General features: G+C 53.7%; 202 protein-coding genes, 5 tRNA genes, 3 rRNA genes and 8 pseudogenes (2 of these 218 running past the window's edge). 87 read left to right on the plus strand and 131 right to left on the minus strand.

Annotation, left to right across the window (positions count from 1 at the left end):
• Nucleotides 1-448 carry the final stretch of a 2-dehydropantoate 2-reductase gene (gene panE, locus B1H58_RS01915; RefSeq protein WP_085067723.1) on the plus strand. The gene continues 473 nt to the left of window position 1, outside the view, so the window shows 448 of its 921 coding nt (coding positions 474-921); its start codon lies beyond the left edge, outside the window; its stop codon occupies nt 446-448.
• Complete coding sequence (gene yajL / locus B1H58_RS01920) at nt 402-1004, plus strand: protein deglycase YajL (protein WP_085067724.1); 603 nt, start codon at nt 402-404, stop codon at nt 1002-1004. Before panE ends, yajL begins: the two co-directional genes overlap by 47 nt.
• A 38-nt stretch (nt 1005-1042) precedes the next feature.
• On the opposite strand, the gene thiI is transcribed toward yajL, so the two are convergent.
• Entirely contained in the window at nt 1043-2491 is a 1449-nt protein-coding gene (thiI, locus tag B1H58_RS01925; protein WP_085067725.1) for a tRNA uracil 4-sulfurtransferase ThiI, read from the minus strand.
• 231 nt (nt 2492-2722) lie between these two features.
• Here thiI and xseB point away from each other — a divergent pair, with 231 nt between their 5' ends.
• The 4 genes from xseB (at nt 2723) to B1H58_RS01945 (ending at nt 6890) form a co-directional block, all read left to right on the plus strand.
• Nucleotides 2723-2965 (plus strand): exodeoxyribonuclease VII small subunit, encoded by a 243-nt coding sequence (gene xseB, locus B1H58_RS01930; RefSeq protein ID WP_085067726.1) that lies wholly within the window; start codon nt 2723-2725, stop codon nt 2963-2965.
• Entirely contained in the window at nt 2965-3864 is a 900-nt protein-coding gene (gene ispA / locus B1H58_RS01935; RefSeq protein WP_085067727.1) for a (2E,6E)-farnesyl diphosphate synthase, read from the plus strand. Before xseB ends, ispA begins: the two co-directional genes overlap by 1 nt.
• 19 nt (nt 3865-3883) lie before the next feature.
• On the plus strand, nt 3884-5749 hold the full coding sequence (gene dxs / locus B1H58_RS01940) for a 1-deoxy-D-xylulose-5-phosphate synthase (RefSeq protein ID WP_085067728.1): 1866 nt from the start codon (nt 3884-3886) through the stop codon (nt 5747-5749).
• A gap of 166 nt (nt 5750-5915) precedes the next feature.
• A complete protein-coding gene (locus B1H58_RS01945) occupies nt 5916-6890 on the plus strand; it encodes an aldo/keto reductase (protein WP_085067729.1) in 975 nt (324 codons plus the stop codon).
• Between the two features lie 40 nt (nt 6891-6930).
• Here B1H58_RS01945 and pgpA read toward each other — a convergent pair whose 3' ends face one another.
• The 6 genes from pgpA to nrdR form a co-directional block, all read right to left on the minus strand.
• The gene (gene pgpA, locus B1H58_RS01950; RefSeq protein WP_085067730.1) at nt 6931-7434 is read right to left on the minus strand and encodes a phosphatidylglycerophosphatase A; all 504 of its coding nucleotides are present in this window, start codon (nt 7432-7434) and stop codon (nt 6931-6933) included.
• The gene (gene thiL / locus B1H58_RS01955) at nt 7415-8392 is read right to left on the minus strand and encodes a thiamine-phosphate kinase (RefSeq protein WP_085067731.1); all 978 of its coding nucleotides are present in this window, start codon (nt 8390-8392) and stop codon (nt 7415-7417) included. Before thiL ends, pgpA begins: the two co-directional genes overlap by 20 nt.
• A 57-nt stretch (nt 8393-8449) precedes the next feature.
• Nucleotides 8450-8869 carry a transcription antitermination factor NusB gene (gene nusB / locus B1H58_RS01960; protein ID WP_085067732.1) on the minus strand — a complete coding sequence of 140 codons (420 nt, stop codon included), beginning with the start codon at nt 8867-8869 and terminating at the stop codon, nt 8450-8452.
• A 19-nt stretch (nt 8870-8888) separates the two neighbouring features.
• A complete protein-coding gene (gene ribH, locus B1H58_RS01965; RefSeq protein WP_085067733.1) occupies nt 8889-9359 on the minus strand; it encodes a 6,7-dimethyl-8-ribityllumazine synthase in 471 nt (156 codons plus the stop codon).
• Nucleotides 9360-9448: 89 nt separating this feature from the next.
• Nucleotides 9449-10555: a bifunctional diaminohydroxyphosphoribosylaminopyrimidine deaminase/5-amino-6-(5-phosphoribosylamino)uracil reductase RibD gene (gene ribD, locus B1H58_RS01970; RefSeq protein WP_085067734.1), complete on the minus strand. Its 1107-nt coding sequence runs from the start codon at nt 10553-10555 to the stop codon at nt 9449-9451.
• A 3-nt stretch (nt 10556-10558) separates the two neighbouring features.
• Nucleotides 10559-11008: a transcriptional regulator NrdR gene (nrdR, locus tag B1H58_RS01975; RefSeq protein WP_038627640.1), complete on the minus strand. Its 450-nt coding sequence runs from the start codon at nt 11006-11008 to the stop codon at nt 10559-10561.
• Between the two features lie 170 nt (nt 11009-11178).
• Between nrdR and B1H58_RS01980 the strand changes: the two genes are divergently transcribed.
• A complete protein-coding gene (locus B1H58_RS01980) occupies nt 11179-11718 on the plus strand; it encodes a DUF3251 domain-containing protein (protein WP_085067735.1) in 540 nt (179 codons plus the stop codon).
• Between the two features lie 92 nt (nt 11719-11810).
• On the opposite strand, the gene secF is transcribed toward B1H58_RS01980, so the two are convergent.
• The 5 genes from secF to queA form a co-directional block, all read right to left on the minus strand.
• Complete coding sequence (gene secF, locus B1H58_RS01985) at nt 11811-12779, minus strand: protein translocase subunit SecF (RefSeq protein ID WP_085067736.1); 969 nt, start codon at nt 12777-12779, stop codon at nt 11811-11813.
• Between the two features lie 10 nt (nt 12780-12789).
• The gene (gene secD / locus B1H58_RS01990; RefSeq protein WP_085067737.1) at nt 12790-14637 is read right to left on the minus strand and encodes a protein translocase subunit SecD; all 1848 of its coding nucleotides are present in this window, start codon (nt 14635-14637) and stop codon (nt 12790-12792) included.
• 27 nt (nt 14638-14664) lie between these two features.
• Nucleotides 14665-14997: a preprotein translocase subunit YajC gene (yajC, locus tag B1H58_RS01995; protein ID WP_085067738.1), complete on the minus strand. Its 333-nt coding sequence runs from the start codon at nt 14995-14997 to the stop codon at nt 14665-14667.
• Between the two features lie 24 nt (nt 14998-15021).
• Nucleotides 15022-16146, minus strand: coding sequence for a tRNA guanosine(34) transglycosylase Tgt (gene tgt, locus B1H58_RS02000; protein WP_085067739.1), 1125 nt, complete (start codon nt 16144-16146; stop codon nt 15022-15024).
• 67 nt (nt 16147-16213) lie between these two features.
• The gene (gene queA, locus B1H58_RS02005) at nt 16214-17284 is read right to left on the minus strand and encodes a tRNA preQ1(34) S-adenosylmethionine ribosyltransferase-isomerase QueA (RefSeq protein WP_085067740.1); all 1071 of its coding nucleotides are present in this window, start codon (nt 17282-17284) and stop codon (nt 16214-16216) included.
• Nucleotides 17285-17387: 103 nt separating this feature from the next.
• Here queA and B1H58_RS02010 point away from each other — a divergent pair, with 103 nt between their 5' ends.
• Together B1H58_RS02010 and B1H58_RS02015 are read left to right on the plus strand one after the other, a co-directional pair.
• Nucleotides 17388-17969 (plus strand): ACP phosphodiesterase, encoded by a 582-nt coding sequence (locus tag B1H58_RS02010; protein ID WP_085067741.1) that lies wholly within the window; start codon nt 17388-17390, stop codon nt 17967-17969.
• A gap of 111 nt (nt 17970-18080) precedes the next feature.
• Nucleotides 18081-19343: a mechanosensitive ion channel family protein gene (locus B1H58_RS02015; protein ID WP_085072210.1), complete on the plus strand. Its 1263-nt coding sequence runs from the start codon at nt 18081-18083 to the stop codon at nt 19341-19343.
• Nucleotides 19344-19467: 124 nt separating this feature from the next.
• On the opposite strand, the gene proY is transcribed toward B1H58_RS02015, so the two are convergent.
• From proY to phoB, 6 genes are all read right to left on the minus strand, one after another.
• Nucleotides 19468-20823 carry a proline-specific permease ProY gene (proY, locus tag B1H58_RS02020; protein WP_085067742.1) on the minus strand — a complete coding sequence of 452 codons (1356 nt, stop codon included), beginning with the start codon at nt 20821-20823 and terminating at the stop codon, nt 19468-19470.
• A 69-nt stretch (nt 20824-20892) separates the two neighbouring features.
• A complete protein-coding gene (gene brnQ, locus B1H58_RS02025) occupies nt 20893-22212 on the minus strand; it encodes a branched-chain amino acid transporter carrier protein BrnQ (protein WP_085067743.1) in 1320 nt (439 codons plus the stop codon).
• A 404-nt stretch (nt 22213-22616) separates the two neighbouring features.
• Entirely contained in the window at nt 22617-23720 is a 1104-nt protein-coding gene (locus B1H58_RS02030; protein ID WP_085067744.1) for a cobalamin-independent methionine synthase II family protein, read from the minus strand.
• A gap of 194 nt (nt 23721-23914) precedes the next feature.
• Nucleotides 23915-24832, minus strand: coding sequence for a PstS family phosphate ABC transporter substrate-binding protein (locus tag B1H58_RS02035; protein WP_085067745.1), 918 nt, complete (start codon nt 24830-24832; stop codon nt 23915-23917).
• A gap of 12 nt (nt 24833-24844) precedes the next feature.
• Nucleotides 24845-26164 carry a phosphate regulon sensor histidine kinase PhoR gene (gene phoR, locus B1H58_RS02040; RefSeq protein ID WP_085067746.1) on the minus strand — a complete coding sequence of 440 codons (1320 nt, stop codon included), beginning with the start codon at nt 26162-26164 and terminating at the stop codon, nt 24845-24847.
• A 14-nt stretch (nt 26165-26178) separates the two neighbouring features.
• Nucleotides 26179-26868, minus strand: a complete 690-nt coding sequence (gene phoB / locus B1H58_RS02045) for a phosphate response regulator transcription factor PhoB (protein WP_085067747.1) — start codon at nt 26866-26868, stop codon at nt 26179-26181.
• Between the two features lie 236 nt (nt 26869-27104).
• Here phoB and sbcD point away from each other — a divergent pair, with 236 nt between their 5' ends.
• The 3 genes from sbcD to B1H58_RS02060 all read left to right on the plus strand — a co-directional run bounded on the left by sbcD (nt 27105) and on the right by B1H58_RS02060 (nt 32447).
• A complete protein-coding gene (gene sbcD, locus B1H58_RS02050; protein ID WP_085067748.1) occupies nt 27105-28334 on the plus strand; it encodes an exonuclease subunit SbcD in 1230 nt (409 codons plus the stop codon).
• Nucleotides 28331-32005, plus strand: coding sequence for an AAA family ATPase (locus B1H58_RS02055; RefSeq protein WP_085067749.1), 3675 nt, complete (start codon nt 28331-28333; stop codon nt 32003-32005). Before sbcD ends, B1H58_RS02055 begins: the two co-directional genes overlap by 4 nt.
• A 70-nt stretch (nt 32006-32075) precedes the next feature.
• On the plus strand, nt 32076-32447 hold the full coding sequence (locus B1H58_RS02060; RefSeq protein ID WP_085067750.1) for a cell envelope integrity TolA family protein: 372 nt from the start codon (nt 32076-32078) through the stop codon (nt 32445-32447).
• Here the strand turns inward: B1H58_RS02060 and mak are convergent.
• Complete coding sequence (mak, locus tag B1H58_RS02065) at nt 32444-33352, minus strand: fructokinase (protein WP_085067751.1); 909 nt, start codon at nt 33350-33352, stop codon at nt 32444-32446. The genes B1H58_RS02060 and mak overlap by 4 nt on opposite strands.
• A 144-nt stretch (nt 33353-33496) precedes the next feature.
• Here mak and rdgC point away from each other — a divergent pair, with 144 nt between their 5' ends.
• Complete coding sequence (gene rdgC, locus B1H58_RS02070; protein WP_085067752.1) at nt 33497-34408, plus strand: recombination-associated protein RdgC; 912 nt, start codon at nt 33497-33499, stop codon at nt 34406-34408.
• A 79-nt stretch (nt 34409-34487) separates the two neighbouring features.
• Here the strand turns inward: rdgC and ppnP are convergent, their stop codons facing one another.
• The 4 genes from ppnP to aroL form a co-directional block, all read right to left on the minus strand.
• Nucleotides 34488-34772, minus strand: coding sequence for a pyrimidine/purine nucleoside phosphorylase (gene ppnP, locus B1H58_RS02075; RefSeq protein WP_085067753.1), 285 nt, complete (start codon nt 34770-34772; stop codon nt 34488-34490).
• A 78-nt stretch (nt 34773-34850) separates the two neighbouring features.
• Nucleotides 34851-35528, minus strand: coding sequence for an AroM family protein (locus B1H58_RS02080; protein ID WP_085067754.1), 678 nt, complete (start codon nt 35526-35528; stop codon nt 34851-34853).
• Nucleotides 35529-36332: 804 nt separating this feature from the next.
• Nucleotides 36333-36524 carry a YaiA family protein gene (locus tag B1H58_RS02085; RefSeq protein WP_085067755.1) on the minus strand — a complete coding sequence of 64 codons (192 nt, stop codon included), beginning with the start codon at nt 36522-36524 and terminating at the stop codon, nt 36333-36335.
• Nucleotides 36525-36703: 179 nt separating this feature from the next.
• On the minus strand, nt 36704-37234 hold the full coding sequence (aroL, locus tag B1H58_RS02090; RefSeq protein WP_085067756.1) for a shikimate kinase AroL: 531 nt from the start codon (nt 37232-37234) through the stop codon (nt 36704-36706).
• Nucleotides 37235-37494: 260 nt separating this feature from the next.
• On the opposite strand from aroL, the gene B1H58_RS02095 reads away from it, so the two are divergent.
• Complete coding sequence (locus B1H58_RS02095) at nt 37495-38229, plus strand: DUF2076 domain-containing protein (RefSeq protein ID WP_085067757.1); 735 nt, start codon at nt 37495-37497, stop codon at nt 38227-38229.
• Nucleotides 38230-38337: 108 nt separating this feature from the next.
• On the opposite strand, the gene B1H58_RS02100 is transcribed toward B1H58_RS02095, so the two are convergent.
• The 3 genes from B1H58_RS02100 to B1H58_RS02110 are packed head-to-tail and all read right to left on the minus strand — an operon-like array spanning nt 38338 to nt 39801.
• The gene (locus B1H58_RS02100; protein ID WP_085067758.1) at nt 38338-38817 is read right to left on the minus strand and encodes a YaiI/YqxD family protein; all 480 of its coding nucleotides are present in this window, start codon (nt 38815-38817) and stop codon (nt 38338-38340) included.
• An 11-nt stretch (nt 38818-38828) separates the two neighbouring features.
• Nucleotides 38829-39272 carry a DUF421 domain-containing protein gene (locus B1H58_RS02105; RefSeq protein WP_085067759.1) on the minus strand — a complete coding sequence of 148 codons (444 nt, stop codon included), beginning with the start codon at nt 39270-39272 and terminating at the stop codon, nt 38829-38831.
• Nucleotides 39273-39282: 10 nt separating this feature from the next.
• Nucleotides 39283-39801, minus strand: a complete 519-nt coding sequence (locus tag B1H58_RS02110; RefSeq protein ID WP_085067760.1) for a hypothetical protein — start codon at nt 39799-39801, stop codon at nt 39283-39285.
• A 104-nt stretch (nt 39802-39905) separates the two neighbouring features.
• Here B1H58_RS02110 and proC point away from each other — a divergent pair, with 104 nt between their 5' ends.
• A complete protein-coding gene (gene proC / locus B1H58_RS02115) occupies nt 39906-40718 on the plus strand; it encodes a pyrroline-5-carboxylate reductase (RefSeq protein ID WP_085072211.1) in 813 nt (270 codons plus the stop codon).
• Between the two features lie 44 nt (nt 40719-40762).
• On the opposite strand, the gene iraP is transcribed toward proC, so the two are convergent.
• Nucleotides 40763-41017 (minus strand): anti-adapter protein IraP, encoded by a 255-nt coding sequence (iraP, locus tag B1H58_RS02120; RefSeq protein ID WP_085067761.1) that lies wholly within the window; start codon nt 41015-41017, stop codon nt 40763-40765.
• A 489-nt stretch (nt 41018-41506) separates the two neighbouring features.
• On the opposite strand from iraP, the gene B1H58_RS02125 reads away from it, so the two are divergent.
• A complete protein-coding gene (locus tag B1H58_RS02125) occupies nt 41507-41680 on the plus strand; it encodes a con-10 family general stress protein (RefSeq protein ID WP_071883701.1) in 174 nt (57 codons plus the stop codon).
• A 183-nt stretch (nt 41681-41863) separates the two neighbouring features.
• Here the strand turns inward: B1H58_RS02125 and cspE are convergent, their stop codons facing one another.
• On the minus strand, nt 41864-42076 hold the full coding sequence (gene cspE, locus B1H58_RS02130) for a transcription antiterminator/RNA stability regulator CspE (RefSeq protein ID WP_085067762.1): 213 nt from the start codon (nt 42074-42076) through the stop codon (nt 41864-41866).
• 397 nt (nt 42077-42473) lie between these two features.
• Between cspE and B1H58_RS02135 the strand changes: the two genes are divergently transcribed.
• Nucleotides 42474-42728 carry a biofilm development regulator YmgB/AriR family protein gene (locus tag B1H58_RS02135; RefSeq protein WP_085067763.1) on the plus strand — a complete coding sequence of 85 codons (255 nt, stop codon included), beginning with the start codon at nt 42474-42476 and terminating at the stop codon, nt 42726-42728.
• 43 nt (nt 42729-42771) lie between these two features.
• Here B1H58_RS02135 and B1H58_RS02140 read toward each other — a convergent pair whose 3' ends face one another.
• From B1H58_RS02140 to B1H58_RS02150, 3 genes are all read right to left on the minus strand, one after another.
• The gene (locus B1H58_RS02140) at nt 42772-43320 is read right to left on the minus strand and encodes a GNAT family N-acetyltransferase (RefSeq protein ID WP_167373275.1); all 549 of its coding nucleotides are present in this window, start codon (nt 43318-43320) and stop codon (nt 42772-42774) included.
• A 254-nt stretch (nt 43321-43574) separates the two neighbouring features.
• Nucleotides 43575-43871, minus strand: a complete 297-nt coding sequence (locus B1H58_RS02145) for an I78 family peptidase inhibitor (RefSeq protein WP_085067765.1) — start codon at nt 43869-43871, stop codon at nt 43575-43577.
• A 262-nt stretch (nt 43872-44133) separates the two neighbouring features.
• Nucleotides 44134-46746, minus strand: a complete 2613-nt coding sequence (locus tag B1H58_RS02150; RefSeq protein WP_167373276.1) for a bifunctional diguanylate cyclase/phosphodiesterase — start codon at nt 46744-46746, stop codon at nt 44134-44136.
• Nucleotides 46747-46970: 224 nt separating this feature from the next.
• Here B1H58_RS02150 and B1H58_RS02155 point away from each other — a divergent pair, with 224 nt between their 5' ends.
• From B1H58_RS02155 to B1H58_RS02180, 6 genes are all read left to right on the plus strand, one after another.
• A complete protein-coding gene (locus B1H58_RS02155; protein WP_085067766.1) occupies nt 46971-47627 on the plus strand; it encodes a CPBP family intramembrane glutamic endopeptidase in 657 nt (218 codons plus the stop codon).
• 121 nt (nt 47628-47748) lie between these two features.
• Nucleotides 47749-49317: an ABC transporter substrate-binding protein gene (locus tag B1H58_RS02160; RefSeq protein WP_085067767.1), complete on the plus strand. Its 1569-nt coding sequence runs from the start codon at nt 47749-47751 to the stop codon at nt 49315-49317.
• Nucleotides 49317-50369, plus strand: a complete 1053-nt coding sequence (locus tag B1H58_RS02165; protein ID WP_085067768.1) for an ABC transporter permease — start codon at nt 49317-49319, stop codon at nt 50367-50369. Before B1H58_RS02160 ends, B1H58_RS02165 begins: the two co-directional genes overlap by 1 nt.
• Entirely contained in the window at nt 50366-51223 is an 858-nt protein-coding gene (locus B1H58_RS02170; RefSeq protein WP_085067769.1) for an ABC transporter permease, read from the plus strand. The genes B1H58_RS02165 and B1H58_RS02170 overlap by 4 nt, the downstream gene beginning before the upstream one ends.
• The gene (locus B1H58_RS02175; protein WP_085067770.1) at nt 51213-52052 is read left to right on the plus strand and encodes an ABC transporter ATP-binding protein; all 840 of its coding nucleotides are present in this window, start codon (nt 51213-51215) and stop codon (nt 52050-52052) included. Before B1H58_RS02170 ends, B1H58_RS02175 begins: the two co-directional genes overlap by 11 nt.
• Nucleotides 52045-52719 carry an ABC transporter ATP-binding protein gene (locus B1H58_RS02180; protein WP_085067771.1) on the plus strand — a complete coding sequence of 225 codons (675 nt, stop codon included), beginning with the start codon at nt 52045-52047 and terminating at the stop codon, nt 52717-52719. Before B1H58_RS02175 ends, B1H58_RS02180 begins: the two co-directional genes overlap by 8 nt.
• 55 nt (nt 52720-52774) lie before the next feature.
• On the opposite strand, the gene B1H58_RS02185 is transcribed toward B1H58_RS02180, so the two are convergent.
• The gene (locus tag B1H58_RS02185; protein ID WP_085067772.1) at nt 52775-52969 is read right to left on the minus strand and encodes a hypothetical protein; all 195 of its coding nucleotides are present in this window, start codon (nt 52967-52969) and stop codon (nt 52775-52777) included.
• A gap of 28 nt (nt 52970-52997) precedes the next feature.
• On the opposite strand from B1H58_RS02185, the gene B1H58_RS02190 reads away from it, so the two are divergent.
• From B1H58_RS02190 to B1H58_RS02210, 6 genes are all read left to right on the plus strand, one after another.
• Nucleotides 52998-53330 carry a hypothetical protein gene (locus B1H58_RS02190; protein ID WP_085067773.1) on the plus strand — a complete coding sequence of 111 codons (333 nt, stop codon included), beginning with the start codon at nt 52998-53000 and terminating at the stop codon, nt 53328-53330.
• A gap of 117 nt (nt 53331-53447) precedes the next feature.
• A complete protein-coding gene (locus B1H58_RS20790; RefSeq protein ID WP_167373277.1) occupies nt 53448-53618 on the plus strand; it encodes a hypothetical protein in 171 nt (56 codons plus the stop codon).
• Between the two features lie 149 nt (nt 53619-53767).
• Complete coding sequence (locus tag B1H58_RS02195) at nt 53768-54004, plus strand: hypothetical protein (RefSeq protein ID WP_085067774.1); 237 nt, start codon at nt 53768-53770, stop codon at nt 54002-54004.
• A 575-nt stretch (nt 54005-54579) separates the two neighbouring features.
• A complete protein-coding gene (gene sad, locus B1H58_RS02200; protein WP_085067775.1) occupies nt 54580-55968 on the plus strand; it encodes a succinate-semialdehyde dehydrogenase in 1389 nt (462 codons plus the stop codon).
• A 59-nt stretch (nt 55969-56027) separates the two neighbouring features.
• The gene (locus tag B1H58_RS02205) at nt 56028-56363 is read left to right on the plus strand and encodes a hypothetical protein (protein ID WP_085067776.1); all 336 of its coding nucleotides are present in this window, start codon (nt 56028-56030) and stop codon (nt 56361-56363) included.
• A 165-nt stretch (nt 56364-56528) separates the two neighbouring features.
• Nucleotides 56529-57350: a Cof-type HAD-IIB family hydrolase gene (locus tag B1H58_RS02210; RefSeq protein ID WP_157130136.1), complete on the plus strand. Its 822-nt coding sequence runs from the start codon at nt 56529-56531 to the stop codon at nt 57348-57350.
• Between the two features lie 47 nt (nt 57351-57397).
• Here B1H58_RS02210 and B1H58_RS02215 read toward each other — a convergent pair whose 3' ends face one another.
• On the minus strand, nt 57398-58255 hold the full coding sequence (locus B1H58_RS02215) for a glucose 1-dehydrogenase (RefSeq protein WP_085067777.1): 858 nt from the start codon (nt 58253-58255) through the stop codon (nt 57398-57400).
• Nucleotides 58256-58415: 160 nt separating this feature from the next.
• Nucleotides 58416-59447 (minus strand): cell division protein ZapE, encoded by a 1032-nt coding sequence (gene zapE, locus B1H58_RS02220; RefSeq protein WP_237172442.1) that lies wholly within the window; start codon nt 59445-59447, stop codon nt 58416-58418.
• A 791-nt stretch (nt 59448-60238) separates the two neighbouring features.
• Here zapE and B1H58_RS02225 point away from each other — a divergent pair.
• The 3 genes from B1H58_RS02225 to B1H58_RS02235 all read left to right on the plus strand — a co-directional run bounded on the left by B1H58_RS02225 (nt 60239) and on the right by B1H58_RS02235 (nt 65549).
• Nucleotides 60239-64042 carry an NAD(P)-binding protein gene (locus B1H58_RS02225; RefSeq protein ID WP_085072215.1) on the plus strand — a complete coding sequence of 1268 codons (3804 nt, stop codon included), beginning with the start codon at nt 60239-60241 and terminating at the stop codon, nt 64040-64042.
• A gap of 155 nt (nt 64043-64197) precedes the next feature.
• On the plus strand, nt 64198-64758 hold the full coding sequence (locus tag B1H58_RS02230; protein WP_085067778.1) for a non-canonical purine NTP pyrophosphatase: 561 nt from the start codon (nt 64198-64200) through the stop codon (nt 64756-64758).
• Nucleotides 64755-65549, plus strand: coding sequence for an SIR2 family protein (locus B1H58_RS02235; protein ID WP_085067779.1), 795 nt, complete (start codon nt 64755-64757; stop codon nt 65547-65549). The genes B1H58_RS02230 and B1H58_RS02235 overlap by 4 nt, the downstream gene beginning before the upstream one ends.
• 149 nt (nt 65550-65698) lie before the next feature.
• Here the strand turns inward: B1H58_RS02235 and B1H58_RS02240 are convergent, their stop codons facing one another.
• The 4 genes from B1H58_RS02240 to norR form a co-directional block, all read right to left on the minus strand.
• A complete protein-coding gene (locus B1H58_RS02240) occupies nt 65699-66343 on the minus strand; it encodes an Rpn family recombination-promoting nuclease/putative transposase (RefSeq protein ID WP_335671926.1) in 645 nt (214 codons plus the stop codon).
• A gap of 3 nt (nt 66344-66346) precedes the next feature.
• Entirely contained in the window at nt 66347-68389 is a 2043-nt protein-coding gene (locus B1H58_RS02245) for a glycoside hydrolase family 31 protein (protein WP_085067780.1), read from the minus strand.
• On the minus strand, nt 68386-69765 hold the full coding sequence (locus B1H58_RS02250) for a glycoside-pentoside-hexuronide (GPH):cation symporter (protein WP_085067781.1): 1380 nt from the start codon (nt 69763-69765) through the stop codon (nt 68386-68388). Before B1H58_RS02250 ends, B1H58_RS02245 begins: the two co-directional genes overlap by 4 nt.
• A gap of 140 nt (nt 69766-69905) precedes the next feature.
• Nucleotides 69906-71423, minus strand: a complete 1518-nt coding sequence (gene norR, locus B1H58_RS02255) for a nitric oxide reductase transcriptional regulator NorR (RefSeq protein ID WP_085067782.1) — start codon at nt 71421-71423, stop codon at nt 69906-69908.
• A gap of 157 nt (nt 71424-71580) precedes the next feature.
• Here norR and norV point away from each other — a divergent pair, with 157 nt between their 5' ends.
• The 3 genes from norV to tehB are packed head-to-tail and all read left to right on the plus strand — an operon-like array spanning nt 71581 to nt 75063.
• On the plus strand, nt 71581-73047 hold the full coding sequence (gene norV, locus B1H58_RS02260; RefSeq protein ID WP_085067783.1) for an anaerobic nitric oxide reductase flavorubredoxin: 1467 nt from the start codon (nt 71581-71583) through the stop codon (nt 73045-73047).
• A gap of 4 nt (nt 73048-73051) precedes the next feature.
• Nucleotides 73052-74185, plus strand: coding sequence for an NADH:flavorubredoxin reductase NorW (gene norW / locus B1H58_RS02265; RefSeq protein WP_085067784.1), 1134 nt, complete (start codon nt 73052-73054; stop codon nt 74183-74185).
• A 14-nt stretch (nt 74186-74199) separates the two neighbouring features.
• Nucleotides 74200-75063 carry an SAM-dependent methyltransferase TehB gene (gene tehB, locus B1H58_RS02270; protein ID WP_085067785.1) on the plus strand — a complete coding sequence of 288 codons (864 nt, stop codon included), beginning with the start codon at nt 74200-74202 and terminating at the stop codon, nt 75061-75063.
• A 172-nt stretch (nt 75064-75235) separates the two neighbouring features.
• Here the strand turns inward: tehB and B1H58_RS02275 are convergent, their stop codons facing one another.
• The 6 genes from B1H58_RS02275 to B1H58_RS02300 form a co-directional block, all read right to left on the minus strand.
• Complete coding sequence (locus tag B1H58_RS02275) at nt 75236-75526, minus strand: barstar family protein (protein WP_085067786.1); 291 nt, start codon at nt 75524-75526, stop codon at nt 75236-75238.
• Between the two features lie 2 nt (nt 75527-75528).
• Nucleotides 75529-76446 (minus strand): ribonuclease domain-containing protein, encoded by a 918-nt coding sequence (locus B1H58_RS20885; RefSeq protein ID WP_208615332.1) that lies wholly within the window; start codon nt 76444-76446, stop codon nt 75529-75531.
• Nucleotides 76447-76808: 362 nt separating this feature from the next.
• Nucleotides 76809-77114: a hypothetical protein gene (locus tag B1H58_RS02285; RefSeq protein ID WP_085067787.1), complete on the minus strand. Its 306-nt coding sequence runs from the start codon at nt 77112-77114 to the stop codon at nt 76809-76811.
• Between the two features lie 6 nt (nt 77115-77120).
• Nucleotides 77121-88460 carry a hemagglutinin repeat-containing protein gene (locus tag B1H58_RS02290; RefSeq protein ID WP_085067788.1) on the minus strand — a complete coding sequence of 3780 codons (11340 nt, stop codon included), beginning with the start codon at nt 88458-88460 and terminating at the stop codon, nt 77121-77123.
• Nucleotides 88461-88472: 12 nt separating this feature from the next.
• Nucleotides 88473-90140, minus strand: a complete 1668-nt coding sequence (locus B1H58_RS02295; protein ID WP_085067789.1) for a ShlB/FhaC/HecB family hemolysin secretion/activation protein — start codon at nt 90138-90140, stop codon at nt 88473-88475.
• A 343-nt stretch (nt 90141-90483) separates the two neighbouring features.
• A complete protein-coding gene (locus B1H58_RS02300; protein WP_085067790.1) occupies nt 90484-92670 on the minus strand; it encodes a TonB-dependent siderophore receptor in 2187 nt (728 codons plus the stop codon).
• A 357-nt stretch (nt 92671-93027) separates the two neighbouring features.
• Between B1H58_RS02300 and B1H58_RS02305 the strand changes: the two are divergent.
• The 4 genes and pseudogenes from B1H58_RS02305 to B1H58_RS02320 form a co-directional block, all read left to right on the plus strand.
• A pseudogene (locus B1H58_RS02305) lies at nt 93028-93981 on the plus strand (siderophore ABC transporter substrate-binding protein); the annotation flags it as partial.
• A gap of 107 nt (nt 93982-94088) precedes the next feature.
• Entirely contained in the window at nt 94089-95048 is a 960-nt protein-coding gene (locus B1H58_RS02310) for an ABC transporter permease (RefSeq protein WP_085067792.1), read from the plus strand.
• Nucleotides 95049-95058: 10 nt separating this feature from the next.
• On the plus strand, nt 95059-96042 hold the full coding sequence (locus B1H58_RS02315; RefSeq protein WP_237172474.1) for an iron chelate uptake ABC transporter family permease subunit: 984 nt from the start codon (nt 95059-95061) through the stop codon (nt 96040-96042).
• The gene (locus B1H58_RS02320; protein ID WP_085067794.1) at nt 96039-96797 is read left to right on the plus strand and encodes an iron ABC transporter ATP-binding protein; all 759 of its coding nucleotides are present in this window, start codon (nt 96039-96041) and stop codon (nt 96795-96797) included. The genes B1H58_RS02315 and B1H58_RS02320 overlap by 4 nt, the downstream gene beginning before the upstream one ends.
• A 78-nt stretch (nt 96798-96875) precedes the next feature.
• Here the strand turns inward: B1H58_RS02320 and B1H58_RS02325 are convergent, their stop codons facing one another.
• Entirely contained in the window at nt 96876-97235 is a 360-nt protein-coding gene (locus B1H58_RS02325; protein ID WP_085072217.1) for a TehB family protein, read from the minus strand.
• 297 nt (nt 97236-97532) lie between these two features.
• Between B1H58_RS02325 and dbpA the strand changes: the two genes are divergently transcribed.
• Entirely contained in the window at nt 97533-98912 is a 1380-nt protein-coding gene (gene dbpA, locus B1H58_RS02330) for an ATP-dependent RNA helicase DbpA (protein WP_085067795.1), read from the plus strand.
• Between the two features lie 120 nt (nt 98913-99032).
• On the opposite strand, the gene B1H58_RS02335 is transcribed toward dbpA, so the two are convergent.
• The gene (locus B1H58_RS02335) at nt 99033-99245 is read right to left on the minus strand and encodes a hypothetical protein (protein ID WP_085067796.1); all 213 of its coding nucleotides are present in this window, start codon (nt 99243-99245) and stop codon (nt 99033-99035) included.
• 193 nt (nt 99246-99438) lie between these two features.
• Here B1H58_RS02335 and B1H58_RS02340 point away from each other — a divergent pair, with 193 nt between their 5' ends.
• A complete protein-coding gene (locus B1H58_RS02340; RefSeq protein WP_085067797.1) occupies nt 99439-100407 on the plus strand; it encodes a magnesium and cobalt transport protein CorA in 969 nt (322 codons plus the stop codon).
• An 89-nt stretch (nt 100408-100496) separates the two neighbouring features.
• Here the strand turns inward: B1H58_RS02340 and B1H58_RS02345 are convergent, their stop codons facing one another.
• The 8 genes from B1H58_RS02345 to B1H58_RS02380 all read right to left on the minus strand — a co-directional run bounded on the left by B1H58_RS02345 (nt 100497) and on the right by B1H58_RS02380 (nt 111854).
• The gene (locus B1H58_RS02345) at nt 100497-102086 is read right to left on the minus strand and encodes a methyl-accepting chemotaxis protein (protein ID WP_085067798.1); all 1590 of its coding nucleotides are present in this window, start codon (nt 102084-102086) and stop codon (nt 100497-100499) included.
• A 154-nt stretch (nt 102087-102240) separates the two neighbouring features.
• Nucleotides 102241-103230, minus strand: a complete 990-nt coding sequence (locus B1H58_RS02350; RefSeq protein ID WP_085067799.1) for a LacI family DNA-binding transcriptional regulator — start codon at nt 103228-103230, stop codon at nt 102241-102243.
• A gap of 136 nt (nt 103231-103366) precedes the next feature.
• Nucleotides 103367-105352 (minus strand): glucose PTS transporter subunit IIA, encoded by a 1986-nt coding sequence (locus B1H58_RS02355; protein WP_085067800.1) that lies wholly within the window; start codon nt 105350-105352, stop codon nt 103367-103369.
• Between the two features lie 311 nt (nt 105353-105663).
• The gene (locus tag B1H58_RS02360; RefSeq protein ID WP_085067801.1) at nt 105664-106545 is read right to left on the minus strand and encodes a metal ABC transporter substrate-binding protein; all 882 of its coding nucleotides are present in this window, start codon (nt 106543-106545) and stop codon (nt 105664-105666) included.
• 7 nt (nt 106546-106552) lie between these two features.
• Nucleotides 106553-107416, minus strand: a complete 864-nt coding sequence (locus B1H58_RS02365; protein WP_085067802.1) for a metal ABC transporter permease — start codon at nt 107414-107416, stop codon at nt 106553-106555.
• Nucleotides 107413-108159, minus strand: coding sequence for a metal ABC transporter ATP-binding protein (locus B1H58_RS02370; RefSeq protein WP_237172443.1), 747 nt, complete (start codon nt 108157-108159; stop codon nt 107413-107415). Before B1H58_RS02370 ends, B1H58_RS02365 begins: the two co-directional genes overlap by 4 nt.
• A gap of 355 nt (nt 108160-108514) precedes the next feature.
• A complete protein-coding gene (locus tag B1H58_RS02375) occupies nt 108515-110950 on the minus strand; it encodes a formate C-acetyltransferase/glycerol dehydratase family glycyl radical enzyme (protein WP_085067804.1) in 2436 nt (811 codons plus the stop codon).
• 4 nt (nt 110951-110954) lie between these two features.
• Nucleotides 110955-111854: a glycyl-radical enzyme activating protein gene (locus B1H58_RS02380; RefSeq protein ID WP_085067805.1), complete on the minus strand. Its 900-nt coding sequence runs from the start codon at nt 111852-111854 to the stop codon at nt 110955-110957.
• Between the two features lie 134 nt (nt 111855-111988).
• On the opposite strand from B1H58_RS02380, the gene fsa reads away from it, so the two are divergent.
• The 3 genes from fsa to B1H58_RS02395 all read left to right on the plus strand — a co-directional run bounded on the left by fsa (nt 111989) and on the right by B1H58_RS02395 (nt 115040).
• Nucleotides 111989-112651 (plus strand): fructose-6-phosphate aldolase, encoded by a 663-nt coding sequence (gene fsa, locus B1H58_RS02385; RefSeq protein ID WP_085067806.1) that lies wholly within the window; start codon nt 111989-111991, stop codon nt 112649-112651.
• A gap of 221 nt (nt 112652-112872) precedes the next feature.
• Entirely contained in the window at nt 112873-114135 is a 1263-nt protein-coding gene (locus tag B1H58_RS02390) for a DUF1479 domain-containing protein (RefSeq protein WP_085067807.1), read from the plus strand.
• A gap of 143 nt (nt 114136-114278) precedes the next feature.
• Nucleotides 114279-115040 (plus strand): DeoR/GlpR family DNA-binding transcription regulator, encoded by a 762-nt coding sequence (locus B1H58_RS02395; RefSeq protein WP_085067808.1) that lies wholly within the window; start codon nt 114279-114281, stop codon nt 115038-115040.
• 151 nt (nt 115041-115191) lie between these two features.
• Here B1H58_RS02395 and B1H58_RS02400 read toward each other — a convergent pair whose 3' ends face one another.
• From B1H58_RS02400 to B1H58_RS02415, 4 genes are all read right to left on the minus strand, one after another.
• Complete coding sequence (locus B1H58_RS02400) at nt 115192-116544, minus strand: esterase-like activity of phytase family protein (protein ID WP_085067809.1); 1353 nt, start codon at nt 116542-116544, stop codon at nt 115192-115194.
• Between the two features lie 352 nt (nt 116545-116896).
• Nucleotides 116897-118450: a peptide MFS transporter gene (locus B1H58_RS02405; protein WP_085067810.1), complete on the minus strand. Its 1554-nt coding sequence runs from the start codon at nt 118448-118450 to the stop codon at nt 116897-116899.
• Nucleotides 118451-118888: 438 nt separating this feature from the next.
• Entirely contained in the window at nt 118889-120352 is a 1464-nt protein-coding gene (locus tag B1H58_RS02410) for a pyridoxal phosphate-dependent decarboxylase family protein (RefSeq protein WP_085067811.1), read from the minus strand.
• A 17-nt stretch (nt 120353-120369) separates the two neighbouring features.
• Nucleotides 120370-121755 (minus strand): diaminobutyrate--2-oxoglutarate transaminase, encoded by a 1386-nt coding sequence (locus tag B1H58_RS02415; protein WP_085067812.1) that lies wholly within the window; start codon nt 121753-121755, stop codon nt 120370-120372.
• 627 nt (nt 121756-122382) lie between these two features.
• Here B1H58_RS02415 and lysC point away from each other — a divergent pair.
• Nucleotides 122383-123744, plus strand: coding sequence for a lysine-sensitive aspartokinase 3 (gene lysC / locus B1H58_RS02420; RefSeq protein ID WP_085067813.1), 1362 nt, complete (start codon nt 122383-122385; stop codon nt 123742-123744).
• Nucleotides 123745-123971: 227 nt separating this feature from the next.
• Here lysC and B1H58_RS02425 read toward each other — a convergent pair whose 3' ends face one another.
• Together B1H58_RS02425 and B1H58_RS02430 are read right to left on the minus strand one after the other, a co-directional pair.
• Nucleotides 123972-124466 carry a 2-thiouracil desulfurase family protein gene (locus B1H58_RS02425; protein WP_085067814.1) on the minus strand — a complete coding sequence of 165 codons (495 nt, stop codon included), beginning with the start codon at nt 124464-124466 and terminating at the stop codon, nt 123972-123974.
• A gap of 79 nt (nt 124467-124545) precedes the next feature.
• Nucleotides 124546-124875 (minus strand): annotated as a pseudogene (locus B1H58_RS02430) (RidA family protein); the annotation flags it as partial.
• A 258-nt stretch (nt 124876-125133) separates the two neighbouring features.
• Between B1H58_RS02430 and vapB the strand changes: the two are divergent.
• The 4 genes and pseudogenes from vapB to B1H58_RS02455 all read left to right on the plus strand — a co-directional run bounded on the left by vapB (nt 125134) and on the right by B1H58_RS02455 (nt 128845).
• A complete protein-coding gene (gene vapB / locus B1H58_RS02435; protein WP_085067815.1) occupies nt 125134-125364 on the plus strand; it encodes a type II toxin-antitoxin system VapB family antitoxin in 231 nt (76 codons plus the stop codon).
• Nucleotides 125361-125777, plus strand: a complete 417-nt coding sequence (locus tag B1H58_RS02440) for a type II toxin-antitoxin system VapC family toxin (protein ID WP_085067816.1) — start codon at nt 125361-125363, stop codon at nt 125775-125777. The genes vapB and B1H58_RS02440 overlap by 4 nt, the downstream gene beginning before the upstream one ends.
• Nucleotides 125778-126406: 629 nt before the next feature.
• Nucleotides 126407-127564, plus strand: a pseudogene (locus B1H58_RS02450) (IS3 family transposase).
• Between the two features lie 169 nt (nt 127565-127733).
• Nucleotides 127734-128845 (plus strand): IS3 family transposase gene (locus B1H58_RS02455; RefSeq protein WP_157130138.1). Its coding sequence is split into 2 segments (ribosomal slippage): nt 127734-127995 and nt 127995-128845, totalling 1113 coding nucleotides; the frame shifts between segments, so codons are not numbered across the junction.
• Between the two features lie 826 nt (nt 128846-129671).
• On the opposite strand, the gene B1H58_RS02460 is transcribed toward B1H58_RS02455, so the two are convergent.
• The 10 genes and pseudogenes from B1H58_RS02460 to B1H58_RS02505 form a co-directional block, all read right to left on the minus strand.
• Entirely contained in the window at nt 129672-132488 is a 2817-nt protein-coding gene (locus B1H58_RS02460; RefSeq protein ID WP_167373278.1) for an AAA family ATPase, read from the minus strand.
• A gap of 281 nt (nt 132489-132769) precedes the next feature.
• On the minus strand, nt 132770-133018 hold the full coding sequence (locus B1H58_RS02465; protein ID WP_085067818.1) for an ogr/Delta-like zinc finger family protein: 249 nt from the start codon (nt 133016-133018) through the stop codon (nt 132770-132772).
• Nucleotides 133015-133734 carry a hypothetical protein gene (locus B1H58_RS02470; RefSeq protein WP_085067819.1) on the minus strand — a complete coding sequence of 240 codons (720 nt, stop codon included), beginning with the start codon at nt 133732-133734 and terminating at the stop codon, nt 133015-133017. The genes B1H58_RS02465 and B1H58_RS02470 overlap by 4 nt, the downstream gene beginning before the upstream one ends.
• A 368-nt stretch (nt 133735-134102) precedes the next feature.
• Nucleotides 134103-135221, minus strand: a pseudogene (locus B1H58_RS02475) (DUF927 domain-containing protein); the annotation flags it as partial.
• Nucleotides 135218-135400, minus strand: a complete 183-nt coding sequence (locus tag B1H58_RS02480; protein ID WP_085067821.1) for a hypothetical protein — start codon at nt 135398-135400, stop codon at nt 135218-135220. The pseudogene B1H58_RS02475 and the gene B1H58_RS02480, both read right to left, overlap by 4 nt.
• Nucleotides 135401-135457: 57 nt before the next feature.
• Nucleotides 135458-135838, minus strand: a complete 381-nt coding sequence (locus B1H58_RS02485) for a hypothetical protein (RefSeq protein WP_157130139.1) — start codon at nt 135836-135838, stop codon at nt 135458-135460.
• Between the two features lie 84 nt (nt 135839-135922).
• Nucleotides 135923-136597, minus strand: a complete 675-nt coding sequence (locus B1H58_RS02490) for a DUF6246 family protein (RefSeq protein ID WP_085067823.1) — start codon at nt 136595-136597, stop codon at nt 135923-135925.
• Nucleotides 136598-136649: 52 nt separating this feature from the next.
• Nucleotides 136650-137402 (minus strand): Ig-like domain-containing protein, encoded by a 753-nt coding sequence (locus B1H58_RS02495; RefSeq protein WP_085067824.1) that lies wholly within the window; start codon nt 137400-137402, stop codon nt 136650-136652.
• Nucleotides 137403-137488: 86 nt separating this feature from the next.
• Complete coding sequence (locus B1H58_RS02500; RefSeq protein WP_085067825.1) at nt 137489-137818, minus strand: hypothetical protein; 330 nt, start codon at nt 137816-137818, stop codon at nt 137489-137491.
• Nucleotides 137819-137930: 112 nt separating this feature from the next.
• Nucleotides 137931-138182, minus strand: a pseudogene (locus B1H58_RS02505) (phage tail termination protein); the annotation flags it as partial.
• A gap of 169 nt (nt 138183-138351) precedes the next feature.
• On the opposite strand from B1H58_RS02505, the pseudogene B1H58_RS02510 reads away from it, so the two are divergent.
• Nucleotides 138352-138915, plus strand: a pseudogene (locus tag B1H58_RS02510) (single-stranded DNA-binding protein).
• Nucleotides 138916-139010: 95 nt separating this feature from the next.
• Nucleotides 139011-139133, plus strand: a pseudogene (locus tag B1H58_RS20935) (integrase); the annotation flags it as partial.
• A gap of 315 nt (nt 139134-139448) precedes the next feature.
• Here the strand turns inward: B1H58_RS20935 and B1H58_RS02515 are convergent.
• Genes B1H58_RS02515 through B1H58_RS02540 form a run of 6 tightly spaced genes read right to left on the minus strand, consistent with a single transcriptional unit; the run spans nt 139449 to nt 143254 of the window.
• Nucleotides 139449-141782, minus strand: a complete 2334-nt coding sequence (locus B1H58_RS02515) for a phage/plasmid primase, P4 family (protein ID WP_085067827.1) — start codon at nt 141780-141782, stop codon at nt 139449-139451.
• A 13-nt stretch (nt 141783-141795) separates the two neighbouring features.
• Entirely contained in the window at nt 141796-142119 is a 324-nt protein-coding gene (locus B1H58_RS02520; protein ID WP_085067828.1) for a DUF5375 family protein, read from the minus strand.
• Entirely contained in the window at nt 142116-142340 is a 225-nt protein-coding gene (locus B1H58_RS02525) for a hypothetical protein (protein ID WP_085067829.1), read from the minus strand. The genes B1H58_RS02520 and B1H58_RS02525 overlap by 4 nt, the downstream gene beginning before the upstream one ends.
• Entirely contained in the window at nt 142337-142765 is a 429-nt protein-coding gene (locus B1H58_RS02530; RefSeq protein WP_085067830.1) for an ash family protein, read from the minus strand. Before B1H58_RS02530 ends, B1H58_RS02525 begins: the two co-directional genes overlap by 4 nt.
• A 7-nt stretch (nt 142766-142772) precedes the next feature.
• Nucleotides 142773-142991 carry a hypothetical protein gene (locus B1H58_RS02535; RefSeq protein ID WP_085067831.1) on the minus strand — a complete coding sequence of 73 codons (219 nt, stop codon included), beginning with the start codon at nt 142989-142991 and terminating at the stop codon, nt 142773-142775.
• A complete protein-coding gene (locus tag B1H58_RS02540; RefSeq protein WP_084969919.1) occupies nt 142988-143254 on the minus strand; it encodes a helix-turn-helix transcriptional regulator in 267 nt (88 codons plus the stop codon). Before B1H58_RS02540 ends, B1H58_RS02535 begins: the two co-directional genes overlap by 4 nt.
• Before the next feature lie 545 nt (nt 143255-143799).
• Between B1H58_RS02540 and B1H58_RS02545 the strand changes: the two genes are divergently transcribed.
• From B1H58_RS02545 to B1H58_RS02555, 3 genes are read left to right on the plus strand one after another with little or no spacing between them, the layout of a single operon-like run.
• Nucleotides 143800-144540: a hypothetical protein gene (locus tag B1H58_RS02545; protein WP_085067832.1), complete on the plus strand. Its 741-nt coding sequence runs from the start codon at nt 143800-143802 to the stop codon at nt 144538-144540.
• The gene (locus tag B1H58_RS02550; RefSeq protein ID WP_085067833.1) at nt 144537-145094 is read left to right on the plus strand and encodes a phage polarity suppression protein; all 558 of its coding nucleotides are present in this window, start codon (nt 144537-144539) and stop codon (nt 145092-145094) included. The genes B1H58_RS02545 and B1H58_RS02550 overlap by 4 nt, the downstream gene beginning before the upstream one ends.
• 1 nt (nt 145095) lies before the next feature.
• Complete coding sequence (locus tag B1H58_RS02555; protein ID WP_085067834.1) at nt 145096-145371, plus strand: ogr/Delta-like zinc finger family protein; 276 nt, start codon at nt 145096-145098, stop codon at nt 145369-145371.
• A gap of 557 nt (nt 145372-145928) precedes the next feature.
• Here B1H58_RS02555 and B1H58_RS02565 read toward each other — a convergent pair.
• The 8 genes and pseudogenes from B1H58_RS02565 to proB form a co-directional block, all read right to left on the minus strand.
• Nucleotides 145929-147749: a hypothetical protein gene (locus B1H58_RS02565; protein ID WP_237172444.1), complete on the minus strand. Its 1821-nt coding sequence runs from the start codon at nt 147747-147749 to the stop codon at nt 145929-145931.
• On the minus strand, nt 147742-148200 hold the full coding sequence (locus B1H58_RS02570; protein WP_085067836.1) for an ABC-three component system middle component 2: 459 nt from the start codon (nt 148198-148200) through the stop codon (nt 147742-147744). Before B1H58_RS02570 ends, B1H58_RS02565 begins: the two co-directional genes overlap by 8 nt.
• Nucleotides 148200-148700, minus strand: a complete 501-nt coding sequence (locus B1H58_RS20940) for an ABC-three component system protein (protein WP_418304145.1) — start codon at nt 148698-148700, stop codon at nt 148200-148202. Before B1H58_RS20940 ends, B1H58_RS02570 begins: the two co-directional genes overlap by 1 nt.
• A gap of 93 nt (nt 148701-148793) precedes the next feature.
• Nucleotides 148794-149207 (minus strand): annotated as a pseudogene (locus B1H58_RS20945) (ABC-three component system protein); the annotation flags it as partial.
• A 3-nt stretch (nt 149208-149210) separates the two neighbouring features.
• Nucleotides 149211-150392, minus strand: coding sequence for a tyrosine-type recombinase/integrase (locus B1H58_RS02580; RefSeq protein WP_085067837.1), 1182 nt, complete (start codon nt 150390-150392; stop codon nt 149211-149213).
• Nucleotides 150393-150555: 163 nt separating this feature from the next.
• Nucleotides 150556-150631: transfer RNA gene (locus B1H58_RS02585), tRNA-Thr, on the minus strand.
• A 104-nt stretch (nt 150632-150735) separates the two neighbouring features.
• Nucleotides 150736-151989 carry a glutamate-5-semialdehyde dehydrogenase gene (proA, locus tag B1H58_RS02590; protein WP_085067838.1) on the minus strand — a complete coding sequence of 418 codons (1254 nt, stop codon included), beginning with the start codon at nt 151987-151989 and terminating at the stop codon, nt 150736-150738.
• 10 nt (nt 151990-151999) lie between these two features.
• On the minus strand, nt 152000-153103 hold the full coding sequence (gene proB, locus B1H58_RS02595) for a glutamate 5-kinase (protein WP_085067839.1): 1104 nt from the start codon (nt 153101-153103) through the stop codon (nt 152000-152002).
• Between the two features lie 243 nt (nt 153104-153346).
• Between proB and B1H58_RS02600 the strand changes: the two genes are divergently transcribed.
• Complete coding sequence (locus B1H58_RS02600) at nt 153347-154459, plus strand: porin (RefSeq protein WP_085067840.1); 1113 nt, start codon at nt 153347-153349, stop codon at nt 154457-154459.
• Nucleotides 154460-154587: 128 nt separating this feature from the next.
• Here the strand turns inward: B1H58_RS02600 and crl are convergent, their stop codons facing one another.
• The 3 genes from crl to gpt all read right to left on the minus strand — a co-directional run bounded on the left by crl (nt 154588) and on the right by gpt (nt 156874).
• Nucleotides 154588-154989 (minus strand): sigma factor-binding protein Crl, encoded by a 402-nt coding sequence (gene crl / locus B1H58_RS02605; RefSeq protein WP_085067841.1) that lies wholly within the window; start codon nt 154987-154989, stop codon nt 154588-154590.
• 60 nt (nt 154990-155049) lie between these two features.
• Complete coding sequence (frsA, locus tag B1H58_RS02610; RefSeq protein ID WP_085067842.1) at nt 155050-156294, minus strand: esterase FrsA; 1245 nt, start codon at nt 156292-156294, stop codon at nt 155050-155052.
• Between the two features lie 121 nt (nt 156295-156415).
• Nucleotides 156416-156874 carry a xanthine phosphoribosyltransferase gene (gene gpt / locus B1H58_RS02615; RefSeq protein WP_085067843.1) on the minus strand — a complete coding sequence of 153 codons (459 nt, stop codon included), beginning with the start codon at nt 156872-156874 and terminating at the stop codon, nt 156416-156418.
• A gap of 253 nt (nt 156875-157127) precedes the next feature.
• On the opposite strand from gpt, the gene pepD reads away from it, so the two are divergent.
• A complete protein-coding gene (gene pepD, locus B1H58_RS02620) occupies nt 157128-158582 on the plus strand; it encodes a beta-Ala-His dipeptidase (protein WP_085067844.1) in 1455 nt (484 codons plus the stop codon).
• A gap of 304 nt (nt 158583-158886) precedes the next feature.
• Here the strand turns inward: pepD and dinB are convergent, their stop codons facing one another.
• Entirely contained in the window at nt 158887-159942 is a 1056-nt protein-coding gene (gene dinB / locus B1H58_RS02625; RefSeq protein WP_085067845.1) for a DNA polymerase IV, read from the minus strand.
• A gap of 255 nt (nt 159943-160197) precedes the next feature.
• Between dinB and dpaA the strand changes: the two genes are divergently transcribed.
• On the plus strand, nt 160198-160935 hold the full coding sequence (gene dpaA / locus B1H58_RS02630) for a peptidoglycan meso-diaminopimelic acid protein amidase (RefSeq protein ID WP_085067846.1): 738 nt from the start codon (nt 160198-160200) through the stop codon (nt 160933-160935).
• On the opposite strand, the gene B1H58_RS02635 is transcribed toward dpaA, so the two are convergent.
• Both B1H58_RS02635 and lpcA read right to left on the minus strand, forming a co-directional pair.
• Complete coding sequence (locus B1H58_RS02635) at nt 160906-161673, minus strand: class II glutamine amidotransferase (protein WP_085067847.1); 768 nt, start codon at nt 161671-161673, stop codon at nt 160906-160908. The genes dpaA and B1H58_RS02635 overlap by 30 nt on opposite strands.
• Before the next feature lie 156 nt (nt 161674-161829).
• Nucleotides 161830-162411 carry a D-sedoheptulose 7-phosphate isomerase gene (gene lpcA / locus B1H58_RS02640; protein WP_085067848.1) on the minus strand — a complete coding sequence of 194 codons (582 nt, stop codon included), beginning with the start codon at nt 162409-162411 and terminating at the stop codon, nt 161830-161832.
• A 333-nt stretch (nt 162412-162744) separates the two neighbouring features.
• Between lpcA and fadE the strand changes: the two genes are divergently transcribed.
• Entirely contained in the window at nt 162745-165192 is a 2448-nt protein-coding gene (fadE, locus tag B1H58_RS02645; protein ID WP_085067849.1) for an acyl-CoA dehydrogenase FadE, read from the plus strand.
• Nucleotides 165193-165473: 281 nt separating this feature from the next.
• On the opposite strand, the gene B1H58_RS02650 is transcribed toward fadE, so the two are convergent.
• The 3 genes from B1H58_RS02650 to B1H58_RS02660 form a co-directional block, all read right to left on the minus strand.
• Nucleotides 165474-165992: a GNAT family N-acetyltransferase gene (locus B1H58_RS02650; RefSeq protein ID WP_085067850.1), complete on the minus strand. Its 519-nt coding sequence runs from the start codon at nt 165990-165992 to the stop codon at nt 165474-165476.
• Nucleotides 165993-165995: 3 nt separating this feature from the next.
• On the minus strand, nt 165996-166268 hold the full coding sequence (locus B1H58_RS02655) for a type II toxin-antitoxin system TacA family antitoxin (protein ID WP_085067851.1): 273 nt from the start codon (nt 166266-166268) through the stop codon (nt 165996-165998).
• Nucleotides 166269-166696: 428 nt separating this feature from the next.
• The gene (locus B1H58_RS02660; protein WP_085072219.1) at nt 166697-168172 is read right to left on the minus strand and encodes a TrkH family potassium uptake protein; all 1476 of its coding nucleotides are present in this window, start codon (nt 168170-168172) and stop codon (nt 166697-166699) included.
• Nucleotides 168173-168436: 264 nt separating this feature from the next.
• On the opposite strand from B1H58_RS02660, the gene B1H58_RS21215 reads away from it, so the two are divergent.
• Together B1H58_RS21215 and B1H58_RS21250 are read left to right on the plus strand one after the other, a co-directional pair.
• Nucleotides 168437-168757, plus strand: coding sequence for a hypothetical protein (locus tag B1H58_RS21215; RefSeq protein WP_335671923.1), 321 nt, complete (start codon nt 168437-168439; stop codon nt 168755-168757).
• Nucleotides 168708-169988: a sensor domain-containing diguanylate cyclase gene (locus B1H58_RS21250; RefSeq protein ID WP_418304135.1), complete on the plus strand. Its 1281-nt coding sequence runs from the start codon at nt 168708-168710 to the stop codon at nt 169986-169988. The genes B1H58_RS21215 and B1H58_RS21250 overlap by 50 nt, the downstream gene beginning before the upstream one ends.
• Nucleotides 169989-170080: 92 nt before the next feature.
• Here the strand turns inward: B1H58_RS21250 and mtnK are convergent, their stop codons facing one another.
• Entirely contained in the window at nt 170081-171280 is a 1200-nt protein-coding gene (mtnK, locus tag B1H58_RS02670) for an S-methyl-5-thioribose kinase (protein WP_085067852.1), read from the minus strand.
• Between the two features lie 107 nt (nt 171281-171387).
• Here mtnK and mtnA point away from each other — a divergent pair, with 107 nt between their 5' ends.
• Entirely contained in the window at nt 171388-172410 is a 1023-nt protein-coding gene (gene mtnA, locus B1H58_RS02675; protein WP_085067853.1) for an S-methyl-5-thioribose-1-phosphate isomerase, read from the plus strand.
• A gap of 7 nt (nt 172411-172417) precedes the next feature.
• Here the strand turns inward: mtnA and B1H58_RS02680 are convergent, their stop codons facing one another.
• From B1H58_RS02680 to B1H58_RS02690, 3 genes are read right to left on the minus strand one after another with little or no spacing between them, the layout of a single operon-like run.
• Entirely contained in the window at nt 172418-172960 is a 543-nt protein-coding gene (locus tag B1H58_RS02680; RefSeq protein ID WP_085067854.1) for a 1,2-dihydroxy-3-keto-5-methylthiopentene dioxygenase, read from the minus strand.
• A complete protein-coding gene (mtnC, locus tag B1H58_RS02685) occupies nt 172957-173646 on the minus strand; it encodes an acireductone synthase (RefSeq protein ID WP_085067855.1) in 690 nt (229 codons plus the stop codon). The genes B1H58_RS02680 and mtnC overlap by 4 nt, the downstream gene beginning before the upstream one ends.
• Nucleotides 173646-174257, minus strand: coding sequence for a methylthioribulose 1-phosphate dehydratase (locus B1H58_RS02690; protein WP_085067856.1), 612 nt, complete (start codon nt 174255-174257; stop codon nt 173646-173648). Before B1H58_RS02690 ends, mtnC begins: the two co-directional genes overlap by 1 nt.
• A gap of 148 nt (nt 174258-174405) precedes the next feature.
• On the opposite strand from B1H58_RS02690, the gene B1H58_RS02695 reads away from it, so the two are divergent.
• The 9 genes from B1H58_RS02695 to B1H58_RS02735 all read left to right on the plus strand — a co-directional run bounded on the left by B1H58_RS02695 (nt 174406) and on the right by B1H58_RS02735 (nt 183406).
• Nucleotides 174406-175566, plus strand: coding sequence for a pyridoxal phosphate-dependent aminotransferase (locus B1H58_RS02695; RefSeq protein WP_085067857.1), 1161 nt, complete (start codon nt 174406-174408; stop codon nt 175564-175566).
• Nucleotides 175554-176324: an amidohydrolase gene (locus B1H58_RS02700; protein WP_085067858.1), complete on the plus strand. Its 771-nt coding sequence runs from the start codon at nt 175554-175556 to the stop codon at nt 176322-176324. The genes B1H58_RS02695 and B1H58_RS02700 overlap by 13 nt, the downstream gene beginning before the upstream one ends.
• A 242-nt stretch (nt 176325-176566) precedes the next feature.
• Nucleotides 176567-177250, plus strand: coding sequence for a thermostable hemolysin (locus tag B1H58_RS02705; protein ID WP_085067859.1), 684 nt, complete (start codon nt 176567-176569; stop codon nt 177248-177250).
• Nucleotides 177247-178815, plus strand: coding sequence for an AMP-binding protein (locus tag B1H58_RS02710; protein WP_085067860.1), 1569 nt, complete (start codon nt 177247-177249; stop codon nt 178813-178815). The genes B1H58_RS02705 and B1H58_RS02710 overlap by 4 nt, the downstream gene beginning before the upstream one ends.
• Nucleotides 178812-179720 carry a TauD/TfdA family dioxygenase gene (locus B1H58_RS02715; RefSeq protein ID WP_085067861.1) on the plus strand — a complete coding sequence of 303 codons (909 nt, stop codon included), beginning with the start codon at nt 178812-178814 and terminating at the stop codon, nt 179718-179720. Before B1H58_RS02710 ends, B1H58_RS02715 begins: the two co-directional genes overlap by 4 nt.
• Nucleotides 179721-179731: 11 nt before the next feature.
• The gene (locus B1H58_RS02720; RefSeq protein ID WP_085067862.1) at nt 179732-180631 is read left to right on the plus strand and encodes a hypothetical protein; all 900 of its coding nucleotides are present in this window, start codon (nt 179732-179734) and stop codon (nt 180629-180631) included.
• 11 nt (nt 180632-180642) lie between these two features.
• Nucleotides 180643-182010 carry an MFS transporter gene (locus B1H58_RS02725; protein WP_085067863.1) on the plus strand — a complete coding sequence of 456 codons (1368 nt, stop codon included), beginning with the start codon at nt 180643-180645 and terminating at the stop codon, nt 182008-182010.
• A gap of 16 nt (nt 182011-182026) precedes the next feature.
• Nucleotides 182027-182812 (plus strand): AraC family transcriptional regulator, encoded by a 786-nt coding sequence (locus B1H58_RS02730; protein ID WP_085067864.1) that lies wholly within the window; start codon nt 182027-182029, stop codon nt 182810-182812.
• Between the two features lie 105 nt (nt 182813-182917).
• Entirely contained in the window at nt 182918-183406 is a 489-nt protein-coding gene (locus B1H58_RS02735; protein WP_085067865.1) for a hypothetical protein, read from the plus strand.
• Between the two features lie 55 nt (nt 183407-183461).
• On the opposite strand, the gene B1H58_RS02740 is transcribed toward B1H58_RS02735, so the two are convergent.
• The 10 genes from B1H58_RS02740 to hpxU form a co-directional block, all read right to left on the minus strand.
• Nucleotides 183462-184787 carry a nucleobase:cation symporter-2 family protein gene (locus B1H58_RS02740; RefSeq protein WP_085067866.1) on the minus strand — a complete coding sequence of 442 codons (1326 nt, stop codon included), beginning with the start codon at nt 184785-184787 and terminating at the stop codon, nt 183462-183464.
• A gap of 64 nt (nt 184788-184851) precedes the next feature.
• Nucleotides 184852-185187 (minus strand): hydroxyisourate hydrolase, encoded by a 336-nt coding sequence (gene uraH, locus B1H58_RS02745; RefSeq protein WP_085067867.1) that lies wholly within the window; start codon nt 185185-185187, stop codon nt 184852-184854.
• Complete coding sequence (uraD, locus tag B1H58_RS02750) at nt 185184-185675, minus strand: 2-oxo-4-hydroxy-4-carboxy-5-ureidoimidazoline decarboxylase (RefSeq protein WP_085067868.1); 492 nt, start codon at nt 185673-185675, stop codon at nt 185184-185186. Before uraD ends, uraH begins: the two co-directional genes overlap by 4 nt.
• Nucleotides 185675-186955, minus strand: coding sequence for an allantoate amidohydrolase (gene hpxK, locus B1H58_RS02755; protein ID WP_085067869.1), 1281 nt, complete (start codon nt 186953-186955; stop codon nt 185675-185677). The genes uraD and hpxK overlap by 1 nt, the downstream gene beginning before the upstream one ends.
• 8 nt (nt 186956-186963) lie before the next feature.
• The gene (locus B1H58_RS02760) at nt 186964-188205 is read right to left on the minus strand and encodes a pyridoxal-phosphate-dependent aminotransferase family protein (protein ID WP_085067870.1); all 1242 of its coding nucleotides are present in this window, start codon (nt 188203-188205) and stop codon (nt 186964-186966) included.
• 13 nt (nt 188206-188218) lie between these two features.
• On the minus strand, nt 188219-188956 hold the full coding sequence (locus B1H58_RS02765; protein ID WP_085067871.1) for an amino acid ABC transporter ATP-binding protein: 738 nt from the start codon (nt 188954-188956) through the stop codon (nt 188219-188221).
• Nucleotides 188937-189593: an amino acid ABC transporter permease gene (locus B1H58_RS02770; protein ID WP_085067872.1), complete on the minus strand. Its 657-nt coding sequence runs from the start codon at nt 189591-189593 to the stop codon at nt 188937-188939. The genes B1H58_RS02765 and B1H58_RS02770 overlap by 20 nt, the downstream gene beginning before the upstream one ends.
• Nucleotides 189590-190255, minus strand: a complete 666-nt coding sequence (locus tag B1H58_RS02775; RefSeq protein ID WP_085067873.1) for an amino acid ABC transporter permease — start codon at nt 190253-190255, stop codon at nt 189590-189592. The genes B1H58_RS02770 and B1H58_RS02775 overlap by 4 nt, the downstream gene beginning before the upstream one ends.
• 10 nt (nt 190256-190265) lie before the next feature.
• The gene (locus tag B1H58_RS02780; protein WP_085067874.1) at nt 190266-191054 is read right to left on the minus strand and encodes a transporter substrate-binding domain-containing protein; all 789 of its coding nucleotides are present in this window, start codon (nt 191052-191054) and stop codon (nt 190266-190268) included.
• Nucleotides 191055-191252: 198 nt separating this feature from the next.
• Nucleotides 191253-192092 (minus strand): MurR/RpiR family transcriptional regulator HpxU, encoded by an 840-nt coding sequence (gene hpxU, locus B1H58_RS02785; RefSeq protein ID WP_085067875.1) that lies wholly within the window; start codon nt 192090-192092, stop codon nt 191253-191255.
• Between the two features lie 119 nt (nt 192093-192211).
• On the opposite strand from hpxU, the gene B1H58_RS02790 reads away from it, so the two are divergent.
• The 4 genes from B1H58_RS02790 to hpxZ are packed head-to-tail and all read left to right on the plus strand — an operon-like array spanning nt 192212 to nt 195812.
• Nucleotides 192212-193798, plus strand: a complete 1587-nt coding sequence (locus B1H58_RS02790) for a gamma-glutamyltransferase family protein (protein WP_085067876.1) — start codon at nt 192212-192214, stop codon at nt 193796-193798.
• Between the two features lie 10 nt (nt 193799-193808).
• Nucleotides 193809-193991: an oxalurate catabolism protein HpxX gene (gene hpxX, locus B1H58_RS02795; protein ID WP_085067877.1), complete on the plus strand. Its 183-nt coding sequence runs from the start codon at nt 193809-193811 to the stop codon at nt 193989-193991.
• Nucleotides 193988-195418, plus strand: coding sequence for an AtzE family amidohydrolase (locus B1H58_RS02800; RefSeq protein WP_085067878.1), 1431 nt, complete (start codon nt 193988-193990; stop codon nt 195416-195418). The genes hpxX and B1H58_RS02800 overlap by 4 nt, the downstream gene beginning before the upstream one ends.
• 4 nt (nt 195419-195422) lie before the next feature.
• Complete coding sequence (gene hpxZ, locus B1H58_RS02805) at nt 195423-195812, plus strand: oxalurate catabolism protein HpxZ (RefSeq protein WP_085067879.1); 390 nt, start codon at nt 195423-195425, stop codon at nt 195810-195812.
• Nucleotides 195813-195858: 46 nt separating this feature from the next.
• Here the strand turns inward: hpxZ and puuE are convergent, their stop codons facing one another.
• From puuE to B1H58_RS02820, 3 genes are read right to left on the minus strand one after another with little or no spacing between them, the layout of a single operon-like run.
• On the minus strand, nt 195859-196818 hold the full coding sequence (puuE, locus tag B1H58_RS02810; protein WP_085067880.1) for an allantoinase PuuE: 960 nt from the start codon (nt 196816-196818) through the stop codon (nt 195859-195861).
• Between the two features lie 33 nt (nt 196819-196851).
• The gene (locus B1H58_RS02815) at nt 196852-197589 is read right to left on the minus strand and encodes an aspartate/glutamate racemase family protein (protein ID WP_085067881.1); all 738 of its coding nucleotides are present in this window, start codon (nt 197587-197589) and stop codon (nt 196852-196854) included.
• Nucleotides 197586-198308 (minus strand): GntR family transcriptional regulator, encoded by a 723-nt coding sequence (locus B1H58_RS02820; protein ID WP_085067882.1) that lies wholly within the window; start codon nt 198306-198308, stop codon nt 197586-197588. Before B1H58_RS02820 ends, B1H58_RS02815 begins: the two co-directional genes overlap by 4 nt.
• Before the next feature lie 144 nt (nt 198309-198452).
• On the opposite strand from B1H58_RS02820, the gene B1H58_RS02825 reads away from it, so the two are divergent.
• Entirely contained in the window at nt 198453-199943 is a 1491-nt protein-coding gene (locus B1H58_RS02825) for an NCS1 family nucleobase:cation symporter-1 (protein ID WP_085067883.1), read from the plus strand.
• Between the two features lie 45 nt (nt 199944-199988).
• On the opposite strand, the gene B1H58_RS02830 is transcribed toward B1H58_RS02825, so the two are convergent.
• Both B1H58_RS02830 and dnaQ read right to left on the minus strand, forming a co-directional pair.
• Nucleotides 199989-200065, minus strand: a tRNA-Asp gene (locus B1H58_RS02830).
• A 133-nt stretch (nt 200066-200198) separates the two neighbouring features.
• Nucleotides 200199-200930: a DNA polymerase III subunit epsilon gene (gene dnaQ / locus B1H58_RS02835; RefSeq protein WP_085067884.1), complete on the minus strand. Its 732-nt coding sequence runs from the start codon at nt 200928-200930 to the stop codon at nt 200199-200201.
• Here dnaQ and rnhA point away from each other — a divergent pair.
• Complete coding sequence (rnhA, locus tag B1H58_RS02840) at nt 200884-201450, plus strand: ribonuclease HI (protein WP_167373279.1); 567 nt, start codon at nt 200884-200886, stop codon at nt 201448-201450. The genes dnaQ and rnhA overlap by 47 nt on opposite strands.
• Here the strand turns inward: rnhA and B1H58_RS02845 are convergent.
• Nucleotides 201435-202169, minus strand: a complete 735-nt coding sequence (locus B1H58_RS02845; RefSeq protein WP_085067886.1) for a class I SAM-dependent methyltransferase — start codon at nt 202167-202169, stop codon at nt 201435-201437. The genes rnhA and B1H58_RS02845 overlap by 16 nt on opposite strands.
• A 42-nt stretch (nt 202170-202211) precedes the next feature.
• Here B1H58_RS02845 and gloB point away from each other — a divergent pair, with 42 nt between their 5' ends.
• Both gloB and mltD read left to right on the plus strand, forming a co-directional pair.
• The gene (gloB, locus tag B1H58_RS02850; protein WP_085067887.1) at nt 202212-202967 is read left to right on the plus strand and encodes a hydroxyacylglutathione hydrolase; all 756 of its coding nucleotides are present in this window, start codon (nt 202212-202214) and stop codon (nt 202965-202967) included.
• Between the two features lie 70 nt (nt 202968-203037).
• Nucleotides 203038-204420, plus strand: coding sequence for a murein transglycosylase D (gene mltD / locus B1H58_RS02855; protein ID WP_085067888.1), 1383 nt, complete (start codon nt 203038-203040; stop codon nt 204418-204420).
• A gap of 52 nt (nt 204421-204472) precedes the next feature.
• Here mltD and B1H58_RS02860 read toward each other — a convergent pair whose 3' ends face one another.
• Nucleotides 204473-205276, minus strand: a complete 804-nt coding sequence (locus B1H58_RS02860; protein WP_085067889.1) for an endonuclease/exonuclease/phosphatase family protein — start codon at nt 205274-205276, stop codon at nt 204473-204475.
• 194 nt (nt 205277-205470) lie between these two features.
• On the opposite strand from B1H58_RS02860, the gene yafC reads away from it, so the two are divergent.
• Nucleotides 205471-206370 (plus strand): DNA-binding transcriptional regulator YafC, encoded by a 900-nt coding sequence (gene yafC, locus B1H58_RS02865; protein WP_085067890.1) that lies wholly within the window; start codon nt 205471-205473, stop codon nt 206368-206370.
• Between the two features lie 200 nt (nt 206371-206570).
• On the opposite strand, the gene B1H58_RS02870 is transcribed toward yafC, so the two are convergent.
• The 7 genes from B1H58_RS02870 to gmhB form a co-directional block, all read right to left on the minus strand.
• Nucleotides 206571-206647 (minus strand) — tRNA-Asp (locus B1H58_RS02870).
• 73 nt (nt 206648-206720) lie between these two features.
• Nucleotides 206721-206836 (minus strand): 5S ribosomal RNA (rrf, locus tag B1H58_RS02875).
• A 203-nt stretch (nt 206837-207039) separates the two neighbouring features.
• Nucleotides 207040-209944 (minus strand): 23S ribosomal RNA (locus tag B1H58_RS02880).
• A gap of 172 nt (nt 209945-210116) precedes the next feature.
• Nucleotides 210117-210192: transfer RNA gene (locus B1H58_RS02885), tRNA-Ala, on the minus strand.
• A gap of 113 nt (nt 210193-210305) precedes the next feature.
• Nucleotides 210306-210382, minus strand: a tRNA-Ile gene (locus B1H58_RS02890).
• Nucleotides 210383-210454: 72 nt separating this feature from the next.
• Nucleotides 210455-211996: ribosomal RNA gene (locus B1H58_RS02895) — 16S ribosomal RNA — on the minus strand.
• Together the 16S, 23S and 5S rRNA genes with 3 tRNA genes alongside form the textbook arrangement of a ribosomal RNA operon.
• Nucleotides 211997-212371: 375 nt before the next feature.
• Nucleotides 212372-212932, minus strand: a complete 561-nt coding sequence (gene gmhB, locus B1H58_RS02900) for a D-glycero-beta-D-manno-heptose 1,7-bisphosphate 7-phosphatase (protein ID WP_085067891.1) — start codon at nt 212930-212932, stop codon at nt 212372-212374.
• A 193-nt stretch (nt 212933-213125) separates the two neighbouring features.
• On the opposite strand from gmhB, the gene metN reads away from it, so the two are divergent.
• The 6 genes from metN (at nt 213126) to proS (ending at nt 218810) form a co-directional block, all read left to right on the plus strand.
• Nucleotides 213126-214157, plus strand: coding sequence for a methionine ABC transporter ATP-binding protein MetN (gene metN, locus B1H58_RS02905; protein ID WP_085067892.1), 1032 nt, complete (start codon nt 213126-213128; stop codon nt 214155-214157).
• Nucleotides 214150-214803: a methionine ABC transporter permease MetI gene (locus B1H58_RS02910; protein ID WP_085067893.1), complete on the plus strand. Its 654-nt coding sequence runs from the start codon at nt 214150-214152 to the stop codon at nt 214801-214803. Before metN ends, B1H58_RS02910 begins: the two co-directional genes overlap by 8 nt.
• Before the next feature lie 32 nt (nt 214804-214835).
• The gene (locus B1H58_RS02915; RefSeq protein WP_085067894.1) at nt 214836-215651 is read left to right on the plus strand and encodes a MetQ/NlpA family lipoprotein; all 816 of its coding nucleotides are present in this window, start codon (nt 214836-214838) and stop codon (nt 215649-215651) included.
• Nucleotides 215652-215869: 218 nt separating this feature from the next.
• Nucleotides 215870-216274, plus strand: coding sequence for an Rcs stress response system protein RcsF (gene rcsF, locus B1H58_RS02920; RefSeq protein WP_085067895.1), 405 nt, complete (start codon nt 215870-215872; stop codon nt 216272-216274).
• A complete protein-coding gene (gene tsaA, locus B1H58_RS02925) occupies nt 216271-216978 on the plus strand; it encodes a tRNA (N6-threonylcarbamoyladenosine(37)-N6)-methyltransferase TrmO (RefSeq protein ID WP_085067896.1) in 708 nt (235 codons plus the stop codon). The genes rcsF and tsaA overlap by 4 nt, the downstream gene beginning before the upstream one ends.
• Nucleotides 216979-217082: 104 nt before the next feature.
• Entirely contained in the window at nt 217083-218810 is a 1728-nt protein-coding gene (gene proS, locus B1H58_RS02930) for a proline--tRNA ligase (protein ID WP_085067897.1), read from the plus strand.
• 82 nt (nt 218811-218892) lie between these two features.
• On the opposite strand, the gene arfB is transcribed toward proS, so the two are convergent.
• A complete protein-coding gene (arfB, locus tag B1H58_RS02935; protein ID WP_085067898.1) occupies nt 218893-219303 on the minus strand; it encodes an alternative ribosome rescue aminoacyl-tRNA hydrolase ArfB in 411 nt (136 codons plus the stop codon).
• Nucleotides 219304-219512: 209 nt separating this feature from the next.
• On the opposite strand from arfB, the gene B1H58_RS20795 reads away from it, so the two are divergent.
• Nucleotides 219513-219713, plus strand: coding sequence for a YaeP family protein (locus tag B1H58_RS20795; protein ID WP_165786514.1), 201 nt, complete (start codon nt 219513-219515; stop codon nt 219711-219713).
• Nucleotides 219700-219963, plus strand: coding sequence for a Rho-binding antiterminator (gene rof, locus B1H58_RS02945; RefSeq protein WP_085067900.1), 264 nt, complete (start codon nt 219700-219702; stop codon nt 219961-219963). The genes B1H58_RS20795 and rof overlap by 14 nt, the downstream gene beginning before the upstream one ends.
• Nucleotides 219964-219994: 31 nt before the next feature.
• Here the strand turns inward: rof and B1H58_RS02950 are convergent, their stop codons facing one another.
• The 9 genes from B1H58_RS02950 to lpxB form a co-directional block, all read right to left on the minus strand.
• Nucleotides 219995-220303 carry a c-type cytochrome gene (locus tag B1H58_RS02950; protein WP_085067901.1) on the minus strand — a complete coding sequence of 103 codons (309 nt, stop codon included), beginning with the start codon at nt 220301-220303 and terminating at the stop codon, nt 219995-219997.
• Nucleotides 220300-221616 carry a tRNA lysidine(34) synthetase TilS gene (tilS, locus tag B1H58_RS02955; RefSeq protein WP_085067902.1) on the minus strand — a complete coding sequence of 439 codons (1317 nt, stop codon included), beginning with the start codon at nt 221614-221616 and terminating at the stop codon, nt 220300-220302. Before tilS ends, B1H58_RS02950 begins: the two co-directional genes overlap by 4 nt.
• A gap of 53 nt (nt 221617-221669) precedes the next feature.
• A complete protein-coding gene (locus tag B1H58_RS02960; RefSeq protein ID WP_085067903.1) occupies nt 221670-222059 on the minus strand; it encodes a VOC family protein in 390 nt (129 codons plus the stop codon).
• A 76-nt stretch (nt 222060-222135) separates the two neighbouring features.
• On the minus strand, nt 222136-224295 hold the full coding sequence (locus tag B1H58_RS02965; RefSeq protein ID WP_085067904.1) for a lysine decarboxylase LdcC: 2160 nt from the start codon (nt 224293-224295) through the stop codon (nt 222136-222138).
• Nucleotides 224296-224400: 105 nt separating this feature from the next.
• Complete coding sequence (locus tag B1H58_RS02970) at nt 224401-224586, minus strand: YegP family protein (protein WP_085067905.1); 186 nt, start codon at nt 224584-224586, stop codon at nt 224401-224403.
• Between the two features lie 158 nt (nt 224587-224744).
• Nucleotides 224745-225704, minus strand: coding sequence for an acetyl-CoA carboxylase carboxyl transferase subunit alpha (gene accA, locus B1H58_RS02975; RefSeq protein ID WP_085067906.1), 960 nt, complete (start codon nt 225702-225704; stop codon nt 224745-224747).
• Between the two features lie 12 nt (nt 225705-225716).
• Entirely contained in the window at nt 225717-229199 is a 3483-nt protein-coding gene (gene dnaE / locus B1H58_RS02980) for a DNA polymerase III subunit alpha (protein WP_085067907.1), read from the minus strand.
• Between the two features lie 33 nt (nt 229200-229232).
• A complete protein-coding gene (gene rnhB, locus B1H58_RS02985) occupies nt 229233-229859 on the minus strand; it encodes a ribonuclease HII (protein WP_085067908.1) in 627 nt (208 codons plus the stop codon).
• Nucleotides 229852-230686, minus strand: partial view of a lipid-A-disaccharide synthase gene (gene lpxB / locus B1H58_RS02990; RefSeq protein WP_085067909.1) — the 3' portion only. It continues 314 nt past the right edge of the window; only the last 835 of its 1149 coding nucleotides appear in the window; its start codon lies beyond the right edge, outside the window; it ends in the stop codon at nt 229852-229854. The genes rnhB and lpxB overlap by 8 nt, the downstream gene beginning before the upstream one ends.

The raw sequence follows: 230686 nt of genomic DNA on the forward strand, positions 1-230686 counted from the left end.
GGCGTTGCCGGATGTCGCCTGGCATAATAATGTTTCTGCCGCATGCTGGCAGAAGCTGGCCGTTAACTGTGTTATCAATCCTCTCAGCGCCATCCATGACTGCTTAAACGGCGAGCTGATCGCCTGGCCGGAGCAAATTTCTCTGCTGTGCGATGAGGTTGCGGCGGTTATGACGCGGGAGGGGCTGCATACCAGCGCCGGTCAGCTTAAGGAATATATTTATTCCGTGATTGCCGGCACCGCGCTTAACGTATCCTCTATGCTGCAGGATATCCGTTCCCAGCGTCGCACTGAGATTGAATATATTACTGGTTATCTGCTGCAGCGCGCGCGGGCGCAGGGGATCGCCGTGCCGGAGAATGCCCGGCTGTATGAGCTGATTAAGCGTAAGGAACAAGATTATGAACGCGAACGTATCGGTGCTGGTCTGCCTGGCACATGGCACTGAAGAAACCGAAGCCGTTACCACTATCGACCTGCTGGTGCGCGGTGGGATTCCTGTTATCACCGCCAGCGTCAACAGCGATGGCAGTTGCGAAATTGTCTGTTCACGCGGCGTGCGGCTGCTGGCGGATGCGCCGCTGGTCGAGGTTGCGGACAACGACTTTGCGGCTATTGTGCTGCCTGGCGGGCTGAAGGGCGCAGAGGCCTTCCGCGATAGTCCGCTGCTGGTAGAAACGGTGCGCCAGTTTCATCTTTCCGGGCGCATTGTTGCCGCCATTTGTGCCGCAGCCGGCACGGTGCTGGTGCCGCACGATCTCTTTCCGCTGGGGAATATGACCGGTTTTCCTGGATTAAAAGAGACTATCCCGGCGGAAAAATGGGTGGAAAAACGGGTGGTGTGGGATCCCCGGGTTAACTTACTGACCAGCCAGGGGCCAGGCACGGCGATAGATTTTGCCCTGAAGCTGATCGATCTGCTGGCAGGAAAAGAGAAAGCGCGGGAAGTAGGAGAACAACTGGTAATGGCGGCGGGGATTTACGATTATCGCGACCCGTTTTAAGCTTTAAGGCCAGCCGGACGGCTGGCCACTCTATCGGCTTAAGGACGATAAACCTTCACGTTCTTAAAGCCCTGCTCATACAGATAAAGCGCCTGCAAACGGCTCATCACGCCGCGATCGCAGTACAGAAGCCAGGTTTTACTCTGATCAAGATCGCCAAAATGGGTGGCCAGTTTGAAAAACGGCAGCGATGTCACTTCTATCCCTTCCACCTTCAGCGGCTTAGATTCCTGCTCATCCAGCGAGCGAATATCCAGCAGCGCTTCGTTCGCTGAAACAGAAGCAACGGTTTCGACTTCCACCACCTCTTCCTGTGACTGTTCAGCGATGGTTCGAATATCAACATTGGTCGCTTCCTGCACCGCACGGTCCAGCACGCTGAAATCGAAATTCGCTTCTTCCGCTTCGATCTTGCTCTTTACCGCTTTAACCGTCGGGCTTTTCGAGATCACACCGCAATATTCCGGCATGGTACGGGCAAAGTCTTCCGTGCCGATCTGGCGCGCAAGATTGATGATGTGCTCTTTATCGTGCGAAATCAGCGGACGCAGGATCAGGGTATCAGAGGCGTTATCAATCAGGCGCAGGTTAGTCAGCGTCTGGCTGGATACCTGACCCAGCGCCTCGCCGGTCACCAGCGCCTGCACGCCGTAGCGCTCGGCAATTTGCGAAGCCGCACGCACCATCATGCGCTTCAGTACCACGCCCATCTGGCCGTCATCCACTTTTTCCAGAATCTCTGCCACCACCGGCTCGAAATTGATGGCAACAAAACGCACGCGATGCGAGCGACCAAAACGATTCCACAGATAGTGTGCCACCTGACGAACGCCGATTTCATGCGCCGCGCCGCCCAGGTTAAAGAAGCAGTAATGTACGCGGCAGCCGCGACGCAACAGCATATAGCTGGAAACACCGGAATCGAAGCCGCCGGAAATCAGCGACAGCACATCTTCCTGCGTACCGATAGGGAAGCCGCCCAGGCCTTCATGGCGGCCAGTCACCAGAATCAGGCGCTCGTTCTCAATCTCCAGATTGACCGTAACCTGCGGATGCGAAAGCTTTACCTGTGCGCTGGCGATATGCTGATTCAGACCGCCGCCGACATAGCGCTCCACATCCTGCGAGCTGAACGGATGCTGTCCCCGACGCTTAACGCGTACGCAGAAGGTTTTCCCTTCCAGACGTTCGCGGTTAACGGCCAGCGTCTGCTCGAAAATATCGTGCATATCGGTCCAGGTGCGATCTTCTACTGCCAGCACATGATGGATACCGGGAATGCGCGTGAGCTCATCAACATAAACTTCACGCAGGCTTTCATTTTTGGATCGTACTTCAATATGATCCCAGTGACGCACCACTGCCAGAGTTTCATCAAGATCCTTCAGTACGTTACGAATATTACCCGTAAGGATTTTGATAAAGCGCAAGCGCACCGACTGACTCTTGATGGTGATTTCAGGAAATAATTTAATGATAAACTTCATGGCAGCACAGCTCTGAGATAATTAAGTGCTAAAAACAGCGGCACTTAACTGATAAAATCAATGAATTGCAAAGTCACCTGCGTCCTTTGCTTCCGAGGCGCGGCAGTATATCACTTTTGTCTTTGAGCTGCCTGTTTTACCGTCATGCTCTATCATTATTTTGCTAATCATTTCGAGTCGGCTACCATGTCCGCTTGCTATAGATAAAAAACCTGTGAGCCAATAATCACTATGCCAAAAAAAGCCGAACAGCCCATCAGTTTTGAGACTTCCCTGCAGCAGCTGGAGCAGATAGTTACCCGTCTGGAAAGCGGCGATTTACCGCTGGAAGAGGCGCTGAATGAATTTGAGCGCGGCGTACAGCTGGCAAAAGTGGGGCAAAAAACCCTGCAGCAGGCGGAACAGCGCGTTCAGATCCTGCTTAACGATGATAAAGATGCTGCCCTGACGCCTTTTACGCCGGATGCTGAATAATGGATTTTGCTGAACTGCTTGCCCACTACCATCAGCGGGTGAACCTTGCGCTGTCGCGTTTTATTGCTCCCCTGCCCTTTCAGAGTTCTCCTCTGGTTAATGCCATGCAATATGGGGCACTATTAGGCGGTAAACGGCTGCGTCCGTTTTTAGTATATGTGGTCGGCGATATGTTGCAGGCCGACGCTGATACCCTGGACGCGCCCGCCGCCGCCGTTGAATGCATTCACGCCTACTCACTGATTCATGATGATCTTCCGGCTATGGATGACGATAGCCTGCGCCGTGGACAGCCAACCTGCCATATTAAATTTGGCGAGGATAACGCTATTCTGGCGGGCGATGCGCTGCAAACGCTGGCTTTTTCGATCCTTGCTGATGCTCCGATGCATGGCGTTCAGCCGCAGGACCGCATCGCCATGATTTCTGAACTGGCGCAGGCCAGCGGCGTAGCAGGCATGTGCGGCGGTCAGGCATTGGATCTGGCGGCGGAAGGGCAGCAGATCGATTTAGCGACGCTGGAAAAGATTCATCGCCATAAAACCGGTGCGTTAATACGCGCTGCCGCACGCCTTGGCGCGCTGAGTGCCGGAGAACGCGGACGCGCAGCCCTGCCGCTGCTCGATCGTTATGCCAATGCGATCGGGCTCGCCTTTCAGGTTCAGGATGACATTCTGGATGTGGTGGGCGATACCGCAGTGACGGGCAAACAGCAGGGTGCCGATCAGCAACTTGGCAAAAGCACTTACCCGGCCCTGATGGGACTGGACGATGCCCGCCAGAAAGCGCAGGACCTCTATCAGGAAGCGCTCGGCGCGCTGGACCAGCTGGCTGCACTTTCTCTGGACACCTCCGCCTTACATGCGCTGGCAGGCTTCATAATCGAACGCGATAAATAACTTCCACAATGAGTCTCTGATGAGTTTTGATACTGCAAAATACCCGACGCTGGCGCTTGCCGATACCGTGCAAGAACTGCGTAAACTGCCGAAAGAGAAGTTGCCGGCACTGTGCGATGAACTACGTCAGTACCTGCTGGACAGCGTCAGCCGCTCCAGCGGCCATTTTGCTTCGGGCCTCGGGGTGGTTGAACTGACCGTCGCGCTTCACTACGTCTATAACACGCCGTTCGATCATCTGGTGTGGGATGTCGGCCATCAGGCCTACCCGCATAAAATTCTGACCGGACGCCGCGACCGCATCGGCACCATTCGCCAAAAAAATGGCCTGCATCCGTTCCCCTGGCGGGCGGAAAGCGAATATGACGTGCTGAGCGTAGGACACTCCTCTACCTCAATCAGCGCCGGTCTTGGTATGGCAGTGGCTGCAGGCAAAGAGGGCCGGGGCCGTCGTACCGCCTGTATTATTGGCGACGGTGCTATCACCGCCGGGATGGCCTTTGAGGCAATGAACCATGCCGGTGATATCAAAGCGGATCTGCTGGTGATCCTGAACGATAACGAAATGTCGATTTCAGAAAACGTTGGCGCGCTCAATAATCGCCTGGCGCAAATCCTCTCTGGTAAAACCTATGCACGCCTGCGTGAAGGCGGCAAAAAAGTGCTGACCGGCCTGCCGCCGATTAAAGAGCTGGTTAAGCGTACCGAAGAGCATCTGAAAGGCATGGTGGTGCCGGGGACGCTGTTTGAGGAACTGGGCTTCAACTATATCGGCCCGGTTGATGGTCACGATGTGCTGACGCTGGTGCATACCCTCAGCAATATGCGCGATCTGAAAGGTCCGCAGTTCCTGCATATCATGACCAAAAAAGGCAAAGGCTACGCGCCGGCTGAGAACGATCCTATCGCCTGGCACGCCGTGCCTAAATTCGATCCGGCCAGCGGCGCGCTGCCTAAAAGCTCTGGCGGTTTACCCACCTACTCGAAGATTTTCGGCGACTGGCTGTGCGAAACCGCGGCAGACGACAATAAGCTGATGGCGATTACGCCAGCGATGCGTGAAGGCTCTGGTATGGTGGGCTTTTCACGCCAGTATCCGGGCCAGTATTTCGACGTAGCGATTGCCGAGCAGCATGCGGTGACCTTTGCTGCCGGACTGGCTATCGGCGGCTATAAGCCGGTGGTGGCGATTTACTCCACTTTCCTGCAGCGCGCTTACGATCAGCTGATTCATGACGTGGCAATCCAGCAGCTGCCGGTGCTGTTCGCTATCGATCGCGGCGGCATTGTCGGCGCGGATGGACAAACGCATCAGGGCGCGTTCGATCTCGCTTTCCTGCGTACCATTCCCGGCATGGTGATCATGACGCCCAGCGACGAAAACGAATGCCGTCAAATGCTCTATACCGGCTATCACTATCAGGCCGGGCCAAGCGCAGTGCGTTATCCGCGCGGCACCGGCACCGGCGCACCTATACAGCCGCTGGTCTCACTGCCGCTGGGCAAAGGCGTGGTGAAACGTCGCGGCGAAAAACTGGCGATCCTCAACTTCGGCACGCTGCTGCCGGAAGCGCAGGCGGCAGCCGACGCGCTGAACGCCACGCTGGTGGATATGCGTTTCGTTAAACCACTGGATGAGGCGCTGATACTGGAACTGGCGGCCAGCCATGAATTGCTGGTGACGCTGGAGGAAGGTGCGATTAAAGGCGGCGCAGGTAGCGGCGTTAATGAACTGCTGATGGCGAAGCGTGCTGCGGTGCCGGTATTGAATATCGGTCTGCCGGATGAGTTTATCCCGCAGGGCACCCAGGATGAGATCCGCCACGACTATCAGCTGGACGCTGAAGGCATTCAGCAGCAGATTGCTGAGTGGCTGGCCCAGTAACATTTCTGAGCGCCGGATCCGCGTAAATCGCGACCGGCGCTATCTCTTTAATCTTTTCGGGCGTAACCTGCTCTTCTCCCCTCCTTCTGTCATGCGCTTTAACGCAGTATTTAACTGCTACGCTTGAAACCACCCGCTGTTAAATCTTTTTATCGCAGGAGCTTTTATGAAAATGACGCAACTGGGCAGCACGGATCTGCAGGTTTCCCGCCTTTGTCTCGGCTGTATGACATTTGGCGAGCCCGCTCGTGGTAGCCATCCCTGGACCTTGCCTGAAGAGAGCAGCCGCCCATTAATTAAGCAAGCGCTGGAGGCGGGAATTAATTTTTTCGATACCGCCAACAGCTATTCCGACGGCAGTAGCGAAGAGATTGTCGGGCGAGCGCTACGCGACTATGCGCGGCGTGATCAGGTCGTGGTTGCCACAAAAGTTTATAATCAAATGAGTAATCTACCGCGTGGTCTGTCGCGCAAGAATATTATGCGATCCATTGACGATAGCCTGACGCGCCTCGGCATGGAGTATGTCGATTTACTGCAGATCCACCGCTGGGATTACGAGACTCCGCTGGAAGAGACGCTGGAAGCGCTGCATGATGTAGTACAGGCGGGCAAGGCACGCTATATCGGCGCCTCGTCAATGTACGCATGGCAGTTTGCCAAAGCGCTCTATACCGCGGATTTACACGGCTGGACGCGCTTTGTCAGCATGCAGGACCAGTACAATTTGATCCAGCGCGAAGAAGAGCGTGAAATGCATCCGCTATGCCTGGCGGAAAATGTTGCCGTTCTGACCTGGAGTCCGCTGGCGCGCGGTCGCCTTTCGCGCCCGTGGGGAGAAAGCACTGCACGCTCAGCATCGGATGAGTTCGGCAAAACGCTGTATGCCAGCAACGAAGAAAATGACGCGGCAATAGCCCAACGGGTTGAAAAGCTGGCGGCGGAGAAAGGCGTCAGCCAGGCACAGATCGCCCTGGCGTGGCAGTTAACGAAACCGGCGGTCACCGCGCCGATTATCGGCTCTTCACGCGCTGAACAGCTGGCGGATCTGGTCAAGGCTGTAGAAATTACCCTGACGCCAGAAGAGGTCGCGCAACTGGAAACGCTTTATCAGCCGCATCCGGTGGTCGGTTTTCAGTAAGCAGAGTGGCGACGAAGCGGGTTTCGTCGCCGGTCGGAGGTTACAGCGGCCAGTGGTGTCCGATAAACCACAGCAGCGCGGCAGAGATAATTCCGGCGATAATATCATCGACCATAATCCCCATCCCGCCGTGCACATTGCGATCGAACCAGCGGATCGGCCAGGGTTTCCACATATCCAGCACGCGGAAAATCACAAAGCCAGCCAATACCCATTGCCAGCTATTAGTCGGGATCGCCATCAGCGTAATCCACATACCGATAAATTCATCCCAGACGATGCTGCCGTGGTCATGAACGCCCATATCTTTAGCGGTACGGTGACAGAGATAAACGCCGATACAGATGCCGAACATCACCAGCAGCGAATAGATATCCTGCGGTAAAAAGGTCATCAGCCACCAGAAAGGTAGCGAAGCCAGCGATCCCATGGTGCCCGGCACCCATGGAAACAGGCCGCTACCAAAGCCGGTAGCCAGCAGGTGCCAGGGGTTGCTGAGGCGCAGGCGGCTTTTCGCCAGGTCTTTATCGCGCGTCAAAATGATCGAATCCTTTCAATTTCAGCGTGACTGGCTTGCCGTCCTGCAACAATGTCAGCCCTTCTGATTCCGGTGCCAGCTGGCCAATACAGGTGTATGGCACCCCCAGACGCCCTAACGCAACATCCAGCGCGCCACGGTTGATCTCCGGCACGGTAAAGCAGAGCTCGTAATCCTCACCGCCGCTTAACGCCCATCGCAGCACCTGCTCCGGTTCAAAATGATCGCGCAGCACGGAAGATAACGGCAGAGCGTCGATATTTACCCGTGCGCCGCACTCGCTGGCCTTGAGGATATGCCCTAAATCAGAGATCAGCCCATCAGAAATATCAATGGCCGCACTGGCAAGATTACGCAGCGCCTGCCCCTGTAAAATACGCGGCATGGGACGCAGGTGGCGCTTTATCAGCGCCTCATGGACCGCAGGATCGGTAATACGCACCCGATGCTGCAACAGCGCCAGACCTGCTGCGCTGTCGCCCAGCGAACCGGTAACGTAAATCCAGTCGCCCGGACGCGCACCGCTGCGGCGCAAAGCGCGCCCCGCAGGCACCAGACCGTGAATACCCAGCGTCAGGCTACGTGGTCCGCGCGTGGTATCGCCGCCGATCAACTGCATATCGTAGTAGTCCAGCAGTTCAAACAGGCTGTCGCTGAACGCTTTCAGCCAGGCTTCATCCACATCCGGCAGCGTCAGCGCCAGCGTCAGCCAGGCAGGATCGGCACCCATGGCGGCGAGATCGCTCAGATTAACCGCCAGCGCCTTATAACCGAGATCGGCAGGATGGATATCGCGCAGAAAGTGGATGCCTTCTACCAGCGTGTCGGTACTGATGGCCAGGGTTTGCTTTTCCGGCACGTTCAGTAACGCGCAGTCGTCGCCGATGCCTTTTTCCACATCGCGACGTGAGCTTGTCACGCGATTAAAATAACGCGCGATCAGTTCAAATTCGCCACATGACATAATGAAGTTCCGCTGAACCTGAATAGAAAAGGCCGGAAAGAATCCGGCCTCGATTGCTTATTTTTTGTTGGGGCGGATTTGCGGAGCGGCTTTATCCAGCACGCCGTTAACAAATTTATGACTGTCTTCAGCGCCAAACACTTTCGCCAGCTCGATACCTTCGTTGATAGCCACTTTATAGGGCACATCGCTGCGTTTGCTCAGTTCATACAGAGAGACGCGCAGAATGGCTTTTTCTACCTGGCCCAGCTCTTCCAGCTGGCGTGACAGGTAAGGCTTCATCAAACCGTCAAGGTACGCGCTGTTGGTCGCAACGCCAGCCAGCAGCTCGCGGAAATAGTTGATATCAACATCTTTGACATCCTGTTCCGCGAGAAACTGATATTCAATATCAGCAATGTCATTATTGGACAACTGCCAGGAATAAAGCGCCTGGACAGCACACTCACGGGCGCGGCGACGAGCAGCAGGTTTCACAAAAATCCCCTTACAAAAATCAGGCTTTAATGGCTTTCAATACGTTAATCATTTCGAGCGCGGTCAGTGCAGCTTCTGCACCTTTATTGCCCGCTTTGGTACCAGCGCGTTCAATAGCCTGCTCGATATTTTCAGTGGTCAGGACGCCAAAGGCGACCGGGATGTCGCTATTCATAGCGACGCTGGCAAGACCTGAGCTGGCCTCACCGGCAACATATTCGAAGTGCGCAGTGCCGCCACGGATTACGGTGCCCAGGGCAATAACCGCATCATGTTTTCCGGCATTGGCAACGGCACGAGCCGTCATAGGTAATTCATAGGCACCCGGCACCCAGATAACGGTGATGTTTTCATCATTCACCTGACCAATGCGCTTTAACGCATCAATCGCGCCATCCAGCAGGCTCTCATTGATGAAGTTGTTGAAACGCGCAATGATAATCGCGACTTTCGCTTCCGGCGTAGCAACAGCAGCTTCGATAATTTTCATAATTTTCCTTTCAGGGTTCTTATTGGCCCCGCAGGGGGGCGGATTCTACCACACTCTTTCGCACTCTGCTTCCGCTTTTCCGCAGGGCGTTAAACCGGCCTGAGCGTCAGGCGCAGATCCGGACCTACCTGACGCACATCGCTGAAGCTGAACAGCGGCGCGTCACGCAGCTCACTCAGGCCAGGTAAAGCGCACAATCCACGGGCGTTATCGCCCAGCAGCTTCGGCGCCATATAAACAATTAACTCATCCACCACGCCCGCTTCCAACAGCGCACCCGCCAGTTGAGCGCCCGCTTCGACCCACACCTGATTGATCTGTTGTTTGCCCAGCATCATCATCAGCGAAACCAGATCGAGCCGGTTATCACGCGGCGGAACCCGCAGTTGCTGCACCGCCTGAGGCCAGCTTTGCTGCTCATCTGCCTGCAGGCGCGCCAGCCAGGTTTCACCCGGCTGATGCAGCAGGCGATGCTGCGGCGTTACCCGGTTCTGGCTGTCAATAATCACCCGTACCGGCTGGCGTAAATTTTCCTGCGGATAGTGTGCCTGCGTGGCGGCACCCAGCTCCTCCCAGCGAACCGTCAGCGCCGGATCGTCAGCCAGCACGGTCGCACTGCTGCCAAGAATGGCGGAACTGAGCGCACGCAGGCGTTGCACATCACGCCGCGCTTCGGGCGAAGTTATCCACTGGCTTTCGCCGCTGGCCATCGCCGTACGACCATCCAGCGATGCGCCCAGTTTTAGCTGAACGAAGGGAAAGCCGGTGCGCATGCGTTTTAAAAAACCCCGGTTCAGCGCTTCGGCTTCCGCCATCATCAGCCCATGACTGACGTCGATCCCCGCCTGCTGCAGACGATAGAGCCCGCGTCCGGCCACTTCCGGGTTAGGATCCTGCATCGCCGCAACCACCCGGCTGACGCCAGCGGCAATCAGCGCTTCACAGCAGGGCGGCGTACGACCGTGATGGCTACAGGGCTCCAGGGTAACGTAAGCGGTCGCGCCCCTGGCCTGCTCGCCTGCCATCCGCAATGCATGCACTTCCGCGTGCGGCTCACCGGCGCGCTGATGCCAGCCCTCGCCCACGATAACGCCATCGCGTACGATAACGCAGCCAACGTTGGGATTCGGCGTAGTGGTAAAACGACCGCGCCGCGCCAGCTCCAGCGCGCGCGCCATATACTCTTCATCGCGCATAGCTTAATCCTGTAAACGGGCGATCTCTTCGCCAAATTCACGAATGTCTTCAAAGCTGCGATAGACGGAAGCAAAACGGATATAGGCGACTTTATCGAGCTTTTTCAGCTCATCCATCACCAGGTTGCCAATCATTTTGCTGGGAATTTCGCGTTCGCCGGTGGCGCGCAGCTGGGTTTTGATATGACTAATGGCGTTTTCAACGGCATCAGAGCTAACCGGGCGCTTTTCCAGCGCTTTAACCATGCCGCTGCGCAACTTATCCTCATTAAACGGCTCGCGGACATCGTTGCTTTTAATCACGCGTGGCATCACCAGTTCCGCCACCTCAAAGGTGGTAAAACGCTCATGGCAGTCCAGGCATTGACGGCGGCGGCGCACAGAGGTGCCTTCACCAACCAGACGGGAATCAATTACTTTGGTATCCACGGCGGAACAGAATGGGCAATGCATGACATATCCTGATTCTTCACGAAATTAAACCTTAGTGTACCCCGAAGCCCCTGACAACCAAAGCCTCAGCGGGCTGGCGACGCATTTTTCTGTGCGACCCGCGCGCTTTTTCGCCCTCCCTTACGCTTTCACCTAAGCTTGTAAGTAAAAGCATTAAAAGGAGAGTGAAAATGAAAAAGGGTCTTTTTCTGCTGCCGTTATTGACTGCAGCGCTGCTTAACGGCTGCGCTGCGCCTTCCCCGGCAAAAAATCAGGCACTACATAGCGAAGTGAAACAGCTTAATCAGCAGGTTAATCAGCTGACGCGCCAGGCCAGCATGCTGGAACAGCAAAACCAGTTAAACAGCCAATCCAGCCAAGGCGCATGGTTGCTGCCAGCGGCAAATACGCGCGTTGAGCTCAAAAGCCAGGCTGGACCGCTGATGTTAACGCTGACGCGCATTGAACCAGAGGCGAGCGGCACCCGCGCCTTGCTTACGCTGCGTTCGGCGGACGATCGCCCTTTGCAAAACCTGAGAATGCAGGTCGAATGGGGAGAACTGGATAGCGCCACCGGCAAACCTCTCAGCGCCGGTGCGCTGTCGCAAACCATTGAGGTACGTAATACTCTGCTGCCTAAAGCCGGGCAGCCGGTTCCGCTGCGCCTGAGCGGCCTGTCACCGCAGCAGTTAGGATATGTACGGGTGCATAATATTGAGCCGTTAAACTGAGCGGCGCAAACAACAGGTAAAAGGGATTAGGCCGCGCTTTGCGGAAATGAAAAAGGCCGCTCACGCGGCCTTTTTAGCTTATCACCGTTGCCTTACGGCAGAATGGAAGGCTGGTCAGCGCCCTCTTTTTCTACTTTCTGCTGAAGCATATGTTCACGCTTCATGCCCAGCTTCAGCGCCAGCGCGGAAGCAACATAGATTGAAGAAACCGTACCGATGGAAACGCCGATCAGCATCGTCAGCGAGAACCCTTCCAGCAGCGCGCCGCCGAAAATAAACAGCATCAGCACCACCACCAGCGTGGTTGCTGAGGTCATAATGGTACGACTCAGCGTCTGCGTCAGTGAGACGTTGACGATTTCATAAGGCGTTCCGCGACGGATCTTACGGAAGTTCTCACGAATACGGTCAGAAACCACGATACTGTCGTTCAGTGAGTAGCCGATAACCGACATCAGCGAGGCGACGATGGTTAAATCGATCTCGATATGGAACAGCGCCAGAATACCGAGCGTAATAATGACGTCATGCGCCAGCGCCAGTACGGCGCCAAGCGCCAGACGCCACTCGAAGCGAAAGCCCACATAGATCAGGATAGCGATCAGCGCCACCAACAGCGCCATACCGCCCGCCTGCGCCAGATCGCTGCCGACGCTGGGGCCGACAAACTCAATACGCTTAACGGTCGCATTCTGGCCGGCAGCCTCGTTGATTACCGAGACCACCTTATTGCCCAGCTCCTGTCCTGCATTGCCGGCATTCGGTGACAGACGGACCATTACGTCACGACTGCTGCCGAAATTTTGCACCTGCGGCTCAACAAAGCCTGATTTCTCCAGTGCGCCGCGCAACGTATCCAGCTCGGCAGGTTTTTCCAGGGAAATCTCAATTACCGTACCGCCGGTAAAATCGAGTCCCCAGTTAAACCCGCGTACGCCCATGATGATCACTGACGCGATCAGCAGCAGCCCGGAAAGGGTAAAGGCCAGCTTATCCCAGCGCATAAAGTCATGGACTTTACGGCCGTAGTTTAATTGTTCAACACTATATTCCTGTGCCACAACCTACTCCTCAGATAGACAGCTTGTTGATGCGTTTGCCGCCATACAACAGGTTAACAATGGCACGCGTACCAACAATGGCAGTGAACATCGAGGTTCCCACGCCAATGGCGGTGGTGATGGCAAAACCCTTAATCGAGCCGGTGCCAACCGCATACAGGATAATCGCGGTGATAAGCGTGGTGACGTTGGCATCAATGATACTGGAGAATGCCCCTTTATAGCCCTCATGAATTGCCTGCTGAATGGTACGCCCATTCTTCAGCTCTTCTTTGATACGCTCGTTTATCAGCACGTTGGCATCCACCGCCACCGCCAGCGTCAGAACGATACCGGCAATGCCCGGCATGGTTAAGGTCGCGCCCGGCAGCAATGACATAATGCCGACGATCAGGACCAGGTTGGCAACCAGCGCAGTGGTGGCAATAACGCCGAACTTTTTATAGTAAACCACCATAAACACGATCGAGGCGATCAAGCCCCACAGGCAGGCTTCCAGACCCTGGGTAATATTCTGCTGCCCCATGGTCGGGCCGATGGTGCGCTCTTCAACAATCTGAATCGGCGCAATCAACGCACCGGCACGCAACAGCAGCGAAAGCTGACGCGCTTCATTCGGGTTGTTAATACCGGTAATACGGAAGCTGTTGCCCAGGCGCGACTGAATATTCGCTACGTTAATCACCTCTTCCTGTTTCACCAGGATAGAGCGGCCGTTGGCATCTTTCTTACCGCTGTCTTTATATTCAACAAACAGCGTTGCCATAGGCTTACCAATATTATCTTTGGTAAAGGTCGACATCATATTGCCGCCCGCGCTATCGAGCGAGATATTAACCTGCGGCTGATTATATTCGTCGGTGCTGGAGGTGGAATCGGTAATGTGGTCACCGGTGAGGATCACACGTTTGTACAGCACAACCGGCTGGCCTTCACGCGTTTGCTTCACTTCTGAATCGCCCGGCACACGGCCTTTAGCCGCTGCAGTGGCATCCACCACGGTATTCACCAGACGGAATTCCAGCGTTGCCGTTGCGCCCAAAATCTCTTTCGCGCGCGCGGTATCCTGAATGCCCGGCAGCTCAACCACGATGCGATCGGCTCCCTGACGCTGAACCAACGGCTCCGCGACACCCAACTGGTTAACACGGTTACGCAGAATGTTAATGTTCTGCTGAACAGCATATTCACGCGCTTCACGCAGACGCTCATCGCTCATTACCGCACGCAGCAGGTTATCGCCACGGCTGCTAATCACCAGATCGCGATGACGCGTTGAAAGATAGTTAACGGCATTGTCACGCGCATCGGCGTCACGGAAGCGGATTTCCACGCCGTAGTTTTCGATTTTGCGTACGTTGGTGTAGGCAATGCCTTTCTCACGCAGATCGCTACGCAGGCTGTCGGTATTCTGCTCCTGCAGCTTACCCAGCGCGGTATCCATATCCACTTCCATCAGGAAGTGGACACCGCCGCGCAGATCCAGACCGAGCTTCATCGGCTGCGCTGCCAGCATATCCAGCCATTTCGGCGTGGCAGGTGCCAGATTGAGTGCGACGACGTAATCTTCGCCCAGCGTTTTCATCAGCGCTTCACGCGCGCGCAGCTGCACATCTGTGTTAGAGAAACGCGCCAGAATAGCGCCCTGCTCCAGCGCAATAGATTTGCTTTGAATATGCTCTTGTTTTAAGACGTTTTGGATCTGGTCCAGCGTTTGCTCACTGGCGGCGCTTCCGCGCGCGCCAGTGATTTGAACAGCCGGATCCTCTCCATAAAGGTTGGGAAGTGCATACAGCAGACCGACGGCAAACACCACGATCAGCATAATGTATTTCCACAAAGGATAACGGTTTAACACGGCAGTTCCCTTAGGGAAAACAAAGAATTACAGCGCCTTCATAGTACCTTTCGGCAGTACGGCAGCCACGAAATCACGTTTGATAACTACTTCGTTGTTATCGTTGAGCGCGATAGCAATGTAGCCGTTGTCGGCCACTTTGGTCACGCGACCCACCAGACCACCGGTAGTCAATACCTCATCGCCTTTGCCGATTGAGTCCATCAGTTTTTTATGCTCTTTGGCACGTTTTTGCTGCGGACGCAGGATCATAAAATAGAAAATCAGGCCAAAAACCGCCAACATCACAACCATCGTGTAGGGGCTTCCCTGCGACGGTGCGCCTGCTGCTGCCACTGCGTCAGAAATGAAAAAACTCATCAACTTTCCCTCATTGTTTAATTATCAAGCGTTTAATGGCGGAACCGCTTTGCCCGTCCGCGTATAGAATTCACTGACGAAGCACTCTAATTTACCTTCTTCAATAGCCTGGCGTAAACCCGCCATCAGGCGCTGGTAATAACGCAGGTTATGAATGGTATTCAGACGCGCACCGAGTATTTCGTTACAACGATCAAGATGATGCAAGTAGGCGCGGCTGTAATTGCGACAGGTGTAGCAATCACACTCTGCATCCAGCGGCGACGTATCATCTTTATGTTTGGCGTTACGGATTTTAACCACGCCGTCGGTGACAAACAGGTGACCGTTACGCGCGTTACGCGTCGGCATAACGCAATCGAACATATCGACACCGCGACGTACGCCTTCAACCAGGTCTTCCGGCTTGCCAACGCCCATTAAATAACGCGGCTTATCTTCCGGGATCTGCGGGCAAACATGCTCCAGAATACGGTGCATATCTTCCTTCGGCTCACCGACCGCCAGACCGCCCACAGCGTAACCATCAAAGCCGATCTCCACCAGTCCTTTGACAGAGACATCACGTAAATCTTCGTAAACGCTGCCCTGAATAATGCCGAACAGCGCATTCTTGTTGCCCAGCTTATCGAAGTGGTCACGACTGCGTTGCGCCCAGCGCAGCGACATTTCCATCGAGCGTTTGGCATAATCCCAGTCCGCCGGATAAGGTGTGCACTCATCAAAGATCATCACGATATCGGAACCGAGATCGTACTGGATCTCCATCGATTTCTCAGGATCGAGGAAGATCGCATCGCCGTTAATCGGATTGCGGAAATGAACGCCCGCTTCGGTGATTTTACGAATGTCGCCAAGGCTGAAGACCTGAAAACCGCCGGAGTCGGTGAGAATCGGCCCCTGCCACTGCATAAAATCGTGCAGATCGCCATGCAGCTTCATAATCTCCTGCCCCGGACGCAGCCAAAGGTGGAACGTATTGCCCAGCAGGATTTGCGCGCCGGTCTCTTTGACTTCTTCCGGCGTCATGCCTTTTACCGTGCCGTAGGTGCCCACCGGCATAAAGGCTGGGGTTTCTACGACGCCACGATCAAAAACCAGACGACCACGACGCGCGCGGCCATCTTTTTTATCTAATTCAAACTTCACGTTGCCTCCATCAGAGAAACAGTCTGATGCATGGTTAATATCACGCCGCAGCTGCGGCGTCGGTTAATCAGCCGCCGACTTTTTCCTCCGGCGCCTGGGGATTGCGGGTAATAAACATCGCATCGCCGTAGCTGAAAAAGCGATACTGCTCAGCTACCGCCTCGCGATAGGCGTTCATGGTGTGGCGATAACCAGCAAACGCGGAAACCAGCATAATCAGCGTGGATTCCGGCAGATGGAAATTGGTGATCAGCGCATCAATAATCTGATAGCGATAGCCGGGGTAGATAAAGATTTGGGTATCGTCGAAGAATGGCGCAATCAGCGCATCCTGTGCCGCCTGCGCCGCGCTCTCCAGCGAGCGCACCGAGGTGGTGCCCACAGCCACCACCCGGTTGCCGCGCGCCTTACAGGCTAACACCGCATCCACAACCTCCTGCGGCACTTCAGCATACTCGGAATGCATGATGTGATCTTCAATGCTGTCCACGCGCACCGGCTGGAAGGTTCCCGCGCCCACGTGCAGCGTCACAAATGCCATCTCGACGCCTTTTTCCCGCAGCGCGGCCAGCAGCGGCTCGTCGAAGTGCAGGCCAGCGGTCGGCGCGGCCACCGCGCCCGGCTTCTGGCTGTAAACCGTTTGATAAAGCTCGCGGTCAGCCTCTTCATCTGGACGATCGATATAGGGCGGCAGCGGCATGTGACCGATAGCGTTAAGAATGTCCAGTACGTCGCGTTCATCATCAAATTGAATTTCGAACAGCGCATCATGACGCGCAATCATTGTTGCCCGCACGCTTTCATCATCGCCAAACAGCAGCTCTGCGCCCGGCTTCGGCGCTTTAGAGGCGCGGACGTGCGCCAGCACACGCTTGTCATCCAGCATGCGCTCTACCAGCATTTCAATCTTACCGCCGCTGGCTTTACGCCCGTAGACACGGGCCGGGATGACGCGGGTGTTATTGAACACCAGCAGATCGCCGGGGTTAAGCTTATCCAGCACATCGGTGAACACGCCGTGGCTTAAAGCGCCATCAGGACCGTTCAGCGACAGCAGTCGGCATCCGCTACGCTGAGGCTGCGGATAGTGGGCAATTAATGATTCAGGTAATTCAAAAGAAAAATCAGCGACGCGCATGCTCAATGTCTTACGGCTAACAAACAGGCGGCATAGTCTAGCGGAAAAGCGGGAAATTCTGAACTGTTACCCGGTAACCATTCTGTTAGCGTATACTGCCAGGATGAACTTTCTTGCTCATCTCCATTTAGCCCGGCTTGCCAACAGCTCGCTGACAGGCAACCTGATGGCGGACTATGTACGCGGCGATCCGCACCTACAGTGGCCTGCCGATATCGCCGCCGGCATCGCGCTGCACCGTCGCCTTGATGCCCTTACCGACTCCTTACCCGAAGTCCTGAGCGCCAAACGGCTGTTTCGTCAGGAAACGCGTCGGGTTGCACCTGTCACGCTGGATGTGGTGTGGGATCATTTTTTATCACGTCACTGGGATCGCATTGAGCCAGAGGTGCCGCTGCCGCTGTTTCTGGCGCGCGCTCAGGCGCAAATCGAGCCGATGTTGCTGCAGTTGCCAGAAGGTTTCCAGCGTCTTAACGGCTATCTCTGGCGTGAACGCTGGATGGAACGCTATGCCGAACCCGATTACCTGCAACAGGTTTTATGCGGAATGGCAGCGCGGCGTCCGCGTCTGGCGGCGCTGGCCGATTCGTGGCAGGATTTTTCCGATAATTACGCGGCGCTTGAAACTTTTTTCTGGCAGTTTTATCCACAGTTAATGGCACGCGCTGCCGCACAGCAGCTGTAGCTTTTTCTCAGCCTGGCCGTTATGTTTATTCCCTGCAGGCCGGGCCTGTTCCGCAGGGCCGTTGCGGAATTTTTATTTCAACAGGAAGAGCACAATTCTCAGGGAGATAATATGCAACACCAAATTCTTTTTTGGCTTCATCATTTTGAAGTGCCTTACGCCACGCCGCTCTCTTTAGCGATAGTTATTGCTATCGTATTACTGATCTCGCTGCTTGCTCACTGGCTGCTTCACCGTGCCGTATTGCCGATGTTAAAACGCCGCGCCTACGCCTCAAGCCAGCAATGGGCGAAATCATTAATCGATAATCACCTCTTTAACCGCTTTGCCTTATTGCTGCAGGGCGTTCTGCTCAATATCCAGATCGACCTGTTTCTGTCCAATAGTGAACCGCTGCACGCCGTTCTGCTGGTGTTTTCGCAGGTCTGGATGATGCTCTTTTTACTGTTGATGCTCTTTTCGCTGTTAGACATTCTGCTGGAGCTATCGGCTAACAGCACGCTTGCCCGACAGCTGCCGCTGCGCGGTATTTTTCAGAGTATCAAGCTGGTGGCAGCGATCCTGTTTGCCATCATGATTATTTCAGTGCTGATGGGTAAATCGCCGCTGGTGCTGATTACCGGCCTGGGCGCGATGACCGCCGTGCTGATGCTGGTGTTTAAAGATCCGATTTTGGGTCTGGTGGCGGGCATTCAGCTGTCGGCAAACGACATGTTAAAGCTGAACGACTGGCTGGATATGCCTAAATATGGCGCAGATGGCGCCGTAATCGATATTGGGCTGACAACGGTGAAAGTGCGCAACTGGGATAATACCATCACCACTATTCCCACCTACGCGCTGATTGCCGACTCGTTTAAAAACTGGCGTGGTATGTCGGAATCAGGCGGACGCCGGATCAAGCGCAGCATTAATATCGATACCACCAGCATTCACTTCCTGAACAACGATGAGTTGGCACAGCTACAGCATGCGCAGCTATTAACGCCTTATATCAAACAGAAAATGGTTGAGATCGAACAGCACAACGCGCATTTAAGCAGCGATTTAGACATACCGTTAAATAAACGCCATCTGACTAATATCGGTACGTTCCGCGCCTGGCTGGAAGCCTGGCTGAAAAGTCATCCGCAGATCCATCAAAACATGACCCTGATGGTGCGGCAACTGGCACCCGGTACCGATGGACTGCCGCTGGAAATTTATGTTTTTACCAATACCACGGTATGGCTGGAGTATGAGCGTATTCAGGCTGATATTTTTGACTATATCTATGCGGTGCTGCCAGCCTTCGGTCTGCGTGTACATCAAACGCCAACCGGTCATGACTGGCGTGCTTTTGCCGCTAACGCAGAGAATAAGCCCCACCTTTAGTCAGCCCACTCGACCCGACTTATAACTGCCCCTGAAATACAGAGTTCATTCGGGGCTGTTAATAACCAGAAAGGCACTGCTTGCCATACCCATAAAAAAAGCCGCATCGCTGCGGCTTTTTTTATCATGCTGACTTCTTACGCACCAGCTTATAGCCCGCCAGCAACAGCACAATCCAGATTGCACCGACATAGAGCGAAATGCGGGTATCCGGGAAATAACCGATTAAACCGATAATGAACACCAGGAACAGCACGCCGAAAATGGCGGTATAGCTGCCGCCCGGCAGCGCGAACTTCAGCGCCTGCGCCTGCTGCTTGCTCAACGTACGACGGAAAGCGATCTGCGAACAGAGGATCATAATCCATACCCAAACGGTGGCGAAGGTTGCCAGCGAGGCGATAACCAGAAACACTTTTTCCGGCATCAGGTAGTTCAGATAAACCGCAATCAACATCGCCAGCATCATCACTACAACCGTTACCCACGGAATGCCGCGATCGGAGACTTTCATAAACATCTTTGGCGCATGGCCCTGCTGCGCCATACCGTGCAGCATGCGCCCTACCCCAAATACATCGCTGTTAATCGCCGAGAGCGAAGCGGTCAGCACCACAAAGTTCAGAATAGAGGCCGCAGCCGCAATGCCCAGATGCTGGAAAGTCAAAACAAAGGGGCTGCCCTGCGTGCCAACCTGGTTCCATGGATAGATCGACATAATCACAAACAGCGTACCGACGTAAAAAACCAGAATACGCCAGGGCACCGAATTAATGGCACGCGGAATCGATTTTTCAGGGTCTTCCGCTTCACCGGCAGTGATACCGATAATTTCAATGCCGCCGTAGGCAAACATCACCATCTGCAGCGACAGCAGCATGCCGACAATGCCGTGCGCAAAGAAACCGCCATTGGTCCACAGATTATGGATGCCGGTTGGCTGGCCGCCGTTGCCGATCCCCCAGATAATCATGCCAAGGCCCGCTGCGATCATAATGATAATGGTGGCGACCTTGAAGAAAGAGAACCAGAACTCCACCTCGCCAAAGACTTTGACGCTCATCAGGTTAACGGCACCGATCACCAGCACCACGCTCAAAACCCAAATCCAGTGCGGCACGTCGGGGAACCAGACGCCCATATAGATACCGAACGCGGTAACGTCGGCAATCGCAACTATCAGGATTTCAAAGCAGTAGGTCCAGCCGGTGATGTAGCCCGCCATTGGACCAAGGTAATCCTGCGCGTAACGCGAGAAGGAGCTGGACTGCGGATTGTTGACGGACATTTCGCCCAGCGCACGCATAATAATGTACGCCACGACACCGCCGATAACGTAGGCCAGCAGCACGCTCGGCCCGGCCATTTTTATTGCATCGGCAGAACCGTAAAACAGCCCGGTCCCAATCGCCGATCCCAGCGCCATAAAACGAATATGGCGTGTACTCAATCCGCGTTTGAGCTTATTGGTTTCTTGCATAATGACATCTTACCTGTGGAAATGAAAAACCACGGGCATGCCCGTGGTTAAGACCGAATTGTATCAGGTTTAATGATGCGCCCTGACCCGCTCTTGCCCCATCATGCGGTCGGCTAATGCCGTGACGATCAGCATAACCAGCGAAGGCGGCAGCCAGGCAAGCCCCTGCTCGGCCAGCGGCAGGTGTTGGCTAACGGCAGGCAGCACATCTTTAAAGCCGGTGGTTTTAATCGCGTCGATGATACCAAATACCAGGCTAACAAGCATAACCGGCGCAATAATGCGGGCGCTTTTATTCCACCAGCTCAGGGTAAAGCTGAGCACAACCAGTACGATGCACGGCGGATAGATGGCAGTCAGCACCGGAATGGAGATCTGAATCAGATGACTCAGGCCCAGGTTAGAGACCACCATCGAGAACAGGCCCAGAATAAACACCAGCGTTTTATAGGAAAACGGCAGGTATTGCGCAAAAAACTCGGCGCAGGCACAGGTCAACCCCACCGCCGTCACCATACAGGCGATAAAGATCAGCGCTGCCAGGAAGAAGCTCCCCATTCCACCGAAGGTATGCTGCACATAGGCGTGCAGGATGGCCGCGCCATTGGCATTCTGATCGGCCAGCGTACCACTGCCGGACCCCAGCTGAAACAGGCTCAGATAGACCAGCGTCAGGCCGACACCGGCAATCAGACCGGCCAGAATGGTGTAACGCGTCAGCAGACGTGCGTCGTCCACGCCGCGTGAACGCGCGGCATTAACGATAACGATGCCGAACACCAGCGCACCCAGCGTATCCATCGTGAGATAGCCGTTAACAAAACCGCTGGAAAAGGCCGCGCTCTGGTAAGCGTCGGTAGCCGGAATATGCGTTCCCGCAGGCCACAGCAGCGCCGCCACGCCCAGAATAAACAGCGCGATGATTTTCAGCGGCGCCAGAATATGCCCTACCGTATCCAGCAGTTTGCCCGGATAAAGTGAAATCGCGATCACCAGCGCGAAATAGATCAGGCTATAAACCAGTAGCGGCATCGCGCCATCGCCAGTCAGCGGAGCAATACCGATTTCAAAGGAAACGGTCGCCGTGCGCGGCGTGGCGAACAGCGGCCCTACAGCAAGGTAGCAGACCGTCGCCAACAGCAGGCCAGCCGCTTTACCTATTGGCGAGCTTAGCGCATCGATACCGCCGCCAACGCGTGCCAGCGCGATCACCGTAATAACCGGTAGACCCACTGCGGTAACCAGGAACCCAAGCGCCGCCATCCAGACATGTTCGCCTGACTGTAAACCGACCATGGGAGGGAAGATGATGTTGCCTGCGCCAACAAACAGGGCAAAAGTCATAAAGCCCAGCGCAATGATGTCTTTCGACGTTAAACGATGTGTCATAAAGCTGAATTGCCTGCTACAGATGTTGCGGTGGATGTTGTGTGAATGCTTACTGCACCCTCTCTACGCTAACATGCTGTCGGATCGGACAAATTAATTAATTCATGTCTGTTCACGACCGCAAACGCAGTGATATGAGCTAATTTTGTTCTTTTCACAGAGGAAAGCCGCGATAAGCGGCGTAAGTAAAACGTTTATAGCGAAGAAAGGCAATACAGGATCGGAAAAGCAGAGTGATATAACGAATATAGGCTTCAGACCAGAGAATCACTTCAAACTATGCCTAAAGCACATTACATGATGTGACTTTTTTTCACCAGCCCGGCGTTAATTTCTTCATTGTAGCCGGCCTGGATGCACAAAAGGCGCGTTTTTACGCGCCTGTTTGCACACATTTACGCCACTCACCAGACGTTTTTTGCAATATCCACTACCAGACGCAGTTTATCCCACTGCTGCTGCGCGGTAAGATTGTTGCCTTCCTCGGTAGAGGCAAAGCCACACTGCGGGCTGAGGCAAATTTGATTGATATCGATATACTGCGTTGCTTCAGCGATACGCGCCTTCACGCTTTCCGGATCTTCCAGCTCGCCGACTTTTGTGGTGATCAGCCCCAGCACCACCTGCTGATTGCCCGGCTTAATAAAGCGCAACGGTTCGAAGCCGCCGGAGCGCTCGTTATCATATTCCAGGAAGAAAGCATCAATATTGACGCCGCCAAACAGAATTTCCGCTACCGGCTCATAGCCCCCTTCAGAGATCCAGGTAGAACGGAAGTTACCCCGGCAGACATGCAGCCCAACGGTCAGGTCTGCTGGTTTGCCTTCCAGCGCTTTGTTCAGTACGCGCGCATAGGTTTGCGCCAGCTCTTCCGGGTCATCACCGCGCTCACGAATTTGACGCTTCTGATCTTCCGAGCAGAGATAGGCCCACACGGTGTCATCCAGTTGCAGATAGCGGCAGCCTGCATCATAAAAGGCTTTGATGGCATCACGGTAAGTTAATGCCAGGTCGTCAAAATAGTCCGCCAGGTCTGGATAGACCTCAGCATCAATCATCTTACGTCCGCCACGGAAGTGCAGCACGCTCGGGCTTGGGATGGTCATTTTAGCGACAGCGTCACCGCTGATGCTGTTAAGGAAGCGGAAATCTTCCAGCATCGGATGATCGCCGAAACCCAGCTTGCCGGTTACGCGCACGCCGCGCGCTTTGGTTTGAATTCCGTTGAACTGAATCCCCTGCTCCGCCTCATAGCGCTCCACGCCCTGCAGACCGTCAAAGAAATCAAAGTGCCACCAGGCGCGACGAAATTCACCGTCGGTTACCACCTGCAAACCACAGGCGCGCTGCTGTTCCACGACGTGGCGGATCTCTTCATCTTCCACACGGCGCAGCGCCGCAGCATCAATCTCTCCGGCGGCAAACTGCTCGCGGGCGCGCTTGATCGCTGCAGGACGTAAAAAGCTGCCAACCACGTCGGCACGAAAAGGGGCGGTTGTTCTTTGCATTATTTTCAACTCCTGTAACGAGGCGATCCCGCCCCGCTGATTTACCGATGAAATAGTTTCAGATCTTTATCTTTAAGACTTCTGGATGTCTAAATGTCTGAAATCAGCGTCTCATGACTTTTGTTCAGCGGCAAGGGAGGAAAATTCACAAGGCATGAAAAATATTCATGTTGATGCTGAAAAAACCGGCGCGCTTATAATCCCAGCAGCGCCTTTGCCTGATTGATTTGCCGATCGGAAAGAGGCAGATAGCCCGCCTGGGTCACCAGCGCCTGCCCCTGCGGAGAAAGCACATGACGTAAAAACGCGGCGGTAAGCGGCTCCGGCATCTTGCCTGGCGGCTTATTGATATAGATATAAAGCGGGCGTGCATAGGGATAGCGCCCATTACGAATCGTTGTGGCATCGGGCACTACCGCTTCGCCCTCTTTCGCCAGCGCCAGCGTTTTCACGCCGCTGATATGGAAGCCAAAGCTGGCATAGCCAATGGCATTAAGATTGCCCGCTACCGCCTGCACCACTGCCGCTGAGCCAGGATATTCGCCCACGTCACGACGAAAATCGCCGTTGCAAAGCGCCTGCTGCTTGAAAAACCCCCAGGTGCCGGACGCTGAGTTACGTCCCAGCCGCTGTAGCGAACGATCGCGCCAGCTGAGCTGTTGTAACCCCAAATCACCCCAGGTATGCGGGGAACGGGGTGCGCCGCAGCGCCGCGTCACGGAAAAAATCGCGTCCAGCTGCTGCGCATTGAGCCGGGTCAGCGGATTATCCTGATTCACCACCACCACCAGCGCATCCAGCGCCACCGGCACCGCCAGCGGCGGATAGCCGTAGCGCTGCTGAAAAAGCTGACGTTCCGAAAGCTGCATTGGACGGCTCATTGCGCCCAGCTGTGCCGCGCCTGCGGCAAGCGCGGTCGGCGCGGTGGAGGAGCCGGCGGCCTGAACCTGCACATTAACGCCCGGATACTGAAGATTGAAACTTTCGCCCCACAGCGCCATTAAGTTGCCCAGCGTATCTGAGCCAACGCTGCTGAGATTCCCTGCCAGCAGCGCGGGTTTTGCCTGCAGCGCGCCGGAAAACAGCAGCAGCAGCACCATGATGATTTTCATACTTTGCATCCGTCAGATTTTACGCGCCGCATTGTCCGGCAGATGCTGGCTGACAATCAACCTTGTCGGCAGGATAAAACTAAAACAGGTCCCTTTATGCGGCTGGCTGGTAATGGTGAGACGAGCGCCGTGATGACTCAGGGCATGTTTAACAATCGCCAGCCCCAGCCCACTGCCGCCGGTGGCCCGCGATCGCGCCTTATCCACCCGATAAAACCGCTCGGTCAGACGCGGCAGATGCTCCTGGGCAATGCCCGGCCCGTTATCTTTCACTGTAAACAGCGCGCCCTGTTTGCAGAATTGCCAGCTTACCTCGATATGTGTGCCTTCCGGCGTATGGTTGACCGCGTTATAGACCAGGTTAGAGATGGCGCTGCGGAGTTGCTCTTCGTTACCGAACACTTTCAGCTGCGCATCGGCATGAAACTCAATATGATGCCGGCCATTACTCAGGGTTTCCGCTTCTCGCTGCAGCAGGCGCAGCATCATCGGCACATCCACCTTCTCCGCCAGATCGATAGCGGGCGCAGCCTCAATGCGCGAAAGCGTCAGCAGCTGTTTAACCAGACCATCCATCCGGCGCGTCTGCTCCTGCATGGTTTGCAGCGCCTTTTCGCGGGATTTTCCCTCCAGCACCGCATCGCCCATCATTTCCAGATAGCCCTGCAGCACCGTAAGCGGCGTGCGCAGTTCATGACTGACGTTAGCAAAGAAGTTACGACGCGCGCCCTCCAGCTGATGCATCTGCGTAACATCGCGCGCCACCAGTAGCCACTGTCCTTCGCTATAGGGCATTACGCGAAATTCCATATGCAGCTGATTATTCATCACCAGCGTTAGCGGACGAACAAAATCCTGCTGACGCAGATAGCGAGAAAACTCAGGATAGCGCAGCAGATTAAGGATATTCTGGCCGTTATCTTCCGGCCAGCGCAGCCCCAGATGCTGCTGCGCCAGACCGTTGCACCAGAAAATAGTGCCCTCATCGGTGGTCAGCACCACCGCATCGGGCAGGGATTCCGCCCCGCTGCGAAACCGCTTAATCAGGTTTCCCAATTCGCGGCGGCGGCGGCGGTTGCGTAGCTGCATCTGATAAAGCCCGTAAAACAGCGGCTCCCAGCTCCACTGACCGCCAGGCGGCGTCATAGAGCGATCGGTCCACAGCCAGTGTGAAAGACGCAGCAAATTCCAGAAGTGCCAGCCCAACAACAGCAGTACGGCGCACAGCAGGAACCACGGCAACCAGCCGATAATCAGTCCAGCCAACAGCGCGGGCAAACAGACCAGCACCAGTTCCAGTAATAATCTCTTCCAGGAGAGGCGTTCCAGCACGAGGCAGACTCCGATCAGTAACGAGCGGAGAAACGATAACCCGTTCCACGTACGGTTTGCACCATGCGATCGTGGCCGGTCAGCTCCAGCGCCTTGCGCAGCCGTCGAATATGCACGTCAACCGTACGATCCTCAACGTAAACATTGGTGCCCCAGACATTGTTCAGCAACTGTTCACGGCTGTAGACACGTTCCGGGTGCGTCATAAAAAAGTGCAGCAGTTTATATTCTGTCGGGCCCATCTCCAGCGGCGTGGTATCTGACATCACGCGGTGCGAAGAAGGATCCAGGCTCAGCCCCTGAATTTCGATCACATCCTCAACCGCCATCGGCGAAATGCGGCGCATTACCGCCTTGATGCGCGCCACCAGCTCTTTGGGCGAGAACGGTTTAGTGATGTAATCATCGGCACCCACTTCCAGGCCGCGCACGCGATCTTCTTCTTCGCCGCGCGCAGTAAGCATCATGACCGGGATATCGCGCGTCATCGCTTCGCGCTTGAGATGCTTAATAAACTGAATGCCGCTGCCGCCGGGTAGCATCCAGTCCAGCAGGATCAGATCGGGCCATGGCTCGATTAACAGGTTGACAGCGCTGTCATAATCATCCGCCTCAATGGGCTGATAATCATTTTGCTCCAGCACGAAACACAACATTTCCCTGATGGGGGCTTCATCTTCGACAACCAGAATGCGCTTAGCCATTATTGCTCCTGCGAATGTGACTCTTGGTCACGGGGATTTGCGGCGTCATTATGCGTCAGTTTTATGACAGATTTATGAAAAATGCACGGCCCCAATGGCGCTTTCGTAACGCTTTTGTGAAGCAATCAATAACCAATTTTTGAAACCCAGATGCAGGTAATGATCAATCCAGTTCCCTGCTGCGGCTTAGCTCTGGTTATAATCGCCCCGGCGTTCTGCTATTAGCTGGGAGTTTTATGCGCATTATTCACACTTCAGACTGGCATCTCGGTCAGTTTTTCTATACCCGCAGCCGTGCCGCTGAGCATCAGGCCTTTTTTCACTGGCTGATCGAGCGTGTTGAAGAGCATCAGGTCGATGCGGTGATTGTCGCTGGCGATATTTTTGATACCGGATCGCCGCCCAGCTATGCACGTGAACTTTATAACCGTTTCGTGGTGGATCTGCATCGCACCGGCTGCCAGTTGATTGTGCTGGGCGGCAACCACGATTCCGTCGCCACGCTCAACGAATCACGCGAACTGCTGGCCTGTTTGAACACGCGCGTGATTGCCGCTGCCAGCAGCGATCCCGAAGAGCAGGTTTTGACCTTAACCACGCGCCAGGGCAAACCGGGCGCGGTGCTGTGCGCCATTCCTTTCCTGCGACCACGTGACATTATGCGCAGCCAGGCGGGTCAGTCCGGCGAACAAAAGCAGATCAGCCTGCTGAACGCCATTACGCAGCACTATCAGCGCAGCTACCAGCATGCTCGTCAGCTTAGCCAGCAGGCGGAAAAATCGCTGCCGGTAATCGCTACCGGCCATCTGACCACTGTTGGCGTCAGCAAAAGCGAAGCGGTGCGCGATATCTATATCGGCACGCTGGATGCGTTTCCGGCGCAGGCGTTTCCCGCCGCTGACTATATTGCGCTCGGTCATATTCATCGCCCACAACGCATCGCCGGCAGCGAACATATTCGCTACAGCGGCTCCCCGCTGCCGCTCAGCTTCGATGAGCTGGGCAGCGAGAAAAGCGTATTTTTGGTGAGTTTTGCCGACGGCAAACTGGCCAGCGTTGAGCCGCTGCCGGTGCCTGGCTTTCAGCCAATGCAAACCATCAAGGGCACGCTGGCGGAGATCGAGCAGCAGCTAAAACCGTTTGCCAGTGCCTCTCCATCACGTCCGGTGTGGCTGGATATTGAAATCACTACTCAGGAATATCTGCATAACATGCAGCAGCATATCCAGACGCTAACTGAAGGTTTACCGGTGGAGGTGCTGCTGATGCGCCGCAGCCGTGAACAGCGTGAGCGAGCGCTTGCACGCCTGCAAAATGAGACGCTGAACGAGCTAAAGGTAGAGGAAGTTTTTGAACGACGCCTGGAACAGGAAGAAGACATGGATGAGGCGCGGCGCACGCGCGTACGTCAGTTATTTAGCGGCACGCTGGATGCGCTTTATCAGGGCGAGGAGAGCCAGCCATGAAAATTTTGTCCCTGCGTTTTAAAAACATCAACTCGCTCAAAGGCGAATGGAAAATTGATTTCACCCGCGAGCCTTTTGCCAGCAGCGGACTTTTCGCCATCACCGGCCCAACCGGTGCCGGTAAAACCACCCTGCTTGATGCGATTTGCCTGGCGCTTTATCACGAAACGTCGCGTCTGGGGAAAATATCCCAAACGCAAAATGAGCTGATCAGCCGCGATACCGCCGAATGCCTCGCCGAAGTGGAATTTGAGGTGAAAGGTGAAGCCTGGCGCGCCTTCTGGAGCCAGAACCGGGCGCGCGGCGCGGTAGACGGCAATCTGCAGGCGCCGCGCGTGGAGCTGGCGCGCTGTGCGGATAACGTCATCGTCGCTGATAAGGTGAAAGATAAGCTGGAGATGATCGCTCAGTTAACCGGTCTCGATTTTGCCCGCTTTACCAAATCGATGATGCTGTCGCAGGGACAATTTGCCGCCTTCCTGAACGCTGACGCCAACGATCGTGCCGAGCTGCTGGAAGAGCTGACCGGCACTGAGATTTACGGTCAGCTCTCATCGCGTATTTATGAGCAACATAAACAGGCGCGCGTGGAGCTGGATCAGCTTCGGGCACGCGCCGCTGGTATGGCGCTGCTGGATGAAGCGACGCGGATAGCGCTGGAAAGTGAAATAGCGGCGCTGGCGCAGCAGGAAAACCAACTGCATCTTCAGCTTAACACGCTACGACAGCAGCAGCAGTGGCTGAGTCAGCAGCAACGTCTGGAGCAGGAAAAAAACCAGGCGCGCAACGCGCAGCAGCAGGCGGAAAATAACTGGCAATGCGCCGAGGCGGAACGTCAGAAACTGGCGCGATCGGAACCGGCGGAAAAACTGCGTCCGCTCTGGCAGCAGCGTCAGCAGCTACAGCAGGATCTGGCACAGCTTAACCAGCAGGCACAGCAGCTCTCCGCTTCAATTCAGCAGGCCAGTGAGCAGTTACAAACTTTACAGAACAAACAGCAACAGGCTGAACAGGCACAGCAGCAGCTGAATACGCAATGGCGACAGCAGGAATGTCTGATCAACGAACAGGTGATCCCGCTTGACCATCAAATTGATAAGCTGACGCAGCAGCTTGGCCTTCAGCAGCAAACGCTGCAGGAAAACCAACAGGCGCTACAGCAGCGCCAACAGCGTCAGCAGCAGTTGAGCAGTGAACATCAGACGCTGCATACGCAACAGCAGCAAGAGCAACAGTGGCGCAGCGATCATGCTCAGGTTGTGAACTGGGGCGATCTGCTGGGCGGCTGGCGTGCGCGTTTTCAGCAGCAGCAACAGCTTCAGGAAAACCTGAGCATATTGCAGACCCGGCAGCGCCAGCATCAGCAACAGTGCGACGAACAGCAACAGCAGCTTGCGCAACTGATGGCTCAGGCCGCTCCGCTGGAAAGCGAACTGGAGCTGGCGCGCCAGCAGGTACAGCAGGCAGAGCAAGCACTTACTGCACTTCAGCAACAGCCGGAAAGCACGCTGCGTCACCAGCTGGAGCAGCTACAGCAGCAGCGACCGCTGCGGCAGCAGCTGGCTATCGTCTCCTCTACGCTGCGCCCGCTGAGCCAGCGTTACGCCCAGCAACAGCAGGAGCTGCAGGCGCTGGATGCGCAGATCCTGCTACAAACGCAGCAGCTTACAGAGCAGCGTCAGGCGTGGAAAGAGAAGCATCAGCATCGCGTCGATCTGGAAAAGCGTCTGGAGCTGGAACGCCGCATTGTTAGTCTTGAGCAGGAACGCGCGCGCTTAGTCGCCGGTGAGCCTTGCGCATTATGCGGATCCACCGAGCATCCGGCGGTGGAACGCTACCAGACGCTGACCTTAACGGAAAATCAGCAGCGCCTTGAAGAGATACGCCAGCAGGAAGAGCAGTTAAAAATAGCCGGCGTCACCTGTAGCGAACAGCTAAAGGCGTTACAAAGCCAGCAGGCGCGGCTAAGCCAGCAGCAGCAGACGCTTCATGGCGAGCTGTTGCGCCAGCAGGATGAATGGCAAACGCTGCTGGCAGCGGCGAACCTGGCGCTGACGCTGGAGGATGAAGCGGCCCTCAGCGCCTGGATCGGCCAGCAGGAGCAGCAGGAACAGCGGCTACAGCAGCAGCTTCAGCGGCTGGAACAGGCTGCCCGCAGCGTGCAGCAGGCAAAAGAGGCGCTGGCGGCCTGTCAGCAACGCTGGCAACAACAGCAACAGGCGCGCCAGCTGGCGGAACAACAGCTGCGCTACAGCCAGCAGCAGCGGCAGGATGCGGAACAGCAGTGTCAACAACTGGCGGCGCAGCGGCAACAGTTCACAGAAACGCTGGCACAGGAACTGGCACAGCATCAGCTTACACCGCCGGAGCCGCAGGCCGAGCAGGCGTGGCTGGAAGCGCGTCAGAACGAATGGCGGCGCTGGCAGAAAAGCGAGCAAGTGCTTACAGATATCGCAATGCGCCTCGCCGCCTGCGATACGGCGCTGAATGCGATCAATGAAGAACTGATCCAACTGGTGCAGCAAAAACAACGCGCAGAAACCCTGATGCAGTCACAGCAGCAACAGCTGGAGGCGCTGCGTCAGCAACGCCACGGCCTGTTGGGTGACAGCACGATTGCCGAAGTTCGTCAGCAGTGGCAGCAACGTCTGTTGCAGGCGGAAAATCAGGCGCGTGAACAGCAACAGCGCTGGCAGCAAAGTCAGAACCAGTTAAATAATCTGACCGGACAGCATAATTCTCTGATGCAACAGCTCCAGGCCACACAGAAACGTTACGACGAGCAGTTAATGCAGTTTAACCAGGCGCTGGAAACGAGCCACTTTAGCGATGAAGCGGCTTTCCGCGCCGCACTGCTGGATGAGCAGGAGACGCAGGCGCTGCGTGAGCGCTGTCAGCAGCTGGAGGTGCAGCGTCAGCAGGCCACGACGCTGGCGATACGCGCTGAACAAAGCCTGGCGCAGCATGAGCTTGAACGTCCTGATGATGTGAACCTCACGCTGCCGGAGCTGGAAGCCGTGCTGGCCACGCAGCAGCAGCTATTGCATGACACGGTTCGTCAACAGGGCCAGCTTCGTCAGCAACTGGAGAGCGATAATGCGCAGCGTCAGCAGCAGCAGAGTTTGCTGCAGCAAATTGAAGAGAATACCCAGCAGGTCGAAGACTGGGGTTACCTTAATCAGCTGATCGGCTCCAGCAGCGGCGATAAATTCCGGCGCTTTGCGCAGGGCCTGACGCTTGATCACCTGGTCTGGCTGGCGAATCAGCAGCTTGATCGCTTGCATGGACGTTATCTGTTGCAGCGTAAATCAAGCGATACCCTGGAGCTGCAGGTAATGGATACCTGGCAGGCTGATGCGAAGCGGGATACGCGCACGCTGTCGGGCGGCGAAAGCTTCCTGGTAAGCCTGGCGCTGGCGCTGGCGCTTTCCGATCTGGTCAGTCATAAAACCCGAATTGAATCCCTGTTCCTTGATGAGGGATTCGGCACGCTGGATGCGGATACGCTGGATACCGCGCTGGATGCGCTGGATGCGTTAAACGCCAGTGGCAAAACCATTGGCGTGATCAGCCATGTCGAGGCGATGAAAGAGCGCATCCCGGTACAGATAAAAGTGCGTAAAGTTAACGGCCTTGGCTACAGCCGACTGGAGCGGCAATTTTCAGTCTGATGCGCCTGTTGTCGGCGCGGCGCGCATGATACCGTGCGCTGCGCAACTCATCAGTCTGTAAGGAAAAAATATGTGGTTTTTTCGCCTCGTCCCGGCGCTTGCCCTGCTGGCGCTGAGCGGTTGTCAGCTCTCGCGTCAGCCCGCTCCCGGGCATCCTGACTCTGCCGTCCGCTGTAGCGGCGCGGAGAGCGCACACTGCTCATGGGTGAATGAAATAGAGCAGCGCGTATCCCGCCATTTCGATCGGGCGGATCGTTATCGCGGCCAGCGCTGCAATGTAACGATCGGTTACGATCCCCGGCGCGGCTATCAGGTGCTGCGCACCGAGGGCGATGAGGCGCTCTGCCTGAAAGCCTGGCAGGCCGTCAGCAGCGATCGGCAGCTACCCACGCCGCCGGCGGGATCGCCTCAACACATTATGGTGACGTTTCGTCCCGGCTAAGCCAGCGGCCACAGCCAGGCGGCGCCGCGCACGCCGCTGGAGTCGCCGTGCTGCGCTTTCACCACTGGCGTTTCGCATTCACGGCCAAACACCCAGGGCTTCATCAACGTCGGCAACGTCTGATAGAGGCGCTCAACGTTACTCATTCCGCCGCCCAGTACGATAATATCGGGATCGAGCAGATTAACCACCTGTGCCAGCGACTTCGCCAGACGCAGCTCATAACGGCCCATTGCCAGTTCAGCTAAGGGATCCTGCTGGTTCAGCAGCGCGACGATCTCTGCGCCGCTTAAGCTTCTCCCGCTCAGACGCTGGTAATCGGTCGCGAAGCCGGTACCGGATACAAAGGTCTCGATACAGCCTTTCTGCCCGCAGTAGCACGGTACTTCCTCACGGAAACGAAGCTCATCTTCATCCATCCACGGCAACGGATTATGTCCCCATTCGCCAGCATTGCCGTTACCACCGGCGTGGCTGACGCCGTTAATAGCGATACCCGCGCCGGAACCGGTGCCGATAATGACCGCAAAAACCAGCGCCCTGCCCGCCGCCGCGCCGTCTACCGCCTCTGAAACCGCCAGACAGTTGGCATCATTGGCGATGCGCACTTCACGATCCAGCAAACGTGCCAGATCTCTGTCGAGCGGCTGGCCGTTCAGCCAGGTGGAGTTTGCATTTTTAACCCGCTGATTGTAAGGCGACAGCGTACCGGGAATACCCAGCCCTACGCTGCCCTGTTGACCTGTTTTTTCCTCCGTCAGCCGGACCAGATCGACAATCGCCTGTAGCGTTTGCGGATAGTCATGGCGTGGCGTCGGAACGCGATGGCGAAACAGCGTCTCACCGGCATCAGAAAGGGCAATCACTTCTGTTTTGGTACCGCCTAAATCAATGCCAATACGCACAGGATACTCCTCTTTTTTGTCAGGATGAGCGTTACATTAGAAGCCAGCGCCAGGAAAGGCAATGACCCGTCGCCGATGTTTCGCTATCATGCGCGCACCGTTTATGACCTGTGAATTTATACACATCCGGCAAAGGAAAACCCTATGTTGTGGTTTAAAAACTTGATGATTTATCGTCTGAATCGTGACATTCCCCTGTCCACAGACGACCTGGAAAAACAACTCGCTGCGTTTTCCTTTTCCCCGTGCGGCAGTCAGGATATGGCGAAAACCGGCTGGGTTTCGCCAATGGGTTCGCGTAGTGAAACCCTGACGCATGTCAATAACGGACAGATCCTGATTTGCGCCCGTAAAGAAGAGAAAATCCTGCCTTCTCCGGTGATCAAGCAGGCACTGGAAGCCAAAATTGAGAAACTGGAAGCAGAGCAGCAGCGCAAGCTGAAAAAAACAGAAAAAGATTCGCTGAAGGATGAGGTGCTGCACAGTCTGCTGCCGCGCGCCTTTAGCCGCTTCAGCCAGACTTACCTCTGGATCGACAGCGTCAACAACCTGATTATGGTGGACTGCGCCAGCGCGAAAAAAGCGGAAGATACCCTGGCGCTGCTGCGTAAAAGCATCGGTTCGCTGCCGGTGGTGCCGCTGACGCTGGAAAATCCGATTGAGCTGACCTTAACCGAATGGGTACGCTCCGGCGATCTGCCGGCAGGCTTTGCGCTGATGGATGAAGCGGAGCTAAAAGCCATTCTGGAAGATGGCGGCGTTATCCGCTGTAAGAAACAGGATCTGGTTTGCGATGAGATTGCTAATCATATTGAAGCAGGCAAGCTGGTAACCAAACTGGCGCTGGACTGGCAGGAACGTATTCAGCTGGTGCTGGCGGATGATGGCTCTCTGAAGCGCCTGAAGTTTGCCGATACGCTACGTGAACAAAACGATGATATCGATCGGGAAGATTTTGCGCTGCGTTTCGATGCAGACTTTATTCTGATGACCAGCGAACTGGCGGCGCTGGTCAGCAACCTGACCGAAGCGTTAGGCGGCGAGGCACAGCGTTAATCAGCGCTGCCCAGCGCGGGATGTCACCTGAGTCCTGCGCCAGTAACGGATGTGCGCCGCCAGCGGCGCACATTTAGCGTTACAGATAACGGCACAGGTAGGCGGTTGGCTCTGCGACCTGCAAATGAAACTCGCTGTGACCGGGAACGTGGAACACACCGCCCGCTTCATAAATTTTCCATTCGGTTTCGCCGGGTAACAGCACGTTTAATGCGCCGCTGATCACCGTCATCTCCTCTGGCTGACCGGTTCCAAAGGCATACTCACCTTCCACCATCACTCCAACGCTGGCGCGTCCGGTGCTGGCACTGGTAAAACCGATCGACTTCACTTTTCCCTCAAAGTACTCGCTTACGTTCAGCATGCATCGTCCCCCGAAACCACAATAGATGAATCGGCAGTGTAGGGGCTAAACGCGTGTTTTGTCATCTGAAATTGTCGATTATGCCAGCACTCCGGCTACCATTTCCGCCAGCGATTGCCAGGAGAGCAGCACCGGAATACCCAGCAGCTGCTGTAAGCTGTCACAGTGGTGCGGGTGATAGGCCGGGCTGTCCAACACCACCACATCCGCGCCCTGCTCCAGCAGCATCAGTCCGGCATCAAATAATGCCTGATTATCACTCTGCAGCGGATCGGCAACGGCAAAACAGGCGGGCTTACGCAGAACGCGCCATTTACCTGCCTGCTGACGCAGCAGTTCATTAGCCGAAACAATAATGCCCGCCTGATGGCCGCCGACAATAGCGCCGACCAGCGGAGGGATCAGGCGGTCGGGCTCCATAAGGATCGCATTGCGGGCTTGCAGTTCAGTAAACTGCCCGCAACCCAGCAACAGAATATTTTCAACGCCGCGCGACTCCAGCTGGCTGATAAGCTGCTGCAGACCCCGCTCAATGCGGCTGGTCGCGAGCAGCATCTCTGTGCCCTCCGCTAACCGCACTATCTGCGCCTTCTCACCCTTACGCGGAGCATATTTTTCATTTATCTCTTCGCAGGAGAGCGCGTTCAGCAGACTGACTGGCTCCAGCTGTGCTTCAGACAGCGATTCCAACAGTAACGGCGAGATATCATAGTCCGGCGAGAATGCGATGGTAAGTATTACCAGTGTCTGTTTCATATTTACTTCTTCAGTACAAGTAAATTGCCGGGCCGGTTACAGGCCAGCTATTCGTTATGCCATTAGGGTGCCGTTTTACCAGCACCAGGCGTAAAACGGGCACCCGGCAATATTTCTGCCGCTGATTTTAATTATTTCTGCCCAATAAAAAACCGCTTTTTCATAAAGGTTATTTAATCTTGTACTAATGAAAATTATCGTACCCTTAATGACGGCAGCCTGGTAATTTATTTGCAACAGGCTTATTAACTGCCTTAACGGCAAATTAATAAAATATTATTCTGCTAATAAAGCAATCAGCGATTTAATATTATCCTGGCATAACAATCGATGAAAAACCACCCACAGATTCGATGATTAATCACTGAAAAATAGATTATTTCTGGTCATCATTTTCTTCAGGCTTATATTGCCTGAATATTAAGCGGTTAAATGCTCAGTTCCCGGCATTTTTCTTCCAGAAAGCTGGCCAGCAAGGCAGCAATTTTATGACAAAAACGACATCAGAGGTTAACAGCTGTAAAACGTAGATAGCTCAGGCGATTATTAATGCTGGGGCAAAATAAAATATTAACAAGGAGGAGTCAAGCCTTAACCGCCATTCAGGGAAGATCCTTTATACGGTCAAAGAGAATAGTAATTTTTATCAAATAGCGTTTAGCAAGGGGAGAGGGTTAGCAAAATAGTTAGATAAAATAACGAAAGAAAATCAGAGAAAGATTAATTTAATTGATCAAATAACAGGCTTATTAACGGGAAGTATTGTTTGGCAGATTATTACTCAGGCATCCCTGCCCGACTGGATTACTCTTTGTCGCTATTCTCGTAACGTTCTTTCGCATCCAGCGCTTCCTGTTCGCTTTCATGCTCACTGATCAGCGAGTTGGGTTTCGGGTGATCGGCGCGTAGTTCGTAGCGCGTTACGCCTTGTCCTGCAGCGCCTTTATCAACCTGAACAACCCGAGCTTCACGTGGATAGGGTGGTCTTGTTGGCATTTTTCTTCCCTCTTATGGTGAAAGTGTTTTCCGCTACTCTCAGGCCGCTTGCTGCCGAGAACGTTCGCTTTTGCGCGCGTAGCAGTAAGTATAGACAATCACGCCAGTGCAGCAGGGAACTGGAAAAGAAAGGTAACAAAAACAGACGGATTAATAACAGACAGCCCCGCAGGCGAGGCTTATACCTGGCTGGCTGGCGCCACGGGTAAGGCGTTCAGGATCGCCATGACAACCCGTTCAGGCGTCTGCATGGCATCTATTATATGATGTGCGGTTTGCTGATAAAGGCTTGCGCGTTCGTCAAGCACTTCCGCCATCTCTTCAGTGATAGAACGGCCGGTTAAAGTAGGACGCTGCGAGCTTTGCGGATAATGGGTCAGACGAGCTGCCAGCACCGTGGCGTTGGCCTGTAGCCAGATAACCTGCCCCCGCTCCTGCATAAAGCAACGATTGGCTTCCGCCAGCACCATGCCGCCACCGGTAGCGATAATGGTTTCCGGCGCGGTAACCGCAATCAAGGCGTCAGTTTCGTGCTGGCGAAACCCTTCCCAGCCTTCAGCAGCGACAATCTCCGCTACCGTTTTTCCTGTGCTTTGCTGCAGATAATGATCGGTATCGCAAAAAGCATAACCCAGTACTTGCGCCAGTGATTCACCCACCGTGGTTTTACCGCAACCCCGTGCGCCAATGAGAAAAATGGGTAACGACATGACAGCCTGTCCTCCGCCATGACTGCGTTCCGCCGCAGCTGGCCATCAAATTATGCATGGCGGGCATCATACCGAGAAAAAATATTGTGGGCCAGCTGTAACGTTGTTTTTACGCAACGGAAAGATGTTTAACCATACATTGCTTTTCAGCAGAACCGGAATGTTCTGTTCCTCCCGGCAATATTTACTTACGCAGTGCTAATTTACTTTCGCCACAGAGCGACCAGAATAAAGAGATACCGCTTGTTTAAGGAGGTTCCATGCAGAGCGAAGAACAACGTCTAATTGAAAGTCTGTTTAGCCGACTAAAACAGGCTGAAAGCCAGTCTGCGCCACGTGATGCCGCAGCAGAGCGCCTGATTGAACAGCAGCTCCGCCAGCAGCCCGCTGCGCCCTACTATATGGCGCAGGCGATCCTGATTCAGGAAGCGGCAATGAAAAAATTGAGCGCGCAGGTTACCGAACTGGAAAACCAGCTGACGCAGGCGCAACAGCAGCTATCTCAGGCACAGCAACAACCGGCGCGCCAGAGCAGCGGCGGTTTTCTCTCCAGCCTGTTTGGCGGCGGACAGCGCCAGGCTACGCCGCAGCAGCCGGTATGGAACAACGCCCCGCAGCAGCCTTACGCGCAACAGCCGTACAATAATGCCCCGCAGCAGCAGCCCTATGCGCAGCAGCCTTACGGTACCGCACGCGGCGGTAGCGGTTTTCTTGGCGGCGCGCTGCAAACGGCAGTGGGCGTGGCAGGTGGTGTGGTAATGGCGGATATGCTGACCAGCATGTTCCATCATTCTCAGCCGGAAGAGATTGTGAACATTATTAATGAGCCTGCCCTGCCGGATCCTCAGCCGCTCGATACCAGCCTGGATACGTTTAATAATGTCGACGATCGGGCATTTTTACAGGATGCCAGCTGGCAGCAGGATGATAATGCCGGTTTCGACAGCAACGATTTCGGCAATGACGATTTCAATGACGACGACAGCTTTATCTGAAGCGCTTTACTGACGCGGATAAGCCACACAGCCGCCAGGCTGACAATCCAGTGCTAAAGCGTAACGCCGGTGAGAGATAGCTCCCACCGGCGTTTTTATTCGCTAACGCTACTGTCCCGCTGCGTTGTCCTGCTCTCGATGACGCCGCTGTTGTAACAGCCATTTATCCAGCTCTGCTGCAAATTGCTGCCGATCGCGCTGATTTAGCGTTGCCGGCCCGCCGGTCTGCACCCCGCTGGCGCGCATCGTATCCATAAAATCCCGCATCGTCAGGCGTTCACGAATAGTGGCATCGCTGTAGCGTTCACCGCGAGGATTGAGCGCCGCCGCCCCTTTTGCCAGCACTTCTGCCGCCAGCGGAATATCAGCAGTGATAACCAAATCTTCGCGGCTCACGCGCTGCACAATTTCATTATCCGCTACATCAAAACCGGCCGCGACACGCAGCGTACGAATAAAACGTGATGGCGGCACGCTGAGCGGCTGATTAGCTACCAGAATCAGTTCTGTCTGGCTGCGCTCTGCGGCACGATAGAGCACCTCTTTTATGACTTTTGGACACGCATCCGCATCCACCCAAATTGGCATCGGCTTTCCTGTCAGGATTGAGGAATAATGCTGATTTTGCCGTTCTTCTCCAGAATGGCAAACTTTATCTGATCAAGGCGCTCCAGCCCCTGCGTGCTTCGCGCTGAAGTCAGGATATCCTCTGCGGTAATGCCCGCCTTTTTGGCGCGATGGGTTAACAGCTTGCCATCTTCCACCAGGATCAGCGAGGCGCCGTCTATCAGCATCTCCAGGCGCGGGAACCATCCCTTAAAAATGCCTAACAGAATATCCATGACGATAAGGGTGATAATGGTCAGCGCAGCGCCGGTAACCGAAAAATCATTGCCCAGCAGCGCCTGCTGCGTCGCCTCGCTGATAATCAGCAGCAGGATAAAGTCAAAACTGGTCATCTCCAGCAGCGTGCGGCGTCCGGCAATCTTCAACACCACCATTAAAATGAAATACATGCTTATTGCGCGTAATACCGTTTCCATACCCCTTCCCCTATGGATAAACCCATTGTGTAAAACGTACCTGTGCCCCCTGACTGTCGCTAACCGCAAAGGTATATTTTCCCGGAGAGTGCGGCTGGCCGCCGAGCCAGACGGAAGCGCCATGGTTAAGACTTTGCGTTTGATACCAGAGCGTCAGAGAACGGTCACGGCTCTCCGCACGCAGCGGCTGCGGCTGGACGCTTTGCAGCTGAAAATTATCGACGCCGTTACCGCTGATGGTAATGCGATACAGGCTATCGCGTAGCGGATGCAGACGGATGGTCATCGCCATATCGCTCTGCTGGCGCGCAAAGCGCTCATACTCAACCCGCAGCTCGCCGTTTGACGAGACGATATCGTGATCGCTAAGAAAACCCTTTGAAAACAGGCCGCAGGCTCCGCTGATAACCATGGCCAGCAGCAGTACATAACCTACCCGCTGGATACGCCACTCAATCCGTTGCCAGCGCATATTCTCCTGCACCGGATAGTGGCGATCTTTATCTTCATCTTGCTGAAAATTTTCCATTTTTCTCTCCTTATGCCTCTCTGGAGTTTAGCTGAAGCTGAATAAAGCGGCAGAATCACGTAAGCTGATGCGTAATGAAAAATGGCTACGCAGAGGGAAATATCATGCTGGAGAAAAAAATAGGCTTTATTGGCTGCGGAAATATGTCCAAAGCGATAATTGGCGGACTGATTGCGGGTGGCCAGGTTGATGCAGCAAACATCTGGGTTTATGACCATAAAACAGAAACCAACCAGGCCATGGCACAGCAATATGGCATTACCCCCGCGCAAAGCGCCGAAGAGGTTGCGCGTGAAGCTGATATTTTATTCGGCGCGGTAAAACCGAATGTGATTCTGAAAGTGCTTAAGGATGCGGCCGGCGCGCTGAATAAAGAGACGCTGGTGGTTTCGATTGCCGCAGGCGTAACGCTGGATGCCTTAGCGATGACGCTGGGACACGATCGTAAAATTGTGCGCGCTATGCCCAATACGCCTGCACTAGTTAACGAAGGCATGACCTCTGTTACGCCGAATCCGCTGGTCACCCCGGAGGAAGTCGACGAAATCGTGGCCATTTTCAACAGTTTTGGTAAAGCTGCCGTTGTGCCAGAATATCTGATCCATGCGGTGGTTGGGGTTAGCGGCTCGGCACCGGCCTACGTCTTTATGTTTATTGAAGCAATGGCGGATGCCGCCGTACTGGGCGGAATGCCGCGAGCTCAGGCTTATGAATTTGCCGCGCAGGCGGTAAAAGGCGCCGCGCAAATGGTGCTGGAAACCGGCAAGCATCCGGGCGAGCTGAAAGATATGGTTTGTTCGCCAGGAGGCACCACCATCGAGGCGGTTAAAGTGTTGGAAGAGAAAGGGCTGCGCTCGGCCGTGATCGCCTCAATGGAGGCCTGTATGGCGCGCTCTGAAGCATTAAGCAAGCGTTGAGATCAAACAGCCACATCGCAGATTGCGATGTGGCTGTTTTACTATCAATAGCGGGGATGATTAAGCAGCTTGTCGATGTAGCCATGGAGCAAATTGGCATCTTCGGCGCTGGCACCGTCCGAGGCGACGATTAATGCCTCGCTGATCCCTCTGTTTAGCTCCTGACGCTGTTCGTCACCCAATTTACGCAGTAGCGCTGTTACCACAATTTCTAACGCTTCAACCTGGGCAACCAGCTCTTTAGACTCTGCTTCTTTTTCCGCCAACTTAACCAGTAGTTCTGCAATGAGCTGTTTCATCACACGATCCCAGTAACAATGTAAACGCAGACACTATCACTACAGTTAACAAAATAACAGCAGATGGTGCTGATATTTTTCAATATTTATAGAATAGCTTTGCTAAAAAAGGATGATTTTTTATACATAAATGAGCGCTGAGATCGCCTTTAGCCTTCGCAACCCAAAGATTAATTCATTTAACAAGCGCAGCGAAATATAATCCTCCATCTTATTAAGATTTATCCTGAAGGGATAAGTAAAACCTTTTGATGAGTATTATTTATTCTGTTAACCATCAGCCACTTATATAAAATGCAGATGGAGTGCTTTATATAAAAAACAATAAAAACAAACAATTAAATAAGCGAAACCGCAAATCACAGTAACTGGAAATACCACCAGAGTCATCTATTATTCATATTGATACAACGCAGAATATGCATTAATCAACTGATAATACATATTCTAAGATGCTTACCAAACTGGAAAAGTAATCAGGAGACGATAATGGCAGAACATCGTGGTGGTTCAGGAAACTTCGCAGAAGACCGAGAAAAAGCCTCTGAAGCCGGTAAAAAAGGTGGTCAGCAGAGCGGCGGCAACTTCAAAAACGATCGTGAAAAAGCCTCCGAAGCGGGTAAAAAAGGCGGACAAAACAGCCATGGTGGCCGTAAGTCCTGACCCGGTTTCGTTGCCACAATATCTGGTGTGGTAATGCAGGATATCAACCCCGGAGCAGTCATACTGTTTCGGGGTTATTTTTTGCCTGCTGTTTACGACGACGGTAGTCATTAAGCCGCCTGTTGGCAGAAAACAGGCAATAAAAAACCCGCCATTAAGGCGGGTTTTTTGCATTCTGGCAGCTTAGCGTACGTTTACGTTAGCAGCAGCCGGGCCTTTCGGACCGTTTTCAATGGTGAACTCAACGCTCTGACCTTCTTCCAGCGTTTTGAAACCCTGGTTCTGGATAGCGGAGAAGTGCACGAATACATCTTTGCTGCCGTCAGCCGGAGAAATAAAGCCGAAACCTTTCTCAGCGTTGAACCATTTTACTAAACCAGTCAGTTTTGCAGACATTTGTCTTTCCTTCATTCGATATTAACGCCCTGAGGGCAACAGGTTTGTGTACAGATGTTATGGGGCACTCAGGAAGGCGATACTGAAGAAGGGATATCAGAGATAACTCTTACACTGCAGACTGCTTTACTAAAACTGCTCGCATACCCGGTTCTGTTTAACAAACCGACGATGCATTTACTCATAATCGCTGGTGCAATGCAAGCAGGATTTTCGCGCTAAAAATATTTCAGGTTGTTACTGACTTTTTTCGCTGGCGCTTCTATGTTTAAAAAATAGCCAACACTTACAGACGATGACAACGTCCCCGGTTTTGCCTGACGAAGGCATGCTTTCCTGTTAATTATCTGACGGCCCGCTTTATTGTGGGTCGATGCTGCGTTTTTGGAGGTTGACAATGCGAACACAATCCACCAGCGCTGGCCGGGAAATAACCGACTATTTTAACAGCCCGGCATGGCACGCCCCCAAAGAAGCGGAGCTGTTAGCAATCATTATGACGGAGCTGATGCAGACGGGCCAACCCACTACCGATAAAGCGCTGATTGCCAGCGTCATCAAGAAACTGGATTTGGAAAAAGATGAAAGCGTTCTGCAAAGCTATCGTAATGTGTTGGCGCAGCTGATGAGCAGCACCGCCGAAATGCCTTAGCCAGTGGCGCTGCCGTAATACTCCGCTTTCGGCGGCGAAGCGCTTAATGAAACCACAGATACCAGTAGAGCGCGGTTTCCGCCGGATGCGCATGCAGCGCCCGATAAAGCTGGCGATCAATGCCGCCCAGCTCAAACCCCATTTTTTCATACAGCAGGCAGGCGGCCACGTTGGTATTCTGCGTTTCCAGCGTCACGCCAGCCAGCTGTTGCTCACGTGCCCAGCGGATGGCACGCTGTAACAGTGCGCAGCCGCAGCCGCAGCCGCAGCGTCGGAAAGCGCCGTCAACGGCGATATCTTCCACCAGCGCCAGGCCATTCCAGTTGCGGCTTACCGCCAGATAACCTGCTGGCTGCCCTCCTACCCGCGCCACATATAGCGCGCCATCGCGGCTATTAACTAACGGGCTAAACTGCTGCGGATCGTTAAAATAATTTTTCTCCCGCGGCGTAACGGAATAGAGACCATCACGCACCGGACGATCGAAAACGGCTTCCAGCTCCTGGGTAACGGTAAAACCGTAGTCCAGCGACTGTAGCGCCGCCAGCAAATCGGTGGTGGCCTCAATCACCTCTGTACTTTTTTGCTGCATGTTCCCTGCTCCCGCTATCGTCATAACCATCCGGCCACTGCGCCGTTTTTTCAAGCGTAGCCGATTGTGGTCATGCTGCATTCTGCGGTACGCAACAGGCAAAAAAAATCCCGCACGCGGCGGGATGAATAAGACGAGCATTGCAGTGTTATATGACGGGGAGATCATTCTGTTTCCCTGTATCCTGGCGGCTAATGATGACAACAGCGTGACAGTGATGACATAAACACTTTCCGGCCATGCCGGTTACATCATTAGCCGCAATAGACGCGGGTAATAACGTTATCTTTATCGCCGAGGAAATTTAACCGGTTAAGATTGAAATCCATCGTTACGGCTGAATTATAAGGGATCGCCCGTACCGGATGCTCAAACTGCAACTTGCTCAGCGCCGATAAGGGCTGCCCAACATAATTCTGATAGGCGGATGCGCCGCAGCGATCGGCATCAGGATCGGTCACCGCCGCGCTATCGCTATTTTTTTGCCCATGCTGACAGGCCGCCAGCGTAACCAGCGCCGTAATTAGCGCAAGCTTTCCATAAAATTTCACCACGATTCTCCTGTTTGGCCAGTCGTTCAGCTATCGACCTTAAAGCCTAACCGATTGTCTGGCACGCGCAGAAAGAGTTAACTCACAATGAACTGTGATCCGAATCATAAAAATGGCACGGATTGCACAAAAAACAACCGCCCCATCCCTATAATTTCCTAAGATTATTCTTAGGAGGTGCTGTATGGAACTGGTTGTCTTTATCGGCTTTGCGGTGCTGATGACCTGCGTGGCCATCCGTGTTCGTTAAGCGCCCTACGGGTCAGCCCGGCTGACCCGTTTCACTGATTTGTTTCTGCCCGACCGTCTCCAGCATATGTATAAAATCCGCAGCGGGCATGGGTCGACCAAGATAATATCCCTGCCCTTCATCACAGGCGATCGCCTGCAGTTCAGCAAACTGTTCCGCGTTTTCTATGCCTTCAGCGGTAATCACCAGCGAAAATGCTTTGCCCAGTCCAATGATGCCGTTAACGATAGAGTGTGCCTGCTGCGAATGCGGGAAATCTCTCATATAAGAGCGATCCATCTTCAGGCCATCAAACGGGAAGGTTTTCAGATAACCCAACGAGGCATAGCCCGATCCAAAGTCATCGACCGTCAACCGCACGCCAAGCGCCTTGAGACGCTGCATAATCCGTAGCACTTTATCCGGCTTTTCAAGCGTGACATTTTCAGTGATCTCCAGTTCGAGACGCTCCGCAGGCAGCCCGGTGACCCGCAGAACCGTGGCAACACGTTCCGCCAGATCGTCACGGCAAAACTCAACCGGCGAAATATTCACCGATACGTAGAAGGGTTTAGGCCAGTTCAACGCATCACGGCAGGCGCGCTGTAGCACCCAGTCGCTGATCTGAATAATCAGTCCGGTCTCTTCCGCCAGTGGAATAAAACTATCAGGCATAACCAACGCAGGCGGCGACGGCTGCCAGCGCAGCAGCGCCTCCGCGCCGTCCATTATGCCGCTGTGCAGCGAATAGCGCGGTTGATAAAACAGGCGCAGCTCATCGCGCACCACCGCCTGGCCCAGCGCACGTTCCATCTCGCGTCGCCGCACCAGCTGCTCTGACATTTCTGGCGAATAAAAAACCCAGCGGTTACGTCCCAGATTTTTAGACTGGTACAGCGCAATATCAGCCATTCTGAGCAATTCCTCCGGCTGTAGCGCATCCTGGGGCGCACACGCAATCCCGATCGAGGCGCCAACATTCACCATCTGTCCTGCAACATTAAAGGGTTTGCGGATCTCATCCATCAAACAACGGCAGCGCGCTTCAATCTCTTCATGGCTGGTCAGGCCGCTCAGCAGCAAAATAAACTCATCGCCGCCCTGGCGCGACAGCAGATCTTCCTCGCCCAGACAGAGGCGCAGCCGCTGTGAGACTTCGTTTAACACCTGGTCGCCGGCAGCATGACCATACAGATCGTTAATCGGCTTAAAGTGATCGAGATCGAGACTGAGCATTACCAGCGGCTGTGCGACGGTTGGCTGCGCCTGCAGTTTGCCGTTTAAAAATTCATTCATCCGGTGGCGGTTCGGCAGGCCGGTCAGCGTATCGTGCTGCGACAGATACTGGATACGCGCCTGAGCTTCAACTTCCAGCGTAATATCCGAGACGGTGCCGCGAAAGCCAACCTTTATGCCCTGCACTTCTATCGGCTTCGCCACCAGACTACAGATACGCTCTTCGCCCTGTGCCGAATGATAATGGCAGCGCAGCGTACGCCGGTCATTGCCGTTATTTTGCCGCTGTATCCACTCCGAAACCGGCTGGCTGCAGCTGCCCAGCAGGCTATCTATCGGTTTGCCAAGCTGTATCGCAATCTCATAGCCGGTTACTGCCGTAAAACGTGAGGAGAGATAGGTCAGCACACCCCGCGAGTCAGTTTCCCATATCCAGTCAGAAGAGGCCTCCGCCACATCGCGAAAGCGCGCCTCGCTGTGGCTCAATTCATGTTTACTCTGACGGAGTTGCTCAAAGCGCCAGTCGGAAAGCCGGGCGTTATCCATCGCATGGTGGATCACCCGTCGGGAAATAATACCCAGCATCAGCATGGTTAGCGCCAGCAGCGGCACGGTAACCATTAACAAATGGTGTCCGGGCTTACTGCTATCCCAGGCAAGAAGCAAAGGTTCGCTCTGCTCTATCGTCAGCATCAGGCCTGTCGCTACGGTTTGCTTTCCAACAGGGGCATGCATGTTTTTGATACCAATGCCGTGCCCCAGCGCCAACAGCTTGTTCGGCGTATATCGGTCAACAAAAATCATCACCGACGGCGGCCCGGGAATCGTCCCCAGCCCTGGCACTTTACCGTGCGTGATTGGCGCAGCGGCAACAATCGCAGGCCATCCTTTAATACGTGCGTTTTTGACCAGGGCGTTATCTTCGCTGGTAAAAGATCGCGCTTGCTGCACGATGACAGTGCCCTGTTTGCCCAGCCATGATTCAATGGACATATCGGAGAGCTGGCCATCAATCACCGCATAGCGCGTCCGGCCGCTGCCATCTACAACGAAGATTCCTTCATAGTGATATTCTTTATATAACCCCGGCCCGAAATTCTGCTGCGTAAAGGCCCACTCTTTATCTACCTGTAGATGCAGATGAATCCAGGCCTCGCCCCAGAATGCGTAATCACGGATATCGGTCAAAATAGACTGCTGGCGATCCTGCCAGGCATTGCGCAGCAAAAACTTCTCCTGCGCCAGCGCGGTGGTATTTTGCCGCATCGCAATAGCGATAATGAACACTGCGGTAGTCAGGAACACGGTGGCAAACATGCAGCCCAGTACCAACAGCGTTCGACGCGTAAAAAGCGTCGCGGGCGTTTCCTCAGTGCGAAAGTTAAAAGATAATAAAGAAGGTAGATTCATCAACAAAACCCCGGTAACAATGCGTTTACGTAACCTCCGCTATTCATTACGCAGCAACTATCGCGGCGCGGCGTATGCTCCTGCTTTTTTCACGCGTATATTCCTTATCGGCCTCTGGCGGCGACTGTTTAGCAAAAAAGCGCGCCACTCCGCCGTCTCGACAGCGATTCTGGCGGTTGTTACACTTCCCTTCTTCCCTTCTTCCCTTTTTGCTTAAGCCGCCTATGAAAAGCCAATACGACAGAGTCTTTCTGACGCTGTTTTACCTCGGCAGTTTTGCTCTTTATTACCTGATTACGCTGGCGATCACCTGGTTCCCCAATTACAGCGAGCTACAACAAAAAGGGCTGCTGGTGCCGGTTCTCTGTCTTTTTGAGTTTGCCGTGCTGTGGCCGCTGTATCGTTTTTATCAAACGCGCCGTAGTGATATTCCTCTGGGACGGCTGCAGCCGAAAACCATGCTGCTGTTTATGCTGCTGCTGCTGGGGCTGATGGTCGCGCAAACGCAGTTTTTACAACCGGAGCGCTGGCTGGAAGATCAGGCGCAGCAGACGCCGTTTTCGCTCGGCATCCTGCTGTTTTCGGCCGTACTGCTGGCACCGATTTTTGAAGAGATTCTGTTTCGCGGCTTTCTGCTGCAGGCATTTCTGCTGTGGGCGCCGCATAGCCGCTTTGCCTGCATTCTGCTGACATCGCTGCTGTTTGCCGTAATGCACACGCAATATATCCACTGGCAAACCCTGGCGGTGCTGACGCTGTTTTCTGTGCTGCTTTGCTATGCACGCCTGCGCGGCAACGGCTTGCTGCTGCCGGTACTGCTGCATATGCTTAATAATCTGATTGCCCTGCTGCCGTCCATCTGGTTTGTGCAGCACTCCTGAAGTCCGGTTTTATAACTATTTTAACGGCTTTATAACTTTTTCTGCTAAGCATAGCGAATAATCTACTATCAGCCTGCTGTTCAGTTCCCTTACACTCGCGAAAAAAACGGTAAGGAACATCATGAAAATTTTTGCTCCCGCAGTTCTGACGCTGGCCCTGAGCACCAGCTTTGCTGCCAACGCAGCAACGCCTCCCGATACGCTGGTGATCGCCCAGTCAATTGATGATGCCAGCAGCTTCGATCCGGCTGAAGGATTTGAGCTCACCTCCGTGCAGGCTTTTACCAACCTTTATCAACGCCTGTTACAGTCCGATCCGCAGAATCCTAACGAGCTGAAGCCAACCCTGGCCAGCCGCTGGGAAGCGGGCAAAGATAACCGTAGCCTGATCGTTACGCTGCGCGACGGCGCTACCTTTGCCTCTGGTAATCCGGTGCGTCCGGAAGATGTGATGTTCTCCCTTGCGCGCGTGGTTAAGCTGAACCTTGATCCCTCCTTTATTCTTACTCAGCTCGGCTGGACCAAAGAGAATGTGGATAGCCAGCTGAAGAAAATCGACGATCGCCACGTGCAGATTAGCTGGCAGGCCAACGTCAGCCCAACCTATGTGCTGAGCCTGCTGGCCGCGCCGGTCTCCTCGATTGTGGATGCCAAAACCGTGCTGGCTAACCAGAAAAATAACGATCTGGGCAACAAATGGCTGGCTACCCATTCCGCCGGCAGCGGCCCCTTCCAGATCCGTCGCTTTGTGCCGCATGAAGTGGTGCTGTTAACCGCCAATCCCCGTTCGCCGGGCGATGCGCCAAAGCTGAAAAATATTCTGATCAAAAACGTCCCGGAAGCAGCGACCCGCCGCCTGCTGCTGGAACAGGGCGATGCAGATATTGCCCGTAATCTTGGCGTGGACCAGATCTCCGCGCTGAAAGGCAAACCGGGCGTCAAACCGCTGGCAATCCCGATGGCCTCGCTTTACTACATGCAGTTCAATATCGACGCGCAGCCCGCGCTGAAAAATCCCGCGTTGTGGCAGGCTGCACGCTACCTGTTTGACTATCAGGGTATCGCCAACGATCTGCTGAAAGGCCAGTTCCAGGTGCATCAATCCTTCCTGCCGGAAGGCTTCCCGGGCGCGTTGAACGAGACGCCCTATCAGTACGATCCGGAAAAAGCCAGGGCGATTTTAGCCAAAGCGGGACTGAACAATGTCAGCTTTAAACTGGTGGTCAGTAACCAGCCGCCCTATCTGGATATCGCCCAGGCACTGCAGGCCAGCTTTGCAAAAGGCGGCATTAAGATAGAGCTGATCCCCGGCCTGAGCACCGAAGTCGCGACCAACGTGAAAGCGCATAAATATGAAGCCACGTTAAACGCCTGGGGAGCGGACTATTTCGATCCGAATACCAACGCCTCCGCCTTCGCCTATAACCCGGAAGATGGCAGCAAAACCCTCGCCTGGCGCTCTAACTGGCATATTCCTGAGCTGAGTAAGCAAACGCTGGCCGCCACCGCAGAAAGCGATCCGGCGAAGCGCGTTGCGCTTTATCAGGCGATGCAGCGCGAAGTGATGAAAAACTCTCCTTATGTGGTCGGCCTGCAGGCACGTAACCTGATCGCCGTTCGCGATAATCTGAAAGGCTACGTTCAGGGCATCAACCCCGATATGGTTTACTACAGCCAGGTCAGTAAGTAATGGCAACCAGCACAACGCATGCCGGGCTTGCCCGGCAATTCTGGCGCGGTGGCCGTCGTCTCGTCACTGGCCTGCTCTCCTTGCTGGTCACGCTGCTGGGCCTGCTGGCTTTCACCTTTATGCTCTCCCATTTGTCGCCGGTCGATCCGGTGTTACAGGTAGCAGGCGATCACGCCAGCGAATCCACTTATCAGCAGGTGCGTCACGATTTAGGGCTGGATAAGCCGCTGCCGGTGCAGTTCTGGCGTTATCTGAGCCATCTGGCGCACGGCGAACTGGGCGTATCCAATATCACCAGCCAGCCGGTCGCCAGCGATCTGGCGCGCACCTTTCCGGCCACGTTAGAGCTGGCCACCTGCGCCATGATTTTCGGCGCGGTATTCGGTATTACGCTGGCGTTGCTGGCGGCCTGGAAGCCAGGCAGCCTGCTGGATAATCTGGCGCGTCTGATTTCGCTGCTGGGCTATTCGGTGCCGGTTTTCTGGCTGGGGCTGCTGGGGCTGCTGCTCTTTTATGCGGTGCTGCACTGGTCTGCCGGGCCGGGACGACTGGATGACATCTGGATCTACACGCTGGAGCCAAAAACCGGCTTTGTACTGATTGACAGCTGGCTGTCGGGCGACAGAGAGATGTTCCGCAACGCCATTGCACATTTATGGCTGCCGGTGGTGGTGCTGGGGATGCTGTCGATGGCGGGCATTACCCGCCTGCTGCGCGCCGCCCTGCTGGAAGAAAACAGCAAAGAGTATGTCACGCTGGCACGGGCGAAAGGTGCCAGTCGCGGGCGTATTCTGCTGTGCCATATCTTCCCTAACGTACGCGGCACGCTGATTACCGTGCTGGGGCTCTCCTACGCCACGCTACTGGAAGGCTCGGTATTAACGGAAACGGTTTTTGCCTGGCCCGGCGTGGGCCGCTATCTGACCACCGCGCTGTTTGCCTCCGACATGCCCGCCATTCTTGGCGCAACGCTGCTGATTGGCAGCTGCTTTGTGCTGCTTAATGCGCTGGTTGATGCGCTGACCTGGTTAACCGATCCGAGAACCCGATGACACAACATTTATCCGACGCGGAAATCGTCACGCCGGCACCGCGCCGCCGTCGGTTGACGACGCTGGCAGTTGGCGCCACGCTGGTGGCCATTCTGGTACTGACCGCGCTGCTGGCTCCGCTGCTGGCGCCTTTCGATCCCAATGCGCAAACTATCTCTGCCCGTTTGCTGCCCCCTTCTGCCGCTCACTGGTTTGGCACCGACGGCTTTGGTCGCGATCTGCTGTCGCGCGTGATTTATGGCGCACGCCCAACGCTGCTGCTGGTGTCGCTGATTTTAGTGCTGACCATTCCGTTCGGGCTGCTGATCGGCATTGTCGCAGGCTACCTCGGCGGCTGGACCGAGCGCGTGCTGATGCGGATCACTGATATTTTCCTGTCGCTACCTAATCTGGTGATTGCGCTGGCGCTGGTTTCCATCCTCGGTCCCGGCCTGCTTAATGGCGCACTGGCGCTGGCATTAACCAGCTGGCCACCCTTTGCGCGTCAGGCGCGTGCGGAAACGCTGGCGCTGCGCCGCAGTGATTATCTGGCTGCCGCGCGTATGCAGGGCATAACCGGACTGCGCCTGATGTTTGGGCATATTCTGCCGCTCTGTCTGCCCAGCGCCGTGGTGCGCGCCGCGCTCAGCCTCGGCGGGATTATTCTTTCCGCCGCCGGTCTTGGATTTCTTGGCATGGGCGTACAGCCGCCTACCGCTGAATGGGGCTCAATGGTCGCGGAAGGCAGTAAAGTGATTTTCGATCAGTGGTGGGTGGCGGCTGCGCCGGGCGGCGCCATCTTATTCGCCAGCCTTGCTTTTAACCTGACAGGCGACGGCCTGCGTGACCGACTGGATACCCGCCATGGCAACTGAACCTTTGATCATCGCCGATAACCTGACGATTCACAGCCATGTCACACCGCTGGTACGGCAGGTAAGTTTTACCCTGGGCCGCGAGCGCGTAGCGCTGGTTGGCGAATCCGGTTCGGGGAAATCGCTGACGGCACGCTCCCTGATGGGGCTGCTGGCCCCGGGTCTGCATTTGCAGGCGCGTCAGCTGCAGGTTGCCGGGCGCGATGCGCTGACGCTGAATGAAAAACGCTGGAGCCAGCTGCGCGGCAGCGAACTGGCGATGGTGATGCAGGACCCTAAATATGCCCTAAACCCCACGCGTACCATCGGCTGGCAGGTAGAGGAGCCGCTGAGACTGCACCATCGTCTGAGCCGCGCCGAGCGTCGGGAAAAGGTTACCGGGATGCTGGCTGCGGTCGGATTGCCGCAGCCGGTTCAGCTGATGACACGCTATCCGCATCAGCTTTCGGGCGGCATGGGGCAGCGCGTGATGCTGGCGATCGCGCTGATCGCCGATCCGCAGTTTTTGATCGCTGATGAGCCTACCTCCGCGCTCGACCATGCGATGCGCGATCAGGTGCTGGCGCTGATCCGCCGACTGGTTGAAGAACGCAACATGGGATTGTTGTTGATCAGCCACGATCTGCAGCAGGTTTCTGAACATTGTGAACGGGTCATGGTGATGTATAAAGGTCAGCTGCTTGATAATCTGCCCGCCGCCGAGCTGCCGCGCGCTACCCATCCTTATACGCGCACGCTGTGGTCATGCCGCCCCAGCAAAGCTACGCATGGTCAACTGCTGCCGGTGCTGGATCGCAGCATGCTGGAGAGGGAGCCTGAGCATGATTAATTTGCAGAACCTTAGCGTGGCACACCGCCAGGGCTACGATTTACGCACCGTGGTGCATGAGGTTTCTCTGACGGTAAACGCCGGTGAATGCTTTGGGCTGGTCGGGCCTTCCGGCTGCGGCAAGTCGTCGCTGCTGTGGGTCATGGCGGGCCTGAATCCGCACTGGCAGGGAGAGATGCAGCTGGCCGGACATCAGGCGTTGCCGGGTAAAACCTTTACCGGCGACCTGCGTCGTGAGGTGCAGATGGTTTTTCAGGATCCGTATGCCTCGCTGCATCCGCGCCATCGGCTGCGCCGCACCCTGGCCGAGCCGTTAAAACTGCTGAAGCAGGATAATATTAACGATCGCATTAATGCAGGCTTTCGCCACGTTGGGCTGGATCCGGCGCTGGCCGATCGCTACCCGCATCAGCTTTCCGGCGGTCAGCGTCAGCGTGTGGCGATTGTGCGTGCGCTGCTGTTAAAGCCGAAAGTGCTACTGCTGGATGAGCCGACCTCCGCGCTGGATATGTCGGTACAGGCGGAAATCCTCAATCTGCTTAATCAGCTAAAGCAGCAGGACGGCTTGACCATGGTGCTGGTGAGCCACGATCCGGATGTCATCGATCATATGTGCGATCGCGCGGTACAGATGGCGGAAGGCCGTATTATTGCTACCCGCGCCTGAAACGGCGCGGGACACGTCACCTTTTGCTCTGCGCCTGCTGTGCTTTAGGCTGCTATCAGGAAATCGCAGAATCGGAGGCGTCTTTCTTCTTGTCTGATTCAAAATGCGTTTTGAACTGCTCATAAATAGAGATCATGTTGCTGGCATCGCCCTGAAGCGGGCTAAGTTTACCGGCGCGTACCAGTTCAATTACCAACTGCAGCGCAGCCTGTTTCGGGCTGCTGGAAGGATGAGCAATTTCATTCGACATAAAAACGTTCCTGTCATTAAGGGTGGAAATGGCAGAGTTTAGCCTAAACGCCACCAAAAAACCGCGCCTGCGCGTGAGGTTAGCTGGCTGTTTTTTATTGAATCAGATAAATCGCTCTGTTTTTATTTTTACCAATACCAATAATGCGTTTTATCTGCTGCGCATGAGGATAACGAACCGTCAGCCATTGAGATTCAGCGACGATCCGTTGATTATCAGAGAATTGACTGAATGTCTGTTTTTTAGAATGGCATCGCTTGCTTATCCCTGGCAGGCAAAATTTTTATTGGCAATCCGCAGTGCTAAGGTGCAAAGAGTAAACCTGCGACCCTGTCAGATTACGCCGGGTTTCGTCGTTTAGCGAAACGTCAGGACCAGGCTTAGCTCAGGTAAACAAATCTTCATACGGCCTGATCAGCTATACTTAACAACGGAAGAAAAAAAGAAGCCGACACCGGGCGCGCAAAAGGAGCTGAGAATGTTGATTGGATTTGTGCTTTTAGTTAGCGCCTGTGGTCATGACGCCTGTGATGCCCTGCCGGTTACCGAACATATTTATCCCACCCGTGCCGCCTGCGAACATATGGCCACGCGTATTCATCAGCGCCGCCCTAATGCGGTTCTGCTTTGTGGCGAAGTTCATCGTTAATGATCCGTGCGGGCACCTTCTTGTTCACCGGGCTATCAGGTAAGAGAACGTAAACATGTCCTTTAATGGCGGCTGGCAGGTTGCTATCCGCCATTAAAAAGGTCAAAATATGAGCTGTTATTGCCCTTACCAACATCGTTGTGAATCCCATGAAAAATCGTAAGCCCCGTCGTCCCAGCGGACGATGGATTTATTACATTCTGGAAGATGGTATTCTCTGGCCCTGCCCGGTACGCTGGGAATGGGAAAGTGGTTACGACGGCTGGTTGCCGTTCTATTTCTCACCAACGCTGGAGTTTGTTGCAGGCGATCCGGCCAAGGCCTGGCGCGTTCCCGGTTCTGGTAATCGTCCGGCACGCCGTCTGCACTGGCCTGAAGCGGCCTGAAGTAATAAATCTGTCTGTTACGCATAATGTCATCACTTCCCCTGTAACGAATGAAAAACCCGACCGTAAATACGCGTCGGGAAAGTGTTTCCATACCTCAAAGGGGAAAAGCCATCATAAATGGCAAACTGAAGCGCACAATGCCACATCACCAGCAGTGCGCGGATAATATAACACAATCTTAACTATTCTGGCGTTAAGGAATCGTAAAGAAAACCCTGTTACGCCAGATTAATCAGTGGTTTCAGCAACATCACCTTCCCCTGCGCTTTACACAGCCGAACATATCAATAAGCTTTATTACTATAGTTAAAACGTTGGCCTCGCTGTTTTCATGCCTGCTTTTATCGTGCCGCCTGGCTTTTCCCCAGTAGTTGTCTCTGTGCCAGGCGCTTATTAGCAGGCAGGAAGCGCTATCTGGCCGGGGCGATGATAAAAGCTGCTCCAGTCCTGATGCACAAAAACAGCACCTCTTCTTTTTTTGACAGCAATTCCCTCATCATTATTCACTTTTCATCAGGATCAATTATCGTTAAGGTGAGTTCATCAGCAAGATAATTACTCAGGGAACCGTTATGTCATTTTCTCCAGAAACGCATGCTATTTCGCGCAATCCTGCCAGCGGCGAGATTCTTTCTGCCCGTCCTTACATCAGCGCGCAGCAGGTTGATGCGGCTATCGCCGAAAACCATCAGGCCTTCCGGCAATGGCGACAGCAACCGCTGGCGCGGCGTGCACAAAAATTACGCGATCTCGCTACCGCTATCCGGGCACGTGGCGAAGAGATGGCGCAGATGATTACCGCCGAGATGGGTAAACCGATTCTGCAGGCGCGTGGCGAAGTAGAAAAATCGGCGCAGCTCTGCGACTGGTATGCTGAACATGGCCCCGCCATGCTGGCAGCCGAGCCGACGCAGGTAGAAAATAATCAGGCCGTGATTGAGTATCGTCCGCTTGGCCCGGTGCTGGCAGTAATGCCCTGGAATTTTCCGCTATGGCAGGTGTTGCGCGGCGCCGTACCGATTTTACTGGCGGGCAATAGCTATCTGTTGAAACATGCGCCGAACGTCGTGGGCTGCGCTCTGCTGATTGAGGAACTGTTTAACGATGCCGGTTTACCTTCTCACCTGCTCCGGGTGATTAACGCCACCAACGACGGCGTGAGTCAGGCGATTAACGATGCGCGTATTGCGGCGGTAACGGTAACCGGCAGCGTACGGGCCGGAGCGGCGATCGGCGCACAGGCTGGCGCGGCGCTGAAAAAATGCGTGCTGGAACTGGGCGGTTCGGATCCGTTTATTGTTCTGAAGGATGCCGATCTGGATGCGGCGGTGCAGGCTGCTGTTGCCGGACGCTATCAGAATACCGGGCAGGTATGTGCCGCAGCCAAGCGTTTTATTATTGAACGTGACATTGCCGACGCCTTTAGTGAAAAGTTTGTCGCGGCCGCAAAGCAGCTGAAAATGGGCGATCCGCGCGTGGAAGACAACACCATCGGCCCGATGGCGCGCTACGACCTGCGCGATGAACTTCATCAGCAGGTTATGGCGACGCTGGCTGAAGGCGCAACCCTGCTGGCAGGAGGAGAGAAGCTGGCCGGTGAAGGCAACTACTACATGCCGACCGTGCTGGGCAACGTGACGCCCGCGATGACGGCGTTTCGTCAGGAGATGTTTGGTCCGGTAGCGGCAATCACCGTGGCGGATAACGCCGAACATGCGCTACAGCTGGCGAATGACAGCGATTTCGGCCTGATGGCTACCATCTACAGCGCAGACGACGCGCTGGCGGCTGACATGGCGGAACGTCTGGAATGCGGCGGCGTGTTTATCAATGGCTACAGCGCCAGCGATGCACGCGTTGCTTTCGGCGGCGTGAAAAAAAGCGGCTTTGGTCGTGAGCTGTCGCACTTCGGCCTGCATGAGTTTTGTAATGTGCAGACCGTGTGGCGTAACCGTCGCTAATATCATGATCTGGCCTGAAAGTAGCTATTTCAGGCCTTTGCAATAAGGGAAACAGACGTTTGTATAAAAAGTGGATAGTTCTGCTGTTGCTGGGCGTGGCAGGCGTGATGGCATGGCGCTACATAACCCATGTCGATCCTGACGATCAGGATTATTATTCAGCGATCCTGTGTGGCGTGGTCGGTAAACAGAACGATAACTACGCTGCGAGTATGCGTAATATCATTGAAGGAAGTAATAATGAGTATGCATTGCAACGTATCAGGTTTAACCGTATCGCAGCCGAGCGGGCGATAAATGCCTGGGAAACACTGCCTGATGCGGAAAAAAGCACACTGGCTCAGGATACAAATGCCTGCCAGCACGCTCTGACTGCCTTAGTGGTTAATCCGTAAACGCCCCTCTGTTTCTCTCTGTGAAAAAGCTGGCGCTAATCCGCTTTTTCACATTCTCATTTACAGCTCTCTTCCAGCCACTATCCTTGTTAATCTTAGCGACCCACTCCGCCTTTGCTGGCGTGAGGCGGCAAAAAATCGATTTGTTATCTGAAGGAGAACCCGGTGGCGGTAAAATTGGTTGCGGTTGATATGGATGGAACATTTCTTGATTCTGCCAAACGTTATAACAAAACGCGTTTTTTGCGTCAGTATGCTCAGCTGAAAGAACGAAACATCCGGTTTGTGGTGGCCAGCGGCAATCAGTATTATCAGCTGCACAGCTATTTCCCTGAAATCGCTGATGAAATCGCCTTTGTGGCGGAAAACGGCGCCTGGATCAGCGATCAAAATCAAGAGGTGTTTTGCGGGGAACTGAGTGCAGAGAGTGTCCGGCAGGTGCTGGCAATCTTAGCCGAAGAGCCGGAAATTCATACTGTGGTTTGCGGCAAGCGTAGTGCTTATATCTCTCCCTCGATGCCGGACGAGGTGGTGGCGCTCCTGTCAAATCACTATCGTCGCCTGGAAAAGTGCGCCGATCTCAACAATATTGATGACACTATTTTTAAATTTTCGCTTAATCTGCCGCATGATGGCGTCGCTCCGCTAATTGAGCGGTTAACCAAAGCGCTTAATGCGGCAAAGAATATTGTGCATCCGGTTTCCAGCGGTTTCGGCTTTGTTGACCTTATTATTCCTGGCCTGCACAAGGCGCACGGGATCGGCTTGCTTCAGCAGCGTTGGGGCATTGATGATTGCGAGGTAGTGGCGATCGGCGATAGCGGCAATGATATCGAAATGCTGCGTCATGCGGGCTACAGCTTTGCAATGGCGAACGCCACAGAAGCGGTAACGACGGCAGCGCGCTACCGTACAGAGAGTCATGATGATGAAGGCGCGCTGAATGTCATCGCACGCCTGCTGGCAAAAGAGTATCCCTTCAACTGATCCCGCTTTCCTGAATGACGGCAGCGTGTGGCTGCCGTACTCTCGTATCAGATAACCGCAACGCCGCCGGTAACCGCAACGGTTGAGCCAGAAATATAGCTGGCCTCATCGCTGGCAAGCATCACATAGGCGGGTGCCAGTTCGGCCGGTTGCCCGACGCGCTGGAGCGGTACTTCACTACCCAAATTTTTCACCTGCTCTGCGGGCATAGTGGAGGGGATCAGCGGCGTCCAGATGGGACCAGGCGCCACTACATTAGAGCGAATACCCTTTTCAGCCAGCAACGCAGCCAGGCTGCCGGAGAAATTAACGATTGCCGCTTTGGTTGCTGAATAGGCAATCAGTTTCGGTTTCGGCTGGTCGGCATTAACCGAGGCGGTATTAATAATGGATGAGCCAGCAGGCATATGCGGCACCGCCGCTTTGCAGAGATAAAACATGCCGTAAAGATTGGTTTTCATCGTACGGTCAAATTCATCATCGCTGATCTCATCCAACGAATCCCGGGTCATCTGAAAGGCCGCATTATTAACCAGGATATCGATCTGTCCGAAGTTGCTGACCGCCTGCTGAATAATATGGCGGCAGTGTTCCGCTTCGGTAATATCGCCTGGCACCAGCACAGCTTTTTGCCCTGCTTCTTCAATCAGGCGAGCGGTATCTTTGGCATCTTCATGCTCATTCAGATAAGAAATCAGCACATCGGCCCCTTCACGTGCATAGGCAATAGCCACGGCGCGACCAATCCCGGAATCCCCCCCGGTAATAATCGCTTTTTTACCCGCAAGGCGGCCCGAACCTTTATAGCTGGTTTCACCGTGATCGGGCGCTGGCTGCATATCAAAAATAGTGCCGGGTACATCTTGCTGCTGCTCTGGCTGCGGTGGCTGTGGTCGACTGGTCATAACAGAAACGTCTCCTTTCAGGTGAACGGCGACAAAGGCCGTCAACACAACTAAAGATCATCTTATTATTCAGTGAATACAGCAGCATAAGCTGCTGTGACTGAATAACCGAATACCGTTTCAGTATAGTTGACTCACTCGTAACGCAAGCGCAGCGGCATTATCTCTGATAAACCGGCAGCACATTCAGGCGGCTGTGGGTGCGCTGAATATCATCCAGCTCCACACCCTGCGTCAGAGTCGCCAGGGGATAATTCGTGGTTAAAAATAGCCGGCACTGGAGATCGTAGAGCACATCAATCACATTAATAAAACGCTGCTGAATGGCGGGTGAAACCCGGGCCAACGGCGGCACATCTTCCACCAGCCACTGCGGGTATTGCTCGCAGAGCTGCAAATAGTCCATCACCGCGGTTGGCGCTGCGCACAGCGCGTTGAAAGAAAAATGCAGAAACGCCCCGGCAGGTGAGAGCGTTTCAAGTATACGATAGCCTGCCTTTAACGGCAGCGGAGCTTCTGCCGGGGCAGGCAGTTCCAGCCGTTGCCGCTGCGCCTGCGTGGCGGCAATCAGCAGTCCGCCATATCTGAACGCGCCCTGAGCTTCATGAGTTAGCGTGCGGTAATCTTTTTCTCCGGTTAGTGCGATGACCTCCATTTTCTCTCTGATTAATGCAATCGACGAGAGAAAGCGCTGATGATAGAGCGGATTAGCCAGCAGATTTTCCGGTGGATGGTTTGAGGTCGCAACCAGCAATACGCCGCGCTGAAACAGCTGCTCCAGCAAAGGCTTGATGAGCATCGCATCACCAATATCATGCAGATGAAATTCATCAAAGCAGAGCAGCTGACAACGGCCAATGCAGGCTTCTATCGCGGCCTCAACGCTACTGCCGCGCGCAATTATCTGATGCAGTTCGCGGAAAAAAAGATGAAAGTGTACGCGTTTTTTCTGCGCCAGCGGTGCCCAGTTAAAAAACGCATCGGCAATAAATGATTTGCCGCGTCCCGGCTCGCCCCAGATGTAGAGCCCGTGATGAAACCGCTGAGCGTGTGACAGCACCGGCGCGATTAACGCATCCAGACGGGTAATAAGCTGTAGCTGTTGCCCGTCCAGAACGATGTTTTTTTCTGCGGCCTGCTGCTGCATGACTTGTTGAAAAGCAGATGCACTCTGCCGTCGTGTTTCCATCATCTCACTGCCCCGTTGCGTTATCTCTCCGCTATCATAGCCAGGGCAGAAACTAATAACAGCAGGGCGAAGGCGCGCTGTAGAGGAAAACGTTAAGCGGTATGCGGTTACAGGATTCAGCATCCATCCACATGCGCTAATATCTGGCAGCTCTGCCCGCCGCATGCGTGATGCCGAAGGGGCAACGCAGTAACGAGCCCCGGCACATCTACTCTTCGTGCTGTTTACAATTGCCCCTCACCTTCCTGCTTTTTTCATCTATAAACAAAGTGTTTAAAGTGGCTCAATTTTCCATAACACAAGCATGCCCGGCTATTACTGGAAAAAAGGCGAAGTCATTTCTCAACACGCTATTATTTATCGGTTTAATTTTCTCTGGCGGCGTTTATTAATAAATAAGCTGGCACTGTTGCCGTCACGCTTATTTAGCCAAATGCATTAATAAAACTCACTTCTTTATCTTTACCCCTATAAGGTTATTCCTAACTTATTAGGGTCAGGCGCGCATTTCTTGCGCAGCGATCAGGCTTGCCTATACTTAGGCTAACCTCTTTCATTGTTAAATTATTTAATTAAATCACTATAAACAAACGTAACCGTAATTAGTCTTTTATCACTTTATTAATTTGACAGGGCTCCCCAGCCTCTACTCTTGCTTATACAGCCAATAGGTTCTGCCTCCTGGTCATGCTTTTTAATGGCCTGCAAATTTGAGCGGCTTTTGCCGATATTTTTGATTCAGCAGATGTGGCTGCGCGCTTTTTTATGCAGGCAAAGCTGCAGGAGAGATAATGATGACACCTTTTGCTTCATTCTGGCAGGCAGGTTATGAAGGCGCGGATCATATTAACCCGCACGGCACCCGGTTAGCGATGAATGACACTAACGCTCACCTGATGCGGGTTAAAGAGGATTATGCAGCACTGAAAGCCTTTAATATTAATTCGGTGCGTGAAAGTGTGGGCTGGCGGCTTATCGAACGCAACGGTGAATATGATTTTTCCTCGCTGGTTTCGCGTATCGAGGCGGCGCAGGAGCACGATATCCAGATCTGCTGGACGCTTTGCCACTATGGCTGGCCAGAAGATCTTACCCTTTTCTCTGATGATTTTATTCCACGCTTTGCCGCCTTTTGCGCGGCCACCGTGCGTTTCCTTGCGCCTTATTCCACGCAGCCGATCTACTCACCGATAAATGAAATCTCTTTCCTGAGCTGGGGAATTGCCGTTGGGCTATTTCCCTGCGCTAACCTGCCGGAATCCGATCCCGCCGATGCCTGCAAACGCCAGTTGGTTAAGGCGACGCTGGCCGCCTGCGATGCAATCTGGCAGGCCGACAGCCGGGCGCGCATTCTGCACTGCGATCCCATTATTCATCTGGTCTCAGAAGAAGACACGCCAGAGGCAAAGCTGACGGCACAGTCCCACAGCAACGCGCAGTTTCAGGCATGGGATATGCTGAGCGGCAGACTGGCACCGGAGCTGGGCGGCGCGGCGCACTATCTCGATCTGATCGGTGCGAATTATTATCACGATAATCAGTGGGCAATCCCTTCCATGAATCGGCTGCACTGGCATCTTGGCGATCGTCGGCGCAAGCCGCTGCATCAAATGCTGACGGAGCTGCATCAGCGTTATCAACGCCCGGTCCTGATCTCGGAAACCAGCCATGTAGGCAGCGGGCGCGGTGCCTGGATCGCAGAGGTGACCGCTCATATTGCACAGGCACAGCTCAGCGGCGCTGAGCTGTGCGGCGTCTGCCTCTATCCCATTATCGACCGACCAGCATGGAATGATTTGCTTACCTGGCCGCGTAGCGGGCTATGGGATCTCGACCACCACGGCCCCGACCCTTTTCTTCGCATTATCAATCAACCCTACGCCACGGCGCTCTGCCAGGCGCAGCGTACTTTACAGAACTTTCAGTCATTTATCGCTCCGACCGCGGAGAATAAGGAGAATGGTATGCAGCAAAAGACTTTGATCGTTTTTAGCCATTTGCGTTGGGGTTTTGTTTTTCAGCGCCCGCAACATTTGCTGTCTCGTCTGGCACAGCACTATCGCGTGCTGTTTATTGAAGAGCCGATTTACGAGGCGGGATCGCCGGTGCTGCATTATTCGAATCCTGCTCCCAACGTCACCGTTATTCAGCCGCATACGCCAATCGCCGCGCCGGGTTTTCATGATGACCAAATCGCAACGCTGCAGCTGTTGCTGACGTCACTGGTGGATGAACAAGAGCAACCGATTGTCTGGTTCTATACGCCGATGGCGCTGCCGCTGCTTACACCCTTTACGCCTTCGCTGGTGGTTTATGACTGCATGGATGAGCTTTCCGCCTTTAATATGGCTCCGCGCCAGCTTCAGCAACGCGAATCGGCGCTGATGGCGCGTGCCGATCTGGTGTTTACCGGTGGCTCCAGCCTGTATGAAGCGAAAAAGCACAAGCATCACGCCATTTACTGCTTTCCCAGCAGCGTCGATGCCATTCATTTTGAACAGGCGCTGGATCGCAACAACGGACATCCGCAGCAGCAGATGCTACCGCACCCGCGCCTTGGCTATTACGGCGTAATTGATGAGCGCCTCGATCTGGCGCTGGTGGCCGCGCTGGCCGATGCGCACCCGGAATGGCAAATCGTGATGGTTGGTCCGGTAGTGAAAATCGATCCGGCCACGCTGCCGCAGCGCGCTAATATCCACTGGCTGGGTCAGCAGCCTTATGAGGCGCTGCCGCAGTTTCTTGCCGGCTGGGATGTGTGCCTGATGCCTTTCGCTTTAAACGCCTCAACAAAATTTATCAGCCCGACCAAAGTGCTGGAGTATATGGCGGCCCAGCTGCCCATTGTCAGCACCGCGATTACCGATGTCGCACGTCATTACGCAGAGCTGGTCGCCATCGCTTACCATCCCGAAGAGTTTATTCACGCCTGTGAGCGGGCGCTGAGCATCAGCCCCGACGATCGTGAGCAGCTGGCGCAGCGCATGCAGGCGGTGGTGGCCGCCACATCGTGGGATGCGGCAGCGGAACAGATGTTCTCGCTGATGAAAAAAGGGGCGGCCAAAACACCTACGCCCGTACCGGAAAGCGTCATGCCGGTGATTGCCGATGAAGTGCAGCAAATCACCCGCCGCCTGAATCCCGCTACCGAGCAACAGTCGGTGGTCCCCTGCCTGATTATCGGTGCCGGACCAACCGGACTGAGCGCGGGCTACCATTATGGTAAAGGCGCAGTAGTACTGGAAAAAAATGCCACGCCGGGCGGCTGGTGTCGTTCGATTACGGACAAAGGATTCACCTTTGACTATGCCGGACACATCATGTTTTCGCAGGACCCGTATGTACTGAAAATGTATGAAATGCTGCTGGGCGATAACCTGCACTGGCAGATGCGCGAAGCGTGGGTTTATAACGACGGCATTTATACCCGCTACCCATTCCAGGGTTCACTCTATGGCCTGCCTGCCGAGGTGATTAAAGAGTGTATCCTTGGCGCAATTGAGGCACGCTACGGCGTCAGCCATGAAACCCCAGAAGCGTCAAATGGCGCGCAATCGGTAACCAGACGCCATGATTGCTGTGCCGACGGCACGGTGCCGGATGGTGATGTCTACGCTGGACAGGAAGAGCCGACACAGCCAGAGAACTTTGAACAGTTTATTTTCCGTACCTGGGGACGCGGCATTGCTAAACATTTCGCCCTGCCATATAACCGCAAACTCTGGGCGCTACCGCTAACGGAGATGGAAACCTCCTGGCTGGGCGGACGTGTACCGCTGCCGGATCTGGCGCAAATCATTGAGGGCGCGCTGGCACCGCTGGAGAAACCCATGGGGCCGAACGCGCGCTTTGGCTATCCGCTGGAAGGCGGCTTCCAGGCGCTGATGAACGGTTTTCTGCCGCATCTCGCCTGTGAGCTGGAGACCAACAGCACGCTGGCCGAACTGCATCCTGAACAGCATATCGCCGTACTAACTGACGGGCGACGCTATCGCTACGATCAGTTGATCAGCACTATGCCGCTGCCACAGTTGATTGCGATGATTGGCGATGAAGCGCCGCAGGAGATCCACGATGCGGTGGCAAAACTGCGCCACGTTTCCATTCGCTGCGTCAATATCGGCGTGGGACGCGCCAATCTAACCGAGAAGCACTGGATCTATTATCCAGGCGATACACTGTTTCATCGCATCTTTGTACAGGGTAATGCCAGTCCGCTCTGTAATCCGATCGGGGGCTGCGGTTTAACTTTCGAGATCAGCTATTCGCCGGATAAGCCGCTGCCGGCAGAGGGCGATGCGTTAATCCAGCGCTGCATCCAGGAGTGTATTGCGGTGGGTTTGATTACCGCCGATGACCCGATTCTTACTGCCAATCAGATTGATATTCCCTATGCCTACGTGGTGTACGATCATGCGCGTAAAGCCAGTATTGCGCTGATTCGCGACTGGCTGCTACAGCAGGATATTTTACTGTCGGGGCGCTACAGCGAGTGGGAATACTACAACTCCGATCACGCTTTTCTCGCGGGTAAGCGCGCGGCGGAATTTGTTAAAGAGCGCGCAGGCTCGCTGAAAACCCAGGAAACCGGCTACTAAAATTAACCGGCATCGGGTTTTCTGCCCGATGCCCCTTCCCTGCTTTTCCCTGCTGCCTCCCCATCCCTATCTGGTCTACACTGGTTGACACCGGTCGGCGCTTTCCTGCGCACATAATCATAACCATACCGGCAGAGACAGAATTAGGTGAAGCAATGAAAATACGGTTTCTTTCCAGTAATGAGCTCAAGCTGGACGAAGTACGTAAAATCCTTGAGCCCATCGGTGTAGAAGTGCTCCCCGTGGCCTGTCGGATTGAGGAAATACAAACGGAAGATGAAGTTGAACTGGTACACGACAAACTTACTAAAGCCTTTTCCCTGATTGGGCGGCCACTGTTTGTCGAGCATACCGGTCTTTACCTGGACGGGCTGAATGGCCTGCCCGCCGGGCTGACACGCATTTTTTGGCATCGACTGGATGCCGATCGCTTTACCGCGCTGGTGCACGCGCTGGACAGCCAGAGCGCCACGGCAAAAACCGTTCTGGGCTACTGTGACGGGCGCAAAATGTATCAGTTTTCCGGCGAAGTACGCGGTAAGATCATCGCTGAGCCGGCGGGCTCGCGTGAATTTCTCTGGGATTGCATCTTTGTGCCGGAAGGCCATACGCAGACTTTTGCCGAAATGGGTGAGCTAAAGCATGAAATTTCCATGCGGCGGCTGGCGCTGGATCGCTTTGCCGCCTTTTTGAAAACCGCAAGGAATCTGCCATGAAACCTGAACTGAAACGTGCCTACGATGCCGGAAAATTAATTCTCTTCGCCGGGGCAGGCGTTTCACGCAACCTGGGCCTGCCGGAATGGCATGAGCTGATTGCTCATCTTGCGCAGGAGCTGGGCTACGATCCGAAAATTTTCAATACTTATGGCACCCATCTGTCGCTGGCAGAGTATTACAAGCAGAAAAAGGGATCGCTGGGTCCGCTGCGCAGCTGGATGGATCGCGAGTGGCACCGTCCTGATATTGATGTGCGTTCCTCAGAAATTCACACCATGATTACCCAGGGACATTTTTCACGCATCTATACCACCAACTATGATCGCTGGCTGGAGATGGCGCACGACGCGCACAAGGTGCCCTATTACAAAGTGGCAAACGCTGCCGATCTGGTTTCACTTACTGAAAACCGCCGTCATATTATTAAGCTGCACGGCGATTTTGATGACGATACCTCTATTGTGCTGGATGAAAGCAGCTATTTTGAACGTCTCTATTTTGATTCACCGCTGGATATTAAACTGACGCACGATGTCATGGGCAATTCTGTGCTTTTTGTCGGCTACAGCATCAGCGATTTTAATATCCGCCTGCTGTTCTATCGCCTGACAAAAATGTGGGGCCGTACCGGACTGGCTTCTGCCCGTCCTACTTCTTATCTGTTTACTAACCGGAGTAATCCGGTGGCGAAAGAGGTATTAGGCCAGTGGGGTATTGAGATGATTGTTTCAGAGGAAGATGATCCGCGTAAGGCGCTGGGGGATTTTCTGACTGAGCTGATTGCCTGAGGCTTACCCTGCGGGTGGCTATGCACGGCCACAAAGAGGAGATGGGGTAAATCGCCTCTTTTGCTGGAAGAGCAGCGCACGCTCCCTTTATGTGGCCGACATTTTACTCTAATGCTGACGACCAGGCAGGGAGTGTAAAAAGTGAAACATCAGTGACGAAGCTGTGCCAGCTCGTGTTCAGTAAGGCCGGTGGCTTCCAAAACAGACTCGCGAGACATGCCCATTTTCAGCAGGCTGCGTGCAACTTCAAGTTTGCCTTCATTACGCCCTTTTTCAATGCCGCGCTGTTCACCAAGCTGGATACCTTTCTCAATCCCCTTTTCGATACCTTTCTCAATCCCCTTCTGCTCAAGCTGCTGTGCGATGGTCATAAGTGCGTCTCCGTGTTGCGGCACACGCTGTGCCAGTTCTCGAACAAAGGTTTCGGCATCGGCTGACTCACCTGCCTGTAACAGATAGTGTATCAGTGCCATTACCTGGGGTGAAGAGAGATAATCAGCCATCAGCAGCGTAGCCAGACGATCAATCAGAGTAGCGATGTCACGCTGGTGAATATGTTTTTGCAGCAGCGTAAGTGCTGCCATGCTGCGATGGTTCATAATCTCATCGTCAGGTATTACAGTGATATCCACCAGTGGGAAAGCGCTCCTATAACGTTTTTCTGCCAGTGCCGGATCATCAAACTCATCCAGCCAGCGGGTGGTTTCGAAGGAGGATGCGCCATATAAGACGCTGGCGCGTTTCTGGCTAAGTTGATTGCCTGAGGTTTTATTCCTCAGGCAAAGGGTTACGATTAATCAGGCGCGCAGCGCCGCCACCAGCGCCGGGTCAGCCTCGGCACGTACCAGCACTGGAATAACATGCAATGGCGTCTCTACCGTCAGCCACTGACCGCCCTGATATTGCGTCCCGCTGCGCGTAATCCAGCGATCGCCTGCGGGCAACCAAAGGCGGCGCTCACGCTGCCCGGCATGCAATACCGGCGCTACCAGCAAATCCCGGCCCAGCAGATATTGGTCTTCTGTCTGCCAGCTCTCCCCCTGCTGCGGATAGTGATAAAACAGCGGACGCATCACCGGATCGCCCAGCTGATGCGCTTCCTGCATCAGCTGACGGATATAGGGCCGCAGACGCTCGCGCAACAGCAGACAATCCTTCATCAGCGCGTAGTTCTCCTCGCCATAGCTCCAGACCTCATTCGGCGAACCGCTGTTGCATTGTGCAATGCCGTTACGCCAGGCCTCTTGCGGCTGAATTTGCGGTTCACGGTAGCCGTGCAGACGCATCACCGGACAGAATACCGCCCACTGGAACCAGCGGATCAGCAGTTCATGGAAAGCGGGATCGTGAATATTTCCGCCCTGAAAGCCGCCAATATCGGTGGTCCACCAGGGAATACCGGCCATCGCCATATTCAGACCAGCCAAGAACTGATTACGCAACGCATGAAATGAGGAGTGGACATCTCCCGACCAGGCGAGCACGCCATAACGCTGGCTGCCCGCCCAGGCGCAGCGCACCAGGTTGACGATCTCTGTTTCGCCCTGCTGTTGCAGGCCTTCCCAAAAGCCTTGCGCAAACTTTTGCGGATAGATATTTCCCACCTCAAGCACCGGCCCCAGATGGTAGCGATAGTTATCAAAATCGTAGGCACGATACTCCGGCTCCGCCTCATCCAGCCAGAAGGTACGAATACCGAGATCGTAATAGTTGCGCCGCACTTCCTGCCAGACAAACTCTCGCGCCGCCGGATGCGTGGCATCAAAAAAGGTGGTGTTGCCGAGAAAATCCAGATTAACCGATACGCCACGATCGCTGTTAACCAGCAGTCCCCGCGATTTCATACGCGCATAGTTGGCGCTTCGGCTATCCACCGTCGGCCAGACCGAGACCATGGTTTCGATGCCCATCTCTTTTAGCTCTTTGACCATCGCCGCCGGATCCGGCCAGTCGAGCGGATCAAAGCACCAGTCGCCCTGATTCGGCCAGTGGAAAAAGTCGATCACAATGACCGATAGCGGTAGCTGACGCCTGCGGTACTCGCGCGCCACCTCCAGCACCTCCTGTTGGGTGCGGTAGCGTAACTTGCACTGCCAGAAGCCGGTAGCAAAATCGGGCATCACTGGCGCGGTGCCTACCGCGCGACCATACTGACGCACAATCTGCGCTGGTGAATCACCGGCGGTGATCCAGTAATCCATCTGATCGGTGACCTGCGCCTGCCAGCGGGTAATATTTTTACCGAAGGTCGCCTCGCCAATAGCCGGGTTATGCCACAGCAAGCCATAGCCGAGACTGGAAACCATAAAAGGCACGCTGGCCTGCGAGTTACGCTGCGCCAGTTCCAGCGTACACCCTTTGAGATCCAGCCCCTCCTGTTGATACTGCCCCATCCCGTAAATCTTTTCGTCACGCCGCGCCTCGAAACGCACCGTCAGCTGATATTTGCCGCCCGGAATCGGACGGAACTCGCGACCATCCAGCTTCAGCGCGCTGATATATTTATCCTGACTTTTCTCCGTGGCACCAATACCTACCGTGGTGCGCTGACGCCAGAACTCTTCCAGCAACAGTTCGCCGTGCTGATTATAAAAAGCCAGCTGGCCGCGCTGGTTCAGCGTGGCGGTAATATTGCCGTTACGCAGGCTAAGCGTCTCGTTTCCTTGTGTCATTTCTACCGGCAGCGGTGCCGCTGGCAGCAGCGCCCAGTCAGTATCCGCAATGTCAGGCTGGCAGCTGGCGCGTACCCGCAGGCTGTTCTCTCCCCACGGCTCGATAATCAGCGTTTGGCGATCGAACTGCCAGATAAGACGGTGCGCTTCCGCACGTAATTCACTCATGACAACTCCTGTGGCTGCAAAGCGTTTGATCCGGCAGCGGACTGCGCCGCCACGGTTTTATGTTGGTTAATCTGGCGCATCGTGTCGTCATTAAGCCGATACCAGCGCATCGTCAGGGCGCTACAGAGTGAAAGCACGCCGGGGATCAGGGAGAAGAGCGCAATGATAGCCAGCATAGCGGCAGGATTTTGCTGCGGTGCCTGCGCCACGTAGCCGCTGAGCCCCAGCGTCCAGCCGACAATCGCTCCGCTCACCGCCATGCCCATTTTCAGCACCGCCAGCAGCGTGGAAAAAATGGTGCCGTCCATGCGTTTACCCTGACGATATTCGCCGTAGTCCACCACATCGGACATCATGACCCACATCAGCGTGGTGGTGACCTGATAGAAGCTGGAAACGATAAAGGTCATGCCCACCAGCAGCGTCAGCGTTGCTGGCAGAAAGAGAATGGAAATGCTTAACAAACCGCAGGCGACGGCGCTAAAAGTGAAGGCAGTGAGCTTGCTGTGACGCCGGGTCATCCACTTCGCCAGCCCGCTACCGACGCATTTGCCAACAATATGCGCGGCCAGCAGCCACATAAACAGGCTGGCATCGCCCAGATAATAGGTGACGTAATACATCATCGCCCCAAGGCGCACCACGCCGAAGGCGATATTAAAAAACACCAGCAGCGCGACAATACGCCACTGGTCGTTGCGCAACATATCGCGCAGATCGGCACGGAAATTTTCATGCGTGCCTTTGACGCTAACGCGTTCGCGGGTGTTGAAAAAGCAGAGCAAAAACATCACCGCCGCCAGGCTCGCCATCACCGCCATGGCGTTGAAATAGCCATCCAGCTTATTGCCGCCGCCCAGCCACTCCGCCAGCGGGATCATCAGGAAAGTGGACATCGCACCACCCAGCGTGGCGAGGAAAAAGCGGTAAGATTGCAGAGAAATACGCTGGGTATCATCAGAGGTGATGATTGCGCCCATCGAACAGTAGGGAATATTGATGGCGGTATAAAGCAGCATCATCAGGCAGTAGGTTACGCTGGCGTAAATCATCTTGCCGGTCAGCGACAGCGACTCAGGGACGGCGTAAATTAACAGGCAACTGATACCAAACGGCACCGCCAGCCAGAGCAGCCAGGGACGAAATTTACCCCAGCGCGTATGGGTGCGATCGGCGATCAGCCCCATCGCCGGATCAACGATGGCATCGGCAATGCGCGCCAGCAGAAACAGCGTGCCGACAAACACTGCCGGTAAGCCGACCACGTCGGTGTAATAGAAGGTGAGAAAAATAATAACGTTTTCCAGGCCGATATGGCTTGCCATATCGCCCAGACCGTAACTGACTTTTTCTTTAACCGATAAGGTTGCTCGCATCTTGGTCCGCCTTGTTGGTTTGCAAAGGGGCACCCTCCCTGGCTCTGAAAGGCAGTTATAGGGAGCCAGGCAAACAACAACAATTGCGGGATCTGATTAAAGTCTTATGTTTTTTATTTTATGTGATACGGGTAACAACGTTACTTCAGCGCTAACCGGCGTGCCAGACGGTGCAGATTACCCGCGTCCATTTCCAGCCGCCGGGCGCAGGCAGCCCAGTTATTATTGCTGGCCTGTAGCGCCCGCAAAATATACTGCCGCTGAAAATCCCGCGTGGCGTCCTGCAGGCTCTGCTGCGGCAGGGTTTCTGCCAGCGGCGGCGTCGCTGCCACTTTCGTGGCGCTATCGAGGGAAAAATGCTGCGGCATCAGCAAAATATCGCCGTTGCGGGCATCCGCCTGCGCAACGATAGTGGCGCGATAGATAGCATGTTCCAGTTCACGGATATTGCCGGGCCAGCCGTAGCCGCTCAACATGTTGCGTGCCGCCGCGCTCAGCGCAATATGCTGCAGGCCAAATTTCACCCGGCATTTTTCACAGAAGTAACCGGCCAGTAAAATAATATCCTCGCCGCGCTCGCGCAGCGCCGGAACCTGCAACGGAAAAACGCTCAGACGATGATACAGATCGGCGCGGAAGCTGCCCTCCGCCACCGCCTGCCGCAGGTCACGGTTAGTGGCGGCCAGAATGCGCACATCCACCTTCAGATGTCGGTCTTCGCCGACGCGCTGCAAATCGCCATACTGTAGTACCCGCAGCAATTTTGCCTGTAGCGTCAGCGTCAGCTCACCAATTTCATCCAGAAACAGCGTACCGTTATCGGCCATTTCGAACTTGCCGGTACGATCGTGTACCGCACCGGTAAAGGCTCCTTTCACATGGCCGAACAACTCACTTTCCGCCACCGTTTCCGGCAGCGCCGCACAGTTCAGATAAATCAGCGGGCTGGCAGCACGCGCCGACTGGCGATGCAGCGCCTGCGCCACCAGCTCTTTCCCCACACCGGTTTCACCACTGATCAGCACATTAAGATCGGTAGGCGCCACCACCGCAATTTCTTTCTTTAGCTGCTGCATGGGCAACGACTCGCCAATCATTTCGCTGCTTTCGCCTGTGCTTTGCCGGTGAGCGCTGAGCGTAAAGGCGTTGCCCGGCTGCTCCAGCTGTTCCAGCAGCAGCGCGTTGTTCAGAGCGCTGCCGGCCAGGCTTGCCACCACCCGCAGCTCTTCATCGCTGTAATCATCAAACTGGCTGGCATTCATGCCGTCCAGCGTCAGCGCACCGATCAGATCCTGACCGGAAAACAGCGGCAACCCAACGCAGGCGTGCACATGCAGCTCATGCCGATCGGGGATCAATCCATCATAGGGATCGGGTAAATCGCTGTCGGCCGGAAAACGCACCACATCTCCGGCGCGGGCAATCGCTTCCAGACGCGGATGCGCCTCGATTTTAAAACGACGCCCCATTACATCTGGTGCCAGTCCGGCGGTCGCCAGCGGACGAAAATGCTGCGCCTCATAGCGCAACAGCGCGGTGGCATCGCACCGCAGCAGGTGATGAATACTGGCGATCATCCGGCTAAAACGATCGGAGCGGGAAAGTCCGTTCTGGATCTCTACCGCCAGCGCGGCCAGGCCTTCAACTGAGATTGTCATACTGTCTTTTCCACAATGTCATTGTTGAAAACACAATAAACCTCAATTGTCACTTTAACAATTATAAAAATAAAAAATCTTAAATATCAATTAAATAAAAGTTGGCACGCCGCATGCACTAAGTAAAGAAACTTTATGAACCTGTTGAGGAACCAAAATGAGCATTCACGTTAAAAATAACATTACCTGGGTAGGCCAACGTGACTGGGAAGTACGTGATTTTCATGGTACCGAATATAAAACGCTGCGAGGCAGCAGCTACAACAGCTATCTGATCAAAGAAGAGAAAAACGTCCTGATTGATACCGTCGATCATAAATTCAGCCGTGAATTCGTGACCAACCTGATGCAGGAAATCGATCTGGATAAAATCGACTACATCATCATCAACCATGCGGAAGAAGACCATGCGGGCGCGCTGACCGAGCTGATGACGCGTATTCCCCATACGCCGATCTACTGTACCGAAAACGCTATCGATTCAATTAATGGTCATCACCATCATCCGGAGTGGAATTTTAACGTGGTGAAAACCGGCGACTCGCTGGATATCGGTAACGGCAAAAAACTGATCTTTGTGGAAACGCCGATGCTGCACTGGCCGGACAGCATGATGACCTATATGACCGAAGATGCGGTGCTGTTCAGTAACGACGCTTTTGGTCAGCACTATTGCGATGAACATCTGTTCAATGACGAAGTAGACCAGACTGAGCTGTTTGAGCAGTGCCAGCGCTACTACGCCAACATCCTGACGCCGTTCAGCCGCCTGGTAACGCCGAAAATCAATGAAATCCTTGGCTTTAACCTGCCGGTAAGCATGATCGCCACGTCTCACGGCGTGGTATGGCGCGATAACCCGACGCAGATTGTTGAGCTGTATCTGAAGTGGGCGGCGGATTACCAGGAAGATCGCATCACCATCTTCTACGACACCATGTCCAACAACACCCGCATGATGGCCGACGCCATTGCTCAGGGCATTAACGAAGTTGACCCACGCGTAGCGGTGAAAATCTTTAACGTGGCGCGTAGCGATAAAAACGAAGTGCTGACCAACGTGTTCCGCTCAAAAGGCGTGCTGGTCGGCACCTCCACCATGAACAACGTGATGATGCCAAAAATCGCTGGTCTGGTCGAAGAGATGACCGGTCTGCGCTTTCGCAACAAACACGCCAGCGCCTTCGGCTCGCACGGCTGGAGCGGCGGCGCGGTGGATCGCCTCTCTACCCGCTTACAGGACGCAGGCTTTGAGATGTCCCTTAGCCTGAAAACTAAATGGCGTCCGGACGGCAAAGCGCTGGAAGCGTGCCGTGAGCATGGCCGCACTATTGCGCGTCAGTGGGCACTCTCTCCGCTGCCGGAAAACGTTGCCCAGCCGGAGCCTGCCGCTGCACCTGCCGCCGCGCTGGATGTGCCGGTTAGCGCCGCGCCGGAAAGCGCCGCCGCAGGCGATGCTGAACAAAAGATGGTCTGTAGCGTATGCCTGTGGGTATATGACCCGGCGACCGGCGAAGATTCTCAGGACGTTGCGCCGGGCACTGCCTGGGCTGACGTGCCGGACGACTTCCTCTGCCCGGAATGCGGCATGGGTAAAGACGTTTTTGACCCGTACGAGGGCTAAGATTATGTCATCAGATATTGTCATTATCGGCTCCGGCTTTGCCGCCCGACAATTAATTAAAAATCTGCGTCAGCAGAATAAAGAGATAGCTATCCGCCTGATCGCGGCGGACAGCTGCGATGAATACCATAAGCCAGAACTGAGCCACGTTTTCTCTCTGGCGCAGCGGGCCGACGATCTGACCCGCGTCACCGCCGCCGAGTATGCGGAGAAGAACAACGTCATGCTGCATCCGCATACGCGGGTAACGCGTATTGATGCTACCACGCACCGCATTGAGACCACGGCGGGCGACTTCGCCTACGGCAAGCTGGTGCTGGCTACCGGAGCCGAGGCACTGGTACCGTCGGTCAGCGGCAGCGAGCTGATGTATACCCTGAACAGCCAGCAGGAGTATCGGCAGTGTGAAGAGAGCCTGCAGGGCGCGCAACGCGTGCTGCTGCTTGGCGGCGGACTCATCGGCACTGAACTGGCGATGGATCTTAACCGCGCCGGTAAACAGGTAACGGTCATCGATCGCAGCGGCGGCCTGTTATCCGCACTGATGCCGCCGGAAATCAGCGGCCGCCTGCAACATCGCCTGCTACAAGCAGGCGTGGAGATGCGCTTTAACAGCGAACTGGCTTCGCTGGCGCGCTATCACGATACGCTGGTCGCCACGCTGAGTAACGGCCAGCAGATCACCTGCGATGCGGCGGTATGCGCCATTGGCCTGCGTCCGAACATTGCGCTGGCCCAACAGGCGGGCCTGACCACGCGGCGCGGCATTGTGGTAGACGATCGGCTAACCACGTCGCATCCCGATATTTTTGCGCTGGGCGATTGTGCAGAGATCCAGGGCAAACTGATGCCGTACCTGCAACCGGCTCAGCTGGCAGCGATGACGCTGGCGAAAAACCTGACCGGTAACAGCGCCAGCCTGAGCCTGCCAGCGATGCTGGTAAGGGTTAAAACGCCGGATCTGCCGCTGCACCTGGCAGGCCGCGCGGGCGATCCCGATCTGAACTGGGAGATGCAGTTCAGTAAAGCGGGCATTGTGGCGAAAGGAGTGGACGCTGCCGGACAGCTCAAAGCGTTCGTGGTCAGTGAAGATCATATGAAGCAGGCGCTTCCCCTGCTGAAACAGTTAACCCGTTAAACACGGAGCCAAACATGACCGACCTGATTTGTTATCAAACGCTGCCGCGCTGGAACAGTGATACCTTACCGCCCGCCTGGCAGCAGCCTTACCGCACCGAGGCGGGCAGCTGGGCGCAGCCGAAGCTGTATAAAGGCACGCTGGATCTCGCCTTGCTGACTGAACTGGGCGAGATAACCGAGACCTTAACTTTAACCGCTGATTCCCGCCCGCCGCGCCTGGGGCCGGAGCAGCTGCATCGCGTGACCGGTTTCAGCCCTGACATGGAGTGCCAGCTGGCGCTTTACTGCAAGCCGGAGGATTACTATCACCGCCGCTATCAGCTAACGCCGACGCATTCTGAGGTGGTGGAAGCGGCAAAAATCATTCCGCCGGGGCGCGTGCTGGATCTGGGCTGCGGCAACGGGCGCAATGTGCTTTATCTGCATCAAAAGGGTTTTGAGGTCGAGGGTTGGGATAAAAACAGCGACAGCCTGAACGGCCTGCGGCAGATTATTGCCACCGAGGCGCTGGAGGGGATTCACCTGCAGCAGTGCGATTTAAATCAGGTCACGATTAAGAAGCAGTACGATTTTCTGCTCTCTACCGTGGTGATGATGTTTTTGCAGCCGGAGACGATCCCGGGGCTGATTGCTCAGATGCAGCAGGCCACCACGCCGGGCGGCCACAATCTGATTGTGGCGGCAATGAGCACGCCGGACTATCCCTGCCCGATGCCGTTCCCCTTTACCTTTAGCCGCAGCGAGCTTCTGGGCTATTATGACGGCTGGGATATTCTGAAGTACAACGAGAACCCCGGCGCGCTGCATAAAACCGACGCGCAAGGTAATCGTATTAAGCTGCGCTTCGCTACGCTGCTGGCGCGTAAGCCGGTTTGAGTATCTGTCTGCTCAACGGTACTGCGGGTAGCGCTTACCTGAGCCATGCGGCGGTCAGCCAGATTAAATAACCGACGCGGCTTAGCCAGATAAACGGGTTGGTTGCAGCGGCGGGAAAATGATTTTTCAGGGCTTAGAAAAAAAATCCCGGCCAGTTGGCCGGGATTCTCATTTACTTCAAGATATAATCAAATTTCTCATCCCAGTTAAATCGAATGTCTTGTTGTTTTATTTGCTCGAAGATTTGAACAATTTTATCAAAGCCTTCACCAAGATATTTTTTTGATTGCTCGGAGTTTAGCCAAGTTATCGTTACTGGTCTTTCTACATCATTACTTAGCCGATCTCTGAGAGCATCAAAATTGCCTCCATAGTAAGGGCCAAAATTTAATAGCAAGGACATAACTTTATGGAAGTCATGTTCATTTCTTATTGTTTTCCCCTCTAAAATTATTTCACTCATACTCACTTCCACTTACCTATTGAAGTCGCAGTTTCATAGTGGTCAGTCGTTATATAAAGCAAACCATCATTTGAATATAATAACCTTGTTCCTGGTTGGTTGCTTCTTGACATAGTATTATTTAATCCTATATCGGCTTCTCGCCATACTCTATCCTGCGCTGAGGGTAATAGATTTGTCGAATTTTCAAAGACATCCCCACCTAACTGACCGCCAGGAGTCGTATTGTTTAATGCCTTACCAGGTTTCCAACCATTAGCCGCTGCCTGCGTTTTATTCAAATAATGCTGAGGTAACTGCCCAGTGTTGCGCAGACTTTCCACTACTTCATTTGCCGCTTCAGTAGTTTTCAGATCCAGTTTTAGGCCCGCATATTTAACAGAATTATGAGCAACATTACTGGTGTTTTTTGCAACATTTGCGGCAACAACCTCTGTTTTCCCCGCCTGTTCACCGCCCTTAATAATATTATCAATAGCCGACGTATCAGACTTACTTGCCGTAGCTGCTCCCTGAGAAGCTTTTCCATTTCCTGATAATGGCTTATCTAGTGCAAACGCAACGATCACCGATGCAAGAACTGCTTTACTCAGGTTGTTTTTTTGCAATCCTGTATTATTCGCTACCGGTTCCAGTTCAGAGATGGAATAAGCAGCCAGTTTCTGGCATTGCGCGTTACAGTCCGGCGACGCCTGCAGCACTTTCAGATTCGCAAGCTCCGCTTTCTGGTCGTTAACCGAAATCCCTGTTGCCAGTGCCTTCGCCTGCTGCGCTGCGTCCAGCTTTTTCAGGTCAGACAGAAGCTGCTCTCTTTCCTCATCCGTCTTCGCATTCGCGTATTTTTCGGTGAATGTCGTGATGTCCTTATCACTCAGGAAATTATTCTCAACAACAACTTCGTTCGACGCGCTGTCCCTCACCGCAGCCGTTTTTTCACTGTACTTTACATGTGTTAAAGTCGAGTTTTGCTGATGCGTACCTGCGTCGCTAACTTTTTGCCCCGACGCGCTTTTTCAGCCCAGACACGCTACCGCCATACCGTGATCGTCCGATCTGCACAGCCGCATCTTAGCAGTCAGCAACAGCCCCGCCATTAGTATTTCCTTTAGTTTCAGTTGGGTTAATCTGGTAACGGTGCTACAAAACATACCCTGTCCCGTTATTGAATTATAAAACTGTGCTCATTCGTGGCAGGTGCATGGAAAATGACAGATAAAACAATCCCGGCGCGAAGGCCGGGAACGTTAAAATAAGGAATAGCTTTGCTCGCTGTACAGGCTCTTTAAATTAAGTCTTCACCATTAAGAAGTACTATTACGTTTTCTTTTCCCAGTTCATTCCGTATCATATTAGCCATCTCATCTGTCGATATATCTAGAGCCTTGTTATTAACTGCAATCATGAAGGAAGACTCGGCGTTAAGACCATATTCCATTGAAATGTCTTTATCGAAACGGTCTAACGGGCAAGCTTTATACAATAGATAGTGCACCGGAAAAATCTCAGGATTTTTTTCCTGAAAGAAATTCAACTTACATTGTAATTCCAATGTAGGTAACGTTGTAAAACATGTCATATCAATCGCCATTTTATCTCACTTAATCCTTATAACATTACCAGATTTATCAATGACAATAACTTTTTCGAGTCCTATTATAGGCCATTGAGAAAGTTGATTTTGTAATGCAGGCAAACTAGCTTTTGTATCAGACATATTGATAACAACATTATTTGTTTGTCCTGAAGTGACTTTGCGCTTAACCTCGCTATAGATATTTCTGACATTACTGGATTTTGGCGCATAATTATCAAAAACCTCACCATTTATCCGATAATCAGGGTTCTTATTGCCAGAAATATAGGGGTTCTGCTCAACCTGGAAGCCAGACTGTGAAAGTATCTGAGCACTCTCATTTTCTCGATTCAAAGAACGAATATTCTCTTTCGTCATTTTAGGATCTGTCGGCGTAACACGTCCTGTCAATGTTCCCTCAGATTTTGCAATACTGTTACCAATAGTGCTATTTTGCCAAAACGCAGCATCTCCTGAAGAAATAATAGAACCTCCAGGCTTGGATATTGCGCCCTGTCCAGCCAGACCACCAAATATAGCTGCCGTGCCAAGACCTACATTTAAAACACCGTCACCATAACTGCCATCGACTATTTGTCCAATACCGGTACCTGTCTGATGTGCTCCGCCAGCAACAACAGATCCCCTCACCAATGCTCCCGGCACTCCAGGAAGTACCAGCAGAGCATCAGTACCCAGTGCTGCCTGTCCCGATTGTGCACTATAAGTTTTAAGGTAGCTGAGAGCCTCATTATAAGCTTTGGCATCAGCGGCTGATGCCACAAAAGCCCCACCTTTGGTCAGTGCCTGTATGGCTTCAGCAGCCTGCTGCTCTGAATAACCATACATCGTCTGAAGTTCATAACCGTACTGGTTAAGTAGCCCGGCAAGTTGTTGCTTTTCAGCATCGTTAAGTTGGCCTTTCTGATACTTATCCAGAAGCGTATTACTGGCCCTGTCTTCATTGGTCAGACGAACAATAGCCTGTGAGGCTTGCAGCAGATTCTTTCCATTCTTCTGGTCTTCCAGTGCTTTGTTCAGGGTGTCGTTCTTCGACGGTGACAAAGCATTATTCTCAACCGCATTTTTCCCGGCCTGCGCGCCGGTGGTGGCGGATGCCGTGCTGTTTCCTGCCAGGCCGCCCGCCAGACCCGCTGCCAGCGTGCTCATCAGGCTCAGTTCCTGACGCTGAGCCTCCGTCAGCTGACTGCCCGGCTCTGACAAATCGACATGATAATAATGCTCAGCAATATAGTGCGCCGCCAGCTCGCCGCTGAAGGCGCCCGCCGCGCCTGCCGCTGCGTTGCCGCCCGCCATCTGTGCCGCCACCGCGCCCCACACCGCGTGCGCTGCCGCATTGGCCGCCACGTTCACGTTACCTTCCGCGTCGGTGGTCTGCTGTTTGATGACCTGCGCCACCCACGGGTTCAGCCCGCCTGCCGCCGCCTGCGCCGCATTACCGCCCGCAACGCCGCTGATAATCGCGCCCAGCGACTGCACCACCATCTGATTCTTACTGCCGGTGCCCCAGGTCCGCATCTCTTTCTGGTAGGCGTCGCTGCTGCGCAGTTCATCCAGCCATTTCTGCCGTTCTTTCTCACCGGTCCCCGCTGGCTGCTGATTGCCGGTGTCCTTTTTGGCTTTTTCCAGTGCCTGAATATCGCCATAGGTCTGCACGATATTGCTCATCTGACCGGTGATTTCACCCGCCATCTGCGCCATCTGCAGCCGCTTCTGCTCCTTCTCCTTGTCGAATATCGGACTGATGCTGCCGTTGGCGTGCTCCGTGTCGCGGCTCAGGTCATTCAGATTTTGTTGCTGTTGCTGCTGATTACGGAGGGTAATGGTGCCGTCAGCCACCGCCGACTGCGTGGTGCCTTCCGCATGGCCTTTACCGCCCAGCCCCGCCAGCAGCGTGCCGGCAGTGTTAGAGAGCGCGTTTGAGAGCAGCTGCCCGCCCAGCGAACCCTTGCTGGACATCCCGGCGCTGATGCCGCTGTGGCTGACCTTATAATCCGCCGCGTTGCCGATATCGCTGAAGCCCAGCGTGCCGGTGTCGAGGCGGTTTTTACCAGCCTCCGCCGTGGAGGCGATTACCGCACCGTTCAGCTGCGTGTGGCTGCCGGTGGTGATGTCAAAGCCGCCCTCGCCGGCAAAGATGCCGCTCTGCTCGTGCACGCTGCTGTAGCGGCTGCGCATTTTGTCCTGGCTGAGACTGATGTAACCGGAGCCACTCATCGAGCCAAAGGTAAAGCTACCGCCCGCCCCGAAGCTGGTCTGCTTCGAGTCGTAACGATCGCTGTCCTGCTGGCTGCTGATTGTCAGGTCACGCCCGATATCCGCCGTGACCTTGTTGCCGGTGACCTGCGCGCCGTTCAGCGTGGCGTCGCGTCCGCTGTTCAGCGCCACGTTGCCGCCGCTGTCCAGCGTGGTCTCGCTCCAGCGCGTGCCGTTGCCGCTCTCTTTGCCCTTCGCGCCGTTGACGCTGGCAAAGATGCTTATGCCCGCACTACCGCTGCCCACGCCGAAACTCAGGCCAACGCCGCCGCCGCTGCTGCTGTTTTTGCCGCTGCTCTGCTGCGTGCTGGCCGCGCCGGTTAACAGGATATCCCTGGCGGCGTTCAGCGTACTGTCGCCCGCCACCTTCATCTGGCTGCCGCCAATCAGAATATCACCGCTGCGCGCGCTGTCGCCTTTACCGTTAGCGGTAATCGTCAAATCTTTACCGGCGTTCAGCGTGGAGCCGTTAACCGTATCAGAACTCTGATGCTGCTGCGATTTCGATTTTTGCGTGGTCAGTGAGACGCTGATGCCTACGCCATTATTCGGATCGCCGCTGGCCGTTGCCTGCTGTGACGCCAGCACTGCCTGTACGCCGGAGAGCGCGGTTTTGGTCGCCTGCAGCGCCGCGAGTCTGCCGTCGCTTTCGCTTTTTGCCGCCTGCGCGGTTGCCACTGCGCTATTGATGGCTTCGCCTACCGCGCCGGACAGCGCCAGCGTCAGGCCGCTGGTTTTCTGCTCAAAGCGTTCGTCACGGGTACGCTTATCGTGGCCCGGCTCGATCACTACCGCATCGCCGTTGATATCCAGGCTTTTGCCTGCCACCAAATCCGCCCCGCCAATATGCGTTTGCCCGCCTGAGGTAATCGCCACGTCGCCACCGGTACTGCCCACGGTACTGACGCTCTGGCTTTGCGTGGTGCCCTTCTCACGCAGATCGTGCACCGATTTGCTGCTGCCGATAGTAAAGCCAATGCCGCCGCTGCCCATAAGGCCGCTTTTTTTGGTTTCCTTAAAGCGCCAGCTGGAATCGGTATTGGTGGCCGCTGCAATATCTACATTGTTGCCCGCCCTCAGCGCAACGCTGCCATCGCCCACCACCTGCGAGCCTTTGACCAGCAGATCGTTGCCCGCCGTGACCGCGACATTATTACCGCTCAGCAGCGTGCCCGCCTCACGCGTGGCGCTGTCCTCTTCGATGGTGTGCGTGGTTTTCTTCTTCAGGAAACCTTTTTTGGTTTTGGTTTCCTCTTTGTAGTGATAATCGCTTTCGGTCGCGGTGTTCAGGTTAACGTTATGACCGGCGGCAACCGCGATATCCTGCTGCGCTGTGACCTGGGTTGCGTTGCTGTTCAGGTCGCGTCCCGCCAGCAATGAGGTATCGCCACCGCTAGCGACTTCGGTGCCCTGCTGGCGCACATGCTCATTGATTTCCTGCTTTTTGCCTGCCTTATAGCTGTTGCCGGAGCGGGTTTCTTGCGCCTGCAGATTAAGGTCGCGTCCCGCCTGCAATGCCACATCGCCTTCCGCCGCCAGACCTGCCGCCTGGCTGGTGAGATCGCGCCCTGCCGCCAGTTTTAGATCGCCACCGCTGGTAATAGTAGTGCGATCCAGACCAGAGGCGTGCGACTCCGATTTGCCATTGCAGCTGTTTTGCTGGGTGGTTGCGGCGTTGAGGTTGAGATCGTTGCCTGCTGAAAGCGCGGCATCTTTTCCAGCATTCAGCGTGCTGGCACTTAGCGACAGATTATTATCCGCATGCATTGCCAGCTGACCGCCAGCAGAGATATTGCTGCCCTGCCAGGTGGTGCTGGAATTACCTTTGGTATTCCCTCGAATAGTCTGACTTTGCGCCTGGTTAATTTCATTCGCGGTAACGGCGATATCGCCCCACGCGTTCATTAATAGATTGCCGCCAGACTTAATATCTGCATCCTGAACCGCAATGTTTTTACCTGAATTCAGGCTAAGCGCATCGGCGGCATTGATGCTGGCTCTGTCGCCCACCATCGTCTCAGTCAGACTGACTTTATTACCGAACAGCCCCTCTCCACCAATATGGATCTGCTTCGTCTGCGTGATGTTATTAATGCTGCCGTTCAGGCTTTCAAGCGCGACTTTTTTCCCGCTGATGGCTGAGCCGATATTATTAATATCGTTTAACGCGCTCAGCTGGAGATCGCCGCCCGCATTAATCAGCCCCTGATTCAGGTTATTAATGCTGTTCTGGCTATCAAGGTTTAGATCCGCTTTGGCGGTAAGCGTGCTGCCGCTATTGGTGATATTACCTGCGTCCAGCTTGACGTTATTACCGGCAATCACGCTGCCGTTATTTACCGTCACATCCTTCGGCGACAGATAAACTTTCGGCACCATCACCGTTTCACCATTAACGGTGGCGGCTTCCCACCAGATAATGCTGTGATCAAGCGCGGCGATCTGATCGGCGGTAAGCGATACGCCAAACTGCAGGCCCAACGACTGCTGTGCGGCGGCAGCGTTATCCATCAGGTAACGCATCTGTTCCAGATCGGAACCGATGCCGTTAATGTAGCGGCTGCCGGTTTGATTGATTACCGTATTGCTGACGTAGCGCGTATCAAATGCCGCATCGCCAAGGAAACGATAGTCATATTCCGGGTGCAGATTCAGGCGACCCAGCAAATAGGAAGACCCTAAAAAGGCTTTTTCATTGGTGAACTGAGTGCGAGTTTCCTGCTCAGGCGCTGTCTCCGGCTGGGTGCCTAATAAGGAATAGAGATCGCCATACAGCCCTTTATCCAGCTGTCCTAAGCCGTTTAACTTCGGGTTTACGGTGATCAGATAATGGCTGTTTGGATCGGCAGACGGCACGAAATAGCCATTATCGCCGCTCGGTAAGGGATAGGCGCTGGTATCAACCGGGTTGCCCTGATAATGGTTTAACGCCTGGCCCGCAGTATTAGCAGCGGCCAACTGTGCCGCCTTCTCTAACGACGATGCGCCTTTACGCGAACCATCATACTGATTAAGCGATGCGCCAGATCCGCCATTGCTTTCCAGCGAGCCGCCGCCGTTAATTGCCTGTAGCGCACTTTGCAGCTGATCGCGCCACTGGGGGGAATTAATGGCAAGCCCGATAACAGGAGTTAACGATTGTGTTTGCTGAGCACCGTTAATGTACTGATGACTTAAGGCACTTAACCCAGGCGCGCTTAATGTGTGACTGAAGCCATCCACTTCAGATGTAGTATTGGTGTTGCTAATATTAGTTTTAACATTAAGGTTAACTGTACTGCCAGCCTGAATAACAGCACGAAGACCGGTTCCATCCACTGTGGTTTCATATTCAGACAAGCCTGAAATAATATATGGAACTCTTCTATTTAAATCATTATTAAAATGTATGGTAACGCTGTCGTTATAGGGCTCTCCATCACCCTGATTAACAAGAGGTATACCTACCATATTGAATGAATCAACTTTATAGGTGATATATTCTTTTGTAACTGAGTTTTCCCAGCTACTATTTTTTAGTATATCCCCAGTTATATTTATATCTCTTCCGGCCAACAGACTGCTTGCTTGATTATCCAGTGAAAGTGCTGAAACAGCCAAATCGCGATTAGCAGCAATTCGCCCAGCTGGGCCTTGTGATAAAGCCTCGCTTTTTGTCTGTTGTACCAGATAACGTCTCACTCCTCCTTTTTTGGTTGGTGCATAATAATTATATTCATAATAACTACCTGCACTCTCTGCCCCGCCGCCGCCGCTTGTTTCGAGGTAGGTAAATACTCCAAGCTCTCCATTTGTTTTGGATAAATCACCTAACCTAACGAGGATACGTTCCTGACCAATATTTGCAGGTAGATTGGGCATTGTTGTGGTAGTTTTTGAAGTCTCTAACCCATTACGGGTATTCAATAAATGCCCAGTCTTAACCGTGATATCGCCGTTCTGCGTCTCGATGGTGCCGGAGGTGTTTACCACCTCGCTATTGGCATTGCCTGCCGCGTCGCGCTGCATCCACAGGCTGTTACCCGCCAGCACATCACCCTGCTGGTTTTTGATACTGTTGGCGTAGAGATACAGGTTATTCGCCGCGTAAAGCAGCGCGGTATTCACGATGCTGCCCGGTGCGCTGAGCGTCAGATTGCCCAGCGTGCCGGTAAAGCCGTCGAGCGCGATATCGCTGCGGCTGGTCAGGTTGATGTTGCCGCCGCCCTGCAACGTGCCGCTGCCGTTCATGGCGATGCGGTTGCCGCTTAGCGTGCTGTCGCCGTTGCCGCTGGTGAGCTGGCCGTTGTTAATCAGATCGCCACCTGCGCCCAGTGTTAGCGCCTGGCCCTGCATGGTGCCCAGGTTTTCCAGCGCGCCGTTACTGCTTACGCTCAGTCGGTTACCGGCGGCCAGCGTACCTTTGTTGGTAAAGGCGTTAATCAGCTTCAGCGTCGCGTCGCCCAGCGCAACCACCTGTCCAGGCTGGTCGAGGCCGTTGCTGTTCAGCACCAGGTTACCGCCGCTGAACAGCCTGCCAGCCGCATTCTGATTAACCTGTGCGGCAGTGACGTTTAGCTGATTGTTGCCCAGCAGGGTGCCGCCGTTGGTCAGTTGCTGATAGTTAACAGTGAGAGTGTCGCCCTGCACGCTGCCCTGGTTATTCAAACCGTTGCCGGTCAGGGTGCCCTGCTGCTGCGCCAGCAGCGTGCCGCTGTTGCTGGCGTTGGCGGCATTCAGGATCAGCTGCGTTGCCTGCAGCCAGCCGCTGTTGGTGAGCTGCGGGGTGTTCAATGTCAGTTCGCCGCCGGAAAGTATTTTTCCGCTATTGTTCGCCAGGCCGGTGGCGTTAATTCCGCTCGTTTCGCCGCCCTGAATCAGGCCGTAGTTAAACAGTTCCGGCGCTTTAAGCGTCAGCGCCTTCTGGCTGAGCAATGTGCCGTTAGCCGCATTGGTTAAACGGCCACTTAGCGTCAGCAGCAGGTTGTTATCGCCCTGCATCCGGCCACGGTTGTCCAGCGCGCCGCTAATCACCTGTAACTCGCCGCCCTGAATATGTCCGGCGTTATTCACCGATGCCGCCTGCAGATCCAGCTTACCCGCCGTCAGCAGGGTTTTATCCTGCTGCTGGGTCAGCGCTCCGTTGAGTTTTACCGTCAGGCCGTTAACGCCGCTGATATCGCCGCCGTTATTTAGCGTGTTGCCGTTCAGCGTCAGGTTTTTGGCTACCCATTGTCCCTGGTTGGTTAACGCCAGCGCCTGCAATGCCGCCGTGCCGTTAGCGCTGATTTTGCTGTCAGCAGTGGAGTCCAGCTTATCCGCGAGGATCAGCTGCATAACGTCGGCGCTCTGGATCGCGCCGCCGTTAGTCAGCCGCTGCGCGTTCAGCAGAATCTGTTGCCCCTGCCAGCTGCCGTTGTTAGTGACGTTGTCGCCATTGATGGTTAAGGTGCCCTGCGTCAGCAGCGCGCCGCCCTGGTTATTGATCAGCTCACGCGCGGGCGTGGTCAGCGCCATCAGCATCATGCGGCCCGCCATCTGCGGCAGCGACCCCAGCGTCAGCGCCTGTAGCCCAATCAGGCTGCCCTGATTAATCACTTTCGCCGGTGCGATATGCAGCGTTTTTCCCTGTACCGAACCGCTGTTGTTCAGGCTGCCGCCGGTGAGCGTCATCGCGCCCGCGCTCAGCACATCGCCCTGGTTGGTCAGGGTCTGCGCGTGGATCTGCGCGGCGTCCTGGCTGAGCAGATCGCCGTTGTTAGTGAGCAGCCCCGCGACGTTCGCGGTCAGCCCGCCGTTGCTCAGCAGCGATCCCTGATGTTGCCAGTTGTTGGCGCTAACCTGCGCCTGTTCACCCTGCAGGGTGCCGCTGGTCATTAGCCGATCGGCGTTCAGCGCTAACAGCCCGCCGGAAAGCGTACGGCTGCCCGCCGCGCTGGTCAGGCTGTCGCCCTGAGCATCCAGCAGAGAACTGCCCTGCCACAGCCCGCTGTTATTGAGCGCCTGGCCGCGCAGTGTCAGGCCGTCAGCGAGGATTTTACCCTGGTTGGTCAGGCTGTTTGCCGTCAGGCTGGCATCGCCCTGGCTTAACAGGCTGCCGCCGTTGTTTAGCTCATCACGCAGGCTGCCGGTAAGCTGGTCGATGCCGTTGATGGTGCCCAGGTTTTCCAGCGTATTGCCGTTAATCTCAATCTTTTTGCCCTGCCAGCCGCCTTCATTGCTGAAGCGGTTGCCGTGCAGCAGCAGACTGTCGCCGCTCAGCAGCGTGCCGCTGGCCTGGTTATCCAGCTGCTGCGCAGTGATATCCAGCACACTATCGCCCTGCAGCGCACCACGGTTATGCAGCGTATCCGCCGTTAGCGTCAGAGTCTGTGCGGCCAGCGCGCCGTTGTTCTCCAGCGTTTGCGCATCGAGCGTGGCCTGCTGCGCCAGCAGTTCGCCGTTGTTAGTCAGCGTTTCATTAACCTGAGCAGAAATCGTATCGGCCAGCATTTTGCCGCCGTTGCTGGCCTGACGGGCGTTGAGATCCAGCGCGCCATCCACCTGCAACAGCCCGGCGTTATCCAGCCGATCCAGCGTTAACGCCAGCGGCCCGCCGCTCAGCAGTTCGCCATCCTGCTGGTTGTTAAGCTGGGTGCTGTTCAGCGTCAGGATGCTGTTGCCCTGCAGCAGGCCACCGTTGGTGAGCTGCGGCGAGGTAAGGCTAAGGCGATCCGCCGCCAGCTTGCCCTGGTTAAGGATGCGCCCGCCCTCTAAAGTAAGCGCTTGCTCACTTATCAGACTGCCGCCGTTGTTGATGTCATTATTAACTTGCGCATCCAGCAGCGAAGAGGCGCGTGCGCTGCCGCTGTTTTGCCAGCTTTGCGCATTAACCCGCAGCGTATCCGCCTGCAAAACGCCCTGGTTATCCAGCTGCGTGGCAGCGAGTTCCAGCGTGCCGCCGCTAAGCAACTGTCCGTCGCGCTGATTGCCGATGGTGCCGCCATGCAGCGTTAGCTCGTCGTTGCCCTGTAGCAGGCCGCTGTTAATCAGATCGCCGCGCAGCGTTAATGCCTGCGCCACCAGCCAGCCGCTGTTATCGCTGCTGTCAGCCTGAAGCTGAATGCCATGCTGACCCAAAATTTTGCCGCTGTTGTGCAGCGTTTTGGTTTTTAAGTCGGCGTCGTGCTCGCTAAGCGCGTTGCCGCTGTTCTGCCAGTCGTTAACGTTTAACGACAGGGCGTCGCCCTGTATCAGGCCCTGATTATCCAGGCTGTCGCCCTGTAGCGTCAGTTTTCCGCCGCTGAGCAGCGTTCCGCCGTTGGTCAGGTCACTGCCGGTAATGGCAAGATCTTTGTTGCCCTGCAGCAGGCCGTTGTTGTGCAGCATATCCGCGTTGATCACCAGGCTGTCTGCCGCCAGTTGCCCCTCGTTACTCAGCTGTTTTTGCTGTAGCTGCATTGCCCCCTGCGCCAGCAAATATCCACCCTGCTGGTTAAGCAACTGGTTATGGCTGGCACTGAGCGTGGCAGCGTTAATCTCGCCGCTGTTGATTAAGCTGTCGCCGCTGAGCAGCAGTCCGGCGTCGCTTTTAATCAGGCCATCATTATTGAGCGTAGGTAGATCAAGCGTGAGGTCGCTGGCGGAGGCGATACTGCCGCCGCTCAGGTTATCCAGCCGATCGGCAGTCAGTCCCAGATTTTTGCTGCCCTGAATCAGGCCGCTGTTGGTGAGCTGCGGGCTGCTGAGCGTTAGCTGCGGCGCGATCAGCGAACCCTGGTTAAGCAGATTACCACTGGTGATCATCAGCGCATCCTGACCGGCAATCGCGCCGCTGTTGTCCAGCGTATCGGCATGCAGCGTTTGCTGCTGCGCCAGCAGCGCGCCGCTGTTTTTCGCCTGTGTCGCGCTAAGCGTCAGTGTGCCGCCTGCGGTAAGCTGCGCGGCGTTATCTACCCCGTTGCGCGCTGTGAGTTTGATATTGTTGCCGCTGTCCGCCGTGCTTGCCTTATCGGTTTTTATCTCTGCGGCGCTGAGCTGAATATCTTTTCCGGCGGTGAGTTTGCCCTGGTTAAGCGCAACCTTGCCGTTGCTGGTCAGGCTAATAGTGCTATCGCTGACCAGCGACCCCGCATTAACCGCCACCTCCTGTACGCCGTTCAGGGTTACCGCGCCGCCCGCTTTATGATCGCCGCTCAGGGCGATGCTCTCGCCTTTGGCCGTCAGCGCGCCGCTGGTCAGGCTGTTTTTCAGCGTCAGCCTGCCGCTGGCATCCAGCACCATATCGCCCTGACGGGCATTCAGGTTGCCAAGGTTAACCCCAACGCCTTTTTCGCTGGAGACCAGATGAATGCGGTTAGCATACATGCCGCCCAGCGCGCCGGTATCCACCGCCACGCCCGGTGCCGCGCCGCTGCCGGCGATCGGCGTGACGCTGCCATCCTGCGCCACCCGGTTGGCCCCGGCAATCAGCTTCAGATCGTTGGCGTGGATCGCCGCGTTGATTTCGGTGGCGCGTGAAATAAGGGAGAGCGCGTCGCTCTGGCTGGCATCCAGCCCCTGCCCTTCCACGGTAATGGTGCCCTGGCTGACCGTCAGTGCCTGCAGATTGCCCTGCGCATCCATGACCGGCTTGCCGGTAGTCAGGGTGGCGTTAGGCGTGTTAATAAATCCGCAGCCGTTACAGGTAATGCCGTAAGGGTTCGCCACCATCACGTTGGCCGCTTTCCCGGCTACTTCGGTATAACCCTGTAGCTGCGAACGGTTCGCGCCGGTCACTTCGTTGATGATCGCTTTGGCTTCCTGCCCGGCTTTCAGATTGGGGTTGTTCTGGATCAGGCCGCCCAGCTGCGTCGGAGTGAGCTGGCCGGTGGCGTTATTAAGGATCAGCCCCTCTTTGCCTACATTGTAATTCTGATACTGGTTATGAGAGAGGCCCGCCTGGTTTGGCGTGGCGATATTGATCACCGGCACGCCGTTAGCGGCCTTATCCAGCTGGGTGCCTTTACTGGTTGGGACGATGTTTGCCGCCAGCGCGGGCAACAGCGGTTGCCAGGCAATTAATGCGCAAATCAGGTAGCTCAGCAGACGTTGAGAAAGGCGTACCGGTTGTTGTTGATTGTCCATAATCTTTGCCTCTTAAAAAACCAAAGCGACCTGATAGTTAATGCTGAGATGATCCGGTGCCAGCCAGCCGGGATAGCTAAGTGGAACGCCAAGCGTGAACTGGGTAGAAAAATAGCGATTACGGCTGCCAAGCCCGACGGCGCCGCCCCACAGCGTGCCGGAGGCCCAGGGATCCTGCGCATCCTTTTGCAGCCAGCCGCCGTCCAGCGCCAGCGTGCTGCTCATGTCGCCGATATATGGCAGGGTGAACAGGCGGTAGTTGAGTTCGTTGCGCCAGTAGCCGCCGTTGTCGCCAGAGAGGTATTGCTCTTTAAAGCCGCGCACCGAGCTTTCGCCGCCTATCGTCAGGCGCTCGCTGCCGTACAGCCGGTCCGGCGACCACTGTGCATATGCGCTGGTCAGCCACCAGAGATCCTGGGTAAGCGGACGCTGAAAACTGGCGTTCAGGCTCCATTTACGAAATGCCGCCCTCGGCAGATCGCCGCTTTTCCCTGCGTCATGTTCGGCCTCAAACCAGGGCATGCCGCGACTGAACGTCGGGTTAAAGGTGACAATGCCGCCTGCGATTTTCTGCGTATGATTGATACCAAGCTGAAAACTGGTCAGGCGACGGCTACTGCTGTGCAGCAGGGTGTCGTTCAGCCAGTTATGGCTGCTGCGCTGGCTTATGCCCGCCATCAGGCCGGTTTTAATTTCGCCGTTGCGGAACATCACCCAGGAGCCGGTGAGACGATGCGCCTGGCTGTCGCCGTGCGATAGCCAGTTGAAGCCGTTGTTATTGATGGTGCTGCGGTAATCGCTCCAGCTGTAACTGTAATCCAGCAGTCCGTAGCCGTAAGGCACGCTGACGCCAGCCTGAACGTTTTGCGCATCGCGCGCGTGGGAAAAAGCACTGCTGCGGCCACCGCTGATAAACCATTTATCCGCCAGCCCCAGCGGGTTATTAGCCGTCAGCGAGCCGTTAAGCTGCCCCATGCCGGTGCTTTTTTGCCCGCTGTTATCAAAGCTCAGCGAGGCGGTGAGCGGGAATTCCGGCGTGGCGGTTAAATTAACAATCGAGTAGCCGGGGTTATCGCCGGGCAATATCTCAATCTGGACCGGTGTCGTGCGCAGCCGGTTAATTTGCTCCATGCCCTGTTCAATATCACGCAGATTAAGCAGTTTGCCGACCAGACCCGGGAACGCCATACTTAACTGGCGCGCATCGCCGCCGTTCAGACGAATTGCCTGTAGTTTTCCTTCCAGCACGGTAATATGCAGCTGACCGCTGGCAAGGTTCTGTTCAGTAATAAAGGCGCGGCTGGTAATATAGCCCCGGCTGATATACCACTGCGACACGTCGCGGATCAGCTGATTAATTTGCGGCATGCCCAGACATCGCCCGGAATAAGGGGCAGTCAGGCGCTGTTGTTGTTTTTTGTCAGGCAGCGTGGCCTGTTCAATGATAATTTTCTGAACGGTGATACAGCTGTCTGATACATCCCTGGGCGCGGTGCTGATGGGTAAACGCGTATCGGTGCTGCGCTGTAACTCATCGCGCTGCTGTTGGTTTTGCTGCAGCAGCCGCTGCTGTTCAAACTCAACCTGATTGCGATCCGCAGGCGAAAGCGGCGCCGCGTGGGCGTTTGCCAGTAATAACGCAGCGGCCAGCGCGACTATTTTCCTTGTCTTTGCCATCATTAAGGGCCAAATGGTGAATGAGATTAATCTTATTTTTAATGGCGCACAGAATAACAGCTAAACAATTAAACTTTCACCGATAGTGAAAAAAAAGACGACTCTTTAATTATTTGAATTAGAGAAAAACTTATTATCTCATTAACGCAAATAATTTATTTCATTGCCTGCTCAGCATATTTTTTTCACCATCAGGCAAAATAAATGTTAGAAAAATAGTAACGTTATCTTTTTATTTCCTGGGTTAATAGTGACATTAGTAAACCATTTAATTTGTCTTTTCTCCCACCTGTAAATAAAAAAGCCCGCTGTTAAAGCAGGCTCCGGGAGAGTGAAATAGTGGAAATCAGAAAGAAAGAGTGACGCCCGCGTAATATGCGCGGCCTGGCTCGTTGTAAGTGGAAGCCCCATCGTTTTCACGGTAAACGCGTTTATCCAGCAGGTTGCTGATCCCGGCATTCAGTCGCAAATCTTTCATCAGATCATAGTTAACGTTCAGGCCAACCACAGAATAGGCGCCGACTTCTTTATCTGACATGCCGTCTTTTTGCTCTTTATTGATTTCCGCATAAGCACGCGGCTTCTGGCGACCGTACATCGTCCAGTTAACATTCGCCGAAAGCTTATCGGTGACCTGATAGTCCAGCATGGTGTTGATGGTATATTTCGGGATAATCGACAGCGGGTTGCCGGTCTCTTTATCTTCCGAGGTGATCATATAAGTGACGTTGGTGCGCCAGCTCAGCATATCTTCCACCACCGGGATCACCAGGTTGCCTTCCAGCCCTTCCACTACCGCTTTGCCGCCGTTTTCCCAGCGCAGTACATGGTAACCGTTGCTGGCAACGCCAACCAGCTCGGTGCCGGAAACGATTTTGTTTTTATAATCGTTGCGGAACCAGGTAATACCGGCATTGTAGCCTTCGTGAGTAAACTCAAGCCCGATCTCTTTATTCACGCTGACTTCCGGGTCAAGATCGTCATTGCCCATCAGGTAGCACTGACTCTCGATACCAAGCGGACAGCCGTTACCCCTGGTGGAAAGCAGGTAGCCTTCACTGGACTGATAAAGATTTGGCGCTTTAAAGACGCGCGCAATGCCCGCCTTCAGCTTGAAGTCGTCGCCCAGCGCCTGTGACAGGTTCAGGCTGGGGCTCCAGTTGTTGCCAAACTTGCTGTGATGATCCAGGCGCAGGCCGGGGATCAGATTCGTCCCTGCCAGCGGCTCGATATTATCTTCAAAATAAACGGCGCTGAGATCTGCGTTGTTTTTGCTGTTACGCTTCGCCGGATCGCCAGAAACACCGCCAATATCGATATCGCCAGCGTTCAGCATTGAGGTGGACGCCGGATCGTTCAGCTCTTCACGGTTCCATTCCGCGCCCAGCGTAATATTTTGCTCTACCAGCAGATCCAGCGGCAGGTTAATTTCGCCGTTGGCACGGTAGTTTTCCAGACGGCTGGTTTTAAATTGGGTGCTGTTAATCATCCCTTCCACTCTGCCGCCTGCGCCTTCCTGCAGTCGGGTATTGTTGGTTTTTTCATAGGTGAAGCCCAGGCGCGACTGTCCCCAATCCCAGATGCCGTTATGGGTAATGCCGTAAGACTGACGGTACATGCGGTTGGTTTCGTGGCCGTAAAGCGTCTGGATCAGGTTGCCGGGGCTGGCATCACTGTTGCTGTATTGGGTATCGCCCGCATAGATATTGCCCTGACGACTGTAGCCGTAGTTAACATCCACGATCTGCGTGGGCGAAAGTTTCCAGGAGAGCAAGCCATTAATATCTTTGTTGCGCACCCCTTCGCGTCCGGCGGCAAAAGAGCCATTCTGCGCATTATTGATATCCCAGGCGTCGGCGTCGGTTTTGTTGATATTGCCATAGAGACGCATAGTCAGCGCATCGCCCGCCAGAGGTCCGCTGAGGCTAAAGTTGGTGCGTTTGGTCGCCCCTTCTTTGTCATCTTCCGGCTGGCTGGTAAACAGTGACATGCTGCCGTGCCAGTCGTTGGTCGGACGTTTGGTTGTAATATTAATCACGCCTCCCGCCGCGCCGGAACCATAGCGCGCCGCCGCCGGACCGCGTAATACTTCAATGCGTTCCACCATTTCCGGCGGCACCCAGTTGGTATCGCCGCGCGTATCGCGCTCGCCGCGCCAGCTATAGCGCACGGCATTACGTGAAGTGGTGGGCACGCCATCGATTAAAATCAGGGTATTTTCCGGGCCCATGCCGCGAATATCGATTTGGCGGTTATTGCCACGACTGCCGTTGGCACTGTTCCCGGTCAGATTAACGCCCGGCATCTTACGGATAATGTCCGAGAGATCGTTTACGGGCGGGCTTTTTTCGATGTCTTTAGCGGTAATAATCGAAACGCCAGGCTGCTGTTTGAGTTCTTCTTCTGCCGTGGCGCGCACTGTCATTACGCCTTCGTCCGCTGGCGTTTCATCAGCCGCCAGGGCGCTACCGTTAAAGCAAAGCAGCAATAACAGTGCACAAGGACGCATCTGGAAAGATTTTGTATGAATCATGCTACTAATCCCTGTTAAATGTATAAGATTGTTTCTGCGCATGCATGATAACGATAATTATTTGCATTACACTCCCTCAGCATCAAGCTTCACAAAATCTCCATAATTCACCGCTGTAAAAAACAGCAAAACTATGTCACCTCAATAAAAACTCTTTACTTACATTGTTTTAGCTTAATTTAGCTAATTCAGAGGCCGCTTCTTGTTACCGAATTCTGCTTTTTTCCCCGGATGAGAGCGGCGACAGAGTGCTGTTCAAGCTGGCGAGACGGCGGTATGATTCGGGCGCTGCATCAAGAATGCGAATCATATGCATTAACAGTTACTTTTGTTCTGTTAACATTTTCAGGAGAGAAAATGCGTCTGTCTGCCCTCTTTACCACTACGATTCTGGCTTCTGCCTTAGCGCTTACCGGATGTGATGACACCACGGCACAAACCACCGCCTCAGCCAATACCCTTAAAGTTGAGCATGCACAGGGCACTACCGAGGTTGCTCAGGCACCGAAAAAAGTCATTGTGCTGAATCCCTCCACGCTGGATAACATCGATGCACTACAGATCCCGGTCGCTGGCGTGCCGAAAAACAGTACGCACCTGCCCGCTTTCCTGGCGAAATATCAGGGCGACGCTTACCTGAATGCCGGTACGCTGTTTGAGCCAGATTTTGAAGCCATCAGCAATGCCAAACCTGACCTGATTATTGCGGGCGGCCGCGCCCACGACGCCTACGATAAGCTCAGCGCTATCGCGCCGACCATTGCGCTGGACGTCGATCCTAAACAGTTCACGCAAAGTCTGATCCAACGCGTAGGGCAACTGGGCGAGATCTTTAACAAGCAGCAAGAAGCGAAAGCGCTGACCGATGCCTTTATGGCAAAAATCGCTGCGCTGCGCGAAAAATCTGAGCATGCCGGCAGCGTGATGGTGATCATGGTAAGCGGCGGCAAAATGTCTGCTTATGCGCCAGGCTCCCGCTTTGGCTTTATCTTTGACGAGCTGGGCTTTAAGCCTGCGGCCACCTTTTCTCAGGCGGGCAAGCACGGCAACGTGGTGACCTCTGAATTTATTATGAATACCGATCCTGACTGGCTGTTTGTCCTGGATCGCGACAGCGCTATTGGCCGCGCCGAAGGGGAATCCGCTCAGCAGGTGCTGGATAACGCGCTGATTCATAAAACCAAAGCCTGGCAGAACAAACATATCGTCTACCTTGACTCCTCGTCGCTCTATATCGCTGGCGGCATTCAAAGCTATACGCGCCTGATGGATAACATCAGTACCATGCTGAACGATGCCAGCGCGTCACAGCAGAGCGCCAGCGCCGCCATGGAAAGCGCTAACGGCACGATGGAAAGCACCCGCGCTGACACTGAAAGCGCCACGGACAGCGCTGAAAGCGAGTAATCATTAATCTAATGAAGAGTTTCAGCTTTGTCGCAGGCCTGGTGATTTTGCTGGGCCTGATGACCTGGAGTCTGTTTGTCGGCGTTAGCCCGGTTACCTTCTCCCGACTGTGGAGCGATGCGGAAGTGCGCGACGTTTTCTTTCTCAGTCGCGTGCCGCGCACCCTCGCCCTGCTGCTGGCCGGCAGCGCGGTCAGCGTGGCCGGGCTGATTATGCAGATGCTGACGCAGAATCGCTTCGTTGAGCCTTCCATTGCTGGCACCACGCAGTCTGCCAGCCTCGGCCTGCTGCTGGTAATGATCGTCAATCCTGCCGCGCCGGTAATAGTTAAGATGGGGGTCGCCACGCTGTTTGCGCTGGCAGGCACCGGCCTGTTTTTGCTGGTGCTGCAGCGGATGCGGATTAAAACGCCGCTGATGGTGCCGCTTACCGGCATTATGCTGGGCGCAATTTTCAGCGCGGTGACCACCTTTCTGGCAATGGAATTCGATCTGCTGCAGTCGCTGGGCGGTTGGGAAGCGGGAGACTTTTCCGGCGTACTGCAGGGCCGCTACGAGCTGCTGTGGCTGACCGGTATATTAACCGTGCTGGCCTGTGTTATTGCTGACCGCTTTACCGTTGCCGGGATGGGACGGGAATTCGCAGTTAACGTCGGCCTGAACTATCGCCAGGTGGTATTTCTCGGTATGGCGATTATTGCGCTGATCAGCGGCGTGGTGATCGTGGTGGTGGGCGTACTGCCCTTCCTTGGTCTGATCGTACCCAATGTGGTAAGCATGGCCATCGGCGACAACCTGCGCCGCACCATTCCGTGGGTAGCGCTGTGCGGCGGCGGGCTGGTGGTGTTGTGCGATATTATTGGTCGTTTGATCAGTTTTCCGTGGGAGATCCCGGTTAGCGTGATCCTCGGCTGCCTGGGCGCGGCGATATTTCTGCTGTTGATTTTAAGGAGCCGCCGTTATGCAGGCTGACAGTTCCGTAATGCGACCGGCGCGGCGTGCGCGGCGTCTCTGCTTTGCTACGCCCGCCAGGCGGTTAATGGGATTAAGCGCGCTGGCGCTGCTCTCCATCGTGCTGTTTATGACCATCAACCTTGGCGGCAATATTGGCTATATTCTGATGCATCGCGGCCTGATCCTCGCCACTATGCTGCTGGTGGCGTTCGCCTCCGGTATTGCCACGCTGCTGTTTCAAACCGTCACCAACAACCGTATCCTGACCCCTTCGGTAATGGGACTGGAGACACTGTTTGTTCTGATCCAGACCATGCTGATCTTTTTTATTGATGCTAACGGCTTAAAGATGCTGGGCACGGTGGGGCAGTTTATCTGTGAAGCGGCACTGCTGGTGCTGTTTTCCACTTTCCTTTACCGCTGGCTGCTGGGCAGGATCGGTATCAATCTTCATATGGTACTGCTGGTAGGCCTGGTGTGCGGCACGCTGTTCCGCAGCATTTCCGGTCTGCTGCAGCGTCTGCTGGAGCCGGGCGAATTCGCTATTTTACAAAGCCGTATTTTCGCTACCTTTACCCGCGCCGCGCCGGAGATCATCGTGATTTCCGCCGTGGCGGTGCTGGCAGTGGCGCTGCTGGTGTGGCGAATGCGTCACAGCCTGGATGTGCTTGCGCTGGGACGCGATATGTCGATTGGGCTGGGCGTACCGTGGCGTCGACACGTTACGTTGATTCTGTTGCTGGTCTCACTGCTGGTGGCGCTCTCTACCGCGCTGGTTGGGCCGCTCACCTTTTTCGGTCTGCTGGTAGCCAACCTGAGCTATCAGCTTATTGGCTCGCATCGTCATCACTATTTGCTGCCCGGCGTGGTGTTAATCGGCATTATTACACTGGTCGGCGGGCAGGTTATTCTGGAGCGGGTGCTACATATGGCCGGTTCGCTTTCCGTAGTGATTGAATTCGCTGGCGGCGCGCTGTTCCTCTGGTTTTTGATTAAAAAGGCTGCGGTGTGATTGAAGTTAAAGAGATTTGTAAAAGCTACCAAAACAGCAAAGTGCTGGACCGCATCAGCGAAACCATTCCGGCTGGCGGCATTACCTCGATTATCGGCGCTAACGGCGCGGGTAAATCCACGTTGCTGTCGGTGATTAGCCGCCTGCTGACGGCTGACAGCGGCAGCGTATGGGTAAACGGCCTGGAGGTGGCAAAAACGCCCGATGAGCAGATGGCGAAAGTGCTGTCGGTGCTGCGTCAGGAAAACCACTTTACCAGCCGCCTGACGGTAGAAGATTTAGTCGGCTTTGGACGCTATCCCTGGTCTAAGGGGCGGTTAACCGCAGAGGATCATCAGCATATTATTACGGCAATGGCGTTTCTGGATCTGCTGCCGCTGAAAGACCGCTATCTGGACCAGCTGTCGGGCGGCCAGCGTCAGCGCGCCTGCGTAGCGATGGTGCTGTGCCAGGATACCGATTATGTGCTGCTGGATGAACCGCTGAATAATCTGGATATGAAACACAGCGTGGCGATGATGAAACAGCTGCGCCGCGCTGCGGATGAACTGCATAAAACCATTATCCTGGTGATCCATGATATCAATTTCGCCGCAGCCTATTCCGACCATATCATCGCGATGAAACAGGGCGAGGTACTCTATCGCGGAACGCCGCAGGAAATCATGCAACCGGAGATTATCGAAGCGATTTTCGATACTCGTGTGCATATTGAAACCCTGCATGGCCAGCCTGTTGCTATCTACTACCGCTAATTTCCGGTTGCGCCCCCAGACGCAACCGGAAAATGGCAGGCAAAAACGCGTTATCCGCAACGCGCCCGGCCAGCGTGATTACTTGCCTTTATGGGTATTCACCACCTGACCGATGCCCTTGCCTTGCAGCTCTTCTGCCGGATCGGCAAAGAAATCGATATTGAAATAGGTGTCGTCGGTCAGCAGTTCCACATGGTGCCAGTATTCCGGTGGGCTGATGCCGAAATGCCCTGCCTCGATCACCACTTCGATTTCCGGCGTTTCGTCATGCTCGCTGGCAAAGCCATAATATTTCACCGCGCCCTGCATCACTGAAAGGCGGCCATAAACGCCCTTTTTAGTGTTGTGGTGGGTCAGCAGCGCACGCGGCACGCTCTCTTTATTCCAGAACGGGGTGGAACGGGTATGTACAAAATGGGCAGGAATGCGATGTGCCATGATGAAATCCTCTTGTTTTTTCATTTAATCTTTCTGCTAATGTTTGTTTTGCAACCTCCGTGCCATCCTAGTTAAGCATTGTATTGTCAACGGGTTACATTATCCGCCGCTACGCCAGATTGTTAAAAAGACCACCCTCAACGCTGTCGATTTGACAGTCAACCGTCTTACTGACAATACTTTGCCGCTGGTTAAAGCCTGTACCGCCAGGCATAACCTTGCTGCGCGTTTTACTGTCGGCCCGCGCAACTTCTGTTAAACTGAGCGCCGCAAACCCGCCTGATTAGAGATTTTCCCGTGACTGCTTTTTCCACCCTGACGCAACTGCCCGCCAGCCAGCTCGATAACCTGCGCGAAATGGGCTTCGATGCCATGACGCCCATTCAGGCCGCCTCTCTGCCCGCCATTCTTGACGGTCGCGACGTGCGCGCCCAGGCAAAAACCGGCAGCGGCAAGACCGCTGCGTTTGGGCTGGGCATCCTGCAACATATTGATACTGCGCAATACCAGACTCAATCGCTGGTGCTGTGCCCTACGCGTGAGCTGGCTGAACAGGTCAGCAATGAGCTGCGTCGCCTGGCGCGCTTTACGCGCAATATAAAAATTCTGACGCTGTGCGGCGGCCAGCCGGTAGCCGCTCAGCGCGATTCCCTGGTGCATGCGCCGCATATTGTGGTGGGCACGCCGGGCCGTATTCTCGATCACCTGAAGCGTGAAACGCTGGATCTTTCTCAGCTGCGTTCGCTGGTGCTGGATGAAGCGGACCGCATGCTGGAGATGGGCTTCCTGGAAGATATGGAAGTGATTGTCAGCCATACGCCGCCGCAGCGTCAGACACTGCTGTTTTCCGCTACCTGGCCGCACGGCATTATTGCCATCAGCAAGCGTTTTCAGCGTGATGCGCTCTCTATCGCCACGGAAGATGTCACCGAGCTGCCAACCATTGAGCAATACTTTTATGAGGCGAGCAGCCGGGAAAAATTAACGCTGCTGATCGCCCTGCTCAGTCAGCAGCAGCCCACCTCCTGCGTGGTGTTTTGCAACACCAAACGCGAGTGCGACGATATTGCCGCCGCGCTGGAGAACAGCAATATCAGCGCGCTGGCGCTGCATGGCGATCTGGAACAGCGCGATCGCGATCGGGTGCTGATCCGCTTTGCTAACGGCAGCTGTCGGGTGCTGGTGGCAACCGATGTCGCCGCGCGCGGGCTGGATATCAAAGCGCTGGCGATGGTAGTGAACTATCAGCTCTCTTTCGATCCGGAAGTGCATGTTCACCGTATTGGCCGCACCGCGCGTGCCGGTGAACAAGGTACGGCGGTCAGCTTTGTCGCGCCGGATGAGATGGTGCGTGCGCATGCGCTGGAAGACTATTTACAGCAGACGCTGAACTGGGTCTCTTCCGCTACGCTGAAAAATCAGCCGCAGCAGGCGCTGCCCGCCGCGATGATGACGCTTTGTATTGACGGTGGTCGCAAAGCGAAAATCCGTCCGGGCGATATTCTTGGCGCGCTAACCGGCGAGGCGGGATTCAGTGCCGATCTGATCGGCAAGATTGATTTGACCCCGACACATGCCTATGTGGCTATCGCCGCCGCTCAGGCGAAGACGGCGCTGATTAAGCTCAAACAGGGCAAGATCAAGGGCAAAAGCTGCCGCGCTATCCTGCTGAAATAACCCTGCGGCGCGCTTTTATAACCAAAAGCGCGCCTGCTGCCTGGGTTTATCCGCAGGCGTCAATTTCCCGGAATGAATTTGTTTGTCGGCAACATGATAAAGGCGATGCCGTTCGCTTTTTTACGGCGTAACAGGCTCTTTGCTCTCCACCCTTTCTTTATTTGTTACCTGCAACGCGGTCTGCAACTGGATGAACAGCATTTCATCGGCCGCGCTCCACATCTCACCTTTTCCCTTCAGCAGCTCACGCAGCAGCGTTGACCACTGTCCAATGCGAATCCACTCTTCCGAAGACAAAACGGGTAATGATGCTTTATCTGCTACAACAGCCATAAACAACCCCATAAATCAATGATGTCCGCTAAAGCCGAATGCTGGCGGTAAGCTATGTTAATTCAGAGAGGTCAGGGTTTCCCAGCAATTGACCCGAAGCCGGTGATTTTCCAGATTTTCTTTAGCTGCGCTGACAATAACGTCTACCCTTATTTTGGGAAGAAACCAGACTATAAAGGGAGCCACGTGAGCTATGGTTGTGAACAGTATCGTTTATCGCAACGGAGAGCGGGGAGAAGTGATTGCTCCCGAAAACATCAGCGACATTATCAATGAGCCGGATGCGTTTATCTGGCTGGGGCTGTATCAACCCGATCCACCCTTTATGAAAAAGATGCAGGAGGAGTTTGGCCTGCATGAACTGGCGATTGAGGATGCTCTTACCGCCCACCAGCGCCCCAAGATTGAACAGTATGGCGAATCGCTGTTTATTGTGCTGAAAACGGCGCACCTGACGGAAGAGAACCGCATTGAATTTGGCGAAACCCACTTCTTTGTCAGCGAAAAATTCCTGATTACCGTACGTCACGGGGCATCTGATAGCTATGCGCCGATCCGCCTGCGCGCGGAGGAGCGTAGCGAAATGTTAGGTAAAGGGGTCGGCTTTCCGCTTTACTGCATTTTTGACTTTATCGTGGATAACTACAGCAACATCACCGCCGCGCTCGGCGGGCGTATCAACGAGCTGGAGGGGGCAATGTTCCGCACCGAATTCGATCGCCGGTCGGTGCAGGAGGTTTATACGCTGCGACGTCAGCTGCTGGCACTGCGTAACGCAGCGATGCCGGTTGATGAGATATGCAATCAGCTGATTCGCCTGCATGAAAATATTATTCCTAAACCGCTGCGCGCCTATATCCGCGACGTGCAGGATCATGCGCATCACGTGGTCACCGATACCGATGATATGCGTGAAATTCTGACCAACGCCATGCACGTAAACCTGGCGCTGGTGACGGTACAGCAAAACGAAGTGGTGAAAAAGCTGGCGGGCTGGGGCGCAATCCTGGTGATCCCGACGGTGATTTTCAGTATGTATGGGATGAACTTTGAAAGTATGCCGGAACTGCATTCGCCGTTTGGCTACCCGCTGGCGATTGGCGGCACGCTGGCGGCCTGTGGGGCGCTCTATCTACGTCTGAAACGCGCCCGCTGGCTGTAGAGCGGCCAGCGGACGTGAAACATCGTGGCTTTGGCGAAACCGCGCAGGGAACACCGTACGGGCGCAACTGTTGCCCGTACGGTTACCCATTAGCTTTCTGTTTGCGACGAACGCAGTTTAAAGACCCCAACGCTTTCCAGCAGCTTTTCTGCCTGGTGCTGGAGCGACTGCGCCGCCGCCGTTGACTCCTGCGACAGCGAGGCATTTTGCTGAGTCGCGGTATCCATCTGCGTGACCGCAAGGTTAACCTGATCGATGCCGGTACTCTGCTCTTCACTGGCAGCTGAAACGCTCTCCATCAGTTCGCTAACGCGTTTCACGCCGGTAATAATCTCCGCCATGGTCTCACCCGCGCTTTTCACCAGTTCGTTGCCTTCCGCCACACAGCTTACTGAGCGGTCAATCAAGCGGCGAATATCCTGCGCGGCGCTGGCCGAACGCTGCGCCAGCGCGCGCACTTCGGCGGCGACCACCGCAAAACCGCGTCCCTCCACCCCGGCACGTGCCGCCTCTACTGCGGCGTTGAGCGCCAGAATATTGGTCTGGAAAGCGATGCCGTCGATAACGCTGATAATGTCATTAATCTGCCGTGAAAACTGGTGGATCTCGCCCATCGTTTCCACCACTTTATCCACCATCTCGCCACCCTGCCCGGCCATTTTGCTGGTATCACTGGCGATAGCGCTGGCGTGACCGGCGTTGCGGGCGTTGTTTTTCACCACCGATGTCAGCTCTTCCATCGAGGCGGCAGTCTGTTCCAGCGCGCTGGCCTGCGATTCGTTGCGTGAAGAGAGCTCACGGCTGCCGGTAGCGATCTGGATAGAAGCGGTCGCGATGGTTTCGGTGCCGTTGCGTACCCCAGCGACAATTGACGCCAGGTTATCATTCATCTCGCGCAGCGCCGTCATCAGCTCAGCGGTTTCATCCCGTCCCTGCGGAGTGATAACGGTTTGCAAATCTCCCGACGCCACGGTACGCGCGACCGATACGGCTGCTTTCAGCGGATGCGTAATGCTGCGTACCAGCCACCAGGTGATCAGGCTGCCTGCCAGCAATACCGCAATCATCGTGAGCCAGAGCAGGTTACGTGTCTGCTGGTATTGCGTCAGGCTGCGCTCTGACATCTGCTGATTCAGGAGCTGGGCATGCGCCAGGGTTCGCGTGACCACTTCGTCGATCATTTTAGTTGGTTCGCGATCGATGCCGGAAACCAGATGATCCACACGCTGGGCGCTACTGGCATCTGAAATATCATATTGTTGCAGCGCATCAATATACTGCTGTTGCAGGCTGGCATGGAGCTGTAGCGTCTTCTGCACGACTTGCGGGTCCATACCGATCTCCCGCTGCAACGTTAACAGCTTTTGCAATAACCCCTGAGTTTGCTCGCTCTGCTTTAGAAACGCCGCACGATATTTATTGAATGTTTCTTCGCCCTGGGTACCGCGCAGCAGAATATTTTTCCACTCCTGTACCTGCAGTTTGAACTGTACCTGAGCGTTACGCGCGGTATCGATACTTTCGGCCACACGCATTTCACTGGCCATGATTTCGTTGATTTTTTCCAGCCCCCCGGCATTAACGCTAATACCGCGTAGCCCGCAAAACAGCGTGGCCAGCAGCAATAATGTGGCAAGGAAACCGAGACGTTGCCCGATTTTGAACTGATTGAGTTTCATATTTTTCCCGTGGTGATAAAAAAACGCCGCCAGTGTGGTGCGTTCATGGGTTATCGACCGCGAGGCAACGGGGCTTTATGGCTAATGCAGAGAATAAGCGCGGAGAGCAAAAAAGGTTTTATCGGCTGACGCGCCCGCAGCATTAACTGGGAGTTTATACGGGCGCGGGGCCGACAGAATCACGGATGACCAGGGTTCCGGTTAAACCATGCTCTGGCGTAACAGGCGATAGCTGAAGAATTTGCTCTACCGCGCACTGGATCATTTGCTCAATCGGCGTATCCAGCGTGGTCAGCGCCGGAGAAAAATAGTGGCCGACTTTGGCATTATCAAACCCGGCGACAGAAATATCCTGCGGCACCCTGACGCCACGATCGGTAAGCGCCTTGATCGCGCCCAGCGCCATGTCATCGTTGGCGGCCAGTATCGCGGTAAAAGGCTCTGCGCTATCAATTAGCGTCAACGCTGCCTGATAACCGCTTTCCATACTCCAGTCGCCCTGAGCAATTAGCGCGGCGCTGTACGGGTTGACGTAATCCTGCCACGCCTGCTGACGCGCTTTATTGCTGGGAGACGGCATTTTGCCGCAAATCCAGGCGATGCGGGTGTGTCCCTGACTCAGCAGATATTCCATCATGATTTCACCGCCGCGATAGTGATCGATAAAAATATTGCGATCAGGACGCACGGTAAGCCGCTGGTTAAGGATCATCACCGGCACCGGACTTTCATTAATGATTTTTTCCAGCTGCGCCTGGGTGGTATGGCGGGCATAGACCATGATGCCGGCGCATTTCATCCGCACCAGAAAATCGATGGCGTTGATCTCTTCGTCAGCGGAATGTTTACCATCAGCAAAAATAAGCCGGTGGTCATGCTGCTCGCAAAACTTCGCCGCGTTATAAACCAGCGTAGAGAAAAAGGGACCGTTATACACTTCATTAGTGATGACCAGGCCAATCATGCTGCTTTTTTGCGTGGCCAGCTGCTGCGCCAGCAGATTGGGACGATAGCCCGTCTCGGCAATCGCTTTATACACCAGCGCTTTAACTTCCTCCCTGACGACGTTTTTACCATTTAGTACGCGTGATACCGTGGATTTGGATACCCCGGCACAACGCGCAACGTCCAGCATAGTCACCATTACAGCCTCGCTTATAGAGAGAACGATCTCCTTTAACAGGAGCGGCTAAAACGGGCGCCAGTATAGCGTAAAGATCATCCGGTAGAAGTAAGTTGTCGACGATAAAAAGGGTTCTGATGAACCCTTTAACTTATCGTTAGCTGAGCGCCATTACCGGCGCGCCGGAGACGACCGGGCCGTTATGGAGATATTTGGTTAACTGATAATCTTCACCATTGATGACCAGGAAAGGCGTGGTGATATCATAGCCAGCGGCGATAATGTCCTGGCGTTGAAACCTGATCAGCGGCGTGCCTGCCGTGACCTTATCCCCAACGCTGACCAGCGTGGAAAAGTGCTGCCCGCCGAGCTTCACCGTATCCAGGCCAACATGTATCAGCAATTCCGCGCCGTTAGCGCACAGCAACCCTACGGCGTGATGGCTGTCGACGGTACTGGCCACCTCAGCATCGCAGGGCGCGACGATGGTCTCCTCTTCCGGCACGATGGCGATACCGTCGCCCAGCAGGCCACCGGAAAAAATTTCATCCCTAACCTCAGCCAGCGGCAGCGCTTTGCCCGCCACGGGACTCATCAGCATTAAGGCTGAAGTAACATTTGCAGATGCGCGCTCTAAGGTCGCGGGCGTGGAAACAGCAGCATGTGGGCCGGCAGCGTTTTGAGAGGCGGTGCCGGAAGCAGCGTTTTGAGAGGCGGTGCCGGAGGCAGCGGCAGAGGCCGCCGGGCCTGGTGCGGCGCGCGTCTCATCCGCTTTGGCTTCCGGCTCTTTAAAGCCCACCAGGAAAACCAGAATAAAGGTCACCGCCATTGTCACCAGCACGCCCGTAACTTCCCCGATAAAGGACATCGGATTTTCCGGGCTAATAGCGTTTACAATGGTTAACAGCCCCGGCAGACCGGCATAGGCGTAGTAATAGCTGCCGAACAGGCTGGTGACAATCGCCCCGACTGCACCGCCGATACAGCCGCAAATAAAAGGCTTTTTCAGCTTCAGCGTTACGCCATAAATGGCAGGCTCGGTAATGCCGAACACGCCGGTCAACCCGGCAGAGTAAGCAACGGTTTTAAAACCGCGCTGCTTTGCTTTCAGCGCACAGGCGAAGGCGGCCGCCATCTGCCCGACCACGGCCATGGTCTGAAAAGCCTGAAATGAATCGCGCCCGTGCAGGTCAAAGTTGGCCATGACCACGGGCGTAATCCCCCAGTGGACGCCAAAGATCACGATAACCTGCCATACGCCGCCAATTACCGCCGCCGCCAGCGCGGGCGCGGTGTCAAACAGCCAGTTGTAGCCCCAGGCAATGCCATTGGCAAGACCAGAGGTCACCGGCCCAATCAGCACCAGCGTCAGGGGAACCATAATCACCGCACAGATAAGCGGCGTGAACAGCGGGGCAACCACCTGTGGCAACCCGCGCTCAACAAAACGTTCCAGATAAGCGAGGCCCAGCACCAGGAACAGCGGCGGCAAAACGGATGAGGTATAGACCGTTTCAGCCAGCGGCAAAGAGAAAAAGGTTACCGTATCGCCTTTAGCGATCTGCGCGGCTATTACCGCCCAGTCGGGATTGATCAGCGCACAGCAGCAGAACAGCGCAATAAACATATTGCACTTAAAGAATTTAGAGGCGGTAACGGCAATAAAGACCGGCAGGAAAGCAAAGGGCGTCCAGGAGATAAAGTTAAGCACGCTAAAGGCGCCGGTTTGCTGAAACGAGGGCAGAAACCAGTTAACGGTGATCAAAATCCCCTGCAAAATACCGGCTGCCGCCAGCACGTAGATAATCGGCGCAAATACCGCAGACATGGTTGCAATCACCGTATCCAAAAAGCGCCTTTTCTCGCTGCTGTTTTGCAGCTTATCGGGATCAACAATAGCGGCAAGCGCATCATAAACATCCGCGACGTGCGTGCCGATGACCACCTGAAACTGGCCGCCGCTAAGCACTACGGTAATCACGCCGGGCAGCTGCTTAACCTTTTCAACCGCGCCAGCAGGCACATCTTTTAACACCAGCCGCAGGCGCGTTGCGCAGCGGGTAAAGCCGATCAGGTTCGTTTCCCCTCCCGTCTCATTCAGAATCTCAGAGGCTAATTTAGAATAATCTCTTATTTTTCCCATGGTCATTCCCTGCTGCTCAGTAGTTGAAACCGGTTTCATCCTGGCATCGGCACTATTTTCTGCAACCGGTTTCAAAAGGAACTGTGCATCGCATCGCAGTTTTCCTGCTGAGAGACAAAACAATCCGAACGCTGCGTTTCAGACGATAAAAAGCAAAGCAAGGCGGCTGCGGCGTTACAGGCGCACGTTGAAAACAGGGGATAAGAAGCAGAGCGGCGGACGGGGTTAGCCTTTTACCGCTGGCGTGTCGCGGTTGGGAGCTTGCTAAAGGGAAAGCCGACCGGCCTTCCCCCGGAAATAGCTGATAACCGTTATTTCATACTGGCGTAAATGGTCCCGACGTTATGTTTAAATGCTGCTTCATAGGTGGGTGCCGGCCCTTTTTCATCACTGAGCGCCTCCGGATAAAGCTCGCCGCCCTGCTGCGCACCGCTGGCCGCCGCAATCTGTTTTACCAGACGCGGATCGGTCTGATTCTCAATGAAATAGGTTTTAATCTTTTCCTGTTTAATCTGCTGGATCAGGCGGCCCACCTCGCTGGCGCTGGCTTCCGCTTCGGTGGAAAAGCCTACCGGTGACAGGAAATGCACGCCATATTCAGCGGCGAAATAACCAAACGCGTCGTGGCTGGTTAATACCTTACGCTTGCTTGCGGGTACGGTGGCAAAGGTCTCTTTGGCCCAGGCATCCAGCTTCTCCAGCTTTTGAATATAGGCATTGCCGCGCTGCTCAAAGTAGGCTTTATCCTGCGGATCGGCGGCAATCAACGCCTCCATCACGTTGCGCGCATAGACCGCGCCGTTTTTAGCGCTGTTCCAGGCGTGAGGATCGGTTACCTTTTGCCCCTCCTCTTCCATGCTACGGGTATGAATACCCTCAGAAGCGGTGATCACTTTTCCCCTGTAGCCGGAAGCAGTGACCAGCCGATCCATCCAGCCTTCCAGCCCCAGCCCGCTGACAAACACCACATCAGCCTTATTCAGCGCCAGGCTATCTCTGGGTGATGGCTGAAACGCATGGGGATCGCCGTTGCGTCCCACCAGCGAAGTTACCGTCACATGTTCGCCGCCAACCTGCTGCACAATATCAGCCAGCACCGAAAAACTGGCGACGGTAGTGACCGTTTTTGCCAGCAGCGCCGGACTGACCATAAACAACGACAGCACAGAATATTTCCACAGCACAGACTTCATGTTTTCCTCACCCTTTTACCCGGTTATAAGTTAATCGAAACAGACCTTTTTCCACGCCAAACAGCACCGAAACCAGGAACCCCAGACTGGCGGTTAAGACAATGGCTGGCCCAGCCGGTATCGACTGATACCAGGACCAGGTAAGCCCGATAAAGGAACTGCCCATGCCGATGAGCACCGCCAGCAGCAGAATAATTGGTAAGCGATTTGACCAGCAGCGCGCGGCGATGGCAGGCAGCATCATCAGCCCCACCGTCATGAGCGTGCCGAGGATCTGAAACCCGGCAACCAGATTCATCACCACCAGCGCCAGAAACAGCGCATGGATCAGCCGTGGAGTATGCTGACTGCGCACTTGCAAAAATGTCATATCAAAGGCTTCAGCAACGATCGCGCGGTAGCCCAACGCCAGCGTTAACAGCGTTAGCGTGGCGATGACGCCGATAAAGATCAGCGCCGTTCGATCCACCGCCAGCAGCGAGCCAAACAGCAGATGCAACAGATCGACGCCGCTGCCGCGTAGTGAAACCAGCACCACCCCCAGCGCCAGCGATCCCAGATAGAACCCGGCGAAGCTGGAATCTTCGCGTAGCGTGGTCACAGAACTCACCCAGCCCGCCAGCAGCGCCACCAGCAACCCGGCAATGAACCCCCCGGCTCCCATCGCCAGCAGCGACATGCCGGAAAACAGGTAGCCGACCGCCACGCCGGGTAAAACCGCATGCGAAAGTGCATCGCCAATCAGGCTCATGCGCCGCAGCAACAAGAAGACGCCCAGTGGCGTTACGCTTAACGATAAGGCGAGGCAGGCCACCAGCGAGCGACGCATAAAGCCAAAAGCGGTAAAGGCCTCAAGGATATGTTGCGTCATGAGCGTACTCCCTGCCCCACCGCGCAGCGCACCAGCGAGAGCGGCCGCTCGGCGTTTTCCGGCATAATGTCAGCGGTTTTTCCCCAGTGGTAATGCCCGTCATGCAGATAGAGCAGTTGCGGAAAATGACGCTCCACCATGTGCTGGTTATGTAAAACGGTCAGGATGGTTTTTCCTTCCGCATGCAGCCTTTCGATAACCCGCAGCAGGAAAGTGCTGGTCTGACTGTCGATGCCGGTAAAAGGCTCATCCAGCAAGATGACTGACGCGTCCTGCACCAGCATGCGTGCAAACAACATGCGTTGAAACTGGCCGCCGGAAAGCTGACTAATTGCCCGTCCCGCCAGATCCAGCAGCCCAACCTGCTCCAGCGCCGCCTCAATCCGCTCATGCATGCTGCGGCCGATTCCCCTGAGCATGCCGTTTGCTGGCCAGCTTCCCATCGCCACCACCTCAATCACCCGCAGCGGAAAGTGATGGTCGATCTCACTTTGCTGCGGCAGCCAGGCGATCTGCCTGCCGTCTGGCTCAAAACGCACCGCCCCACTGACCGGCGGGAGCAAACCGGCAATGGTTTTAAGCAGCGTGGACTTGCCCGCGCCGTTAACGCCCATAATGGCCGTCAGGCTACCGCGCCGGAACTGTCCGCTAATCGGCTGGCTTAGCGCCTCTCCGCGATAGCCTGTAACCAGTTTCTCCAGCGTGATCATGCGATAGCGTCCGCCCATTGAATGGCAGCCCACAGTACAGCCAGCAACAGGCTGATCCAGAGCGCCCGAATGAGCGCGGATTGGGCCAGTAGGGTGAAACCCATTCGCCTGCGGAAAGAGAAAGCTTCAAACATACGTTACTCAATATCAGTTAGTTACATGAGAAGACGTGCGTACTGCCTGCGGCATGAACACCTGTGTGGAACGATGTCGGCACAGGAAACGCACGTTCCGGCTGTTGATTTGAATGTTATAACATAACAATATTGAATAACAAAGCGAGGCAGAACGCACTATTTGTTACGGTTGATGATCAAAGGCAGGTGATAGCAGGGAAACCAACAAACAGAGAAATCGGCGCAGCCATCGCGCGCTGCGCCTTACGATATTAAGATAAGGTATGTTCGGTTCGGGCGATAATATCATCCTGCGCATCCGGAGAGAGCGCGGTAAAGAAAGCCGAATAGCCTGCGACCCTGACCACTAAATCACGATATTGATCGGGATGCTTTTTCGCTTCGATCAGCGTTTCGCGGGACACGATGTTGTACTGAATATGCCAGCCTTTATGATCTTCAAAAAAGGTGCGCAGCAGCGCCATCAGCTTCTGGCGATCGTTATTGTTTTCCAGCGTCGCCGGATTCAGCTTCTGGTTAAGCAGGACGCCGCCCAGAATAGAGCCGGTTGGCAGCTTACCGACCGAGCCGATAACGGCGGTTGGCCCCAGATGATCGGTGCCGGAAGCCGGGCTTGCGCCCTCCGCCAGCGGCGTTTTCGCCTTACGGCCGTCGGGCGTGGCCATGGTCTGCGCGCCGAACGGCACATTCGCTGAAATAGACGAGGTGCCGGCATAATAATTGCCGCCCACCGGACCACGGCCATAGCGCGGGTTATGATAATTTTTAATTTCGTCGATATAGGTCTGGTAGGCGCGCACCAGCAGCGCATCGACGCTGTCATCATCGTTGCCATATTTTGGTGCGCCGTTAATCAGGCGCTGACGCAGCTGTTCATGCGTTAAGCCGTCAAAGTCGCTGGCCAGCGCCTCCGCCAGCTGCTGCTGACCGATTATGCCCTGTTCAAACACCAGTTTTTTCACCGCCGTCAGGCTGTTGCCGAGGTTAGCGATCCCCACCTGCAGGCCCGATACCCAGTCATATTTCGCCCCGCCCTGCTTGATGCTTTTGGCACGTTCGATACAGTCATCCACCAGCGCCGAGCAGAGAATATCGTGAGCGTTCTCTTCCAGCACGGTATCCACCACATATTCGATCTCGATCGATTTGCGTGTGTAGTAACGGATCTGGTTGTCCCAGCATGTCAGCACCTCATCAAAGCTGTTGAAGTTGCCTTTTGACAAGGCTTGCTCCTGCGGCAGAAAGACTTTCCCGCTGGTGGCGTCGCGTCCACCCTCCAGCGCCGCCAGCATTATGCGTGCGAAGTTAATAAAGCTCATGCCGGTGCAGCGATAGCCCCACTTACCGCCTACTGCGGTTTCAATACAGCCGATAGCGGCATACTGATAAGCATCTTCCGCTGAGATACCTAACTTGATAAATTCCGGAATAACGATTTCATCGTTGTTAAAAGCGGGCATACCAAAGCCGCAGCGGATCACCTGCACGCAGGCATCAAGGAAATCATCGCTGATCCCTGCGTGATAACGCACGCTCAGGTTGGGCTGGGTAGAGCGCAGGCGACCACAGGATTCCAGAATCACATAAGAGAGCGGATTAACCGCATCCACGCCTTTGCCATTAATCAGGTTCTGACCGCCGATGGTGACGTTCTGATAGAGCGGGCTGCCCGCCGAAGCTTTTGAATGCGAGCCGGAGCGAATTTTATTGACCTCCAGCAGTTTGAGCCAGCAGCTGTGCAGCAGCTCAATTGCCTGTTCGCGACCCAGCGTTTGCTCCAGTTCGACATCGCGCCGGTAGAATGGATAGAGATATTGATCCATCCGGCCAAACGATACCGAGTGGCCATTAGACTCAATTTGCAGGATCAGCTGGATAAAGTAGCAAAGCTGTAACGCCTGCCAGAAGTTCTGCGGCGGCTGGTGGGCGATCACTTCACAGTTTTCGGCAATACGCAGCAGCTCCGCTTTACGCGCGCCGCGCTTTTCCTGCGCTGCCATCTGGTTCGCCAGCTCAGCGAAGCGTTTGATATGGTCGCTAACGCTTTCCAGCACAATAGCGATCGCTTTCAGAAACTGTTCACCATGCAGATCTTCCAGCACGGTAAGATTAAGGCGGCCACGGCGCTCCGCTACCTTATCGCGCAGGCCATCCAGCCCTTTCTCCAGCAGCAGCGGGAAGTTTACCGCCAGATGCGCATCGCCGGAGGTCATGTTTCCTTCTGCTTTGATAATGCCGGTGGCAAGCAGCGCCTGCTGCTCATGGGTAAACATACCGTAGCAGCGATCCTGCACTGTCTGCCCGCGCCACCACGGACACACCTCATGCAGCACGCGCTTGTTCTCTTCAGAGACGGAGAAACCCGCGCCGGGACGATCGGCAAGATCGTCGATCTCTTTTTCGATCCAGCTTACGGTATATTCCGGGAAGATCGGCGCGGCGCGGACTTCACTCGCCTGATTCCCTACGATCATTTCATCATGCTTAATCCAGATGGTACGGTGCGCCAGATGATGCGCCAGTGCCAGTGCCCGACGCACCGGCACCGGTTTATCCATATTTTCCTGATAGATTTTGGTGTAGTGCTGCGCGCGCTCAGTACAGACGGGCGGCTTAACAATATGGATCAACGCTTGTTTATGGGCCTTGATACGTTCGCTCAGGGTATCGAGTTTCAGGGTAGTCATGTTCTTATCCTCTTAATGTCGCTGTCAGGCCTTTTTGTTTTGCGTATGCCTCAGCAAAAGTTAATAGCGCCGGGCAATCCAGCGGTTTATCCGGCGCCAGATAGGGCTGATGAAGCAGGGCATATTTGTTCATGCCCAGCGTGTGATAAGGCAGAAAATGGATCTCTTTAACGCCAAGCTCATCGGCAGCGAAGTTAACAATGTCGGTAACCGCGCCCGGATTGGCGTTAAATTCCGGGATCAGCGGTACCCGGATAGTGATATTTTTCCCTGCCGCCGCCAGACGGCGTAGGTTGCCCAGCACGCGTTTCGCCGAGCCGTCGGTCCACTGCTTAAAGGTGCGTTCATCAACATGTTTCAGATCGGCCAGGAAGAGATCGATATATGGCAGCGAGGGTTCGACATAGCGCCAGGGCACATGCAGGCAGGTTTCTACCGCAGTGTGGATCCCCTCTTGCTGACACTGACGGAACAATGTGGCCGCCAGTTGCGGATTCATAAAGGGTTCGCCGCCAGAGAGCGTGACGCCGCCCTGACTGCGTTGGTAAAAGGCCCGATCGCGCCTGACCACGGCCATAATCTCTGCGGCATCTTTCTCTTCGCCGCATACGGTCAGCGCCAGCGTGGGACAGCAATTTTCCAGCGCGGCGATATGGTCAGGTTCGATTTTTTCACGCAGGATAATCAGGCCGTTTAAGGTCTTCTGAATCACCGCTGGCGCGGCCTGCTGACACAGATCGCACTCTGCCAGACAGAGCCGGGCGTCATATAGCAGATCTTTCTGGCGGGAACGGCTCTCGGGATTCTGACACCAGCGACAGCCCAGCGAGCAGCCTTTTAAAAACACCACGGTGCGAATGCCTGGACCATCATGGGTGGAATAGCGCTGGATATTAAAAATCATAAAGCCCCTTTTACGATTGAAGATTTAATAACTTTCGAAAGAAAGTAACGTTGACTTCAGTCAATAAAAAAGCGGGCACTGAGGATATACTCAGCGAAACTTGCTAAGCATCACGATTTATTAAGGAACCCTTTATGGAACTCTATCTCGATACCTCTGATGTCGTGGCCGTAAGACGCCTGGCGGAGATCTTCCCGCTGGCTGGCGTGACCACTAATCCCAGCATTATCGCCAGCGGTAAAAGGCCGCTTAAAGTGGTGCTGCCTGAACTTCAGCAAGCACTGGGCGGAAAAGGCCGGCTGTTTGCGCAGGTGATGGCAAGAGACGCTGAACAGATGGTGGAGGAAGCCAGAAAACTGCGCGCTATCATCCCTGATCTGGTGGTTAAGGTTCCGGTAACGGCTCAGGGCCTGGCAGCGATTAAACTGCTGAAACAGCAAGGCATTCCAACGCTGGGCACGGCGGTTTACGGCGCGGCGCAGGGTTTGCTGGCGGCGCTGGCCGGTGCGGAATATATCGCGCCCTATGTGAACAGGATTGATGCGCAGGGCGGCAATGGCATCCAGACGGTAAAAGAGTTACAGCAGTTACTCACACTGCATGCGCCAGAAACAAAAGTGCTGGCGGCCAGCTTTAAAACGCCGCGCCAGGCGCTGGATTGTCTGCTGACGGGCTGTGAATCTATTACGCTGCCGCTGGATGTTGCAGAGCAGATGATCGCCACGCCAGCGGTAAGCGCCGCCGTAGAAAAATTTGAGCAGGACTGGTTAGCCGCATTTGGCGCGCCTGGTTTCTGAGCGTTTCTAAGCCGTTAAATAATAAAAGCTTATTCGTGCGGCAGTCTCCCTTCCGTTGGTGGCAATGGCCGCATATCTTCGAATGAAAGCCAAAAAACTGCTAAACAACGCTTAGCTTCACATATTTGTGTTATCAACTCTGCTACATTTGCTTTACTTTCGAATGAAATTAAACAACCTTCATTCAGCCATACACCTGACCCTGAGCAGCGGAGACGATGATGAATACATCCTTTACTTCAGTAACCCTACCTGAAGATTACAAACAGAATATCGTGGCGATGAAACGCATTCTGCGTGAACAGATCGGTGATGTTGAAGGTCTCTTTCGCCAGGTGTGCGATAAAATAGAGGCTGAGCTTGCCGCGGCGCGCGCTGAAGAACAAGCTAACGGCAGCGCCTGGCCGGAAGTTAACTATACCGATCTGGCGGCGGGCAATATTAGCGAACAGCAGATTGCACATATCAAGCGCCGTGGCTGCCTGGTAGTGCGACAAACCTTCAGCCGGGATCATGCGCTGGCAATGGATCAATCGATGCTTGGCTATCTGGATGAGAACCAGTTTGATGAGGTTTATCGCGGGCCGGGCGATAATTTCTTTGGTTCGCTGGAAGCTTCGCGTCCGGAAATTTACCCTATCTACTGGTCAAAAGCGCAAATGGAAGCGCGCCAGAGTCAGCAAATGGCCACCACACAAACGTTTCTTAACCGTCTGTGGACCTTTCAGCATGCTGACGGCGACTGGTTCAACCCGGAAGTGAACATCATCTATCCCGACCGTATTCGCCGCCGCCTGCCGGGTACCACCTCGAAAGGGCTTGGTGCGCATACCGATTCCGGCGCGCTGGAGCGCTGGCTGCTGCCCGCCTATCAGAAAGTGTTTAGCAAAATATTCACTAACCGCTTTGCGGAATATGATCCGTGGGATGCGGCTTATCGCCCGGAGGTTAATGAATATGACGTGGATAACACCACCAAATGCTCGGCGTTTCGTACTTTCCAGGGCTGGACGGCGCTGTCGGATATGATTGCCGGACAGGGTCTGCTGCATGTGGTACCGGTGCCGGAAGCGATGGCCTATGTATTACTACGCCCTTTACTGGATGATGTGCCTGAAGATGAACTGTGTGGCGTTGCGCCAGGCAGAGTGCTGCCGGTATCGGAGAAGTGGCATCCTCATCTGATCGCCGGGCTGTGCAGCATCCCGACGCTGCAGGCAGGAGATTCAGTATGGTGGCACTGCGACGTGATTCATTCCGTGGCGCCGGTTGAAAACCAGCAGGGCTGGGGCAACGTAATGTATATTCCGGCCGCGCCGGCGTGCACGAAAAATCTCGCTTATGCGCACAGCGTACGCGTCGCGCTGGAAAAAGGCGCGTCGCCGGCAGATTTTCCGCGTGAAGATTATGAGCAGACATGGCAGAACCGCTTTCAGCTAAGCGATCTTAATGCCAATGGCCGTCGTGCCCTGGGCATGGAATAGCGTTACGCTTTACTGCTGACTTTTGATGCACCAACGACCTGAAAATTGATAACACGCTTAACGCGCGGGGGATCCAGCTCAAATGTGATCCCTCTGCGCTTTTGATATACTCCCTCCCCCCGCAACAGATGGCGAGACGTTAGATGAACGCAAGGCAATTACAGATTATTCAGCTGGTTAATGAGCGAGGAAGCGTCAGCGTCAGCGAACTGTCCCGTATTACCAAAGTTTCAGAGGTTACCGTTCGTCAGGATTTAAATACCCTGGAAAAACACAGCTATCTGAAACGCGTTCATGGCTCTGCCGTGTCGATGGAAAGCGATAACATTGCAGCAAGGATGCAGTCGCGCTTTCCACTGAAACAAAGCCTGGCGCAATATGCTGCCTCACAGGTTAACGCCGGTGAATCAGTGTTTATTGAAGGGGGCAGCACTAATGCCCTGCTCGCCCGCTATCTTGCTAACGACGACAGCATCACCATTGTCACCGTCAGCCATTACATTGCCGGTTTATTAAAAGATTCGCGCTGTGAAGTGATTGTGCTGGGCGGCCTTTATCAGAAAAGCAGCGAATCGGTTGTCGGCCCGTTGACGCGTAGCTGTATCCATCAGGTCCATTTTCAGAAAGCCTTTATCGGTATTGATGGCTGGCATCCCGATACCGGTTTTACCGGCAAAAATATGCTGCGTAGTGATATTGTGAATGCCGTCATGGCAAAAGATGTTGAAACCTTCGCCTTAACCGACTCCTCTAAATTTGGCCTGATCCATCCCTATCCTCTCGCCCCGGAAAAACCCTTCCGCCATGTTATTAGCGATCCGGGTTTATCGCCTGAATATCAGCAGATGCTGGAGCGGCAATATATCCATGTGCATTTAGTAAAAGAGCAAACCGTGGGGATATGAGGATTGTTTTACCCCATATAATATCCCGCCCTGTAACTGAATAACGCTCTCTTTATATAGCCGCGCTCCGAAAGGCGCGGCGGGTTTATTTTATTTCGCATTCAACTAAGCGCTGCGCGGTTTGCCAAAAAGGCTTTTTAGACGGCGCGCGCTATAACGCGTCCGGCAGGCTAATGATCCACAGCTCGTTTTCGCTTTCCGGCTTATCCAGCGGCCGCACGGCAATTTTGGTTTTTACCACTTCGCCGTCAACCAACAGGTGCCCTTTGCCGTCGGCGGTATAATCATCCATTTTATCCTTGCCGGATAGCGCATCAGTCAGCTCAGTGCGCACGCCAAAATCATTGTCGTTTATCACCGCCAGGGTTTTGTTATCGATCAGCGCCAGACCTTCGACTTTCTCCTGCTGCCAGCCCAACGCACGCAGATCCACCACCAGTTGTTTACTGGCGAGAACGATACCGCGTGATTTCAGTGCCGCCTCGTCATCAAACTCCGGCGGCTGTTTGTCGAACGAGGTTAAATCGCTGGCTTTGCTGAGATCGACTAAATAGATGCGGTTACGCATGTTTTTTTCTTTATCTGCGCCCTGCTCTATCAGCAGTAACCGTTGGTCATCCAACGCGACGATATCGCCCACCTTAGCATCTTTGGCCTTTTTATAGGCATCGATATCAATGGGATAGCCGTAGCTGGCGGTTTTTCCGGTTGCCGGATCAAAACTGACTAAACGGGTAAAGCGCGCGCTATTTTTACTTTTGCCGTCAATATCCAGCGTGCTTTGCACCGCAGCGATAATCCGGCCATCCGGCATGCGCGTCAGCCCTTCGAACCCACGGTTGGGCTGACGCCATTTCACAATATTCGGCAGACCACCGGCTACGCTCTGCTCGCTGGACTCCGCCTGCGGGCCATACTTCTGCAAAATTTTGCCGTCGGCGCTGATGTGGGCGATAAACGGACCGTACTCATCACAAATCCAGTAGCCGCCATTGCCATCTGAGGTAATGCCTTCCGTATCCAGCCCGCGTTTGTCGCTGCCAAGTAATTGCAAAGACTCGCTCAGCGCCGCTTCGTTAGTGGCACCGATAAATCCTTCCGGCAGCGGCAGCCCGGAAATATTGCCCTGTTCGTCATGCAGAGGATGGGCATCAATGGCTTCCGCCTTATTATTGCCAACCCTGATAGTCATCAGCAGCGGCGTATAGTCCGGATTAACGAAAATTTTAGACTCGCGCTTGCCGGTTTTAGGCGCATCCGCATTCGGACCGCGATCGGTCAGGGTCGTGAACAGCAGATCGTCACCCTCTTTACGCAGAAAATGCAGGCCAGAGCCAACCCCCACCGGCAGGCCGTCAGGAAACGCACTGGCTGACGCACCCTGATACGCTACGCGGTCACCCTGCGGGAAGCTCACCACGTAACGTTCAATTTGCGGCTGCGCCGCGCTGGCATATAACGGAAACAGGGAGGCACACAGCAAGGCAAGAGATTTAATTTTCATCAGCTTACGTCCATAACGGGAAAGAGCCTGTTATAAGAGTAATTGATGAAGGATTTATGACAACGTTGGGTTGCCAACCGCTCCAGCTATTGACCGCAAATACATTTTTGACGATCGCTGGTCATCGGATTATCCCCTTATCAATATGCGCAGACGTGGCTCAACCGCCGCCGCAGGGCTCCCACGAGCGGAATAAATTAAAACGAATGGTGTATAGCGGTTAAGTGGTAATGCCCGACAGCGCTTATTCCTCAGCAGCCAGCCAGGATTTTATCTGCGATGCTGAGATGACTAAAAACCAGATAAACCGGCGCGTTAACGCCGGTCTGTAAAAGAGAGATTTTAGCGCCCGTTACGCGGTGGTTACCGGTTTCTGTTGATGCTTAACCTGCGCATTTTCCAGCATCCGACGCACCGGAACAATCAATAAGAACAGCACGGCAGCACAGATCAGCAGCGCGACAGAACAACGCGCAAAGAGATTGGGCAGCATATCCAGCTGATCCGCCTTCACATGACCGCCAATCAGGCCTGCCGCCAGGTTACCCATGGCGCTGGCACAGAACCACAGCCCCATCATCTGACCACGCATTCTTTCCGGCGCGAGCAGCGTCATGGTCGCCAGACCAATCGGGCTCAGGCACAGCTCGCCAAGCGTCAACATCAGGATACTGCCCACCAGCCACAACGGCGATACGCCCTCTCCACCATTGTTCAACACTTCCTGCGCCGCCAGCATCATCAGTCCAAAACCGGCGGCAGCACATAAGATGCCGATAACAAATTTGGTAATGCTGCCGGGACGGATGTTTTTTTGCGCCAGCATCGGCCATGCCCAGCTGAACACCGGCGCCAGCAGAATGATAAACAGCGCATTAATAGACTGGAACCATACGGCAGGGATTTCGAAATCACCGATCATACGGTTGGTGTAGTCATTAGCGAACAGATTGAATGAAGTCGGTTTCTGCTCGAATGCAGACCAGAAGAAAGCGGCGGAAACCAGCAGAATAAAACAGACCAACAGCCTGGCGCGTTCTTTTCGGTTCAGGCCAGCAAACATGAACAGATAGATAAAGTAGAGCACCACCGAAGCCGCAATCACATAGACCAACATGCTGGCGACCGCTACGGGGTTAATGACAATCACGCCCATCGCAATCAGCGTTGTGACGACCGCTACGCCTGCCGCTAATGCCAGCAGCCAGGCACCAACGCCCTGCTTTTTCGCCACCGGGTTGTTCCAGGTAGAATCCAGCCCCACTTCGCTGTCGTAACGTTTCATTGCCGGAACAGCGAACATACGGAAAATAACCAACGCCACCAGCATCCCGATGCCGCCGATGCCAAAGCCCCAGTGCCACCCGTGGGATTTGATTAACCAGCCGGAGATCAACGGCGCAATGAACGAGCCCATGTTGATGCCCATATAGAACAGCGAGAAGCCGCCGTCACGACGCGCATCGCCTTTTTTATACAGCGTGCCCACCATCACAGAGATACAGGTTTTGAACAGGCCGGATCCCAGTACGATAAACATCAGGCCGATGAAAAACAGATTGTCGCCCATCACGGCGGAGAGCGCGATTGACAAGTGACCAAGCGCAATCAGAATCGAGCCGTACCAGACCGCTCTCTGCTGGCCAAGCCAGTTATCCGCCAGCCAGCCTCCTGGCAGCGCAGCAAGGTACATACTACCGGCAAAAATACCCACGATTGCCGACGCATTTTCACGCGCCAGCCCCATTCCACCATCGTAAACAGCAGACGCCATAAACAGGATCAGTAACGGGCGAATGCCGTAAAACGAGAAGCGTTCCCACATTTCAGTGAAGAACAGCGAGCCCAGCGGATAAGGATGACCGAAGAAGGTCCGGCTTTCGTTTTTATGAACAGAGGAACGCATAAATTCTCCCAAAAGGTGTGTCATAGTGCCCGTACGCGCTAAATGCACGTCGACCATCTGGCTGTGAGGTCGTGTTTTAACATTTCATAAAACAGTATTTAACCGTTTAACAACGGGATGCTAGTTTTTTCTAGTGTTATCTTCAAAACTTAAAGTTGAAAAGTCGACAAGCGTCTACTTTATCAGATTTTATGTCGGTAAAAACGGGATAATCGTTGACACTATGCCAGATTAGGCTCGATGAAGCATTATTCTTTATAAACATGGGCTTAAAGCGTGTTTAGCGATGCTGTGCGTGTAATGAGACGCGAAAGATCTATTTATAAATAAAGGGCAGGGTTTGGGTAAAAGGGATGAGCGGTAAAAACAGGGGTAAATCAGATGGATGTATAAAGCCGACAACATCACTGTTGTCGGCTTTTTTCATTGCTGCAGCAATCAGGCGTTCTGCAACTGCTGCCCACAGGCTATCACGCTCGCCAGCAGAACTTTTACGTCCTCCAGACAAACGGTTGGATTGAGCAACGTCATTTTCAGGCAGGTAACACCGTCAGCTTCCGTTACGCCAACATTGGCGCTGCCGGAGGCCAGCAACGCATCACCGATACGCTGATTCAACAACGCAACGTCTGCGGTGTTGCCGTTTTCCGCACGGAAACGGAACAGGACGCTGGCCAGTTGCGGCTGCATTACCAGCTCCAGCTGCGGTTGCTCAGCAACATACTGTGCCACCTGCTGCGCCAGCGTCACGCCATTATCAATGATTTCGGCGTACTGCTTTTTACCCAGCGCTTCCAGGCCCATCCACAATTTCAGGGCATCGAAACGACGCGTGGTTTGCAGCGACTTCGACACCAGGTTTGGCACACCATGCTCTTCATCAAAGTCAGAGTTCAGATACGCCGCCTGGTAACGCATTAGCTGATAATGATGCGCATCTTTCAGCAGGAACGCACCACAGCTGATGGTCTGGAAGAACTGCTTGTGGAAGTCCAGCGTTACGGAGTCCGCGAGTTCCAGACCATTCAGGAAGTGGCGATACTTCTCAGAAAGCAGCAGCGCGCCGCCCCATGCCGCATCCACATGCACCCAAATCTGCTGTTCAGCCGCCAGCGCAGCAATTTCAGCTAACGGATCGATTGCGCCTGCATCGGTAGTCCCGGCAGTTGCGACAATAGCCATCACCTGCTCGCCACTGGCTTTCGCCTGCGCCAGCTTCTCTGCCAGATCGTTAAGATCCATACGCGAGAATTCATCGGTTTTCACCAGCGTTACGGACCGGTAACCCAGCCCCATCAGCGCCATGTTCTTCTGCACAGAGAAGTGAGCATTTTCAGAGCAAAACACTTTGATTTTGCTGAGATCGCCGGTCAGACCGTCCAGCTGAACGGAGTGACCCTGGCGAGCGAAAAAGGCATCGCGCGCCAGCATCAGGCCCATCAGGTTGCTTTGCGTACCGCCGCTGGTGAACACACCGGCATCGCCTGCCGGGTAACCGACCTGGTCACGCAGCCACTCGATCAGCTTCATCTCGATGATGGTCGCCGACGGGCTCTGGTCCCAGGAGTCCATGCTCTGGTTAGTGGCATTGATCAGCACTTCCGCAGCCTGACTAATCACCAGACTCGGACAATGCAGATGCGCCACACACTGCGGATGGTGTACGGACAGGCTGTCTTTGAGAAAATACTCAACGGCGCGCTCAATGGCGGCCTGGTTGCCCAGGCCCTGAGAATTAAACTCTAAATTGATACGCTCACGTAATTCCCCGACGGTTTTGCCCTGGTACATCTCAGGCTGCTTAAGCCATTGCACAACCGCTTTTGTGCTCTGTTCAATAGCTTCCTGATAGGCGGCAATACTTTGCGCGGAACCAGACAGAATCGGATTTAAATCAGACATTCTTTCATTTGCTCCGATTAAACAGGCTTCACGCCAGCGCCCTGCAGCGCGGTTTCAAACTTATCGAGGAAAATCTCCAGCTCGGCATTGCTGATAAGCAGCGACGGCAGCAGACGCAGTACGCAACCGCCACGGCCGCCGCGCTCGAGGATCAGGCCCGCTTCGAAACATTTCTTCTGCAACAGCGCGCTGAGTTCGCCGTCCGCCGGGTAGCAACCCATGTGATCCTGCGCTTCATGCGGTTTAACGATCTCGATACCAATCATTAAGCCCAGACCGCGTACGTGACCGATAACCGGGTAACGTTTTTGCATTTCAGCCAGTTTGCCTTTCAGCCACTCGCCCTTCTCAGCGACTTTATCGGCAATGCGCTCTTCTTTCAGGATCTTAAGCGTGGTGAGGCCGGTCGCCATCGCCAGCTGGTTGCCACGGAACGTACCGGTGTGATGACCAGGCGCCCAGGCGTCAAATTGTTTTTTAATGCCCAGCACAGCCAGCGGTAAACCGCCGCCTACCGCTTTAGACATCACGATGATGTCCGGTTCGATACCAGCATGTTCAAAGGCGAACAGCTTGCCGGTACGGGCAAAGCCCGCCTGTACTTCGTCAAGAATCAGCAGAATGCCGTGTTCCTGGGTTACTTTACGGATGCGCTGCAGCCACTCGACCGGTGCCGGGTTAACGCCACCTTCGCCCTGCACAGCTTCCAGGATAACGGCAGCAGGTTTACGCACGCCGCTTTCAACGTCGTTGATCAGGTTTTCAAAGTAGTAGGTCAGCGCTTTCACACCGGCTTCGCCACCGATGCCTAACGGGCAACGGTACTGGTGCGGGTAAGGCATAAACTGTACTTCCGGCATCATGCCGTTAACCGCTTCTTTCGGCGACAGGTTACCGGTCACCGAGAGCGCGCCATGCGTCATCCCGTGATAACCGCCGGAGAAGCTGATCACGCCAGAACGCCCGGTCACTTTTTTAGCCAGCTTCAGCGCCGCTTCAACGGCATCCGCGCCGGAAGGCCCGGTGAATTGCAGGCAATATTCTTTCCCCTGACCCGGCAACAAAGAGAGCAGATAAGCGGAGAACTCATCTTTTAATGGCGTGGTCAGATCAAGCGTATGTAACGGTAAGCCGCTGGTAATGACGCTTTGGATGCTTTGAATCACATCAGGATGATTATGGCCCAGCGCCAGCGTTCCTGCGCCCGCAAGACAGTCAAGATATTGTTTATTTTCAACATCGGTTAACCATACGCCCTGCGCTTTAGCAATTGCTAATGGCAATTTACGTGGATAGCTTCTGACATTGGATTCAAACTCAGCTTGTCTGGCTAAAAAGGTCTCATTGCTTTGCGGTAATGAATTAGCATTCAAAGAATCAATACGGACTTTATCCGTCATCATATCTCTCCTACAACCTGGGGTCGTTTTAACACCGGGTTGGTTAAAGGTTTAAGGGGGGTAAAAAAAACGCGGCTAATATATGTTTTTTCAGCAGCGTTCTCAATCTTATATTTTGTGTGGGCTTTTTATATCATTTGCTTTAAAAATCAATGACAAAGCTTATTTTTGAATAGGATCCGCTCAGTATAAATTGTAACCAGGTCTGTGTAAAACTATTATTGGCTGCATTGTATACAATGCCATATCTTTAACATTTATGGCCTTTTATGTTGCCATAATGTTATTAGCCGTTAATCCTGCCAACAGGGCGCAAAAAAAATAGTGATACTTTCCATCGACTTATCATAAATGTTAAGGAAAATATCGATTCAGCGGATTTATTGACTTACTATGCCCGCCTTAAAAATCCTAAAACGAAAAAAAGGAAATAACTATTTAACCATTAATGCGCATCATACCCGGTAACCCGTGAGTGGCAATACAGGTTATCGACAGCAGGAGCAGAATCCTGAGTTTTAAACAGAAATGTTCGCGGGCGGACATTTCGTAAGGCGAAGAGCACTTCCCTTATGCCGAGAATGAAAATTTTCATGCCATATGAATATGGCGCCCTGATATGAGATTGTTATGACTCGCATTTATCCACACATCATCGTTGCCAAATTTGGCGGAACCAGTGTTGCTGACTTTGACGCGATGAGCCGTAGCGCTACCCTCGTCCTTGCTAATAAAAACGTTCGTCTGGTTGTATTGTCTGCTTCTGCAGGCGTCACTAATTTGTTAGTTGAACTTGCTTCCGGTCTGGAAAGCAGCATTCGGCTGGACAAAATTGAAACCCTGCGCGCCCTGCAGTACAACATTATTTCACGCCTGAAACAGCCAGAAGCTGTTAGTCAGCAGATTGATCATCTGCTGGACAATATTAGCCGCCTGGCTGAAACAGCTGTCGATTCCCGTTCAGCCGCGCTGTGCGATGAGTTAGTTAGCCATGGGGAGCTGATGTCTTCCCTGTTGTTTGTGGAAGTATTGCGTGAACAGGGTGTGGAAACGCAATGGTTTGATGCCCGCAAAGTTATTCGCACCGATGATACGTTTGGCTGTGCAGCACCGGCGATAAACGCTATCGCAGATCTGTCAGAAAAACATTTACGCCCGCGTATTGAACAGGCGCTGGTTGTGACACAGGGCTTCATCGGCAGCGATACGGCAGAGCAAACCACTACGCTCGGTCGCGGCGGCAGTGATTATACCGCTTCCCTGCTGGCAGAGGCGCTACAGGCTTCACGTGTGGATATCTGGACCGATGTCGCTGGGATCTATACCACCGATCCCCGGATTGTCGCCGAGGCGAAACGTATTGATAACATCTCGTTCTCTGAAGCCAGCGAAATGGCGACCTTTGGTGCCAAAGTGCTGCATCCGGCAACGCTGCTGCCTGCAATACGCAAAAACATTCCGGTTTTTGTTGGTGCCAGCAACAATCCATCAGCGGGCGGAACGCTGGTTTGCCGCGACGTGCCGGAGCCGGCGCGTTATCGAGCTCTGGCCGTGCGCCGCCAGCAGACGCTTTTAAAATTATCCAGCATTAATGCGCAACCCACCCACCGCTTTTTAGCTGAAATATTTGGGATTTTGTCGCGTCACGACATAGCAACCGATCTGGTGACCATCTCAGAAAAAAGTATCGCGCTGATCCTCAATGCCACCAGTTCAACATCAGGTGAGGCGGATATGCTGCCTGCTGCGTTGCTTAGCGAGCTGTCGCCGCACTGCCATGTCGAAATCGAGACCGGTTTGGCGCTCGTCTCGCTGATTGGCAACGCACTCTCTCAGGCCACTGCGGTGTGCAAAGAGGTTTTTGCTGAACTGGAAAAACACCCGGTGCGCATGATATGCCACGGCGCGTCCAGCCATACTCTTTGTTTCCTGCTTCCGGCGGAATTTGCAGACAGCGCGGTCAAAGCGTTACACCGGGGTCTGTTAGAATAACGCTGCCCGACTCGCACAGAGCCCGTTAACGCGGGCAACATAGTGGGCGCATGGGGTGACACGGACCACCATGCGCCGCTAGTTCGATGAACTACTTTTGATTCAGTAACATATCGCGGTGCGAGAAATGTTTGCCTTGAGTACTCATCAGAAGCCAGGCATCGTTCAGCTAAGACAATGATACAGAAAACCAACGTTATCCAACAATCCCATCATTAACGAGGGATTCAGTTTTCCCTCTCCTCAATCCAGGCAACAAGCTCAGCGACCTGCGTATCAGAAAACACCGCGATACCATGCTCAATGAGTAGTGATGCCGCGACTCCCATACCTGACTTACGCTGACCGCTAAAAGAGCCGTCGTAGATAAACTGACTACCACATGTTGGGCTGCCGTCAGTTAATAACGCAGCAGTACAACCTGCCTCCTGTGCTGTGCGGAGAGCCAACCAGGCTGCAAGCTGATAATGCTCAGTCACATCCCGCCCTGTATCTTCTATTATTCTGGCTCGCTCTTGCATCACGTCTTTACCATCAGCAGAAACAATCTCTGCCGGGGGGCGTGGTATTGGCAACCCGGCAGCCAGTTCAGGGCAGTGGATCACCAGACGTTGCTCCTGTTGCCAGCGCACCAGCTGAGCAACCATTTGTGCTTTCTCACTTCCGTTATAGCGGACTTTGAAACCCATCAGGCAGGCGCTTACCAGGATTTTATTTATCATCGTTATCGTAAAATTAGGGCAAAAGAACGCGTGGATTATAAAGCCGAACGGCTATAGCTGCCCGGCTGTAAGCAATAGATTAGAGACCAAATACAGCCTCAATTTCAATCTTGAGATCAGGTGAAAAAAGACGGCTGACTTCAACAAGAGAACTGGCAGGTAAATGATCACCGTAATTTCGGTAGAGAACCTTACGCAGATCGTTAATTTCTTCAAAAGAAGTTATGAAAATGGTCACCTTAAGAAGCGCTGAAAAATCAGTGCCTTCTGCGCTGGCGATTTTTCTGATTTGGCTGAGGATTTCTTCAGCCTGTTCGGTAATATCTGCGTTTTGAGAGGCCGTGCCAAACGCAGTCAATCCCGAAATATAAAGCGTATTATCATGCTTTACTGAGTGGACGTAGGGCGATAATTACATCATGACCGGCAGATCCGGTTCCGCCTTTTTTCGGATCTGACCGGAAAAAGAGATAAGTAAGCATTACCACACATATCCATGTGCCTTACATCTGCATATGCCAGGTATATACATATCCTGGGTAACTACATATGCTGGGCATATACATAAGCAACACATCTGCCTATACTAAGCATATGCGCATACCCGGTACCCTGAACATCATTCCGGATATGCACCACACATCTATCTGCTCGGGAGAGAAAGTACATGAGAACCGTATCCATTTTCAAAAATGGCAACAACCGCGCCATCCGTCTGCCCCGAGATCTGGATTTTGAGGGAGTGAGCGAGCTGGAGATCGTCCGGGAAGGGGACAGCATCATCCTGCGTCCCGTCCGGCCGACCTGGGGCTCGTTCGCGCAGCTGGAAAAGGCCGATCCGGACTTTATGGCGGAGCGTGAGGACGTTGTCAGCGACGAAGGACGTTTTGATTTATGAACAAGATTTATATGCTCGATACCTGTATCTGCTCGTTCATTATGCGTGAGCAGCCGGAAGCCGTACTTAAGCGCCTGGAGCAGGCGGTGCTGCGCAGCCAGCGCATCGTGGTATCGGCCATTACCTACGCCGAAATGCGCTTCGGCGCCACTGGCCCGAAGGCCTCGCCACGCCACATCCAGTTGGTCGATGCATTCTGCGCCCGCCTCGATGCCATCCTGCCCTGGGACCGCGCTGCGGTGGACGCCACCACGGGCATCCGGGTCGCGCTGCGGCTGGCCGGTACGCCGATAGGCCCGAACGACACGGCGATTGCCGGGCATGCCATCGCCACCGGCGCCGTACTGGTCACGAATAATGTGCGGGAGTTTGCGCGGGTGCCGGGGCTGACACTGGAAGACTGGGTTCGCTGACGTTCGTTATCCGGGGTCATTGATTCTTTGAAACTTAGCTTTATCATTCGGCCATAATCGACAGTCAAATCTATAAAGAACTGCTGGCCAGGCCGCCTGAAGGCAGTCTGTTGAGACAGGAGGCATCGATAGTTTAGCTAAGTCTCAAGTTGAAGTCGGCCGATATTTATCATACTGAAGGAAACAGTGAGTGCGGGTATAAAAAAGGCGGCCATGGCCGCCACAAGTGAAAGGTAAAATATTGCAGGCACTTTAGCTCTTTCCTAACCAGCGTCCCGCTTTTGCTGAATAATGGCAATTTTTTCCTGCGGTGTACGACGTCGAAGCCGCTCAGGTCCTGATAACACTTCAACCATCTTATTATTCTGACTGGTGTTAAATATAGTTCCAAGACTACCTCTTATTTTAAGAGAGGCGAAGTGTCTGGTGATCTATGGGGCTAATCTAGATGCTGAGAACATCCTACACAGCGATCCGACAAACAACAAACCACCACGGAGTGTTAGGAATGCCAGACCATCAGATCATAACAATGAGCCTTCGATTACTGCAAGGGGTGTAGTGGTTTACTGAATTTGGCCACCTGAACAGAGGTGATATGCTCGCCTCAGAACAATACAGGTGCCCCAATGAAAAAAAGAAATTTCAGTGCAGAGTTCAAACGCGAATCAGCCCAGCTTGTCGTCGATCAGAATTACACCGTTGCTGAAGCGGCTGAAGCGATGGATATAGGGCTTTCTACCATGACGCGCTGGGTTAAACAGTTGCGTGATGAACGTCAGGGCAAAACGCCAAAAGCCTCGCCGATAACGCCGGAACAAATTGAAATTCGTGAGCTGAAGAAAAAACTTCAACGTATTGAAATGGAAAATGACATATTAAAAAAGGCTACCGCGCTCTTGATGTCAGACTCCCTGAACAGTTCTCGTTAATCGGGAAGCTCAGAGCGCGTTATCCCGTGGCGATACTGTGCCATGTGTTTGGGGTTCACCGTAGCAGCTACAAATACTGGAAAAGTCGTCCTGATGAACCGGATATCAGGCGGACAGCGTTGCGTAGCCAGGTGCAGGAGTTACACAGCATCAGTCATGGCTCAGCGGGCGCAAGAAGCATTGCCACTATGGCAACACTTAAAGGCTTCCGTATGGGGCGCTGGCTTGCTGGCAAACTCATGAAAGAGCTGGGACTTGTAAGCTGCCAGCAGCCAACACACCGGTATAAGCGCGGTGGACAGGAACACATCGCTATACCGAACCACCTTGATCGTCAGTTCGCGGTCATCGAGCCCAACCAGGTATGGTGCGGCGACGTGACTTATATCTGGACAGGAAAACGTTGGGCATATCTTGCTGTTGTTCTCGACCTGTTCGCCAGAAAACCCGTGGGCTGGGCAATGTCATTCTCACCGGACAGCAAACTCACTATGAAAGCGCTGGAAATGGCCTGGGAGCGTCGGGGAAAGCCAGGCGGAGTGATGTTCCATAGCGATCAACACAAGCCGGCAGTTCAGGCAGTTACTGTGGCGTTGCAGGATAAAGCAGAGCATGAGTCGGCGGGGAAATTGCTGGGATAACAGCCCAATGGAGCGGTTCTTCCGGAGCCTGAAAAATGAATGGATTCCCGTGATGGGATACATGAACTTCAGTGAAGCCTCTCATGCGATCACAGATTACATCGTGGGTTACTACAGCACGCTCAGGCCGCATGAATATAACGGTGGATTACCACCAAACGAATCGGAAAGTCGATACTGGAAAAACTCTAAAGCGGTGACCAGTTTTTGTTGACCACTACAAACACAGTGTTGCGCTTCGTGGCTGCTGCATTGTTGGCTTTTGACATAGTATCCCCTCCGCTGAATCTGCCAGCGCTCAACGTGTAAGTATCCCGCATAATCGTACCATTCACATTCAGAGATCATCCGGCATAATCAATCTGCCAACAAAGGAGATCGCTATGCGTAAAGCCCGTTTTACTGAGCATCAGATCATCGCCGTGATTAAGTCGGTTGAAGCCGGACGAACTGTTAAGGATGTTTGCCGGGAGGCCGGTATCTCTGAAACCACTTACTACAACTGGAAGTCTAAATACGGCGGCATGGAAGCATCTGATATTAAAAAGATAAAGGACCTTGAGGACGAAAACCGCCGTCTCAAACAGATGTTTGCCGACCTGAGTCTTGAGAACCGGGCTCTGAAAGACGTTATCGAAAAAAAGCTTTAAAACCAGCCTTTAAGCGTGAGCTGGTAACACATCTGATAACGGCATTCGGACTCAGTATTCGCCAGGCCTGCCGAAGTCTGAACCTGAGCAGAACGGTTTATCATTACCGCCCGGATACCACGCGTGATGAACCCGTTATTGCCGCATTGCAGGCGGCGGCTGAACGATACCCGCGATACGGTTTTCCGAAGCTTTATCAGGTTCTGCGACGTCAGGGGTATCAATGGAATCACAAAAGGCTCCACCGTATTTACTGTCTGCTCAGGCTGAATTTTCGCCGTAAGGGTAAACAACGGCTGCCGGTGCGTAATCCTTCGCCGCTGGCCACGCCGGAAGCGCTGAACCAGAGCTGGTCTGTCGATTTTATGAATGATGCCCTGGTCTGTGGCCGTCGTTTTCGCACGTTCAATGTCGTTGATGACTTTAACCGTGAGGCATTGTCGATTGAAATCGATCTGAATCTGCCAGCCCCGCGAGTGGTCCGGGTGCTCGACAGGATCGCGGCAAACCGTGGCTATCCTGCCATGCTTCGCATGGATAACGGACCGGAATTTATCTCGCTGGCACTGGCTGAATGGGCAGAGAAACATGCAATAAAACTGGAGTTTATCCAGCCGGGTAAGCCAACACAGAACGCTTTCATTGAGCGTTTTAACCGGACATACCGTACAGAAATACTCGATTTTTATCTGTTCAGAACGCTGAATGAGGTGCGGGAAATCACGGATAAATGGTTATCAGAATATAACTGTGAACGCCCGCATGAATCGCTGAACAATATGACACCGGAGGAATATCGCCAACAACATTATCTGGCCGGGATCTCAAAAAATGCATGGAACTAAAACGGGTCTATTTACAAACGTACAGCAGAGAGACATTACAATGAAAGTTACAATGGTGCAGATAATAGATGACCATTACGTGCCGTGTTGGGCACATAAGAAAAGGCGGCGCGTAGCGCTTCTGCAGGGTGTGCTCCCTTCGCAGGGGGATAAAGCCTTAGCACGTTCTCTTATCAGGTAATCGTTATACCCCGGTGATCGAAAGCGTGGCAGAGCCGGATTCTTTCCCGATCCGGTTAGTCTTCCCAACATTATGCCTGTTTATTTTCTGCAACGTCATCTCGACGTGTAGCATCATTGAGCGCCGCACGAAGCGCGGAACGTATCGCTAAGGGTTCAAGTGATGTGTTTAGAGAGTCCGGCAACTCTTTCAGCTTCAAGGGATGGCAAAATTTCTAATGCTGTTCGGGCTTGAGCTGGTAACTACCCGCCAGTACGTTGTACAATCCTTGAGCCGATACAACGCAAAGGCGTTTACCAGTGCTAACAGACGTTAGAACAGAAGTTACAAACCGTTAGATAAACATGCTAAAGAATGCTGTTTTTATGGGATTTTCTGTTGATGGTGCCGATAATAGGAATGGTTAGATTCCATAACTTACTGCTTTTTCTGTATTTTTTATAAAAAAACAATAAGTACCCCCAAAAATGCCCCCCTTCTAGATAATGACTTAAACTGCCGTGTACACTGCTTAAATAACGACCCGCCCCACACATAATTAAATTAATCATATAAACACAACTCTTTAAAAAAGGCGTAGATGTTATTTATAAAGAAGATGATAAAACTCTCTATGCTTTAATGAGTAAACATAGAGAGCTCGAATTAATTAGTATTCAACAGTAAAAAAATACAATAGGATCTCAAATCCTCTAGCTCTATTATTTTGGAATTCAATTGAGAAATATCTTTCCTCCATCCTAACTTCTTAGATTCTGGAATATTATCTGAATTAACTTTAACATTTAAGCCACCCAATTTTCTATAAAGCTCTTTAATATCCCTAACTAGGCAAAAAAGTTTTTTTGAAGCGCAAGTTTGTATTTCAAATCTTCTAATGCTTTTAAATATAACTTTAACTTCATTACTTGTTTTTGCATGCACGATATTATAGCCATTTTCATTAAAAGCATGATGTTCTTGATTTTGAGCGCTCCAGTTAATTAAACTATTTTTAATTATATCAATATTTTCTGAGTGCAGTGAGAACGTATCAAGGATTAGTCCGTACATACTCTCTATTGAGACCTTTATATAATTTGGCTGTTGAAATTGTCTAGATGAAAAACGCCCTCTCAATTCAAACTCTTGAGTGACGCAATATTCTGAGCATAGGGACTCAAACCATATCCTACAATAAATTAACGCTTGTCTTATATCGTAACACATTAGACTCTCTTCAATCTTACTTTCAAAAGAAACATCTTTTTTTATTAGGTGAATACCGTTACCTTCACATCCCAATACATAACTATTAAAATCACCTGTGCCAATCTTTTTACACTGATTGCTAAACATCTCCCAGAAAAACCGGTCATGTGTAGTCAAAATTATTTGAGTTTTCTTTATAAAATCGTCAGTCAAAAAAACTTGAATTATATTAGATCGGTGCTCCGTATCTATAGCATTAACAACATCATCAAAGACGATAAATTTTGTATTTTTTTTCTTTGCAAGAGACAGAAGAATAGATAGCCCCAAAGATTTCAAATGACCTTCTGATAGAGAAATAAAGGCATCTGAAACCCTGCCACCTGAATTCAATAAGATACGATAGGTACTGTCCTTTTGGCTGAATTCAAAGTCAATATTATCAATTTTTTCGTAGTCATTATCATGATAATTAATTTTGTTGTAAAATTCGAGCACCGAAGCTTTCAGGCCACTAAGTATTTCCGCTTCGCAATTCACTTTATAATCTAAGGCTAGTTGATAAAGAACGTTGTATTCATCCTTAATTGCAATTATAAAATCGTTATATTTTTCCTCATTGAAGTAATTAAATTTAAGTTGCGCAACATTTGACATTTCATTTAATAAGCGAGTAGTGCATTCACTTTTTAATTGTTTCGCTTTCTTTATTGAAGAAAATTCTCCCTTTAAAAAATCTTCTTTAGATTCCATTCTTTTTATTGAGCTTTCTATGGCAGCAATAGATTTTTCAATTTCTAATATTTTTTCATTATGCTTTACAGCTTTTTCAAGATAAGCTTTTGTTGTATTCTCATCAAATAAAATCTTTTCTATTCTGTTTATGCCGCAATGAAAATCTGAAGACACCCCTTCTCCCAGGAGTTTTATTATTTCACTAGCGCTAGTTTCACTAAGATATTTATTATCCACAAGTGGAGATATAGAATATTCACGCAACTCTTGTATCACCTTCGTTACAATAGCTAATATTTTACTTCCAAGCTCTTTTTCCCTCCTATCCAGATATGCTATTTTATTTAGCTTTTTCAAGCAATCATTAACGTTAGAAACAGGGTCAACTTCACTTTTCTCAAACGATGTAAGGCATAGCGGGCATTTATCTTCCGTGCCGCAAGAAAATATTGAATGAGCAGCTCTATATAACTCATAGTAGTTTAAGTCCCTTTGAAATCTTTCCTTTTTTACTGAAATATTTTCCTTGCGGGAAGTGAATTTATAAAGCAACCTGATATTTAATTTCAAAACATCCTTATCGAAAACTATCGCTCTCCTACTTACATTTAGTTTTGCTCTACTTGAATATAGATGTTCTTTTTCTTTGATAATCCTCTTTCTAAAAAGATCAACTGCCTGACTTGCGTACCTTAACGGTACTTTACTTGCCCCCATATTTTTTAACATTCTATTAATTGACTCTTCAATTTCTTTTTTATATTTATTTACGTCATCTTTAAATAACTTTAAGTTATTTAAAGCCTTCTCATAAACCTCCTTATGTTCTTTGCTAACATAGCGTAAAATATCAAAATTTTCTGGCTTAACAAATTTACCTAGGAATAAATCAAACTCTTCCAGACCAACAAGAGCAGCTAACACATCTTTCTCAGAAAACTTTGTATCCTTAGATCCTAGCAAGGAAAATTCTTGCAGCCTATTTCTATCTATAAAACCAAAAACATTACTACCAGCAGCCTTGAACGCATTACCTTTTGCGTCCTTTAATTCTAAGACAACGCCGCCATCTCTTTTTATATAATTCCTTATTGTGGTTTTCCTCCTCTCGGCTTCTTTTATTGTATTCGTTGTAGCATACTCAATTGCTTCACAAAGACTGGTTTTTCCACCACCGTTTGGAGCGAAAAAAATATTTACCTTAGAATTAAAATCAATGAAAACACCTCTATCATCTTCTGATACTTTCGTAAAACCTCTAAAATTAGCAACTTGCAGGGATTTCAACTTACCAGAAGTTTCACCTTCATTGACATTATCTTGTTGCAGACCGCCTAGTATTTTATCATATTTTGAAATAGCTCTCTGATAATATCCGCCGAATAATTTATCCTGACTTTTTAAAAATGGTGACAGGTGCTGGTTAATTTTACCTCCGTTTTTTCTATTAGTCAGTAATGCCCACATAAGTAATGACAACCCAGCATTACTCGTATCTTTGTTTTTTCTTATAAAATCAGCAATGTAAATATCCATATCATTCTCTCTTAAAGGTATTAACTTCAAGTACATGCTCCGCGCGCAATGCTATCCCCGCCACGCCTGCCCGCTTAATGTATCGCTTTTCATGCAAGTGCATGTACAAGCTCAGGCCGCGCCTGGACTGGCCCGGTTCGTGCTTCTCACACGTATTATTCGCATGCAAATCCATGCAGCTCTTGCATGCATCACTATTTATACTCGCCACCTTGTAGAAAATCTTTAGCATTGCTCAAAAAAATCCCCGCCGGGTGGCAGGGAATGAGTAGAATTTTGGGTCAATGCCGGAAGGCGCTTCCATAGCGTCCCAGCGTATGCGGTTGACGTTGAGGCGGCGTTGGAGGTGGTGCCTGGCAGGTTTCTGGCAGCGGCGGTGCGGTAATCACCTTCGTAATGCTCTCGCTGGTCTTGAACGCACATGAGCAGTCGAGATTGGTGCACTGATGATAACGTTCCTTAACCTGTTCGGACATATAGCGACTCGATTTGGCGTGCGCCGGGCTTTTACAGTACGGGCAGTGCATCATGCCTGACTCTCCTTCTGCTGCTTTACTTCACGCTTCTCCTTACGCTCCTGCATCAGCCTCTGGATGGCGGCCGGGCTGTTATACAGATGCATATCCACACCGGTCAGCGCGGGACGATAAATGCCAATCTCCGAGAGCACCGGCTCAGCATTCATATCCAGTCGCGCGTCCTCCGCCTTGTTGGTTAGCAGTTTTCCGACTTCACGTGCAAGTACCACTTCCGGCTCTTCATGCTGCGGGTCGGTATGGCGTCCACGGTCATTGAGCCTGAGCGACAGCAGCTTCAGCCGGATGGCGCGTATCAGGGTTGGGCTCACGTTGCGCATGGCGGCCTCCCACTGGCCCTCCACATACTGCGTAAAGGCCATATTGTGTGCGTTAACGTAAGCGCGGCCGGTATGCACGGCTGCTATCATCTCCCCCTCATGCTCGAATTCCAGCTCCTTAATCAGGCCTGTAAACTCTTCAGCCAGCTCGCGGCTGGCGATACTCTGGCTGTGTTCGGCGCGAAGCTCCGGCGTAATCGCTCCACGCAGGTCACGAAAACGGGTGCGCCAGTTCGTTTCTGCTTCCTTCCCGTTCTCAATAGCTGCCTCACGCTCTTTTTTGCTGCGGGCAAGGGCGGTCGTAATGTCATTGATTTTCAGCATCTGCGCCGTGTGGGCGGCTTTGGCTTCGGTCAGGCGGATGACGGCGGGGTTTTTATTCTCGCTCATGATAATTCTCTCTCTGTAAAGGATGTTTGTATTCTGCCGTGGCCCAGCGGACAACGCCTGCTTTCCCCGTCTGCTCATGGCTCAGCAAACAAACCCGATGGCCCGCCAGGAAAAAGGCTCTGAAGGGCGTGTTGCCTGCGTCTCTGTCGGCAGTGGGGTGTAACAGGGGTAACACGGGTTACATCGCTGTTTTAAATGGGCTTTCAGGAAATATCTATGTGTAACAACAGGGGTTGCAGTGGGTAACAGATGCGGTGTTACACCTGTTACCCTTTTGCTTTTATGCGGTGTAACAGCGCCAGCGCCCGGCTGACGCGGTTGTTACACCTGTTACCTCTGTTACCCTTAATAAATAAGACTCACGCGTATTAACCCGGCACCTCGCTGTTAAAGACGTAGAGCCTGCGCACGTTCATCTCTGGCGGGCGAATGCTGGTCTGTAGCTTGCCGTCGTTGGCCGCCAGCAGGTAACCTTTGTCCGCACAGAGTCGCGCCACCTTGCGCGGGTCAAAACCCCGGCAGATTTCCTTCCAGCCCGACGGCATCACGTAGAAGGTGGTCACCGTTTCCCGGCCCTGCGCCGCGTTGCCTTTTTCCACCCTGCGCCAGCCCACCATATTGCCGAGGCGGTTGCGCTCGTCGTGCCAGTCGGCAAAGCGGCTGTACTGATTGGCGGTGAAGAAGGTTCGCACCTGCTCCAGCGCGGCCATGTCTTCCTGGTTGGCCGTGTGTCCTCGGTCTTTCAGCCAAGCGTTCAGGCAGACCCGCGTTGCCCGCAGCGCTTCACCCTCCGGCCAGCCGGTGATACCCATGCGCGTTGCCAGCTCTCCGTCCATCGCCACAAGGGCAAAGCGGTTGACCGCACGCCCCACCTGATTGCCCGCGTCCTGCGGTGCCAGCGCGGCGGTGTACTCCTTCATCAGCGCCTTTGCCTGCGCCGTCAGCCCGTTGAGGTCGGTTGTCAGCGCCTTCAGCCACTCGCGAAACGGCGAGCCGTAGTAGCTGGCCGTGGCCCACTCCAGATGCTCGGCCAACGCCTTGCCGCTCTCGAAGCCGTGCAGCTCTTCAAATACGCCGAACTTACCGGAGTCGCTGGGTATCTGTATCATCCTGACCTCCATCCCGGCAAAGGTGCGCCCGCCCGCCTTTGCGGCGTGCTCCGTCAGCGACAGCTCGCCCGTGGAGAGGAACAAGAGCCGCCACTGCTTGCGGGTGCGCAGCTCGCCGTCCGTTCCGGCCCGCCCCTTGCCCTGGCCGTTTGCCAGCATGTAGGCAATGTTGCCCGCCTCGCGTCCGTCCACCTCGCGGATTTCATCGAGCATCATCGCCGCGTCGTTACGACGGCTGGCGGAGCCTTCCAGCGAGTTACCAGTGGCCCGCCAAGTCTGCCAGTAGTCCGGGCCGCCGCATACCGAGGTGGCCGCCTTCATGGTGGTGGTTTTGCCGTCGGAGGATTCGCCCTTGAGGTAGTAGCCGCCGCCGTCTATAACTGCTTTTGCCGTAGATGTAAGCTGCGTATCCAGCCCTTTAATGTTTTACCGGCGCGATCAGCCATGCCTTCCAACTGACCTATTGCCCTGTTTGCAGACTGGTTTCCCTGAATGAGGGGCGCAAGTTCCATATCCACTTCATAGACAATGCTGCCTACATTCTCTTGACCCGCCATTCACTTTCTCCAGGCAATAAAAAACCCGCCGTAGCGGGTTGTTTTTAATCTTTTATTTCAGCTCTTAACATACGATTTAAGGGCCGCTGTTTGCTGCGGCGCTGATGGGATACAACCAAACATGTTTCCACATGACGTTTGCACTATGATTTCATAACGATCACCACCCATTGGGTTTTTGACCAATTGATAACCCAAAGTGGCTGCGTTAGGTGCAGGATTGTATGTATTAATTACAGTGTCATTGGCGGTCTGTATTTTCCATGCTGAATGAGTAGCAAGCCATGCTTGGGCCTTCTGCCAATATAAATCACACTGAGATTTTCCTTCGCATACCAATGGCGCATTAGCGGCCGCCACCAGCGCAGGGTCCTCTTTAGCTGCGCACCCACTTAACATCAGCAAAAATAAGCCAGAAATAGCTATCTTCTTCATCATCCCTTCACCCAAGCAGTAAATTATTCGGATTTATCCTAAATGGAATCTTATGCAATGTGAAGCAAGAACCATCACACTGCGAATTCAATCAGCCTTTGCGAGCCGCTTCGCCTTTTTGGCAAGGTAATCATTTGCAACTTGGTCATACTCTTCCTGCGTGAATCCCTTTTGGTTAGGGTATTTAGCAGCTAACAGCATCTGGAATTCAGTCATGCTAAGCTGCTCGGCTTCCTGACGACTCATTCCGAAGTGGTTGCGAGCGGCATTGATGTACTCGAAAGCATTAAACTCAGTTGTTGCCTTGCCGGTTTCATGGCGCTGTAGCTGGCGCACCTTCGCTTTCCCGATAATGCCGTGTGTTATCAGCGACTGAGCAATCAGCACCAGATTCTGCATCGGCACCTTACCTTTGCGGTACACCATGCCCCATTTGCCGCTTTTCCCCGGCACTAGTTCACCAGTCAGAGCAGAAACATCACGTTCACAGCAGGCCTGCATGACGTTCATTGCCGCATAGATGGTTTGCTTTGCGAATTGTGGCCGCCCCATGTAGCGAAGGAGCCATTCAGGGACTACACCATACGCCTTCAAAGCTTTTTGAAGCAGTGGCGTAACCTCATCGTTATGCAAATAATAGAATGCCTGCACAATCTCCTGCGGGTCGCCTATGCGCTTCATATTCAGAAAGGATGGGCGAAAGAAATAATCTTCATCGCCCACAGTAATCAGGCACTCGCCAATCTCTTTTACCGGGGTCATCATGCTCTCCATAATCATTATCAAGGTCGGCCGCAACCGACCTTTGGAATGGTTACGGAGCAGTAACCGTAGCTGCATAGGGTGCAGTGAATGAGCCATCGGTGGTCGTTACCGTGATGGTCGCAGAACTCTCGGCAACACCGGTTACGGTAACCGTGGTGCCACTTAATGCAGCGGTAGCTACGGATGTATCGGACGACTGCACAGTGAAGGTCTTATCAGTAGCGTCTGCAGGGGCGATATTAACAGTGAAGGTGGTTGTGTCACCTACAGCAACAGAGCCGCTGGTTGGTGTTACCGTTACGCCCGTCACCGGGACAGTTTCTTCAGTGTCGATAACCTGAATAGTGCTGGAGTCTCCTACTTTGAACTCCGTAGAGAATGACACGATGTCATTAGTGCCCCCGTCAGAGCTGAGTGCTGTCACGTTCATATAGCCCCGGAATGTCACAGGACCATACTCCATGCGCACCCAGATACCCAGCTGGCGGCGTGCAGAAAGCTCACCGGCAAAGTATTTGATAAAGCGGCCAATACCGTGCTGGTCCAGCTTGTCGCGTTTGCGTACTTCACCTTCGAAACTGATAGTGAAATCCGCGTTGGTAATAATGCTTTCAACATAACCACCACCATCATCAGCATCGCTGGTAACAGTGTTTGGGCTGAAATCAAAGCCCTTTGACGTGCCGGCAGCAAGCGCTTTCCATTCTGATTCAAGTGGTACAACGTCAGGGCAACCATCGGCAACTTCAAGCACAACGGCGCCACCGAACAAACGTTCGTTGCTGTTCTGGCAATTAGCCATGTTTAAATTCCTCTTTGATAGAAACAAAAAAACCACCCTAAGGTGGTTTTTCATGGACGCGGTTATAAGCGGTAGTAAAACGTTATTTATAATTTCGTATAACGCGAAGCTCTTGAAAACAAATCGTTATTGCGTAGCTTTTGGTCGGTTTGATCAAGCTTGTAGCCGTGGTGCTCCATAATTTGCCTAACCATATGTCCCATCATCTGCTTCAATCTGTTGTTTTTATCGTTCAGTACTTCACTTCCAAATTCTTCAATAAGAAAAGGTTGTAATGGTTCGAGAGCTGGGCGTGAAAGGTATGAGGCAGTTTCCATTCGAATAAAATTATCGCCCTCAGTTAAAAACTGCCATAAACGACCACCTAAATCGGTTTCATAAAGATCTGCGAAGCTACCAGCAACATAATAACTCATTGTCTTTTCTCTCAAATGTTAGGACAAGAGGAATCATAGCAGTCTTTTTGCATGGGTCAAATATGACGGGTGCAATAAAGTTTTTACTTTGCCTTAATTGAAATTAAAACCTTTATTCTCCAAAAATTGCGGCAAAATGAAGCCGATAGACAAGCCTGCCTTCGGTTGTGAGAACTGGCGCGGGTATTCCGCCAAGGTTTTCGAGATAGCCGACGCAATCATCGGTCATGGGGTTTTGCTGGACGTAATTAACAATGGCCTGTACGCGCTCATCTACTACACCGTTTCCGCCTTTGGCACCGATGACATCAAGCAGCACGTAATACTCCGAGCCAAGCTGGTTACGAATAGCCGAGCCAGCCGACCAGTTACTTTCCGAATTCACGCAGTAAGCAGGAACAGAAACTGACAGCAAGAGTCTGCAAAAGAAATACGCAGAGGCATGGAAAAGCCTGAATGGATTCCCTGAGCATCAGGAAAAGTGCAAGAATGTTACTGGCATTCGAATTAAAGAACTTAAACAGGCGGCATAAATGGCTAGCAAAGGCGTAAACAAAGTAATCCTGGTCGGAAATTTAGGTAAAGACCCTGAAGTCAGATACATGCCGAACGGCGATGCAGTAGCAAGCATCGCTCTGGCCACCTCTGAAAGCTGGCGCGACAAACAGAGCGGAGAAACTAAAGAGAAAACGGAGTGGCACCGCGTAGTGCTAGTGCTGTTCGGCAAGCTGGCGGAAGATGCGGGTGAATATCCGCGGAAAGGCTCGTAAATCTACATCGAAGGCAAGCTTGCAACTCGCAAATGGCAAGACCAGAGCGGACAGGAGCGCTACACCACGGAAATTCATGTGAACGTGGGCGGAACCATGCAGATGCTCGGCGGCCGGCAGGAAGGTAATGGACAATCAGGCCAGCCACAGCAGCAACGTCCGACTCAGTCTAATCAAGCGGGCGGCATGCAACAGGCGCAGCAACAACTACAGCGCTAACAGTCTGCGCCTCCAGTTGGTAATGAGCCACCAACGGACTTCGATGATGACATCCCGTTCGCCTACATCGGCCTGCAATACCCCTCTCACGCTATCCACAGCATCTAATCAATAAGGCGCCACACCATGCAATCACCTCAAGCCGGGGCGGAATTGTCACGCCTGAAGGATATAGAACGCCGCAGGCAGGAAGTGCTTGTTGGCGTTATGCGCACCTGGCACCAAGTCATCTGACCGAACACGCGAAGCAAATTGACGCGATTTTCGGGCGGATTGTCCCAAATCTTTCCCACATGGAGTTACGGGATGGTACTGATGGAGGGTAACTATTTGATTTAACTGGTGCGATAATAGGATTCAAATAAATGACTTAACCATATGTTTTTAAATGTTTTTTATGAATCAAAAAACAAAACTATACACACTCCTATACACAACCACGCTTTCGTTCAATTTTCGTTCAACACCGTTTAGCATAAAGAAAAAAGATTTAGCGATGAATACTTCACACTGTTCACCCATGAACTTTATTATTATATATCAGAAAGTTATTTGGTGATACATGAGTGAAGGGTGACGTATACCCTTCACCCCGGATGAACTATGGGCGTAAAAAAACCGGCTTTCGCCGGTTCTGGTAGTCAGGCTGCTGCCGGTTCGTCACACTTCGGCAGCCAGTCAGTGCTGCTTTCATCCGTCAGGTCGAGGTTGGTCTGTATGCCTGTCTTTGTGCGGCGCTTCAGGTAGTTCAGGCCGTACTCACGCAGGATGCTTTCCAGCGCCTGGCTGAATGACTTCATGCTCAGCGGGTTGCGGTAGCCGTTAGCCTCCATGTAGGCCAGATAGGCGTGATAGAGGTAGCGGCGTGGCTGTAACGGGCGGATGCTGGCGTTGCCCATGTGCAGGCCGGTCGGCTCTGCGGTGGCAAACAGGTAGCCGCAGAAGTCCACCATCGGGTCGGCGTCACGCTTGATACGCATTGCCTCGCCGGAGTTCTGCTGCGACTGAAGCAGCCTGCGGGCATCCTGCGGGTCACTGAAGCGCTGCATCAGCTGGCGCACGATAACGGCCAGCTCGCCCTGTATCTTTTCCTTCAGCTGCGGGTCGCGCTCGTTCGCCGGGATGATTTCCGGGAAGTGCAGGATCACCCGGCGGCGTGACACGCCCCCGCTGCGGTCGGTAAAGCGCATCGGGTTGTTGTTCACGGCCAGAATCACCGCCGGGATGTGCGTGGAGTAGGCGTCTTTGTACTTCGGGTCCACGGACACCGCATCACCGCCGGTAATCGCCTTGAGGCCCGCGCCGTCGCCGCTCCACTTCTCCTGGTCCGGCAGAATAATCAGCGAATAGCCGATAACAGATGCGCGCTCGCGTGACGACTCCAGCGTCTCGATGGTCGCGGAGGTGGCATTATCCGCACCGGCCAGCATAGTGGCGATATCTGACATAATGCTTTTGCCGCTGCCGCCGGGACCGGTCACCTCCAGAAACAGCTGCCAGTCGTAGCGGTTCGCCAGCACCATAAACAGCGCGGCCAGAATGATGTCGCGTTTCTCAGCGTTACACCCGGCGGCACGGTCCAGCCACTGCCAGAAGTACGGCGCGTGGCGCTCCAGCGTCTCGCCCTCCACCGGGCGGGTATAGTCCACGTCGCTGACGGTGCGCAGCCAGTTTTCCCGGCGGTGCGGACTGAAGAGGCCGTTGCGGGTATCAAGTACGCCGTTGCGAAAGCCGATAAGCTGACGCTGTGGCGCGGCCTGCTGCGGCAGCATCAGCTTCAGCGTGTCCACCACGCCTGCAATTTTGCCTGCCGAAAACGGCGCACGCAGGCACTGAAACAGCTTCGCCACGTCGCGCCCGAACTGGTTGCCGGAAATGACTTTCCAGGCGCCCGCCTCGTAGCGACAGAGGATTTCTCCGCTGGCGTCCACGGCAAGGTTGCTGCGGTAATGCTCTGCCACGCGCTCCGCCTTCTCGCTGGCGCTCATGGCGGTAAACTCCGCCTCGCTCATCACGTCAAACGGACTGGCCGCAGGCGGTGCGGCGGCCTCACGCAGGGCCTGCCGGGTGGCCGCTTCGCCGTGCTGCATATACGCGTCGTTCCAGTCACCAAACACCGGCGGCAGCGCCACCGTGGCGTTGCAGGCTTCAGCGGCCTTCTGCGCCTTCCTCTGGCCGTCGCCGTTCAGGTCCCGGTCGGCTGCAATCAGCAGCGGCAGCGTGGCGTGTTTCTCCCGCACCAGGCCAGCCAGGGAAAGAAAATTAGAGGACGACAGGGCAACCCACACTTCATCGCCGGTCAGGTTATGCACCGTCAGGCCGGTGGCGTATCCCTCGGTCAGCCAGATGCGTTTTGCCGGTGTGCAACTGGCAAGAACGTGGCAGGCTCCTTTAACCTGCCCGCCCTTCAGGGTGCGCTTGACGCCCTCCGCGTTAATCAGCTGCACGTTAACCAGCTGACCATTCATATCGTGCAGCGGCACCACCATGTCGCCGGGGCGGTAAGTGGTTATCGCTATCTTCTGCGGCTTCGTCAGCGTCAGACAGGGCTGCTGCGGCCAGCCCTTGCGTGACAGGTAAGGATTACCGGCGGCTTCACGGGCGCTGCTTAGCAGTTGCTGGGCCAGCGCGGCGGCAGCCTCACGCGCCGCTTCATCATCTTCGGCGTCAGCAGGGGCAGCGGCAGTATCATCCACCGGCGGCAGGTTGCCGGTGAGGCCGTTCACGCGTGCGGCGGCCTCGGTCAGGTTAATACGCAGCGCCTTTTTCACCAGGTCCATGCCGTCACCGGCTCCGCACTGGTTACAGAGCCAGGTGCCGCGCCCTTCCTGGTCGTCAAAGCGGAAGCGGTCGGTGCCGCCGCATACCGGGCACGGCATATGACGGTTCTTCACCACGTTCAGGCCCAGCGCGGGCAGAATGCGGGGCCAGTGGCCCCGGGCGGCTTTTGCCGCATCTGATACGGTCATTTTCATTATGATTTTCTCCTCAGTGCAGCAGCGGCGTGCTTTCCAGACGCCCGCTCAGCTCGTCCATCACCACCTGACCCAGAAAGCTCAGGCTCGGGGCTGACTTCAGCGGCCCGGCGGCCAGCAAATCATCCAGCAGCGCGCAGGCAATCTCCTGCCCGCGCACCCGGCCATGCTGGCGCAGGTAAAAGCCTTCCAGCTCGTTTTCAATCGCCCGCTCCAGGCGTGTCAGCGTCAGCATGGGATAGCGCTGCTGTCTGCGGCACAGGGAAAGCCAGGCACAGGCCACCGCCCGGCGGGAAAGCGCAGCGCGCAGGTCAGGTGAAAGGGTATGGGTATTCATGGCTTCACCTCTTCATTCATCACGCCGTCATGGCAGCGCGTCACCACAGCGTCGAGTTGTTCAGTGATGAGAAACATCAGTGAGGCCAGCTGGGCGTGCTGAAGCGGCTGCGGCTGTTCGTGGCAGTCCTGAAGGGCTGTCATGTCGCTGACAAAGCGCCCGGCGTTACGCAGATGCTCCAGGCGCAGCAGGTCTGAATACGAAATCAGGATGTGGTTCATGCGCGCGCCTCCTGGACCGGAAGATGGGCGGTGAAGACCAGGAAGAATTGAGGATGCGGGGAATTAAGGACCGTAGCCATAGCGGCAAACTCCTTTGTTAGCTTGTTACAGCTACCACCAGAGTTTCCACGCTCAAGGGTGGCAGCCCGGACGGGGGTGGAAATACCGGCAACAAAGGAAACCGGCCAGCCCGAAAGCTGCCCCGCCCGGGCCACCATTACGCAGACGGCACAGCGGAAACAGAACCGCCGCCCGAAAAATGGGTGCATCAGGGCACAGACACAAAAAAAGACGCATGGCGCGTCTGGTGTCGCCTTTGTTTTGCTCGGGTTTCCACGCCCGGCTGCCGATTTTGCGGCAGCGGAAATACTGTACCAGGGAAAGGCCCCGGCACGCAAGCCGGGGAAAGCAGGAAAAAACAGCATGTGAGCCTCAGCAGTCGGTGAGGGTGATACCGGCGCGGGAAAACGTCTGCAGGTCAGTTTTTACAGGCGCCGTGCTCGCGCTTTGCACGCAAAAGGCGGTATCAGTGCCGCGAAAGCGTCGTGCCTGCCCCGGCTCGTCCACCTCAGCGGCAATCGCCAGCGCCAGCTGCTTCGCGTCGGCTACGGACAGGTCATGTGTTTTACCGCCAATGGTCAGCATAATCATGCGGCACGCTCCTGACCGCGTGCGGCGATGCGTTCGTTCATCCAGGCGCTTACCTCGCTGGCAAGCCATGCCACGTTCTTGCCGCCCAGGGAAATCTGGGCCGGGAAGGCGTCGCGGCTGATAAGGTCATAAATGGTCGAGCGGGACAGGCCGCAGACGTGGATCACTTCCGGCAGGCGCATAAAGCGCTCCTGTACCGGCATCGTTGCGGGCATAACCGGGGCCGCCGGAGCGGAAGAATGTGCGGATAACGTGCTGTGCATGGGCTACCTCTTGTTTATTCCATACAGGGCCGGACGAACGTGTCCGGCGTCGGGTAGCTCTTTATTCTGAGTATATTTTTGGCGGAATCAACAAGTGAAATTCGTGTGGCGGCTCTCACAAAATGCCTGACAAAGCACGGGTTTCGCACGGTCTTTCAGGGTTTTACATATAATGACAAATAGTGTCGTATATGTTTTTGCAAGGAATTTATAAGCATAGATATCAGGATTTATATCTGAATTAAATCTAAAGGCATTAACAGGTTTCTGCTGCTGTGGGTGAAGAGTGGTGAACAGAGGGTGAAGGATTATTTCTGAACTGTTCACCTCTTAATTTACTGTATTTACTGTCTTTTTATTTCTGGTGAAGAATGGTGAAGGATATATATAAAACTAAAAGCTGAACAATGGCTTGCGTGAAACCTTTCCCTGGCTCGCCAGAAGAAAGGCTTTTTGTCTGGTGGCTGACACAACGCTGTCCGTTAGCCGGGTTGTGCCATCAACGGCACAATGGCGTTAACGAAAACACCGCAACGGAGCCATTTATGACCGACACCACCCGGACCCCGACCACTGATGCCATTGCCGCCCTGCCTGCCGCCACACAGCAGGCGCTGGAGCGCGTAAAAAGCAGCAAATCCGCATGGCTTGCCGCACGCCAGAAACAGGCAGATGCCGCAGGCATGGCGGAGACCATCCGCAAACGCCGTGAAGAAACGGAGGCAGAAGCCAGAGCGCAGAACGGAGAATGGCGCCAGCTGTTCCGTGAAAACCAGGGCGCAATGACGCCGCGCATGAAAAAGCTGCGTGCCGAAATTGCGCTGGGCCGTGAAACGCTGGATGAATTCGATGACCTGCTGGCCGCGCACCAGGCCGAAACTGAAACCCTGCCCTGGACCACCGGCGACCGGGCTGTGTCCTATACCAGTGCGCACCAGTCCCTGATAAATATTCATTCCAGCCACGTCTGGGCACAGTTTATGAAAGAACACGGCCAGACGCTGATACACGCCCTGAGCCTGCGCTGGCTCGCCATGCAGAACGAACACGACGGTGGCTATGCGGGCGTGAATGACAGCAACACGATGTTCAGGCAGTTCATCCACGAAGAAATCATGACAAAAGCAATGGACCACAACCCGTCGGCTGAGGGCGATGCGCTGCTTGAGGAAACCGGCCTGTATCCAGCCCCGCAGGCATACAGCGATGCGCGCCTGGTCCCCACTCCCGCAGCCCGCCACAGGATGAGGGTTAAGCAACAGAAGGCTGCAGGAGATAAAGCATGATAAACGCCACCACCCCACAGGACGCCCTGAGCCAGTACCTCCGTGCCGGTGAAAGCTGGCGCACCCTGCGCGCTGACCGCGAAAACAAACAGCAGCAGCTTGAAACACTGTTCAGCAGTGAGGGCAAACCCACTGATTACGGCCAGCAGGCGGATAACCTGCGTGAATGGCAGGACGTGCTGACCTGGCAGATTATCTGTGCCGCCGGTGACGTGCTTCAGGCCCATCGTCATGTGACTGATGCATGTGTGAGTGAAGCGCTGACCGCCTTTATGGAGGCGCATGGCGCTGCGCTGACCGGCGCGCTGGCGCCTTACCTGAACGGCCCCGCCGGGCTGGAAACCGCCATGCGAACGTTGCGTGCCGCCGTTGTTCGCGAGGCTGAAATCAGCGCGCCCGTGGTGGCTGAAGAATATCAGACCATCCTCAATGAGACAGGCCTGTATCCTGACAGCGCAGTGCGCGATGACGCCACCACCATTCGTACCCCGGCCAGGGATGCAGGTTACCGGTTTCGCCTGGAAAAGCTGAACGCACAGCAGGAGGGCCGCTGAGATGGCCATGAAATGCCCGGAGTGCGGCACCACCGCACACACCCGCACCAGTGAATACCAGACCGGCACGCTGAAAAAGACCTGGTATCAGTGCCGTAATATTGACTGCTCCTGTACGTTCACCACGCTGGAGAGCCTGGACAGCATTATCATGAAGCCGCAGAAGGCAGGAGGAACGACCGGACCGGCGCAGGAAACCCCGAAACGGGTACAGCAGACGCTCAACCGCTACGGCGCAGCCAGCAGGCTGTCGAACCGGCAGCACGCTCCCGCCTGAATTTCCACCTTCATTTCTTCCCCGGCCACCGCGCCGGGTTTTTTGTGGCTTTTTCTCTGGCTGGCCCGCTGTGGCGGCAGTGCATGACTATGCCGCATGAAAACGCATGAATAAATGCACCCAAATTTCTCCCGTTCTGGTCAGTGGCGGCGCGGTTTCGGGGCACTCATGCACCTGCATGAAAACCGCTACATGAAGCGGGCAGGCGTGGCGGGGGTACGAGCGCGCGCTCGGGGGTGAGATTAAAGCATCGTAAGCTAGCGCCTCCCCCTCGCAAGCTACCTCACAGGAAGGTTTTAGGGGAAAGGAAAGGTTATTTTATAAAATTTAGAATGAATTTAATTTTAAAATGATGTTGCTTAAACTTCGCCTTTGGTTTAAATCTTCAAGCTATATAAGTATCTATGTGCAACACCAACAATTAGAGCTCCCCCCATCAAAATAAAATCGATGATATATATATTTTAATAATCCTTTCCTTAAATACGTACACAGCACGCTCAAAAAAAATCGCATTCCGAGCGCGCCTTTGCGCAAGCATAATAAATTACAAATTATCAAGCCGGATAAAAACCTGACTTTCCACCTGCATTTAAGTTATTAACTTTATTATCATCATTAATTTGAATTGAAAATGTTGGACCTTTATTTTCAAGAATGATGATTTGGAAATTATAACTTTTTTTAACCAATATCGAATAAAAAGCATCACTTAAACTTACACTATTAATTTCCGAAGGTGATACGCCTCTATCCTTATCAAAATGTGTTACTAATGGGCTATCAAGAACAACAAACCCTATGAATGGATTACCTTTGTTTGATAAACATTCAGCAAAGCAAATTGTAAATATAGCATGTATAACTGCACGGGTACCTTTACCAAACATCCCTCGGTGCTTTCCGTTAATATTGAAGTCATATTTACCCTCATCAAAACGCACCTTATTGCCTATTGAATTATTAAACTTTATATCATTTAGAAAATTTTCCATCGCTTTTTCTATATCACAGAAATCAACAACGGTTAACGAATCGAAATCATCAGCAGAGTATTTAAGCTCATCAACATCATCTTCTTTATCTTGCAACGAAGATAGGATTTTATGTTTAGTGTAATCCATTAAAAGATTATCTTTATACTCGTAAAGATCCTCAATTGATGAATTCAATTTTTTGTATTTCAGCTCTTCTAACTTCTTAAATTCATCTTTTTCAACATCATATATATCACTAACATTTTTTATTCGTATCAGTAATGATTTATGCTCCTCAGTATTAGTCTCGATTGAATCAGTTAAACCCTGTAACTGATTTTTAATCTTCAATTTTTCTGCATTACAAGAGAGCGCATAGTCCTCATACGATATTTTATTTTTTCTTTCTTGAGGTGAGTTACAAACCTCGCAGTATGTATCAGCAAAGTTATTTAAATAGTAGTTTGCTTGAGAAACAACCTCTATCCTACCAAGATCAATAAGATATTGATCTTTGAGAAGATTAAACCTTTCGATAAGTAAGGATATATACTTCTCTCTATTACTAATTAAAAATAACTCATCGCTTAGTTCTTTTAATAAATCTTTTTTTTCATCAAGCACATCAATAACATCTTTTAAAATATTTCTTAAAGATTCAATTTCATGCTCTACACTCTCCAACTCACTTACAATAGATGCCTTATCATATTCTGGATAAAGCAACTCAGATTTTAAACCTTCATAAATGTTCGCAATTTGGCTTTTCAGAAAGACCCTGGCTTTTTTATTTGGTTTCTCTGCAAGAGAGTTATTATCATCCCTTTGAGTTAATAAAAATTTAAACTCAGATTTTCTCTTTGTATCTTCACTCGGAATATCTGAAAAAATTAAGGAACGCTCTGTTAAAACTTTTAATTCATCAATGCAAAAGAAGTCCAAAACATTATTCAGGTTAAAATTATGCAAGGTATTACTTAAGTTTGTTCTTACTTTGGCTTCTTTAAACCTCAGCTTACTGTAAAAAAATGATGCAAAACTCTTTTTGGATGAAACACTTTTAGAAAATGTCATTACCAAGTTAACACTGCTAGCATTCTCAATGTTTGAATCATACAACCTATAATGAGAGTTATCTAATAAAGATCTCTCAATCGTCATTAATCTATCTTGAAAAGAAATCTCTAGAAAAGCTGTATCGTAGCCTTGCGCGTGGTCAATATCTCTGTTTTTTAGTTTCTCACTACCTAATAGATATCTGATCAAATAATATATATAAGTTTTACCAGAATCGGAACCGCCATATAAGATGGTCAATTTAGTTCCAAACTCAATAATTGCATCTTGCTTATTAAATCCAGACACTTTTAATTTTTTAAATGTAAAAAAATTTTTATTCATAATTAAATTCCATATCATACTTGCCGATTTTGTTTTTTATAATTAATTGTAACTGTTCATCCAGCATGCCATTATACTGACTGACCACCAATTTTATATTATGCTCCATATGGTCTACATATTCATTTTGAAAAGAATTTGTAAATGCGTATGTTTTTTCTGAAGCTTTATAGACAAAACCGTCATGCGTATAAACCTCTGATGCCAATTCATATCCCTGTAAAAGAGTCAATGATTCTAAAACAACTTCTCGCTTAAGAGCTAGTTGAGCATCTCGCCGAGGTATTGGAGGATGAAGACTAACTTCAGTGGGTAAGAAGTCCTTAAGATTTACAACCATAAAATCAAAGCAAATAAGTTTCTCGAGGCTTATTGATGAAGGATGAATAGAAACAAGTATTTTTGCTATTCTACATGCCATCTCTAAACTTGAATTATATATTCTGACCATCACTTCACCTTCCAAATAAATTCACCATCATTAACCAAATGATGGCACACTCCTTTTTTATCATTTGCTTCACATATTTTTGATAATACGGAGTGTGCGATCGGCGTCAAAACAGCTTGCTTTAAAACTGCATTACACCTAATAAACGAACAGTTGTGTTCCTCGTAAAACACAGGCTCAATAGATGAAGATATATAGCTTTTAAGCGCTTTAAAGTTATCTTCTTTGAATACTTCACGCATAAATACTTCAAGGGAAGATGCAAAATAAAAGTCATTCCTACTATTATTAAAATGTCTTCTATATGGATCATCAAGTTCTAAAAATGAGTTATACGTCTTATCTCCATGCTCTGAATATGCTTGTAACAATGCATTGACATAAACTGATTCCTTGTCTGGATTATATTCGGGAATTTCATCCGGGGGAACCCTTACGGAATATAACTCCTTGAAATACTTAAAATAAAGATGTGTACTGGCAATATCATTCAAAATCAAAGATAGAGGAAGGGAGTAAAAAATACCAAAGTCTAATTTTTCAATATGCTCTCTTATATCTACATCTAAAGGAATGTCTACTTTTTTACTTATTTTCTTTGAAATTGCAGAGTCCCATGATTCAATAATGGCTTTTTTGAGTTCGTCTTTATTTTTTAATAAATTGGAAAATGTTGTAGATAGATCATATGGCGCAACAAAAAAGTACTTCTGGGGAAGAGGAAAATCACCTTTCATAGTGAAATAAATAAGTTTTCCAAATTCAACAACAACATCAGAAAAGCCTAAACTTTTTTTGTATAGTTTACATTGGTAATTATCCCACGAATAACCGCTCATGTTAGGATCGGTTTTATACCCAACAACATCCCTACCTTTATCTCCAGCTCCTCCAAGACGCTCACTCCATGGATAAATTTCTCTTTTGCATACAATAAGCCAATCATGGACAAACACTTCCCATTGCTCATCATCCCATGTCAATATTTCTGAAAGTGGTTGAGACACAAATCAACTCCTTTTTGGTCTTACAATTATTAAATCACTGTACCATTCCATCATAGATTGTCTTCCACTAAAATATTGAGCATGGTTATAAGTCCCTCTAATCGAATTTTTATCCACATGAGCCAACTGGAGTTCAATCCAAGCACTATCAAAGCCTTGATCATGAAGAATTGTAGAAAAAGTATGTCGGAAACCATGCCCAGTAACTTTTCCACCGAATCCAATACGCTTGATTAACTGGTTTATGCTCGCTTCGCTCATTGGCTTGTTCGGATCGTTCCGGCCAGGAAAAACATAACGATAATTCCCTGTCATAATCTTAAGTTCATTGAGCAAATCTAACGCTTGAGTCGATAATGGCACAAGATGTGGCCTGCGCATTTTCATCCTTTCAGCAGGAATTTCCCAAAGAGCGTTATCTAGATCAAATTCCGACCACAATGCAGCACGTAACTCGATGGTTCTTACGCCTGTTATCATCAGTAATTTTGTAGCAATCTGGACAAGCCGACTTCCGGTGTACCCCTCTAAGGCACGCAGAAACTCAGGTATTTCTTCAGCTTTTAGGAATGGGAAATGATTGGATTGATGCACTTCAAGGGCACTGGAGAGATCAGCCGCGGGATTATACTCTGCTCTACCCGTTGCAATTGCGTAGCGGAACACTTCGGAGCAACGCTGTCGCACTTTACGCATTTTCTCTAACGCACCACGTTTTTCAATTTTACGCAGCACATTAAGCAGCTCTAACGGTTTAATTTCTCCTACTGGCCTTGCTCCGACATAAGGAAAAATATCGTTCTGAAACGCTTCCATGATGTCTGAGGCATATCCTGCCGACCATTTGGCAGACTTCATCTGATGCCATTCTCTGGCTATCTTTTCGAAAGCGTTCTCTGACTCTGTTTGCAGAGCCAGCTTTTGCTCTTTTCGAACCTCACTCGGGTTCTTTCCTTCGGCAACCAGTTTTCGGGCATCGTCACGACGTGAACGAGCATCGGCAAGTGTGATTGTTGGATAAACACCAAGCGAGATCATCTTGGGTTTACCGGCAAAACGATAACGGAACCGCCAGCTCTTGCTTCCATTAGGCTCAATAAGCAATGACAACCCTTGCCCATCTCCGAGTGTATAGGCTTTAGTTTCAGGCTTAGCGCGGCGAATCTGCATATCGTTTAAAGGCATGTGTATAGGAATCCATGACCGAACAGGAACATATACACAATCCTATACACATTCAGTACCGGATACTACTGGATAGTTACGGACAACCTTGGACTAAAGAAAATAAAAAACGTTATAAATCAGGTGACTTATGGACTAATACGGACGTTTGAGGAAGTTGAGATGGTGCCGATAATAGGAGTCGAACCTACGACCTTCGCATTACGAATGCGCTGCTCTACCAACTGAGCTATATCGGCTTTCCGGAGAGGTGCTACGGGCTGTAACGTTAAAAAAAAGCGGCGCCTGAGTCAAGAGGCGCCGCATCGTATGCTGGTTTTATCATCAGCTATAGAAAATTAAGCTATGAACGCACCGTATCATCACCATAAGCCACCCATTTATAGGTGGTCAGCGCTTCCAGCCCCATCGGACCACGAGCGTGCAGTTTCTGAGTACTTACCGCTACTTCCGCGCCCAGACCAAACTGACCGCCATCGGTAAAACGGGTGCTGGCGTTCACATACACCGCTGAAGAATCTACCTGATTAACAAAGCGTTCAGCGGTGCGCGTATCACGCGTCAAAATAGCATCGGAATGCTGGGTGCCGTGCTCACGAATATGCGCGATCGCCTCGTCCATATCCTTTACTACCCGCACGTTTAAATCGAGCGACAGCCATTCGTCGTCATATTCGCCCTCTTTCACCGCTTCCACTTCTGCCGGGCCCTGCTGCAACAGCGGCAGTGAAAGCGCGTCGGCATGCAGTTTCACGCCTTCCTGCGCCATACGCTGGCTCAGCGCAGGCAGAAAAGCGTCGGCAATGGCTTCATTAACCAGCAGCGTCTCCACCGAATTACAGGCGCTGGGACGCTGTTTTTTCGCATTAACAATCACCTTCAGCGCCGCTTCCGGATCATAGCTGACATCAATATAGATATGGCATACGCCGATACCGCCGGTAATCACCGGAATGGTTGACTGTTCACGGCACAGCTTATGCAATCCGGCCCCACCGCGTGGGATCAGCATATCCACGTAGCGGTCCAGCTTCAGCAATTGGTTAACCAGCTCACGGTCAGGGCTTTCAATCGCCTGCACCGCGCCTGCTGGCAAACCGTGCTGCTGTAATGCCGACTGGATAACGCGCACCGTTGCGCCGTTGGTGCGATAGGTCTCTTTACCGCCGCGCAGGATCACCGCGTTGCCGGTTTTCAGGCACAGCGAGGCGACATCCACGGTCACGTTCGGGCGCGCTTCGTAAATCACCCCCACCACGCCCAGCGGCACGCGACGGCGCTCAATGCGTAAGCCGCTGTCGAGCCGACCGCCATCAATCAGCAGCCCTACCGGATCGGCCAGCCGACAAACCTGACGCACATCATCGGCAATCCCCTTCAGACGCATGGGGTTCAGCATCAAACGATCCAGCAGCGCTTCGCTCATACCGTTATGACGCGCATCCGCCAGATCCTGCTGGTTAGCCGCCAGAATCTCCGCGCTCTGCGCTTCCAGTTGTTCGGCAATGGTCATCAGTACACGGTTTTTCTCCGTCGTACTCAGCGTGGCAAGCTGATATGAGGCCGCTTTGGCCGCCTTACCCATCTCTTCTAACACTGAAGGCTCCTTAGCTGACAATCATATCGTCGCGGTGCATGGCAACCGGACCGTATTCATAACCCAGGATATCGGTGATCTCCTGGCTGTGGTGACCGGCAATCATCCGCAGCGCATCGCTGTTATAGCGTGAAACGCCATGCGCCACATCACGACCAGACAGGCTGCGAATACGGATAACTTCGCCGCGTGAAAAGTTGCCGCTCACTTCGCGAATGCCTTTCGGCAACAGCGAACTGCCGCGCTCCAGCATCGCCGACAGCGCACCGTCGTCGATAATAATCTCACCGGCAGGCGGCGCACCGAAAATCCAGCGCTTACGGCTCTCCAGCGGCGACTGTTGCGCATGGAAACACGTGCCCACCGGTTTACCTTCAATCACATCGCCGATAACGCCCGGACGGCTGCCCGCCGCGATAATCACCTCAATGCCGGAGCGGCAGGCGACATCCGCCGCCTGTAGTTTAGTTGCCATGCCGCCAGTGCCAAGGCCGGAAACGCTGTCGCCAGCGATGGTGCGCAGCGCATCATCGATGCCGTGCACGTCACTAATAAGCGATGCCTGCGGATTATGACGCGGATCGGCAGTAAACAGCCCCTGCTGATCGGTCAGCAAAAGCAGCTTATCGGCACCGGCCAGCATCGCTGCCAGCGCCGAAAGATTGTCGTTATCGCCGACCTTGATTTCCGCCGTCGCCACCGCATCGTTCTCATTGATCACCGGCACGATATTGTTATCCAGCAACGCACGCAGCGTATCGCGCGCGTTAAGGAAGCGCTCACGATCTTCCATATCCGCCCGCGTCAGCAGCATCTGACCAATATTGATGCCATAGATAGAGAACAGCTGTTCCCACAGTTGGATCAAACGGCTCTGCCCCACCGCAGCCAGCAGCTGCTTTGAGGCGATGGTAGGCGGCAGTTCCGGGTAACCCAGGTGTTCACGTCCGGCAGCCATTGCGCCAGAGGTAACAATCACAATTCGATGGCCCGCCGCGTGCTGCTGTGCGCACTGACGAACTAACTCCACAATATGTGCCCGATTTAACCGACGCGATCCGCCGGTCAGCACGCTGGTACCCAGTTTGACCACTAAGGTCTGACTGCCGCTCATGATTTCCTGCCGTAGTAAAAATGTCTTTGAAAGGACGTTTTATCAGGAGTGGGCAAGGATGCCAACAGGCACCACGGGGAAAAACATGGAAAATGCCTGACAACCGCGTAGACCAAAAGTTCGCGTTTAACAATAAAAGCGGAAAAGCTTCATAAAACATTCATCAAATCCCGGTAAAAACATTCCCGCAGTTATAAGAGTTTTCCGAGCAGTACATTTTTTCACTCATGGGATTAATAACAAATGAAAAAGAGCGCATTGGCACTACTGGTATCCGCCCTGACCCTGAGCACCGCGGCACAGGCAGCAGAAGTGTACAATAAAGACGGTAACAAGCTTGATTTTTATGGCAAATTGAAAGCAATGCGTTATATCAGCGATGCTGAAACCAATGCCAGCAACAACGCCGACAAATCTTATGTGCGTATCGGCTTTAAAGGCCAGACGCAAATTAACGAAATAATGACCGGTTACGGTCAGTGGGAATATCAGTACAACCTGTATAACCCGGAAAGCGACTCTAACTCAGGCAATAAAACGCGTCTGGGCTTTGCCGGGATCAAAGTCGCTGACTACGGCTCGCTGGATTATGGTCGCAACTACGGCCTGATTTATGATGTTGAAGCCATTACCGATATGATGCCGGAGTTTGGTGCCACCGCCTATACTTCAGCCGACGTCTATATGCTGACCCGCACTAACGGCGTTGCCACTTATCGCAACAGCAACTTCTTTGGTCTGGTTGATGGCCTGGATTTTGCGCTGCAATATCAGGGTAAAAACGAAAGCTCGTCACGTGCCAACGGCGTTTCTAACGGTGACGGCATGGCCGCATCGCTTTCTTATAAAATCCTCGACAGCCTGAGCCTTAAAGGCGCGGTCTCTTCTTCTAACCGCACGCTGGTTCAGAAAAACAGCGAATTTGGCGGTGGCGAGAAAGCCGAAGCCTGGGCAACCGGTATTAAGTATGACAACAACGGCGTTTATCTGGCGGCCACTTACGCTGAAACCCGTAATATGAACCCGATTAGCGGCAATGATGTTAACGTTAACGGCACTGTAGAAGATATCAGCGGCTATGCAAATAAGCTGCAGAATATCGAAGTGGTGGCACAGTATCAGTTTGATTTTGGCCTGCGTCCGTCACTGGCTTACGTGCAAACGAAAGTCAAAGATATGGAAAACGGCCTGGGCGATGCGGATTACTATAAGTTCGCTGACGTGGGCGCCACCTACTACTTTAATAAAAACATGTCCGCCTTTGTTGATTACAAAATCAACCTGCTGGATGACAACAACAAGCTGAACCGCAACACTGATGATATCGTTGCCGTGGGCATGACTTACCAGTTCTGATGCCCTGCATCACCCGGTTAGCTTGCTGAATACGTCAGTATTGCTGCAACAGAAAGCTGGCCGGTTGCTGCGGAGACATCGTAAAAAAGGCAGGCGTATAGCCTGCCTTTCCTGTTTAAAGCGGACAATTAAGCGGTTAATTTCATTGTCTGTTCGTTGGCGCCCTCGGCGGGTAACAGCCCCAGCTCCAGTTCGGCCAGCGTAGATTTCAAACGTTCATGGAAGTTACGCAGCGTCTCTTCCAGCTTCTCTTCATTCTCTTTGCCTTTGATCGCGCATGGCTTCCAGTTGCCATCTTTATCATGCAGGCCATAGTAATATTGATAGGTAAAGTGATCGGATTGCGCATCCAGCTCCAGCCACCATCCCCAGAATTCACGGCTTTCCGGTGCAGGTTTAACATTGACGCAAACGGCCAGGCAATCAAAAAAGAACCGCTCATTTTCGCATTTGTTTTCGCGAATATAGGGACCCAGCGCGGTAAAACGTTTAAGCAACCGGCTTCGTGGATGTCCATTCGGTAACGTCATGGTTTACACCTCCTTAAATGAGCTAACAGTTTTAGCAAACTAATGCAAAATAGCAACTTATCACTTCAACTGTTGTACCAGCCAGTCGCAGAGGGTTTGCAGCGCCCGATCGAAATTGCCTAACACCGGCGAGAAACCGATCGGCAACAGCTTGCCGTTCGCGGATGAGTTAACAATCAGGCGCGCATCTTCTTCCGGGCTCCAGGGATCGTTCTGCCAGTAGCCTGCCAGCATTGGCGTTGACGTACGGCGTCCCAACAGCCCCTGGGTTTTCAGCGAATAGCGATTTAGCTCAGTGCGCAGTACGTCATCTGTGGCGCGTGGCATACCCAACCGACTGGCTAACACATCAATATACATATCCGGCACACGCTCCTGCTGAGCAGAGTTAGCCAGCAACGCATGAACAATTGGCCCCAGGGTGGCGACGGCGCGCAGACGCTGCGCCTCCAGATAAGCCAGACGTACCGCCACGTTAGCGCCAAAACGATAGCCCAGCGCCGCTATGCGCGTATGATCTATCCAGGGTACCGCATCCAAACCGCGTAGCACCTGCTGATGCAGAAAGCTGGTATCCTGGCTCAGTTTCCATTTAGAGGAAAAACCCACCGACGGCATATCAATCGTCAACATCGCGATGCCGCGCGGTGCCAGGTAATCGTGAAACAGGCGATAGTGATCGATCTGCAGGCTATCGAGGTTGCCGCACAGCAGCACCGTGGGATAAGGCGCGCTAACATTAGGCGGCATATGCAGGAAGCCCGTAATCGAGCCGCCGCCCTGAATCGGGAACGATAACTCTTTCAGCTCGCCAGGCAGACGCAGCGTGGCTTCTTCATAGGCGCGGTTAGCCAGCGTTTGCGCCTGTTCGGCCAGCTCATCGCCTTTGATATGTGGCCAGGCGGCCAGGCTGTAAAGATTAACCGCATGCAGCCAGTGTTCGCCTGCTTCCGGCGTTTCGCCTGCGTCTATCGCCTTCTGCTGCCACAGCGCCGCCTGTTTGCTCCATTCATAAATCCAGTTGCCGCTGCGATAGCCGATGACCGTATCCAGCAGCTCCTCGCTGGTGCGCTCTGCTGAACTGACAGCAATGCGCGCCAGCACCTCGCTAATCTCAATCAGCGGCAAGCCGCGCCAGCTCCAGAGCAGGCGGTTGAGCATGCGATACCAGCCGGTATGGCTCTCACCATCCAGCGTGGATTGAACGGTCGACGTAACGTGATGCCGTTGGCGTACCAGTGATGAAGTTTCCGGGTGTTTAAATCGGGGTTTGAATAGCTCTTCGCTGAGATTTTTTGCTGACATGGTGTCGCTCTCCTGCCGCCGCGCGATGACGAGACTACAGTGTACTTCACCCATCCCCAGGGTGCGACCCGCAGAAACGACAACGCCCGGACGAACCGGGCGTTGTTTTGATGCAGGTCAATCAGCGATCGACGATCGGCGGAACAAAGGCAACGCCCATATCCCACGGCTGCTCAATCCAGGTATTCTGTGCGATATCAACTACATAATCGTCAACCAGCGGCGCGCCAGCTGGCTTAGCGAAAATCGTGACGAAACGCGCTTTCGGATACATTTCACGGATCGCCTGAGCGGTGCCGCCGGTATCAACCAGGTCATCAATCACGATGAAGCCTTCGCCATCGCCTTCTGCACGCTTCAGCACGTTCATTTCGCGCTGATGATCGTGGTCATAGCTGGAAATACAAACGGTGTCGACATAACGGATAGAAAGTTCGCGCGCCAGCAGTGCAGCCGGAACCAGGCCACCGCGACTTACGGCAATAATGCCTTTCCACTGTTCAACAGGAAGCAGGCGCTGAGCCAGTTTACGGGCATGAATCTGCAACATGTCCCAGGTGACGACGTATTTTTCGCTCATAAAAGGAATCCCGACCAATCGAATTGGCCTAAAAAATATGCAATGGGAAAAGGTTGCGCGGCATTATAAGGATCTGACGCGTTAAAAACCAGCACCGGATCGCGCGGTTGCCGCATTTTAACGCGCCCGACTGCACAGCAGACAATAAAGGATGTTATTCTCACCCCATCACGTCAGATTCGCTGACGGCGATCGATTACTGGAAATTTCGCAATGATGCGCAGCCGCGCACCGATGACACAGGAGACCTGTCGTGTCTGAATTGTCTCAACTCTCTCCCCAACCGCTGTGGGATATTTTCGCTAAAATCTGCTCCATTCCGCACCCTTCATTTCACGAAGAAGCGCTGGCGCAGCACATTCTCTCCTGGGCAAAGGAAAAAGGCTTCTGGTGTGACCGTGACCAGGTCGGCAATATCTTGATCCGTAAGCCAGCCACGCCAGGCATGGAAAACCGTAAGCCGGTAGCGCTGCAGGCGCACCTGGATATGGTGCCGCAAAAAAACAACGATACGGCCCATGATTTCACTAAAGATCCGATTCAGCCCTGGATCGATGGCGAATGGGTAAAAGCGCGCGGCACGACGCTGGGCGCGGATAACGGCATTGGTATGGCTTCCGCGCTGGCAGTACTGGCTGATGAGAGTGTACAACACGGTCCGCTGGAAGTGCTGTTGACCATGACGGAAGAGACCGGCATGGACGGCGCATTCGGTCTGCAACCGAACTGGCTGCAGGCTGAGATCCTGATTAACACCGATTCTGAGGAAGAAGGTGAAATCTATATGGGCTGCGCCGGCGGCATCGATTTTACCTCTACGCTGCCGCTGCAGCGTGAAGCGGTTCCTGCCGATTACGAAACGCTGCGCCTGACGCTGAAAGGGTTAAAAGGCGGTCATTCCGGGGCGGAGATCCATCTGGGCCTGGGCAACGCCAACAAGCTGCTGGTGCGCTTCCTGGCACAGCATGCGCGTGAATACGATCTGCGTCTGATTGATTTTACCGGCGGCACGTTGCGCAATGCGATTCCGCGTGAAGCCTACGCTACATTTGCTCTGCCAGCGGCAAAAATCGATGCGCTGAAATCTGCGGCGATGGGTTATCTGGCGACCCTGCAAAACGAGCTGGGCCTGATTGAGAAGAATATCACCCTGCAAACCGAGCCGGTGGCCGGTGGCGCGGCGCTGACCGCTGACAGCCGCGATCGTTTTATCGCCCTGCTGAACAGCACGCCGAATGGCGTGATCCGCAACTCTGACGTGGCGAAAGGCGTGGTAGAAACGTCTCTGAACGTCGGTGTGGTTTCCATGACCGAGCAGGAAGCAAAAATCAACTGCCTGATCCGTTCGCTGATCGACAGCGGCAAAGATTATGTGGTGACAATGCTGAGCTCGCTGTGTGAACTGGCTGGTGCGCAAGGTGCAGCAAAAGGCAGCTATCCGGGATGGCAGCCGGACGCCAGTTCGCCGGTCATGGCGCTGGTGCGTGAGACCTATCAGCGCCTGTTTAACAAGACGCCGAATATTCAAATCATTCATGCGGGGCTGGAATGTGGTCTGTTCAAGAAGCCTTACCCGGATATGGATATGGTTTCCATCGGCCCGACCATTACCGGCCCGCACTCGCCGGATGAGCAGGTGCATATTGGCAGCGTAGCGCTTTACTGGCAGCTGCTGACGGAGTTGCTGAAGGTGATTCCGGCGAAGTAATTTCGCCCGCAGCGAGTCGCCATCAGTAAAATTAAAGGCCAGAGCGTTTCTGGCCTTTTTACTGTTCTACCCGGCTTATTTTTTTATCGCCCGATGATGAATGCTACTGACCTGCTGTTTTATTTAGGATCGTTAACGTCAGATCTTTTTCTCAACGGGAAACAATAGATATCTAAAGAGTTAAGTAATTCTCTTAATCCCAGTTTATGGACGTTTTTTATATTTATCTTTTATTGTCTTACATTTTTAGCCAGACAAATAAATGACTCATCTCAAATTTTAAAGTTCGTTGGCTTTAACCATCCTACAGCCCCAGCAGCAGTTGCCGCTCCAGTTGGGGGTTAAGCAACGTCACATGCAGCCCCACCAGCCTGACGCCGCGACCGGCGCGGCGCTCTTCCCAGGCCTCTTTCGCTACCGCTATCAAATCCTCTTTATTCAATACCGGCCAGACATGCTCCTGCGTGGTCTGCTGAAAATCACTGAACTTAAGCTTAACGCCCTGACGCGCAATATGGCGATCCGGCTTGATTTTGGTTAGCCGCCGTTCCAGCTCGTCATAGAGAAAATCAATAATCTCCAGGCACTGCTCCCAGTGATGAATATCTTCCGACAGGGTACGCTCAACGCCGAGCGATTTACGCTCGCGATCGGTAATCACTTCACGCTCATCAATACCGTGGCTGCGTTCCCAAATCACCCGGCCAAATTTACCAAAGCGCTTCAGCAGCATCGCCAGATCGCTGTTCTGCACGTCGGCACAGGTACGCAGCCCTAAATCTTCCAGCTTCTTTGCGGTGACTTTTCCTACCCCAGGAATTTTCGCCAGCGGTAGCGTCAGCAAAAACTGCGGCACCTCTTCCGGGGTGATCACATACTGGCCGTTCGGCTTATTCAGATCGGAGGCGATCTTGGCAAGAAACTTAATCGGCGCAACGCCCGCTGATGCGGTAAGATCCAGTTCACGGGAAATAGTCTGGCGGATTTCACGCGCCATCAGCGTTGCCGAACCGTGGCAGTGCGGGCTGTCGCTTACGTCAAGATAGGCTTCATCCAGCGACAGCGGCTCAATACGCGCGGTATAACGTGAAAAGATCTCGCGAATATGGACGGAAGCCTCTTTATAGGCATCAAAGCGGCCCGGCAGCAGCGTTAAGTGCGGACAAAGTTTTAACGCCATCGCGGTAGACATCGCGCTGCGCACGCCATATTTACGGGCCGGGTAGTTAGCAGTGCTGATAACGCCGCGCTGCGTCCGGTTACCGCCAATGGCCAGCGGGATATCACGCAGGCTGGGATTATCACGCATTTCCACCGCCGCGTAAAAGCAGTCCATATCGACATGAATGATTTTGCGCATAGCCCCCTCCGCCAGTACTGGATAAGTATACAGCCAACTTAAGGGGATTCAATGGCGTAGCGCGATGAATATGCAGTAACGGCATACGTTAATTTGCGGGCTATTTCCGGAATAACAGCTATTTCTTAGCTGGCATCTTGATAAAAAAACAGACAGTGATAATGTTGCGCAGCAATAGCGGAATTATCCTATATGCATGTTACAGACGCCGCAGGGCGTTGCAGTTTAACCCCCCTCATCATCAAGGGAACAAGAATGGGCAAAATCGCACTTTTGTTTGCGATGATTCTTCTGCCAGCCCTCAGCATGGCAAGCGCGCCTGAGCCAGTTCAGCCACTGGCACCGGTCAGCAAAGAGTTAAAGAAGCAGTTATTAGGTACGCCGGTTTACATTCAGATTTTTAAAGAAGAACGCACGCTGGAACTGTACGGCAAGATCGGCAATGAGTTCCGTCTGCTCGATAGCTATCGCATCTGTAATTTTTCCGGCGGCCTCGGGCCAAAGCGCCGTCAGGGCGATTTTAAAAGCCCGGAAGGTTTTTACAGCGTAAAGCTAAATCAGCTTAAGCCGGACAGCCGTTTTTACCGCGCAATCAATATTGGTTTTCCTAACCAGTACGATCGCCAGCAGGGTTATGACGGCAAATACCTGATGATCCACGGTGCCTGCGTCTCCGTTGGCTGTTACGCCATGACCAATGCCTATATGGATGAGATCTTTAGTTACGTAAACGCCGCTTTGCGTAACGGTCAGCCTGAAGTGGCCGTCAGTATCTATCCGTTCCGCATGACCGAAAGCAATATGCAGCGCCACCGTAACTCTTATTACGCCAGTTTCTGGAAACAGTTGCAGCCGGGCTACGCGTGGTTTGTACAGCATCGCCAGCCGCCTATGGTAGCGGTAAATAACGGCAGGTATGTGCTGAACGGCTCACCGGTCAGCGGCACGCCCGCCGCTTCGCAGTCATTCCTGGCGCTCTCCAAGGCAAAATAGTTGCCATTCGCCTGGCGCAATGCGATGCCAGGTCTCATTGCCGGTTAGCGGCTGAGTAGCAATCACTGTGACCACGTCATTTGGCGTGGTCTGCTTTTGGAAGTCGATCTCTACATCCTGATCCAGCAGCTTAGCCTTGCCAAACGGCGCACGTCGCGTAATCCAGAACAGATTAGTCGAGCAATAGGCCATTAAATAGCGGCCATCCGACAGCAGCATATTAAACACCCCTTTCTGCCGCAGTTCTGCCGCCAGTTCGGCAATATAGCGAAACACCGCAGGCCAGTTGCCCGGCGTACGCGGATAGCGCGTCGCCAGCTTATGCAGCAGCCAGCAGAACGCCTTTTCACTGTCCGTTTCGCCTACCGGACGAAAATTACCGGTTTCCAGCTGGCGATAGCCGCTTAACTGCCCGTTGTGCGCATAGGTCCAGTTACGTCCCCACAGCTCGCGAGTAAAGGGATGGGTATTCTCCAGCGACACCTGCCCCCGGTTCGCCTGACGAATATGCGCCACCACCGAGCAGGACTTAATAGGATACTCCTGCACCAGGCGTGCGATTGGCGAGTTGTAGCTGGGTTGCGGATCTTTAAAGGTGCGGCAGCCTTTGTTTTCGTAGAAGGTGATACCCCAGCCATCTTTATGTGGCCCGGTGCCACCACCACGCTGCACCAGTCCGGTAAAGCTAAAGCAAATATCAGTTGGGACATTAGCGCTCATGCCGAGCAGTTCACACATAGAGAGGCCTCCGGCGCGGTTTTGTGACGATTATAACGAATCAAACGGGGACTGGCAGCGGAAGAGCATTTTTGTTAACAGAACGCGACAGGCGCCCTGCTGCTTTGGGATAGCCGCGCCGGGGCTGACGCGGCAAAGTTAACGGCTGGTGCGCCGTTACTTTTTCTCCATCTCTTTTTCGACCAGCAGTATCAGGATATGAATCACTTTGATATGGATCTCCTGAATGCGGTCGGCATAGCCAAAGTGCGGCACACGGATTTCGATATCTGCGCTGCCCGCCATTTTGCCGCCATCTTTGCCGGTCAGGGTGATCACTTTCATGCCCTGCGCGCGCGCCGCCTCAATCGCCTTGATGATATTGGCGGAATTTCCCGAGGTGGAAATACCCAGCAGCACATCGCCCGCACGGCCTACGGCCTCAACATAACGTGAGAAAACATAGTCGTAGCCAAAATCATTACTGACGCAGGAGAGATGACTGACATCAGAGATGGCGATAGCCGGATAGCCAGGGCGGTTTTCGCGATAGCGACCGGTCAGCTCTTCAGCAAAATGCATGGCATCACAGTGCGAACCGCCGTTGCCGCAGGAAAGCACTTTGCCACCCGCCTTAAAGCTATCGGCAAGCAACACGGCAGCACGCTGGATCGCATGAATATTTGCATCTTCGCTCAGGAATTTATTTAGCGTATCCGCTGCTTCGTTAAGTTCTGAACGAATAATATCCTGGTACATAGGGAGGTCCTTTGGAGGAGAAAGAGTCAGCGCAAGTTTACCGAAATGCCAGCGGGTCGCAAAGCGTTACAGGGTAAAGCTGAGACGCCTTTATCATGAGCAAAAGGCCAGGACGCTGCTGGCACGGCAGTAAAGACCGGGGCGCTGTCAGGGTAATAACCGGTTTAATCGACAGCGGGCTGGGATGAAATTCATGCTTTGACGAATGATGCGAATGGAATGTGAGCCAGGTTGTAATTATTCTGTTGTCAGATTGCTAAATAACCAGAACTACTTTAAACCTGTAGCCAGATCAACAGGTCAGACCTCTTACTTGTTACGGAGCGGTTCATTATGATGGTTCTTAGCATTGTCGCGACGCTGATTCTGATCGGCGCGCTTTTTTGGCACCGTATTTCGCTTCCAGCCAGCAGCGCTATCCTGCTGTTATGGAGTGCAGCAATGGCCTTATTCGATCTCTGGACGCCCTGGCTGTTGCTTCCGCTGGCCCTGATACTTCTGCCGTTAAACCTGCCGTCGATGCGTCGTTCGATAGTCTCCGCCCCCATGCTGCGCACCTTCCGTAAGGTGATGCCACCGATGTCACGCACTGAAAAAGAGGCGATCGATGCGGGCACAACCTGGTGGGAAGGCGATCTGTTTCGTGGCAATCCTGACTGGCAAAAATTGCACAACTATCCACAGCCGCGTCTGACCGCTGAAGAACAGGCATTTCTTGATGGCCCGGTAGAAGAGGCCTGCCGTATGGCTAACGATTTTCAGATTACCCATGAAATGGCCGATCTGCCGCCGGAGCTGTGGGCTTACCTGAAAGAGCATCGCTTCTTCGCCATGATTATCAAAAAGGAATATGGCGGGCTGGAATTTTCTGCCTACGCCCAGGCACGCGTGCTGCAAAAGCTGGCGGGCGTATCCGGCATTTTGGCGATTACCGTTGGCGTACCCAACTCGCTCGGCCCCGGTGAACTGCTGCAGCACTACGGCACCGATGAGCAGAAGAAACATTATTTGCCACGTCTGGCACAGGGCCTGGAGATCCCCTGCTTTGCATTAACCAGCCCGGAAGCGGGCTCCGATGCAGGCGCGATCCCCGATACCGGCATCGTGTGCATGGGCGAGTGGCAGGGCCAGCAGGTGCTGGGCATGCGTCTTACCTGGAACAAGCGCTATATCACCCTGGCACCGATCGCCACCGTGCTGGGCCTGGCGTTTAAGCTCTCCGATCCTGAGCATTTACTGGGCGATACTGAAGAGCTGGGCATTACCTGCGCGCTGATCCCAACCCATACGCCAGGCGTTGAAATCGGTAAACGCCATTTCCCACTTAACGTGCCGTTCCAGAACGGCCCGACGCGTGGTAACGATATTTTTGTCCCTATCGACTACATCATCGGCGGGCCTAAAATGGCCGGTCAGGGCTGGCGCATGCTGGTTGAGTGTCTGTCGGTAGGTCGCGGCATCACCCTGCCCTCTAACTCCACCGGCAGCCTGAAAAGCCTGGCGCTGGCAACGGGTGCCTATGCGCATATTCGTCGTCAGTTCAGGGTTTCTATCGGGAAGATGGAAGGGATTGAAGAACCGCTGGCGCGTATCGCCGGCAACGCTTATGTGATGGATGCCGCCGCCACGCTGATTACCTGCGGCATTATGCAGGGCGAGAAGCCTGCAGTACTCTCGGCGATTGTTAAATATCACTGCACCCATCGCGGCCAGCGCGCCATTATCGATGCGATGGATATTGCCGGAGGTAAAGGCATTATGCTCGGCAAGAGCAATTTCCTTGCCCGTGCTTATCAGGGCGCACCGATTGCGATTACCGTGGAAGGCGCGAATATTCTGACGCGCAGCATGATCATCTTTGGTCAGGGCGCAATCCGCTGCCATCCTTACATCCTGCGCGAGATGGGAGCCGCAGAACGTAACGACCTGCCAGAGTTTGATCGCGCGCTGTTCAGTCATATTGGTCATGTCGGCAGCAACCTGATTCGCAGTCTGTGGCTGGGTATTACCGGCGGTTACGGTAGCGCTGCACCAACCCGCGATGCAACTCGCCGCTATTACCAGCATTTGAACCGCATTAGTGCGAACCTGGCGCTGCTGTCAGATATCTCAATGTCGGTGCTGGGCGGCAGTCTGAAGCGACGCGAACGCGTTTCGGCCCGGCTGGGCGATATTCTGAGTCAGCTTTATCTTGCCTCGGCGGCGCTAAAACGCTACGACGAAGAAGGCCGTAATGAAGCGGATCTGCCGCTGCTGCACTGGGGGGTACAGGATGCGCTGAATCAGGCAGAGAATGCTATTGACGATCTGCTGCGTAATTTCCCCAACGCGGCGGTTGCGGCCACCCTGCGTGTGATGATTTTCCCGGCAGGCCGCCATTGCCGTGCGCCATCGGATCGTCTGGACCATCAGTTAGCGAAACTGTTGCAGACGCCGTCCGCAACGCGCTCTCGCCTGGGACGCGGTCAGTATTTGACGCCGGGCGAACATAATCCTGCCGGACAGCTGGAAGCGGCGCTACAGGATGTGATGGCTGCGGAAGTGATTCACGACCGCCTTTGCAAGCAGTTGAAAAAGCATTTGTCGTTTACCCGACTGGATGAGCTGGCGCAGCGCGCCTTGCAGGAGGAGTGGATCACACAGCAGGAGGCGGATGTTTTAGTGCGTGCCGAAACCAGCCGCCTGCGTTCCATTAACGTTGATGAGTTTGAGGCAGATGCGCTGGCTACCCAGCCGGTAAAGCAGCATCAGACACATGAACGTAAAAGCGAAGCCGCCTGAGGGCAAATAAAAATAAAGACTACCCAGCAAGGGTCACGTTTGCGGTAATAAACCGGACATTTTAGCGTGGCAACCCGGGCCTGAGCGGTAACGCTCGGGCCTTTTCTTTATGAAAAGCAGGAACAGGGTTTTGCTTTTATCTGCCTGTGCGGCAGTGAAGAGCCGTTAATGTTTTAAAATAGCTTCTTAAGAGAGACTCAACGAGTATGAAAATCTTTGATCCGACGCAAAAAATCAAAACTGAAAAAAGTGCAATTCTAATAGCAAGGTTCGGTTCAATATCATTGAAATAGTTTTTCAATGGATTGTGTTGGATAAAATAACGAGCGGCTGTTTTCATCCGTCAATTCAATAAAACCGAAGCTCGTATAAAATTGTTTAGCCTCATCATCCAGAGCATCGACAAACATGCCATGTATACCAACTGCCAGTGATGCGTTATAAACAACGCTCATCGCATGCGAAACCAGAGTGCTTCTCCAGCCTTGCCCCTGCAGAGTTTTATCTACCGCCAGCCTGCCAAGGGTAACGCATGGCACATTTTTATATGGGATCTTTTTCTGTTGGGTTCTGGATGGCAAGGTGGATCTTTCAAAGCTACCGCCGGATAACGTGTAATAGCCTAATATTTTTGGATCCGCCTCGTGATTTTTTAGAACATAAGCTCTTAATACTTTCCCGTTATGTTGTCGTCTAAGATGCTCGATCAGAAATTTATTTAAAGTTGCTTTGCCGCAATCAAAATGGCTAATTTTGTAACGGTTTTCATCCGTAAAAAGTTCAACGTTTAAAGTTTCCAAAACCTATTCCATATCCTGTAGACGCTGAGCCGCTCGTTTTAACTTTTCATTCGGTGCTGGTGGATTACTGATGGCATCCATGACCTGTTTCCAGGACGCTTCGTTAAGCACTATACGTTGATGCTGTTCAATGATTTCAGCTGCCCGTTCAGAAGCACTTGCAAGCATAAATTGCGAGATAGTTAGATTGCTGAGAGAGGCCGCGTTTTCGATAAGCGTTTTATCTTCTGGAGATAAACGCAGATCGATGCGTTGTTTCTTTAATGTGTTTGCCATTTTTCCTCTATGTCCATATGACTGTCGCATTGCTATGCAATACAGTTTCAGGATGTGACACGCCTGTATGTACGGTCTCTTACCGTACATACAGTATGTGGCGAGGCGGGCTATTTTTCAACCAATCGTTATATGAGCCAAAAAAATACCACTGAGAAACCAGTAAAAGTCGTTTGATAAGCTGCCTGCACGGCAGTGAACCGCTTTTGTGAACCAGAGCGAAGATCGGGAGTGTTTCTAAGCTGCCTGTGCGGCAGAGAACTGATGGCAACGCTGATTCGCGGTGGCGTGTTTTTTCTAAGCTGCCTGCACGGCAGTGAACTGGAGAAGATTAGCTTAAATGTATGGTGAACCAGCACGGCCAACGTATCGACATTATCAATACGCCAGCCGCAGCAATAAACATTGTTTTCAAACTGAGCAAGGCTCTATTTTCGCCAGAAAAAGCGCGAGAAAAGTATCAGCACCGGATAAATTTCAAGACGCCCCATTATCATGGCGGCACACATCAAATATTTAGCCCCTTCGCTAAGCGTACCAAATGTGGATGCCGTTTCTCCAAAGCCAAGCCCCATATTATTGATACAGGCCGCAACGGTAGCGAAAGCGGTCATCAGGTCATAGCCCATGATATTGAGCATCCAGACAAAAAACACCGTGAACAGTACGTAAAGAAAAAAGAAACTCCATACCGAGCGCAACACGCGTTCCGTCACCACGCTCTCGCCAACCCGAATGCTCAATAGCGCACGAGGATGCGCCAGCTGATGTAGCTCATGACGGCTTTGCTTAAATAACACCAGGAAGCGCAGCGCTTTGATACCGCCGCAGGTCGATCCCACACAGCCGCCAAAAAAGCTTGCCGTCAGTAACAGCACAATAGTATGTGCAGGCCAACTGGCATAATCGCCGGTCGCCAGGCCGTTATCGGTAATCATAGAACTGGTCAGGAAGAACGCATGTACCAGACTGTCCGTTGCGTTATACATGCCGACATGCCAGAGCTGCCATGCGGTTATCAACACTATAATCAGCGTCACCAGCAGGAAAAAGCGTAGCTCTGCATTACGGCGGAACGGTTGTAATGTGCGTCGGGTAAAGGCAACAAACCACACGGTAAAATTAATTGCTGACAGTAGCGAGAAAAGCCCGGCAACCAGTTCGATCGCAGAACTGTTCCAGTAACCGATGCTCTCGCTGCGTGTGGAAAAGCCGCCCAGCGAGACGGTAGAAAGGCCATGACAGAGCGCATCAAAAGCGGACATTCCCGCCAGCATATACGCAGCGCAACAGGCCAGCCCCAGCAGCAGATAGGTAAGCCACAGGCTGCGTGAAGTATCGGCCAGACGCGGCGTCAGGCGCTCTTCTTTAAAAGGGCCAGGCATTTCTGACTGGTAAAGTTTCGCCCCACCGATTCCCAAAAGCGGCAGTACCGCGACCGCCAGAACAATAACCCCTAACCCGCCGATAAAATTGAGCTGCGCCCGATAATAGAGATAGGCAGCCGGCAGGTTGCTAACGTCGCCAATCACGGTGGCCCCTGTGGTGGTGATACCGGACACCCCTTCAAACAGCGCATCAATAAAACTCAGCCCCACCGAATCATCCAGCCAGAGCGGCATGGCGCTGATAACCGAAAACAACAGCCAGAACAGAACAATAATCAGAAAACCATCACGGGTTTTTAGCTGTATACCGGCACGTTTGGTGGCAAGCCAGGCGCCGCCGCCCAGGGTAAAAAAGGTAAAGAAGGTAGTAAAAAAAGCAAACCAGCTGCGCTCTTTGCTGAACAAAGCAACCAGCATCGGCGGCAGCATGGAAAAGCTGTACAGAAACACCAGAAAACCGCACAGGTGAATAACCACGCGCACCTGTGAAAAATTAAGTGTGAGATAGCGTTGCAAAGCAAGGCTCCCAGATGACAAAAGATCGGCAGCAATCATGCCTTCTTACCGGGCATATCACAAACTCAGATAAGGCAACGGATGAATATATTCATTATCTACAGAAGATTGTATTGTGCGCGCTGAGGAGTGTGGCCACGGAAAGCCCATCCATAAAACTGGCTGTCACGCCTGGTCAGCGGTGGAAGTAAAAACGTTGTCGGTTGTAACAGGTAAATTTATAAATTACGCTTATATATCGGCCCAAAACAGGATAACCTGGCCTTGAATAAACATTCTTCAAATACCTCTTCCCGCCTCAGACATACGCCTCTTGGCAGAAGTATGGCGGCCTTTTTGCTGCTGACTGCCATGGCCGTTATGGGCATTAATGCCTGGACACTATGGAGCTCCTGGCAGCAGCGAATTACAGAACGCGAAGAGGATGCCCGTAATCTCGCCGTCTCGCTGGCAAAACAGGCAGAAGACGCCTTTCTTCAGGTGGATATTACCCTCTCTGATGCGGTCAGGCAGCTCACTCAGCAGGGGCCAGACTATGCCAAAAACGGAGACTTTTTCACGTCAGCTGAAAGAGCAGCACGGTAAACTGCAGCAGCTGCATGGGCTTTTTATCTACGATGCACAGGGGAACTGGATCGCCACATCAGGCAATTATATCCCTTCAAAAGGCAGCAATGCGGATCGGGAATATTTTGTCTGGCACCGTAGCCACACTGATACTTCTGTTCATATCGGTCACGTTATTCGCAGCCGTTCAACCGGCGAACGGGTTATCCCGGTATCGATGCGCCTGAACGATAGAACCGGTAATTTTGTCGGCGTCGCGCTGGCTACGGTTAAGGTGGACTACTTCAGGCAATTTTACGGTTATTACACTCTGGGCGCACGCGACATTCTGGGACTTATCCTCGCCGATACCACCGTATTGTATATGCGCCCCCTGCCGGACTCAGTGATTAACCGAAGCCTTTCCGCCAGCCCGCTGTTCAGAGTCGCGCTTAAAACATCTGCCAGCGGCAGCGCAACATGGCGCTCCGCGCTGGACGGTATTGAGCGTATTTACGGTTATGCCCGACTGGAGCAGTATCCGCTGGTCGTCGCCGCAGGCTATGACCGTGACAGAGTGCAGAAGGCGTGGCTTGAAACCAACCTCACTGATGTGGTGCTTAACCTGATCCTGCTGACCATGATAATGGGAATGGGAGTATTTATTCTGAAACAAATCAGGACCAACGTCAGGAACCAGCTTGAACTGACGCAGGTCAGGGATGAACTTACCACCATTAACCATACCCTGCAGTCGATGGCGCTGATTGACGGCCTGACCGGCCTGGCTAACCGCAGACAGTTTGATGTGGTGCTTGAAGAAGGGCTGCAGCGCTCGAAAAAAACTGGCGAGCCGCTGTCATTAATCATGATAGATATCGACTTTTTCAAACGCTATAACGACACCTTCGGTCACGTAGCAGGCGACATGTGTCTGAAAAAGGTAGGAGGCCTGCTGAAAGGTGCGACTCACCGTCATACCGATCTGGTGGCGCGCTACGGCGGCGAGGAGTTCGCTATCATTCTGCCTTTTACCAGCGCACCGGATGCCAGGCATTTTGCTGACCGGGCGGTTAAGGTGATCAGAGATGCCGCGATTGTCCATACCTCGACGGAACTGCCGGAGAGAGTGGTCACTATCAGCGCTGGCTGCGGTACGATTATCTCAAATGGTGAGGACAACGAAGCCGAACTGCTGAAGAAAAAGGCAGATAATTCGCTTTATAATGCAAAACGCAACGGACGCAATCGGGCTCAGGGAGAGATCTAACCTTAATCTGCGCCTCTCAGCGTTGTTGTTTTTGTCTGTAACGACGTGCAACCTTCAAAGCGGAAGGTTGCACGTCCCAGCCGGGGCAATTCCTAGCCGTTCTGTCGAATGCGGGCAATCAGCGTATCGATATTATCGATATGCGGCGCGGCGACAATTAACGTTTTCCCCAGGCTAATCGCGTGACGAATACACTCAATGCGCATCGCTTCATCCTGAATGGTTTCCAGGTCCGCCACGTGTGCCATGCCGACTGTGCGACGAATCAGTTCGCTGCCGCAGTAACCGATACTGTCCGCAAATACTTTCTTCAACCAGGTCGCGGTATAGTCCGGCCACGCCAGCGTGCGATCGCGGCTTTTTTCCGCTGCCAGTGCCTGAAAGCGTTCGGCAAATGTCAGCCACAGGGTGCGTATATCCTGTAAACGCTGCTCGCGCCCGTCGGCCGCTTCACGCGTCGCCAGCAGCCCCGGCAGTGCACAATAGTTCAGCAGCAGGTTACCCAACGCCGTACCCACGTCAAAACCCACTGGCCCAAAATACCCAAACTCGGCATCAATTGCTTTCAGGCTCCCGTCAGCAACAAACACGGAACCGCTGTGGATATCACCATGCAGGTGGGCTTCCGCATGGGAGAAAAAGCGGTGCTTTAGTCCGGCGACCTCGTTACGCAGTCGTTCATCATTGCGTAGCTCAACCACCTCAGCTTCCAGCTGTGCCGGGTAATCGTTGCGCGGATGATCTTCATAGGGATCGGTGAAAAAGAGATCCTCGGTGATTTCACACATTTCAGGATTGGTAAAACGGATAACCCGCGCCTTTTTCTCATGAGGATGCAGGTAAAAATCGGAGGTATGAAACAGCGTTTGCGCCAGATATTCACCCAGCTGACGCGTTGCCTGCGGATAGTGGCGCCCCTGCACCAGCTCGCCGCGCCAGATACGATAGCTGGAGAGATCTTCCATCACCATTACCGCCAGTTCAGCATCGTAATGCAACACCTTTACCGTATGCTGCGGGCAGTGCCGGTAATGTTCCGTGAGCGTTTCAGCTTCCAGCCGCGCACGCTCCAGCGTCAGCGGCCAGGACTCGCCAACGCAGCGCACCCAGGGCAGCGCCTGCTTTACCACAACGCGACTAATGCCGTCACGATCGAAGATTTTAAATACCAGATTAAGGTTACCGTCACCAATCTCTTCAGCCGTTACCAGCGAAGATGCATCCCTTAGCCCGCCAAATCGCTGCGCATATTCCACCGCATCGGCGGCAGTGAACGTCCGGTATTGCGACATTATCCGTTTCCTCTGCAAATCTGTAGTAAAAGCCGTTCAGACGTCTATACTTCCGTTTCGCATGTTGGCACAATATGCTGCATTAACGCAACATGGATTTCACTGTTATGCAAACTCTTCATACCACCAGCCTGCAGGTGCGCGATAACCAGCTGTGGATCCTCGATCAGCAGGCTCTGCCGCAGCAAAAAAACTGGCTGGACGCGAGCAGCGTGGAAGCGCTGGTTAGCCATATTCATGCGCTGCGGGTACGCGGTGCGCCGTTAATTGGCCTCTCCGCCAGTCTGCTGCTGGCGCTGCTGGCAGAAAATGGCCTGCCCAAAAACCAGCTGACGCAGGCGCTGGAGATCTTACGCGCCGCGCGTCCTACTGCCGTTAATCTGATGAACAATCTGGACAGGATGAAGCAGGCGCTGCTGCAGGAGAATTTCGTTGATGCGCTAAGCGCTGAAGCGCTGCGGCTGGTGGAAGAAGATAAAGCGTTATGCGACAGCATCGCACAGGCGGGCAGCGAACGGGTAGCGCCCGGCAGCCGAATTTTAACCCACTGTAATACCGGCGGGCTGGCTACCGCTGGCGTCGGCACCGCCATCGGCGTTATCGCCCTGGCGTTTCAGCAGGGAAAAGTCGAACAGGTCTGGGTGGATGAAACTCGCCCGCTATTGCAGGGTGGTCGCCTGACTGCCTGGGAACTAACCGAGCTGGGCATCCCCAATCGTTTGATCTGCGATTCTATGGCGGCCGCGCTGATAGCGCAAAAACAGGTGGACGCCATCTGGGTCGGCGCCGATCGTATTGCCGCTAACGGCGATGTCGCTAATAAAATCGGCACCTATAGCCTGGCGGTGCTGGCGCGCTATCATCACATCCCTTTTTACGTGGCTGCGCCGCATACCACGCTCGATCCGCACTGCCCCAACGGCAGCGCCATCCCGATTGAACAGCGCGCCGCCTCCGAGGTCACTGGCGTATCCGGCAGCTTTGGTCAGCTACAGTGGGCACCGGAAAACGCGCAGGTATGGAACCCGGCATTTGACGTGACGCCAGCAGAATTAATCAGCGGTTGGGTGTTGGATAGCGGCGTGGTAACGCCTGAAGAGGTGGCGGCCGGTTATTTCCAGCCGCGATGAACCAGAATCAGGGCAGACGCGGGTAAGTAACCGCAATCGGATCGCCGGTAAAGTTGGCGATCCAGCCTTCCGGGTTATCAAAAATACGGATCGCGGTAAAATGCGGGTTCGATCCCATATCAAACCAGTGCGGCGTACCGGCCGGTACGGAGATCAGATCATTTTTTTCGCACAGGATCTGATAGACGCGCCCTTCCAGATGCAGGCAAAACAGCCCGGCCCCTTCGACAAAAAAGCGCACTTCATCTTCACCATGGGTATGCTCCGCCAGAAACTTACTGCGCAGCGCCTCTTTTTGCGGATTATCGGCGCGCATGCTGATTACATCCCAGCTTTGATAGCCCTTTTCCGCTACCAGGCGATCAATGGCATGCTGATAAGCATTAATCACGGTTTCCGCATCAGGATTTTCGCCTAATTCGCGGTTGGCTTCCCAGCGTTCAAAGCGTACGCCGCGCGCGTTGAGCTGCTCGCGAATCGCCTCAGGATCGGTGCTGTGCCACACCGGCACCGTGGTTTCTGTTTCGGTATAGATGGTCAATTCACTCATAAGGAAAACAGCTCCAGCTTAATCTGATCAAAACGGTTTACCTGGCGATGAAGACTTTCATTATCCGCTTCGCCGCGAATTAACTGCAGGGTGTGCCAACCGGCCTGCTGCGCAGCATCCAGCTCCTGGCGAATATCAGACAGGAACAGCAGCTCGCTGGCAGGCAGATTAATCTGGCGGGCAATATTTTGGTAAGCACTGACCTCACGCTTGGCCCCGACATGGGTATCAAAATAACCGCTGAACAGCGCCGTAATATCGCCGTGATCGCTGTAGCCGAACAATAGCTTTTGCGCAGCAACCGAGCCAGACGAATAAACGTATAGGGAAATCCCCCGTTCATGCCAGTTTTTTAACGCAGGCAATACGTCAGGATAGAGATGACCGGTAAAATCGCCGTTAAGGTAGCCGCTGCGCCAGATCATACCCTGCAACGCTTTCAACGCGGTGGATTTACGGTCTTCATCCATAAAGCGATACAGTACGGTAATCAGCTGTTCGGTATCCGCCTGCGGCTGGTCGATCTCCTGACGCAAATCGTTCAACGCAGCGGCCACCGCCGGTTCTGCCGTGTGAATACGCAGATACGCCGCCAGATGCTGACGCGCCCAGGGAAACAGAACATTATGCACAAAGCGGATGTCGCTGGTGGTGCCTTCAATATCGGTAACAATTGCGCGGATCATTATCTCTCCAGCAAACGACGTTGCATTTCACAGTTAAACAGGAACTCCAGCCCTTCCAGATGGCGACGCGCCTCCTGCACATCTCTGCCCCAGCAGGTCAGGCCATGACCGCGCAGCAGAAAACCGTAACGCAGTGGCCTGGTTTGTGCCCAGGCCTCAATACGCGCCGCCAGCGCGCTGATATTCTGATCGTTATCAAACAGCGCTATCGCTACGCTATCCAGATGGCTGCGCTGGCCGGACAGCGACTTTTGCATTTCATAGCCCTGCAGCAGTAACGCCGATCCTGTTTCAATACGTGACAGCACGGTGCTGTTTACGCTGTGGGTATGCAATACCGCACCCGCTTCCGGAAACAGGCGATAGATAAGCGTATGCAGGCCGGTTTCCGCAGAGGGCTTGCGCCCTGACGGTGCCAGGCCGCTGGCGATCTCTACTTCAATAAAATCGGCGGCGGTCAGGCTGCCTTTGTCCTTGCCAGATTCGCTGAGCAGGCATAATCCCTCCTCCGCACGGATCGACATATTGCCGCCGGTCGCCGGTGCCCAGCCCTGTTGCCCAATCCAGTGGCAGGCAGCCACCAGCTGCGCCAGTTGTGGAGTTACGGTCATTGCGCTCCTTTTATCGGCCTCGCCGTTACGGGAATTTTTTGCTTTTAGACGTCTACCCGTCTTGATTGCCAAATACTAACATCATGATTATAGTGGCTCAACACAGCCGTAACATCGGGCCGCTACCCGCACGAAAGGTGAGTTATTTATGCGTTCTAACCCGTTGATTCCACAAAGCAAGCTGCCGTCGCTCGGCACCACCATTTTTACCCAGATGAGCGCGCTGGCGCAGCAGCACAACGCGATTAATCTCTCGCAGGGTTTTCCCGATTTTGACGGCCCGCGTTATTTGCAGCAGCGGCTGGCGTATCATGTTAGCCAGGGCGCAAATCAGTATGCGCCGATGACCGGCGTAGCGGCGTTACGTGAAGCGATTGCCGATAAAACAGCGGAACTTTACCGCCATCGTCCTGACGCTACCGCCGAAATTACCATTACCGCTGGCGCGACCGAGGCGTTATATGCAGCGATTACTGCACTGGTGCGGCTTGGTGACGAGGTGATCTGCTTTGATCCCAGCTATGACAGCTATGTGCCCGCCGTCACGCTGTCCGGCGGCGTGATGAAGCGCCTGACACTGCAACCCCCCGCCTTTCGCGTTGACTGGCAGGCGTTTCGTCAGTTGCTGTCGCCGCGAACCCGGCTGGTGATCCTGAATACCCCGCACAATCCTTCTGCCACCGTTTGGCAGCAGAGCGACTTTGCCGCGCTGTGGCAGGCCATTGCTGATGAAGAGATCTATGTGCTGAGCGATGAGGTATATGAACATATCTGCTTCACCGACGACGGTCATCACAGCGTGTTAGCGCATGCGCAACTGCGCGAACGGGCGATTGCCGTCTCCTCTTTTGGTAAGACATACCATATGACCGGCTGGAAAGTGGGTTACTGCGTTGCGCCAGCGGCGCTAAGCGCTGAGATCCGCAAAGTGCATCAATATCTGACCTTTGCCGTGAACACGCCTGCTCAGCTGGCGCTGGCAGATATGCTGCGTGCCGAACCAGAGCATTATCGCGATCTGCCTGCGTTTTATCGGACGCGCCGCGATAGTTTTGTTCAGGCGCTCAGCCGTAGCCGTTTTGAAATTCTGCCCTGCGAGGGCACCTACTTTCTGCTGGCGGATTACAGTGCGATATCTGATTTGGATGATGTCAGTTTCTGTTGCTGGCTGACAGAGGAAGTCGGCGTGGCGGCGATCCCGCTATCGGTATTCTGTGCCGACGCCTTTCCTCATCGCTTGATTCGTCTTTGTTTTGCCAAGCAGGAAACTACCCTGCTGGCTGCTGCGGAGCGCCTGTGTCAAATTTAACGCTTTCACTGTTACAACAACCGCTGGTCTGGATGAATGGCGAAGCCAATCTGGCCCATTTTGATACGCTGCTGGCGTCGCTTTCCGGGTGCGATTTAATCGTGCTGCCGGAGATGTTTACCACCGGCTTTGCGATGGAAGCGGCGCGTGAATCGTTATCCCAGCATCGGGTGGTCGCCTGGCTGCATCAGCATGCGCAGCGTCTTAACGCCATGGTGGGCGGCAGCGCGGCGCTGCAAACGGAAGAAGGTGCGGTAAATCGTTTTCTGCTGGTGGAGCCGGATGGTCGCGTACACCATTACGACAAGCGCCACCTGTTTCGCATGGGCGACGAGCATCACTATTATGTTGCCGGCAGTCAGCGAGAGATCGTGGAATGGCGCGGCTGGCGTATTTTGCCGCAGGTTTGCTATGACCTGCGCTTCCCGGTGTTTTCCCGTAACCGCGACGATTACGATCTGGCGCTGTATGTCGCAAACTGGCCGGAGGCGCGCACTCATCACTGGCAGGCGCTGCTGATGGCGCGCGCGATTGAAAACCAGGCTTACGTTGCTGGCTGCAACCGCGTGGGTGAAGATGGCAAATCACTGCGCTACAGCGGCGATAGCCAGATTATTTCGCCGCAGGGCATCATTCTGGACCGTGGCGAAGCGCATCAGCCAGCGGTGTTACATGCTGAGCTATCGCTGGAGGAGCTACGGTCATATCGCGAACGCTTCCCCGCCTGGCGCGATGCCGACGCGTTTGACTGGCGTTAAGCCTTAGGTGGGCTGGTCAGTCACTAAAAGCAGGCCAGCTCAATGCGTATCCATAATTTATCAATGCTGTTTTTTCGACAAATTAAGACGTTTTTTACAAAGAAGGCTATTTTAAGATTTTGTCTACCTGACCGCCTCGTTTTGTCCGTTTCATTCGATATGTTGTCATCTCTGAACATACTCCAATACATAAAGCTAGCTTAACATTCCTCGCAGTTTCCCCACCGCGAGGCACGACTGGAATGAGTAGCTTCTTTCATAAAGCGCAACATATTAATAGTTTCTCGTCACGGTTAGACATTATCCACCGTCACGACAATCTGGCAGAACAGGCGCGACAATATATTACCGACATTTATTATAAAAACTACCACGCGATAATTAATCCCGATCCAAACATTCTTATCGCCTGCCGGGAAAAGAACAGCGGCAATTTACTGGCCTGCACCGGCATCTCTTTTGCCTCTCCTTCACAGCCTCTGTTCTCTGAGCGTTATCTTGATGCGCCGCTGCATAACGTAATTTTCCAACAAACCAATCATGCGTTGTTGCCGCATCAGATAATCGAAATCGGATCGCTGGCCTCTGATAATCCTGCCGCCGCCGCTGATTTAATTCGCCTGGTGCCTATTATCGCCTGGTTTATGGGTAGTAAAGCGCTTCTCTGCACTTCCACACGCCGCTTACGTAAATTACTTGCTTTTCATCAAATACCTTTCACTGTACTGGCGGAAGCGTCGCCGGAGAAACTTTCTGACGATGAGCGCAAAGCATGGGGAAGTTATTACGATCAGACGCCGCAAACCGGTGTCATTTTGCTGGAACAGTGTGGACATCTGTTTAATCACTTCTGCGGCCGTCTGGTTTTTTCTGAGTTTGAAAATATAGGGCATACAGCGCTATCTGCCACGCAGGTGGCAGCATGAATATTCTTAATGAGATTCTGACACAGGCTGATAAGAATCCCCACGCCGTAGCGATTATTCAGTTACAGAAAACGGCGGATAACGGTTATTTTCAGCAGTCGATAAGCTGCACCTATCAAACGCTGATCCAGGAAGCGCAGCAGCTGACAGCGCACCTCGATACGCTGTCTGAGAAAGGCGCGCAAATCGGCGTGGTAATGGGCAATACGCCGGAATGGGTGCTTGCCGATATCGCCCTGCTGCTGGCGGAACGCGTAGAGGTGCCGGTGCCATTAGCCTTTTCCGGCGAGCAGGCGGCTTTCCTACTACACAACTGCCAGACAGTATTAACCGATGCCATGGGTGCTAAACGTCTGGCGCAGTGGCAAGCTGACGGCTTACTGCTTTCTGCTTCTCCGTTAGGCGTTGAACTGGGAAAAATGCCGCCGCATGCGCACCCTGTGCGCTATCAGCCTAAAAGCGGCATGCAGGATGCCATCATTAAAGTGCTCCATACCTCCGGCACTACCTCGCAGCCGAAAGGGGTAAGGATCCGTCGTCATGGGCTGGATGCGCTGGTGGCAGCGCTTTGGCAATGCGCTCGACCTGATGATTATCAGCGCTATCTGAATCTGGTTCCGCTCAGCCTGCTTATTGAGCAGGTGACCGCGCTTTATATGCCATTAACCTCCGGCGGTACAGTGATTATGCCACCGGCCGATCTGCCGCCGCTGGGCAGCCCTGGCGTTACCGCAGTGGAACGCTTATCGCTTATCCGTCAGACGCGTCCTTCGGCGATGACCTTAACCCCGGCGCTGGTTGAAGCATTAGCCGAGCGCGCTCGTCAACACGGTAACGGCCCCAATTTACTGCAAGCCCTCTTTGGCCGTGAGACGGTGCCGCTGTTGGCGGCAGGCGGCGCGCCGGTTTCGGCAGAGCTGCTGCATCAGTTGGATGCGCAAGGTATCCCGGTCTATCAGGGCTATGGCCTGAGCGAAAACAGCTCGGTAGCGGCCTGGAATTCACGCGGCGCTAACCGTATTGGCACGGTAAGAAAGCCGCTGGCTCATGTGGAAGTCAAGATTGCCGAAGACGGCGAGCTTTGTCTGCGCAGCAGCTCGCTGTTTGCGGGCTACTCCAGTGAAGATCCCAGCAGCTGCGCCATTGATCAGAGCGGCTGGTTACATACCGGAGATTTAGCCACGCAGGATCAAGATGGATTTATTTCCATCATTGGTCGGAAAAAAACCATGATCATTACCGCCAACGGCCGCAATATCTCGCCGGAATGGCTGGAGAGCGCCTACCGTTCGGTTCCGGGCGTGGTGCAGGCGATCGTCTACGGTGATAAGCAGCAATTTTTGAGCGGCATTTTTATCGTAAACGATATGGCTCAGGCCCATGCTATCCGCCGGGCAATCGCGACCTATGCGCGCGAACATCTCAATGAAATTGAAATTATTCCAGATCCGGTGCTCATCCCTTACAGCCCTGAGGTGATGGCTCGCCTGTTTACCGTTACCGGACGTCCCCGTCGTAATGACGTTCCCTCATTTTTAGCCCAATACGAGACTGTTACTGTATGAATATTCGTGAAACTGCCCATACCCGCAATGGCGGGCTGATGGTGACGTCCCTAAACGAAGGCGATATCACGTTATTGCCAAAAGAATATTTACTCACGCAGCTGGCGGAGCATGGCTACCTTGTGCTGCGCGGCTTCCAGCACAGCATCGCGCGTTTCTCTCAGCTGGTACGCCAGTCAAGTGGTCGTATCAGTCTCGATCCGGCGCGGAGTTTTAATGGCGATACCGCGCAAAAAGTGGATGCCGGTTACGACAAAGTGGGCCTGCACTGTGAAAACGGCAATAGTCCATTTTGGCCGGATCTGTGCTGGTTTTACTGTGAGAAGGCTCCAGAGCGCGGCTCGCAAACCACGGTGTGCGACGGCAAGCTGGTTTTTGAACATTTAAGCGCGGCGGCGCGTGCCGCCTTCAGCCTTCAGGAAATTGTCTATTCCCGCCGGGTTGAAGAGCAGAAATGGAAAACCTATGCCTTTCACGCGTTGGCCGCACAACAAAATGCACCCATCAGCCTGGAAAAGACCACGCTGGCACATCTTTTATCGCTGACCGCAGGTGCACCCGGCACCACCATTACACTGAATGATGATGGCGCTATTCGCTATCAATTCCAGACCCCGGCCATCCGAGCCAGTCATATTAATCCGCAGCTGAAGCATAACTTCGCTAACAGTATTTTTGGCCCCTCAAATCATTATGAAAAACCTGTGATTACCTTCGCCAATGGCGAGGCGATACCGGCGGATCTACCAGAAGAGGCCGATGCTGTCTGCGACCGTTTCACGTTCGATATTGGCTGGCAGCACGGCGATGTTGTTTTGATTGATAACACACGCGTTATGCACGGACGCCGTCGCATTGAAGACAAAGCCCGCACTATTTTTAACGCGCTCTCTTATCTGGCCTGATGGATTTTACCATGATTAATTTTAAAACGATTAACCACGCCGCGCATCTCAACTACCTGCATCCGAATCGAATGACGTGGGAACAAGCCGCCACCGACAGAGAGCTAGATTTTCTGTCACGCGCGCTGGTAGGCGAAGCGGGCCAGGAGAATAAAGCGGTCGCCTATCTTTATAAAGAACTGGCGCAGCTGGCTGAAATAGAAATGCATGTCGCCACGGTAATGACGCGTATTCTGTGCGAATTACAGGCGGAGAATACATCGTTCAAGGCGGGCGATGGCCTGTACCACGCGGTCTCCTGTTTTGCTTCTGAAGAGATTAATCACGCTAACAGCTTTTATCAGTATGTTCGTCACCTTTCGGGGCGCGATATCAAGCTGGAAAATAATCTGTTCCAGCAGCGCATCGATCTTTACAGCGATAATGATTCTCCGCTGATTAAGCTGGCGGCGCTTTGCTCGACCGCCTATGTCGGTGAGTCAATCATCACAGTGTTTGAACGTCGGCTGAAAGTACTGGATCCCATGCAGCGCAGTTTCCTGACGCAGCTGCTGCACTTTCATGGTCTGGATGAGGCGCGCCATATTCAATGCGATCACGCTATTTTTGAGCAGATTATTCCCACCTTTAACGCAGCGGAAACGCGGCGTATGCATCAGCTGGTACAGGAAACGGAATCGCTGAATACACAGCTGGCGCTAGCCAGCGCAGAGACGGTGAAATCGGCATTCGACCTGGACTATACCGAAGGCAACCTTGCCGCAAAAACGCAGTTGGATATGACCCTGCGCTTTCGGGACATCGTGCAGTCAGGCGGTGCGATTCGCAATGTTGATGACTATATGGATGAGGAAACGGCAGCGATTGTGCAGCAATTCTCTCATGCGTCACGGGTTCATACCGCATATTGATAGAGGCAACGATGAAAGAAACCACTTTAGCGCCGGCAGCGGCGCTATCAAACAAGAGCGGCCCTGCCTTCGCGGCGGTTGTCACCGCCCTGTTTCTGGCCGCAGTGGACAGCACGATAGTCAGTACCGTTTTGCCGACCATCAGCGGGCAGTTGGGTCATCCAACGCTCTATCCATGGGTGATGTCCGCCTTTTTACTGCCGGTAGCCCTGTTTGCGCCTTTGGCAGGCGCATGCGGCGACAAGCTGGGCGTTTCAACCACGCTTAAAGCGTGCCTGCTGTTGTTTCTGGCCGCCTCCGTGCTGGCTGCGCTGAGCCCAACCATGCCGCTATTGATCCTGGCGCGAGCGCTACAGGGCATCGGCGCGGGCGGCATTATTGTACTTTCGTACGCCCTGCTGGCGGCGCTATTTGATGCCAGCAGACGCGGAAAAATGCAGGGGATGCTGAGCGGCGTGTGGGGGCTTGCCGCGGTAGCGGGACCGCTGCTCGGCAGCCTGCTTTCCGCCACGCTCGGCTGGCGTGCTATTTTTTGGCTCAATATCCCTGTGGGTCTGGTAGCCCTGCTACTGCTGTTTATGACCCCAGGCGTAAGCAAGGGTGCCGCTAAAGCGCGACTGGATGGCTGGGCACAGCTGGCCTTGATTATATTCACCTGCAGCCTGCTGCTTTTGGTTTCTGGTTCGATGGCATTGCCGGGAATAACAGGAATGCTGGGCGCAGCGCTGGCGCTGGCATTACTGATGTTGATAGCGCGCGTGCGTCAGCGGCCAGCCAGCAGCCCGGTGCCTTTACCCTTTTTTAATCATCGCCCCCTATTTGCCGTCATGATGCTGGTGCTGCTTTCCAGCGCCGGACTTTATGCCTCGGTAACGCTGCTGCCGCTAGCGATGAATCATCATGCTGGCGCAGGGATGTCAACGGGCCTGCTGATTATGCTGGCCGCGCTGGGATGGGTGGGTGGCGCTGCCTTTTGCGGCGGCAAACTGGCAAACATCGGCTATCGACGAATGGCCTTTTACGGCATGCTGTTGTTAACCTTCGGCGCACTGCTGATGATTCCAGCCATAGGAAGATTAAACACGTTGCCGATGGCGCTGGCGCTGTTGCTTATCGGGCTGGGAATGGGCTTAACCGCCACCACGACGCTGGTGCTGGCACAGAACGCGGCGCCAGCGGAACAGCTGGGTACCTGGACCGCAACCGTACAATTTTTGCGGAATCTGGGAGCGGCACTGGGCGTCAACGTGCTGGCGACAGTGCAACTGCAGCTTAGCGGCGTTTACGCTTTCCAGATTTGCTTTATTATTCTTGGGGTAACTATGCTGGTAGGGTTGCTTTTTACCCGTTTTTTACCCCGCGCTTATCCGGCCAGATAAGCATGACAGGCAACAGATGAAATCAGCAACCTTAGACTATGATGCTCTGGTAATAGAGCGTGTTCTGGAACATATTGCGGTGGAGGAGAATGTTCCCCACTGTCATCCGCTCGGTCAGTTTGTGCTGGTAAAACGTGGCGTTCTGCATGGCCACACACCCGATCAGCATTGGTTGATGAAACCGGGCATGGCGGTATGGATACCGCCCGATACCATGCACTGGGGGCAGGCTTATAACCGCGTTGATCTGACGGTACTGTATATTGCCCCGGCACTGTGCCATTCCTTTACATCCCATCTAAAGCTGTTTGACGCTTCTTTTTTGATTTCAGCTCTGTGTGAGCGGCTGGCTAACAGAAGCATGCCGCTTTCTGAAAAGCGTCGTAATAGCATGTTGCAGATGTTGTTTGAAGAGATCGAAGAAAAACCCGACAGTAATCTGACGCTGCCTTTGCCGCAAGATGCGCGGCTGAAGAAGGTGACCGACAGTTTGATAGCCGATCCCACTCAGCGTCTGGGTCTGGCCGAGTGGGGAAAACGCGTCGGCGCGACGGAGCGTACTCTGGCCCGCTTATTTCGTAAAGAGACAGGGCTGCGTTATACGGAATGGTGTAATCGTCTGTTGTTGGCCGTAGCGTGGCAGGGGCTGGCAAATGGTGCCTCAAACGATCGCCTGTCGTTAATGCTGGGATTTTCATCCGGCGATTCATTTGGCCACTGGTTTCGGCGCGTAGCCAATACCTGCCCGGGCAAGGTGCGCAAACAATTACAGTCCCACTTTTTATACAAGTCTGATAAATAAATTCTGTCTGTCTTAATCAGTAAAATGTTTTTTTTGAACATTCCTGTGTGCCCTTAGACTCCAGTAAATTATGGCTTATTGCTGTTATTACTGGAGGAAAGAGAGTTGAGTTATAACGTTATCAAACTGGTTCATGCCCTGGCTGCCGTAGCGGCAACCGGACCATTGCTTTTCGCCCCGTGGATGTCTGCACATTTGAAGCGCGGTCAGCCCCAAAATCAGGCCATTTTGCTTCGCGGGTTGGATGCTACCGACAGATATTACAATATTGCCGGTTGGGTATTAATGCTGAGCGGAATAGTGATGTTTTGGCTGCAGGATTGGCACCGTGTTTTCCAACTGTGGTTTTTACTTAGCGTAGCGATTTTTGTGCTGGACTCCCTGGCGGAGAAGCGTTTGCGCGATCCGGCTAACGATGCGTTGGCGACATTGCTGCCCGGAGAGGAGGGCTGGCAGGCGTCTGTTTCTCGTCTGCATAAGGCGGTAATTACACAGATGGTTTGCACCGCGCTGATTCTGGTGGTGATGCTAATGCACAGCCAGTTGCAGATTAATCTGCTGACCCTTTCCCCTTTTTCCCGGCTTTTTAGCTGAGGGAACGCGTATCAAACAGGCGGCTCAGCAGCATGGAGAGCGGCGAGCAGACGACTCAACCCCGATCCGCCACCGACAGCCTTTTCGGCAGCGGATTAAACAATGCATTCAGTAGCACGGAAACCAGGCAGGCAGCGCTAATACCAGAGTGCAGAAGCGTCTGCACCCAGCCCGGAAAACGATCGTAAAAGCCTGGCATCACCACCGGGATCGTGCCGAAAGCGATGGCGGTGGCGACAATCACTAAATTCATATTGTCCTTATAATCCACCTTCGCCAGCGTGCGGATCCCGCTGGCGGCAACCGTACCAAACAACACCACGCCTGCCCCGCCCAACACCGGCATCGGAATTGCCGCAATCACCCTGCCCAGCACCGGCAGCAGGCCGAGCAAAATCAAAATCACGCCGCCTGCCGCTACCACAAACCGGCTCTTGATACCGGTCATTGCCACCAGCCCGATATTCTGGGCAAAGGCGCTCTGCGGAAACGAATTGAACAGCGGCGACAGCGCGCTGGTTAACATATCGGCCCGCAAACCGCGTGCGATACGCTTCTCATCAACCGGCGTCCCGACAATCTCCCCTATCGCCACCAGCCCGGCAGTGGTTTCTGTCAGCAACACCAGCACAATCAACACCATCGATAAGATGGCCGCCAAATCAAACTGCGGCAGACCAAAACTCAACACGCCCGGCAGCGCGAACAGATCCCCGCTCATTATCCCGGAAAAATCCGCCTTGCCCACCGCCGCCGCTAACAGCGTACCCAGCGCCATCGCCACCAGCACCGCCAGACGCTTTAACCCGCCGCGCGCCACCTTGCTTAACAGCAAAACCAACGCCAGCGTCAGCGCAGCCAGCCCTATATTCTGCGGCGAACCCCAGTCCGGTGCTTTTGCATTACCGCCCATCGCCCAGCGTGCCGCTACCGGCATCAGCGACAGACCAATTACCGTGATTACCGTGCCGGTCACCAGCGGGGGAAAAAAGCGGATCACATGCGCGAAAAAGGGCGCGATCAACAGCCCGAACAGCGCCGAGCCGATAATCGCGCCGGCAACCACCGGTAACCCACCAGAGCCGGAAGCGATCCCTACCAGCGTGGAAACGCTGGCAAAAGAGACGCCCTGCACCAGCGGCAGACGCGCACCGAAACCGGGTAATCCCAGCGACTGCAACAGTGTCGCCACGCCGCTGACAAACAGCGCGGCAGTAATCAACAAGCCGATATCCGTTGCCGAAAGCCCGGCAGCGCTGCCGATAATCAACGGTGGCGCAATAATTCCGCCGTACATCGTTAATACATGCTGCATTCCCCAGGCGAAAGTCTTACCCAGCGGATAACGCACATCTTCAGGCCTGACGCGATTCTCATTCATCGTGACACCTTTTGCAGTTGCGGACCGGTACATCACCGGACAGAGAGGGAATCAACGCGACCGCTCAGCTGCCGCGATAGGTTGACCAGGACCAGGGGGAAATCAGAAAAGGCAAATGATAGTGGCTGCCCGCCTGAGCGATAACAAAATCGATCTGCGCGCTGACATACAGCGCATCACGCCCGCTACCGGCAAAATAGTCGCCAATCTCTGCCGTCAGGCGATAGTGACCAGGCGTTAGCGGTTCAGCCGACAAGCTTTTGATGCGGCCATCTGCATCAGTTTTTGCCACTGTTAACGTCAGCCATCCTTCTGTACTGCACTGCTCCAGCGTCACGCTAACTGCCGCTGCCGGAGTACCCAGCGCGGTATCAAGAATATGGGTGGATATGGCACTCATATAATGCTCTCCTGTAAACGCAACAGCGTAATTTCACGCAGCTGGCCTAACGCTTCCCCCAGCTCCTGCGCTGGCGTATTCGCCAGACGCCGCTGCAGTTCAGCCAGCATCTCCTGGCCGCTGCGGCCTTTAGCACGAATCAAAAACAGATAGCCAAAGCGCTGCTCATAATCCTGATTGGCAATGCGCAGCGCCTGCCGGAGCTCAGCGTCTTCGCCAACCGCAGCCTGCTCCTGCCGCGATAACGCCGCCTCTTTATGCTCTCCACGGGCACGCTCGCCAATGCGCGGATGCGCCGCCAGCGCCTGCACAAAATCCGCTTCTCCCCACTCTTGCGCCAGCAGACGCGCCTGCTGACAGAGCGCCCCCAGCGAGGCGTAAGGACGCGCCGCAACCATCGCCTGCTGCCAGCGTTTAATCGCCACGCAATGGGCCAGCACAGCCTGCGCCTGCTCAGGAGGAAGTTGATTAAAACCGGCAAGCTTCATCAGACTACCTCCCGGCCCGGCATCGCCAGCGGCGTAAAACTGGCGGCGAAACGCTCTACCGTCAGCAGCGCAGCCTGTACAGCCTGGGCTACGTCCGGTTGAGTGACCGCTTCTGCCGGATGATGGCTAATGCCACCGGCGCAGCGTATAAACAGCATGCCGACCGGCCAGCGCTCAGCAATAGCGATAGCGTCGTGACCGGCTCCGCTGGGTAGAGAAAGCGAACGTCCCTGCACCTGAGCTACCGCATCGCTTAACGCCCGCTGCAACTCAGGGTCACAGCGCGTGGCGTTGATTGCATAGTATTCCGTGGAGTGAAATGTTACGCCGCGCCGCCGCGCTATCGCCTCGCCCTGCGCCAGCAGATCCGCCAGCAGCGCCGTCAGCTGCGCATCGTCAGGACCACGAATATCCAGCGACAACTCCACCTCGCCAGGGATCACATTCACCGCGCCGGAGGTGCACTGTAGCGTGCCAACGGTGGCGACGCGTTGCTGTCCGTAGCGGCGGGTCATCTGTTCAATATCAACAATCCATTCGGCGGCGGCGGCCAGCGCATCTTTACGCTGCGCCATCGGCACAGTTCCGGCATGACCCGCTTCGCCCTGAAAGCGGCAGCTCAGCCGACGCGCACCGTTAATTGCTGTTACCACGCCCAGCGCCAGATCGGCCTGCTCCAGACAGGGCCCCTGCTCAATATGCAGTTCGAGATAGGCGGCGATCTCTTCTGGCGCACGTGCGGCCTTGCCTGTATTGGCGATATCCAGTCCGACATCTTTCATCGCCTGCGCAACGGTAATTGAGTTGCCGTCGGCTACGGCGGACCAGCTTTCCGGCCAGCTGCCGGTAAGCCCCCTGCTGCCCAGCAGCGTGATGCCGAAGCGGGTGCCCTCTTCATCGCCAAAGCCGACTACCTCAATCGCCAGCGGCAGGCGGCGCTGCTGCTGATGCAGCCAGCTGACGATTTCAATAGCGCTCAGCACTCCCAGCATGCCGTCATAGCGCCCGGCATTGCGCACCGTATCCAGATGAGAGCCGAGCAGCAGCGCCTGTGCGCCAGGCTCTGCCCCTTCATAACGACCACAAATGTTGCCTACCGCATCCTGCCAGACACGCATGCCCGCTGCCCGCATCCACTCGCCGACAAGAGCGTTAGCCTGCAAATGCTCAGGCGACAGATAGACCCGCGTCAGGCCATCCGGGCTTTCGCTGATCTGCGCCAGCGCATCGCAGCGTGCCATTACGCGGGCGGCAGCCCGCTCCGCCTCACTGAGGTTCATCGATGGATTCACAGGCGGCCCTCGCGGTTATAGCGGTCCCATGCTGCCTGCAGCGCCGCGCCCTGTACGGTTTTAAATCCGAGATGATTTAATACCGCTTCCAGCGCGCTCAGCGTCTGCATAACGCAATCTTTACGTGCGTTATAGCCCATGGTGCCGATCCGCCAGACCTTGCCGATCAGCGGGCCAAACGAGGTGCCGATTTCAATGGCGAAATCTTCCAGCATCAGTTTACGCACCTGCTCGCCGTTGATACCCGCCGGGATCACCACCCCCAGCACATTGTTCATCTTGTGACGCACATCGCCGAACACCTCCAGTCCCATCGCCTGGATACCGGTCAGCATCGCTTCGCCGTGCAGTCGGTGGCGCGCAATGGTGTTATCCAGCCCTTCCTGCAGAATTAAACGGGCACATTCGCGCGCCCCAAACAGCGCGGTGGTAGCTTCGGTATGATGATTCAGCCGCTCCGGTCCCCAGTAATCCATAATCATGCCGAGGTCGAAATAGTTGGACCAGATCATCTGATCGTCGCCATCCTGATGCTCAGCGGTGCGGATGCCTTCCTCCACGCGTTTACGCCTGCGGATCACCTCTTCCATGCGCGCGCTGAGCGTGATCGGCGCGGTGCCGGAAGGGCCGCCCAGACATTTCTGCATCCCGGCGGATACCGCATCCAGCCCCCAGGCATCACTTTCCAGCGCATTACCACCCAGCGAGGCGGTGGCGTCGGTGTAAAACAGCACGTCGTAGCGCCGACAAATCGCGCCCAGCTCCGCCAGCGGCTGCAGCATTGTAGTTGAGGTATCGCCCTGCACCGTCAGCAGCAGACGCGGGCGTACACGCCTGATGGCATCTTCAATCTGGTCAGGCGTAAAGACTTCGCCCCACGGCACTTCAATGGTATGCACTTCGGCGCGGCAGCGACGCGCAATCTCGCACAGCAGATGACCGAAGCGGCCAAACACCGGCACCAGCACCTTATCGCCGGGGCGGATCGCCGAGAGCAGGATCGCCTCGATCCCGGCGCGCGAGGTGCCGTCAATCAGCATCGTCCAGCGGTTTTCGGTGCGGAAAACGCCGCGATAAAGCGTCATCACTTCATTCATGTAATGCGTCATTGCCGGATCGTACTGCCCGATCAGCTGGCTCGACATCGCACGCAGCACGCGCGGATCGGCGTTGATGGGGCCGGGTCCCATCAGCAGGCGCGGCGGCGGATTGATTTGTTCGAATTGTGAGATATCCATGCGTTGTTCCTTATCAGTTAAGTCCGCGAACCGAAGAGATAAACTGTTTCAGCTCCGCTGTCTGTGGGCTGGCAAATAGCGTTTTACTCTCGCCCTGTTCCCAGACGCGCCCCTGGTGCATAAACACCACGCGGTCGCCCACTTCACGGGCGAAATTCATTTCATGCGTTACCAGGATCAGCGTCATCCCCTCCGCCGCCAGCTGCTCCAGCACTTTCAGCACTTCGCCCACCAGCTCGGGATCGAGCGCAGAGGTAATCTCGTCGCAGAGCAGCACTTTGGGGTTCATTGCCAGCGCACGGGCGATAGCTACCCGCTGCTGCTGACCGCCGGAGAGATTCGACGGGTAATAGTCGATGCGATCCCCAAGTCCCACCTTTTCCAGCATCTGCCACGCCAGCGCGCGACACTCGGCCGGTTTCATCTTTAATACCCGGCGCGGTGCCAGCATCACGTTCTCCAGCGCCGTCATATGGGGAAAAAGGTTAAAGCTCTGAAAGACCATTCCCACTGAGCGGCTAATCTCCCGCGCCTGCGACTCGCGATCGGTAACTGTTATACCGCCCAGCTTAATGCTGCCTTCCTGATACCCTTCCAGCCCATTCATGCAGCGCAACAACGTGCTTTTTCCTGAACCGCTGCGGCCGATGATCGAAATCACCTCGCCACCTTCGATATCCAAATCGACACCCTTCAGCACATGGTTCGCGCCGTAATATTTCTGTACCTGATTAATGGTGATGAGCGGCATGACATTTTTTCTCCAGATACTGGCTGTAGCGCGACAGCGGGTAACACATCAGGAAATAGCCCAACGCCACCAGGCCAAAAACCCGGAACGGCTGATAAGTGACATTGGTGAGAATGGTGGCGGCCTTGGTCAGTTCGACGAAGCCAATAATCGACGCCAGCGCGGTGCCCTTGATCACCTGCACCGCAAAGCCAACGGTGGGCGCGATGCCGATACGCATCGCCTGCGGCGCGATAACCCGTAGCAGCGTCTGACCGAAATGCAGTCCCAGACAGCGCGATGCCTCCCACTGTCCCTGCGGCAGCGCCCGAATACTGCCGTACCAGATATCCACCAGGAAGGCGCTGCTGTAGAGCGTCAGCGCCAGCGCAGCGGCGCTCCAGGGAGACAGATCAATGCCGAACAGCGCCGGGCCGAAAAAAGCAAGAAACAGCTGCATCAGCAGCGGTGTCCCCTGAAACAGCTCGGTATAGCCACGCACCAGTCGCTGCGGCCAGCGGCGACGCGTCAGGCGCAGCAGCAACAGCGGCAGCGTCATTAACGCCCCGCCCAGAAACGCCGTCAGCGACAGCAGCACCGTCCAGCGCGCCGCCAGCAGCAGATTGCGCACGATATCCCAGTCGGTAAAGGTATTCATCCTGTGGCTCCAAACCATTTCCGGCCCGCCGCCAGTAGCAGCTGACGCATCATCATCGACAGCAGCAGGTAGATCAGCGTCGAAACCAGATAGACTTCAAAACTTAAAAAGGTGCGCGACTGGATCAGGTTGGCGGCAAAGGTCAGCTCCTCGTAAGAGACTTGCGAAACCACCGAGGAGCCGAGCATGACGATAATGCACTGGCTGACCAGGGCCGGATAGATGCGCTGCATGGCGGGCGGTAGCACGATGCGCAGAAAAGTTTGCGTATAGCTCAGCCCCAGCACGCGCCCGGCTTCCCACTGCCCTTTCGGCGTAGCCTGAATGCCGGCGCGGATAATCTCGGTGCTGTAGGCACCAAGGTTGATCAACATTGCCAGCAGCGCCGCCTCCCCCGCCGTCAGCTTCAGTCCGGTTGCCGGCAGGCCAAAGACAATGAAAAAGAGCTGCACCACAAACGGCGTATTGCGGATCAGCTCGACATAGCCGCCCCATATGCGGCTCAGCCAGCCCGGTTTACCGCTGCGCAGCGCCGCGCCCAGGATGCCCAATGCCACACCGCCCAGCGTGGCCAGCACCGTCAGCTGGACAGTGACCCACGCCCCCGCCAGCAGCTGCGGCCAGTAAGGCCACAGCGCGCTAAAGTTGAGTTGCCCGCTCATCACGTCGCCCTTATGCGCCGAGGTTGGCTGGCAGCGGCGCTTTCAGCCACTGTTGCGATAGCTTTTTCAGCGTGCCGTTCTGAATACCCTGTTCAATCAGCGCGTCAATTTTCGCTTTCAGCGCCGGTTCGCCTTTTTTCAGGCCGATATAGCAGGGCGAATCTTTCAGCATAAACTGCGCCACCGGCGCTTTGTCGGCGTTCTGACGCGCAATAGCGGCCACGACCAGATTGCCGGTGGCAACATACTGCACCTGCCCGGAGAGATATGCAGAGAGCGTGGTGTTGTTATCCTCGTAGCGTTTTACCGTGGCATCTTTTGGTGCCACGTCGCTCAACACCATATCCTCTACCGCGCCGCGCGTGACGCCAATGCTTTTGCCGCTAAGCGCCGCCGCACCGCTTAGCGCAGGCTCGCTTTTCGGCCCGAATACGCCAAGAAAGAAAGGCGCGTAAGCGCGGCTGAAGTCGATGGCTTTGGCGCGCTCAGGGTTTTTACCAAGACTGGAGATCACCAGATCGACCTTATCAGTTTGCAGATAGGGCACGCGGTTGGCGCTGGTTACTGGCACCAGCTGCAACTTTAGTTTCATCTGGCTGGCGAGATATTTCGCCATATCGATATCATATCCCTGCGGTTGCAGATCGGTACCGACCGAACCAAACGGCGGGAAATCCTGCGGCACCGCTACGCGCAGCACGCCGCGCTGCTCGATGGCCTGTAGCCCGTCGGCCAACGCGCTGCCCAGTTGGGTGAACATCAATGCCGCGCCCATCATGATCATGGATAATTTTTTCATATCTGTTTTGCCCCGGAGTGAAATATTGCAACAAAAGATTCGTCACAAAACTTTCTGCAACTAATGTGCCAGGTGCAGAACAGAGGAATGAAGGAGGTAAAAAGCGTAAAACGGCCCGTTTATCAGGCCGTCATCAAAAGAAGAAGAGAAAGAAAAAGAGTGTGCTGTAAAGGCGCAAAGCACCAAAATGGTGCCCCATTAACGCTGTTCCAGCTCATCCAGCTGCTGGTAAAGATCGGCAATAGCGTGAATACGCTGACGTCCCTGCGCCAGCCCTTCATGCAGTAACGCATTGGCCAACAGGTTAACCAGACTCATGGCGGCGGAGTAGCTGTCGAAGGCGGAAACGCTGTCAAGCGGGGTACAAAGCGGCCAGCGTGCCAGTGGAATAATCGACTGCGCCTGCGGCTCGCAAAGCAATACCACCGGCACCGCCTGCTGCTGGAGCTGGAGCAGTAAAGATTTCATAATGCGTGGACGCCGCCGGAAAGCGACGGCAATCACCAGATCGTCCGCACTGATATCCACCAGCTCTTCACCAAGCGTCTGTCCGGGCTGCGGCAAAATATGTACCTGCGTACGCGCCTGTAACAGCTGCTGACGCAGATGCAGCGCCACCGGCCAGCCGTTGCGCATTCCGATAATAAAGATACGTCGCGCCTGCCCCAGCGCCGCAATAATCTCGCTAAAGCACTGCGGATCGATACTGTTGACCCACTGCGTCAGATTAGCGATCTCCTGCTTATAGTGACGCGACAGCAGCGTGTTGCCCTGCACCGCATCGCGATTATCGGTAAGCGGCATGCCGCTCTGGCGCAGAGTCCGCAGCTCATCGCGCATATCTTTGTATTTCTCATAGCCGAGCCGCCGGAACAGACGGCTGACGGTCGCTTTCGAGACTCCGCTCAGGCGTGCCAGTTCGGCGCTGTTATAGCTGATTAAATCGTCGAAATGGTCAAAAACAAAATCGGCAATGCGCTGCTCCTGCGGCGAAAGCTGACCGTAATGTTGTCGGAGCCGTTCATCAAGCTGCTTCATAAAGTTCCCTGTAACTTTTGTTTCAGCTGAACATAGCATAAATCGATCCACTCTCTGCCCTGCCAAACCTGGAACAGCTCTTGCTTAACCTTTTTGTCTGAAGCAAATAAGGATACGCAATGATCCAAAGTAATATGGCGCCTCAGGGAATGGTGGTCACGCCGCATCATCTTGCCAGCGAAAGCGCACTGGCGGTGCTGCGCGAAGGCGGTAACGCGATCGAAGCGATGGTCGCCGCCGCCGCGACGATTGCGGTGGTCTATCCGCATATGAACGGTCTGGGCGGTGACGGCTTCTGGCTGATTGTGCCGCCGCAGGGCGATCCCATCGCTATTGACGCCAGCGGTGCTGCCGGTTCGCTGGCCCATCCCGACTTTTATCAGGGGCTGCCACATATTCCTCATCGTGGCCCCAAAGCGGCATTGACCGTGGCAGGCACCGTGAGCGGCTGGTCGGAAGCGCTTACGCTTGCGCAGGAATATGGCGGCGCTTCGCTGCCGCTGCCACGCCTGTTGCGCGATGCGATTCGCTATGCCGCCGACGGCATTCCGGTAACCGCCTCCCAGGCTACAGCCACCCACGCCAAACAGCAGGAGCTGGCCTGTCAGCCCGGCTTCGCCGCCACTTTTATGCCCGCTGGTGCACCGCCGCGTCCCGGTAGCCGCTTTACCCAACCGGCGCTGGCCGGGACGCTGTCAGAACTGTGTGAAAACGGGCTGGATAGCTTTTATCGCGGCCCGCTGGCGCATCGACTGGCGCAGGGTATGAAACAGCTGGAAATGCCGATCATGCTGGAAGATTTACAGCGCCATCGGGCAAAGCGCCGCAGGCCGCTGCACCTGACCCATCAGCACGGTGATATTTACAACATGGCACCGCCAACTCAGGGGCTGGTTTCGCTGGCGATCCTCGGCATTACCGACTGCCTGAACATGGCGGAAGCCGATGAGGTGCAGACAATTCATTGTATTGTCGAGGCAACAAAACAGGCTTTTGCCCTGCGTGATCGCTATATCACTGACCCGTTGCATATGCGTGAAGAGATGCAGCAGCTGCTGGAAAGTGGTCTGCTGGCGACCCGCGCACAACAAATCGATCCGCAGCGAGCAGCGCCCTGGGGAAGCGGACGCGGGCCTGGCGATACCGTCTGGATGGGCGTGATGGACAGCAGCGGCCTGGCGGTCTCCTTTATACAGAGTATTTATCATGAGTTTGGCAGCGGCGTAGTGCTGCCGGATACCGGCATCGTCTGGCAGAACCGTGGCGCGGCATTCAGCCTGGATCCACACCATTTGCTGTCGCTACTGCCCGGCAAACAGCCGTTTCATACGCTTAACCCCGCCGCTGCCCGCCTGAAAGATGGACGCATAATGGTGTACGGTTCGATGGGCGGCGACGGCCAGCCGCAAACCCAGGCAGCGATATTTACCCGTCATGTGATTCAGGGCATGCCGCTTCAGGAAGCAGTAAGCGCGCCGCGCTGGCTGCTGGGCCGAACCTGGGGTGACTCTTCAGACACCCTGAAACTGGAGGGCCGCTTCAGCGCCGATACGCTGACCCGGCTGGCGGCGTTGGGTCATCAGACAGATACGCTGCCCGATTTTAGCGAAGCGGTCGGTCACGCTGGCGCGATTGTGCGTCATACCAACGGCATGCTGGAAGGCGCATTCGATCCGCGCAGCAACGGCAGCGCGGCAGGTTTCTGACAGGAGGAAAATGATGACAAACGACTGGACGACTTATCTGAACCAGATGACAGCGATGCTGGATATTGAGCTGGATGAGGCGCGGCGCACCGAGCTGCTGCTGCAGTTTACCCGCATCGCACAGATGGCCGAACCGCTGATGGATTTCCCGCTGGATGATCGGCTGGACGTGGCGGGAGTGTATCAGGCATGAGATTGAGTGAACTTTCCATTGCCCAACTGCAGCAGGCGCTGCAAAAGGGCGAGCTGAGTGCCAGAGAGATTGCTGAAGCGACATTAGCTGCCATTGAGCAGCAAAATCCGCGCCTCAACGCTTGGACCACGATCGTTGCCGATCGCATGCGCCAGCAGGCAGATCGCCTTGATCGTTTACGGCGCGAAGGCCAGCCGCTGCCGCCGCTGGCAGGCGTACCCTGGGCGGTAAAAAACCTGTTTGACGTGGCGGGTCAGCGCACGCTGGCCGGGGCGAGCCTGTTCAGCGATCGGCCGCCTGCCGAACGCGATGCCTGGGCAGTAGACCGGCTCAGCCAGGCGGGTGCGCTGCTGAGCGGCATGCTGAATATGGATGCTTACGCCTACGGCTTTACCACCGAAAACAGCCACTACGGCGCGACGCGCAATCCTCACGATTTGCAACGTATCGCTGGCGGTTCATCCGGCGGATCGGCGGCGGCCGTGGCAGCCGGACTGGTGCATTTTTCTCTTGGCAGCGATACCAACGGTTCGATTCGCGTGCCCGCTTCGCTGTGTGGCATTTTCGGCCTGAAGCCCACCTTTGGCCGCCTGTCGCGCCACGGTACTCATCCCTTTGTCGCCAGCCTCGATCATATCGGCCCTTTCGCGCGCAGTTGCGAAGATTTAACCCGTGTCTATGATGCCCTGCAGGGACTGGATACGGAAGACGCCTTTCAGGCAAATGTTGCGCCTCAGCCCGCGCGGACGCAGCTGGAGAAAGGGCTGGAAGGGCTACGCTGTGCGGTACTCGGCGGCTATTTTCAACGGTTCAGCAATGACGATGTGCAGCAGGCAGTCGCCACGGCAGCGCACGCGCTGGAGGCCCATGAACTGCTGGAGCTGGAGGAGATGGATCTTGCCCGCGCTTCAGCGTTTATTATTACCGCCGCAGAGGGCGGCAATCGTTATTTACCAGCGTTACGCAGCCAGCCTGAACGCTTTGAACCGCTGTCGCGCGAACGATTACTGGCAGGCGCCATGCTGCCCTCCGCCTGGTATCTGCAGGCCCAGCGCTTCCGCCGTTATTTCCAGCAAAAGGTGCTGACGCTGTTTGATGATTTTGATGTGCTGATTGCTCCTGCTACTCCCTGCAGCGCCACGCTTATCGGTCAGGAAACCATGCAGATTAATGGTGAGACGCTGCCGGTACGCGCCAGCATGGGCATGCTGACGCAGCCGATCTCTTTCCTTGGCCTGCCGGTGACCACCGTACCGTTACGCACCGCCAGCGGTCTGCCGATTGGTTTACAGCTGATCGCCGCGCCTTTTCAGGAGGCAAACTGCCTGCGGGCTGCCCGCGCGCTGGAGCAGATGGGAATTACCGTGGCCACGGTAGCGCGGCAGGAAATGCCCGATGGTACGGCGGCGGCTATTTCAGGGAGTTAATCGAGTGAACAATAACGAAATTAATCTGCCGACTGTGGTAGCGGAAGTGACAGAAGCTTTTCAGCGCTATGAGCAGGCGCTAATTAGCAATGACATTGCGGAGCTGGATGCGCTGTTCTGGCATGACGATCGCACGGTGCGTCTGGGAGCCGGAGAGAACCTGTACGGCATCGAGGCGATTCGCGCATTTCGGGCCGCGCGCCCCAGTGCCGGTTTATATCGCCAGTTGCGAAATACAGTCATTACGACCTTTGGTACGGACTTCGCCGTCTGCAGCACCGAATTTACCCGTCCCGGCAGCGATCGTCCTGGCCGACAGCAGCAAAGCTGGGTACGCCTGCCGCAGGGCTGGCGGATCGTTGCCGCACAGGTCAGCCTGCTGGAGGGACAATAAAAAGCCGCGGGCGCCTGATGCGCTCGCGGCAGCTCAGGCAACCACATCAGGCTTCTGGTGCCGGATGATGTTTGATCCAGTGATCGGCAATTTGCTGGCGAGTGCAAATCCAAACCCGTTCATGCTGCTGAATATAATCCAGGAAACGGGTCAGCGCACGGAAGCGGCCCGGCCTTCCCAGCAGGCGACAGTGCATGCCTACCGACATCATTTTCGGCGCGGTTTCACCCTCTTCATACAGCACATCAAAGCTGTCTTTCAGGTAGGTGTAAAAATGCCCGGCGGTGTTAAATCCCTGCGGCGTGGCAAAACGCATATCGTTGGTTTCCAGCGAATAGGGAATAATCAGATGCGGTTTCACCGTGCCATCCTGACAGGTAACGCGCGTCCAGAACGGCAAATCATCGCTGTAATTGTCGCTGTCGTAGCTGAATCCGCCCTGCTCCACCACCAGCCGGCGCGTATTTGGACTGTCGCGCCCGGTATACCAGCCGGTGGGCGCTTTACCAAACAGGTCCATCAGCACATCCACCGCCTGCTGGATATGCTGACGCTCGGTTTTCGGATCCATCGCCTGATAGTGGATCCAGCGCCAGCCGTGGCTAACAACATCATATTGCGCATCGGCGATGGCCTGCACTATCTCCGGATGACGCGCCAGCGCCATCGCCACGCCAAATACCGTTAGCGGCAGACCACGCTTTTGAAACTCCTGATGGATCCGCCAGAAACCCGCGCGCGAACCATATTCATACAGCGAGTCCATTGACATATGGCGGTCAGGATAGCTGGCCGCGCCGATAATATCGGATAAAAACTGTTCAGAGCCGGCATCGCCATGCAGAACGTTATTTTCTGCGCCCTCTTCATAGTTGAGCACAAACTGGACCGCAATCCGTGATTCGCCGGGCCAGGCGGCATGCGGTGGATGACCGGCGTAGCCACGCAGATCGCGCGGATAGTTTTTATTGAAGCTGTATTCTTTCTTCTCAGGGGACTGACTCATTCACTGGCTCCTTTCTTGAGCAGATGACTTCCGTTAGTTTAGGTGCTGGAAAGCACCCGTTATCTTTTTTTCACGTGGAAACGCTAAATCGCCATATTTGCTGGTGCCTAACCCCAACGACACCAGCGACTCCACCATCTTTACCGCCGCGCCGACACCATCAATAACAGGCATGCCTAATTCCTGCGTCAGATCGCGCGCCAGCGTCGCCATCCCGCCGCAGCCCAGCACTATCGCACCGCAGCCATCCTCACGCTGCGCCTGCAGACAGCGGCTGCGCACCTTTTCCTGCGCCAGACCGCGACTCTCTTCCAGCGCAAGGACCGGCAGATCGATCGCATGCAGCGCGGCACAGTGATGCGTAAAGCCATACTGCCGCACCAGATGGCGGGCGATGATCAGCGTCCGTGGCAGCGTGGTGACCACGGAGAAACGTGTCGCTACCAGCGTCGCCATATGCATCGCCGCTTCGGCAATGCCAATAACCGGCCCGTTGGCCAGTTCACGCGCCGCCAGCAGGCCTGGATCACCAAAGCAGGCGATAATGTGCCCATCGACGCCCTGCTCGCGTCCCCGCTTCACCTGCTCCAGCACGCCGAGCGCGGCGATCGCCTCATCGGCATGCCCTTCAATCGACGGCACGCCCTGCGCCGGCGAAACGGCAATAATTTCCGTTGTCGGCGCGGCTGCAGCGCGGGCGGCGCGGGCAATGGTGTCGGTCATTGACTGCGTAGTGTTGGGGTTGATGACCTGTATACAGAGGGAACTCATTTTTGTGGTGCTCCTTTATGGGCAAACAGCAGAGAAAAATTGGGCAGGACGTCACCGCCGCGCTCAAAGCGCAGTGATGTGAGAATATGATCGAAATGTTGCCGCATGGCGTCCGTCAGCTGCGTTAGCTGTCTGGTACGCAAATATTCCACCAGCCTGTCGTGGTGATCGCAACGGCATCCCTGTTGCCAGGGCGCGCCCCAGACGGCAATCACCAGCGACGAGCGCTGCGTCAATCGTGTTACCAGCTCCGTGAGTACCTGATTGCCAGAAATCGCCTGTAGCTGAATATGAAAAGCGGCGGAAAGGCGAATCGCCGCCGAGCCGTCATGCTGCTGATGTGCCTGGCGCTCTTTATCCAGCAGCTGCTCAAGCGCCGCCAGATGCGGCGGCTGACAGTGCGCGCTCACCGCAGGCAAATTGGCGCATTCAATCAGCGAACGGGTATGGAAAATATCCCGCGCCTCCTGCGCATCGGGCGCAGCGACCTGCGCACCACGTCCGGGCGTTAACCTGATCATTTGCACTGCCGCGAGGCGCTGTAGCACTTTACGAATGCCGGTGCGGCTGATGCCAAAGACATCAGCCAGCGCCTCTTCCGGTAAGCGGCTGCCGGGCGGCAACTGATGTTCCACAATCGCGGTCAGTAACGCCTGATAGACCGGCTCATGGTTATCCGTCAGGTCTGAGGCCGTTTTCTGGCCGGTTTCATGCTTCATTACCTACTCCGTTGGCGAGGGTCGTATACAAAACCGCCTGTGCGGCGCGGCGGCCTTGTATACAAAATTTAACTTTTGGCCTGAATCCTGCAGGTGCTGATACACAAGGTTTCTCCGTTACCCTTTCTAAGAGGAGCAGGTTTCATGCCAAATTATTCCAGCGTTTCTCCAGCAGCTCGCAGCGATGCTGAGTACAGTCCGCGCCTGACCAATGAGGATCTTGCTCCTGTCCCACAGCAGAACTGGAGCTGGTACAACATTTTCTCTTTCTGGATGTCGGATGTGCACAGCATGGGCGGCTATGTGGTGGCGGCCAGCTTCTTTACGCTGGGGCTGGCAAGCTGGCAGGTACTGATCTGTTTGCTGGCGGGAATTTGTATCGTACAACTGTGCGCCAATCTGGTGGCAAAACCGAGCCAGATGGCGGGCGTTCCCTACGCGGTGATCTGTCGGCAGGCATTCGGCGTGTTTGGCGCCAATATTCCTGCGGTGATCCGGGGATTGATCGCCTTCGCCTGGTATGGCATTCAAACCTGGCTGGCTTCTAATGCGCTGATGCTGGTGTTGTTAAAATTCTGGCCTGCGCTCTCGCCGCTGACGCAATCTTCCTGGCTGGGGCTGTCGCTGCTCGGCTGGATCTGCTTCGGTATTATGTGGCTGCTGCAGGCGGCGGTATTCTGGCACGGCATGAACGCCATTAAGCGCTTTATTGATATTGCCGGGCCCGCCGTGTATGTGGTGATGATGGCGCTGGCCGGCTGGATTGTATACAAAACCGGTTTTGACGGGATCTCTTTTACGCTGACCAGTAAAACGCTGAGCATCAGTGAACAGAGCTGGCAAATGATCACTGCTACCGCACTTGTGGTCTCCTATTTTTCCGGCCCGCTGCTTAACTTTGGCGACTTTTCACGCTACGGCAAAAGTATGCAACATATTCGTCGCGGCAACCGCTGGGGCTTACCTTTTAACTTTCTGCTGTTTTCCGTGGTGACGGTGGTGATTGTTTCCGGCACCCGCTCACTGTTTGGCAAGATGATTACCGATCCGATTGAAACCGTCAGCCTGGTGGGAAATGACCTTGCGGTGGCTATCGGCCTGCTGACGATGATTACTGCCACTATCGGCATCAATATCGTGGCAAACTTTGTCTCGCCCGCCTTCGATTTTTCAAACTGCGCGCCACAGAAAATCACTTTCCGTGCCGGCGGCATGATTGCTGCGGTGGGATCGGTGCTGCTGACGCCCTGGAATCTGTTCCAGTCGCCAGAGCTGATTCACTATACGCTTGACGTGCTGGGGGCGTTTATTGGGCCGCTGTTTGGAATTTTGCTGGTGGATTTTTATCTGATTAAACGCGGAAAGGTAGTGGTAGACGATCTGTTTAATGCCACGCCTGCAGGACGCTACTGGTATCGCGGCGGTTTTAATCCCAAAGCGATCGCCGCCCTGCTGCCGTCGGTGGCAATCGGCGTGCTGATCAGTTTTGTCCCTGCGCTGCATGAGATTGCCAGCTTCAGCTGGTTTATCGGCGTCGCGCTTGGCGGCGGCTGCTATCGTTGGCTTGCGCGGGAAGATCGGGAAGAAGCGGCGGCAACGCCTTATGTGGCACAGGTTGTGATGCAGAAAGAGTAAAAAGCAAAAGGCCGATTCATTGCTGAATCGGCCTTTCTGAATAGTTGGCGGTGCGGACGGGACTCGAACCCGCGACCCCCGGCGTGACAGGCCGGTATTCTAACCGACTGAACTACCGCACCGCGCTGTGTTCCCCGTCGGGAACGAAGCGCATATTAAGGGGAGTGTGCGTAGCCGTCAACGATTTTTCTCACTGCGGCGTTCGTTTGCCTGCTTTTTCATCTAACTGGCTTTTTTTAGCGCAAAATAAGGCATTTATGCGCGCCAGAGACAGCTCCCGCCTTTTTTCATCACCAAATCCAGGCGCTGTTCATGCGCTATGACCTCTTCATCACTGGCAGCCACCACGCGCAGGCCGGACGTTCGTGCCACACGCTGAATATACTCACCGCCACCGGCATCCTGCTGCTGTTCGCCATCCAGGGAGAACGCCAGCGATGTCTGCCCGCCGGTCATGGTCAGGAACACTTCCGCCAGGATTTCGGCATCGAGCAATGCCCCGTGCAGGGTTCGCTTGCTGTTATCGATCTCATAACGCGAGCAGAGCGCATCGAGACTGTTACGTTTGCCCGGGAACAGCTTACGCGCCATCAGCAGGCTATCGGTAATTTGACAGAAGGTTTCCGTTTTACCGATGCCCCGGTTCAGCTTGCTGAATTCATAATCCATAAAGCCGATATCGAACGACGCGTTATGAATCACCAATTCCGCGCCACGGATGTAATCCAGAAACTCGTCCGCTATTTCGCCGAAGGTCGGTTTATCCATCAAAAATTCATCGGCAATACCGTGAACGCCGAATGCTTCCGGATCCACCAGCCGATCTGGCTTCAGGTACATATGGAAATTGTTGCCGGTCAGACGGCGGTTGATGATCTCCACCGCACCGATTTCAATGATGCGATGGCCCTCGTAATGAACTCCCACCATATTCATACCGGTGGTTTCTGTATCGAGAACGATCTGGCGTGTAATTGCTGTGCTCATAAGGCTCGTTTATGTCAGACTTGGCGTTTTATCAGGAGGAAGTCTACCAGAGATGCGCAAACAGGTAGAAATTTTCACCGATGGCTCTTGCCTCGGTAATCCCGGCCCTGGCGGCTATGGCGCTATTTTACGCTATCGCCAGCATGAAAAAACCTTTAGCGCCGGTTTTTATCGCACCACCAATAATCGCATGGAAATGATGGCGGCGATCGTCGCGCTGGAAGCGCTGACCCAGCCCTGTGAAATCACTCTCAGCACCGATAGCCAGTATTTGCGTCAGGGCATTACCAGCTGGATCCATAACTGGAAAAAGCGTGGCTGGAAGACGGCAGATAAAAAGCCGGTTAAGAATGTCGATTTATGGCAGCGGCTCGATGCGGCGCTCAGCCATCATCACATTAACTGGGAGTGGGTTAAAGGTCACGCTGGGCATCCGGAGAATGAGCGCTGCGATGAACTGGCGCGCTCCGCTGCGGCCAATCCATCGTTTGAAGATATCGGCTATCAGCCGGAATCCTGATCGTCCAGCGAATGCAGCTGGCGCGTGGCATTAACCGTAGCGCGTAACTTTACTTTGCTGGCCAGCTTTCTCGCTGGCGTCATGATAAGCGGCAGCGTGCGTTTGCGGGCCACCATGATATTGAGACAGCCCAGCGCAGGCACGTGCCGGCTCATCATCAGTCCGCCCTGGCGATTCCAGGGCACCACCTGAAAACTGCTGCGGTAGACGACCTCATAGTTCAGCAGGCTTAGCCAGTCGAGCAGCCGCATCTGGCTGAACATGCGCCCGCTCCAGGGTGGACGGCGGTGCAGACCTGGGATCAGCTTGCCTACACCCAGCAGGCTTAGCGGATTAAAACCAGTAATGACTATCCAGCCATCATCAATCAATACGCGGTCGACTTCACGCAGAATGCGGTGCGGATCCTGACTCCAGCTTAACGTATGCGCCAGCAAACAGGCATCGATCGATTTTGCCTCAAAGGGTAAATGCATCGGGTCGGCAATCACCTGCACTTGCTGTCCCTCATTCCCTACGCTGACCTGATGCGAAATAGCACAGGCCTGCGTATCAATCTCTACGCTCAGGTTGCCGATTTTTAACAGATGAAAACCATACAGTTTGCCAAGGCAGGGCTGTAAATGTTGGGTTAACGCATCGCGGAACGACTCTCCCCACGGCATATCACGCCATGAATGCGGTGCGGTCAGAATTTGACGTGTTTTAGCTGGCTTCATGTTCTACCATCAGTGTTCCTTCACGACGTGCGAGAGGTGTGTATGAATCTTAACAGTATCCCAGCATTTAAGGATAACTACATCTGGACATTAACTGATAACCAGGGTCAATGCCTGATTGTCGATCCGGGCGAAGCGGCACCTGTGCTGGCCGCTATTCAGCAGCAGCAATGGACACCGGTGGCTATCCTGCTCACGCATCATCATCAAGACCATGTTGGCGGCGTAAAAGAACTGTTAACAAAATGGCCAAATCTTGTGGTGTATGGACCGCAAGAGACACAAGATAAAGGCGCTACGCAAATCGTTTATGAAGGCGATACCCTGCCTGTTTTAGGCTGCGAATTTAGAGTAATTTTTACGCCCGGCCACACTTTAGGACATATCTCATATTACAGTGAACCTTATCTTTTCTGTGGTGATACGATGTTTTCCGGCGGTTGCGGACGCCTTTTTGAAGGCACACCAGAACAAATGTATGAATCATTTCAAAAGCTTGCTGAACTACCTGATGAGACGCTGGTTTGCTGTGCTCATGAGTACACGCTCTCTAACTTAAAATTTGCTAACGCTACGCTGCCGCAAGATATGGAAATAAATCGCTATTATCAGAAAATTAAGGAGTTACGCGCCAAAAACAGCAGTACTTTGCCCACAAAACTGGGGCTCGAACGGCAAATAAATTTATTTTTACGTACGCAAGACGCTGATTTACAAAGCGCCCTCGGCTTCAAAGTCCCACCTCAGCACGCATGGGACGTTTTTGCCCTGCTACGTCAGAAGAAGGATGATTTTTGATTTTTCTGGTTGTGTTGTTGGTCGCCAGCACGTATCATTGCTCGTCTTTTAAGCAACCATTGACACACACATGAAGACTAGAGCGATTATCCTTCTCGCCTCGGTCTTGCTGATGGGATGTCAGGCATCGCGACATGATGCCAACATTCCTGAACAGCATGCCCAGAGTCTGTCTTCAGCTGGTCAAGATGAGAATGAAAAATTTACAGATCGTATGTTATCCCCGCGTTGGCAGGATGATGGAACGGCCCTTACTCAGGACCAGGATTTGTGGAATTACATTCGCGACGGGCTGAAGATGGAGGTTCCGGAAAACCCCCGGATCCGAGAGCAGAAACAAAAGTATTTAAGAAACAAGAGCTATCTCCACGATGTGACTTTACGGGCAGAGCCGTATATGTACTGGATAGTCGAGCAGATTAAGCAACGTAAGATGCCGATGGAACTGGTACTACTACCCATAGTGGAGAGCGCTTTTAACCCCCACGCCACATCTGCTGCAAATGCCGCAGGCATCTGGCAGATTGTGCCGAGTACGGGGCGGAATTACGGTTTAAAACAAAATCAGTGGTATGACGGCCGACGCGATATTGTCGCATCGACCCGAGCGGTTTTAGATATGATGGAACGTCTGAACGGAATGTTCGACGGAGACTGGTTGTTGACCATCGCTGCCTATAACAGCGGCGAAGGGCGCGTGCTGAAAGCGATTAAACAAAATAAAGCGCGCGGCAAGCCAACCGATTTCTGGCATCTTTCTCTACCGCGCGAGACCACGCTGTACGTGCCTAAAATGCTGGCGTTGCAGGATATCCTGAAAAACAACAAGCGTTATGGCGTACGCTTACCGGCACCGAATGAAAGTCGGGCGCTGGCGCGTGTTGAAGTGGGTCAGCAGATAGAACTGACGCAGGCGGCAGAAATGGCTGGCTTGTCAGTGACCAGGCTGAAAAACTACAACACCGGCTATAAACGCGGCGCTACCGCGCCTAACGGACCACACTATATTATGGTCCCGAAAGCGAATGTCGCTCAGTTACGTAATTCGCTGGCTTCTGGCGATATTGCAGCGGTTCAGCCAACGCGTTTGGCCACAGCGAGCAGCCGCAGTTATAAGGTACGTAATGGTGACACGCTGTCAGGCATAGCCAGCCGGATGGGCGTTTCAGTAAAAGAGTTGCAGCGCACCAATAACTTGCGCGGTAACAAGATTAAACCGGGACAGACGCTCACCTTTGGCAGTGGCGTGACAGGAAGTGAACTGGCCGATAACGGCAACAGCATCACCTATAAGGTCCGTAAGGGTGATTCTCTTGCCAGTATTGCACGTCGACATGGTGTAAATATCAAAGACGTCAAGCGCTGGAACAGCGTGCTGAGCGACAGTAGTTCGATTCAGCCGGGTGATAAAATTACCCTGTTCGTTAAAAACAACGCGACGCCAGACAGTTAAGCTTCCTGCACAGGATAGCTGTCAAAAAAGCCGATCTTTCGATCGGCTTTTTTTATGGCGTCTCAGAGCCTGAAGAGGCAAATTCAACCAGCAGTGGATTGTGATCGGATGCGCGCGTTACCAGTACTGAGGCTTCCGTCACCTGTAGCTCGCGATAGAAAACAAAGTCCAGTGGACGCCCAAAGGCCTTACGCCGATGATCGTCAGTGAAGCGTACTTCCCGTAACCCCATATCTCGTGCAAAGCGATACAGGGCATTCATGCGCTGTCGACTCCATGCATTAAAGTCACCGGCCATGATAACCGGCCCGTTATGATGCGCTAACTGTTCGCCGATAGGTCCCAGCTGTTTGCTGTAAACATCAATGCCAAGACTGAAATTAACCGCATGAATATTTACTACCATCAACATTCTGCCATCCGGCAGAGGATAAGCCGTTATTAATGCCGATTTCGCTAACCGCAGCAACGGCTCGCGCTCGCGCAGTGGACAGCAATAAACCGGATGCGCCGCCGCCAGCGTCATGACGCCTGAGGGGTGCTGGGGCAGAACAAAGGCAGGCACCTGATCGGCCGCCAGATAATTTGAAGTGGCGAAACGTACCAGTTCTGGCGTGGTTTGCGCTTCCTGCAATAATACCAGCTGTGCATCTTTGCCAAACGTTTGTAACACCGAAAGCCAGTCAGCTCGCTGCTGCTTGAAGATATTCCATACCAGTACGCGTAGCGTTACTCCTGGGGTGATTGGCGCGCCTGGCGGAAGCGCTTGCCCTACAGGCAGCATAGCGCTGGGCGGAAAGATCCTTTCCGCTGGCTGGCCAGCTACATACCTCATGGCATAGGTTTTTTTCCGCACAATACCGCCCGTTTCTGAAAAATGTCTGTTACTGAATTACTGCTTTCAGTTATAGGGGCTTCAGCAGAGAGTTTCAATCAAAGCTGCTGAATTTACCTTTCGGACAGGCAAGCAAATGTTACGATAGCAACAAACTCAGCATATCCGCGATCCGTCCCGCAGTGGGAATCAATATATTTACGACAGGAGCAGATGTGAAAGCGTCTTCAGAAGAGCTAAAAATTTTTGTTGCCGTAGTGGAAAGCGGTAGCTTTAGCCGGGCAGCAAAGCAGCTCGAACTGGCTCCTTCTGCGGTGAGTCGTGCAGTAAAAAAGCTGGAGGCGAAGCTGGGAGTGGAGCTACTGACGCGTACGACACGGCAAATCAATCTGACGCAGGAAGGTGAAGGCTATTTCCGTAAAGTGCAAAAACTCCTGCAGGAGATGGCAGCGGCGGAAAATGAGCTAATGGAAAGCCGTCAGGTACCGCGTGGACTGCTGCGTGTAGATGCGGCGACGCCCGTGGTTTTACACTTGTTGACGCCAATGGTTGAACCTTTCCGTCAACGCTATCCAGAGGTAACTTTATCTCTGCTCTCCTCTGAAACCTTCATCAACCTGATTGAACGCAAGGTGGATGTCGCCATTCGCGCCGGCAATCTGACAGACTCCAGCCTGCGCGCGCGGCCTTTATTTAGCAGCTACCGTAAACTGATCGCCTCCCCTGCCTATCTTGCACGTAATGGCATCCCGGTAAAGGTGGATGAACTTGCGTTACACAGCTGCCTGGGATTTATCGAAACGCCCGCTCTTAATCGTTGGCCTGTCGCTCAGCCAGATGGCGAGCTCTATACGATCCAGCCAACGATCTCGGCTAATAGCGGTGAGACCCTGAAACAACTTTGTCTTGCTGGCAACGGCATTGCCTGCCTGTCTGACTATATGATCAATAAAGAACTTGAGACGGGTAGCCTGGTTGAGGTGTTAGCTGAGAAGCGCTTACCGGTTGCCATGCCATTTAATGCGGTATATTACAGCGATCGTGCCGTTAATAATCGTGTCCGGGCATTTATCGATTTTCTGAGCGAATGGATTAACATTCATAACGTGTCATAAATCGCCCGCGTCGTCAGTTATGTTAAAGCGCTGGCATGTTCAGTTTCCGGGATATTTGCTGAACTGAGCGGTAGCTGGCTCAGCTTTTGTTACGCGAAGCAGTGTTTGAGCGTGGCCTGATAGCGGAATAAGGGGATGATTTTCTGAAACCGAAAAAGCAAAAAGCCCTGACATTACTGTCAGGGCTATTACTAATAGAGTGGCGGTGCGGACGGGACTCGAACCCGCGACCCCCGGCGTGACAGGCCGGTATTCTAACCGACTGAACTACCGCACCACCGAATACTGCATTACCAGCGGGGTCTCGCTGATAACCGGTGTTACCTTTTCAGGTATTACCTTAATTTGATGCCTGGCAGTTCCCTACTCTCGCATGGGGAGGCCCCACACTACCATCGGCGCTGCGGCGTTTCACTTCTGAGTTCGGCATGGGGTCAGGTGGGACCACCGCGCTCTCGCCGCCAGGCAAATTCTTTGTGCACGGAACGTCTCTTTTGCGCTGCTGCGGCGTTGGCTGCATTCGCATAACCCCGTTACATACCTCAGTATGCGCCGGCGTTATGTCTCATTTGCCGCCTGGCTTCAGCACAAAATCGTTCGTTCCCGCTAATTTCTTATCCGGTCAACAAAGCTGAAAACTCTCAATTCCCAAAACGCTTCCGGCGTTGTAAGGTTAAGCCTCACGGGTCATTAGTACCGGTTAGCTCAACGCATCGCTGCGCTTACACACCCGGCCTATCAACGTCGTCGTCTTCAACGTCCCTTCAGGGGGCTCAGGGCCCCAGGGAAGACTCATCTCGAGGCAAGTTTCGTGCTTAGATGCTTTCAGCACTTATCTCTTCCGCACTTAGCTACCGGGCAGTGCCATTGGCATGACAACCCGAACACCAGCGGTGCGTTCACTCCGGTCCTCTCGTACTAGGAGCAACCCCTCTCAGTCTTCCAGCGCCCACGGCAGATAGGGACCGAACTGTCTCACGACGTTCTAAACCCAGCTCGCGTACCACTTTAAATGGCGAACAGCCATACCCTTGGGACCTACTTCAGCCCCAGGATGTGATGAGCCGACATCGAGGTGCCAAACACCGCCGTCGATATGAACTCTTGGGCGGTATCAGCCTGTTATCCCCGGAGTACCTTTTATCCGTTGAGCGATGGCCCTTCCATTCAGAACCACCGGATCACTATGACCTGCTTTCGCACCTGCTCGAACCGTCACTCTCGCAGTCAAGCCAGCTTATGCCATTGCACTAACCTCACGATGTCCGACCGTGATTAGCTGACCTTCGTACTCCTCCGTTACACTTTGGGAGGAGACCGCCCCAGTCAAACTACCCACCAGACACTGTCCCCACGCCAGATTATGGCGCCAGGTTAGAACATCAAACATTAAAGGGTGGTATTTCAAGGATGGCTCCGTGCGAACTGGCGTCCGCACTTCACTGCCTCCCACCTATCCTGCACATCAAGGCTCAATGTTCAGTGTCAAGCTGTAGTAAAGGTTCACGGGGTCTTTCCGTCTTGCCGCGGGTACACTGCATCTTCACAGCGAGTTCAATTTCACTGAGTCTCGGGTGGAGACAGCCTGGCCATCATTACGCCATTCGTGCAGGTCGGAACTTACCCGACAAGGAATTTCGCTACCTTAGGACCGTTATAGTTACGGCCGCCGTTTACCGGGGCTTCGATCAGGAGCTTCAGGTTGCCCTTAACCCCATCAATTAACCTTCCGGCACCGGGCAGGCGTCACACCGTATACGTCCACTTTCGTGTTTGCACAGTGCTGTGTTTTTAATAAACAGTTGCAGCCAGCTGGTATCTTCGACTGGCTTCGGCTCGGGGAGCAAGTCCCTCCACCTACGTGCCAGCGTGCCTTCTCCCGAAGTTACGGCACCATTTTGCCTAGTTCCTTCACCCGAGTTCTCTCAAGCGCCTTGGTATTCTCTACCTGACCACCTGTGTCGGTTTGGGGTACGATTCGTTGTTACCTGATGCTTAGAGGCTTTTCCTGGAAGCAGGGCATTTGTTGCTTCAGCACCGTAGTGCCTCGTCATCACGCCTCAGCCTTAACTTTCCGGATTTGCCTGGAAAGTCAGCCTACACGCTTAAACCGGGACAACCGTCGCCCGGCCAACATAGCCTTCTCCGTCCCCCCTTCGCAGTAACACCGAGTACGGGAATATTAACCCGTTTCCCATCGACTACGCCTTTCGGCCTCGCCTTAGGGGTCGACTCACCCTGCCCCGATTAACGTTGGACAGGAACCCTTGGTCTTCCGGCGAGCGGGCTTTTCACCCGCTTTATCGTTACTTATGTCAGCATTCGCACTTCTGATACCTCCAGCAGACCTCACAGTCCACCTTCAGCGGCTTACAGAACGCTCCCCTACCCAACAACACTTACGTGTCGCTGCCGCAGCTTCGGTGCATGGTTTAGCCCCGTTACATCTTCCGCGCAGGCCGACTCGACCAGTGAGCTATTACGCTTTCTTTAAATGATGGCTGCTTCTAAGCCAACATCCTGGCTGTCTGGGCCTTCCCACATCGTTTCCCACTTAACCATGACTTTGGGACCTTAGCTGGCGGTCTGGGTTGTTTCCCTCTTCACGACGGACGTTAGCACCCGCCGTGTGTCTCCCGTGATAACATTCTCCGGTATTCGCAGTTTGCATCGGGTTGGTAAGCCGGGATGGCCCCCTAGCCGAAACAGTGCTCTACCCCCGGAGATGAGTTCACGAGGCGCTACCTAAATAGCTTTCGGGGAGAACCAGCTATCTCCCGGTTTGATTGGCCTTTCACCCCCAGCCACAGGTCATCCGCTAATTTTTCAACATTAGTCGGTTCGGTCCTCCAGTTAGTGTTACCCAACCTTCAACCTGCCCATGGCTAGATCACCGGGTTTCGGGTCTATACCCTGCAACTTAGCGCCCGGTTAAGACTCGGTTTCCCTACGGCTCCCCTATACGGTTAACCTTGCTACAGAATATAAGTCGCTGACCCATTATACAAAAGGTACGCAGTCACCCCATAAAGAGGCTCCCACTGCTTGTACGTACACGGTTTCAGGTTCTGTTTCACTCCCCTCGCCGGGGTTCTTTTCGCCTTTCCCTCACGGTACTGGTTCACTATCGGTCAGTCAGGAGTATTTAGCCTTGGAGGATGGTCCCCCATATTCAGACAGGATACCACGTGTCCCGCCCTACTCATCGAGCTCACAACACATGCATCTTCGTGTACGGGACTGTCACCCTGTACCGTGCGCCTTTCCAGACGCTTCCACTGACACACATGCTGATTCAGGCTCTGGGCTGTTCCCCGTTCGCTCGCCGCTACTCAGGGAATCTCGGTTGATTTCTTTTCCTCGGGGTACTTAGATGTTTCAGTTCCCCCGGTTCGCCTCATGCCACTATGTATTCATGACATGATAGTGCAACGGATTGCACTGGGTTTCCCCATTCGGGTATCGCCGGTTAATAGCGGTTCATATCACCTTACCGGCGCTTATCGCAGATTAGCACGCCCTTCATCGCCTCTGACTGCCAGGGCATCCACCGTGTACGCTTATTCGCTTAACCTCACAACCCGCAAGCGTCTTGCGACACTCGTGAGTGCGAGAATTGAGAGAATCGTGAACAACAATAAAGTTGTTCCGTTTTCAATTTTCAGCTTGTTTCCGGATTGTTAAAGAGCAAAACTTCACAGTACATTCGCAAATGCACTCTGGAGTGTTCATCAACCAGCGGTTGATGGTGGAGCTAAGCGGGATCGAACCGCTGACCTCCTGCGTGCAAGGCAGGCGCTCTCCCAGCTGAGCTATAGCCCCAGATGTGTTGTAAAACCCGCGAAGAACCGAAATTCTTTTTCAGGCAAGGCGTACGTTCGGGAACGTTTACTGTGGTAAACGACCGGGCGTATAACGCAGCTTGAGAAAGAATTTGGTAGGCCTGAGTGGACTTGAACCACCGACCTCACCCTTATCAGGGGTGCGCTCTAACCACCTGAGCTACAAGCCTGCCGGGGTTTTACTGCTCATTACTTCTATCAGACAATCTGTGTGAGCACTTCACGGTCGGGATTCAGCATGGTAAGGAGGTGATCCAACCGCAGGTTCCCCTACGGTTACCTTGTTACGACTTCACCCCAGTCATGAATCACAAAGTGGTAAGCGCCCTCCCGAAGGTTAAGCTACCTACTTCTTTTGCAACCCACTCCCATGGTGTGACGGGCGGTGTGTACAAGGCCCGGGAACGTATTCACCGTGGCATTCTGATCCACGATTACTAGCGATTCCGACTTCACGGAGTCGAGTTGCAGACTCCGATCCGGACTACGACGCACTTTATGAGGTCCGCTTGCTCTCGCGAGGTCGCTTCTCTTTGTATGCGCCATTGTAGCACGTGTGTAGCCCTGGCCGTAAGGGCCATGATGACTTGACGTCATCCCCACCTTCCTCCGGTTTATCACCGGCAGTCTCCCTTGAGTTCCCGACCGAATCGCTGGCAACAAAGGATAAGGGTTGCGCTCGTTGCGGGACTTAACCCAACATTTCACAACACGAGCTGACGACAGCCATGCAGCACCTGTCTCACGGTTCCCGAAGGCACTTCCGCATCTCTGCAGAATTCCGTGGATGTCAAGGCCAGGTAAGGTTCTTCGCGTTGCATCGAATTAAACCACATGCTCCACCGCTTGTGCGGGCCCCCGTCAATTCATTTGAGTTTTAACCTTGCGGCCGTACTCCCCAGGCGGTCGACTTAACGCGTTAGCTCCGGAAGCCACGAGTCAAGCTCACAGCCTCCAAGTCGACATCGTTTACGGCGTGGACTACCAGGGTATCTAATCCTGTTTGCTCCCCACGCTTTCGCACCTGAGCGTCAGTCTTTGTCCAGGGGGCCGCCTTCGCCACCGGTATTCCTCCAGATCTCTACGCATTTCACCGCTACACCTGGAATTCTACCCCCCTCTACAAGACTCTAGCCTGCCAGTTTCGAATGCAGTTCCCGGGTTGAGCCCGGGGATTTCACATCCGACTTGACAGACCGCCTGCGTGCGCTTTACGCCCAGTAATTCCGATTAACGCTTGCACCCTCCGTATTACCGCGGCTGCTGGCACGGAGTTAGCCGGTGCTTCTTCTGCGGGTAACGTCAATGAACCAGGTTATTAACCTTGCTCCCTTCCTCCCCGCTGAAAGTACTTTACAACCCGAAGGCCTTCTTCATACACGCGGCATGGCTGCATCAGGCTTGCGCCCATTGTGCAATATTCCCCACTGCTGCCTCCCGTAGGAGTCTGGACCGTGTCTCAGTTCCAGTGTGGCTGGTCATCCTCTCAGACCAGCTAGGGATCGTCGCCTAGGTGAGCCGTTACCTCACCTACTAGCTAATCCCATCTGGGTTCATCCGATGGTGTGAGGCCCGAAGGTCCCCCACTTTGGTCTTGCGACGTTATGCGGTATTAGCCACCGTTTCCAGTGGTTATCCCCCTCCATCGGGCAGATCCCCAGACATTACTCACCCGTCCGCCACTCGTCAGCGGAGCAGCAAGCTGCTCCCTGTTACCGTTCGACTTGCATGTGTTAGGCCTGCCGCCAGCGTTCAATCTGAGCCATGATCAAACTCTTCAATTTAAAAGTCTGATGCTCGAGAAAAACGTCGTAATGAATTACGTGTTCACTCTGAGACTTGATACTGCAATTATTTTTGCGATATCCCGTCCGTGAGTGCCCACACAGATTGTCTGATAAATTGTTAAAGAGCAGTGCGACCGGCGCTTCGTGCCGTTGTCGCGAGGTGGCGTATATTACGCTTTCCTCTTACAGAGTCAACCCCTTTTTTCAGAAGTTTTTCTCCGGCGATTCATCTTACTGAACCGCTCAACACCGCGTGGCGTAAGCCGTTGTGCCGTGTCGATGGAGGCGCATTATAGGGAGTTCTTGAGACCTCGCAAGCGCTAATTTCAACTTTTTTGCTGTTCGCTGAAATTTCGCGCAGAACGCCTGTTTTTAACCCTGTTTTATACGTTTCGGTAGCTCTGCAAGGCTATCTATTACCCAATCGGCCAACTTCTCGCCTTCCGCAGTAACTGGTTTACCGCTGCGTACTAATACTGTTGTGCCCACGCCTGCTGCTTTGCCTGCCTGAACATCATCGATTTTATCGCCAACCATATAAGAAGCAGCCATATCGATATTCAGCTCTTTCATTGCGCTAAGCAGCATACCGGGCTGTGGTTTACGGCAATCGCATTGCTGGCGATAGCTTTCTACCGCAGCCTCAGGATGGTGTGGACAATAATAGATCCCATCCAAATCCACCTCTCTGTCTGCCAGCGACCAGTCCATCCACTCTGTGAGCTGCATAAACTGATCTTCACTAAACATTCCGCGCGCGATACCGGACTGGTTAGTCACCAGCACCAGCGCATACCCCATTTTCTTCAGTTCCTGCATCGCCTCAATGGCACCATCAATAAACTGAAAAGCATCAATCTCATGGACATAGCCATGATCCACATTTACTGTGCCATCGCGATCAAGAAATATCGCCGGGACTTTAGCCGTCACGTAGTAACTCCTGCTGCCTGATTTGTCGCTCAGTATCGCATGATTGCAATAAAAGAGAGAATGGCAGATTGAATCTCTCTGATTGATTTAGACGTCTGGATGCCTTACCATCCGTTTCAAATTTTGTCGCGATAGTAAGACAAAAGAAAAAACACCACGGACAACTTCACCGCAACAGATAACTAATAACTCAATGATAAAACTTTCCAATATTACTAAAGTCTTTCAGCAGGGCACGCGCACCATCACTGCGTTGTCAGACGTTAGCCTACACGTGCCCGCAGGACAAATTTATGGCGTTATTGGCTCATCAGGCGCGGGTAAAAGTACGCTTATTCGCTGCGTTAACCTGCTCGAGCGCCCTACGTCCGGCAGCGTCCTGGTTGATGGACAGGAACTTACCTCGCTGTCAGAAAGCGAGCTTACGCTGGCTCGCCGTCAAATCGGCATGATTTTCCAGCATTTTAATTTGCTGAACTCGCGCACCGTTTTTGGCAACGTAGCGTTGCCGCTTGAACTGGATAACATGCCACGCGCAACGATCAAAGCTCGCGTGACGGAGCTGCTCGATCTGGTCGGCCTTGCCGATAAGCATGACGCCTGGCCCGCTAACCTTTCCGGTGGTCAGAAGCAGCGCGTTGCTATTGCGCGTGCGCTGGCAAGCAGCCCGAAAGTGCTGTTGTGTGATGAAGCCACCAGCGCGCTCGATCCGGCCACCACCCGAGCCATTCTTGAACTCTTAAAAGATATTAATCGCCGTCTTGGCATTACCATTCTCTTGATTACGCATGAGATGGATGTGGTAAAACGCATCTGCGATCAGGTTGCGGTCATCAGTAATGGTCAGCTGATTGAAAAAGACAGCGTCAGCGAAGTTTTCTCACATCCGAAAACGCCGCTGGCTCAGCAGTTTATTCAGTCAACGCTGCATCTTGATATTCCTGAGGACTATCAGCAGCGTTTACAGGCGCAGTCAACCGCTGACAGCGTGCCTCTTCTGCGGCTGGAGTTTACCGGTCAGTCGGTTGATGCGCCGCTGCTGTCGGAAACCGCACGCCGCTTTAACGTTAATAACAATATTATCAGCGCCCAAATGGATTACGCTGGCGGCGTGAAGTTCGGCATCATGCTGGCGGAAATGCACGGCAGCGCGCAGGAGACCGAAGGCGCAATTGCTTATTTACAACAGCATCATGTAAAAGTAGAGGTATTAGGGTATGTCTGAGGCAATGATGTGGTTACTGGGTCGCGGCGTTTGGGAAACGCTGATGATGACCTTTGTCTCTGGCTTTTTTGGCTTTGTGCTGGGTCTGCCGGTTGGCGTTCTGCTTTATATCACCCGCCCGGGTCAGATCATGGCCAATAATAACCTGTATCGGGTCTTATCCGCGCTGGTCAATATTTTCCGTTCGATTCCTTTTATTATCCTGCTGGTCTGGATGATCCCTTTTACCCGCGCCATTGTCGGCACCTCAATTGGGCTACAGGCAGCTATCGTTCCGTTGACCGTTGGCGCTGCGCCTTTTATTGCGCGTATGGTTGAAAACGCCCTACTGGAACTGCCTACCGGCCTGATTGAAGCTTCCCGCGCCATGGGCGCAACGCCAATGCAGATTATTCGTAAGGTTCTGCTGCCGGAAGCCTTGCCGGGGTTAGTAAATGCGGCCACTATTACATTGATTACACTGGTCGGCTATTCTGCGATGGGCGGTGCCGTAGGCGCTGGCGGCTTAGGGCAGATTGGTTACCAGTACGGCTATATCGGTTATAACGCCACAGTAATGAATACCGTTCTGGTATTACTGGTGGTCCTGGTCTATCTCATACAATTCTGTGGCGACCGCATCGTTCGTGCTGTCACACATAAATAAGTCACCTCAATACTCTCTATTAAGGAAAGGATATGTCTTTCACGTTGAAAAAGATTGCCGCTGTGGGAGCGCTGCTCGGTGCTATGGCGCTGGCAGGATGTGGTCAGGAAGAGAAAGATCCTAACCATGTTAAAGTTGGTGTTATTGTTGGTGCCGAACAGCAGGTTGCTGAAGTCGCGCAGAAAGTGGCGAAAGATAAATATGGTCTGGACGTTGAGCTGGTCACCTTTAATGATTACGTGCTGCCTAATGAAGCATTAAGCAAGGGCGATATTGATGTTAACGCCTTCCAGCACCAGCCCTACCTTGACGCGCAGATCAAGGATCGTGGCTATAAACTGGTAACCGTAGGCCACACTTTTGTTTATCCAATTGCAGGTTACTCGAAAAAGATTAAATCACTGGATGAGCTACAGGAAGGCGCACAGGTTGCCATTCCTAACGATCCTACTAACCTTGGCCGTTCACTGCTGCTGCTGCAAAAAGTGGGTCTGATTAAGTTAAAAGAGGGAGTTGGCCTGCAGCCGACCTCTCTGGATATTATCGAAAACCCGAAAAAGCTGAAGATTGTTGAGCTGGAAGCGCCGCAGCTACCGCGCTCGCTGGATGACGATCAGATCGCGCTGGCAGTGATTAATACCACTTATGCCAGCCAGATTGGCCTGACGCCAACCAAAGACGGCATCTTTGTGGAAGATAAAGATTCTCCTTACGTAAACATTATTGTTGCGCGTGAAGACAATAAAGATGCGGAAAATGTGAAGAAGTTTGTTCAGGCATATCAGTCTGACGCGGTTGCAGAAGCAGCGAATAAAATCTTCAACGGCGGTGCGGTTAAAGGCTGGTAATAAGGCTCAGGCTCAGGATTTTAAGTTAACCATCTGTCCTTAACATTGCGTTACTCTTCTCGATCAGGCGGCCCGCTGATTTACCGGTTATAAGCTTTATGCTTACGGTCAAATCAACCGGGCCGCCTTTTTAACGTTTAATCAAATGTTATCGCAACTTGTCATTTAACTGATTGCTTGTTTCAATAACGCCAATTTTTAGAAATGAGGATAATTCGATGCGCGCGTTACCGCTTTGTTTGTTGGCGCTTTCGCTGACAGGTTGCTCTTTGCTACATAAGCCCTATAAGCCCATTACCGCGCCCGAAGCCCGGCCAGCCACCACGGAAACGCATGCTCGTCCAGCAGTGCGCCCTGCGCCGGTAAAGCTCTATACCGATACAACTGAGCTGCTAAGTAATCCTTTCCGGGATTTAGGCGAGGTATCGGGCGATGATTGCCAGACCAGCCGTCAGGACTCGCCGCCAAACATCAATACCGCACGTAAACGTATGCAGATCCGCGCCTCTTATATGAAAGCTAACGCGGTATTGTTGCATAAATGTGAAATCGTTAATGAAAGCAAAGGCTGCTATCGCCAGGCGATCTGCCAGGGCACGGCGCTAAAAGTAACAGGCAAATGAGTCAGTTTTCCTTCGCGCAGATTGGCGTGATTAAATCACCGTGGAAAGAGAAGTTCGCGGTTCCACGACAGCCGGGCCTGATTGAAGATGGTGGCGGCGAATTGCATTTGCTTCCTCCCTATAATCAACCGGAAGCGGTGCGCGGCCTGGAAGCGTTCAGTCATCTGTGGCTGCTGTTTGTTTTTCATCAAACGATGGAAGGCGGCTGGCGTCCAACGGTACGCCCTCCGCGCCTGGGCGGTAATACGCGCATGGGCGTATTTGCCACCCGCTCAACCTTCCGGCCCAATCCGGTTGGCATTTCGCTGGTTGAGCTGAAAGGCGTACGCTGCCAGAAAAACCAGGTGATCCTTGAGCTGGGCAGCCTTGATTTGGTTGACGGCACGCCAGTTGTTGATATCAAACCCTATCTGCCTTTTGCCGAAGCGATCCCGGCTGCACGCGCCGGTTTTGCTCAAAATGCCCCTTCAGCAGAGATGCCGGTGCGCTTTTCAGAGCATGCGCAGCAACAGTTGCATGATAACCAACAGCGTTATCCTCAGCTGGCGCGTTTTATTAGCCAGGTGCTGGCACAGGATCCGCGTCCGGCCTATCGCAAAGGCGAAGAGCCAGAACGTGAATATGCCGTCTGGCTGCTCGATTTTAACGTGCGCTGGCGCGTAACCGCTGAAGGCACCGAGGTGCTGGCGCTCGATCCGCGCTAATTTGTTCTCGCTCTCTTTTGAGGTGCATCACTCGCTGGTACACTAACCGCCACTATTTTCAGGTCAATCTTTGACTATTTTCCGCCCAAACTGGAATCTTACAGATGCGTACTACTCAATATCTGCTCTCCACGCTTAAAGAGACGCCGTCCGATGCCGAAGTGATCAGCCATCAGCTGATGCTGCGTGCCGGGATGATCCGTAAACTGGCCTCAGGCCTCTATACCTGGCTGCCGACGGGCTTACGCGTACTAAAAAAAGTTGAAAACATCGTGCGCGAAGAGATGACTAACGCCGGTGCGATTGAAATCTCTATGCCGGTAGTGCAGCCAGCCGACCTGTGGCAGGAGAGCGGACGTTGGGAGCAGTACGGTCCTGAGCTGTTGCGTCTGGTGGATCGTGGCGATCGCCCGTTTGTGCTGGGCCCAACGCACGAAGAAGTGATCACTGACCTGATCCGCAACGAGCTGAGCTCTTATAAGCAGCTGCCGCTGAATCTGTTCCAGATCCAGACCAAATTCCGTGACGAAGTGCGCCCGCGTTTTGGCGTAATGCGCTCACGCGAATTTATCATGAAGGATGCCTACTCCTTCCATACCTCTCAGGAATCGCTGCAGGAAACCTACGAGGCGATGTATCGCGCCTACGGTCAGAGCTTCAGCCGTATGGGGCTGGATTTCCGCGCGGTACAGGCGGATACCGGCTCTATCGGCGGCAGCGCGTCGCACGAATTCCAGGTACTGGCGCAGAGCGGAGAAGATGATATCGTCTTTTCAACCGAATCGGATTACGCGGCGAACATTGAGCTGGCGGAAGCGGTGGCCCCGGCCGGTGAGCGCCCTGCCCCTGCGCAGTCGTTAGAACAGATTGATACGCCTGATGCAAAAACTATCGCCGAACTGGTTACGCAGTTTAATCTGCCAGTTGAAAAAACAGTCAAGACGCTGATAGTTAAAGCCAGCGAAGAGAGCGGCCACCAGCTGGTTGCGCTGCTGGTGCGTGGCGATCATGAACTGAACGAAATCAAAGCGGAAAAAGTGGATATCGTGGCTGCGCCGCTGGTATTTGCTACTGAAGAAGAGATCCGTGCCGCGGTGGGTGCCGGTCCGGGTTCACTGGGTCCGGTTGGCCTGACGCTGCCGGTCATTGCCGATCGCACCGTTGCCAAAATGAGCGACTTCAGCGCGGGCGCGAATATCGACGGCAAGCACTTTATCGGGATCAACTGGGGCCGCGATCTGGCCGAGCCGCTGCAGGTTGCCGATCTGCGCAAGGTCGTGGAAGGCGATCCCAGCCCGGACGGCAAAGGTACGCTGCTGATCAAGCGCGGCATCGAAGTGGGTCATATCTTCCAGCTGGGCACCAAATACTCGGAAGCGATGAAGGCTGCGGTGCAGGGCGAAGATGGTCGTAACCAGACGCTGACCATGGGCTGCTACGGTATCGGTATCACCCGCGTAGTGGCAGCGGCAATTGAGCAGAATCATGACGATCGCGGCATTATCTGGCCTGCCGCGCTGGCGCCGTTCCAGGTCGCTATCCTGCCGATGAATATGCATAAATCTTTCCGCGTGAAAGAGCTGGCGGAAGAGCTGTACGCCACGCTGCGCGCGAAAGGTATCGACGTGCTGCTTGACGATCGTAAAGAACGTCCGGGCGTGATGTTTGCCGATATGGAACTGATCGGGATCCCGCATACCATCGTGCTGGGCGATCGCAACCTGGATAACGACGAGATCGAATATAAAGCGCGTCGTGCCGGTGAAAAGCAGATGATCAAACGCGATCGTATTGTGGATTTCCTGGTAGAAGCGATTCAGAGCGAGATCTGATTTTCCGCTGCTTTTAGGCAAAATAAAAACCCTGAAAGCCGGCCTGCCGGTGAGTAAGGGTTTTTTATATCAAGTACATCAATTACAGCACCTTTCCCCGTAACGCTTTGGTGCTGCTGCGCTGCGCTTTACCCTCCAGCCTGCGTCGTTTCGACGCCATCGTCGGACGCGTGGGACGTCGGGTTTTCTCTACCACAGTAAGCTCGCGAATCAAATTTTCCAGCCGCTTCAGTGCCGCTTCGCGGTTCATCTCCTGGCTGCGATACTCCTGCGCCTTAATGATCACTATTCCTTCGGGCGTAATCAGATGATGGCTGGCGCTAAGCAAGCGCTCTTTATAAAAATCGGGCAACGACGAGCTACGGATATCGAAGCGCAAATGGATCGCCGTCGAGCTTTTATTAACGTGCTGGCCGCCAGCGCCCTGCGCCCGTATAGCAGTGATCTCCAGCTCGTTATCACTAATGGTTACGTTACGTGATAGTACAATCATAAAAATTTACCGTTATGCCGCCCATGTTTAGATGATTCATTGATATGGGCTCTCTGTCTGTAACTGCTGATAGCGTAGAGTGTGACTTGCCAGCGCTGAAGGTCAATACTTATTGTCTGCGGATAAAACGCTGCGAACGACTGATTTCCCGCAGGAGGCTATGTTATAGTCGCTGGAGTCAGAGATTTACGCTCTGGAAGGAGGTGCATGTGCAGAAATATTGTGATTTGGTTCGTCAGAAATACGCTGAAATCGGCGGCGGCGAACTGGGATACGTGCCCGACGCCATAGGTTGCGCGTTAAAAACACTGAATGAGATAGCGGCTAATTCTGCGCTAAACTCTTCTGTCAGGGAACAGGCGGCTTATGCCGCTGCAAACTTATTGGTGAGCGATTATGTTGACGAATGAAGCCTACAAACCGATCAATTGTGACGATTACGATAGTCTCGAACTCGCCTGCCAAAAACAGTGGTCACTGGTTCTTGAACTCAAGAACGGTGAGCAGCTTAAGGTACAAGCGCAGGATATGATCACGCGTAAAAACGTAGAATATCTGGTGGTTGACCTGGCCGGTGAGGTGCGCGAACTGCGCCTTGACCATATCGCCAGCTTTAGCCATCCCGAGCTGGGCACCGTTGTTGTCAGCGAGTCGGATTAACCCTTTGGGCGGGCTTTCCCGCCCTTTGGCTTCACGGCTTTAGCGACTGATAATACGCAGCTAAATTGGCCATATCTTCATCGCTTAACCCACTGACAAACGCTTTCATCACTTCCGCCTGTCCACCGCTACGCTCCCCTTTCTTATAAGCCTGCAGCGCATGCTGTAAATAATCGGCATTCTGACCGGCCAGGTTGGGATACAGCGAAACGGAAGCTTTCCCCTCTGCGCCGTGGCACGCCTGACAGGCGGCAGATTTCTCCTGACCAGCAGCAGCGTTACCAGCCGCCAGCGCAGGCGCGGTAAAACAGGCCAGCATCAGTATCAACAGGGCTTTCATCTTTTATTCTCCCTTTCACGAAGCCAGGCAATGCGCCAGGCATTTCCCGCCACAGCGCTGCCTTCGCGGCAAACAAACGTATTCAGCGCGGCAATAAGCGTCTCATTGTAAAAAATCAGCGGCGTGCTTTCACGTCGCCACGGCGGCACGTCACACTCCTGCCACAGTTTTTTGATCGACCGATGGCCGCTGCGTCCCTCGATGGCGAAACGGCCCTGCGCCTGAAAGCGTACCGTAACCGTTTCATCTGCGCGTGGCGGGCGCACTTCCGTACCGCTTTCCGCCAGCTGCAGCATGCCAAGATCGTGCGGCAGATGGAGCGGCCTGGTCATCTCTGTCCAGGGTAAAATCAGCGTGCGTACCGATGGCCTTAACGGCAGCCAGTAAAGCTTCTCACGATAGCGCCGGATTTCATGATCTTCCAACCGCAGACGCGGCGCGGCATCTTCCCGTGCATTGATCACTTCCAGCCACAGGCGCCGGATCGCATCCCGCGAGGGCATTTGACCGCCACAGCCGGCAATCCAGCGCCGCAGCAGCGCAGCGCGACGAGCTTCGCTCATGGCAGCAAAACCTTCGATGCGCAGCGCGCCATCTGGTTCTGTTCGCGCCGCCAGCGACTCCGCCAACAGCTCATCCAGCAGTTGCTCCTGCTCGCCGCATAGCGCCGCGCTGCGGGCAACGGCGGCGGCAAAATGCGGCCAGCGCTCGCTCATTGTCGGTAATATCCGCTGGCGCAGAAAGTTACGGTCATAGCGCGTATCCTGATTGCTTTCATCTTCAATCCAGCGCAACTGATACTCTTCAGCCCACTTTTCCAGCTCAGCTCGCTGACGCGAAAGCAGCGGACGCAGCAGGCGATGTTCGCCTAACATCAGGCGCACGGGCATCGCGGCCAGGCCAGCAGGCCCGCTGCCGCGCTTCAACGCCAGCAGCAAGGTTTCGCATTGATCGTCAAGGTGCTGCGCCGTCACCAGGGCTTCTCCGGGGCGCAAACTGTCGCGGAAAGCCTGATAACGCCCTTCGCGCGCCGCGCCTTCAATGCCGCTGTCGCGTCCATCAACCTTGATCGCCACGACCTCCAGCTCAACCTGCCACGCTTCACAAACGGCCCGGCAGTGCTGCACCCAGCTATCGGCACAGGGGCTTAATCCGTGATGAATATGAATTGCGCGCAACTGTAACGTTGGCTGTCGCCGGCGTAACAGGGTTAACTGATGCAAAAGAACGGTAGAGTCCAGCCCGCCGCTGAACCCCACCAGCAGCCGCTGTTCACCGGCCAGCTGCTGTTCAAGTTGTGCAAGCTGCGTCATGAAAAACCTATTGGCAGGCGGCCATCAGAGCGATGACCGTAAAAACGGCTATTTTAAGCCTGGTATAGCTCAAGCGGCAAATTATCCGGATCGCTGAAAAAGGTAAAGCGCTTACCGGTGAGAGGATCGATACGAACTGGCTCGCAGGCCACGCCTTTTTCCGTGAGTAACTCACAGGCGCGGTCGATATCATTCACTGCAAACGCCAGATGCCGTAAGCCGCAGGCTTCCGGGTGACTGATACGAGCCGGCGGCGTCGGGAAAGAAAACAGCTCAATCAGATACTCTCCATTCAGCGCCAGATCGCCTTTCCATGAATCACGCGCTTCGCGATAAACTTCCTGCTGCAGCGTAAAGCCAAGAATGTCGCAGTAAAATGCCTTACTGCGCGCATAGTCGCTGGCGATAATCGCAATATGATGAACCTTCTTGATATCCAGCATAGCTTCTCCTTGATCTGTCTTACTGCAGCACCCTACTCACTCATGGATGCTGAAGCAAGACGGCATAATCTGCAAGTTAGCGCACGGTATCCGGCTCATCCTGTTTAAGGACGCGTACCAGATAGCGCCCATCCTCGGTGAGTTTGGCGCCGTGGATATCGGTTTCAAAACCAGGATAGTGACGGCCAATGGCACACAGCATCAGCAGAAAGTCGTGCACCGCACGGCTGGATTCAGTAATCATCTCTCCCGGCATCACCAGCGGCACACCCGGTGGATAAGGCAGAATCATGTTGGCCGAAACGCGCCCGATCATCTGGTCAATCTCCACGGTTTCTACCTCTCCTTTTACCTGTAGCTGAAACGCCCGATGCGGTGTCATTTTCATTTCCGGCAGCACATCAAACGCTTTCAGCATCAGGCGCGGCAGATCGTGTTGGTGGATCAGTTGATGAATACCCTGCGCCAGCGTCTGGATACGCATATTGCGATAGAAATCGGGATCTTCGGCATAGAGATCCGGCAGGATATTTTTCACCCGTAGATTAAGATCGTAGGCACGCTTGAAGTCCAGCAGTGCACGCAGCAGCCCCATCGCCCGGGTTTTATCAATGCCGATACTGAACAGAAACAGCAAATTATAAGGGCCGGTTTTCTCCACCACGATACCGCGTTCATCAAGAAACTTGGCCACCAGCGCCGCCGGGATCCCTTCTTCCGCCATTTCACCCTGTTCACTCATGCCGGGCGTCAAAATGGTTACCTTGATCGGATCGAGATACATATGATCGCGATCGGCATCAATAAAACCATGCCACTCTTCTTCACCCGGCTGGATCGGCCAGCACTCGGCTTCTTCTATGCCGTCTGGTTGCCAGATATCGTAAAACCAGCTATCGGACTCTTCGCGCAGCCGCTGGATCTCGCGGCGGAAATGCAGCGCACGCTCAACGGAACGGTTAATCAGCCGACGTCCCGGATTACCGCGCAGCATGGCGGCCGCCGTTTCGATAGAGGCGACAATCGAATAGTTAGGCGAGGTGGTGGTATGCATCATATAGGCTTCGTTAAAGGTCTGTTCATCGTAGTCGCCTTTAATATGAATCAGCGAAGCCTGTGAGTATGCCGCCAGCAGCTTATGTGTAGACTGAGTTTCATAAATCACCTTGCCTGGCGTGCGCTCACCGCTCATCCCGCTCTTGCCCGTATAGATGGGATGAAAATTGGTATAAGGCACCCAGGCGGAATCAAAATGAATCGAAGGCACATCCAGCGTTTCTTTGATATAGCGGGTGTTATACAGCAGACCATCGTAGGTAGAGTTGGTGATCACCGCATGTACCGGCCAGCTGGCATGTTCGGTTTGCGCTACCTTCAATGCAATGCTGTCACGCATGAACTCCCGCTTAGGGATACCGCCGAGAATGCCCAGCGCATTACGTGTCGGCTTCAGCCAAATCGGCACGATATCACTCATCATCAGCAGATGCGTCAGCGATTTATGGCAGTTGCGGTCGATAAGCACCGTGCTGCCTGCAGGCGCAGCATACATACCGACAATTTTGTTTGAGGTTGAAGTGCCGTTAGTCACCATATAACTTTGCTCGGCACCGAAAGTGCGGGCGATATACTCCTCTGCTTCCAGATGCGGGCCAGTGTGATCAAGCAGCGATCCCAGCTCGGTAACGGAAATAGAGGTATCCGCTTTTAAGGTATTCGGTCCGTAAAAGTCATAAAACAGCGTGCCGACCGGGCTTTTTTGAAAAGCGGTGCCGGCCATATGGCCAGGCGTGCAAAAAGTGTATTTCCCTTCCTTCACATAGTTAAACAGTGCGCGCGTCAACGGCGGCGTAATATTGTCGATATACTCATCGGTATACTGGCGGATACGCTGGGCGATATCCTCTTCGACACCAAGCGCATATTCAAAGAACCACAGCGCCATGCGCATTTCGTGAATACTGATATCCATGGTGGAGTGAGTATTAATAAAGGCGTAGAGCGGCAGGTATTCGTTAAGCTGATTAATCTCGCTGCACAGATCCAGACTATATTCATCCCAGTCAAAAATAATCCCGCAAACCCGTGGATTATGCTCAATTAGCTTAACCAAATCGTTGGCGTCTTTGGGATAGATAAGATCGAACCCCTTGCCAATCAGCGCCTGATGCAGCTGGCGAATCGGTTCATCTTTATAAAAAGCGTTATGCGGTCCCATTATCGCAATGATATTCAATTCGCACCTCCTGGTGATGAGCGATAAAGAATAAGCATAGCGGATAGCACAAAAGGGGTTAGAGCAGACCCGCCGGATAGCGGGTCTGGAAAAGCATAACCAAAGCTAGCTGCGATCGTAGATGGTTTCAGTCGGCGCGTTCTGGCGTACCGAGGCGATGCCGTTTAAAGCGCCCTGCTTGCTGGCATACATCTCGCTTACCGCAATGATTTCATGATTGCCGGCGCGCAACACAAAATACCAGGGTTGTGGCGTCTGTTTGTCTGATTTACGTATTTCGTAATATCCCATTTTAACTCCCGTTATTGATGTGTTTTTCCTGACTGTTCAAACTCAGCCATCGCTGCGTGAAAAACAATCAATAACCGATGCTTTATTGAGGGAAATCGTTTTGTCGTAAAAGTAAAAAAGGCGGCCCGGAGGCCGCCTTGTTAATAACCAGAATAAAATTACGCGTAACCGTAGTTCATCAAGCGATGATAACGACGGTTCAACAGCTCTTCGGTATTCAGCCCGTCCAGATCGGCCAGGTCAGCCAGCAACTGCGCTTTCAGCGAAGCCGCAATCGCCAGCGGATCGCGATGTGCACCGCCCAACGGTTCAGGAACGATAGAGTCGATCAGATCCAGCTCTTTCAGACGCGGCGCGATAATGCCCATCGCTTCAGCGGCCAGCGGCGCTTTATCGGCGCTCTTCCACAGGATTGAGGCACAGCCTTCCGGTGAAATAACTGAATAGGTGCTGTACTGCAGCATATTGACCTTATCGCCAACGCCAATTGCCAGCGCGCCGCCGGAACCGCCTTCACCGATAACGGTACAGATAACCGGCACTTTCAGGCCGGACATTTCACGCAGGTTGCGTGCAATAGCCTCAGACTGACCGCGCTCTTCCGCGCCAACGCCCGGATAAGCACCCGGCGTATCGATAAAGGTAATGATCGGCATCTTAAAGCGCTCGGCCATTTCCATCAGGCGCAGCGCTTTGCGATAGCCTTCCGGTGCCGGCATGCCGAAGTTACGACGAATCTTCTCTTTGGTTTCACGGCCTTTCTGATGGCCAATGATCATAACCGGGCGTCCGTCCAGACGCGCTATGCCGCCGACAATCGCTTTGTCATCCGCATAGGCGCGATCGCCTGCCAGTTCATCAAAGTCAGTAAACACGTTACGGACATAGTCCAGCGTGTAAGGACGTAACGGATGACGCGCCAGTTGCGCGATCTGCCATGCGCCCAAATCGGAGAAGATTTTACGGGTCAGCTCAACGCTTTTCTCGCGCAGACGCTGGATCTCTTCATCCAGATTAATATCGTGTTTTTCATCCTGACGGCCAACCGACTTGAGGGAGTCGATTTTCGCCTCCAGTTCTGCAATTGGCTGTTCAAAATCCAGGTAATTAAGACTCATAATGTTCCTGTTTTAGTCAAACTCCAGTTCCACCTGCTCCGATCCTATCAGCGATCGCAGGTCATTAAGCAAACGATCGCAGGGAGATACGCGCCAGGCTGCGCCGAAACGCAGCTTAGCCCGCGCATCCGCTCTCTGATAGTAGAGATGTACCGGAATTGTCCCCGAACGATGGGGTTCCAGAGACTGACGGAGACGGTTTAAAAGCTGGTCATCAATTTGCCTGTCCGTCAGCGAGATAGCAAGTCCGCGCGCGTATTTTTCACGTGCCTCATCGATATCCATAATTTCGCGAGCGGTCATTTTAAGCCCACCGCTAAAATCATCAAAGCTGACCTGTCCGCTGACGATCAGGATACGGTCTTTTTCCAGCAGCTGCTGGTATTTATCAAGCGCATCTGTGAACAACATCACTTCCAGACGACCAGAACGGTCATCCAGTGTGCAGATGCCAATACGGTTACCGCGTTTAGTGACCATAACGCGGGCCGCCACCACCAAACCGGCCGCGGTCGTTATCTTACCGCGCTCGGTTGGGTGCATGTCTTTCAGGCGTACGCCACCCACGTAGCGCTCAATCTCTTTCAGGTACTGGTTGATCGGATGGCCGGTGAGATAGAGACCCAACGTCTCGCGCTCGCCATCCAGCTGCACCTGTTCCGGCCACGGCGTAATGCTGGCATAGGACTGTTCCACCTGCTCCGGCTCTTCCGCCAGCACGCCAAACATATCCGCCTGACCGATCGCTTCCGCTTTCGCATGCTGATCCGCCGCCTTCAGCGCATCGCCCAGCGCACTCATCAGCGCCGCGCGATGCGGCCCCAGACGGTCAAAAGCGCCGGACATAATCAGCTTTTCCATGACCCGACGATTGATCTTTTTCGGATCGGTGCGCGCACAAAGATCGAACAGCTCACGGAAATAGCCATCTTTGTTACGTGCTTCGATAATCGCTTCAATCGGGCCCTCACCGACGCCTTTAATTGCGCCGATGCCATACACGATTTCACCGTCGTCGTTGACGTGGAACTGATAGAGGCCAGAGTTAATATCCGGCGGCAGCACCTTCAGTCCCATGCGCCAGCACTCATCAACCAGGCCCACCACTTTTTCGGTATTGTCCATATCGGCAGTCATAACCGCTGCCATAAACTCAGCCGGATAGTGCGCCTTCAGCCACAGCGTCTGGTAAGAAACCAGCGCATAGGCGGCGGAGTGTGATTTATTGAAGCCGTAACCGGCGAATTTTTCCACCAGGTCGAAGATTTTCATCGACAGCTCGCCATCGATGCCCATGCTTTCCGCGCCTTCTTTAAACACGGAACGCTGTTTGGCCATCTCCTCCGGCTTTTTCTTACCCATAGCACGACGCAGCATATCTGCGCCGCCCAGCGTATAGCCCGCCAGCACCTGGGCAATTTGCATGACCTGTTCCTGGTAGAGGATAATGCCGTAGGTCGGCTCCAGTACCGGTTTCAGAGATTCATGCTGCCACTGAATATCAGGATAGGAGATCGCTTCACGACCATGTTTACGATCAATGAAGTTATCTACCATGCCTGACTGCAGCGGACCTGGACGGAACAGCGCCACCAGCGCGATCATATCCTCAAAGCAGTCCGGCTTCAGGCGTTTAATCAGATCTTTCATGCCGCGCGATTCAAGCTGAAACACCGCTGTGGTTTCCGCGCGCTGCAGCATATCAAAACTTTTTTTATCTTCCAGCGGAATCGCGGCGATATCGATCGGCGGCTCGCCCTGCTTCGCCCGACGCGCGTTGATCATCTCCAGCGCCCAGTTGATGATCGTCAGCGTACGCAGGCCAAGGAAGTCGAACTTCACCAGCCCGGCATATTCCACATCGTTCTTATCAAACTGGGTGACCGGATACTGGCCGTGCTCATCACAGTAAAGCGGAGCGAAGTCGGTGATTTTAGTCGGCGCAATTACAACGCCACCGGCGTGTTTACCGGCGTTGCGCGTTACCCCTTCCAGCTTGCGCGCCATATCGATAAGCGCCCTGACCTCTTCATCCGCCTCGTAGATTTCCGGCAGCTGCGGTTCAGCAGCGAAGGCTTTCTCCAGCGTCATGCCTGGATCGGGCGGCACCAGCTTAGAGATACGGTCAACAAAGCCGTAGGGATGTCCCAGCACGCGACCCACGTCACGGATAACCGCTTTCGCCGCCATGGTGCCGAAAGTGATAATCTGCGAAACCGCATCACGGCCATACATCTCAGCAACGTGCTCAATCACCTGATCGCGCTTCTCCATACAGAAGTCGACGTCGAAGTCAGGCATTGATACGCGTTCCGGGTTCAGGAAGCGTTCGAACAGCAGATCGAACTCCAGCGGATCGAGATCGGTAATTTTCAGCGCATAGGCCACCAGCGAACCGGCACCTGAACCACGTCCCGGGCCAACCGGGATACCGTTATCTTTCGACCACTGGATAAATTCCATAACGATCAGGAAGTAACCCGGGAAGCCCATCTGGTTAATAACGTTAAGTTCAATCTCCAGACGTTCGTCATATTCCACGCGCTTCTTTGCCCGCTCTTCCGGATCGGGGAAAAGAAACTCCAGACGCTCTTCCAGCCCTTCACGCGAACGCTTTACCAGAAAATCTTCGGTAGTCATATCGCCGGTCGGGAACTGCGGCAGGAAGTACTCGCCCAGCCGCACCGTTACGTTACAGCGACGGGCGATCTCCACGCTGTTTTCCAGCGCTTCCGGGATATCAGAAAAGAGCTCGCACATCTCCTCAGCGCTGCGCATATACTGCTGCGGGCTGTAATTGCGGGGGCGCTTGGGATCGTCCAGCGTATAGCCGTCATGGATCGCTACACGAATTTCATGCGCGTCGAAGTCATCCTCATTGATAAAGCAGACTTCATTGGTTGCCACCACGGGAATGCCTTCGGCAATCGCCAGTTCGACGGCGGCGTGCAGATAGCTTTCTTCATCCGGACGTCCGGTTCGGATCAGCTCCAGATAATAGCGGTCGGGGAAATGTTGCTGATAAAAGGACAGACACTGCGCTACCAGCGCCTGATTGCCGCGCAGCAGGCTGCGTCCGACATCGCCGCGCCGACCACCGGAGAGCAGAATCAGACCTTCCTGATGTTCGGCCAGCCAGTCACGATCGATGCTCGGGCCTTCCGGGCCGTAGCCGCGCTGATAGGCGCGTGAAATCAGCAGCGTCAGATTCTGATAGCCAGCATTATTCATCGCCAGCACGGTAATCTGCGACAGCTCATCGCCCATCAGTTCGCAGGCGACAAGAAAATCAGCGCCAATTATCGGTTTAATCCCTGCGCCGTGCGCCGTGCCGTAAAACTTCACCAGCCCGCACAGGTTGGTAAAGTCGGTGATTGCCATTGCCGGCATTCCCAGAGCCGCTGCCTTTTTCACCAGCGGACCGGTTTTCGCCAGTCCATCGACCATCGAATAATCGCTGTGGATACGCAGATGAATAAAACGTGGTTCGGCCATCTTTACTTTCCGGTTAACTGCAGCAAAGCGCGCTTAACGCGCGCGATTGGCGGTGAGATTAGTCACTTCGATGTCCAGCAGCGCATTACGCACTGGAGCAAAACTACGACGATGGTGCGGCGTAGCACCATGCTCTGTCAACATCGCCAGATGTTGTGCGGTGGGATAACCTTTATGCCGGGCAAAGCCGTACTGCGGAAACACCACATCCAGCTCGGCCATTTCACGATCGCGCGTCACTTTGGCGATAATCGACGCGGCGCTGATTTCCGCTACCAGGCTGTCGCCTTTGACTACCGCTGCGGACGGCATCGGCAATTCAGGGCAGCGATTGCCGTCAATCAATACATAGTCAGGCGTGACGGCCAGACCGGCCACCGCGCGCTGCATGGCCAGCATAGTGGCATGCAGAATGTTTAGCCGATCAATCTCTTCCGGTTCGGCTCGGCCCAGACTCCAGGCCAACGCTTTTTCACGGATTTCATCATACAGCGCCAGCCGACGCTTTTCGCTCAGCTTTTTCGAGTCCGCCAGCCCAGCGATCGGTTGGGCTGGATCGAGGATCACTGCCGCCGTAACAACCGCGCCAACCAGCGGCCCGCGTCCAACTTCATCAACGCCGGCAATAAGCCGCGCGTTGGGATAAATAAATTCAGCCATGCGCCAACTCCAGTACGGCCTGAGCCGCTTGTTCATCGGCATTCCAGCGGATCTGCTGGTGCAGCTCAGTAAAGGTTGCCAACAGCCTGTTGCGCGTTTCGCCCTGCGCCAGCAAGGGTTCCAGCGCTGCGGCCAGCCGTTCGGGCTGACACTCATCCTGAAGCAGTTCCGGCACCAGTTCGCGCCCGGCCAGCAAATTAGGCAGCGAAACATAGTCGGTTTTGACCAGCCGCTGCGCCAGCCAGAAGGTGAAAGGCTTCATGCGATACCCCACCACCATCGGACATTTTGCCAGCATGCACTCCAGCGCCGCCGTCCCGGAAGCCAGCAGCGCCGCATCGCTGGCAATCATCGCCTCGCGGCCCTGACCATCCAGCAGATGAACCGGTAGCTCAGGAGCCACCGCAGCTTTGATCTGCTCAAACTGTTCACGTCGACGGGCATTCACCAACGGCACCACGATTTCCAGCTGCGGCCATTTTTCCCGCAGCCGCTGCGCCGTCTTGAGAAAATCAGCGCTAAGCATTTCAACTTCAGCTTTACGCGAGCCGGGCAGTAAGGCCAGGCAGAGCGCCTGTTCGTCGATACCCAGTGTACGGCGCGCTGCGGTTTTATCCGGCTGTAGCGGCATCGCATCCGCCATGGTATGCCCGATAAAACGACAGGGAACCTCAAAGCGATCGTAAAACGCTTTTTCGAAAGGCAGGAAGGCCAACACCAGATCGGTGGCGCGACCGATCTTGAAGACCCGGTTTTGTCGCCATGCCCATACTGAAGGACTGACATAATGAATAGTGCGGATGCCGCGCTGTTTCAGCCGCCCTTCA

Origin of the sequence: Pantoea alhagi (assembly GCF_002101395.1) — a bacterium.
GTDB classification, from domain to species: domain Bacteria; phylum Pseudomonadota; class Gammaproteobacteria; order Enterobacterales; family Enterobacteriaceae; genus Mixta; species Mixta alhagi.

Coding starts and splice junctions, on each gene's coding strand:
- yajL (WP_085067724.1), top strand. CDS start 402: ATGAACGCGAACGTATCGGTGCTGGTCTGCCTGGCACATGGCACTGAA.
- thiI (WP_085067725.1), bottom strand. CDS start 2,491: ATGAAGTTTATCATTAAATTATTTCCTGAAATCACCATCAAGAGTCAG.
- xseB (WP_085067726.1), top strand. CDS start 2,723: ATGCCAAAAAAAGCCGAACAGCCCATCAGTTTTGAGACTTCCCTGCAG.
- ispA (WP_085067727.1), top strand. CDS start 2,965: ATGGATTTTGCTGAACTGCTTGCCCACTACCATCAGCGGGTGAACCTT.
- dxs (WP_085067728.1), top strand. CDS start 3,884: ATGAGTTTTGATACTGCAAAATACCCGACGCTGGCGCTTGCCGATACC.
- B1H58_RS01945 (WP_085067729.1), top strand. CDS start 5,916: ATGAAAATGACGCAACTGGGCAGCACGGATCTGCAGGTTTCCCGCCTT.
- thiL (WP_085067731.1), bottom strand. CDS start 8,392: ATGTCATGTGGCGAATTTGAACTGATCGCGCGTTATTTTAATCGCGTG.
- ribH (WP_085067733.1), bottom strand. CDS start 9,359: ATGAAAATTATCGAAGCTGCTGTTGCTACGCCGGAAGCGAAAGTCGCG.
- ribD (WP_085067734.1), bottom strand. CDS start 10,555: ATGCGCGATGAAGAGTATATGGCGCGCGCGCTGGAGCTGGCGCGGCGC.
- nrdR (WP_038627640.1), bottom strand. CDS start 11,008: ATGCATTGCCCATTCTGTTCCGCCGTGGATACCAAAGTAATTGATTCC.
- B1H58_RS01980 (WP_085067735.1), top strand. CDS start 11,179: ATGAAAAAGGGTCTTTTTCTGCTGCCGTTATTGACTGCAGCGCTGCTT.
- yajC (WP_085067738.1), bottom strand. CDS start 14,997: ATGAGTTTTTTCATTTCTGACGCAGTGGCAGCAGCAGGCGCACCGTCG.
- queA (WP_085067740.1), bottom strand. CDS start 17,284: ATGCGCGTCGCTGATTTTTCTTTTGAATTACCTGAATCATTAATTGCC.
- B1H58_RS02010 (WP_085067741.1), top strand. CDS start 17,388: ATGAACTTTCTTGCTCATCTCCATTTAGCCCGGCTTGCCAACAGCTCG.
- B1H58_RS02015 (WP_085072210.1), top strand. CDS start 18,081: ATGCAACACCAAATTCTTTTTTGGCTTCATCATTTTGAAGTGCCTTAC.
- proY (WP_085067742.1), bottom strand. CDS start 20,823: ATGCAAGAAACCAATAAGCTCAAACGCGGATTGAGTACACGCCATATT.
- brnQ (WP_085067743.1), bottom strand. CDS start 22,212: ATGACACATCGTTTAACGTCGAAAGACATCATTGCGCTGGGCTTTATG.
- B1H58_RS02030 (WP_085067744.1), bottom strand. CDS start 23,720: ATGCAAAGAACAACCGCCCCTTTTCGTGCCGACGTGGTTGGCAGCTTT.
- B1H58_RS02035 (WP_085067745.1), bottom strand. CDS start 24,832: ATGAAAATCATCATGGTGCTGCTGCTGCTGTTTTCCGGCGCGCTGCAG.
- phoB (WP_085067747.1), bottom strand. CDS start 26,868: ATGGCTAAGCGCATTCTGGTTGTCGAAGATGAAGCCCCCATCAGGGAA.
- sbcD (WP_085067748.1), top strand. CDS start 27,105: ATGCGCATTATTCACACTTCAGACTGGCATCTCGGTCAGTTTTTCTAT.
- B1H58_RS02055 (WP_085067749.1), top strand. CDS start 28,331: ATGAAAATTTTGTCCCTGCGTTTTAAAAACATCAACTCGCTCAAAGGC.
- B1H58_RS02060 (WP_085067750.1), top strand. CDS start 32,076: ATGTGGTTTTTTCGCCTCGTCCCGGCGCTTGCCCTGCTGGCGCTGAGC.
- rdgC (WP_085067752.1), top strand. CDS start 33,497: ATGTTGTGGTTTAAAAACTTGATGATTTATCGTCTGAATCGTGACATT.
- ppnP (WP_085067753.1), bottom strand. CDS start 34,772: ATGCTGAACGTAAGCGAGTACTTTGAGGGAAAAGTGAAGTCGATCGGT.
- B1H58_RS02080 (WP_085067754.1), bottom strand. CDS start 35,528: ATGAAACAGACACTGGTAATACTTACCATCGCATTCTCGCCGGACTAT.
- B1H58_RS02085 (WP_085067755.1), bottom strand. CDS start 36,524: ATGCCAACAAGACCACCCTATCCACGTGAAGCTCGGGTTGTTCAGGTT.
- aroL (WP_085067756.1), bottom strand. CDS start 37,234: ATGTCGTTACCCATTTTTCTCATTGGCGCACGGGGTTGCGGTAAAACC.
- B1H58_RS02095 (WP_085067757.1), top strand. CDS start 37,495: ATGCAGAGCGAAGAACAACGTCTAATTGAAAGTCTGTTTAGCCGACTA.
- B1H58_RS02100 (WP_085067758.1), bottom strand. CDS start 38,817: ATGCCAATTTGGGTGGATGCGGATGCGTGTCCAAAAGTCATAAAAGAG.
- B1H58_RS02105 (WP_085067759.1), bottom strand. CDS start 39,272: ATGGAAACGGTATTACGCGCAATAAGCATGTATTTCATTTTAATGGTG.
- B1H58_RS02110 (WP_085067760.1), bottom strand. CDS start 39,801: ATGGAAAATTTTCAGCAAGATGAAGATAAAGATCGCCACTATCCGGTG.
- proC (WP_085072211.1), top strand. CDS start 39,906: ATGCTGGAGAAAAAAATAGGCTTTATTGGCTGCGGAAATATGTCCAAA.
- iraP (WP_085067761.1), bottom strand. CDS start 41,017: ATGAAACAGCTCATTGCAGAACTACTGGTTAAGTTGGCGGAAAAAGAA.
- B1H58_RS02125 (WP_071883701.1), top strand. CDS start 41,507: ATGGCAGAACATCGTGGTGGTTCAGGAAACTTCGCAGAAGACCGAGAA.
- cspE (WP_085067762.1), bottom strand. CDS start 42,076: ATGTCTGCAAAACTGACTGGTTTAGTAAAATGGTTCAACGCTGAGAAA.
- B1H58_RS02135 (WP_085067763.1), top strand. CDS start 42,474: ATGCGAACACAATCCACCAGCGCTGGCCGGGAAATAACCGACTATTTT.
- B1H58_RS02140 (WP_167373275.1), bottom strand. CDS start 43,320: ATGCAGCAAAAAAGTACAGAGGTGATTGAGGCCACCACCGATTTGCTG.
- B1H58_RS02150 (WP_167373276.1), bottom strand. CDS start 46,746: ATGAATCTACCTTCTTTATTATCTTTTAACTTTCGCACTGAGGAAACG.
- B1H58_RS02155 (WP_085067766.1), top strand. CDS start 46,971: ATGAAAAGCCAATACGACAGAGTCTTTCTGACGCTGTTTTACCTCGGC.
- B1H58_RS02160 (WP_085067767.1), top strand. CDS start 47,749: ATGAAAATTTTTGCTCCCGCAGTTCTGACGCTGGCCCTGAGCACCAGC.
- B1H58_RS02165 (WP_085067768.1), top strand. CDS start 49,317: ATGGCAACCAGCACAACGCATGCCGGGCTTGCCCGGCAATTCTGGCGC.
- B1H58_RS02170 (WP_085067769.1), top strand. CDS start 50,366: ATGACACAACATTTATCCGACGCGGAAATCGTCACGCCGGCACCGCGC.
- B1H58_RS02175 (WP_085067770.1), top strand. CDS start 51,213: ATGGCAACTGAACCTTTGATCATCGCCGATAACCTGACGATTCACAGC.
- B1H58_RS02180 (WP_085067771.1), top strand. CDS start 52,045: ATGATTAATTTGCAGAACCTTAGCGTGGCACACCGCCAGGGCTACGAT.
- B1H58_RS02185 (WP_085067772.1), bottom strand. CDS start 52,969: ATGTCGAATGAAATTGCTCATCCTTCCAGCAGCCCGAAACAGGCTGCG.
- B1H58_RS02190 (WP_085067773.1), top strand. CDS start 52,998: ATGGCAGAGTTTAGCCTAAACGCCACCAAAAAACCGCGCCTGCGCGTG.
- B1H58_RS20790 (WP_167373277.1), top strand. CDS start 53,448: ATGTTGATTGGATTTGTGCTTTTAGTTAGCGCCTGTGGTCATGACGCC.
- B1H58_RS02195 (WP_085067774.1), top strand. CDS start 53,768: ATGAAAAATCGTAAGCCCCGTCGTCCCAGCGGACGATGGATTTATTAC.
- sad (WP_085067775.1), top strand. CDS start 54,580: ATGTCATTTTCTCCAGAAACGCATGCTATTTCGCGCAATCCTGCCAGC.
- B1H58_RS02215 (WP_085067777.1), bottom strand. CDS start 58,255: ATGACCAGTCGACCACAGCCACCGCAGCCAGAGCAGCAGCAAGATGTA.
- zapE (WP_237172442.1), bottom strand. CDS start 59,447: ATGATGGAAACACGACGGCAGAGTGCATCTGCTTTTCAACAAGTCATG.
- B1H58_RS02225 (WP_085072215.1), top strand. CDS start 60,239: ATGACACCTTTTGCTTCATTCTGGCAGGCAGGTTATGAAGGCGCGGAT.
- B1H58_RS02230 (WP_085067778.1), top strand. CDS start 64,198: ATGAAAATACGGTTTCTTTCCAGTAATGAGCTCAAGCTGGACGAAGTA.
- B1H58_RS02235 (WP_085067779.1), top strand. CDS start 64,755: ATGAAACCTGAACTGAAACGTGCCTACGATGCCGGAAAATTAATTCTC.
- B1H58_RS02245 (WP_085067780.1), bottom strand. CDS start 68,389: ATGAGTGAATTACGTGCGGAAGCGCACCGTCTTATCTGGCAGTTCGAT.
- B1H58_RS02250 (WP_085067781.1), bottom strand. CDS start 69,765: ATGCGAGCAACCTTATCGGTTAAAGAAAAAGTCAGTTACGGTCTGGGC.
- norR (WP_085067782.1), bottom strand. CDS start 71,423: ATGACAATCTCAGTTGAAGGCCTGGCCGCGCTGGCGGTAGAGATCCAG.
- norV (WP_085067783.1), top strand. CDS start 71,581: ATGAGCATTCACGTTAAAAATAACATTACCTGGGTAGGCCAACGTGAC.
- norW (WP_085067784.1), top strand. CDS start 73,052: ATGTCATCAGATATTGTCATTATCGGCTCCGGCTTTGCCGCCCGACAA.
- tehB (WP_085067785.1), top strand. CDS start 74,200: ATGACCGACCTGATTTGTTATCAAACGCTGCCGCGCTGGAACAGTGAT.
- B1H58_RS02275 (WP_085067786.1), bottom strand. CDS start 75,526: ATGAGTGAAATAATTTTAGAGGGGAAAACAATAAGAAATGAACATGAC.
- B1H58_RS02285 (WP_085067787.1), bottom strand. CDS start 77,114: ATGGCGATTGATATGACATGTTTTACAACGTTACCTACATTGGAATTA.
- B1H58_RS02290 (WP_085067788.1), bottom strand. CDS start 88,460: ATGGACAATCAACAACAACCGGTACGCCTTTCTCAACGTCTGCTGAGC.
- B1H58_RS02295 (WP_085067789.1), bottom strand. CDS start 90,140: ATGATGGCAAAGACAAGGAAAATAGTCGCGCTGGCCGCTGCGTTATTA.
- B1H58_RS02300 (WP_085067790.1), bottom strand. CDS start 92,670: ATGATTCATACAAAATCTTTCCAGATGCGTCCTTGTGCACTGTTATTG.
- B1H58_RS02310 (WP_085067792.1), top strand. CDS start 94,089: ATGAAGAGTTTCAGCTTTGTCGCAGGCCTGGTGATTTTGCTGGGCCTG.
- B1H58_RS02315 (WP_237172474.1), top strand. CDS start 95,059: ATGCGACCGGCGCGGCGTGCGCGGCGTCTCTGCTTTGCTACGCCCGCC.
- B1H58_RS02325 (WP_085072217.1), bottom strand. CDS start 97,235: ATGGCACATCGCATTCCTGCCCATTTTGTACATACCCGTTCCACCCCG.
- B1H58_RS02335 (WP_085067796.1), bottom strand. CDS start 99,245: ATGGCTGTTGTAGCAGATAAAGCATCATTACCCGTTTTGTCTTCGGAA.
- B1H58_RS02340 (WP_085067797.1), top strand. CDS start 99,439: ATGGTTGTGAACAGTATCGTTTATCGCAACGGAGAGCGGGGAGAAGTG.
- B1H58_RS02345 (WP_085067798.1), bottom strand. CDS start 102,086: ATGAAACTCAATCAGTTCAAAATCGGGCAACGTCTCGGTTTCCTTGCC.
- B1H58_RS02350 (WP_085067799.1), bottom strand. CDS start 103,230: ATGGTGACTATGCTGGACGTTGCGCGTTGTGCCGGGGTATCCAAATCC.
- B1H58_RS02355 (WP_085067800.1), bottom strand. CDS start 105,352: ATGGGAAAAATAAGAGATTATTCTAAATTAGCCTCTGAGATTCTGAAT.
- B1H58_RS02360 (WP_085067801.1), bottom strand. CDS start 106,545: ATGAAGTCTGTGCTGTGGAAATATTCTGTGCTGTCGTTGTTTATGGTC.
- B1H58_RS02365 (WP_085067802.1), bottom strand. CDS start 107,416: ATGACGCAACATATCCTTGAGGCCTTTACCGCTTTTGGCTTTATGCGT.
- B1H58_RS02375 (WP_085067804.1), bottom strand. CDS start 110,950: ATGACTACCCTGAAACTCGATACCCTGAGCGAACGTATCAAGGCCCAT.
- B1H58_RS02380 (WP_085067805.1), bottom strand. CDS start 111,854: ATGATTTTTAATATCCAGCGCTATTCCACCCATGATGGTCCAGGCATT.
- fsa (WP_085067806.1), top strand. CDS start 111,989: ATGGAACTCTATCTCGATACCTCTGATGTCGTGGCCGTAAGACGCCTG.
- B1H58_RS02390 (WP_085067807.1), top strand. CDS start 112,873: ATGAATACATCCTTTACTTCAGTAACCCTACCTGAAGATTACAAACAG.
- B1H58_RS02395 (WP_085067808.1), top strand. CDS start 114,279: ATGAACGCAAGGCAATTACAGATTATTCAGCTGGTTAATGAGCGAGGA.
- B1H58_RS02400 (WP_085067809.1), bottom strand. CDS start 116,544: ATGAAAATTAAATCTCTTGCCTTGCTGTGTGCCTCCCTGTTTCCGTTA.
- B1H58_RS02405 (WP_085067810.1), bottom strand. CDS start 118,450: ATGCGTTCCTCTGTTCATAAAAACGAAAGCCGGACCTTCTTCGGTCAT.
- B1H58_RS02410 (WP_085067811.1), bottom strand. CDS start 120,352: ATGTCTGATTTAAATCCGATTCTGTCTGGTTCCGCGCAAAGTATTGCC.
- B1H58_RS02415 (WP_085067812.1), bottom strand. CDS start 121,755: ATGATGACGGATAAAGTCCGTATTGATTCTTTGAATGCTAATTCATTA.
- lysC (WP_085067813.1), top strand. CDS start 122,383: ATGACTCGCATTTATCCACACATCATCGTTGCCAAATTTGGCGGAACC.
- B1H58_RS02425 (WP_085067814.1), bottom strand. CDS start 124,466: ATGATAAATAAAATCCTGGTAAGCGCCTGCCTGATGGGTTTCAAAGTC.
- vapB (WP_085067815.1), top strand. CDS start 125,134: ATGAGAACCGTATCCATTTTCAAAAATGGCAACAACCGCGCCATCCGT.
- B1H58_RS02440 (WP_085067816.1), top strand. CDS start 125,361: ATGAACAAGATTTATATGCTCGATACCTGTATCTGCTCGTTCATTATG.
- B1H58_RS02460 (WP_167373278.1), bottom strand. CDS start 132,488: ATGGATATTTACATTGCTGATTTTATAAGAAAAAACAAAGATACGAGT.
- B1H58_RS02465 (WP_085067818.1), bottom strand. CDS start 133,018: ATGATGCACTGCCCGTACTGTAAAAGCCCGGCGCACGCCAAATCGAGT.
- B1H58_RS02470 (WP_085067819.1), bottom strand. CDS start 133,734: ATGAGCGAGAATAAAAACCCCGCCGTCATCCGCCTGACCGAAGCCAAA.
- B1H58_RS02480 (WP_085067821.1), bottom strand. CDS start 135,400: ATGGCGGGTCAAGAGAATGTAGGCAGCATTGTCTATGAAGTGGATATG.
- B1H58_RS02485 (WP_157130139.1), bottom strand. CDS start 135,838: ATGATGAAGAAGATAGCTATTTCTGGCTTATTTTTGCTGATGTTAAGT.
- B1H58_RS02490 (WP_085067823.1), bottom strand. CDS start 136,597: ATGACCCCGGTAAAAGAGATTGGCGAGTGCCTGATTACTGTGGGCGAT.
- B1H58_RS02495 (WP_085067824.1), bottom strand. CDS start 137,402: ATGGCTAATTGCCAGAACAGCAACGAACGTTTGTTCGGTGGCGCCGTT.
- B1H58_RS02500 (WP_085067825.1), bottom strand. CDS start 137,818: ATGAGTTATTATGTTGCTGGTAGCTTCGCAGATCTTTATGAAACCGAT.
- B1H58_RS02515 (WP_085067827.1), bottom strand. CDS start 141,782: ATGAAAATGACCGTATCAGATGCGGCAAAAGCCGCCCGGGGCCACTGG.
- B1H58_RS02520 (WP_085067828.1), bottom strand. CDS start 142,119: ATGAATACCCATACCCTTTCACCTGACCTGCGCGCTGCGCTTTCCCGC.
- B1H58_RS02525 (WP_085067829.1), bottom strand. CDS start 142,340: ATGAACCACATCCTGATTTCGTATTCAGACCTGCTGCGCCTGGAGCAT.
- B1H58_RS02530 (WP_085067830.1), bottom strand. CDS start 142,765: ATGCTGTTTTTTCCTGCTTTCCCCGGCTTGCGTGCCGGGGCCTTTCCC.
- B1H58_RS02535 (WP_085067831.1), bottom strand. CDS start 142,991: ATGATTATGCTGACCATTGGCGGTAAAACACATGACCTGTCCGTAGCC.
- B1H58_RS02540 (WP_084969919.1), bottom strand. CDS start 143,254: ATGCACAGCACGTTATCCGCACATTCTTCCGCTCCGGCGGCCCCGGTT.
- B1H58_RS02545 (WP_085067832.1), top strand. CDS start 143,800: ATGACCGACACCACCCGGACCCCGACCACTGATGCCATTGCCGCCCTG.
- B1H58_RS02550 (WP_085067833.1), top strand. CDS start 144,537: ATGATAAACGCCACCACCCCACAGGACGCCCTGAGCCAGTACCTCCGT.
- B1H58_RS02555 (WP_085067834.1), top strand. CDS start 145,096: ATGGCCATGAAATGCCCGGAGTGCGGCACCACCGCACACACCCGCACC.
- B1H58_RS02565 (WP_237172444.1), bottom strand. CDS start 147,749: ATGAATAAAAATTTTTTTACATTTAAAAAATTAAAAGTGTCTGGATTT.
- B1H58_RS02570 (WP_085067836.1), bottom strand. CDS start 148,200: ATGGTCAGAATATATAATTCAAGTTTAGAGATGGCATGTAGAATAGCA.
- B1H58_RS02580 (WP_085067837.1), bottom strand. CDS start 150,392: ATGCCTTTAAACGATATGCAGATTCGCCGCGCTAAGCCTGAAACTAAA.
- proB (WP_085067839.1), bottom strand. CDS start 153,103: ATGAGCGGCAGTCAGACCTTAGTGGTCAAACTGGGTACCAGCGTGCTG.
- B1H58_RS02600 (WP_085067840.1), top strand. CDS start 153,347: ATGAAAAAGAGCGCATTGGCACTACTGGTATCCGCCCTGACCCTGAGC.
- crl (WP_085067841.1), bottom strand. CDS start 154,989: ATGACGTTACCGAATGGACATCCACGAAGCCGGTTGCTTAAACGTTTT.
- frsA (WP_085067842.1), bottom strand. CDS start 156,294: ATGTCAGCAAAAAATCTCAGCGAAGAGCTATTCAAACCCCGATTTAAA.
- gpt (WP_085067843.1), bottom strand. CDS start 156,874: ATGAGCGAAAAATACGTCGTCACCTGGGACATGTTGCAGATTCATGCC.
- dinB (WP_085067845.1), bottom strand. CDS start 159,942: ATGCGCAAAATCATTCATGTCGATATGGACTGCTTTTACGCGGCGGTG.
- dpaA (WP_085067846.1), top strand. CDS start 160,198: ATGGGCAAAATCGCACTTTTGTTTGCGATGATTCTTCTGCCAGCCCTC.
- B1H58_RS02635 (WP_085067847.1), bottom strand. CDS start 161,673: ATGTGTGAACTGCTCGGCATGAGCGCTAATGTCCCAACTGATATTTGC.
- lpcA (WP_085067848.1), bottom strand. CDS start 162,411: ATGTACCAGGATATTATTCGTTCAGAACTTAACGAAGCAGCGGATACG.
- fadE (WP_085067849.1), top strand. CDS start 162,745: ATGATGGTTCTTAGCATTGTCGCGACGCTGATTCTGATCGGCGCGCTT.
- B1H58_RS02655 (WP_085067851.1), bottom strand. CDS start 166,268: ATGGCAAACACATTAAAGAAACAACGCATCGATCTGCGTTTATCTCCA.
- B1H58_RS21250 (WP_418304135.1), top strand. CDS start 168,708: ATGCCAAAAACGGAGACTTTTTCACGTCAGCTGAAAGAGCAGCACGGT.
- mtnK (WP_085067852.1), bottom strand. CDS start 171,280: ATGTCGCAATACCGGACGTTCACTGCCGCCGATGCGGTGGAATATGCG.
- mtnA (WP_085067853.1), top strand. CDS start 171,388: ATGCAAACTCTTCATACCACCAGCCTGCAGGTGCGCGATAACCAGCTG.
- B1H58_RS02680 (WP_085067854.1), bottom strand. CDS start 172,960: ATGAGTGAATTGACCATCTATACCGAAACAGAAACCACGGTGCCGGTG.
- mtnC (WP_085067855.1), bottom strand. CDS start 173,646: ATGATCCGCGCAATTGTTACCGATATTGAAGGCACCACCAGCGACATC.
- B1H58_RS02690 (WP_085067856.1), bottom strand. CDS start 174,257: ATGACCGTAACTCCACAACTGGCGCAGCTGGTGGCTGCCTGCCACTGG.
- B1H58_RS02695 (WP_085067857.1), top strand. CDS start 174,406: ATGCGTTCTAACCCGTTGATTCCACAAAGCAAGCTGCCGTCGCTCGGC.
- B1H58_RS02705 (WP_085067859.1), top strand. CDS start 176,567: ATGAGTAGCTTCTTTCATAAAGCGCAACATATTAATAGTTTCTCGTCA.
- B1H58_RS02710 (WP_085067860.1), top strand. CDS start 177,247: ATGAATATTCTTAATGAGATTCTGACACAGGCTGATAAGAATCCCCAC.
- B1H58_RS02715 (WP_085067861.1), top strand. CDS start 178,812: ATGAATATTCGTGAAACTGCCCATACCCGCAATGGCGGGCTGATGGTG.
- B1H58_RS02720 (WP_085067862.1), top strand. CDS start 179,732: ATGATTAATTTTAAAACGATTAACCACGCCGCGCATCTCAACTACCTG.
- B1H58_RS02725 (WP_085067863.1), top strand. CDS start 180,643: ATGAAAGAAACCACTTTAGCGCCGGCAGCGGCGCTATCAAACAAGAGC.
- B1H58_RS02730 (WP_085067864.1), top strand. CDS start 182,027: ATGAAATCAGCAACCTTAGACTATGATGCTCTGGTAATAGAGCGTGTT.
- B1H58_RS02740 (WP_085067866.1), bottom strand. CDS start 184,787: ATGAATGAGAATCGCGTCAGGCCTGAAGATGTGCGTTATCCGCTGGGT.
- uraH (WP_085067867.1), bottom strand. CDS start 185,187: ATGAGTGCCATATCCACCCATATTCTTGATACCGCGCTGGGTACTCCG.
- uraD (WP_085067868.1), bottom strand. CDS start 185,675: ATGAAGCTTGCCGGTTTTAATCAACTTCCTCCTGAGCAGGCGCAGGCT.
- hpxK (WP_085067869.1), bottom strand. CDS start 186,955: ATGAACCTCAGTGAGGCGGAGCGGGCTGCCGCCCGCGTAATGGCACGC.
- B1H58_RS02760 (WP_085067870.1), bottom strand. CDS start 188,205: ATGGATATCTCACAATTCGAACAAATCAATCCGCCGCCGCGCCTGCTG.
- B1H58_RS02765 (WP_085067871.1), bottom strand. CDS start 188,956: ATGCCGCTCATCACCATTAATCAGGTACAGAAATATTACGGCGCGAAC.
- B1H58_RS02770 (WP_085067872.1), bottom strand. CDS start 189,593: ATGAATACCTTTACCGACTGGGATATCGTGCGCAATCTGCTGCTGGCG.
- B1H58_RS02775 (WP_085067873.1), bottom strand. CDS start 190,255: ATGAGCGGGCAACTCAACTTTAGCGCGCTGTGGCCTTACTGGCCGCAG.
- B1H58_RS02780 (WP_085067874.1), bottom strand. CDS start 191,054: ATGAAAAAATTATCCATGATCATGATGGGCGCGGCATTGATGTTCACC.
- hpxU (WP_085067875.1), bottom strand. CDS start 192,092: ATGAAGCAGCTTGATGAACGGCTCCGACAACATTACGGTCAGCTTTCG.
- B1H58_RS02790 (WP_085067876.1), top strand. CDS start 192,212: ATGATCCAAAGTAATATGGCGCCTCAGGGAATGGTGGTCACGCCGCAT.
- hpxX (WP_085067877.1), top strand. CDS start 193,809: ATGATGACAAACGACTGGACGACTTATCTGAACCAGATGACAGCGATG.
- B1H58_RS02800 (WP_085067878.1), top strand. CDS start 193,988: ATGAGATTGAGTGAACTTTCCATTGCCCAACTGCAGCAGGCGCTGCAA.
- puuE (WP_085067880.1), bottom strand. CDS start 196,818: ATGAGTCAGTCCCCTGAGAAGAAAGAATACAGCTTCAATAAAAACTAT.
- B1H58_RS02815 (WP_085067881.1), bottom strand. CDS start 197,589: ATGAGTTCCCTCTGTATACAGGTCATCAACCCCAACACTACGCAGTCA.
- B1H58_RS02820 (WP_085067882.1), bottom strand. CDS start 198,308: ATGAAGCATGAAACCGGCCAGAAAACGGCCTCAGACCTGACGGATAAC.
- B1H58_RS02825 (WP_085067883.1), top strand. CDS start 198,453: ATGCCAAATTATTCCAGCGTTTCTCCAGCAGCTCGCAGCGATGCTGAG.
- dnaQ (WP_085067884.1), bottom strand. CDS start 200,930: ATGAGCACAGCAATTACACGCCAGATCGTTCTCGATACAGAAACCACC.
- B1H58_RS02845 (WP_085067886.1), bottom strand. CDS start 202,169: ATGAAGCCAGCTAAAACACGTCAAATTCTGACCGCACCGCATTCATGG.
- gloB (WP_085067887.1), top strand. CDS start 202,212: ATGAATCTTAACAGTATCCCAGCATTTAAGGATAACTACATCTGGACA.
- mltD (WP_085067888.1), top strand. CDS start 203,038: ATGAAGACTAGAGCGATTATCCTTCTCGCCTCGGTCTTGCTGATGGGA.
- metN (WP_085067892.1), top strand. CDS start 213,126: ATGATAAAACTTTCCAATATTACTAAAGTCTTTCAGCAGGGCACGCGC.
- B1H58_RS02910 (WP_085067893.1), top strand. CDS start 214,150: ATGTCTGAGGCAATGATGTGGTTACTGGGTCGCGGCGTTTGGGAAACG.
- B1H58_RS02915 (WP_085067894.1), top strand. CDS start 214,836: ATGTCTTTCACGTTGAAAAAGATTGCCGCTGTGGGAGCGCTGCTCGGT.
- rcsF (WP_085067895.1), top strand. CDS start 215,870: ATGCGCGCGTTACCGCTTTGTTTGTTGGCGCTTTCGCTGACAGGTTGC.
- tsaA (WP_085067896.1), top strand. CDS start 216,271: ATGAGTCAGTTTTCCTTCGCGCAGATTGGCGTGATTAAATCACCGTGG.
- proS (WP_085067897.1), top strand. CDS start 217,083: ATGCGTACTACTCAATATCTGCTCTCCACGCTTAAAGAGACGCCGTCC.
- arfB (WP_085067898.1), bottom strand. CDS start 219,303: ATGATTGTACTATCACGTAACGTAACCATTAGTGATAACGAGCTGGAG.
- rof (WP_085067900.1), top strand. CDS start 219,700: ATGTTGACGAATGAAGCCTACAAACCGATCAATTGTGACGATTACGAT.
- B1H58_RS02950 (WP_085067901.1), bottom strand. CDS start 220,303: ATGAAAGCCCTGTTGATACTGATGCTGGCCTGTTTTACCGCGCCTGCG.
- tilS (WP_085067902.1), bottom strand. CDS start 221,616: ATGACGCAGCTTGCACAACTTGAACAGCAGCTGGCCGGTGAACAGCGG.
- B1H58_RS02960 (WP_085067903.1), bottom strand. CDS start 222,059: ATGCTGGATATCAAGAAGGTTCATCATATTGCGATTATCGCCAGCGAC.
- B1H58_RS02970 (WP_085067905.1), bottom strand. CDS start 224,586: ATGGGATATTACGAAATACGTAAATCAGACAAACAGACGCCACAACCC.
- accA (WP_085067906.1), bottom strand. CDS start 225,704: ATGAGTCTTAATTACCTGGATTTTGAACAGCCAATTGCAGAACTGGAG.
- dnaE (WP_085067907.1), bottom strand. CDS start 229,199: ATGGCCGAACCACGTTTTATTCATCTGCGTATCCACAGCGATTATTCG.
- rnhB (WP_085067908.1), bottom strand. CDS start 229,859: ATGGCTGAATTTATTTATCCCAACGCGCGGCTTATTGCCGGCGTTGAT.